The following is a 227,015-nucleotide window of genomic DNA, read 5'->3' as shown; positions in this document are numbered from 1 at the left end:
TCCCGCCCGTATAGCCCCACGCCGCGAGGACGCAGCCGATGCCCACCAGGATCAGCCACCACGTCTGTGAGAGGATCACCAGCGCCAGGCCGCAGACCATCGCCAGCCCGAACGCGGAGAAGGCGGCGTACTTGACGTGCTCGGGCTTCGCCGCGCCGGAGCCGACCAGCCGGAGCGGGCCCACGCGGTCCTCGTCCGTGCCCCGGATGCCGTCCGAATAGTCGTTGGCGTAGTTCACGCCGACCTGCAGGAGCAGGGCCACCAGCGCGGCCAGCACGGCGTGGAGCGGCAGGAATGCGTCCATCTCGTACGCGGCCGCCGTACCGATCAGGACAGGCGCGATCGCGGCCGGCAGGGTGCGCAGTCGGGCGCCTTGGATCCATTGAGCGGCTGTTGCCACGTTGAGTACCTCGTGTTGGTTTGGTTCAACCGGGAGTGCCCGGCTGTTCTATTTTCCCTGATGGAGCTCGGTGAGCCGAACCGTCATGGCCAGCCGGTCGGGTTTCCCGTTCGGCAGCATAAGCAGTTCGCCGGCAGCCAGGACGGTCTTCGGGGCTAAGACGCCCAGCGCCGGCGCCCAAGCTGCGCCGGCGGTGAAGCCTGCGATGCCCTGCGGGGAGCTGTCGGCCAGCGCCACGTACGCGGCGAGGGCCTGGCCCCATTCGGCGGACGGAACCCCGGCGACAAAGGCGGCTTGCACGCCGTCGAGCCGCTCAAGCTCCGCCTGCACATGCGCGGCGGAGACTTTCACGCCGCCGGTGATGACGACGTCGTCGGCCCGGCCCAGAACGGTCAGCTTCCCGGTGGCGTCGATGGAGCCGAGATCGCTGGTGCGGTACCAGCGGACACCGTCCTCCTCGAAGAAGGTATCGGCTGTGAGCCCGGGGTCGCCGAGGTAGCCGGCGGCGAGGGTGGCGCCGCCGACCAGGATCCTGCCGTCGCCGTCCACCCGGGCCAGCACGTCCTCGAGCGGGAAGCCGCCGTACACGCAGCCGCCGCAGGTCTCCGCCGAGCCGTAGGTGGTGATCACGCGGGCGCCGGCGTCGCGGGCGGCGGCAAGCAGTCCGGGCGAGGCAGGGCCGCCGCCGAGCAGGATGGCGTTGAAGCGCCGCAGCACGGCCAGGGTCTCGGCCGACGGCGCGTCCAGCAGCCGCTGCAGCTGGGTGGGCACCAGCGAGGTGAAGCGGATCTTGTCCGTCAGCTCCAGGGCCGCGGCGGTGAACGCCTCAGGAGTGAACCCATTGGACATGTCCATCGCCCACGGCCGGGTGCCCGCGAACAGCGAGCGCACCAGGACCTGCACCCCGGCCACATACTGCACGGGCAGCGCCAGCAGCCACTGGCCCTCGCCCTTGAGCGCGAACGCGGTGGCCACGGAGGACGCCGCCAGGGCGTCCACGCTGAGGACCGTCGCCTTGGGTGTGCCGGTGGAGCCCGAGGTGCGCACCACCACCGCGGCGTCCTCATAGCCCGGCGTTTCGATGGTGGTGACCACCACGTTGCCGTCGGCGTCGGCGGACAGTTCGACGGCGGGGCCCTCACCGTGGAGGGCGTCCGCGAGCGCCTTGAGCGCAGGCTCGATGTTCACAGCAGTCACGTGATCGCCCTAGAAGTAGTAGGGGAAGCTGGACCAGTCCGGATCGCGCTTCTCCAGGAAGGCTTCCTTGCCCTCCACCGCCTCGTCCGTCATGTACGCCAGCCGGGTGGCTTCGCCGGCGAAGACCTGCTGGCCGGCCAGGCCGTCGTCGGCGAGGTTGAACGCGAACTTGAGCATCCGGATAGCCTGCGGGGACTGCCGGGCGATGTCGGCGGCGTATTCCAGCGCCACGTCCTCGAGCCGCTCGTGGTCCACGGCCTCGTTGACGGCACCCATCCGGACCATGTCCTCGGCCGAGTACTCCCGGGCCAGGAAGAAGATCTCCCTTGCGGCCTTCTGGCCGATCTGGCGGGCCAGCAGCGCAGAGCCGTAGCCGGCGTCGAAGCTGCCCACGGTGGCGTCGGTCTGCTTGAATTTGCCGTGCTCGCGGGAGGCGATGGTGAGGTCCGACACGACGTGGAGGGAGTGCCCGCCGCCGGCGGCCCAGCCATTGACGACGGCGATGACCACCTTGGGCATGGTGCGCATGAGCCGCTGGACCTCCAGGATGTGCAGCCGGCCGGCCCGCGCGGGGTCGATGCTCTCCTGGGTCTCACCCTCTGCGTACCGGTACCCGTCCCTGCCGCGGATCCGCTGGTCCCCGCCGGAGCAGAACGAGTGGCCGCCGTCCTTGGCGGAGGGGCCGTTGCCGGTGAGCAGCACGGTGGCCACATCCGGGGTCATCCGGGCGTGGTCCATGGCGCGGTACAGCTCGTCCACGGTGCCGGGGCGGAAGGCGTTGCGCACCTCGGGCCGGTTGAAGGCTATACGTACCGTGGGCAGGTCCCGCACCACGGTGCCGTCCGCGGAACGCTCCACCTGCCGGTGGTAGGTCATGTCCTGGAAATCGTCGAAGCCGGACACAGTGCGCCAGCGGGTGGGGTCAAAGACGTCGGATACCTTGGCGGGGATTTCGTTGCTCACAGTCCGAGTCTAGTAATCGCCTCAGCTGATGCAGAACTCGTTGCCTTCCGGGTCCGCCATGGTGTGCCAGGAATGCGGGCCCTGGCTGGCGCTCCAGAGGAACGTGGCGCCGCGGGCCTCGAGGGCGGCGCGCGCCTGGTCCTTGTCCGCGCCGGCCAGGTTGACGTCCCAGTGGATCCGGTTCTTGATGGTCTTCTCCTCCGGGACCGTCTGGAAGAGGATGCGGCGGGCAGGCGGTTTGGCGTCGAGTTCCTCGGGCGGGCGGATGGCGGCCCCGGCACCCCACACAAGATGGCCGTTGTGGATAGTGGTCTCGGCCTCCGTGGCGAAGCCCTGCGCGATCATGGAGCGGATGAAGGACTCGTCCTGCGGCTCCACGGCCCATTCGAGGGTTTCGGCCCACCAATCGGCGAGTTCATGCGGGTTCCGGCAGTCGACGGCGATCTGGATGTTGAGTGTCATGGAAAGAAACTACGACGCCGGGGCGCGCGGCGGTAGGTGCCCAGCGTTGTTTTTGGTCAGGGCTGGGCGTTCTGGAGCTGCTCCATGAGTTCCGGCGGGATGGCGTAGATGAAAACGACGGCCAGCAGGTTCTTCGAGGCGTGCACGAAGTAGGCGAACATCATGTTCTTGCCGGTCCAGACGTACACAAAAACGAGCACTGTGCCCATTGCGAGGTAGGGCATCAGCACCGGCAGGGTCAGGTCCTCCTGTCCGACAATATGCAGGGCGGCGAACAGGACTATGGACAGGGCGCAGCAGACCCAGAGGTTGATGCGGCGGCTGAGCTTGCCGATCAGCAGGTGCCGGAAGATGTATTCCTCCACAAAGGGGCCCACGATCACCAGCAGCGGCACCATCAGCCAGGCCGGCACCTGCTGCATGAGCGCCTGCAGGCCAGCCTGGTTGGCGGATGTCTGTGGCGCCCCGGTGAGTGAGACGAAGACCGCGGTGAGGATCATCATGGCCACCACCGCGAGGGGTACCATCAGCGTCGTGAACCAGGGCCTTGTGGCGAGGACCTTGAGATCCCGGGCGGCGACGTGCCGGACGGCGGCCAGGGCCAGGATCCCGATGCCGCCGTAGAAGATCAGGTTGACGGAGTAGGACGCAACGGCAGGGTTCGGCGAGAGCTGGAGCATCAGCGGAACCAGCAGCCCCCCGGCCACAGCGAAGAAGGCGGCCACGGCCACATAAAGGCCTGCCGTGATGAAATCGAGCCGCGAGAACCGGTAAAGTTCCGGCCGCGGCGCCGGTGGTGTGCGGAGAGCGGTGCCCATGCCACCAGCCTAGCGCCGCAGCCGAACAGCCGAGGCACGTATAATATTCGGTATGCCTAATAATTGGTTTCGGTCCACCAAAGTCGCTGGCCGGACTCCCCGCTTCCGCACCGTTGGCGCCGCCGTCGCCGCGGTTCTGCTCGGACTGTCCCTGGCCGCGTGCGGCGGTGCGGGCCAGGGGTCGGGTGCCGGCGACGGGAAACCGGTGGTGCTGACCACCTTCACCGTGCTGGCCGACGTGGCGCAGAACGTGGCGGGGGACAAGCTGCAGGTCGAGTCCATCACGAAGGCCGGCGCCGAGATCCACGGATACGAGCCCACGCCCGGCGATATCCGCAAGGCATCCAAGGCTGACCTGATCCTGGACAACGGACTGAACCTGGAAGCCTGGTTTTCCCAGTTCGTTGAGGGCCTGGACGTTCCGCACGCCGTGGTGAGCGAAGGCGTGGACGTGATGTCCATCAGTGAAGACTCCTACGAGGGCAAGCCGAACCCGCACGCGTGGATGTCGCCGGCCAACATGCAGCTCTACGTGGACAACATGGTGAAGGCTTTCTCGGAGCTTGATCCGGACAACGCTGCGGCCTTCGAGGCGAACGGCGCGGCCTACAAGGCCAAGCTGCAGTCCGTGAAGGACGAAATGGTCCAGAAGCTCGCAACCGTCCCGGCGGCGCAGCGTGCCTTGGTGACGTGCGAGGGCGCCTTCTCCTACCTGGCGCGCGACGCCGGCCTCCGCGAGGTCTACATCTGGGCCGTCAACGCCGAACAGCAGGCCACCCCGCAGCAGATCACCAAGGCCATCGAATTCGTGAAGGCCAACAACGTTCCCGCCGTCTTCTGCGAGTCCACGGTGTCGGACGCGCCCATGCGCCAGGTGGTGGAAGCCACGGGGTCGGCTTTCGGCGGCGTGCTGTACGTCGACTCGCTGTCCGAGGCGGACGGCCCCGTCCCCACCTACCTGGACCTGATCCGGCACGATTCCAAGATCATCACCGAAGGCCTGACGGGAGCAGCATCATGAGCAATCCTGCAATCCTGGTGGACCAAGTCACCGTCCATTACGGGGAGGTCCTGGCCCTCGACGCCGCCTCGCTCTCCGTGGAGCCGGCCCGGATCTGCGGGCTGGTGGGCATGAACGGTTCAGGAAAATCCACGTTGTTCAAGGCGATCATGGGAATGGTCAAGCCCGACGCCGGCCGCGTCCTCATCAACGGCGAACCTCCCGCGAAAGCGCGCAAGTCGGGCGGGATAGGCTACGTCCCGCAAAGCGAGGACGTGGACTGGCAGTTCCCGCTGTCCGTCCGCGATGTGGTGATGATGGGCCGCTACGGGCACCAGGGCTTCACCCGCCGCGCGTCGAAGGCGGACCGCGACGCCGTCGACCTCGCCCTGGACCGGGTGGAGCTGTCCGAATTCGCCAACCGGCAGATCGGCCAGCTCTCCGGCGGGCAGAAGAAGCGTGCGTTCGTGGCCCGCGGAATCGCCCAGGGCGCCACCATGATGCTCCTGGACGAGCCGTTCGCCGGAGTGGACAAGCGCTCCGAGGCCACCATTACGCGCCTGCTGAAGGAACTCGCGGCCGACGGCTGCACCATCCTGGTTTCCACCCATGACCTGCACGCCCTGCCCCAGCTCTGCGACGAGGCGGTGCTCCTGATGCGCAAGGTGCTGATGCACGGCCCGCCCGAGGTGGTGCTGCAGCCGGAGCACCTGGCAAAAGCCTTCGGCCTCGACGTCCTCAACCGGGAGCTCCCCGGCGCCGCTGAGCGGGACCTCCCGGGCCCGGGCGTTGCGAACCAGCCGGGCAGGATCTGAATCATGGACCTTTTTGACCTCCTGCTGGAACCGCTGAGCTATGACTTCATGGTCCGCGCGCTCGTCACCACAGCGCTCGCGGCCATCGTCTGCGCGGTGCTGAGCTGCTGGCTGGTGCTGATCGGCTGGTCGCTGATGGGGGACGCCGTCTCCCACGCCGTGCTGCCCGGGGTTGTGCTCGCGTACATCGTCGGTGCCCCCTTCGCGCTGGGAGCGCTGGTGTTCGCCCTGATCGCCGTGACCTTGATCGGCGTGGTCCGCAACACCAGCCGGGTGAAGGAGGACGCGGCGATCGGGATCGTGTTCACGTCGCTGTTTGCCCTGGGCCTGGTGCTCATCTCCGTCACACCGAGCCAGACAGACCTCAACCACATCATTTTCGGAAACCTGCTCGGCGTCAGCGTTCCCGACCTCATCCAGGTTCTGGTGCTGGGTGTCGTCGCGTTCGCCATTCTGATCCTCAAACGGCGTGACCTCACGTTGTACGCCTTCGACCCCACGCACGCCCATGCAATCGGGCTGTCCCCGAAACGGCTCGGGGCCCTGCTGCTGGGCCTGCTGGCGCTGACCTCCGTGGTGGCGCTGCAGACCGTGGGCGTGGTGCTGGTGGTGGCCATGCTGATCATTCCCGGAGCCACGGCCTACCTGCTGACGGACCGGTTCTCACGGATGCTGCTGATCGCTCCGGTCATCTCTGCACTGTGTTCCATCGCCGGGATCTACCTCAGCTACTACCTGGACACCGCCTCCGGCGCCATGGTGGTCCTGACGCAGGGGGCCGCGTTCGCCGTCGTCTATCTGTTCAGCCCGCGGCAGGGACTGATCGGCACCCGGCTGGCAATGTCCCGACGGCGGAAAGCGGCAGCGCTCGCCGCCTGATGCGGCCCTGGTCCCGGGTTGCGGCCCCCGGAAACGGCTAACGCCCGGGCCGAGGGCGCCGGGCGTTAGCTTTGGGGACCGCAACTGCTGTGGATCCAGTGGAACAGGACTAGCGGAACAGGGCCCCGTACGTTCCCATGATGATCCGGTCGCCCGGAGTGGACTTGCGGAGGTAGTCCACCACGGCCCAGTCATCGAGCGAGATGCAACCGGCTGTCGGCACCTTGTTCATGTGCAGGAAAATGGCAAAGCCGGCGTCCTGGACGATGTTGGGCCGGTTGTAGTTGATGACCGCGCCCTGGCGGTAGTGGCCGCCGGTGGCGAACCACCACATGTTCTCGTCATAACCCACCCACGAGGACGACTCGTGGTACTTGTTGTACGTCGCCGTCCAGGGGTTGCCGCCCCACCGCGAGCGGGGGTTCAGCGTGCGGTAGGGAAGCTTCGTGCCCGGGTTGCCCAGGCCGAAGGCTTCCGTCACCGAGAACGAGCCGGTGGGGGAGTACAGGTACCGGGTGGGACCGGACGGGACACCCGGCGGCTTGAACCCCGAGGCGCCGACGTAGCCGTCCGTCCGCCAGTCCGGCACGTAGGCTCCGGCGACGTTCATGCAGTACAGGTTGGTCGCGTGGGACTTTCCGTAGCCCGAGGTCCAGGTGAGGAGGACACGGTTCGCGCCGTGCGTGGGGTACTTGGACTGGCCGTTGTTGAGCTTGTGGCATTCAGACATCCCGTAGAGCCGGGTCCCCGCGGACCGGGACCAAGTGATTTCCCCGCGCTGGTAGGACTGCACACAGGCGCTGGAAGCACAACGCTCGCTCGCGATGGGGTACCCCAGCGAGCCGCCGGGGCCGCCTGCCGAGACGAACTTGCTGTCGATCCCCCGGCCGGAAATCCAGGCACCCGTTGCGGGCGACCAGTAGATGCGTCCGCCCTGGAAGCGCTGCACACAGCCACTGGCGGCCTGTCCGCAGATCTCGCTGGTGAGCGGGTAGCCCAGCATGCTTCGCGTCGACCCGACGGCGGAATACCGGCTGCCGATGGCGCCGCGGGCCACGTGCGGGCCCGTGGCAGACGACCAGAAGATGCTGCCACCCTGGAAGCGCTGGACACAGCCGCTGGCGGTCAGGCCGCAGGTTTCTCCCGTCACCGGGTAACCCAGCACGCTGTTCTGTGCCCCGCCGGCCTTCCAGCGGCCCAGAATGCCGCCCCAGACGACGTGGCCGCCGATTCCCGGCGCCCAGTAGATGGAGCCCTTGCCGAACTGCTGGAAGCACCCGGATGCCTTCAGCCCGCAGGCCTCGGCGGTGACGGGGAGGCCCAGGACGGACTCGCCGCCGGCGGCGACCCAGCGGCTCCCGATGCCGCTCCGGACGGAAAATTCCAGCACCTGCTTGCCGGTCCACGCCAGGACGCGGCCGCTGGAAAACTTCTGAAGTGTCCCGCCGGACACGGCGGTCTCATCCGTGACGGGATGGCCGTAAAGCGCCAGACCGCCCTTGGCGTGCCAGCGGGGTCCGGTGTGTCCCTCGGTCCGCAGGACCGGGTGCGCCCCTGTTGCCGAGGTCCAGAAAATGGATCCGCCTTCGAACGCCTGGCTGCAGACGCCGAGTGAGCAGACCTGGTTGGCGGTCGGCTCGCCGAGAACGCCGGCGGCACCTTTGAGCGCAGTCCACTTCGTCTCGAAGGGTCCCTTGACGACGAAGGCCGGAGGCGTGGGCTCTTCCGTCTGCGTCGGTGTTGGTTCGGCCAGGGGCAGCGTCTGTTCCGCGGTGGGTTTCGCCGTCGCAGTGGCGGTGGCAGTGGCGGTGCCGCCCGGAGCCGGTACGACGGTGACCGGGGCAGACCCGGTGGGCGTCGGCGTTGCCGTCGCCGTGGCCGCCGGGCTGGTTGGTGCCGGGGCAGCCGTTGAATCGTCGGCGGAGGCCGGCCCGGCCGTCAGCGGCCCGGCTGTCAGCCCGAGGACCACCGCCGTGATGAGAAGCAGCTTCTTTTTCATGGGGCATCCTCTACGGAGACAACTGGCGTGCAGGTACCGTTGCTGTCTTTGGTCTTGGCGAAGTTCGCCGCGGCAATGTCGGCCGACTGGCCTGCCGCAACGGTTTTGGTGATGAGTGTGTGCCCTGCCACCGCCGGGCCCGCCGTGACGCCGATCGCCACGGTAAACACTTTGTTCTTGTCGCTGTTGTTGACGAGGGTCCCCTTGAAGGACCAGGACCCGTCGGCTGTTGCGGTGCAGTCGTGCTGCCGCAAGGCGTCGGGCGCGTTCAGCGACGTGGAAACATCGGCTGGCTCGGTACCCGGCGCCGGTGACGCTGATGTTGATGGTGCTGGCGTTGCTGATGCTGACGCTGACGGCGATGCTGCTGTGCGGCTCTCGCTGGGTCCGGCCGGACCGGAACCGCCGCTCGAACACCCCGCCAGTACGAGAAGCAGCACTGCTGGCAGTAGCGCTCTCTGTTTCATGTTCCCCCCTGAATCACGGCGTTACTGCCACGGCCTGCAGTGACGGTGCAGGCGCCCCGGCCAGGAAAATCCCTCGCTGGCATGCTCAGAGTAATGGAAGCAGCGCCCTGACCAGCGCTTTTGCGTCAAAACATCGCTATTACTGCGGTTTGCGGGCGGTCAGGGGTGTAGCCCGGGTCACGCCGGGGTCCTGAATGCTAGTACGATGGATGAGCCGCGCGAGCTTCGACACTTGTGAGGTTCGGTACACGCATTGGTCCCTTCCGGGGGCCTAAGCCCGAATTTGTACCTGAATCCACGGTCCTGTCCCGGCCATACCTCGACCTACAAGGAAACAGCTGTGCCATCAACTACCCCCACAGAACTTAAGAGCCCGACGGCGCAATCCGCCGTCGTCGACTCGACTCTCAGCGCCGAGGGCTACAAAAAGTCCCTGAGCGGCCGGCAGGTGACCATGATCGCGATGGGCGGCGCCATCGGCGTCGGCCTCTTTATGGGTGCCGGCGGACGCCTGGCCTCCACGGGTCCCGCGCTGATCTTCTCGTACGCCATTGCCGGCGTCATCGCCTACCTGCTGATGCGCGCCCTGGGCGAGCTCATCATGTACCGCCAGACGTCGGGCTCGTTCGTCAGCTACGCCGGCGAAATGTTCGGCAAAAAGGGCGCCTACGTGTCCGGCTGGATGTACTTCATCAACTGGGCCATGACCGGCATCGCCGAATTGATCGCGATCGGACTGTACTTCCAGTTCTTCTTCCCCAACGTGCCGGTGGAACTGACCGCGATCGCGGCGCTGCTGCTGCTGGTGGGCGTCAACCTCCTGAGCGTCAAGGCGTTCGGTGAATTCGAGTTCTGGGCTTCCTGCCTGAAGGTCGGCGCCATCGTCATCTTCCTGGCCGTGGGCACCTTCATGGTGGTCACCAACGCCCAGGTGGGCGACGGCAACGCCTCGGTCAACAACCTCTTCGCGGCCGAAGGCGGGATGTTCCCCAAGGGTGCGCTGGTCATGATCCTGGTCCTTAACGCCGTGATCTTCGCCTACAACGGGATTGAGCTCGTCGGAATCACCGCCGGCGAAATGCAGGACCCGGCCAAGGAAGTGCCCAAGGCCATCCGCGCCGTCGTCTTCCGCATCGTGGTGTTCTACGTCGGTTCCGTGACCCTCCTGGCCATGCTGCTGCCCTCGGACCAGTACGTGGCCGGCACCTCGCCGTTCGTCACGGTCTTCGGCCAGATGGGCCTCGCCTGGATGGGCGACGTGATGAACATGATCGTCATCACCGCCGCACTGTCCTCCTGCAACTCCGGCCTGTACTCGATCGGCCGGATCTTCCGCACCATGGCCAACAATGGACATGCTCCGGTGTGGCTGACCAAGATGTCCAAGAGCCACGTCCCGTACGCCGCCATTCTGGCCATCGGCGGCGTCTACCTCGTCGGCATCCTGCTCAACATCTGGCTCGGCGGCTCGTACGCCTTCGACCTTGCGCTGAACTCCGCCTCGATCGGCGTGATCTTCACTTGGGGCGCCATCTTCGCCAGCCAGATCGCGCTGCGCAAGACTAAGGGCAAGGTGTCCTCCCTCCCCGCGCCCGGCGGTACCTGGACCAGCTGGGCGGGCCTCATCGCGCTGCTGGCCATCACGGTGCTGATCGGCTTCGACACCATGACCAGCAAGAGCGGTGACGTGTTCCACTTGGGCCTCTGGACCCTGGCGACCATCCCGTTCTTCGCGCTGCTGCTGTGGCTCGGCTGGCACAAGGTCAAGAACAACGAACCCAAGAACGCGCTCTTCAACTAGCGGTTCAGGGCAAGAAGCAACGCAGACGACGGCGGGCCTCCGGTGCGGGGGACCGCCGTCGTTGGTTTACCCGGGACGCATCGAGGCACCTCGGTGCGTCCCGGGTAAACCAGGAACCGGGACGCATCCATCTGACGCATATGGCCGCTAAACGTGGTGGTTTGGCGGCCATTCGTGGTGAATCGTTGAGGCTGGAGCGCTGCCGGGGTGGGTTTAGCGGCCATTCGTGGCAAATGGGCGAGCCCGGGGCGTCTGCAAAAGGCCGGCCAGCGGTGCCGCGGCTACCGGCCGACAAAAAAGCGGCGTCGGACATCCCCCAAAGGAATGTCCGGCGCCGCCGTCTTGCGTCAGGACTAGTCGCGCTTGAAAGCGTCCTTGGTGTTCTCGCCGACCTTCTTGGCGTCCGCGACCACCTGGTCCTTCTGGCCCTCGGCGCGCAGGTCGTCGTTGTTGGTGGCGTTGCCAGCAGCTTCCTTGGCCTTGCCGCCGAGGTGCTCTGCTTCGTTCTGAATCTTGTCTCCGATACCCATGGTGTTAACACCTTTCGTTTCCGGTTGAAATTCAACGTCTTTTCAGACTAACACAAAGCATGCTTACTAATTCAAGGAGTGTCCGGAACAGCAAGAGGGCGTCCGGACCAGGAGGGATGAAATCCGTGCGGGAGCCGGGCTAGGCTCAATGGCATGGACCACAAACTCAGCCTGACCCACCACGTCAATGCCCCGGCGGACAAAGTGTGGGCGGTCATTTCCGACATTCCCGGTTCGGCCGCAACCCTGTCCGGCGTCGACTCGATCCAGATGCTGAGCGACGGCCCCTACGGCGAGGGCACGCGCTGGAAGGAAACCCGCACCATGATGGGCAGGTCGGAAACTGTGGAAATGTGGGTTTCCCAGGCCGACCCGCCCCGGAGTACCACGGTGAAAGCGCTGCAGGGCGGGTCCGACTACACCTCCCGCATGACGCTGGCCGATCGCGACGGCGGCACCGACCTCACCATGACGTTCGGCGCCGATCTGGTCAATCCTTCCCGGATGAGCAAACTGGCGATGGCGCTCTTCGGAAGGCTGGGCATGCGCATCACGCGCAAGGCCCTCGCCAAGGACCTGGCAGAAATCGCGGCCAAGGCCGAGTCGCTCTAGTGGCGCAGGGCACCGCAGCCAAAGCGCCGAAGGTTACCGCTCCGCGGCTCAGCCCCGTCCGGCTGGCAGAGCTCCAGGACGACCCGGCTCCGGACTTCCAGCCGGGGGAGAGGTACGACGGCGTCCGGTACAGCAGGGCATCGGCGGACGGATTGGAACTCTCCGGCACCGACTTCGCCGAGTGCGACTTCCAGGGCGTGTCCTTCAATGAGACCCAGCTGCGCGGCGCCAGTTTCCGCGACTGCATCCTGGCGGAGATGTACGCCCCCGTGTTCACGGCGGCCCGGAGCACACTGCGCGACGTCGAGATCGGCAACCCCCGCTGGGGTTCCGCGGAGCTCTACGAAAGCGGCTGGCAGTCCGTGCGGATCGACGGCGGCAAACTCGACTACGTGAACCTGCGCGGCGCCAAGCTCACGGACGTCCAGATCAGCGACTGCATCATCAGTGAGCTGGACCTGGGGTCATGCACGGCGACGCGGGTGGCGCTGAAGAACTGCACCATCGGCACCCTCGATGTCGCTGGCGCCAGGCTCAAGGATTTTGACATCCGCGGCACCGACTTCCGCGTTATCAGCGGCCTGGGAAGCCTCGCCGGACTGGTGATCGATGACTACCAGCTCGGCCTGCTGGCCCCGCTGATGGCGAGCCATCTCGGCGTCGTGGTCGCGTAATCCGGAAGGAGTCTGATTGACCCCCTTGCCGCGCCGTGTAATCTTTATAGAACGAACGGTCGGTAAATTGGCGCGTTGACGGTTGACCGTGGAGGCGGGCTCGATGAGAGTTCGTTCGATGACAGATTCGATGACAGAGACGTTTATCGCGTGAAGGGTGTACCCATGGCATCAGCAGCAGCAGGACCACAGGCATTTCTCGTAGGCGGTGCCCGCACTGCGGTGGGCCGCTACGGCGGGGCACTCTCCGCGGTCCGCCCCGATGACCTGGCCGCCCTGGTGATCCGCGCGGCAGTGGCCCGGGCCGGGTTGGATCCGGAGAGCATCGACGAGGTCATCCTGGGCAACGCCAACGGCGCCGGCGAGGAAAACCGCAATGTCGCCCGCATGGCCACCATCCTGGCCGGTCTCCCGCTGCACATCCCCGGCATCACCGTGAACCGGCTCTGCGCCTCCGGCCTGAGCGCCATCATCATGGCCAGCCAGATGATCAAGTCCGGAGCAGCGGACATCGTGATCGCCGGCGGCGTCGAATCCATGAGCCGCGCCCCCTGGGTCCAGGAGAAGCCGCAGGCCGCCTTCGCGAAGCCGGGCCAGATCTTCGACACGTCCATTGGCTGGCGCTTCGCGAACCCGCTGTTCCAGAAGGGCGAACTCTCCCGCGGCGGCAAGATGACCTACTCCATGCCGGAAACGGCCGAGGAGGTGGCCCGCGTGGACGGGATCACCCGCGAGGACGCCGATGCCTTCGCCGTCCGCTCCCACGAACGTTCCCTCGCGGCCATCGCCGCCGGCCGCTTCGCCGGAGAAATCGTCCCCGTCACCGTCAAGACCCGCAAAGGCGAGACCGTCGTCGACACCGATGAAGGCCCCCGCGCCGGAACCACGATGGACGTTCTCTCGGGCCTCCGCCCCGTCGTCGCCGGCGGTTCCGTGGTCACGGCAGGAAACTCTTCCACCCTTAACGACGGCGCCTCAGCCATCATCGTCGCGTCCGAAGCCGCCATCGAGCGGCTCGGCCTGACCCCGCGCGCCCGGATCATCGACGGCGCCTCCGCGGGCTGCGAGCCCGAGATTATGGGCATCGGCCCCGTCCCGGCCACCCAAAAGGTGCTTGCCCGGACCGGTCTCAGCGTCGGCGACCTTGGCGCCGTCGAACTCAACGAGGCCTTCGCCACGCAGTCCCTCGCCAGCATGCGGCGGCTCGGGCTGGACCCCGAGATCGTGAACCGCGACGGCGGCGCCATCAGCCTGGGCCACCCGCTGGGCTCGTCCGGGTCCCGGATCGCGATCACCCTGCTGGGCCGGATGGAGCGCGAGGATGCCAGGATCGGCCTCGCTACGATGTGCATCGGCGTGGGCCAGGGCACCGCGATGCTGCTGGAGCGGGTGTAGTGGCGGCCGCTGTGACGGGTCTCAACCCGCAGGATTTCAGCACGCTGCTGATCGACGAGCGCGAGGACCGGCTGGTGGTGCTCCTCAACCGGCCCGAGGTCCGTAACGCCATCGACCAGCAGATGGTCGACGAGCTGCACGCCGTCTGCGCCGCGCTGGAGCAGACCCCGAAAGTGCTGATCATCGCGGGCACGGAAGGTGTCTTCGCCTCCGGCGCGGACATCGGCCAGCTCCGCGAACGCCGCCGCGACGACGCCCTGCAGGGCATCAACTCCACCATCTTTGTGCGGATCGCCAAGCTCCCGATGCCCGTCATCGCGGCGCTGGACGGCTTCTGCCTGGGCGGTGGCGCCGAACTGGCGTACGCCGCGGACTTCCGGATCGGTACCCCGTCCGTGCGGATCGGCAATCCGGAGACGGGCCTCGGGATTCTCGCCGCTGCCGGCGCGAGCTGGCGGCTGAAGGAGCTCGTGGGGGAGCCCATCGCCAAGGAAATCCTGCTGGCCGGTACCGTGCTGCGGGCCGAACGGGCGCTTGCGGTCAACCTCATCACCGAAATCCACGAGGCGTCCGAGCTGATGGCGGCGGCCCACGCCCTGGCCGATAGGATTGCCGGCCAGGATCCCCTCGCGGTCCGGATCACCAAGTCAGTGTTCCACGCCCCCGCCGAGGCGCACCCGCTGATCGACCAGCTGGCGCAGGGGATCCTCTTTGAGTCCCAGGCTAAGTTCGACCGCATGCAGGCTTTCCTGGATAAGAAATCTGATAAGAAATCAGCCAAGAAGCCAGCCACCTCGTCCGACCAGGATCCAGACCGGAAGAAGAACTGAAGATGAGCAACTCCGCACGCCCCGCGAACCTCCCCAACAGTGCCCTTCCTAACTGCGTCGGGGTTCTCGGCGGGGGCCGGATGGGCGCCGGCATCGCCCACGCCTTCCTGATCAACGGCGCCAACGTCCTCGTCGTCGAGCGCGACGAACAGTCCGCGGAGGCTGCCCGCGAGCGGGTGGAGTCGGCGGCGGCCAAAAGCATCGAGCGCGGCGCCACGGACGGCAACCTGGACGAGATGGTGTCGCGGCTCTCTGTCACCGTGGACTACGACGACTTCAAGGACCGCCAGCTGGTCATCGAAGCCGTTCCGGAAGACTGGGACCTGAAAGTCGTGTCCCTGCGGGGGATTGAAGAACGCCTCGACGACGGCGCCTACCTCGCCTCCAACACCTCCTCCATCTCCGTCAACGCGCTGGCCCGTGAGCTGCAGCGCCCGCAGAACTTCCTCGGCCTGCACTTCTTCAATCCGGTGCCTGCGTCCACCCTGATTGAAGTGGTGCTCGGTGAGCAGACCTCGGAGCCGCTGGCCCAGTCGGCCCGTGGCTGGGTCGAAGCGCTGGGCAAGACCGCCGTCGTCGTCAATGACGCTCCCGGCTTCGCGTCCTCACGCCTGGGGGTCGCGATTGCCCTCGAAGCAATGCGCATGGTCGAGGAAGGCGTGGCATCCGCCGAGGACATCGACAACGCCATGGTCCTGGGCTACAAGCACCCCACCGGCCCCTTGCGGACCACGGACATTGTGGGACTGGACGTCCGGCTCGGCATTGCCGAATACCTCGCCTCCACGCTGGGCGAGCGCTTCGCCCCGCCGCAGATCCTGCGCGACAAGGTGGCCCGCGGCGAGCTGGGACGCAAGACCGGCAAAGGGTTCTTCGACTGGGCCAACTAGTCGAGGATCCCCACGATATAACCGACAAAAAAGAGAAGCACCAAAAGAACCACTACGGCGATCATCACGATCCAGAGGTATTGGACGAACCCCCGGTCCTCCCGGAGCCGCGGCCCCTGCGGTCCCGTCGAGGTGCCCTCGCCCGGTGGTGTCTCACCGGGAGGCACGCCGCCGCCCGGCTCCAGGCCGGTGAGCTTGTTCTCCAGCGGATCCGGATTCTGCGATGTCACGGTACGCTCCTGTTCCGGCCGGTCCGCTACTGCGACGCCCGTGAGTCGAGGGCTTTCTGGATTCCGGCCATCGCGGGGTCGGCCAAGGACTGGAAGGCCGGCTTCATGAAGGGTTCGGCGATCTTGAGCAGCCCCTTGAGGGTGAATTCGGCCGTGTACTTGACCAGGCATCCGGCATCCGCCGGCGTCACCTCGATCGTGTCCACCGAAACGACCGACTTGTTCTCCCCGCGCAGCTTGATATGCCGGGCGCTCAGTTCCAGCACTCGGTAGGTCAGTGCCTGGCGCTTCCCGCGGAACTCGGCTTCGGCATGGTATTCATGCCCCACGGCAACCGGGCCGGCCGACAATTTGTTGACGACCGGGGTCCCGGGATCCCATTCCGGCGTATGTTCAAATGCCGACAGGTAGGCAAACGCGCTTTTGGCATCAAGGGACGAGCGGACCGAGCGTTCGATGGTTATCACGGCAACAGCGTAGCCAGAACATGGTGTTTAGTCACTGGGGGGTCGTACCGCAATCGCAGAAGCGGGCGCCCTTAGGATTGTGCCGTGACTTCCTTTGAGCCCATCACGCTGACCGGTGCGCTGGTGGTGCTGGAGCCGCTGAGTCCGGACCACCACGACGGCCTGGTCCAGGCAGCCCAAGACGGCGAACTCTGGAAACTCTGGTACACCAGCGTGCCCACACCTGAGCAGATGGCCGCCGAGATCGAGCGGCGCCTGGACCTGCAGCGCAGGGGCTCCATGCTCCCGTTCACCACGCGGGTGATTGACCCCGCAACCGGCGGTCCGGGCCGGGTGATCGGCATGACCACCTTCATGAACATCGACGCCGACACTCCCCGGGTGGAGATCGGCTCCACCTGGAACGCGGCGTCCGCCCACGGCAGCGGCAGCAACCCGGACGCCAAGCTGCTGTTGCTGCGGCACGCCTTCGAGACGCTGGGCTGTCCCGCCGTCGAATTCCGGACGCACTGGCTCAACCACCAGTCCCGCGAGGCGATCGCGCGGCTGGGCGCCAAGCAGGACGGAGTGCTCCGCAGCCACACCCGCAGCAGCGATGGCGCGCTGCGGGACACCGTGGTGTTTTCCATCCTGGAGCACGAGTGGCCCATGGTCCGCAACGCCCTCGAGTACCGGATCGCCAAGCAGCGGTAGGGTACCCGCCCGGGACCTGATCCGTGGATCACGATCCGGGCATGTGCTTGACTTTCAGAATGACGATTCCTGACGCGCCCGTCGGCCATTGCCAGGGGAAGACCGCACCCGGAGCCGTGCAATGGGACGGGGCGGTCAACGCGTGGCATATTGCCGGCGAAGTGTTCCGGATGGGGCGGCGCGAATGGCTCACCGAAACCGGCTGGCAACAGGCGTACGACGGCGGCATCCGGACGGTGATTGACCTCCGCAACCCGGACGAGATCCGGCGCCGCAACACCGATCCCCGGGTGAGCCCGGAGACGCTGGCCGCGTTCGACGTCGTGCACGCCCCCACCGAGGACCCCGGCAACAGTGAGTTCCGCGAGCTCTGCGTTCCCTACCTCAACCATCCGGCGTCCTACGCGGACAACGCCCGGATCTTCCCGGAGAAGCTCGCCGCGGTCTTCAAAGCCGTGGCGGAGGCACGCGGCGGCGTCGTGATCCATTGCTCGGCAGGCCGGGACCGCAGCGGGATGATCGCAGCCATGCTCCAGGACCTCGCCGGCGCAGGCGAAAGCGCCATCGCCACGGGCTACGAGCACGCCGTGCGCGGCATCAACGAACACCACCGGGTGTCGGGAGTACCGCATCCACACGAACGGTACCTGCCTGAGGACGAACTTGCGCCCCTTCTCGAATCGCGGCTGGACAGCCTGCTCGGGTTCGTGCGCCGGGTGAGAGCTGTCGAGTTTCTTCGCCATAATGGCGTAACGGACGCCGAGCTGACTGCCGTTCTGGCGAAATTGGGGCGCTAGAGTAACCGGGTGAAGACTCCCAGGTTTCAGCTGACAGTGCGGGCGGTGGCGGCTGCCGCCATCGCGCTCGCGGGTTCGTTCTACGCTGCGCCTGCGCTCGCTGAAGCGGGGGGAGGGGATGCAACTCCCGCAGCCACGCCGGCAGCCTCCCCGTCAGCGACCGCCACTCCCGCAATTGTTCCCGGGGTAGCGTCGGCTCCGTCGGCCGCTCCGTCGGCCGCTCCGTCGGCAGCTCCCGCAGCGGCCCCGGGAGTCAGCGACGCCGGACTCTCGGAAGCCGTCCTGCGGGACCTCGGCATGACGCTTGAGGAGTTCAACGCAGCAGGCCAGCTGGCAAAAACCGCAGCCGATGCGGTTTCTTCCCTGCGGGAGCTGCCCGGTTATCTGGGGATCAGCCTGCGCGACGGCAGGATCCTCGTCGAAGGCAGCGGCGCCGGGCTCCAGGCCCGGGTGAACGAACTCAACGACGCCGGAACCGCGGCCGTGTTCGTGCTCGCGGCACCCTCTGCCGGACTGTCCGCGGAAGCCTCTGCCGAACCATCCAGTGCTCCCTCAGCGGCAGTTCCCGCAGCGGTCCCCGCGGATGTTCCCTCCCCTGCCGAACTGGTGGCGTCCAGCACCGAGCAGCTGTTCCAGGCATACGTCCGCGAGGTGGGTCCCGCGGGACTGCAGGCCGTGGCCTACTCCGGAGGACGCTTCATCATCCGCACCGGCGGGACGAATGCGGCGGAAGCCGCGCTACCCGCCGTCCTGGACCCCCGGGCCGCACCGTCCACTGCCGACGCGGCGCCCGGGAAGATTTCCCCGGCTGACTTCGTGGCCCGCTACGCCAACGTCCGGCTGGAACAGGGGTCGCCGGTCACCACCGAAGCGGACGTCTTCGGCGGGGAGGGCTATGTCATTGACCGGATGACCATCTGCTCAACGGGGTTTGGCGCGTTCAGCGCGGCGGGTCTGCCGGTGGTGCTGACGGCGGGGCACTGCGCCGAAGACGGCACCGCACGTGTCGCCGAGATTGAACCCCCGACGTCCGCGACGGCGGGAGATTCGGCGCCCCTGCCCGCCAGCCTGGCCCCGCTGGGCACGTTCGGATACAGCCAGTTCGGCGGTCCGCTCAACTCCTGGATCACGGGCACCGAAGAAGCCCCAGGCAACGTGGGCACCGACATCGCCGTCATCGAGGCGCTCGACGGCGGACTCAGCGTCCAGGCGGCAGCGAGCACCTGGGCCAGCGCCGCGACCCCGGGACCCTCGGCCGTGAAGATCATCGGCAAGGTTGCCCCGTTCCAGGGCCAGGAGGTGTGCCGCTCCGGACGGACAACAGGCTGGTCCTGTGGGCAAGTGGACGAAACCGGCATCTACGTTGTGGGCGGCAGAACGACAGACCCGGCCGACCTCCGTGCCTTCAGGGGCTTCCTCTCCAACGATATCCAGTCCAGCGGCGGAGACTCGGGCGGACCCTGGATCAGTGGCAACTTCGCCGTGGGCACGCATTCGGCAGGCGAGACGTCCGGTGATAACTACGCCATCGCCACCACCCTCGAGGACGCCCTCACAAAGTTCCCCAGCGCCGTCGAACTCCAGCTGTTCCTGAACAAGCCGGAGCTCGTGGCGCCGGAGAATCTGACCTTCACGGCGGGGCAGCCCATCACGGGCCGGGTGCCGGCCGCACCCGCGTCGGCAGTGGCCGCCAACTCGAAAGTGCGCATCACCGTTGGCAACCAGACGCCAGTGGACGTGCCGGTGGATCCTGCCGGCACGTGGACCTACCCTGCACCCGAGGCGACCGGCCCGCTCACGCTGACCGCGGAGACGGTCAATGGATTCAGCCGCTCGGGCCCGGCGTCCCTGGCCTTCACGGTCTCGGAACTGGCCGCACCGGTGATCACCAATCCGGCCGACGGGGAGGCGCTGAAGGAGATCACCGGCATCGACGGCACCGGAACCCCCGGGCTGACGGTACGGCTCACCGGCGATGTTAGCGGCACCGGGGATGTCGGGCCCGACGGGCATTGGAGCATTCCAGCCGAGGGTACTGCGCCCGGCAGGCTCTCCGTGCGCGCCGTGCAGACGATGCCGGGAGCCGCGGACAGCCCCTCCGCCACGGCGAACTTCACCCTCGCCCCCGGCGCCCCGGCCGTGGAGTCGATCACGGACGGCGCGCACTTCAGCCAGGACACACTGCCCGGGACGATTTCCGGAACAGGCGTCGACGGTGCCGACGTCGCAGTGCTGATCGACGGGGTCTCTGTTGGTGCAACACAGGCCGGAACCGGCAGCGCTGCTGCCGGCCGGTGGAGCGTGCCGTTCCCGGAGGGCCTCACCCCCGGGGCGCACACGCTGTCCGTCACCCAATCCGTCGACGGCGTCACCTCGGATCCGCGGCGGGTGGCCTTCACCATCGACGCACCTGTCAGTGTCCCGGCCGAGCCCAGCGTTCCGGCCCAGCCCGGTGTCCCGGCTGAACCCGGTGTTCCGGCTGAGCCCAATCTGCCTGCAGGTCCCGGGGCTCCGGCAGCGGCCGGAGTTTCTGATGTGCCCCCTGCGTCGGCTGAGCCCGGTGTCCCGGCTGCCGGTTCCGCCGTGATTCCTGCCGGCTCCGGCCAACTTCCGAACACCGGCGCGGGTTCACTCCTGCCGCTAGCAGGCCTGGCCGGTGGCGCGGTCCTGTTGGGCGTTGTCCTGCTGGGTGGCACTAAGCTGGCGGCCTCGCGACGCCGGGCAGCCGGCTGACTGCCGCCGCTATTGGAAGTCAGCCAGCCAGAGGTCGGGGCCGAACACTTCGTATTGGATGTCTTTGGCCGGTACGCCGCCGGCCACCAGCGCGCTCCGGACAGACTTCAGGAACGGCAGCGGACCGCAGAGATAATACTCGGCGTCGCCGGGGAGCTCCACTGCACTCACGTCCATAAAGCCGGAAAACCCGGACCCGGAGGCCGCCCCGCCTTCCGCGGGACTTTCGGTAGGGCTAAGGAACCACGTCGTCAACGTCCCATCCGTCAAGGCGGCCAGGTCCTCCCTGACCTGCCCCCGGAGCGGGAACGACTCCTCGCTGTCATCGGCATGCAGCAGCATCACCCGCCGCTGGGACCCGGACTTAACGAGGTGCGAGAGCATGCCGGCCATAGGGGTGATCCCGATCCCCGCACTGGCCAGAACCAGGGGCCGGTCCGTGTACTCCAGCACAACATCCCCGAAGGGCGCCGAGAGCACCACCTCGTCACCCACCTGGACCTCGTTGTGCAGCAGGGTGGACATCTCGCCGTCGGGCGTCTCCAACCCGTGGACCCGTTTCACCGCGAACTGACGGTGCTGCCCGTCGTCGGCCTTGGTGAGGCTGTACTGTCGGGGCTGGTGCACGCCGTCGTGCATGACCATCTTGATGGTGACGTACTGGCCGGGCAGGGATGGCTTGACCTCGCGCTCATCAATCCGCTCCACGACGAACCTGACGACGTCGTCCGTCTCCTGGATCCGCTCAGCCACCCGCCATGTTCGCCAAATGGTGTCAGGAGTGAGGTGCACCGCGTTGTACAGCCCGCGTTCCTTGTTGATGAGCATGTTCGCCATCAGCCAGTAAACCTCGTCCCAGGCTGCGGCGACCTCCGGCGTGACGGCGTCCCCCAGCACGTCCACGATGGCCCACATGAGGTGGTCGTGGACAATCTGGTACTGGCCCGGGCTCAGCCCCAGCGAGACGTGCTTATGGGCCACCCGCGAGAGGAGATGGTCCGGCACCTGGTCCACGTTGTCCACGAGCAGCCCGGCGAACGCCGCGATGGACCCTGCGAGGGCCTGCTGCTGGCGGCCGTCCGCCTGGTTTCCCCGGTTGAAAAGTCCATCCAGGAGGTCCGGCCGCGCGTCGAACATGTGTTTGTAAAAGCGCTTGGCGATCTCTTCGATGTGCTCACCCACCACAGGCAGCGTTGCCTTGATGACAGGAAGGGACGTGTCTGAGAGCATGGTGGATCCTTCCGGTGCGACCGGCCGTACCCGGCGGTGCCGGGCTAATCAGCACTTCCACGCTAGCAGTCCGGGCAGGAGGTCCTCCGGGTCCATCGGCCCTACGTCAACGGGCGGGATCGGTGTAGGCCTGACGGCAGCGCATCCCGTGTGGCAGGTACGCTGCCGTCAGGTCAGTCCCTCAGGCCAGCCCGGGCGGCCGGCCTAGTGGTTGTGCCGGTCGTGGCCGCGCCACTTGTCCGAGTCGACCACCTGCACGGCTACGTCCAGGGTGTCGTCGTCCAGGCTGCCCCAGGCGTACACAATCGTGTTCTTGCCCTCCGCGACCGGAACATCCGCCGGGCCGATCAGGGCCTCGGTGGTGCCGGCGGCCGCAACCGAGGCGGACACCGTTCCGGCCTCCAGCGTTAGCACCTCCTGCTCGGGGTTCTCCAGGTCCTCGATGACGGCGGTGTCGCCGGCCAGGACGTCGACGGCGGGCGCCGCGGCCACGTGCCGGACGGTCAGCTTGCCCTCGCCGCCGGGACTGGGCCGGGTGCTGTTCTTGAACAGGGTGGCGGTGGGGTCCCCGTCGGCATCCAGGTGCGCGACGGCGGTGTAGTTCCGGCCCTCCTTGAGGTGGACCTTGACCGGGCCGATCACCGGGTTGTCGGCGCTGGTGGCGTCGGAGGCCGTGATGGCGATCTTGTAGCTGCCGCCGTCCAACTCCAGCGGGCCGGCGAGATCGCCGGGCTCGAAGTCGTCCAGGGTGAGCTTGCCGTCCACCCACACATCCACGGTCAGGCCGGGGACGCCGTGCAGGACGGACAGGAGGGCGTCGTCGCTGTGGTGCCTGCCGCCGTCGTGCTTCCCGCCGGCCTGGGCGGGGGCGGCGAAGGCGAGTGCCGCCACCATGGACACGGCTCCGGCGGCGTAAACGGTTTTGCGCATTTCAAACTCCTCGTTGAGTTGCCCGGATCCGGGCGGTGATTTGCTGACACCGTTACTACCGGCCGCGACCCCTCTTTGGATGCAGCCGCGGGCACTTGGCCGAACCCAGGCCGCCGCCCGCGTCAGCCCTTGCGGTCCAACAGGAGGTTGGTGATCCGCAGCGTGCAGAGCCGCTGACCGGCGTCGTTGGTAATGACCACCTCATGGGTGGTGACCGTCCCGCCCAGATGGATGGGGGTGGCGGTGATCGTGATGAGCCCTTCGCGGGCGGACTTGTGGTGGGTGGCGGAGACGTCCACTCCGACGGCGGTCTTGCCCAGGGTACTGGCGTGGATGACCGCGGCCCAGGATCCCACCGCCTCCCCGACGGCAAGCGAGGCCCCGCCGTGCAGCAGCCCGAAGGACTGGCGGTTGCCCTCCACCGGCATGGTGGCCACCACGCGCTCGACGGACTCCTCGACGATCTTCACACCCATCTTCTCGTCGAGTTCGCCGAGGGTGATCTTCCACAGCTCGGTGTTCCGGGGCTCGGGCGTCATAGCGTCTCCTCTGTGGCCGGAAATCCAGGGGCTCAGGCCGGTCAGTGCTGCCACAGCTAGTGTGCGGCAGGCCTCATTCATGTACTGTAGTCATATTACCGAACGGACGGTCAGTAATGCTGGCCGTGTTGATCTTGCCCCTGTTGGAAGGACCCGTCAACGATGACCACCACTGCAACTGCTCCGGAACCCACAGTAGACACTGTCGAGATCGTTCCCAGCTTCATCCGGGACTCCTGGTGGACCCCCGACGCCGGTTCCGCCGCCGGCGCGGCCCCCGTCCTGGACGCGAGCACCGGTGAACTCCTCGCCCGGGTGAGCACCGAGGGCCTGGACCTCGCCGCCGTCGTGGACTACGGACGCACCACCGGCCAGGCGGAACTCAGCAAGCTGACCTTCCACCAGCGCGCCCTCAAGCTCAAGGAGTTGGCGCAGTACCTGAACGGCCGCCGCGACGAGTTCTACGCGCTCTCCGCCCAGACCGGCGCCACCAAGATCGACTCAATGGTGGACATCGACGGCGGCATCGGCGTGCTCTTCACGTTCGGCTCCAAGGGCCGGCGTGAACTCCCCAATGCCCAGGTGATCGTGGACGGCCCCATGGAGGTTCTGTCCAAGGACGGCTCCTTCGCCGGCGAGCACATCTACACCCGCATTCCCGGCGTCGCCGTGCAGATCAACGCGTTCAACTTCCCGGTGTGGGGCATGCTCGAGAAGTTCGCGCCCGCCTTCATCGCCGGCGTGCCCACGATCGTGAAGCCCGCCACGCCCACCGGCTACGTCACCGCCGCCGTGGTCAAGGCAATGATCGAGTCCGGCATACTGCCCAAGGGCTCGCTGCAGCTGATTTCTGGCTCGGTCCGCACCATGCTGGACCACCTCGACTACCGCGACCTCGTGGCCTTCACCGGCTCCGCCTCCACCGCCAACACGCTCAAGTCCCACGTCAATGTGGTCAAGGGAGGCGTCCGCTTCACCTCGGAAACCGACTCCCTGAACGCCTCCATCCTGGGCCCGGACGCCGTCAAGGGCACCCCCGAATTCGACGCTTTCATCAAGTCCCTCGTCACCGAGATGACCGCGAAGGCCGGCCAGAAGTGCACCTCGATCCGCCGGGCCATCGTGCCGCAGGAACTGGTGCAGGACGTCATTGCCGCCGTCGGGGAACGGATCCAGGAGCGTGTTGTTCTGGGCGATCCGCGCGCCGAGGGCGTCAACATGGGCGCCCTGGCGTCCCTGGAGCAGCTCGCCGATGTGCGCGCGGCCGTCCAGTCCATGCTCGACGCCGGCGGCGAGCTCGCCTACGGTACGCTCGATTCGCCGAAGGTCACTAGTGCGGATGGCAGCGTCGGCGTCGTCGACGACGGTGCGTTTATGTCCCCGGTGCTGCTGAGCTGGGCGGATCCGGAAGCTGAAGAGGTCCACTCGCTTGAGGCGTTCGGCCCGGTGTCGTCCGTGATCGGCTACACGGACCTGGCCGACGCCGTCCGCCTCGCCGCCCGCGGCGGAGGCTCGCTGGTCGCCTCGGTCTGCACCAACGATCCCGCGGTGGCCCGTGAACTGGTCACCGGCATCGCCGCCCACCACGGCCGAGTGCACATGCTCAACCGCGAGGACGCCCGCAGCTCCACCGGCCACGGTTCACCGGTCCCGCACCTGGTCCACGGCGGCCCCGGCCGCGCCGGCGGCGGCGAGGAGCTCGGCGGTATCCGCTCCGTCCTGCACCACATGCAGCGCACAGCCATCCAGGGTTCACCGAACATGCTGACCGCCGTCACCGGCGTCTGGCACACTGGCGCCGACCGGAACTTCACGCTCGATACCGAGGGGCAGCACCCGTTCCGGAAGCACCTGAGCACGCTGCACATCGGTGACGCGATCCGCTCCGGACTGCGCGAAGTGAGCTTGGAGGAGATTACCAAGTTCGCCAACTCCACCGGAGACACGTTCTACGCCCACACCAACCAGGAAGCCGCCGAGGCCAACCCGTTCTTCCCGGGCATCGTGGCGCACGGCTACCTCCTGCTGGCCTGGGGTGCCGGGCTGTTTGTGGAGCCCGCCCCGGGCCCGGTGCTTGCGAACTACGGACTGGAGAACCTGCGTTTCATCACTCCGGTGGCCGCGGGCGATTCCATCCGGGTCACCCTAACCGCGAAGAAGATTACCCCGCGCGAGACGGACGAGTACGGCGAAGTGGCCTGGGACGCCGTCCTGACCAACCAGGACGACGAAATCGTCGCCACGTACGACGTCCTCACCCTCGTGGAGAAATAGCCACCTTCTGACGCTCCCTCACGTGGTGCGGTTCTGATGCCGACGCTCCCTCACACTGTGGGGAGCGTCGGTCGTTGGGTTGCCGGAAGTGAGGGAGCGTCGCCAGTGGGGGCGAAACGGCAGGCTCTTTCCGCCGGGCACCGGCGTAAAATCGTGCTCGTAGGAGGTGGCAACATGACCCTAGTACTCAGTAAAGCCACAACAGTCCTGCCGGTCGATGATGCAGAACGTGCCCGGCGTTTCTATGCCGACACCCTGGGGCTCCCACACCATGGAGTGGCGGACGACGGAAGTGAACTATTCGGCAGCGAGGGCGGCCCCATGCTGCAGTTGATGCCCGTCAAGGACGGAAAGCATTCCGGGCACACGGCCCTGAGTTTCGAGGTCTCGGAGATCGAGCGGACCGTCAGGGAAATGGAGTCCAAAGGCGTCCAGTTTCAGGACTACGACCTGCCGGACCTCAAGACTGAGAACCATATCTGCACCACGGACTCGGAGAAGTGCGCGTGGTTCATGGACACGGAGAACAACATTCTCTGCGTTCACGAGAACACAACGTCGATGGCTGACTACCAGCTCTGACCGGTCTCTGATCGGCAGAGGAACACGGCGTCCCGGCTCAGCGGGGCGCCGCTCTGTGTTTGTGGCCGGCGTTTGTGGCCGGCTCCGCGGGAAGTCGGATGGCACTACCGGGGCACATTGACACGGACACGCCGATATCCGGCGGCGAAATGAGTCCGGGGGCCGCCAAAGCGCCCCCGGACCGCCGTCGGGTCCGGATTACTGCGGGACGTGGAGGCCGTGGAAGGCCATGGTGATGATGTCGTCGGCCAGTTTCTCGGGGGAGAGGGAGCCGCCGGGTTTGTACCACTCGACGATCGAGTTGATGGTGCCGAAGAGCAGCCGGGTGACGGTGCGGGGGTCGATGTCCTGGCGGAGCGAACCTTCGTCGCGCGCGGCGGAAATCAGGGCCGCCACCTTGTGGTCGAACGTCCGACGGCGTTCCATCGCGTCGCGTTCGATCTCGGTGTTCCCGCGCAGGCGCAACAGCAGGGTGACGAACGGAAGCCGCTCCACCAGCACGGAGATGGTTTCGCGGAGGACGAACTCCAGCCGGGCCTCGGCCGTTCCGGTCTGGGCCTGCGGCTGGTCCAGGATGGCCTCGAGGCCGCCCAAGGCGTGGTCCAGCGCGAGCTTCAGGAGGTCGCCCTTGGACGGCACGTGGTGGTAGATGGCGGACTTTGAGATGCCGAGGTTTTCGGCGAGGATGCCCATGGACGTGGCGTCGTAGCCGTGACGGTTGAAGACGTCGACAGCGATCACCAGCACCGACTGCTGGTCATAACCGGGTCGGCCGCGTTTGGTGGAGGCTGCTGTTGTGGGCATAGTCGCTAGTTTCTCACGATCGGGAGAACGGTCAGCCCGCCGGGTCAGCCCGGTGGGCCGGCCCCGGCGGGCTGGACGAGAGGTGGTCAGGCCTTGGGACGCATGTCGTAGATCCGGCGGAGCTTGCCGTTGGACCGTTCCAGCGAGCCGGGTTCGACGACGTCGACGGCGCAGGAGGACCCGACATGGATCTTGATCTGCTGCTGCAGGACCTTGGCAGCCGAGGCGACACCCTCGACCGTGACGGACTCGCGGCGTTCGATCTTCACGGTCAGCTGGTCCATCCGCTGGCCTTCGGGGCGGGTGAGCTCAAGCTGGAAGTGCGGGCTCAGCTCGGGGATGCGCAGCGCGATCTCCTCGATCTGCGAGGGGAACAGGTTCACACCGCGCAGGATGATCATGTCGTCGCTGCGGCCGGTGATGCGGCCCATGCGGCGGTGCGCGGGGCGGGCGGTGCCGGGCAGCAGCCGGGTGAGGTCCTTGGTGCGGTAGCGGATGATCGGCAGCGCCTCCTTGGTCAGTGAGGTGAAGACCAGTTCGCCGTGTTCGCCGTCGTCCAGGACTACGGAGGGATCGAACGCATCGATGATTTCGGGGCGGAAGTGGTCCTCCCAGATGTGGCTGCCGTCCTGGGTTTCCACGGCTTCGCCGGCGACGCCAGGGCCCATGACCTCGGAGAGCCCGTAGATGTCGCAGGCCTTGATGTTCATGGTGGTCTCGAGCTCGTGGCGCATTTCCTCGGTCCACGGCTCGGCGCCCAGCACGGCGTACTTGAGCGAGGTGGAGGCCGGGTCGATGCCCTGCTTGATCATTGCGTCGGCGATGGTGAGCAGGTAGGTCGGGGTGGCCAGGATCGCGTCGGGCTTGAAGTCCTGGATCAGGGTGATTTGGCGTTCGGTCTGGCCGCCGGAGATGGGGATGACCGTGCAGCCGAGGGCCTCTGCGCCGGCGTGGGCGCCCATGCCGCCGGTGAACAGGCCGTAGCCGTAGGCGTTGTGGACCTTCATGCCGGGACGGACGCCGGAGGCGCGCAGGGAGCGGGCCACCAGCTTGGCCCAGTCTTCGAGGTCCTTTTTGGTGTAGCCGACCACCGTGGCGCGGCCGGTGGTGCCGGAGCTCGCGTGGATGCGGGCCACCTCGTGCTGCGGCACGGCGAACATGCCGAACGGGTACTCCAGGCGGAGATCTTCCTTGGTAGTGAAGGGGAACTTGCCCAGGTCGGAGAGTTCGCGGAGGTCCGTGGGGTGGACACCGGCATCGTCGAACTTGCGTTTGTACAGGGGAACGCGGTCGTAGGCGTAGGCCACGGTGTGCTGCAGGCGGCTGAGCTGCAGGGCCTCGAGCTCGTCGCGGGAGATGGTTTCTTCGCGGTCCAGGACAGCTTCACTGGCGGGGGCGACGGTTTCTTGGGTCATCTGGGGTTCCCTGTTTCTATTTCTTGGAGATGGTGCGGCTGCGGCCGCGGAACTCGGCGACGAGTTCGCCCGGAGCAATGTCGGTGGGGAGTTCGCCCGGAACCGTGGCGGCGGTCGCCGTCCCGGCGGGTCCCGCCGTCGGCGCGCCCGGATCGGCGGCGTAGATCTGGATGTCGTAGAGGCCGCTGCGTCCGGTGCTGGCGCGGCGGTTGGCGATGGCGGTCAGGACCTGGCCGCGGAAGGCCGGCTTGAGGAAATTGATGTCGACGCCGGCAGCCACGGTGATGTTGCCGTCGTCGCCGGGGCCCGGGTTCGCCGGGTTGCAGGCCAGCGCGAACGCGGTGTCGCCGAAGGCGAAGATCATTCCGCCGTGGGCCATGCCGAAGCCGTTCAGCATTTCCTGCCGGAGGTTCATGCGGATCGTGGCGTGGCCCTCGTCCAGGGCCACCACTTCGATGCCCATCCATTCCGACGCGTAGTCGTCTTTCAGGATGGGGTGGGTGCTACCGGAAACCGTCAGTTCAGCCATGCGTCATTGCCTCCAGCTTTATTTACCGAATGTTCATTAGGTAATCCCATTTGGGGTCCCCTGTCAAGAGCCGGAAGGCGTATGAAGCTCGCTCCGGGGCGCGCGGCACCGCCCAAAAGACACAGCCCAAGAACAGCAGGAACCCAGCCCGGCGCGGGTTTCCGGCAAGAGAAAGTAGGCTGGGAGGGAAGCAGCACCACTTCACAGCAAAGGGCGGACCATGGCCAAAGGAATCTATGTCAGCGCGACCACCCCGGGCTCCGGGAAGTCGCTGATAGCCCTCGGGCTGGCGGACACCCTGCACCGGCATGCGGACCGGATCGGGTTCTTCAAGCCCGTGGTCAACGGCCACGATCCCGCCTCGGACCCCATGGTGGCGCTGATGAAGGCCCGGTTCAACCTCGACGACCAGCGCTGCCGCGGCGGCCTGACGTTCCCTGAAGTCCGCAGCCTGCTCGCGGAGGGCAAACGCGAGGAGATCGACTCCCGCTGCGTGGAGATCTTCGCCGAGATGGCCCGGCACTGCGACGTCGTGATCGTGGAGGGGACCGACCTGACCGGCCAGGACGCCGCCGTCGAGTTTGACCTCAACGCCCGGCTGGCCAACAACCTCGCCGCCCCCGTCGTCGCCGTCGTCGGCGCGAAGGGCCGCACCGTCGCGGAGACCGTTGACGCCGTCGAGGTGGCCCGCAAGGAACTCGTCGCCGAACGGTGCACGCTGCTGGCCATTATGGTCAACCGCGCCGATCCCGAGGACCTGGAGGCCATCGCCGCCGCGGTCCGCCCGGGCGCCTCCGGCCGTCCCGTGTACGTCCTGCCCGAGCTCGAGGAGATCGCCCGGCCAACCACCGGCGAGGTGGCCGCGGCTATGGGGATCGGCCAGGTGGCCGGCCTGGCGGACCTGGAACGCGACGTGCGTTCGGTGAAGGTGGCGGCCATGAGCGTGGCCAACTTCCTGCATGTGCTCGACGACGGCGCGCTGGTGATCGTGCCCGGTGACCGCGCCGACGTGCTGGTCGCGTGCCTGGCGTCGTCGTTCTCGCCGGAGTTCCCGGTGCCCGCCGCCCTGATCCTCACCGGAGGCCTGGCCCCGGACCCCACCATCTACTCGCTGCTGGCGCAGGCCCCGTTCCCGATCTTCGCCGCCCCGGACGACACCTACGTGACCGCCAAACGGGTCTCCGAGGTGCGCAGCGAAATCTGGTCCGGGCACCGCCGAAAGGTGGCCTCGGCCCTGGGCCTGTGGGCCCGGCGGGTGGACGAGGCGGAGCTGCTGGAGCGGCTGCACCTGCCGCGGCTGGAGCGGATGACGCCGCTGCGCTTCCTCCACGACCTGATCGAGCGGGCCCGCACCGAGCGCCGGCACATCGTGCTGCCGGAGGGCACGGACGTCCGCATCCTGCGGGCCGCAGAAATCCTGCACCGCCGCGACGTCTGCGAACTGACCATCCTGGGCCGCGAATCCGACGTCCGCGAGCTCGCTTCCACCCAGGGCATTGACCTCACCGGCATCAACATCGTGGATCCCGCCACCTCGGAGCTGCGGCAGGAGTTCGCGGAGAAGTACGCGGAGCTGCGGGCGCACAAGGGCGTCGACCTGGTCAAGGCCCTCGAGGTCATGCTGGACGGGAGCTACTTCGGCACCATGATGGTCCAGCTGGGCGTGGTGGACGGTATGGTCTCCGGCGCCGCCCACACCACGGCGCACACCATCCGCCCGGCGTTGGAGTTCGTCAAGACGCGCGACGGCGTCAAGATCGTCTCGTCCGTATTCCTGATGCTGATGCCGGACCGGGTGCTGGTCTACGGCGACTGCGCCGTCAATCCGGAGCCCAACGTGGAGCAGCTCGCGGACATCGCGGTGGCTTCGGCGGAAACCGCGGCCCAGTTTGGCGTGGAGCCACGGGTGGCCATGCTGTCCTACTCCACCGGCGGCTCGGGCGCTGGCGAGGCCGTGAATGCGGTCCGCCAGGCCACGGAACTCGTGCGCGAACGCCGCCCGGATCTCGCCGTGGAGGGGCCCATCCAGTACGACGCCGCCGTCGACGCCGCCATCGCCGAGTCGAAAATGCCGGGCTCGACAGTGGCCGGGCAGGCGACCGTTTTCATCTTCCCGGACCTTAACACCGGCAACAACACCTACAAGGCGGTCCAGCAGTCCTCCGGGGCGGTCGCCGTCGGGCCGGTGCTGCAGGGCCTGCGCAAGCCGGTCAACGATCTCTCCCGCGGCTGCACTGTGGAGGACATCGTGAACACGGTGGCCATCACCGCCATCCAGGCCCAGTCCGCGGAGCCGGCCGCCGAGCCGGAGCCCGCGGCCGCCCATGCATAGTCAGCTGTTCTCCGGCTCTGACGGGCTGTCCGGCTAGCTGTTCTCCGTCAGCTGTTCTCCGGCTGCGCCGGATTGTCCGGGTCTTCCTCCTTGGCGGGCTCATCAGCCAGGCCCGCCGGCGTCAGGTCCAGGTCCTCCACGTTCTCCGGCGGCTCGGGGGACTCGCCCACCTCGTCGGCCTTGTAGTTTCCGGTGTCGTCCAGGGCCGGGTTGGCGCCCTCGACGCCGGTGGGATCCTTGGTCCCGGACCCGGCGTCGGTCTTGTTGGTGTCCGGTTCGGTGCCCTCAGGCTGGATGGCGTTCTCGGTCACGGAAGTCCCTTCGTGGGTTGCGGCACTGGTCCGCCGACTCTAAGCGCCAGCCGCGCCCGATGCAATGGCGATACGATCGAACCTCCACCGAACACCGCTGCAGCCACAAGGCTTAGGAGGCCCAGTGCTCGTCCTCGTCATCAACTCAGGCTCGTCCTCACTGAAGTACCAGGTCCGCGATGTGGAGGCCGGCAGCGTCCTCGCCGAAGGGCTGGTCGAGAAGATCGGAATGGGCAGCGGAGGCGAGGGCGACGGCCAGCTCGAGGGCCCCCGCGACCACGCGGAAGCCCTGGACCTGGTGGACGCCGAGATCCACTCCGCGCTGGGGGACCGGGTGCTCGACGCCGTGGGGCACCGGGTAGTGCACGGCGGGGAGCGCTTCGCCGAGCCCGTTCTGGTCGACAACGAGATCACCCGCGCCATCGAGCGGCTCAACCCCCTGGCGCCCCTGCACAACCCGGCGAACGTGCTCGGCATCCGCGCAATCTCGAAGAAGTGGCCGCAGATGCCGCAGGTCGCCGTGTTCGACACCGCGTTTCACCGCACCCTGCCGGAGCATGCCTGGCGCTACGCAGTGCCGGACGAGCTCTACACCAACCACGGGATCCGCCGCTATGGCTTCCACGGCACCTCGCACGAATATGTCGCGCACCGGGCCGCGGCGCTGCTGGATGTCCCGGTGGAAGAGTTCGACGCCGTCATCGCCCACCTGGGCAACGGCGCCTCCGTCACGGCGATCCGCGGCGGACAGTCCGTGGACACCTCCATGGGCTTCACCCCGCTGGAGGGCCTCGTGATGGGTACCCGCTCGGGTGACCTTGACCCATCCATACTTGTCTTCCTCGGCCGGGCGGGCTGGTCCCCGGAGGACCTCGATTCCATGCTCAACCGCCAGTCCGGGCTCAAGGGCCTGGCCGGGAACAACGACATGCGCTCCGTGGTCGAGGCCTCCGTGGCCGGCGACGCCAAGGCGGCCACGGCGCTGGCCGTCGCCTCCTACCGGCTCGCGAAGTACATCGGCGGCTACCACGTGGCTGTCGGCGGCGCGAAGGCCCTCGTCTTCACCGCGGGGATCGGGGAAAACTCGCACCAGTTCCGCACCCTCGTGGTGGAGCGGCTGGGCGCCCTGGGGGTACAGCTCGACGCCGACTTGAACCGCGAACGGTCCAAGGACCCCCGCGTGATTTCCTCGCCGTCCTCGGCCATCCCGGTCCTAGTGGTGCCCACCGACGAAGAGCGGGCGATCGCCGAGGCGACGGCCGCCGTCGTCAACAAGGCGTCGGTTGCTCCGTAGGTGCCCTTTTGACGGCCCAAAACGGCGCCTACGGAACACTCGATGGGTAGCGTTGGGGAATGACTGAACTGGACTCGCCCCTCCGCCTGCCCCTCCACACCCGGCGGTTGGTGCTGCGCCGCTTTGAGGCCGGGGACCTGGATGCGTATCACGCCTACCATTCGCTACCCGAGACCGCCCGTTTCCTGCCCGGCGAGGCAAAGAGCTACACCAAGTCCATGGAGTCCGTGGGCAAGTACGCCAACTTCGTCTTCGAGAAGGAGGGCGACTGGATCTGCCTGGCCGTCGAGGCCGCGGACGCGCCGGGCCTGCTCGGCGAGGTGGTGCTGAAATGGCTGCCGGGCTGCGGGCAGGCCGAGATCGGCTGGAGCCTCGCTCCGGCGGCGCGCGGCAGAGGGATCGCGTCCGAGGCAGCGGCAGCCCTGCTGGACCTGGGCTTCGGGGAACTCGGCTTCCACCGGATCGACGCCAAGCTGGATGCCCTCAACACGGCCTCCGCAGCGCTGTGCGAACGGCTCGGGATGCGGCTTGAATCCACCCAGGTGGACAAGTGGCACTACAAGGGACAATGGGCCACCGAGGTGGTCTACGCCGTCCTCGCGGACGAGTGGAAGGCCCGGCTGCCCGTCTAAGACTCGGCGAATGGACGAAGATGGCCGCTACGGGGGCTCCCATAGCGGCCATCTTTACCGAACGGCGCCTCGCCTAGGGTGCCGGCGGGGCCGTCGTCGTAGGCTCCGGCGACGGCGTCACCGGAGCCGGTGCGGTGGTGGTACCCGAGGATTGCGTGGGCTGCGGCTCCGCGGGTGCAGGTGCCGCGGTCGTGGCCGCCGGAGCGGTGGCCACGGGCGCGGTCCCGGCGGGCTGCGGCTCGGCTCCCGTGGCTGGAGTGGTGCCGGGGGTAGCTCCGGGAGTCGCCGACTCGCTGGGTCCCGGTGAGCTCCCGGTTGTGGCAGGAGCCGAGCCCGTCGAGGTCACCGGTGTGGCACTGGGGTCGTTCTTGATGACTTCCATGATCTGCGCCTTGAAGTCGTCCAGGCGCCCCTGGATTTCCGAGAGCGGCACGTTCTGCAGGTTCCGCCCGTACTCCGCGATCTGCTGCCAGAGTTCGTTGAGCCGGGTCATGCCGTCATCGCTCAGCGGGCCGTCCAGGGTAAGGACCAGCTGGCTCGCCAGCGCGTAGGTCAGGCACTGCACGCAGTTGTAGTTCGCGGCGGCGGAGAGGTTTTCCGGGACCACGACGTCGGTCTGGCCCACGATCAGCACCACCTGGAAGCCCACCGCGACGGCGGCGCAATCGGCGCAGCTGGCGAAGGCGTAGGCCTCGTTACTGGTGGTCACATCGGCACCGTCATCGGCCCAGACCAAGGCGAAGGCGACGTCGTAGACCACGGAACCGTCCGTGGTGTTGACCGCGAGCGACTGGTTGCCGTCCTCCTCCGGAGCGGCCGGCCGGTCGAAGGGGAACACCCAGGCGGGTGCCGCCGTCGTCCCGGAAGTCCCGGAAGTCCCGGAAGGCTCGGAGGCCCCGGACGTCCCGGCATCGCGCGGCACCAGCACCATGCTGAGCTGCGGTTCCTCCCGGGTAGGCATCTGGGCGCCGGCGGGCCAGAGCGCCACGGTCCGGCCGGCCTGGCCCTCGCGCATGCCGGTGGTAGCTCCCGCCGGGAAAATGGCAGTGGTGGCATCGGCCAGGGTGCCCCGCTCGTAGGGCTGGACGGGGCGGTAGCTCTCGGCGCCGGGCCACCAGGCCCACGCGAGACCTGCCATCACGCCCGCGATCACGGCGAGGGCCGTCCCGCGCTGGAGGGTTTTGCCGCGGGTCTTCTGCCAGAGCGCGGTGATGATCTGGCGTCCCAGGCGGAACAGGATGTACAAAATTCCCACGACGGGAAGTGCGACGGCGGCGATCGCCAGGAGCCGCACGGCGGCGTCCAGGATGTCCCCCTCCGCGAGGCCGCTGTTGAACATGGCGTACTGCTTCTGCGCGCTGTCCCATGCGGTGCCGAGGAGCCGTGGCAGGAAGAACACCATGAGGACCAGGCTGAGAAGCAGCAGCGGAACCGTGATGAGCACCCAAGCGGTGACCACGGCGCGGGCCCACGGCTTGAGGACCTGCGCCTCCGGGTCCGTCTTGCGCCACGGCAGGAGGCCCAGCAGGGTGGGTTTGATCCGCTGGAAGAGGTCGGGGACCCCGGTGGCGTCGGCGAGGATGTGGTACCCGTCGAAGCGGACCAGGGGCAGCAGCTGCCGGACCATCTGCAGGACCTGGGTCACCACGACCAAGAGCAGCGCGTCGAAGCCGGTGGCCCACCAGACGCCCATGATGGCGACGGCGACGATCGCGTTGAAGTACAGCCCGCCGAGGTCGGTCCGGAGCCGGCCGGCGCGGCCCAGCCGGTAGGAATCGGTGACATCGGTGAAGAAGGCAGGCCAGATCAGGTACAGGCCGGTGCCCATGGCCCCCGGGGTGGCGCCGCCGCGACGGGCCGCCGCGGCGTGCCCGAACTCGTGGAACCCGGCGGACAGCACGGTGACCATCAGGATCAACAGCACCAGCGCGGGGTTGGCAAAGGCCTCGTGCGTGGCCGAAGCCAGGCCCTTGACCATCAGCACCCACCAGCAGCTGGCGAGGAAGGCCGCGGTCACGAGGACCACGATCAGTGGGCTGAAGAGCACGGCGAAAGGAGCGGTGATGCGGCGGGTGCGCTCCGGGTCCGTGACCGTGTAGCGGAGCTTCATCCCGAGCAATGGGTCGGCCTTGCGGACCTCAGGCTGGGAGCCGTCGGCCAGCCGCAGCAGGCCCAGCGGAAGCAGTTGGGACTCGATCAGCGTCCGGACATTCTCCGCGCTGACCAGCCGGCCAAACGAGGTGCTGGCGTGGTCGGCGATTTCCTCCACGCCGCGGGTGCCGTCCATTGCCTCGAGGACCAGGTACAGCAGCCGCGTGAGCTGCAGGGTCTGGCCGTCGGCGCGGCGGACCAGGGAGGGTGCCTCGCGGTAGCCGGAGCCCTTGGTCTCGCCGAGGAGCTGGACGCCGTCGGCCCGGACCGGAACCTGCAGGGTGCCGGCCGATGCCGGAGCGGCCGGTGCAGGGGTAACCGGCGCAGGGGAAGCCGGCGGGCCGTCCGTGATGGACGGCCCGCCGTGCGGAGTACTCATTCGGGGGACTACTGCCGGAGGTCGGACTGCTGGTCTGCGGTGGCGGTGGCCTCGCCCTCGATGTTCTGGTTGATGATCGCGTCCTGCTGCGCCACGGCGAAGGCGTTGCTGTCGATCGAACCGATGTTGGCGGCGACGGCGGCGTCGATCGGGGCGGCGACGTTGGCGTTGGCTGCCACGGCACCGTTGATCGGGGCGGCGAGGTCGGCGGAGGCGTCCAGATCCACGTTGACGTTGAGCAGGTTGGAGTCGAGGGCGCCGGCGACGTCGGTCGGCAAGGCCCCTTCCTCGGCCGTGACGTCGGTTTCGCCGGTGTCACTGCCGTCCGTGCTGCCGGATTCCTGCTCGATCGTGCTGTCCTGCGTGGACTCCGCCGTGGCATCGGCCGTGATGCCCTGGTTGATAACAACGCCCTGGTCGGCGAGCGCCTGGGCGTCCGAGCCGTAGGACAGGATGTTCGCAGACGCAGCCGCGTCGATCGGAGCCGCGACGTTGGCGTTGGCCGCGACAGCGAGGTCGATCGGTGCCGCGGCGTTGAGGCCGAGGTCCAGGTCTGCGTTGAGGTCCAGGATGGAGGCGACTTCCTTGTCCGGAAGTGCGGTGCCTGCCTCCGCCATCAGTTCGGCGTCGCTCAGCGGGGTCAATCCCTGTTCAGTGCTCACGAATAGCTCCAGTTCCGGCACGGTTCCTGCTGCCCCCAGTGAGCAGTTTCCAGACCGACGTGCCTGATGCGAGTCAATAGTAAGCATGGTTAGCTTTTATCCGGTACACGACTCCCGGAAAATCCGGGACCGAGCCGCCGATGGCCTGTCCGGTGGACGCGATCTGACACCATCTTGACCGGCGATTGCTCCGTAACTGCCCTTCTGGCGGTTCATAAGGGGCAGTTACGGAGCAACGACCATTTATTTCAGCCCGGCCCCCGGCAGCAGCTCCGTGGCGCCGAGGGAATCGGCGACGAACGCGTAGTCCCAGGCCCGTTCCTTCCACTGCACGTACCGGCCCGAGGCGCCGCCGTGGCCGCCCTCCATCTCGATCTTCATCACGATCGGCTCGCTGCCAGTATTGAGTTCGCGCAGCCGCTGCACCCACTTAGCGGGCTCCACGTACAGCACCCGGGTGTCATTGAACGACGTGACCGCCGCGATCTTGGGGTACGCCGCGGCGCGGACGTTCTCGTACGGCGTGTAGGACTTCATGTACTCGTAGACCTCGCGGTCGGTGATCGGGTTTCCCCATTCCTCCCATTCCAGCGCGGAGAGCGGCAGTTCGGGATCGAGGATAGTGGTCAGGGCGTCCACGAACGGTACGGCGGCCACGATGGCAGCGTACTTCTCCGGCGCCAGGTTGGCGACAGCGCCCATCAGGAGTCCGCCGGCCGAGCCGCCCATGGCGGCGATCCGTGCCGGGTCCACCCAGCCTGACTGCGCCAGCCAGTCGGTGGCCGCGATGAAGTCCGTGAAGGTGTTCTTCTTCTGCAGCTTCTTGCCGGTGTCGTACCAGTGCCGGCCCAGTTCGCCGCCGCCGCGGATGTGGGCGATCACAAACACGATGCCCCGGTCCAGCAGGGACAGCCGCGGGATGCCGAAGGACGGATCCATGCTCATCTCGTAGGAACCGTAGCCGTACACCAGGCCGGCCGCCGTCGAGTCGCGGGCCACCGAGGCGTGGCGCAGCACCGAGAGCGGGATCCGGGTCCCGTCTGCAGCGACCGCCCATTCGCGGGTGGCCACGTAGTCTGCCGCGGAGTAGCCGCCCAGCACCGGGCTTTCCTTGCGCAGGAGCAGCTCGCCGGCGGGCTGTTCCGGGGTGGGAAGGACAAAGTCGTAGACCCGCGACGGCGTGAAGTAGGAGGTGTAGCCCATCCGGATCACGGGAGCCTCGTAGTCGGAACCGGCCACGCCTGCGGTGTAGAGCTCCTCTTCGAAGGCAGGCTCCACAGGCGCGCCCTGTTCCGGCGTCCCCAGCCCGGCCAGCGGCAAGACCTGGACGCGCTCGATTGTGTCCTTGCGGACGGACACCACCAGGTGTGTCGAGGTGACGCCCGCGCCATTAACGCGGACCTGGTCGGAGTGCTCGACGACGGTGGTCCAGTGCTGCTCGGCGAGCGGCTTCGCGAGCTCGGCCGGGTCCATAAGCGAGACCATGGAATTGATGGCGTCCTTGTTGTGGGTCACCAGGATGGCCTCGGACTGGGTGCCCGCGGCGTCTGTCAGCAGGAACGGCTCCGCCTCGTAGAGGATGCGTTCCTCGCGGGGGATGACGGTGCTGAGCCCGGCGTCCAGCGCGTCGAAGCGCAGCAGCCGGGTCTCGCTGAACTCCGAGCAGCCGATGCTCAGGACAAGGTGGCGCCGGTCTGCGGAGAGCTCGAAGCCCAGCCACATGGCGACGTCGTCCTCCTGGTAGACGACCTCGTCCTCGCTGACAGGTGTGCCGAGCACGTGGGACTTCACCTGGTACGGCCGCCAGGAATCGTCCACCACGGTGTAGAAGATCCGGCTGCCGTCGGGGGAGAAGGAGATGCCGTAGAAGACGTTCTCGATCACGTCCGGGAGGACGTCTCCGGTCCGCAGGTCTTTGATGTGCAGCGTGAACCGCTCGTCCCCGGCGTTGTCCACGGCATAGGCGTAGAGGTTCCCGTCGACGGTCACGGCGGCACCGCCGACGGCGAAGAACGGCTTGCCGGCCGCCTCGACGTTGCCGTCCAGCAGGATCTCCTCGCCCGGAATCTCGACGCCGACCTCGACGGCGGGGGGAGTCCAGTCGGCGACGCGGTCCCCGGTGTCGTCGGCCCGGACGCGGCACTGGATGCCGTACTCCTGTCCTTCCACCGAGCGGGTGTAGTACCACCAGCCGTCCTTGCGGTTGGGCACAGAGAGGTCCGTCTCCTGGGTGCGGCCCTTGATCTCCTGGAAGATGGCCTCGCGCAGCGGCCCCTGATGGGCGGTCACTGCCTCCTGGTAGGCGTTCTCCGCCTTGAGCAGTTCCACGACCTCCGCGGACTCCTTGTTCCGCAGCCACTCGTAGTTGTCCTCGAAGGCATCACCGTGGTGCGTGCGGAGGGCGGGGATTTTCTTGGCAACAGGGGGCTGGGGGAGCAGCTGCGCGGGAGTCTGGGTCATTTCTCCAATCTACCGCCAGGGCAAGGGGCGCGCGCCGCCCGCCGGGCCGGCGCGGCCCGGCCCGGCCCTTGCCACAACTCTTGCCGGGACTCAGTTGCCGTTCTGCAGCTTGTTGGCGGCGACGTACTTTCCCAGGGTGCCGGAAGCCAGCGCGGCGGAGACGGCGGCCGTGGCCGCAGGGTCCTGCTGGATGATGGATTGGCCGTCAAAGCTGGTCCCGAAGCCGCCGGTGGGGAGCGTGAAGAACACGCCGTTGCCCGGGGCCGTGTTGCGCAGGCTGTAGGCGAGGCGTTCCAGCGTCAGCACAGTGAGTCCCGGATTCACCGTGACGTGCGGAAGGACTTTCGCCACCAGCTTCTTCACGGTGTCCCGGTTTTTCAGCCCGCCTTCGGCCGCCATCTTGGCCATCACGGCCTTGAGGAACGTCTGCTGGTTCCGCACCCGCTGGAAATCGCCGTCGACGAAGGCATGGCGCTCCCGGACGAAGGCCAGCGCCTTTTCCCCGTTAAGCCTGTTCACACCCCGCGGAAAATGGATGAAGTTGTCGATGGTGCCGGTGAAGGGCTCCTTGATGGTGACGTTGACGCCGCCGAGGGCGTCGGTCATGGCGGCGAAGCCCTGGAAGTCCAGCATCACGGTGTGGTTGATGCGCTGGCCCAGCAGGGCCTCCACGGTCCGTGTCATCAGGGGCACCCCGCCCAGTTCGAGGGCGGCGTTAATCTTGGCCGAGCGGTAGCCGGGGATGTCCACCCACAGGTCACGCATGATGGAGATGCCGTAGGCACTCCGGCGGTCTGCCGGGAGATGGATGAAAACGAGGGCGTCCGCGCGCTGGTCGGAGGCCTTGCCGGTTGCCGCCGCGGCCCGGGCGTTCACGCGGCTGTCGCTGCCGATCAGGAGAATGTTCAGCGCGACGGGAGGCGGATCCGGCGTCGGGGTGGGCGTGGGCTTGGGGGTCACCGCCGGTGCCGGGGCGGACGTCTCCACCGGGGCCGCGGTTTGGGCCCGAGGCCGGTTCAGCAGGAACGCGGCGGCGGCGACGGCAAGCACCACCAGCCCGGCAATGACGGCGCGGACAACTGCCCGACGGCGGTGCATTCCGCCAGGTGCCGTGGCTGGGCCCGGCGCTGCTTCCTCAGGATCCGGCGACGTTCCCATGGCCGGACGTTACCACCGGGGCCAGCCAAAGGGGCAGAAACCTCGGTAACGGGTAGGTGACAGTCGTGATGGCCGGCCGTTGTCATCTGGGTCGGGGGAGGCGCCCGGTGCTTGACGCATCTCCCGCCTTCCGCATATCCTGAACGAACGGTCGGTAATTATTTATCGGAAATGCATAGGAGCAACCATGGCATCGCAGACCCTGCAGTCAGTGCCCGGAGAACCAACATCGGCACGGCACGAACAGAGCCCCGAAGATGTGGCCCGGCGCGACGCTGAAGGCCAGGCCTACTTCGACAAAGTCATGGCGGACGACTCGCGGATCGAACCGCGCGACTGGATGCCTCCGGCGTACCGCAAGACCCTCCTGCGCCAGATCTCGCAGCACGCGCACTCGGAGATCATCGGCATGCAGCCGGAAGCCAACTGGATCTCCCGCGCCCCCAGCCTCAAGCGCAAGGCCATCCTGATGGCCAAGGTCCAAGACGAGGCCGGCCACGGCCTGTACCTGTACTCCGCCGCCGAGACCCTCGGCCAGCCGCGTGACCAGATGATGCAGGACCTGATGGACGGCAAGGCCAAGTACTCCTCCATCTTCAACTACCCCGCCCGCACCTGGGCGGACATGGGCGCCATCGGCTGGATGGTGGACGGCGCCGCTATCGCCAACCAGGTGCCGCTGTGCCGCGCCTCCTTCGGCCCCTACGGCCGCGCCATGGTCCGGGTCTGCAAGGAAGAATCCTTCCACCAGCGCCAGGGCTTCGAAATCCTGCTGGAACTTTCCCACGGCACCCCGGAGCAGAAGCAGATGGCCCAGGACGCGGTGAACCGCTGGTACGCCCCCGCCCTGATGATGTTCGGCCCGCCGGACGACGACTCACCCAACTCCAAGCAGTCCATGGCCTGGAACATCAAGCGCTTCAGCAACGACGAACTGCGCAACCGCTTCGTCGGAATGATGATGGAACAGGTCAAGGTCCTGGAACTCACCCTCCCGGACAAGGACATCCGTTTCAACGAGGAAACCAAGAAGTGGGAGCACGGCCCGCTGGACTGGCATGAATTCCACGAAGTCCTCGCCGGCCGCGGCCCCTGCAACGCCCAGCGCCTGGAACGGCGCCGCGAAGCCCACCACAACGGCGCCTGGGTGCGCGAGGCCGCCGCCGCCTACGCGGCCAAGCAGAGCCGCAAGCAAGCAGAGAAGGAATCCGCAGCATGACCACCCCCGAACCGCATGCAGGTAACGTCTGGCCCATCTGGGAAGTGTTTGTCCGCTCCAGCCGCGGCCTGTCCCACGTCCACGCCGGCTCCCTGCACGCGCCGGACGCCGCCATGGCCCTGCGCAACGCCCGCGACCTCTACACCCGCCGCAACGAAGGTGTGTCCATCTGGGTGGTCCCGGCCGACGCCATCGCCTCGAGCGACCCGGACGCCAAGGGTTCGTTCTTCGAATCGCCCCAGGGCAAGGACTACCGCCACGCGACGTACTACACCAAGAGCGAGGGCGTGAAGCACCTGTGAGCACCTCACCCGAAACTGCAGCAGAAACGTCCGGCCACGGCGACCTCAACGTCGGCGTCAAGGGAGCCAGCGGCAGCGGCGAGGCCACGGCCAGCGCCACCCGCATCACCCCCGGCAACGCCCTCCGTCCGGAGGACATCGCGCTGGCCGTCAGCCGCGGCACCGCGAAGCCGGACGCGGACGTGGCCGAGTTCGCCCTGCGCCTGGGCGACGACGCCCTGATCCTCGCGCAGCGCCTGGGCCACTGGATCTCCCGTGCCCCGGAGCTCGAAGAAGACATCGCCCTGGGCAACATCGCCCTGGACCAGCTGGGCCATGCCCGCTCGTTCCTGAGCTACGCCGGCGGGGCGCTCGGGGAAGACGGAACCGCGAAGAGCGAGGACGACCTCGCCTACTTCCGTCGCGAGCACGAATTCCGTTCCGCGGCGATCTTCGAGCAGCCGAACGGCGACTTTGCCGTCACCATCGCCCGCCAGTTCGTGGTCAGCTACTACCAGTTCGAGCTCTACCGCCGGCTGACGCAGTCCACCGACGCCACCCTGGCCGGCATCGCCGCCAAGGCCGTCAAAGAGGTGGACTACCACCGCGACCACAGCGCCCAGTGGGTGCTGCGCCTGGCCCTGGGCACGGACGAGTCCCGTGAGCGGATGATCCACGGCTTCAAGGTCATCTGGCCGTACGTGGACGAGCTGTTCCGCGACGACGAACTCACCGCCCGGCTCAGCGCGAGCGGCGCCGCCGTCGAACCGTCCAGCCTCCGCGCCGACTTCGACCGCCTCACCGGCGAGGTCCTCGCGGCAGCGGAACTGGACGTTCCCAAGGTCCAGCCCGCCCCGGGCGGCGGACGCCAGGGACTGCACTCCGAGCACCTCGGCTACATCCTCGCGGAAATGCAGGTGCTCGCCCGCGAGTACCCAGGAGCCAGCTGGTAACCACCATGGAAATGTACGTCAGCCACCCCACGGCCGCCGAGGGCAGGCCTGCAGAGCAGAAGACTCCCGAGCAGAAGGCCTGGGACCTCGCCGCCACGGTCTGCGACCCGGAAATTCCGGTGCTCACCATCGAGGACCTGGGGATCCTGCGCAACGTCCAGGTGACCAAGGAACCAAACGCGGACGACGGCGGGATGGTCCCCACAGTCAATATCACCATCACGCCCACCTACTCGGGATGCCCGGCCATGGACGCCATCCGTGACGACCTCACGGCGGCCTTCAAGCGCGAAGGCTACCCCAGCGTCAAGGTGGACATGGTCCTTTCCCCGGCCTGGACCACGGACTGGATGAGCGAGGCCGGCAAGGCCAAACTGCAGGAGTACGGCATCGCCCCGCCCTCCGGTCATTCCACGGCCGTGCGGCACGCCGGGCCGGTCCGCCTGTCTCTCGCCGTCAAATGCCCGCAGTGTTCATCGTTGAACACCAAGGAACTCACCCGCTTCGGCTCCACCTCCTGCAAGGCGCTGTACGTCTGCCAGGACTGCAAGGAACCGTTCGACTACTTCAAAGTTTTGTAAGGAACAGGTGCTCCTATGACTGTTGTCCGCCAGACCGCCGCTGAATCGGCTGCAGCCACCGGCCGCCGTCGCGCGTCCTTCCACCCGCTCACGGTCGATGAGGTCCGCCGGCTCACCGACGACGCCATCGAGGTGACCTTCGGCGTTCCGGCTGAGCTGGCCGGCCAGTTCGATTACCTCCCCGGCCAGTACGTCGCCCTGCGCACCACGCTGCCGGATGAATCGGGCGAGCCGAAGGAAATCCGGCGCAGCTACTCGATCTGCGCCGAGCCGCGGAGCTTCGCGGACGGCAGCAGCGAGATCCGCGTCGCGATCAAGAAGGACCTGGGCGGCCTGTTCTCCACCTGGGCGAACGCCGAGCTCAAGGCCGGCGACGTCCTGGACGTTATGAGTCCGATGGGCGCGTTCGTGTCCAAGCACGGCCGGGACGGCAAAGAGCAGAACCTCATGAACTCGATGAACCACCCGGACGAGATGGCAAACGCCCTGGCGGGGGAGCCCGGCTCCTTCGTGGCGATCGCCGCCGGTTCCGGCATCACCCCCGTGATCGCGATTGCCCGCACCTTGCTCGCGGCCCACCCGGACACCCGTTTCGACCTGGTTTATGCCAACAAAGCCGCCATGGACGTCATGTTCCTCGAGGAGCTCGCCGACCTGAAGGACAAGTACCCGTCCCGGCTCGCCCTGCACCACGTCCTGTCCCGTGAACAGCGGATCGCCCCGCTGCTGAGCGGCCGGATCGACGCGGAGAAGCTGCAGGCCCTGCTGGGGACCGCCATCCACGCCGACGACGTCGACGAGTGGTTCCTGTGCGGCCCGTTCGAGCTGGTCCAGCTGTGCCGGGACACCCTGGCCGAGCGCGGCGTCAACCCGGACCACATCCGCTTCGAACTGTTCAGCACCGGCAAGCCGGACCGTCCCGAGGGCAACGCCGGGCGTCCGGTGGTAGTGGACGAGTCCCAGGCCACGTACAAGATCACCTTCAAGCTGGACGGCCTCCAAGGCGAGGTGGCCAGCCCCACGCACGCGCGTGAATCGATCCTTAATGCCGCCCTGCGGGTCCGCCCGGACGTACCGTTCGCGTGTGCCGGCGGTGTCTGCGGAACCTGCCGCGCCAAGGTGGTCACCGGTGCCGTCACGATGGATGAGAACTACGCGCTCGAACAGGAGGAACTGGACAAGGGTTACGTCCTCACCTGCCAGTCCCACCCGACGACGCCGGAAGTCACCGTCGACTTCGACGTCTAAACCGTCCGCCGCGCCGACCCCACTCCAACGAGGAGCCCCATGATTTCCCTCTCCATCAACGACGGCATCGCCGAGATCGTCCTGGACGCCCCCTACAAGCTCAACTCCCTGGACGAGCAGGCGCTCAGGGATTTGTCCCGGGCGTACGACGACGCCGCTGCCGCCGCCTCGCGCGGTGAGGTGCGGGCGCTGCTGCTCAGGGGAGAGGGACGCGCTTTCTGCGCGGGACGGGACATCGCCGGTGTCACCCCGGAAACGGACGACGTCCAGGGCTACCTGGGTGGGCTCCTGCAGCCGCTGCTGAAGAAGATGACGGCCTTCCCCGCCCCCACGTTCGCGGCGGCACAGGGCGCCTGCCTGGGGGTTGGACTGGGCCTGCTGCTTGCCACCGACGTGGTCTACGTGGCGGACAACGCCAAGTTTGGGTCCCCCTTCGCCAACCTGGGTGCCACGCTGGATTCCGGCGGCCACTGGTACTTCACCGAGCGGCTCGGCATGCACCGGACGCTTGACCTGATCTACACGGCCGAGCTGATGAGCGGCGCGGAAGCGGTGGCCCAGGGGATGTTCAGCCGGGCCATGCCGGCTGCCGACCTGCTGGAGAACACCCGCGCGATCGTGGCCAAGGCAGCCACGGGCGCCACGAGCGCGTTCAACGCCAGCAAGGACCTGGTGGCCCACATCCGGGACCAGCGGCTGGGCCTCTGGGAGTCCATGGAAGAGGAGAACGCCGAACAGGCCCGCCTCTGCAAGACCGAGGACTACGCGGAGGGATTCCGCGCGTTCCAGGAGAAGCGCACGCCGGTGTTCAAGGGGTAGACGGCTCCGCTAGCGCGTGTCCAGGTCCTCGAAGACCAGGAACGTCTGCGTGTCCAGCACCCCGGGCATGGATTGCAGCTGGTCGAAGATCACCCGGCGCAGATCGACGTTGTCCACGGCGCGGACCAGCAGGATGACATCGAAGTCACCGCCCACCAGGGCGATGTGGTGCACCTCCGGAATGGCCCGCAGCAGTTCCCGGAGCTCCCGCCAGGAATGCTGCCGCACTTTCAGGGTCACGTAGGCGGAGGATTTCAGCCCGGCTTTGATCGGATCCACCAGCGCCGTGAACTTGGTCAGGACGCCCTCGCCGGTCAGCCGGGAGATGCGCGTGTAGGCATGGGCGCGGGAGATGTGGACATTCTCAGCGACCTGCGTGACGGACATCCGTCCGTCCCTGGTGAGCTCCGCAATGATGTTCCGGTCCACGTCGTCCAGCGGAACCGCCGCCTGCTCCGCCTCGGGCTCTGCCATTTGTCCACAACTCCCACTGGTAATCCAGCTCACACTTACGATTTGTCTTCCAGAATAGGCCAATTTTCTGGACTTCTCCACGATTTTCGCTGGAGCTGGATACGAAACATCGTCCGGCGGCATACTGGGAGCGAATAGTGGCTACAGAAGGACGGACCAATGACGATCTCCGCAGAAGCGCCGGAAGACGCCGCCAGCGAGGCGGTACGCAAGTTCGGCATCACTGTCGAGGACTACATGCTGCCGGCACGGCACCAGATCCAGATGGTGGGACCGGACGGCACGCTGAACCCGCACACCGAGCAGGGCACCCAGCCCGGCCACGAGTACGCCCTCCCCGGCGACGAGGAACTGCTGGCCGCCTACGAGCAGCTGGTGGTCGGACGCCGGGTCAATGACCAGAACTCCGCTCTGGTGCGGCAGGGCCGGATGGCCGTCTACCCGTCCAGCCACGGCCAGGAGGCCTGCCAGGTCGCCGCCGCCCTGTGCCTGTCCGACGGCGACTGGATGTTCCCCACCTACCGCGACTCCGTGGCTGTGATGGCCCGCGGCGTCGATCCCGTCCAGACCATGACGCTGTTCCGCGGCGACTGGCACGGCGGCTACGACCCCGCCAAGCATAAGGTCGGCATCCAGTGCACGCCGCTGACCACCCAGCTGCTGCACGGCGTCGGCGTAGCCCACGCGGCCAAGCTGCGCGGCGAGGACACCGTGGTCCTGGCCATGTGTGGTGACGGCGCCACGAGCGAAGGCGACTTCCACGAGGCACTGAACTTTGCGGCGGTCTTCCACCTGCCGGTGGTGTTCTTCGTGCAGAACAACCAGTACGCGATCTCCGTGCCGCTGGCGCACCAGTCCGTCGCGCCGTCGCTGGCCCACAAGGCTGTGGGCTACGGCATGGCCGGCGAACGCGTGGACGGCAACGACATGGTCGCCCTCCTCGCCGTGCTGGGCCGGGCCGTACGGCTCGCCCGTGAAGGCTCCGGCCCGCTGCTTGTGGAAGCCCACACCTACCGCATGCAGGCCCACACCAATGCCGACGACGCCACCCGGTACCGCCAGGACAGTGAGGTGGCGCAGTGGGTGGCCAAGGATCCGCTGAGCCGGATGGAGACCTACCTGACGGACCGCGGACTGCTCGACGACGAGCGGGCCGCCGGGATCGCCGAGAAGGCGGAAGCCGTCGCCACCCAGCTCCGCGAAGGCCTGAGCGAGGAAGTCCCGGTGGAACCGCAGGATCTCTTCAAGTACGTCTTCTCCACCCCCACGCCCCAGCTAAAGGAACAGTCCGCCTTGCTTGCCGACGAACTCTCCCGGGAAGAGGCCGCAAAATGAGCCCCACCATCACCACCTCGTCCGAGGCGAACGGTAACGTCAGCGCCGCCACAGCGCGCGCAGCCGCGAAGGCTGCGGTTGTGGCCGAACAGACCGGCCCGCAGCCCATCACCCTGGCCAAGGCCCTGAACACCGCCATGGCCGACGCCATGCACGCGGATCCCTCGGTCTTGGTCTTCGGGGAGGACGTCGGCATGCTCGGCGGCGTCTTCCGGATCACCGACGGACTCACCAAGACCTTCGGCAAAGACCGCTGCTTCGACACCCCGCTGGCCGAGTCCGGCATCGTCGGCATGGCCGTCGGCATGGCCATGAACGGCATGCGCCCGGTCATCGAAATGCAGTTCGACGCCTTCGCCTACCCGGCCTTCGAGCAGATCGTCAGCCACGTCGCCAAAATGCACAACCGCACCAAGGGCACCGTCAAACTGCCCATGGTCATCCGGGTCCCCTACGCCGGCGGCATTGGGGGAGTGGAGCACCACTGCGATTCCTCCGAGGCCTACTACGCCCACACCGCCGGGCTCAAGGTGTTCACCCCGGCCACCGTCGCGGACGGCTACCGGATGCTCCGCGAGGCCATCGACTCCGATGACCCCGTGATGTTTATGGAGCCCAAAAAGCTCTACTGGTCCAAGGACCAGGTTGACCTGGACGCGCTCCGCGCCGAACACGCCGAGAACACCGCCCGCGGCACGTCCTCCGAGGGCCGCGCCGCCGTCGCCCGCCCCGGCACCGACGCGACGCTGATCGCCTACGGTCCCTCCGTCCCGACGGCGCTCGCCGCCGCCGCGGCGGCCGCCGAGGAGGGTCGCTCGCTCGAGGTGATCGACGTCCGCTCGATCGTGCCCTTCGACGACGAGACGGTTTGCGCCTCGGTCCGCAAGACCGGCCGCGCCGTGGTCATCGCCGAGGCCCACGGCTTCGCGTCCGTGGCCTCCGAGATCGTCGCGCGGGTCCAGGAACGCTGTTTCCACCACCTGGCCGCGCCGATCCGCCGTGTCACGGGCTTCGACGTCCCGTACCCGGCGCCCAAGCTCGAGCACTACTACCTGCCCGGCGTGGACCGCATCCTCGACGCCGTTGACGACCTCCAGTGGGAAGACTGACCATGAGCGAACCGAAAGTATTCCTCCTCCCGGACCTCGGCGAAGGCCTCACCGAAGCCGAGCTCGTGAACTGGCTCGTGGCCGTGGGTGACGAAATCCGCGTGGACCAGCCGATCGCCGAGGTCGAGACGGCGAAGTCCATGGTCGAAGTGCCCTCCCCGTACGCCGGCACCGTCGCCGTGCTGCACGGCGAGCCCGGGCAGACGCTCGACGTCGGGAAGCCGTTGATCTCTGTGACTCCTGTTGGTGCTGCCTCTGGTGCGGCCCGGGGGGCCGGCGCGGATGATGCCGCCCCCGCCCCTTCGCCGGACAGCATTCGTCCTGCGGACGATGCTGCCGGCTCCGACAGGCCCGATGCCACTCCCGGGGCGGCATCATCCGCGCCGGCCGGGCCCGCTTCTGACTCGCCGGCCGCTGTTGCCGGCTCGCCTGCTGCCGCTGTTGCGGCTGAGGTCTATCGCGAGGAGGAGAAGGCCGGGTCCGGCAACGTGCTGATCGGGTATGGGACTCCTGGCGGGCATGGGGTTGCCCGGCGGACTCGGGCTCCCAAGCGGGCTGGCGGGACTGCCGTGGCTGAGCCGGTGTCCCAGGTGTCTGCTGCTGAGAAGGCTGCGGATGACCTGGTGCTGATGCGGACCCGGGTTCCCGGGAAGCTGGGGGCCGTTATTTCTCCGCTCGTCCGGCGGATGGCGCGGGACCATGGGGTTGATTTGGGGGAACTCCAAGGTTCGGGGGCCAGCGGGCTCATCATGCGGCGCGACGTCGAGGCTGTCATCAGGCCCGCGGTGGGTGAGCGCCAGGCGGCGGCGCCGGCCGAGGCGCCGGTGGCTCCTGCGGCGTCGGCTGCCGGGGACACCGATGCCCGCACCGGGCTGGGCATCACCGGGCGGACCGCCGTCCGCGGCGTGCGGAAGGCCGTGGCGGCGAACATGACGCGCAGCCGTTCTGAGATCCCGGAAGCCACGGTGTGGGTGGATGTTGACGCCACCGCGCTGGTGGACATGCGGGCCGCGCTCAAGAAGGCGGATCCGCACCACACCCCGGGCCTGCTGGCGTTCATCGCGCGGTTCGTTACCGCCGGGCTGAAGAAGTTCCCGGAGCTGAACACCCGGATCGTGACCACCGAGGACACCGCCGGCGGAGCGTCGCAGGAGATTGTGGCATTCGACGGCGTCAACCTCGGCTTCGCGGCCCAGACCGACCGCGGACTGATGGTCCCGTCGGTGCGCAACGCGGACAAACTCAGCGCCCGCGAACTGGACGCCGAGATCCGCCGGCTCACCGCCGTCGTGCGCGACGGCAAGGCGACCCCCGCGGAACTGGGCAGCGGCACGTTTACGCTGAACAACTACGGGGTCTTCGGGGTGGACGGTTCCGCAGCGATCATCAACCACCCCGAGGTGGGAATCCTCGGCGTGGGGCGCATTATCGACAAGCCGTGGGTGGTCAACGGCGAACTGGCCGTACGCAAGGTTACCGAGCTGACCCTCACGTTCGACCACCGTGTGTGCGACGGCGGAACCGCCGGCGGCTTCCTGCGCTACGTGGCCGACGCGATCGAGAACCCGGGGTCGGTGCTCGCGGACCTGTAGCGGGCGCCGACGGCGCGGGCGGATAGACCGCCCGCGCCGTCCGGGTTCCAGCTTCCGGCCAGCTCCGGTGGGTACAATCGAGGGCAGAAACATCGCACCAACGACGCCGGATAAACGCCGGAATACGGAGATTTAATGTCACGATGGCTCGAGGTTGGCCCGGACAACTACGTCCTGACCACCCAAGGTTCCCTGCTCAACACCGGCCTGGTTGTCGGCTCCGAACGCGCGCTGGTGATCGATACCGGCAGCGGACCCCGGCAGGGACGCGAGATCCTGGACGCCGTGCGGGAAAAGACGCAGCTGCCGCTGGTGGTTGTCAACACCCACGCCCACTACGACCACTTCTTCGGCAACGCGGTGTTCGCCGACGCCGGAGTGACCGAGTTCTGGGCGCATGAAAACTGCGCCGCCGAGATTGACGAAAACGGCGACAGCCAGCGCCCCGCCGTCGCGGGCTCTGAGCCGGAAATGGCGGCCGGCGAAGGAGAGAACACCGAACTGGTGGTCCCGAACGCGATCGTGAAAGACCAGCCGGTCCTCGTGGACCTCGGCGGCCAGACCGTCACCTTCTTCTACCTCGGCCACGGACACACCGACGGCGACCTCCTCGTGGGAACGGCCACCACGCTCTACGCAGGGGACCTGGTGGAGCAGGGCTCGCACCCGTCCTTTGAGGATTCCTATCCCGAGGAGTGGGCGGACGTCCTCCGGCACGTCTCCGCCTTGCGCCACCGCTACGAATTCCTGGTTCCGGGCCACGGGGAACCGTGCAGCGACCAGTTCGTGAAGACCATGGCCAACACCATGTCGACGGCGGTGCGGCAGGCCACCCAGGCCACCCGGGAAACCCCGGACGACGCCACCAAGGCCGTCCCGATCCTGCCCTATGGGCCGGAGCAGTCCCGCTGGTTCATCAAGCGCCTGCAGGAGACCCGCGCACACCACTGAGTCCGCCGCGTGGGGGCGCCGGTGATAAGGGTAAGCACCGCTGCCCCTAGAATTGCAGTTTGGACCAAATCAAACGAGCACCGCAGCCGCCTGCGCTGTGAGTCCCAGGGGGGACCAATATGCCCGATCCGGTGGACAACAACACAGCTAACGCTGCCGCAGAGGCAGAACAACCCGAACTCCGGCGCCGGCGTGACCGCCGCCGGGGCGAGGACTCCGACGCCCGGACAGGAACCATGCCGATCACACCCTCCGACGCCGTCAACACCCAGGCGTCGCGCCCGCCGCGCCGCAACTCCTGGGCAGAGGCCGCCGAAGCAGCCGACGAACGAAAGGCCGCCACCGGCGCCGTCCCGCTGATCCGGCAGGTCCCCGCGGCACCGCAGCCCCCGGCCGCCCCGCCGGCGTCGGCCACTCCGGGCTCCGGCCCGGCAGCCGACGTGGACGAGCCGACGTTCGACGAGGAGGCACCCGAGGACTTCGGGACCGAGTCACCCGCCGTCGAGATGGCCGCGCCCCTGTCGCGCCGTTCAGCAGTCCCGGCGGCGCCCGGTAGCGCCCCCGCCGTCCCTGCCCTGCCGGCGCGGGCCACCCGCTCCGCCAGCCGGGCCGCAGCCCTCACCGCCCCGGCCCCCGATTTCATCAGCTCACCCGGTCTCTTCGTCCGCGAGCAGAAGCCCCGGCCCGTCGGAGGCTTCCGGGGAGCCCTCTACTCCCTGACCGGCGGCGGACTGAACCTGGGCCCCAGCGCCCGGCAGCGCGAAGAGGACGAACTGGCGCGGCGCATCTCCCGTCAGCTCCAGGGAAGCTACAACACCGCCGTCCTGAGCCTCAAGGGCGGCATCGGCAAGACCTCCACGACGGTGGGCGTCGGCCTGACCCTGGCGGAGTTCCGCGGCGACCCGCCGTGCGCCATCGACGCGAACCCGGATTCCGGCGACCTCGTCGAGCGGGCCCTCGGCGAGGGCATCTACCAGCAGCAGAGTCCCCGCACCATCACCGACCTGCTCAAGAACATCGAATCCATCGATTCCCTCACCGCCCTGGCCAGGTACATGCACCACGCCGGACGCCTGCACCTGATCGCCGGCGAACAGGATCCCGAGGTCTCCGATTCGCTGACCGCCGAGGAATACCTGCGGATCCGCAAGCTCATCTCCGGCTACTATTCGGTTGCCCTGACCGACTGCGGCACCGGCGTCACGCACAACGCCATGAAGGGCATCCTGCAGTCCGCGGACAACCTGATCATCGCGGCGGGCTACGCGGTCAGCGGCGCCAAACGCGCCCGCAGCACCCTGCACTGGCTGGCCAGCCACGGGTACGAGGAACTCGCCCGGAACGCCGTTGTGGTCATCACGGACAAGGACGAGGTGTCCTCACGCGTGGACAAGGACGCGATCGAGGACCACCTGTCCGGCATCTGCCGTCAGCTGATCGCCGTGCCGCACGACCGCGGCGTGGCCGACGGCGACCTGGTCACCCTCGATGTCCTCCGCCCGGAAACCCGGCGCGCCTACCGCGAGATCGCCGCCGCGATCGTGGACGGCTACGTGTAGGCGCTGGGGTCGCGGGACTAGGGTTGCGGGCAGAACCGGTAACGCCGCGGGGTGAAGTTGTGCCGGGCGGGGGTCCGCCCTACATTTTAGGGATGACCAATAACGCCGGGGACGAAGCCGCCCTGCAACTGCAGGACCTCCTGATGGGAACGGAGAACGTCGAGGACTTCCTCGGCCGCCTCGCTGAGTTCTCCGCGGCCACACTCAGCCACGCCGCCGGCGCCGAGATCGAATGCGGCGTCACGCTGCAGCGCCGGAAAAAAACCATGACCGTGGCGGGGAGCAGCCCCCGCGCCGTCATTCTGGACCGCATCGAACAAAACCTCGGCGACGGCCCGTGCATCGTAGCCCTCCGGACACGATCCGTCGTCCTCCTCGCCGACGTCGACACCGACCCGCGCTGGCCGGAGTACCAGATGCAGCTGGCCGCCCAGGGCGTCCGCAGTACCCTCGGGGTGCCGCTGGAAATCGGCGAGGACGCCATCGCCGCCCTGAACTTCTTCGGCTCCGACACCGGCCTGTTCACCGAGGACATCATTGCCGAGGCCTCCGGCTTCGCCGACCTCGCCGGCCGTTCCCTCCGCCTGGCGGTCCGGATCGGCACCGCGCAGTCCCGCGCCGAGGACCTCCAGGCCGCCATGGAACACCGCACCTCGATCGATCTTGCCTGCGGGGTGGTGATGGCCCAGAACCGCTGCTCCCAGGAGGAAGCCATGGGCATCCTCACCCGGGTGTCCAGCAACCGGAACCAGAAGCTTCGGGACGTGGCGGCGGATGTCCTCAAGAACCTCACTGCTGAGGAAGTCCGCACGCACTTCGACGCCTGACCGTCCCGGCGCGCCGCCCGCCCCTAGGATAAAGGGGATGACCACCACCAGCCACGCCCCCTTCACCCTCCGCAGCATCGCCGTCCCCGCCTTCGGCCCGGCGCTGCTGTTCAGCATCGGCGAGGGCGCCATCCTGCCCGTGGTGGCACTGTCCGCCCGCGGCCTCGGCGCCTCGGTGGCCGTCGCCGCGCTGATCGTCACTCTCATTGGACTCGGCTCCTGGTTTTTCAACCTGCCCGCCTCACTCATCACCCTGAAGTTCGGCGAACGCTGGGCCATGGTGGGAGCCGCGGCTGCGAGCGCCGCAGCCCTCGCCGCCGCGGCGCTGTCCCCGCTGCTGCCCGGCGGGCTCTGGCTGCTCGCGGCGGCCATGGTGGTCGTCGGCATGGCCGCAAGCGTCTTCAGCCTGGCCCGGCAGAAATACCTGACCGAGGCGGTACCGGTGATCGTCAGGGCCCGGGCGCTGTCCACGCTCGGCGGCGTCAATCGGATCGGCATCTTTATCGGACCGTTCATCGGCGCCGCCGTGATGCAGTTCTCCGGAATCAGCGGCGCCTACTGGGTGGGCGTCGTCGCCATGGCCGCGGCCGCCGTCCTGTCGATCACCATCCCGGACTTCGTTGCCAAACCCGCGGCGGACGACGGCGTCCCCGTCCAGCAGGCGACGCTGCGCAGCGTCGCGGTCTCCCACGCCGGGGTCTTCCTGACGGTGGGCATGGGGGTGCTGCTGCTCAGCGCACTGCGTGCGTCCCGGCAGGTGGTCATCCCGCTGTGGGCCGAGCACCTCGGGATGGACGCGACGCAGGCGTCGCTGATCTACGGGCTGTCCGGCGCCATCGACATGCTGGTCTTCTATCCGGCCGGCAAGCTGATGGACCGCAAGGGCCGGCTGTGGGTGGCCATCCCGTCCACCCTCATCATGGGCACGGCCATGCTGCTGATCCCGCTCAGCACCGCCTTCGTGGGCCTGCTGCTCGCGGCGCTCCTGATCGGCTTCGGCAACGGCATCAGTTCAGGCCTGAACATGACGCTGGGAGCCGACTTCTCACCCGACAACGGCAGGGGCCAGTTCCTGGGCATCTGGCGGTTCATGGCGGACGCCGGGGCCACGGGCGGCCCGGTGCTGCTCTCCGCCGTGACCGCCGCGGCTTCGCTCGGAGCCGGAGTGGCCGCCACAGGTGTGCTCGGCTTCGCCGCGGCCGCGGTCTTCGCCGTCACGATCCCTAAGCTCAAGCACCGCCGCAACTACTGACGGAGGGTGCCGCTGGAATGCTGGATCGCCGCGGCGAAGACCGGCAGGGCGCGCTGGATCATGTCTTCCGAGGCGGTGAGCGAGATCCGGAAATAGCCCGGGGTCTCGAACAGGGTCCCCGGCAGCACAAAGACATCCTGGTCCGCGAGGGCGGTGGTGAACTGCTCGTCGTCGGCCGCCGGAGTGCGGACGAAGAGGTAGAACGCCCCCTCCGGCCGGGTGACCTGGTAGCCCATGCCGGTCAGCGCTTCGACCATCAGGTCGCGTTTGCGCTCCAGCTGCCCGACGTCGATCGAGAACTGTTCCAGCCGCGGCAGTGCGTGCTGCAGCAGGGCGTTCGGGTAGATCCAGCCCATCGCCATCTGCAGGGCGGTGAACGCTTCCCGGAGCGGGCCGCGGTCCGGCATGGTGGGCGGCAGGGCCAGGTAGCCGATCCGCTGCCCGGGCGCCAGGTGGGTCTTGCCGTAGGAGTAGGCCAGGAGTGTGTAGGGATAGTATTCGGCGGGGCTGTGGAACCGGGCGTCGTCGTAGACGATCCGGTTGTAGGGTTCGTCGGAGAGCAGGTAGACCCGCCGGCCGTTGCTCCGCGAAGCGCCCTCCAGCATGTCGGCCAGGTCCTTCAGGAGCGCGGGCGGGTAGATCCGGCCGGTCGGGTTGTTGGGCGTGTTGACGATTACCACCCGGGTGCGCGGCGTGATGGCCGCCCCCAGCGCCGCCAGGTCGATGTCGAAGGTCCCGGGGTCGCAGCGGATCTTCACGGGCACCAGCCCGGCCTCAATTGTGAGGGGTTCGTAGAAGAACCAGGGCGGCAGGGTGAAGATGACCTCGTCACCGGGGTCGGCCACGGCTTTCAGCGCCAGCGGAATCGCGGTGAAGCCGCCCGTGGTGAGGTGGATGTCCGCCGGTTCGAAGGGCATCCCCAGCAGCCGCTGCAGGGAGGCCGCCGCCGCGGCCTGCGCCTCCGGCTCGTTCGTCTTGTAGGCAAACCACCGCTCGTTCCGGGGCGTCAGCGCGTCCGCCAGGGCTTCGACATAGGCGGACGGCGGCATCTCGTGGGGATTGCCGAGGGCCAGGTCGCAGATCCCCGGCACGTGCTGGCGCCGGGCGTAGACGGAGTCGCGGAGGAACGTGTTGATTCGCTGCTGCGAGGGTACGGACGCGAGGGTGGTGGCGCGCCGGGAAACCGGAGAATCAGTGCTCATGGCAGGGCCTCGAGACGTGGCAGCTGACCGGGTGGACGGATCGGCCAACGCGCTGCCGACCCAGTGGCTGTGCGGGACTAATTCTGGCCCCCGGCGGGCCGGATGTAAACGGCCGGTCAGCGCCGGGGTGCGTTCCGCCGTCGTGCCGCATGGCCGAACAGCCATACGCCGGCGACCGTGGCGAAGTAGCCCGCCAGAACAATGAGCGAGGTCCCGGCCCAGAAATAGTGCGTGGTGCTGCCTTGGCCGGCCGTCGCACCCTGCAGGGCGAAGGCTGCGACGGCGACCGCCAAGACTCCTGCCAGCAGCGGCATTGCCTGCCACAAGCGGGAGGAGGCCCAGTGCCGTCCGTAGCCGTCCCAGACGTTCCAGCGAGGTCCCGTGCGGATGATCAGCCAGCCTGCCGGGAGCATAAAGACCGCCACCACGAGGAAGGCCGCGACGACGTCGGCGGGCCGGTGCCACTGGTTGATCAGGGTGGACAGGCCGGTGGCGACGGCGAAGCTGCCGCCCAGGAACCCGGCCAGCGGGCGCCAGCGCGGGGAAACCATCAGGAACACCGCGGCCGCGGCCGAAGCGGCGAGGGTGGTGTGGCCGGAGGGCAGCGAGTTCAGTTCCAGGGTTTCGATCCCGCGGTAGGGCCGGACGGGAACGAGGTCTTTCAGGATTTGGGTGGCCACGTTGGCGCCCACACAGGCTGCCACAGCGATCCCCGCCGCCGCCCAGCGCCGCTTCACGACGGTCACAAATAGGACCACCACCGTGGCGAGCAGCAGGGACAGCGCCGGCAGCGAGTCAAGGAGCTTGTTCGCGGCTTTTCCGGCGGTGCCGTGGATTTCGACTGCTTCCACCAGCGCGGATTCGTCAATGAACTGGCCCGTCGTGGTGCGGACAAAGAAGTAGTAGGTCGCGGCCAGCGCGGCGATGCTGACGAGGGTGGCCAACAGGAAGAGGAAGCCGGTGCCCCTGCCTTGCCGGCCGGCGTCGCTTGCAGGCGCCCCCGGGGCGCGCGGGGACGGCGGCTGCGGGTACTCCGACGCCGGCTGCATACTGGTGTGATCCTGCCGAAAGCTCATCCGTAACAGGTTCCCACAGAACTCTGCGAACTTTCTGAGGGCTCCTGCTATCCGTGCGCGGGTAGTGTTTTGGCCATGGACACCGCGGCGCAGCATCCTGACCCGTCCTTTCCCCACTTCCACCCAAGGCCCGCCAAAGGCTGGATCAACGGTCCGAACGGTCTGAGCTATACGGACGGCCGTTTTCATGTGTTCTTCCAGTACAACCCCCATTCGGCACGGCAGCAGCGCATTTGCTGGGGACACTTGAGCTCCCCGGACCTGGTCCGCTGGGACGAGGAACCGGTGGCGCTCCGGCCCCAACCCGGCGGACCTGACGCGCTGGGTTGCTGGTCGGGTGTGGTGGCCCACGACGACGGCGTCCCCACCGCCATGTACTCCGGCGTGGACACCGAGGGAAGCCTCGCGCGCGTGGTCCTGGCAAGGGCGGATGCTGAGCTCCGCTCCTGGACGCAGGAGGGCCACGTCGCGGCGGAGATACCGCCGGACCCGCAGGTCACCGCCGTCCGCGATCCCTTTATCTTCTACTTCCAGAGCCGCCGCTTCGCCCTCCAGGGCGCCGGCCTGTCGTCCGGCCACGCGGCCGTGCTGCTCTACAGTGCCGATGACCTCCGGCAGTGGACATACGAGGGGATCTGGTTCAGCACGGAGGACCACCTCGCCGCCCGGCATTTGCCCGCCGAGATCTGGGAGTGCCCGCAGTTGGTCCGGGTCCCGGATTCGTCCGGCGCGGAAACCTGGCTCCTGATGGCCTCGTTGTGGCTCGCGGCAGACCACAGCCACCCGAACGGCGTCGGCTACCTCCTCGGCTCGCTGGCACCGAACTCCGCCGGGCTGCCGGTGTTCACGCCCGCGGCGGGAGGCAAAGCGGATCTGGGACCGGCGTTCTACGCCCCGCAGATCCTCGCCCTCGAAGACCGGGCGCTGCTCTGGGGCTGGTCCGGTGAGCAGGAGGATCGCGAGGGGCACCCCGGGCGCAGCCCCGAAGAGATCGACGACGCCGGCTGGGCCGGGGTCCTGACGTTCCCCCGCCAGCTCTCGGTCCACGGCGGCGTCCTCGCCGTCGAACCCGCGCCCGAACTTCGGGCCTACCGCGGCGCCCGGCTGCACCGCGGGGCCGCCGGCACCCTGGCGGTGCCGGCTGAAGCGGAGATCCGGGTGAGCGGCGGAGAGGGCACGCTCCGGCTTGTCCTCAACTCCGCGGGGCAGCGGCGAACCGTCTTCGCCGACGCGGTGGCGGGCGGTGACGAGCTCCGGATTTTCCTTGATGCCTCTATCGTGGAGGTGTACCGCCACGGTTCGGTGCCCACTACACTGCGCGCCTACCGGGGCCCCGGCGAGGACTGGCAGCTGGAACTGCCGCAGGGCGCAGCGGCGGACGTCTGGGAACTCCGGCAGCCGGGGCGTACGGAGGGGCCACCGGTACAGTGAATCCCATGCCCACCCACTGGCCCCCGCCGTCGCCGGATGCTCCCGGAAACCATGCCCCGTTGTCCGCCGGATCGCTCCCCGACCTTGACGAGCTCCTCGCCGTCGCGCATGTGGTGAGCCTGCCCATGCGGGTGAAGTTCCGCGGCATCCTCCAACGCGAAGCCCTGCTGCTGGAAGGCCCGCTCGGCTGGGGCGAGTTCTGCCCCTTCCCGGAGTACGGCGACGTGGAGGCCTCCCGATGGCTGGCCGCTGCGGTGGAGGCCGGCTGGCACGGGTTTCCCCAGCCGCTGCGGACCAGCATCCCGGTCAACGCCACGGTCCCCGCCGTCCCCGCGGACAGGGTGCCGGACATCCTGGCCCGCTTCGGCCGGGTGGACGCCGTCAAAATCAAGGTGGCCGAGCCCGGGCAGAGCCTGGATGACGACGCTGCCCGGGTGGCCGCCGTCCGCGCCGCGCTGCCGGACGCCGCCATCCGGGTGGACGCGAACGGCGGCTGGGACGTCCCCACCGCCGTCGGGGCAATAACCCGGCTGTCCGACGTCGGGCTGGAATACGCCGAACAGCCGGTACCGGACATCGCCGGCCTCGCCGAGGTCCGGCGCCGACTGCGGGCTACCGGCGTCCCGGTGCTGATTGCCGCGGACGAAAGCGTGCGCAAGGAGGATGATCCGCTCAAGGTGGCCCGCGCCGGCGCCGCGGACCTGATTGTGGTCAAAGTGGCGCCGCTCGGGGGAGTGCGGCGCGCCCTGGACATCGTGGCGCAGGCAGGGCTTCCCGCCGTCGTCAGCTCGGCGCTGGACACGTCCGTGGGAATCCGCGCGGGGTTGGCGCTCGCCGCCGCGCTGCCTGAACTGCCGTACGCCTGCGGACTGGGGACAGTCTCCCTGCTCGCCGCCGATGTCACCCGGGATTCCCTGGTTCCCGACGACGGCGCCATCCGGCTCCGCGACGTCACCGCCGATCCGGGCTTGCTGGCGGAGTACGCCGCAGCGCCCGAGCGGCGGGGCTGGTGGCTGGACCGCCTGCGCCGCGTCCACGCGGTGTTCGCCGACCCCGCCCGCTGAGACGCTCCCTCACGTCCGGCGTGCCGGAGTGCAATGCGCCCTCATTTCTGGCTGGGAGTTCACCCGGATTTCATCCGGAAGACTCCTTCGCGTAGGCCCCGGCTGGAACGGTGGGGAGGCCCGCAACCACCCCGTGGAAGGTCTCTCCATGTCTGTCTCCTCCGGACGCAAGTTCTCCCTGCTCCCCATGCTCGGCCACACCAAAGGCAAGCGGAGCCCCGTCACCTGCGCACTCAAGTGCGATAACGCCTGCTCGGGCGAGGTCTGCAACACCAGCTCGAACAGCTACTTCCGGGACATCGCCTCGGCCACAATGTCCCGCCGCGCGGCCCTGGGCTTCGGCGCTGCCGGGGCGCTTGCCGTCGCGTTCGGCGGGGCCGTGACCTCAGCGGAGTCGGCAGTGGCCGACGGCGGCACCGGCCTTTCCGCGGCAGCCAAGAACGGCTATGGCGCGTCCAAGCTCCGGTTCACCGCCATCGCCCCGGTGGACGCCGCCGTCGACGCCTTCACTGTTCCGGAGGGCTTCACCTGGCAGCCCGTGATCCGCTGGGGCGACCCCATCTTCAACGATGCCCCGGACTTCGACCTCGGCAACCAGAGCGCTGCCGCGCAGGCCCGGCAGTTCGGCTACAACAACGATTACACCGACATCCTCGAAATCCCGGGCAGCAAGAGCCGGCGCGCGGTGCTGTTCGCCAACCACGAATACACCAACGAGACCATCATGTTCCCCGCCTCGCTGCCCGCCGCGGACGTCCGGGCGATCGGCGCCGCGGCCCACGGGCTTTCCGTGGTGGAGCTGGAACGCAAGAACAAGAACAAGCCGTGGAGCTATGTCAAGGGTGCCAAGCTCAACCGCCGCTACCTGAACAACACGGCCTATGAACTCACCGGCCCGGTGGCAGGCTCCCCGCTGGTCCGCACGAAGGCCGACCCGGCCGGCCGCACCATCCTCGGTACGCTGGGCAACTGCGCCGGCGGCACCACCCCCTGGGGGACCATCCTCTCCGGTGAGGAAAACTTCAACGGGTACTTCGTCGCGCCAGGCACCTCGGCTGAGGACAAGCGTTACGGGCTCACCAACAAGCCCACGGCGCGCCAGTGGGAACTCGACGATCCGCGGTTTGATACCCGCACCGCCGGCTACGAAAATGAGGCCAACCGCTTCGGCTGGATCGTGGAAGTCGATCCCTTTGATCCCACCTCGACGCCGAAGAAGCACTCCTCGCTGGGCCGTTTCAAGCACGAGGGCGCCAATGTGATCGTGGCCGAATCCGGGCATGTGGTGGCCTATTCGGGCGACGACGAGCGCTTTGACTACCTCTACAAGTTCGTCTCGAAGGACAAGTACCGCGAAGGCGACCGCAAGCACAACATGACGCTGCTCTCTGCCGGGGACCTGTACGTTGCCCGGTTCACCGGCAACTCCCCGGCGTCCGAGATCACCGGCACCGGCACGGTCCCGGCCGACGGCGGCTTCGACGGCACCGGCGAATGGCTGCCGCTGGTGGTCGGCGGGGTCTCGAAGGTGACCGGGATGTCCGTTGAGGAAGTGCTGGTGTACACCCGCGTGGCCGCCGACAAGGTGGGCCCCACCAAGATGGACCGTTGCGAGGACGTGGAACCCAACCTGCACACCGGCAAGGTCTACGTCGCCTGCACCAACAACTCGGACCGCGGCAAGGCCGGCAAGGAAGGGGCCAACGAGGTAAACCCCCGCAACGCCAACCGTGACGGCCACGTCGTGGAAATCACCGAGACCGGCGACCAGACCTCCACGGCGTTCACCTGGAACCTGCTGATGGTCTGCGGCGATCCCGCGCAGGGCGATGTCACTTACTTCTCCGGCTACCCGGTGGACAAGGTCTCGCCGATTTCCTGCCCGGACAACCTCGCGTTCGACTCGGTCGGCAACCTCTGGATCTCCACCGACGGCGCCCCGTCCGGGATCGGCAAGGCCGATGGGCTGTTCAAGGTCACCCTCGACGGCGCCGAACGGGGACGCGTCGAACAGTTCCTCGCCGTCCCGCGCGACGGGGAGACCTGCGGGCCCATCATCCACGACCAGGAACGCACCGTGTTCGTCTCCGTGCAGCACCCCGGCGAGGACGGCACGTTCGATGCGCAGCTGTCCTTCTTCCCGGACTACGTTCCGGCCGGGACGACGCCGGCCCGGGGCCAGGCGCGCGCCCCGCGCCCCTCGGTGGTCCAGGTCTTCCGCACCGACGACTAACCCCCGCCCACTCCAAAACAACGCGGGGTCAGACCCGGCTCATATTGGGACCCTTTATGGGCGTTATATGACCCCGCGTTGCTTCCTTGGCCGCCGCGCCGGGGCGTGCCATCTCGTGTTGCCTCAGGCGCTGCTTTCCCGCACGCAGAGGCTCGGTTCCAGCCTGACCGGCTCAACCATTTTGCCGTCCAGTACCCGTTTCAGGAGTTGCACCGCAGTCCGCCCGATGTCCAGCATGGGCGAGCGGACCGAGGACAGCGGAATGGGAAGCTCCGCGGCAAGTGACGTGTCATTGAAACCAACCACCGCCACGTCGACTCCGACAGTAAGGCCATGGGACCTCAACGCTCCCATGGCACCGATCGCCGCAAAGTCATTGACGGCGAAAAGTGCCGTCGGTTGGGGGTGGCAGTGAGTCAGGATATCTTCGGCCGCTTCGCGCCCGCCCGCGGTGTCGAATCGAGACCAGACCACGGCCTTCGGGGGGACTTTTCCGCCCAACGAACGCCAGCGGTCCACAAAGCCGTCCGTCCGGTCGATGGCGGTGCTGGCGTAGGGCTCGCCGGCGATCACAGCAACGTTCCGATGCCCCTTGCTCCACAGGTGGTCGGCGACAAGTTCGCCGCCCAGGACGTCGTCGCAGGTGGCGGAGGGGTAGCCCGGTACGCGGCGGTTCACGAGCACAAAAGGGACCTTCCGGGCCGTCAACTCCTGCAGCAGGCCACCGTCCAGGTGTGCGTCGCCAATGATCAGCCCATCGACACGCCGGGCCAGCATGGTGTCCGTCCTCCTCCGTTGTTCCTCGGGGTCGTCGCGGGAGTTCATGACGAAGGTGGAATAGCCGAGCGCCGCCGCGGCCTCGTCAATGCCCTCGTACATGGTGGCCAGGACGAGATCCGAAAGCCGGGGCACGATCACTCCCATGAGGCGGGTGCGCCGCGTCCGCAGGCCGGCGGCCTGGGGGTCGGGGGAGTAGCCCCGTTTCCGCGCCAGTTCCCGGACGCGTTCGGCCGTCGCTACGGAGGCCGCCCCGCGCGCCACTTCTGCGTCCGAGTGAAGGATTCTGGAAACAGTCGATGGGTGGATGCCGAGTTCGTCCGCCAGATCCTTCAGCGTGACCGTGCGGTCCCCGGCCGTGGTTCCTTCCATTAGTTCCCTGCCTCAGTTCAAAGTGATATCGCCACCAAGCCTGCCCGATAACGTGCGATTCACTGGTCCGGGAACCCCTTGACGTGCTGCACGTCACATTCTATAGTCAGTTCACCGCCTTACACAATCGATTGGGTAACCGGGATGCGGCACCTAACGGCGAAATGGTTACACCCTCGAAACATCCCCAGACGCCTGCAGGAAATGTCGCAACAATAACTTTTACCCCACGACCCAATCGATTGGGTAGGCGTCTACAGCAGATGCAGGACAAATGGAGTGGAAATGACCCTCACTGAATTGGCTGGCCCCTATGTGGTGCTCTTGGCGACGGGCGGAACTATTTCCTCCCGTGCGTCGGAGACCGGGGGTGCCGCGGTGGCGTCGGACTCGGGAAAGGAGGTGTTAGCCAGCCTGGGAGTGCCAGCTTCGTATCCGGTCCGGGTCGGTGACGTCTTCCGGAAGGGTTCGTACCTGCTGACGGTCGATGACATGATCGCGATCTGCGCCAGCATCAGGCACGCCCTGGCGGACCCGCAGGTTTTGGGGGTCGTGGTCACACACGGGACGGACACGATGGAGGAGACCGCCTATCTAGTTGATCTCACCCACGATGATCCTCGTCCGGTGGTGTTCACCGGAGCGCAGGAGGCGGCCGATTCCCCGACGCCTGACGGTCCCGGCAATCTGTCTCGGGCGATCGCCGTTGCGGGTTCCCCGCACGCCCGGGGAAAGGGTGTGCTGCTGGCGTTTGCCGGGAGCATCTTCCCGGCGGCTGGTGTTCGAAAGAGCCACACGACCCGTCACGATGCGTTTGCCAACCCGGATTTTGGGACGGCCGGGTCCGTGTCGGGCTCCGGCGAGGTCAGTGTGCATGCAGCACGGCACGGTCTTGCGCCGTTGCCATTGCCAGGCGTCGGCGCCGGTTCGCCGCGAGTGGACCTTATAGCTGCTTATCCCGGCGCGGATTCCGTGCTCCTGCGGGCTGCCCTGCAGGCCGGGGCGGCAGGCGTGGTGCTCCAGGGAACTGGAACGGGCAACGCCAACCGCGTGCTGTGCCGGGACGTTGCCGAGGCAACCGCTGCCGGCGTTGTGGTGGTGACCAGCACGCGGGTGGAAGCCGGCGCAGTGGTTCCCCGATACGGCGACGGCGGCGGTGCCGACTTACGGGCGGCGGGTGCCATACCCTCCGGACTGCTCAGGCCATCCCAGTCGCTGGTCCTTCTCAGCCTGCTGCTCAGACTTGATACCCCTCCGGCCCGCATTGCGGAATCCTTCGCGCGCCGGGGCACGCTCCCGGACTAGTTCCAGCCCAAACCAGAACCGCACCAACAAAACCTCAACAAAACGCAATGAAAGGTTGATCTCATGACTAAGGACATCCAAGTCGCATTCGGCGTGGACGTGGACGCCGTGGCTGGAATGCTCGGCTCCTATGGGGGCGAGGATTCCCCGTGCGATATCTCCCGCGGCCTGTTCAGCGGCGAGGTGGGCGGCCCCCGTCTCATCCGTCTCTTCGAGAAGTACGGCCTGCCCGCCACGTGGTTCGTGCCCGGCCACTCGATAGAGACTTTTCCGGACCTGACTCGGATGATCGTGGACGCGGGGCACGAAATCGGCGTCCACGGCTACTCGCATGAAAACCCCATCGCCATGACCCGCGAGCAGGAGACGGCCATCCTGGACCGGTCGATCGAACTCATCGAAAAGGTTTCCGGACGTCGCCCCACCGGTTATGTCGCTCCCTGGTGGGAATTTTCCCCGGTCACCAACGAGATCCTCCTCGAGCGCGGGATCAAGTACGACCACTCCCTGATGCATCGCGATTTCGAGCCCTACTACGTGCGTGTCGGTGACAGCTGGAAGAAGATCGACTACACCAAGGCCGCCGAGACCTGGATGGAGCCGCTCGTCCGCGGCAAGGAGACCGACCTCGTCGAGATCCCGGCCAACTGGTACCTGGACGACCTTCCTCCCATGATGTTCATCAAGGCGGCACCGAACTCCCACGGCTTCGTTAGCCCCCGGGACATCGAACAAATGTGGCGCGACCAGTTCGACTGGGTATACCGCGAAATGGACCAGGCCGTCTTCACCATGACGATCCACCCGGATGTCTCGGGCCGGCCCCAGGTCTTGCTCATGCTTGAACGCCTCATCGAACACATCAACTCCCACGAAGGCGTCAGCTGGCTCACGTTCGACCAGATCGCGGACTCATTCCTCGCACGCAGCCCCCGAAAGGAAAACCAGTAATGACCACCCAGCAACCCGGCGTCGACCTGACGCAGCCCGCCCCCGATGAGAAACGCCGTTTCCCGGTATTCTCCAAGCACCACACGACCACCGCCACCGTGCTTGCCCTGCTGGCCTGGACCGTCGCCGTGTTCGACTTCGGGCTTTTCGGCACCCTCCTGCCGGCCATGCAGGAAGAGTTTGGTTGGACCGAATCCGAAGCCTATGCGATCACTACCTGGATCGCCGTCGGCACCGCGATCGTCTGCTTCGGAATCGGCCCGGTCATTGACCGGCTCGGCCGCCGCAAGGGCATGATAACCACCGTCGGCGGAACCGCCATCGTCTCCGCCCTGACGGCCCTGATCCCGACCGGGATCCCGTTCCTCAGCAACGGCCTGCTGGTGCTGGTGCGTTCCTTCGGCGGTCTCGGCTTCTCTGAGCAGGCCGTCAACGCGACCTACATGAACGAGGTCTACCAGGTCACCGAAGTCGCCGATAAGCGCAAGCGCCCCGGCTTCCACTACTCCTTCATCCAGGGCGGCTGGCCGCTGGGCTTCCTGCTCGCCAGTGCCCTTGCCCTCGTTTTCCTTCCGTCCCTCGGCTGGCGCGCCCTCTATCTCATGGCTACTGTTCCGGCCGTGATCATCGTGTGGGCCATTGCCAAGAAGCTCAAGGAGACGCCGCAGTTCGAGCTGCACCACAAGCTGACCGAACTTGAGAAGAGCGGCAAGACCGAGGACGCCCACTCGCTGGCCCGCGCCTACGGCGTCGAACACTCTTCCGCTGCCCCGCTCAAGCGCATCTGGGAGCCGCACCTGCGCCGGAACACGATCGTGTTCTCGCTGGCCTGGATCTTCAACTTCTTCGGCATCCTGATCTTCAGCATTCTCGGCAGCTCCGTCCTGAAGAACGCCAAAGGTGTGGAACTCTCTGACGCCTTCTGGATGCTGATCGTCATCAACGGGCTGGCGTACTTCGGCTACGTTTTCCACGGGTGGCTCGGTGACAAGATCGGCCGGAAGCGGACGATCATCGGCGGCTGGATTCTCTCCGGCATTTCGTTCACCATCATGCTCAGCCCCTTCGCCACGAGCCCCGTCATGATCGTCGTGACCTACGGTGCCGGACTGTTCTTCCTGGTCGGACCCTACGCCGCGATTCAGTACTTCATGGCAGAGTGCTACCCCGTGAGCTGCCGAGCCACGGGCACCGCCTTCATCGGCGCGATGAGCCAGCCCGGCACCATTATCGGCGGTGCACTGTTCACGGCAGCGGCAGCGAGCGCGGGAACCGGCGCTGCAGCCCTCTGGGTCGGCGCCGCCGGAACGCTGTTCTCCGGCCTCCTGATGATCGCCGCCAAGCCGCCCGCCGAAGCCCTGCTCGAGGACCACCCGCACGAGGTCGAAGCATGACGCCGGAAACAAGGGTGGCCGTGATCACCGGAGCGGCCAGTGGCATTGGACGGGCCCTCGCGGTCCACTACGCCCACCGGGGCGTACATTCGGTGATCGGCACCTTTCCCGGTGACCCGCATGACCCGGAAGAGACCCTCCGCCTGGTGACGGACGCAGGCGGCCAGGGGGTTGTCCACGAAGTCGATGTCCGCAGCACACCGTCGGTTGATGCATTCGCCGAACGCGCCCTGGCGGAGTACGGCCGTCTGGACTATGCGGTGGCCAACGCAGGAATCCTGCGCAATTCGCCCTTGGGCGAGATGACCGATGAGCGCTGGGAGGACATGCTCGACGTCGACCTCACCGGCGTACTGCGGACCCTGCGCGCCGGGTCCGCGCGGATGACCGGCGGCGGGGCGATGGTTGCAGTGTCCTCAATTGCCGGAGGAGTCTACGGGTGGGAGGAGCATGCCCACTACGCGGCCGCCAAGGCCGGCGTGCTCGGGTTGATCCGCAGCGTAGCCGCCGAGCTGGGACCGCGCGGTATCCGCGCCAACGCCGTGATACCCGGACTCATCGAGACGCCCCAGTCCCTGGACCCGGTGAACTCGCTCGGTCCTGACGGCCTGCAACGCGCCGGGCTGGAAATCCCCTGGGGCCGGGTCGGGCGGCCCGAGGAGGTCGCCAGCGTGATCGGCTTCCTGACCTCCGAGGACGCCTCCTACGTCACCGGCCAGTCCCTGATAGTCGACGGCGGTCTCACCATCAAGATGCGCGCCTGAAAGCCCTGGAAGGACAAGAATGAACAATTCAGAAGCCTCTCGGTCCACAGAGGGCCGGGGCGTAGTAGTCACGGGGGGAGCCAGCGGCATAGGCAGGGCCATCGCCGAAGCCTTCACCGCCAACGGCGACAGAGTGGCTGTCCTGGACCGGTCGGGCGCGGCGGGAACAATCGCCGTCGACGTCTCCGACGAAGCGAGTGTGAGGGGCGCCTTCGCCGCCGCACGCGCCCAGCTCGGGAGCATCGATATTCTCGTAAACAGCGCGGGCCTGCTGACCGAATCTCGGCTGGAAGACATGACCCTGGCCATGTGGAACGAGACGGTTTCGGTTGACCTGACAGGTGTCTTCCTGTGCTGCCGGGAGGTGGTGGGGGAGATGCGGCGGCAGAAGTGGGGCCGCATCATAAACATCGCTTCCCAGTTGGCCATCAAAGGTGGAACCGGGCTCAGCCACTACAGTGCTGCCAAAGCCGGAGTCGTCGGACTCACAAAGGCTCTGGCCCTGGAAACCGCAGGCGACAACGTGTTGGTCAACAGCATTGCCCCGGGGCCTATCGAGACGCCCTTGGTTGAAGGAATTTCCGAGGACTGGAAAGCGGCGAAGCGTGCCGGACTGCCGCTGCTGCGCTTCGGCCTTCCGGCCGAAGTGGCACCGACGGCGCTGCTTCTCGCCAGCGATCCGGGAGGCAACCTGTACGTCGGCCAGACGCTGGGGCCAAATTCCGGCGACGTCATGCCCTAGGAAAGGACGCCTCACATGTGTGGTGCGTGCGGACGAAATGTTGTGAGCGACCAAATACTGGGGCCGAACCGAACGATGCGGCAGCACCTCATTGTCGCCCAGACGATCAATAGCGTCTGCCAAAAGTGGCCCGGCGGCCCGAAAGTGGCCGCCACGAGCGACGGCTGGATGGTTTCGGGGCCGACGGGAGCCACAGTGGCCGTAGCTACAGTGGAGGCTCTGTGGTCCGCTGTTCTCCCAAGCAACCCGGGTACGCGGTCCCCCGATCCGCATGATTTCGCGCACGAGCCCGGTGCTGCGGAAAATGCTGGCGCCGCGGCGCCCATCGGGGATGTGGATGAGCCGGTCCTGGCGGCATGGGACTTGCATCCGGAGGACTTGTCTCTGCGGGTTTTGGCTCTTGGCTACCAGATGGCGCGCACCGCGAACATGGTCACTTCACCGCAACGCGGGGTCAGACCCGGCCCATGTTGGGGCCCTTGACGGGCGTTAACTGCCCCGCGTTACTTGTGGGGTGAGGGAGCGCCGGGGTGCGGGGGAACTGATAATTTGAACAGTGTGAATAATCCGGCCGAAATGGTTGTCCCCAGAGTCCAGGCAGCAATTGCCAGCGCGTTCGGCGAAGAGTACCGCGGGACGGATCCGGTGGTCCGGCCCTCGCAGTTCGCGGACATCCAGATCAACGCAGCCATGGCACTCGCCAAGAAGGTCGGCCTGCCGCCGCGGGACGCCGCCGCGCGGATCGTCGAGGCCCTTGACCTGGACGGCATCTGCACCGGGGCCGAGATTTCCGGACCCGGGTTCATCAACCTCACCTTCGACGGGACGTGGATCGAAGAGCTGCTCAATGCGGAGTCTCCCGGCGTCCAGGCCGTTCCGGCGGCGGAAGCCCAGCGCGTCGTCGTCGACTATTCTTCCCCGAACGTCGCGAAGGAAATGCACGTCGGCCACCTGCGCACCACGGTGGTGGGGGACAGCCTCGTGAAGGTGTTCGAGGCGCTGGGGGACACGGTCATCCGGCAGAACCACATCGGCGACTGGGGCACCCCGTTCGGCATGCTGATCGAGCACTGGCTGGAGGTCGGCGAGGATTCCCCGGAAGCGGCACTGCTGGTTGATGACCCCAGCGCGTTCTACCAGGCCGCCCGCGCCAAGTTCGACGCCTCCGCCACCGACGAGGACGGCTTCGCCACGCGGGCAAGGCTCCGCGTGGTGGCGCTGCAGGGCGGCGACCAGGAGACCTTCGCCGTCTGGCAGCGGCTGGTGGCCCAGTCCAAGCGTTACTTCAACGCCATCTACTCCATGCTGGGGATCAGCCTCACGGATGACCACATCGCGGGCGAAAGTTCCTACGACGCACATCTGGCACAGCTGTGCCAGGAACTCGAGGACCGCGGCATCGCCCGGATCAGCGACGGCGCCCTGTGCACCTTCCCCGCCGGATTCACCGGCCGCGACGGCCTGCCGATGCCGCTCATCATCCGCAAGTCCGACGGCGGCTACGGTTACGGCACCACGGACCTCGCCACCATCCGCTACCGGGTCCGCGAGCTCGAAGCCAACCGCGTGCTCTACGTCGTGGGCGCCCCGCAGAACATGCACCTGCGTATGGTCATGGCCACAGCCCGCGACGCCGGCTGGCTGCCGGACACGGTGGAGGCCGTTCACGTGCAGATCGGCAACGTGCTGGGGGAGGACGGGAAGATCCTGAAGTCCCGTTCCGGTGCCCCGGTCAAACTGATGGCCCTGCTGGAAGAAGCCGTGGACCGCGCCCGCGCCGTCATCGACGCAAGCCGGCCCGAACTGACGGAGGAGGAACGCGCCGCGACCGCCCGCCAGGTGGGCATTGGCGCGGTCAAATACGCCGACCTGTCCACCGGCCACGACACCGAATACGTCTTTGACTTCGACCGGATGCTCGCCCTCAGCGGCAACACCGGCCCCTATGTGCAGTACGCCGCCGCGCGGATCCGGTCGATCCTGCGCAAGGCGGGGGTGCTGGAGCAGCACACGGCTGCAGCCGGTGCTGTGGGAAGCGGCGCTGCCGGGACCGAAGCTGCCGGAACCGAAGCTGCCGGAACCGACACTGACGGCGGCACGCCGGCGACGGTGATCGCCGTCGTCGAGCCCGCCGAACGCGCGCTGGCCCTGCACTTGCTCGAGTACGGCGCCACGCTGCACAAGGTGCGCGAGGTGCTGGAGCCGCACCGGCTGTGCACATACCTGTTCGAACTCGCGCAGCTCTTCACGTCCTTCTACGACCAGTGCCCGGTGCTCAAGTCCGAGGACTCGGTCCGGGAATCGCGGCTGGCCCTGTGCGCCCTGGTCCTGCGCCGGCTGTCCGAGGGACTGGACCTGCTCGGCATCGAGACGCCGGAGAACATGTGAGCGCTGGGGACCTGAACGCGGAGGAGCTGAGCGCGCTGGATGCCGCGCGGATCGCCGTCGCCGCCCTGCTGCTCGAAGGAGTGCGCTACGTGGTGGTGGCACCGGGGTCGCGCTCCGCACCGATGGCCTACGCCCTGGCCGAGGCGGACGCCGCCGGCCGGGTCGAACTGCTGGTCCGGATCGATGAACGGGACGCCGGCTTCACCGCCCTCGGGCTGGCCCTGGCCACCGGCGCGCCCGCAGCCGTCCTCACCACCTCCGGGACCGCCGTCGGGAATCTCCTGCCGGCTGTGATGGAAGCCAATCACGCCGCCGTCCCGCTCGTGGTGGTCTCCGCCGACCGCCCCGAGGAACTCCGGGGGACCGGCGCCAACCAGACCACGGTGCAACTTGACCTGTTCGGCGAACACGTCCGCTTCGCCGCCGATGTACCCGCTGGCAGCGACCCGCGGCGCGCCGTCGAGACCGCGCTCAGCGCCGCCACCGGGGCCTTCGAGGACACCCCGCCCGGTCCGGTTCAACTCAACCTGGCCTTCCGCGACCCCTTGGTTCCCGCCCCCGGCGACAGGCTGCCGCCCGAGTCCGGCCGCCGGGTGTACCGCGCCCCCCGCGGCCCGCTGGCCCTCGATTTCCCGCCGGCCTCTCCCGGCCTGCCGGAACGGCGCACCGTGGTGCTCGCAGGGCACGACGCCGGCCCCGTCGCCGAGGCCTTCGCCCGTGCCCACGGCCTGCCGCTGCTCGCCGAGCCGTCCTCCAACGCAAGGTTCGGGCCGAATGCGGTGGGACCCTACCGGATTCTGCTCGACGCGTTCGGTCCGGAGACCGCGCAGCCGATCGAACGCGTGGTCCTCTTCGGCCGGCCCACGCTCTCCCGGCCGGTGAGCGCCCTGCTGGCCCGCGCCGCTGTCCCCTCCGCCCTGTACCAGCCGGTACCCGTGGCCTGGTACGAGCCCGGTCGCCGCACCGAACTCCCGCTCGACAACCTGGGCGACCTCGCCGAGTTTGCCGGCCGGGGCTCTGCGGCGTGGCTGGATGCCTGGCTCCTGGCCGGGGCCGCCGCCCAGCACGCCGTTGACCAGGTCCTGTCCGGCTCCGCCGCTGCCACCGGGCCCGAAGTCGGCGCCCTCGTCTGGGAACATTCCCGCGGCCAGCTCGTGCTCGGCTCCTCCAACGGCATCCGCGACGTCGACCTCGCCGGCGCACCCACCCCGGAGCCGGGCGCCGTCGTCTTCGCCAACCGCGGCCTCTCCGGGATCGACGGGACCCTGGCCACCGCCACCGGCATCGCCCTGGGCGGCCGGCAGGAAACCACAGTGCTGCTGGGCGACGTCACGTTCCTGCACGACGCCGGCGGACTGCTGCTCGGCGCCGGCGAAGAGGAACCCGCGCTGCGGATCGTGGTCCTCAATGACGCCGGCGGGGCCATTTTCGGCCTGCTGGAACACGGCACCGTCGAGGCCGCGGGCCGTTACGGAACCGCCGTCGAACGCCTCTTCGGCACCCCGCACAGCGTGGACCTCGCGGCCCTCGCGGCGGCCTACGGCGTCGCGCACCGTGCGGTCAGCACGACGGCGGAGCTCGCCGCGGCGCTGGCGGAGCCGTGGCAGGGGCGCAGCATCATTGAGGTGCGGACGGAGCGGCACGGGCTGCGGGAGCTGCACCAGCGTGTCCGGGCCGCCGTGGGCGCTGCCGTGGCCGGAGTCCTCGCCGCGGAATAGGCCCTCGCCGGGAAACAGCTACGGAAACGGACAGCCGCTACGTGGATCCACGTAGCGGCTGTCCGAAACAGGCGGAAACCGCCGCACAGGGCAGGCGGGCGGGAAGCTACTCCGCGATGTCGATGTGCGTCGGGTCGAGTACCCGGCGGAGGAATTCCTTGGTGCGGTTATGCGTGGGGGCGCTGATGACCTGCTCGGCCACGCCTTCCTCCACGACCACGCCGCCGTCCATGAACACCACACGGTCGGCCACCTCGCGGGCGAAGCCCATCTCGTGGGTCACCACCAGCATGGTCATGCCCTCCTGGGCCAACTTCCTCATGACGGCCAGCACGTCGCCCACAGTCTCAGGGTCCAGGGCCGAGGTGGGCTCGTCGAACAGCATCAGCTCGGGGTCCATGCTGAGCGCTCGGGCAATGGCCACGCGCTGCTGCTGGCCGCCGGAGAGCTGGTCAGGGTAACGGTCGGCAAGGTGTCCGAGGCCCACCCGCTCCAGATTCCGCATCGCCACGGCGGAGGCGTCCGCCTGGCTGCGCTTGAGCACCTTGGTCTGCGCGATGGTGCAGTTGCCCAGGGCGCTGAGGTGCGGGAAGAGGTTGAACTGCTGGAAGACCATGCCCACCTTGCGGCGCATCTTGTCGATGTCCACATCCGGGTCGGTTGCCTCGAAGCCGCCCACGTGGACGCTGCCCACGTTGGGCTGCTCCAGCAGGTTGACGCAGCGGAGCAGGGTGGACTTGCCGGAGCCGGAGGGCCCGATCAGGCACACCACCTCGCCGGGCTTGACCTCGAGGCTGATGCCCTTAAGTACTTCGTTGGATCCGTAGGACTTACGGAGATCCGTGATGGCCACGCCGGCGGCCTTCACGGCCCCGCTGCGGTCATCGGCGTTCTGTACGACGTCGTTCATGACTGTCCTGCCTATCGCTTCGTCCGCGCGGAGCGGCTTTCGAACTTCCGGGCCAAGAGGCTCAGCGGGATGGTGATCACCAGATACAAGGCACCGGCCACGAGCAGCGGCGTGAGGCCCGCACCCAGGCTGGAGATGCCGTCGCGGCCGAACTTCGTCAGCTCGTACTGCGAGGCGGTGAGGCCCAGCACGTAGATGAGTGAGGAGTCCTTGGTCAGCAGGATGACTTCGTTGGTCAGCGGCGGCAGGACGATCCGGAACGCCTGCGGGATGACAATCGAGATCATGGCCCGCCACTGGGGCATGCCCAGCGAGCGGGCGGCTTCCATCTGGCCCTTGGGCACGGCCTGGAGTCCGGCGCGCAGGGTTTCGGCAATGTAGGCGGCTGCCACCATGCCCAGCGAGATCATGGCCACCACGGTCACGTTCCAGGAGACGCCAAAGGCCAGCGGGACGCCGTAGCCGAAGGCGATGAAGACCAGCAGGGCCGGGATGCCGCGGAAGAACTCGATGTAGCCCGTGGCCAGCCACCGGTACAGCGGGAAGGAGGAGAGCTTCATCAGAGCCAGCAGCAGGCCGCCGGACAGGCCCACCAGGAAGCCGAGGGCCGTGTAGATGAGGGTGTTCTTGAGGCCCACAAGGATGATGTCCGGGAACATCGGGCCGATCTTGCCGAAGTTGAAGACGCTGGTGCTGATGGTCTCCCAGTCCGTGGCCAGGATCAGGGCAACCACGGCCACCACAAAAATTCCGGCTTGGACGTACAGGCTGACTCTGGCTCGTTGACGTGCGGTCATTGCCATGGTGTTCTCACATTCGTTTCGCGCACGTGAGGCCCCGTACGGACTGTTCTACAGCGGTACGGGGCCTCAACTGCGTAGGTCTCAGGCCGGGGGCTGGCTACTTGGCGGCTTCGCCGAACCAAGTGGTCTCGAACTTCTTCAAGGTGCCGTCATCGGTCAGGCGCTTAAGCGTGCTGTTGACCTGGGTGGCCATCGCGGTGTTGCCCTTTTTGATGGAGATACCCAGCTGCTCGCCCGTTGTGTAGTTCTCCACGCGCTTGAACTTGGTGTCGTCCTTGATGGCGTAGGCGAGCACGGACTGGTTGCCCAGGGCGGCATCAATGGTGCCGGCCTGGAGGGCCTGGATCAGGAGGCCGGAGTCCTCGAACTGCTGGGCGTCGAGGCCCTTCTCGGCGGCGTACTTGGCGCCGGTGGTCGCCTGCTGGACGCCCACCTTCTTGCCCTTGGCGCTCTCCAGGTCCGTGATTCCGGAAGCCTCGCTGGCCACGAGGGTCAGGTCGTCGTCCATGTACGGGTCAGAGAAGTCCATGACCGACTTGCGGGTGTCCGTAATGGAGACGGAGGAGATGGAGACGTCGCACTGGGTCAGGGCGGTGCCGGTCTCGATGGCCTCGAAGGAGCTGTCCACAACGTTGAGTTCGGCCTTCAGGTCCTTGGCCACCTCGGCTGCGATGTCCATGTCGAAGCCGACGATCTTGCCGTCCTTCTGGAATTCGAACGGCTCGTAGGGAACGTCCGAGCAAACGGTCAGCTTGCCGGCGTTGATGAGCTGCACGCCGCCCTCGGAGGTGGCTGCGGGGGTGGAACTGCCACCACAGGCCGTGAGCGTGAGAGCGCCGGCGGCGAGGATTGCGGCTGCCTTAGCGGCCAACTTTGCCGAGGCGAGGGGCTTGAGCTGCATGGTTTCTTCCCTTTTGTTGCAGGTTGTTGCAGGAGCAGGCGTGACTTAGTCGGCTTATAGTGTATCGCCGAATACGAGATGTGCATCACAGGAAACTTAGTTTCACCATTGGATAACTATTGTCGAGACTAGCGCAAGGTGAAACGGCCGGAACATGTCTCCTATCCCGGACTCTAGCTGTTGATGCCGAGGGACTCCAGCATCGGCCGGAACTTCGCCCACGTCTCCGCGAGCTCAGCTTCCGGGACGGAGCCCTCGACGACGCCGCAGCCGGCATAGAGCCGCACGGTGGTCGGCGACTCGATGACGGCGCCGCGCAGCGCGATGCCCCATTCCCCGTTGCCGGCAGCGTCGAGCCAGCCGACCGGTCCGGCGTAGGGTCCGCGGTCCAGGTGCTCCAGTTTGCGGATCAGGGCGCCGGCCACCGAAGTGGGTGTGCCGCAGACCGCTGCCGTGGGATGGAGGGCGTTGATCAGCGCGAGGCACGTGGGGACATGGCCCTCCACCTCGGTCAGCTCGGCCTTCACGTCCGAGGCGAGGTGCCAGACGTTGGGCAGCTCCAGGATGAAGGGTTCGCTGTGCGCGTTCATCGCTTCCGAGAACGGCGCCAGCTGCGTGGTCAGGGACTGGATGGCGATGTCGTGTTCGTGCCGCTGCTTTTCGGACCCCGCCAGCACCCGCTCCGCGAACTCCAGCGGCGAGCCGGCCATGCCGTCGGCGTCGCGGCGGTCCAGCGTGCCGGCCAGCACGCGGGCCTGTGCCGTGCGGCCCTCCACCTGGATCAGCATTTCCGGCGTGGCGCCCACCAGTCCGTCGACGCCGTAGGTCCAGCATTCGCGGTACCGCGCGGACAGCTCGCGCAGCACCTGCGCAGCGTTGACGCCGGTGGGCAGGGTCGCCACGATGTCCCGCGCCAGCACCAGTTTCTCCAGCGCGCCGGTCCGGATCTCTTCGACCCCGGACGCGACGGCGGCCATCCAGCCGTCCTCGCTCAGCGAGCCGGTGTGCAGCGTAGCCCCGGCAGCCAGCGGCAGGGGGCGGACGACGGCGCGGCCCGCCTGGACGGTTGTCGTGCCGGCTGCACTGCCGGCTGCACTGACAGCGGGGCCATTCCCGGCCGGGTCGGCGCCCGTCCCGGAGCCCTCAATCAAGGTGCCGTCCGCCAGGGCGGCAGAGGCCCCGGCCCCGGTACCGGCGTCGTCAATCCAGCGGTCCAGCGCGGCGCGCGCGCCCGCTTCGGTGAGTTCGCCGCCGTCGAACGTCATCTGGGTGAGCCAGGCCTTCCCGTCGCGCAGTCCCACGACGATTTCGGGGACGATCAGCCGCGACTCGTGCGCGGAGGCTTTGGAGAAGGCGAAGGAACCGAACGCGACCGGGCCGGTGCCGGGCCGTTCCACCGCGTCCGCAATCTCGGCCTCAAGGACCAGATGCCGCCACCAGATGTCCGCCTCGAGGAAACGCTCGGGTCCCGTGGCGGTAAACCGGGCCACTTCGCCGAAACCGACCAGGCCCGCTTCGCGGCGGGTCCAGCACAGCAGATCGTCACGGACCAGAAACGACGGCAGCCCCCCGGGGAATGATTCGGCATCGAGGGGCACTGTAAGTGTTTTGATAATTCTGGGACGGAACGCGCTGGTCATAGTGAGATAACACTACTCCCGCCCCCACCGGACTCCCTGCTCAGGGCATGGTTCGTGGGTGTGCCGAACATTTGAGACAATGTCAGGGTGAACCGAGCATCCTTGGATAAGCGTCCGGACGAAGTAGCCACCATGTTTGACGACGTCGCCCCCAAATACGACGTCGTCAACGATGTCCTGTCCATGGGGCAGACGCGGCGTTGGCGCAAGGTCGTGGTCGAAGCCATGGATGTGAAAGCGGGCCAGCGGGTCCTTGACCTGGCCGCCGGCACGGGTACCTCCAGCGAACCGTATGCCGACGCCGGCATCGACGTGGTCGCCTGCGACTTCTCGCTCGGCATGCTCAAGGTCGGCAAGCGGCGCCGGCCGGACATCGACTTCATCGCCGGTGACGCCACCCGCCTGCCGTTCGCGGACAACACCTTTGATGCCAGCACCATCTCCTTCGGCCTGCGCAACGTCAACGAGCCGAAGAAGGCCCTCGCCGAGATGCTGCGGGTCACCAAGCCGGGCGGCAAGCTGGTCATTGCCGAGTTCTCCCAGCCCGTGGTGCCGCTCTGGCGGACCATGTACACCGAGTACCTCATGCGTGCGCTGCCCGCGATCGCCGTCAAGGTCTCCTCCAACCCGGACGCCTACGTGTACCTCGCCGAGTCCATCCGCGCCTGGCCGGACCAGGACCACCTGGCGGCCTGGCTGCAGGAAGCCGGCTGGGACTCCGTCACGTACCGGAACCTCAGCGGCGGTATTGTTGCCGTGCACCGCGCCGTCAAGCCCGGCGCGGAGTCCGGCCCCGCCGCGGGCGCGAAGGCACTGGCAGCCCACACCGGACCGGTGGCGAAGCTGCGACGCAACATCACCCGGCCCGCGCGTTAGTCCACCGCCGCCGTGAAAGTACTGATCGTCGGAGCCGGTCCGGCCGGGTCCACTGCCGCTTACTACCTGGCCAACGCAGGCATCGATGTCACGGTGCTGGAAAAGACCAGCTTCCCGCGCGAAAAGGTCTGCGGCGACGGGCTCACCCCCCGCGCCGTCCGGGAGATCCAGAAGCTTGGGCTGCCCCACCCCGAAACGGAGGGCTGGCGCCGCAACAAGGGCCTGCGCCTGCTGGCCGGCGGCCGCAGCATCGAGCTGCCCTGGCCCGAGGTCTCCGACTTCCCGCAGTACGGGCTGATCCGGACCCGGCTCGGTTTCGATGAGGAACTGGCCCGGCACGCCCGGTCTGCGGGCGCCGTCGTGCTGGAACGGCACAGCGTCACCGAGGCGCTGCACTCCGAGGATGGCCGGGTGACGGGCGTCCGCGCCGCCCTGCTGGACGAGTCCGGCCGCAAGACCGGAGAAACCCGTGACTTCGCCGCCGACGTCGTGCTCGCCGCGGACGGAAACTCGACCCGCACCGCCGTCTCGCTGGGGATCCGCAAACGCGATGACCGGCCGCTCGGCGTCGCCGTCCGCACCTATTTCACCAGCCCGCGGCACGACGACGACTGGATGGAAGGCTGGCTGGAGCTCCCCGGCCGGGACGGCAAGCTGTTGCCCGGCTACGGCTGGGTTTTCGGCGTCGGCGACGGCACCTCCAATGTGGGCCTCGGCATCCTGAACTCGTCCAAGGAATTCGGCAAGCTGGACTACAAGCAGGTCCTGCGCGAATGGACTGCCGGCATGCCCTCCGAGTGGGGCTTCACCCCGGAGAACCAGGTCGGCGAGATCCGCGGCGCCGCGCTGCCCATGGGCTTCAACCGCACGCCGCACTATTCGCCGGGGCTGCTGCTGCTCGGCGACGCCGGCGGTATGGTCTCCCCGTTCAACGGCGAGGGCATCTCCTATGCCATGGAGTCCGCCCGCTTCGCCGCCGAATTCATCATCGACGGCGCCGCCCGCTCGGCGTCAGCCGGTTGGACCAGGGCCGACGCCGATGCACACCTCTCCCGGTACGCGGACTACGTGCGGGACCAGTGGGGCTCACACTTCACCCTGGGCCGCGCGTTCGCCGCACTGATCGGCAAGCCGGCCGTGATGAAACTGGCGCTCCGGACGGGCATGCCCATCCCTGTACTCATGCGGTTCGTGGTGCGGTTGCTGGCCAACCTGACCGACCCCGCGGCCAAGGGCTTCGAGGACCGCGTCATCCGGGTGCTGGAATCGCTGGTCCCGGCGACGTCCAACCAGGCCCTGCCCAAGACGGCCCCGTCCAATGCAGCTGTGCCCAGCCAAGCTGTGCCCACCCATGCTGCGTCCGACGCCGACGCGTCGTCGCAGTCCGGCGCCAACTCCGCGGTTTCCGCAACAAAAAGTTAGGGTTAACCCGTGACCAACTCCGCAGACCAAAGCTGGACGCACGCCGGACACGGCCTGCCGAGCTCTGAACCCGACCTGAACACCACCGCCATCGCCACCGGCCTGCAGTTGCCGGCCGGCTTCGCGGCGATCGCGGGGGATCCCGAACTGGGGCCCGCGATCACCACCAACCTGGCGCGGGTGGAGAAGAAGCTGCGCGAAGCCATCGCCAACTCGGATCCGCTGGCTGACGCGACGTCGCGCCACCTCGTGGAGGCCGGCGGCAAGCGCATCCGTCCTCTCCTGACACTGCTCTGCGCCCACCTGGGCGACGCCTCGCTGCCCGCCGTGGTGCAGGCCGCCGTCGTCGTCGAACTGACGCATCTGGCGACGCTCTATCACGACGACGTGATGGACTCCGCGCCGTTCCGCCGGGGCGCCCCCACAGCGCACGAGGTCTGGGGAAACTCCGTCGCCGTCCTGACAGGCGACCTGATCTTTGCCCGGGCCTCCATCCTGGTTTCGGAACTCGGTTCCCGTGCGCTCGGCATCCAGGCCCGCACCTTTGAGCGGCTGTGCCTGGGCCAGCTGCACGAAACCGTGGGGCCGCGCCCGGATGAGGACCCGGTGGAGCACTACCTGTCCGTCATCGCCGACAAGACGGGTTCGCTCGTCGCGGCGTCCGGACAGCTTGGCGCGATCTTCTCCGGCGCCGACGAAGCCTACGAGCCGATGCTGGTCGAGTACGGCGAAAAGGTGGGCGTCGCCTTCCAGCTTGCCGACGACGTCATCGACGTCACCGGCGTCAAGGTCAAGTCCGGCAAATCCCCGGGCACCGACCTGCGAGAGGGTGTGCCGACGCTGCCCGTGCTGCTGCTGCGCAAGAGGGCCGACGACGGCGACGCGTCCGCCGTCGAACTCCTGAAACTGATCGACGGGGATCTCAGCTCCGATGAGGCCCTTGCTGCCGCTGTCGCCGGTCTCCGCGAGCACCCCGTGACGGCGGAGTCCTGGGTGGTGGCACGCGCCTGGGCCGATGAGGCCATTGCCGCCCTCGCGCCGCTGCCCGAGGGCGTGGTGAAGGACTCTCTGACCAACTTCGCGCTGGCCGTGGTGGACCGCGCCAGCTGACTGCGGCGCGCTTTCCGGCGTCCGGTTCTCCTGAACAGGGTTCTCCAGTTCTGGGCGCTCCGGTTTAAGCGGAATGGCCCCGGTTCCTCACAACGTTTCGAGTCAACCGTTGTGCGGAACCGGGGCCATTTCTCCGTTCGCATCAGGTCCACCGGAGGCATTTGATGAACCCATGAATAAGCATATGACAGAAGTGTCACGCTGTCTAGGGTGTCTGTAAATTCACTGTCACACAATCTGTGCGGGCCGTTTGGTGATTGCTTGTGGGCTGCTTCGGCCGAGCGGGGGCACTTTGCGTGCCCCATTGCGGGATGCCGGGCCGGGCGGCGGCGTGTCCGTGTCGAAGTGCCCCTTGGCCGCGGCAGGAGTTGTCCACATGGCACAGTCTGCGTGGGTCCTCCCGTCGGCTGACGGGCCACATTGGCGGAATGAACATCTCCAATTTCCTGGGCTCGTGGGGTGGGCCGGCCAGCACGGCCGACCTCGGGCGGGCCGGATTCACCCGGTATCGGATTGGCCTGGCCGTCGCGGAGGGCGCCATCGTGAGGATCCGCCGCGGGCACTATGCGTTGCCCCGCGAAGCCTCGGTCCTGCGGGCTGCCCGCGAGGCTGGAGGGCTATTGACGTGTGTGTCCGCTGCGCCGAGCTACGGCCTGTGGACTCTGGTGCCGGCCTCGAAGTTGCACCTCTGCGTCGGGCACCGGTCGGCGCCGCCCGGCTCGGTGGCACATGGCCGTTGCCGGCATCCTCGGCACCCCTGGCTCCCTCTGGCCGGATTGGCCGACATCCTGATCCATGCGCTGCACTGCCTGCCAGAACTGGAGGCGCTCGTGATGATCCAGTGTGCTGTGGGCCGCGGTGACATCAGCTTGGCCTTCCTCCGCGGCAAACTCCCGGGCAACCGCAACGCGCGGGCCAGGTCGGTGCTGGACCTGGTCATTCCCCGGGCTGACTCGCTGCTGGAAGTTCTCGCCAACACTGTATTCCTCCGGGCTGGGCTGCAGGTGCGCAGGCACGTCCAGATCCCTGGGGTGGGGGAGGTGGATTTCCTTGTTGAGGACTGCCTCATCGTGGAGACCGATGGTGAATCGCATCTGGAGCCGCGGCAGGTAAAGAAGGACCGGGGGCGGAACAACGCGAGCATGGTCGGAGGCTATTTGGTGCTCAGGTTCGGCTATGACCTGGTGGTCCACCACCCCGAGCAGATGCTCGCCCAGGTCCTCGCGGTGCTGGAGCAGTGGCGCAGAGGCGCGTTCAAACCCTGAAGTGCGGACCGCATCGGCGGTCCGGGGCTACATTGAGGCCTTAGCCGGTGACTCCCGGGCCGGGAGGCGGCGTGTCCGTGTCAATGTGCCCCCGGACCGCCGATGGCCGAACCCGCGGGGAGCGGAACCCGCCCCGCCCTAGTCCTCGTCGTCGTTGAACGCCCACTCGAACATGTCGAAGACGAACTCGGAGAACGTCCCTTCTTCGCTCTTCCACTGGCCGCGGGCGTTGTTGCGGCGGTACACAATCGGGTCCGGAACGCTGAGGTCGCCCACCCGGAAACCCCAGGTGAACTGTTCTTCCTCGTCCTCAAGGAACATGAGGAAGCCCTCGTCATCAACTTCGAGCTCTTCGGGGTCCCAGAAGTAGTGGTACGCCTCCATGATGTCCTCGCAGCCGCCCACCGCGAGGTAGAACTCCCGCAATACCAGCGGCACCTGGAACTGGTGCTCGGCGAGGGCCGCATCCAGCTCGTCAGCCGGGAGGCCATCCTCTTCCTGCCATTCGTCTTCGAGATACTTCGGAACAAGCGCGCGGAACTTCTCGAGGAACATGTCAGTCATGGTTCTTATCCTAGCTAATCCTTAGCCCCGCCATCCCCAGTATCCAGGCCCAGGCGGTGCCAGCCGCGGACGGCCAGCGGAACGTACCATTTGCGCCGCCAGGCAGTGACCCGGAAGGCGAAAACGATGGCAGCCACAACGCCCGCGGTGACCGCATTGAAGGTGCCGGTGACGGACAGCACCACGGTCAGGGCAGCCCCGGAAAACGCCGGCAGGGCGTAGATATCCTTGGGGTCGAACAGCTGCGGCACCTCATTGGCGGTGATGTCGCGCAGCAGGCCGCCGCCCACCGCCGTCGTGACCCCGAGGAGCACCGCCGCAATGGGGTTCATGCCCGCCTCCAGCGCTTTGAGGGACCCGGTGATGCAGAACAGGGCCAGTCCGCCGGCGTCGAAGAGCACCAGCAGGGAGGTGAAGCGCTGGACGCTGGAGAACAGGAAGTACACCAGCACCGTGGCGAGCAGGGGAGGAGCCAGATAGGCCGGGTTGATGAAGGCCGTGGGCGGGCCCGCGTTGATGACGATGTCGCGGATGACGCCGCCGCCCAGGCTGACCACCGAGGCCAGCAGCAGGGAGCCGATGATGTCGAACTGTTTCCGCGCCGCGAGGAGGGACCCTGACACCGCGAAGAAGAAGACGCCGGCGAGGTCCAGCCAGATCAGGACGGCGCTGAAGGAAAAAGTCATGGAGCGTCCCGGTCGAATCTCGAGGGGCGGATGGGGCGGCTCCAAGGTTACGCTAACGGCTATGAATAGCCCCATCCTGATCGCCTGCGCCCACGGCACCTCGAGCACAGAGGGTGCTGCCGAAGTCAACGCCCTGCGCGACGGGATCGCCGCGCTCCGGCCGGGACTGGATGTCCGCGAGGCTTATGTCGACGTCCAGGACCCCGAGCTGCCGGCCGTCGTGGCGGGCCTCCCGGCGGGGGAGGCCGCCGTCGTCGTCCCGCTGCTGCTCAGCATCGGTTACCACGTCAAGGTGGACATCGCGCGGGCCGTGAAGAGCCGGCCGGACACCCTCGCCGCCGCCCCGCTGGGGCCCGATCCGCGGCTCGCGGCCCTGCTGGACCGGCGGCTCCGGGAAGCCGGAGTGACCGACAACGACGCCGTGATCCTCGCCGCTGCCGGTTCGTCCGACCCCACCGCAGCGCAGAATGTCGAGGAACTCGCAGACCAGCTCCGTGCCCTGCGTTCCAACCGCATCGTGGCCGCGTACGGCGCCTCCGCCAAGCCCTCCGTCCCCGACGCCGTGGCCATGCTCCGTGAGGAGGCGGCGGGCGGCGCCGGTGCGGGGGAGTCGGCCGGGGGAGTGGACCTGGGCGGCCGGGTGGTCATCGCCGCCTACTTGCTGGCCCCGGGGTTCTTCCACGACCAGCTCGCCAAGGCCGGCGCGGACCTCGTCACGGCGGCCCTGCTGCCGTCGCCGGTGCTCGCCGAAATCGCGCTGGAACGCTACGACGCCGCCCTCGCGGCGGGCCGCTGAACGGCACGGCACCATGCACAGCCACCCCGCCACTTCAAGGCCCGCCGACGCTTCGTGACGATTTATTGCCCTAGGTGACCCCGCGTTTCTGACCCTTTGAGACGGCATTACGGCCACCCCTACAGTCGATCCATGACTGATACAGCTCTAGCCGGAGCGTCCCCGGACCAGGCTGCCCCGGGTCGCAGCAAACGCCCCACCTCCCGGCCCGCCGCAAAGCCGCACGGGCAGTGGAAAGTGGACGGCACCACGCCGCTGAACGCCAACGAAACGTGGAAGCAGGAGGACAACGGCCTCAACGTCCGCGAGCGTATCGAGTCCGTCTACTCCAAGCACGGCTTCGACTCGATCGACGGAACGGATCTGCACGGCCGCTTCCGCTGGTGGGGGCTGTACACCCAGCGCAAACCCGGGATCGACGGCGGCAAGACCGCCACGCTCGAACCGCACGAGCTCGAGGACAAGTACTTTATGCTGCGCGTCAGGATCGACGGCGGCGCCCTCACCACCGAACAACTGCGCGTCATCGGCCAGATTTCGGTCGACTTCGCCCGCGACTCCGCCGACCTCACCGACCGCCAGAACATCCAGCTGCACTGGATCCGGGTCGAGGACGTCCCGGAGATCTGGCGCCGGCTTGAGTCCGTTGGCCTGTCCACCACCGAGGCCTGCGGCGACGTTCCCCGCGTCATCCTCGGCTCCCCGGTCGCCGGCATCGCCAAGGACGAGATCATCGACCCGACGCCGCTGATCCACGAGCTCGCCGAGCGTTTCATCGGCGACCCGGAGCTGGCCAACCTGCCGCGCAAATTCAAGACCGCCATCACCGGCCACCCCAGCCAGGACGTGGTCCACGAGATCAACGACGTCGCGCTGGTGGGCCTGGTCCACCCCGACCTTGGCATCGGCTACGACCTCTGGGTGGGCGGCGCGCTCTCCACGAACCCCATGCTGGGCAAGCGGCTCGGCGCCTTCGTCCGCCCGGACCAGGCTGCCGACGTCTGGCTCGGAGTCACCAGCATCTTCCGCGACTACGGCTACCGGCGCATGCGCACCAAGGCCCGGCTGAAGTTCCTGCTGGCCGACTGGGGCCCGGTGAAGTTCCGCCAGGTCCTCGAGGACGAATACCTCGGCTACAAGCTCGACGACGGCCCGGCCGCGCCCAAGCCCTCCACGCCGGGCGACCACATCGGCGTGCACGAGCAGAAAGATGGCAGGTTCTTCATCGGCGCCACGCCGCTCGCCGGGCGCCTCTCCGGCAGCCAGCTCGTGAAGCTCGCGGACACCCTGGAAGCCCGCGGCTCGCAGCGGCTGCGCACCACCCCGCACCAGAAGCTAGTGGTCCTGGACGTGCCCAGGGACGAGGTGGAACCGCTGGTCGCCGAACTCGATGCCCTGGGCCTCTCCGCCCGGCCCTCCGTGTTCCGCCGCGGCACCATCGCCTGCACCGGCATCGAATACTGCAAGCTCGCCATCGTCGAAACCAAGGTCACGGCCGCAACTGCGGTGGCCGAACTGGAACGCCGCCTCGCCGACCTGGTCGAGTCCAAGCAGCTTCCGCAGGTGTTGTCGCTGCACATCAACGGCTGCCCCAATTCCTGCGCCCGGATCCAGACCGCGGACATCGGCCTCAAGGGCATGATGCTTCCCACGCCCGACGGCGACCCCACCCCGGGTTTCCAGGTCCACCTCGGCGGCGGGCTGGCTTCCAGCAGCCGCGAAGAGGCCGGCCTGGGACGCACCGTCCGCGGCCTCAAGGTCACGGCCGGGGAGCTGCCCGACTACGTGGAGCGTGTGGTCCGGAAGTTCGTGGCCGACCACACCGAGGGACAGACCTTCGCCGAGTGGGCCTTCGCGGCCGATGAGGGTGATCTGCAGTGAGCAAGCACGCGCTGGGGGTGGACCCCGTCATCCGCACCAACGACGAGCTCAAGGTCATCGCCGAATCCGGCGCCGCCGAGCTCGGCTGGGACGCCCCGGCCCGCGAGGTGATCGCCTGGGTGGCACGCAACTTTGATCTCCCCGCCGTTGCCGTTGCCTGCTCCATGGCCGACGCCGTCCTCCCGGCGCTCGTCGCGGACCAGCTGCCCGGCGTCGACGTGCTCTTCCTGGAGACGGGCTACCACTTCCCGGAAACCTACGCGACGCGCAACGAGGTCGCCGCGAGCCTGCGCGTCAACGTGGTGGACGTGCTGCCGGAGAACACCGTGGAGCAGCAGGACCGGCTGCTCGGCAAAGACCTCTTCGCCCGCGACGCCGCCCAGTGCTGCGCGCTGCGCAAAGTGGCCCCGCTGCGCCGCACGCTGGCCGGCTACGAGCTCTGGTTCACCGGTGTCCGCCGCGACGAAGCCCCCACCCGCACCAACACGCCGCTGGTCACCTGGGACGAAACCAACGGCCTGGTCAAGGTCAACCCGGTGGCGGCCTGGAGTTTCGACCAGCTGGTGCAGTACTCCGATGACAACCTCCTCCCCGTCAACCCGCTGCTTTCACAGGGCTACCCGTCCATTGGCTGCCAGCCCTGCACGCGCAAGGTAGCGCCCGGCGACGACCCCCGCGCCGGACGCTGGGCAGGAACCGACAAGACAGAATGCGGACTACACGTATGAGCAACTTGAGCACGACGACGACGGTCACCACCGCCTTCGCAGCAGATGCCGCCCCCGCCCCTGCGCCGCGCGGCATCCGTCCTGCGGACGATGCGCGCGGCTCCGACAGGCCCGAGGCCACTCCCGGGGCGGCATCTGCTGCTCCGGCTCTGCGGTCAGGTCGCCTTGATTCTGGGGCTCCGCGCGCGGCCCGCCTTTCGTCCCTGGACACCCTGGAATCGGAGGCCATCCACATCATCCGCGAGGTTGTCGCTGAATTTGAGAGGCCGGCGCTGCTGTTTTCCGGCGGCAAGGATTCCGTGGTGATGCTGCACCTGGCCACCAAGGCGTTCTGGCCCGGCAAAGTGCCTTTCCCCGTGCTGCACGTGGACACCGGGCACAACTTCCCCGAGGTCATCGACTTCCGCGACCGGACCGTGGAGCGGCTGGGACTCAAGCTCGTCGTCGGCAGTGTGCAGGAGTTCATCGACTCCGGCGAGCTGGCCGAGCGTGCCGACGGCACCCGCAACCCGCTGCAGACCGTGCCGCTGCTGGACGCGATCCAGCGCAACAAGTTCGACGCCGTCTTCGGCGGCGGCCGCCGCGACGAGGACAAGGCCCGGGCCAAGGAACGCATCCTGAGCCTCCGCGACGAATTCGGCCAGTGGGATCCGCGCAACCAGCGGCCCGAGCTCTGGAATCTCTACAACGGCCGGCACACCGTGGGCCAGCACGTCCGCGCGTTCCCCATCAGCAACTGGACCGAGCTGGATGTGTGGCGCTACATCGAGCGCGAAAACATCGAGCTGCCGGGCCTCTACTACGCGCACGACCGCGAAGTCTTTGCCCGCGACGGCATGTGGCGCGCGGTCGGCGAGGTCTCGCAGCCCCGCGACAACGAACACGTCATCACCAAGACCGTCCGCTACCGGACCGTCGGCGACATGTCCTGCACCGGCGCCGTGGAATCACTCGCCGCCACCGTGCGCGACGTCGTGATCGAAGTTGCCGCCTCCACCATCACCGAACGTGGTGCCACCCGGGCCGATGACCGCATCTCCGAGGCAGCCATGGAAGACCGCAAGAAAGACGGCTATTTCTAATGAGCACCGACACTCTCCTGCCCGGCATCGCCGTGGACCCAGCCGTTCTGTCCACCACCCTGTTCCGCTTCGCCACCGCTGGTTCGGTCGACGACGGCAAGTCCACCTTGGTGGGCCGGCTCCTGCACGACTCCAAGGCGATCCTCGCGGACCAGCTCGACGCCGTCGCCCGCACGTCCGCGGACCGCGGCTTCGGCGGGGCCGGCGCAGCCGGAGGCCCCAACGGGAAACAGCGGATTGACCTCGCGCTGCTGACCGACGGCCTGCGCGCCGAGCGGGAACAGGGCATCACCATCGACGTCGCCTACCGCTACTTCGCCACGGACCGCCGCAGCTTCATCCTCGCGGACTGCCCCGGCCACGTGCAGTACACCAAGAACACGGTGACGGGCGCGTCCACCGCGGACGCCGTCGTCGTGCTTATTGACGCCCGCAAGGGTGTCCTGGAGCAGACCCGCCGGCACCTCTCCGTGCTGCAGCTGCTGCGCGTGGCGCACGTGGTTGTCGCCGTGAACAAGATCGACCTCGTGGATTTCAGCGAGGACGTGTTCCGCGGGATCGAGGCCGATGTGCAGAAAGTCGGCCGCGAGCTGGGGCTCGGCGCCGATGGCATCACCGACCTGCAGGTCATTCCGGTGTCCGCGCTCGACGGCGACAACGTGGTGGACCGCTCGGACCGCACACCGTGGTACGACGGCCCGGCCCTGCTCGAAGTCCTCGAGACGCTGCCGGCCGCGGACGAACTCGAAAGCCACCTGGAAAGCTTCCGCTTCCCGGTGCAGCTTGTCATCCGGCCGCAGGGTGCCCTGGCGCCCGACGCCGTCGCCGGGGGACTCGACGTCGAGGGCTACCGGGACTACCGCGCCTATGCGGGCCAGATCACCGAAGGCTCCGTGAAACTGGGGGACCAGGTCAGCATCCTTACCCCGGGCCAGGCTCCGCGCACCACCACGGTGACCGGCATCGACTTCGCGGGACGGCGGCTCACCGAGGCCGTGGCCCCGCAGTCCGTGGCGCTGCGCCTGGCGGACGAGTTCGACGTCGCCCGTGGGGACACGATCGCGGCAGCCGGCACAATCCGGGAAGCCTCGGCCGACCTCTACGCCGCCCTGTGCTGGCTCTCGCCGAAACCGCTCCGCGAGGGCGCCAAGGTGCTGGTCAAGCACGGCACCCGCACAGTCCAGGCCCTGGTGCGGAACGTGACCGGAAAGCTGGACCTCGCCAACTTCCAGCTGGAACCCACCTCCACCCTGGACCTCAACGACATCGGACATGCCCAGCTGCGGCTCGCCGCGCCGCTGCCGCTGGAGAACTACCTGCACCACCGCCGCACCGGGGCGTTCCTGGTGATCGATCCCTTGGACGGCAACACCCTCGCCGCAGGACTGGTCAAGGACCACCCCGGCGACCACGAGGACGAGCGCTACTCGATCTAGGTGGCCTTGCCAGCGGGCCTCCCGGACCACGATCATCGTTCTGGGAGGCGGTGTGGAAGTCATCAACAGCAGGCTCATCAGCTGGGCGTCGATCCTTGATGACCAGACCCGCGAGCAGGCGCTGACCACCGCCACGCTGCCCATCATCTATCCGCATCTGGCGCTGATGCCGGACGCCCATCTGGGCCTGGGCGCCACCGTGGGATCCGTCATCCCCACCCTGCACGCCGTCATACCGGCTGCCGTGGGGGTGGACATCGGCTGCGGCATGATCGCCGTCCGCACGCAGTATGCCGTGAAGGACCTGCCGACAGACCGGAAGCGGCTGCGGCAGGATATCGAGCACGCCGTTCCCCTGTCAGCCGGCCACTACAACCGCAGGTTCACCGCCACCGCCGTACCGAGGCTCGCCGAGCTGCGGCGGATGGCAGCCAACGCGCGGTTCGACCCTGGCCAGTACGCCGCGAACTGGGAGCTGCAGCTGGGATCGTTGGGCTCCGGCAACCATTTCATCGAGGTGTGCGCGGATGAGGCGGACACCGTGTGGCTGTTTCTCCATTCCGGCTCACGCGGCGTGGGCAACAAACTCGCGCAGCGGCACATCGCCGAGGCCCGCAGCGCGGTCCGGAGCCGGCACATCGTCCTGCCGCATCCGGACCTTGCCTACCTTGAGGAAGGCACCCCCGAATTCGACCGGTACATCAGGGAACTCCGCTGGGCCCAGCATTTCGCCCTGTTGAACCGCGAGGAAATGATGGACCGGGTCATCCAGCAGTTTGAATCCTGGACGGGTGGCCGTGTCCGGGAGGCCGAACGGATCAACTGCCACCACAACTTCACCGCGCAGGAACAGCACTACGGCAAGACGGTCTGGGTTTCGCGCAAGGGAGCGATCCGGGCACAGGCCGGGGATCCCGGGCTGATTCCCGGCTCCATGGGCACCGCCTCCTACGTCGTCGTGGGCCTGGGGAACCGAGAATCGCTGAATTCCTCGCCGCACGGCGCAGGGCGGGAGTACTCCCGGAACGCCGCAAAGAAGACCTTCACCCTCGCCGAGCTGAAAGCCGCCATGAAGGGCATCGAATTCCGGCCCAGCGAAGCATTCATCGACGAGATCCCGGCGGCGTACAAGCCGATCGACCAGGTGATGCGCGATTCCGCGGACCTTGTCAGGATCCGGCACAAGCTCCGGCAGCTCGTCAACGTCAAGGGCGATTGAACCGCCCCGGGCGCCGATAGACGGGCCCGCATATGACGTTGCATGAACCCGCGTGACCCCGGGTTTCCGGACCGTTGAACCGCGTTCACGGCAGTCCCTATGGTGAAGCAATGACAACTACGGAACGGCTCTCCAGCAGCGCCCGCGATGCGTTCCGGGGGCGATGTAGCCGGCACTGAACAACCGTCCGGCCACCCCGAAACCACCCCGAAAAGGACCCGTTCCATGTCAGCCACTCCTGAACCCCGGAAGTCCAGCACCGCGCCCGGAACCATCCGGATCGTCGCCGGTGAATCCGCCAGGCCCGCGCGCAAGCGCACCCTGGAGATCAGCCTGGCCGTCGGCCTCGTGCTGCTGATCGGAGCCGGCGCCGCCGTCGCGTCCACGGTCTCCCGCGCGAACGAACCCGCGGCACCCGCCGCCGTCGTCACTCCTGCTGCCGAACTGAAGCTCGGCTACTTCGGCAACATCACCCACGCCCCGGCCCTTGTCGGGGTAAGCCGGGGCTACGTCGCCAAGAACCTCGGCGGGACCAGGCTCAGCACCCAGGTCTTCAACGCCGGTCCCGCCGCCATCGAAGCCCTCAACGCCGGCGCCATCGACGCCACCTACATCGGCCCCAACCCGGCCATCAACTCCTACGTCAAGAGCAAGGGCGAATCCATCAGGATCATCGCCGGAGCCGCCGCGGGCGGAGCGCAGCTGGTGGTCAAACCCGAAATCACCACGGCGGCGGACCTCAAGGGCAACAAGCTCGCGACGCCGCAGCTGGGCGGGACCCAGGACGTGGCCCTCCGTGCGTGGCTGGGGAAGCAGGGCTACCGGACCACTACGGACGGCGGCGGCGACGTCGCCATTAACCCCACCGAAAATGCCCAGACCCTGAAGCTGTTCCAGGACGGAAAGCTCGACGGCGCGTGGCTGCCGGAACCGTGGGCCTCCCGGCTGGTGCTCCAGGCGGGCGCCAAAGTCCTCGTCGACGAAAAGGACCTGTGGGAGAAGGGCGAGTTCATCACCACTGTCCTGATCGTCAACAAGAAGTTCGCCGCCGAGCACCCGGACACGGTCAAGGCGCTGCTGAAGGGCCACGTCGAATCCGTGGAGTGGCTCAACGAGGCCTCCGACGCCGAGAAGTCCACGGTCCTCAACGCCGCCCTCAAGGAATCCGCCGGAGCCGCCCTGCCGGCAGACGTGATCGACCGGTCGCTGAAAAACATCGTCTACACCGTCGACCCGCTCGCCGGAACGTACCAGAAGCTGCTCCAGGACGGCGTCGACGCCGGCACCACCCAGCAGGCCGACATCAACGGCATCTTCGACCTCACGGCCCTGAACAGTGTCTTGGGCGAGAGCCCCGCCGGGACGACGATCTCCGCGCAGGGTCTGGGCAAAGAATAGCCGGGCCTCCAGCCCGCCAAGAGAAGTTAGGACGTGACCATGCCAGTCGTACTGGAAAACCTGGGCAAGCGCTTCGGCGACGGCGCCCCGGTGCTGGACGACGTCAATGCCACCATCGGGCAGGGCGAGTTCGTCGCCCTGCTCGGTGCGTCCGGCTGCGGCAAGTCCACCCTGCTGAACATCATGGCGGGACTGGAGGCGCCGACGTCGGGCGCCCTTGAAGTGCCGAGCGACGGCGCCGCCTTTATGTTCCAGGACGCGGCACTGTTCCCTTGGCTGACCGCGCGGGAGAACATCGAGCTGGCCTTGAAGCTGCGCGGCGCCGGCAAGGCCGAGCGGCGCGCGAAGGCGGGAGAATTGCTGGACCTCGTGCATCTGGGCGGGGCGGGGGACAAGCGCCCGCACGAGCTCTCCGGCGGGATGCGCCAGCGTGTGGCGCTGGCCCGTTCGCTGGCCCAGGACCGGCAGCTTCTCCTGATGGACGAACCCTTCGCGGCCCTGGACGCAATCACCCGCGACCTGCTCCACGACGAGCTGGAACGGATCTGGAAGGAAACCGGCCGCACCATCGTCTTTGTCACCCACAATGTCCGCGAGGCCGTCCGGCTGGGCCAGCGCGTGCTGCTGCTCTCCTCCCGGCCCGGCCGCGTGGTACGGGAGTGGCACGTCAGTGAAGAGCACCGCACCGACGCCGGACTGGCCGGCCAGCTGACCGGCGAAATCACCGCCCGGCTTCGCGAGGAGATCCGCCGCCATGCCAAATAAATCAACGTCGCTGGTTGAGCCCGGCGAGACCCGCCACGTCACCGCCGCCCTCACCCGGTCGTCCAACGGTTCGGCGGATCTTCGCGAACTGGAAGCCGGGCTGGATTCATTGCAGTCCGACGCCGTCCGCGCCTCACGTATCGACTGGAGCCGGATCCTGTTGCCGGTCGCCGCGCTGGCGGTGCTGGTCATCATCTGGCAGCTCTACGTCTCCCTAGGGTTCAAGCGGCAGGACCTGGTGCCCGGCCCGCTCGACGTGCTGGGCCAGTTCGGCAATCTTTGGGCCGACGGCACGCTGCAGGAAGCAGTGTGGACCTCGCTGCAGCGCGGGCTCGTCGGGTTCCTGATCAGCGTGGCCATCGCCACGCCGGTCGGACTCCTGCTGGCCCAGGTTGCCCCGCTGCGCCGCGCTTTCGGGCCGCTGATCTCCGGTCTGCAGGTGCTGCCGTCCGTGGCGTGGGTGCCCGCGGCCATCATCTGGTTCGGCCTGACCGACGCCACCGTGTACTTCGTGGTGTTTATGGGCGCCATCCCCTCGATCATCAACGGACTGATCTCCGGCGTGGACCAGATCCCGCCGCAGTACCGCAGCGTCGGGACCGTCCTGGGCGCGTCCCGGCTCCAGCTGGCGCTCCAGATCATCCTCCCGGCTGCCCTGCCCGGATACCTGGGCGGACTCAAACAGGGCTGGGCCTTCTCGTGGCGCTCGCTGATGGCCGCGGAGATCATCGCAGTCGGCGGCAGCATCGGGTTCGGCCTCGGCTCCATGCTGAACCAGGGCCGCGACCTGTCCGACATGACCATCGTGATGTCCGCGATCCTGCTGATCCTCGCCGTCGGCATCCTGATTGAACTGCTCGTGTTCGGCCCCATCGAAAAGCGGCTGCTCCGCCGTCGTGGCCTCCTCGCCGGCAGCACGCGGTAGGCACCAGCCGTTGCTGTTGTCTGGCGGCACCCGCAGGCCTACACTCACGGCTATAGACCGGCATACGGTCCATCCCGCCCGATTCTGAGGAGACAGCCGTGGCGCCAAAATATGGAGTGCTGGCACTGGTCGAGGCAAAACTGGGGAAAGAACAAGAGGTCTGGGACTTCCTCAACGGGGGCCGCGAGATAGTGCTCAACGAACCCGGAACACAGACCTGGTATGCCTTCCGGGTCAACGATTACACGTTCGGCATCTTCGACACCTTCGACACCGAGGAAGCCCGGCAGGCGCACCTCAACGGGGCCATCCCCGCGGCGCTCGGCGAACACGGCCCCACGCTGCTGTCCAAGGACCCTGACATCAAGCTGGTTGAACTCATCGCGGTGAAGTAGCCCGCGCTCCTGCGTCCCAGGCACCTCGCCCGCCGAACGGGGGGCACATTGACACGGAAGCACCGTCATTTGCGCCCCGATCCGGCCGCTGCGGTCGTCAAAGTGACCCCGGACGTCCACGCCCTATACAGCAGCAGGGCCCGACGGCGAGTCTCGCCGTCGGGCCCCGAATTTATGGTGATCTTTTTAGGGGCGCTTCAGAGTGCCGCAGCCGCTGACTTCGAAGCCCTTAGCTTCGCTTGGGATTGTCACGATGGTCAGGGCGGATCCGAAGTAGTTCTCGATAATGTCATCGAAGCTGCCGCTCAAACCGCTTAGGGTCGCCCAGTAACAGGTGTCTCCGGTGCCGTGTCCGTAGTAGGTGCCAGGCAGGATGTCTATCCCTACCCGGTAGGTGCCGTCGGCCGTGATGGTTGTGGCTCTGGCCCCAGTGGATGGAACGGGGGCTTGACCTTGGGCAGGAGCTGCAATCCGCGTCCACCCACCACAACGTTGCGAGCGGAACCCAACGTCACCGGGGAGTATCTCCACGTATGTGTTAGCAGGACCAATATCGTTGTCGTTTACGTCATCGAAGCTTCCGCTGAAACTGCCCAGGCGTGCCCAGTAACAGCTGTTGCCTGTGCCGGTTGCCTTATACATGCCGGGCAAGATGTCGACGCCCACCCTGTACGTTCCGTCTTTGGTAATCCGCGTTGCTTTAGCTCCCGTCGACGGGATAGTGGTCCAGCCGCCACAGCCGGAACTCTTGAAGCCAACATCTCCTGGGAAGATTTGCACGTAGGTGACTCCGGAAACGATGTCGTTCTCGTTTATGTCACCTAAGTTGCCCGAGAACCCGCTGAGTCTTGCCCAGTAACAGAAGGATCCGCCGGTGGACTTGTACAGTCCGGGCTTGATCTGGGTTCCGACGCGATACGTGCCGTCACCACGAAGTACCGTCACAGGCCAAACCGGCAGTTTTAGCGCCGGACTCATGGTCACCCGCGTATCTGAGTAGATCCGACTGGCGGACACGCGGACCGTGATGGAGCGGCCGTTATCCGCCGCCGCCAACCGGTATGTGCGGTAACGCGCGCCGGTGATCGCGGCGCCGTTACGGTACCACTGGTACGCGTAGGCTGACGGTGCCGGCGCGTAAGTGCCGACGTTGGCTGTCAGAGTCGAGCCCAAGGACGTGGCCCCGGTGATCCTTGGCGCCGTCTTAAGGGTGATAAGTGCCTTGCCTACCGTGATTGCCGGAGTAGTGGCCGAGCGGGTCGTGTACCCGGCCTTGGACACTGTGACCTTTACGTTTACCCGGGCGCCAATGTAGCCGCTGCCAAGGTAGAGGGCGTAACCGGTCCCGCCCCTGATCGCGACGCCGTTCCGGAACCACTGGTACCGGATGGTTGAACCGGCAGTCCAACCCTGAGAGACCTTCACTGTCCGTTCATAGCGGTGGGTTCCGCTGACCGTCAGCGGCTTGGTGGCCGCGATGGTTCCGGCAGAGATCGGGCGGGCGGCGGAGTAGCGGTCTAGCGTTATGTAGCCGGACTTGGCTGCACGCACCCTTGCCTTGAGTGTCTTCCCGTAGTCGAGTGCAGTGGTGGTGTAGGTGCGGCTGACTGCGCCGACGATGGCGGCCGTTCCGCGGTACCACTGGTAGGACAGCGTGGCACCGGTCGGCGCCCACGTGCCTGCATTGGCAGTCTGCAGCTGGCCCACCTTGGCGATACCGCTAACGGTTGGGACCGGCGCCGTCGCGAAACTTCCCCTCCCGGCGGTGACTTGGGCAGATGTCAATACCACTGAGGTGAACCCCGGCGCGGAGACCGTCACCTTGGCCCACAGCTTCTGAGCGTCATCGGCGGCAGCCACCGTGTAGCTGGGCCCGGTCGCCCCAGCGATGGGGCCAGCACCTCGGTACCACTGGAAGCGGGTTGCGGCACCCTGGACCGCAGTGTTGCTCCACATCGGTGCTCTCAGCGACAGCGCCTGCCCGACGACGGGTTTGCCGATCACGGCGTTGCTCCAGCTGACACCGACGAATGTTCCCTGACGAACCGCTACCGGCGTGGCAGTCAGCTCGGTGCCCGGCCCCTGCGCCTCCAGCGACGCCAGCACCGTTAGCTGAACCGACTTGTTTGCCATGGACGGTTCGATGTTAAGTACGTCAGCTTCGCCAAGCGCGTGGTCGGCCGCTTGAACTATGACACCGTCGACGATCCAGCTGTACTTGATCCAGCCGGCGCCGCTCCACTGGCCGCCCGTCGAGGTGAGAGTGCCACCCGCAACAGGGTCACCCTCAATAACCGGTGGGCTGACGTTTTTCGGAGCGGCGGGCGTTGCTTCCACCGGCAGTGCTCCGGCCTGCGCGTCGACCGATGCCGGCTGCTCTGCGACGGCGTCCGTTTCCATCGGCAGCGCCTGTGCTGCCGGAGCCATCAAAAAACCGGCGAGCAGTGCGATGCTCCCGGCTGTGGCTACTGCCCTGGTCATACGGCCGGGGCGCGTCCGAGTACGGACGCTTGCGTGTAGAGACAACTAAGTCCCCTTCCCCCATGTTGAGACTGACCGGCTAGCCCGGACGGAGCAATTGTATGGCTCATCACATCGGTTACGTGTCAGGCGTCTTGCCGGAACACAAAGTGCTAGACCGCGATGCTCTCCGTCGGGCTTTCCGCTACCGGCTGGCGGACCCTTGTTCCACCGAAACTGCAGGCCTACACTCACGGCTATAGGCCGGTATACGGCCCATCCCGCCCGATTCTGAGGAGACAGCCGTGGCGGCAAAATATGGAGTGCTGGCACTGGTCGAGGCAAAACTGGGGAAGGAACAAGAGGTCTGGGATTTCCTCAACGGGGGCCGCGAGATAGTGCTCAACGAACCCGGAACGCAGACCTGGTATGCCTTCCGGGTCAACGATTACACCTCCGGCATCTTCGACACCTTTGACACCGAGGAAGCCCGGCAGGCCCACCTCAACGGGGCCATCCCGGCCGCGCTCGGCGAGCGCGGCCCCACGCTGCTGTCAAAGGACCCTGACATCAAATTGGTTGAACTCATCGCGGTGAAGTAGCCCTCACCGCTGCCGAAGTGCCCCCGGACGGCGGAAACTATGTGACGTGCCATTACCCCGCGTGAACGGGTGTTTCCGAACCGTTGTTGCGCGATATGAGGCCGCCCTATCGTCGATGCATGGCAATTCAGGACATTTACCCCACGGCGCTGCGCCTCCTCGGACGCCCCGTGCTGGTGGTGGGAGGCGGCCCAGTGGCCGCACGCCGCGCCAAGGGACTGCTCGACGCCGGCGCCCGAGTCACGGTGATCGCGCCCCTGGCCAGCCAGGCACTGCACGAGCTGTCCGACGCCGGCCTCCTTGCCTGGGAGCCGCGCCCCTACCGCAGCGCCGACGTCGACGGCGCCTGGTTCGTCCAGACCGCAACGGGCGATGCCGCCGTGGACGCGCAGGTTGCGGCCGACGCCGAGGCGCAGCGCATCTGGTGCGTCAACGCCTCCGACCACGAAGCCTCCGCCGCCTGGACGCCCGCCGTCGCCGTTGTGGACGACGTCAAGATCGCCGTGAACGCCGGGGGAGACCCGCGCCGCGCCATGGCCCTGCGGGACGCCGTGGCCACCGCCCTGGAAACGGGGGACCTGCCGCTCCGCCGTCACCGTGGCTCCGGCACCGGGGAAACCGCCGGGTCCGTGGCGCTCGTTGGCGGCGGACCCGGCGACACCGGGCTCATCACCGTCCGCGGCCGGCGCCTTCTGGGCCAGGCCGACGTCGTGGTCGCGGACCGCCTCGGCCCGCGCGAACTCCTGGCCGAACTGGCCCCCGACGTCCGCGTCATCGAGGTCGGCAAGACCCCCGGCCACCATCCCGTCCCGCAGTCCGGGATCAACCGCATCCTCGTCGACGAAGCCCTGCAGGGCCACCGTGTGGTCCGGCTCAAGGGCGGCGACCCTTACGTCCTTGGCCGCGGCGGCGAGGAAGCCGAATTCTGCCGGCGGCACGGCGTCGAGGTTGAAGTGGTTCCCGGCGTCACCTCCGCCATCTCGGTCCCGGCCGCCGCGGGCATCCCGGTCACGCACCGCGGGCTGGCCAAGGGTTTCAGCGTGGTCACCGGGCATGAGGAGCTCTCCGAAGTCCCGGCCCGGCCCGACCACACCGTGATCCTGCTCATGGGCGTGGGCCAGTTGCGCGATTCCGCGGCCTCGCTGGGACGCGCCGGTTTGCCAGCGGAGACGCCTGTTGGCATCGTAGAGAATGGTTATCTGCCGAACCAGCGGGTGACCATCGGAACGCTCGGGACCATCGCGGACCAGGCGGAGGCCGCAGGCGTCGCGAACCCCGCCGTGATCGTGATCGGTGACGTGGTCCGCGTCAGCCCGTTCGCGCCGTCGCACTTCAAAACCGCGGACTACAGCACCACCACCCCGAACACTCCCCGCTCCACCAAGACCCGCGTACTGACCCCCTAAGACCCGTCGATTGCTCCGTAACCGCCGTTATCAGGCCTCAAAAGGGCGGCTGCGGAGCAACGGATGCAGAAAAACAAAGGAACACAGCCGTGTCAACGAACACCCCTGTAGGAACTGCTGCCCGCCCGCTGCGCATCGCCGTCGTCGGCTCCGGACCCGCCGGGGTGTACGCCGCGGACATCGTGACCAAGAGCGAGGCGGTCAAGAGCGGCGAGCTCACCGTGAGCATCGACCTCTTCGACCGCTACCCGGCGCCGTACGGCCTGATCCGCTACGGCGTGGCCCCGGACCACCCGCGGATCAAGGGCATCGTCAACGCGCTGCACAAGGTCCTGGACCGGGGGGACATCCGCTTCTTCGGCAATGTCGACTACGGCACGGACCTCTCGCTGGAGGACCTCCGCACCCACTACGACGCCGTCATCTTCGCCACCGGGGCCATCAAGGACGCGGACCTGAACATCCCGGGCATCGAACTTGACGGCTCCTACGGCGGCGCCGACTTCGTCTCCTGGTACGACGGCCACCCGGACGTTCCCCGCGACTGGCCGCTGGACGCAAAGGAAATCGCGGTGATCGGCAACGGCAACGTGGCCCTCGACGTGGCCCGGATGCTTTCCAAGCACGCCGATGACCTCCTGGTCTCCGAAATCCCGGACAACGTCTACCGCGCACTGAAGGATTCCCCGGTCACGGACGTGCACGTCTACGGCCGCCGCGGCCCGGCTCAGGTGAAGTTCACCCCGCTGGAGTTGCGCGAGCTGTCCCACTCCAAGGACGTGGACATCATCCTCTACGCCGAGGATTTCGAGTTCGACGCCGAATCGGACCGGCAGATCCAGAGCAACAACCAAACCAAGACCATGGTGGGCACACTTACCAACTGGATCGCCGAGCAGCCCGAGGACCTCTCCGAGCTCAGGGCCTCCCGCCGCCTGCACCTGCACTTCCTGCACAGCCCGGTCGAGATCTACGACAACGCCGACGCCCCCGGCCGCGTCGCCGGGATCAAGTTCGAGCGTACGGAACTGGACGGCACGGGGAACGCCCGCGGCACCGGCGAGTTCGTCGACTACCCGGTCCAGGCCGCCTACCGCGCGATCGGCTACTTCGGCTCGTCGCTGCCCGAGGTCGAGTTCGACCACAGCAAGGGAGTTGTTCCGAACGACGGCGGCCGCGTCCTGGACGCTTCCGGCGCCCCTGTGCCGGGCATTTACGCCACCGGCTGGATCAAGCGTGGCCCGGTGGGGCTGATCGGCCACACCAAGGGCGACGCCCTGGAAACCGTGACCTACCTGCTGGAGGACCGCGACAACCTGCCGCTGGCCGCAGCGCCCGCTCCGGAGACGATTGTCGAACTCCTGGAAAACCGCGGCGTGCAGTTCACCAGCTGGGAAGGCTGGCTGGCCCTGGACGCGCACGAGCGGTCCCTCGGCGAGAAGGCCAGCGCCGACGCCGGCGCGGACGGCATCCAGCGCGAGCGCATCAAGGTGGTCCCGCGTGAGGACATGGTGGAAATTTCCCGCGGCGGGGTGGCCGCGGAGGTCTGATCTGCCGACACCACACAGCAACGCGGGGTCATTCCGCCCGTCCCGGAGGGGATTATGGGCCGTGAGTGACCCCGCATTGTTCCGTAGTGGAGGAAAATCGGGGTTTGGTCAGTAGGCTTACCGTTATGGATGAGCAGCGCATACGAACCTCCGTCCCGGGACCCCCCGCGCCAGGAACCCCCGCGCCGGGAACCCGCGGATCCGGAACGGACCGATGAGGCTCCGGCACAGCAACGCGTCCGGCCGCGGCTACCGCCGGGTCGCTGCCGGGTCTGGCTTCAGCTACAAGGACCTGGACGGCTCCACCCTGCCGCCCGGGCCGGTGCGCGAGCGGCTGGAGAGCATCGGCATCCCGCCGGCGTGGACGGACGTCTGGATTGCGCCCTACGACAACGGGCACATCCAGGCCACCGGACTCGACGCCGTCGGCCGGCGCCAGTACATCTACCACCCGGGCTGGCGCGAAAAGAAGGACCGGCTGAAGTTCGACCGCTCCCTCCAGCTTGCGGAAACCCTTCCGGCCGCACGACGGCTCGTCACCATGGACCTGCGCTCCGAGGGCCTCGGCCGGGACCGCGTCCTGGCCGCCGCGTTCAGGATGCTGGACAGCGGATCGCTGCGGGTTGGCTCCGAGCGCTACACGAACGAAAACGGCAGCCACGGCCTCGCCACCCTGCTGTGCGCCCACGTGAGCGTGCGCAAGAACGAACTCCGGCTCAGTTTCCCGGCCAAGAGCGGCAAGAACTGGGAGTCGCGGATCGACGACGCCGACCTCGCCGCCGTCGTGCGCCAGCTCAAGCGCCGCGGCGGCAACGCCCGCCTGCTGGCCTACAAGGACGGCCGGAGCTGGCACCCTGTGACCAGCGCGGACATCAACGAATACGTCAAAGAGCGCACCGGTCAGGATTTCACGGCCAAGGACTTCCGCACCCTGCGCGGGACGGTGGCCGCCGCCGCCAGCCTGGCGAAGAGCGGCCCGCAGCCCAAGGTGTCCGCGCGGAAGCGGGCGGTCAGCCGCGCCATGCTGGATGCATCCGAGGTCCTCGGCAACACGCCGTCGATCGCCCGGAAGAGCTACGTCGACCCGCGGGTCCTGGACCACTTTGCGGCGGGGGAGACCATCGACCCGAAGCGGCTGGACTCCGCCGAATCCGAGGTCCGGGCCCTGCTCTACCAGGAAGGCGACGTGGTCCCGCTGCAGAAGGCCGCGGGATAGCCGCACACCCGCTGCACACCCGCTACATCCGCCCGAACCGGGCCCGTACCAGCGCGAACGCCCCGTAGGCGATGAAACCCGCACCGATGGCCAGGAGCAGCGGGGGGCCGAAGGTGTGGTCCTGTAATGCCTTGAGGCTGCCGTCCAGTCCGGTGGACGAGCCGGGATCGTTGGTGACCGCGGCGATCCCGAACAGCAGTCCCGTCAGGATCAATGCCACACCCTTGGCAATGTGGCCGGCCACACCCAGTCCACTGACCAGATGGCCCCGGCGCGTCCCCTCAAAATGGCCCAGCTCCTCCTTGAACTTCTTCCCTGCGCCCTTGACGACGAAGTACACCCCGATCCCGATGATGGTCAGACCCAAAGCGATCAGGGCCGGCACTCCGAACGGGCTCCGCACCAGGACCGTGCTGAAATCCCGCGTGGAGTCACCGGAATCGCCCCGGTTGCCCAGCGCGAACCCCGCGAAGCTCAGCCCCACACTCCCGTACGCGATGCTGAGGAAGCCGGAGGACACGAGCTTGCCGAACCGCTCCTTCCGCGGGAGGTGCCTCGCGCGGAGGGTCGCCTCGCTCAACTGCCACAGCGAGAGCCCCGCGCAGGCGATGAACCCCGCCCACATCACGGCCGGGCCCCACGGGTTGGCCGCGAGCTGTTCTATGGCTCCGGTGGGCTCGGCCTGGCCCGGCGCGCCGAGGACCAGTGCCACGGCGATCGCGCCGATGACGATGTGCAGCAGCGCCATCACCGCAAAACCGGTGCGGGCGACGACGTCGAGCGCCGCACTGTCCGACGCGGCTTCCACGGCGTCGGCGGCGTCGCCGGCGGCTGACTGGCCCTCCGGCATCCGCGATGTTTCCATGCTGCCGATTTTACTCACGGGGGTCTCCGTTCCTCGGAGTATCAAGAACTTCATAAGTGTGCTTACCATAGCCGGGTCGGCGCCGTTCGCTGGCGGCGACATTTCCGGATTCGAACACAGACGATAGGAAGCTCAACATGGCAGGTAATCTCGTTGCCCGATCCATCCACGACCTGACGGCAGGCGCCTGGTTCGGCGGCTCCCTTATGGGTGCCATTGGTCTGAACGGGGCGGCGGCCGAAGCCAAGGATCCGGCCGAACGGACCCGGCTCTCGAGCCTGGGCTGGAAGAAATGGGCTCCGTTCCAGACGGCTGCCTTCGGCGCGCACTTCCTCTCCGGCCTCGCGATCATGTGGGAGAACAAGGGCCGGATGGCCAAGCAGGACGGCGTCACCCGCCTCACCGTCTACAAGTCCGTGGTCACCCTTGCCGGTGCCGCCGTGAGCCTGTATGCCGGGCTTCAGGGCGCCAAGGTGGACAAGCTCGCCAGCGAAGGTGCTGAAGGCGCCACCGAGCCCAAGCCCGGCGCGTCCGAGGAACTCCGCTCCGCACAGCAGCAGCTGAAGGTCCTGCAGTGGGCCATCCCGGTGCTGTCCGGCCTGGTGATCGTCCTCGGAGCAAAGCACGGCGAAATGCAGCGCCCGAAGAACGTCTTCAAGGGCCTGGCGCGCTAACCGCGCCTGTACTTCCTCGTTTGAAGAGCTTCCGGGCCGGGGTGCTGACGTCCCGGCCCGGAAGCCCCGTTGCGCCGGTCCCGGTGCTGGGGAAGGAACCGGCCGCTGGATCGGGCCGTCAGAATTCAGCGCTGACGGACCCGGAGATGATGACCGGCCACCAGCTCACCTGGGGGACGGTCAGGCAACTCAATCGCGGAACCATCGCAGAGTTTCCGGAAGGTGCCGCTGAAGCTGAGCATCATCCTGCAACCTTGGGAAAAACCTGTGACCCGGCCGGCGGAGCCTGAGCCGGTGGGTGCCCTACTGCTGGATCCACTCCGCGCAGGAGTTCAGGTTCCGGTGCACGCTCTCGACGGCGGCCGTTTCGTCGTGCGCGGCAATGGCGTCCACAAGGTCGTCGTGGCCTTCGTGCGGGAGCCCGTTGAAGCCGCTGCGGCCCTGCTGCCGGAGAAGGTCGGCATGGAAAACGACGCCGAAACTGACGTACAGCTCGTGCAGGAGCGGATTGCCGGATGCCTGTGCCACAAGCACATGGAAGTCCCAGTCGGCGCGGGCCCAGGCGGTGTAGTCCTCGGCCAGCCACGCGACGCGGCGCGCCTCCAGCAGCCCGCGCAGGGCGTCGACGTCGTCCGCCGTGGCGTGGCGGGCGGCGAGCCGGGCCGCCTGGGTGTCGAGCCCCACCCGGACCTCCAAGATGTGCACCTGCGAGTGGTCGCGGTACATCCGTTGGGCGGCGCCGGAGATTTCGCTGGTGGCGCGGACGTACGTGCCGTCTCCGCGCCGGACCTCCAGCATGCCGCTGTGGGCAAGGGCCTTGACCGCCTCGCGCAGGGTGCCGCGCGAGACGCCGAGGACCGCCATGAGTTCGGGCTCGGCCGGAATCCGCTGCTGCAGCGGCCATTCGCCTGAATGGATCAGCTCCCGCAGCTTGGCGGTGACCTCCTCCACGAGGGGCGGCCGGTGGGACGTGCTGAGTGTCATGACTGCGCCTCTGCGGAAGATGTCAACGTGGACGCACCGGCGGACGCGCCGGCGCTCTGCGGTTCAGGGGGATGCGGTTCCGGGCGCCGCGGAACCTTGGGCAGGGATGTCAGGAGGTGCCCGACGGCGATCTGGCCCAGCGCCACGGCCAGCAGCAGGATCAGCGGCAGCGTCCAGGAGCCGGTGGCACTGTGCAGCAGCCCCATGCCGAAGGGGCCGAGGGTAGCCAGCAGGTAGCCGGCGGACTGCGCCACCGTGGACAGCGCGGTGGTTTCGGCAGTGGTGCGTCCGCTGCGGCTGATCATCACCATGACGAGCGGGAAAATGCCGAGCCCGAACCCCAGCAGCACCGCTGTCAGCGCCGCCCAGGAGACCGGCAGGACAAGCATGGACAGGACCCCGGCGGCCATGGTGACGGTGGCCAGGTAGAAGGCCGTCCTTTGCATCCGGGGGCGTGAGCCGATGGCGACCAGAGCCATGCCGGCCGGGACGGAGACCAGCTGCATCAGGCCGAACATCAGTCCGCCCTCGGAGGCCGTGAGGCCCAGTGTGACCAGCATGTAGGGGAACCAGCTCAGCACGGCGTAGGCCAGCAGTGCCTGGACGGTGAAGCCGAGGGTGATCAGCACGCCGGTGCGGGTCCGGAGCAGGGGCCAGGGGGACACCCTGCCGGCCTTGACCGCGGGCGCGTTGCGGTGGGCATGCACGGCGATCGGCAGGAAGCCGAGGCAGGCGCCCAACGCCAGGAAACCGATCGCGCCGACCCCGGCGGAGGGCGAGCCGAGCTGCTGCGCCACGGGGACGATCAGTACAGCAACCACGGTGGCGCCCGTTGTCATGGTCACCGTGTACAGCGCCGTCATCAGGGACGTCCGGTGCGCGAAATGGACCCGGATGAAGGACGGCATCGCCACGTTGCAGATCGCCAGGCCGGACATCCCGACGACGGTGCCCGCCAGCAGCATGCCGGTGGACGGGATGCCGCGGACCAGCAGCCCGGCCGCGAGCAGCACGAGGGAGAGCAGGATGGCCTTCTCCAGCCCCAGGACCCGGGTGAGCCACGACGTCGCGGCGCCGGCCACGGCGAAGCACAGCGTGGGGATGGAGGGAATGATGGCGGCGATCAGCGGCCCGTAGCCCAGGACCTGCTGCAGGTCGTGCAGGAGCGCGGCGGCGCCGGTGATACCGGCGCGCAGGTTGAGGCCGATCAGCACGATCGCGACGACGCCGGCGATGATCACACCGCGCGGAGCGCGCACGACGGCGGGAGGTGCTGTCTCGGAAACGGCGGACGCCGCCATGCTGCTTGCCATACCCAAAGGTTAGACGTTTGACGTTTGCGGCTTAACCTTTAGTGGCGAATATCTCGCCAAGTGACACTGCGCGGGCGGGAAGACCGGATGGGTGGGTGCGGTCAGGCGGGGACCGGGGACGCTGGAACCGTGGCCGTCATCTTCGGGCGACGGGCTCGGAGGATCAGCTTGAACAGCTCGCCGAGGATCAGCATCACAACAGCCGGAACCAGGCAGACCAGCCACTGCTCACCGGTGAGCGGGACAGTGCCGAAAAGGTCCTGCAGCACCCGGATCTGGGTGATCAGCATCGAGCCGACGATGGCCCAGGCGAACGCCCAGAGCAGCTTCGGGTTGGACACCGTGGACGGTCCGAAGGCGCTTTCCTCGGGGAAACGCAGGTTGAGGGCGACCGTGATGTTCATCAGCCCCAGCCCCACAATGGCCATGCTCTGACCGACGTCGAGGGAGTCGTAGCTGGTCTTGCCGATCTGCACGAGGACCAGAGTGGCGGCCGCCATAAACAGCCCCACGATGAACAGGCGCACCATCATCGACCGGACAATGATCGGCTGATTGAACGGCCGGGGTTTGCGGTCCATGATGCCCGGCGTCGCGAGGTCCAGGCCCATCACGGCGCCGATGGGGGCGACGATTGCCATGTGGATCCACAGCACCTGGGCCGGGCTGAGCAGCGCCGTGCCGGCGATCGCGAACGCGGACGATCCGATGAACGCCAGGATGAACATAAACAGGTTGGCCACCTGGATCCGGATGAACTTCTGCAGGTTGTCGTACACCAGCCGGCCCTCCTCCACCGCGGCCACGATGGTGGCGAAGTTGTCATCGGCCAGGATCATCTTGGCCGCTCCCTTGGCGACGTCGGTGCCGGTGATGCCCATCGCGATCCCGATGTCGGCAGCCGCGATGGCCGGCGCGTCGTTCACGCCGTCGCCGGTCATCGCGACGATGTTGCCTTTGCGCCTGAGCACCTCGACGAGCCTGACCTTGTGCTCGGGCGCCACCCGGGCGATCACGCCGATCCCGTCGATCTGGCTGTCGGCCTCGGCGTCGCTCATCGCCGCGAACTCGGCGCCCGTGACAGCGCGGCCCCTGATGCCCAGCTCGTCGGCGATCGCGGCCGCGGTGATGGCGTGGTCGCCGGTGATCATCCGGACCCGGATGCCAGCGTGTTTGGCCTTGGCGATCGCGGCCACCGCTTCGGCGCGCGGCGGGTCCACCTCGCCAATCAGCGCCGAAATCTCCAGGTCCTGCATCAGTGCCATCAGGTCGCCCGAGGGCTGGAACGTCGCGGGGTCGAACTCGCGCTGGGCCAGGGCGAGAACCCGCCGGCCCTGGCTGGCGATGCGCTCGTTCGCGGTCAGTACCTTCGCCCGCATCTCCTCGGTCAGGGTCTCGGCGCGGCCGCCCGGCATCCGCGCGGATGTGGACCTGTTGAGGACAACGTCGGGGGCCCCCTTCACGTAGGCCCGGATCACCGGCCGGCCGTCGGCGCCCGGCATCCGGTGGAACGTGGCCATGAACTTGTAGTCGGAGTCAAAGGGGACGGACGCCACGCGCGGGTTGTTGCGGCGGAACTCCGTGACGTCCACGCCGCCCTTCTGCGCGAGGACGTACAACGCCGCTTCGGTGGGGTCACCGATGACTTCGCCGTCCTGGATATCGGAGTCGTTGCACAGGGCGCACGGGAACATCACGTAGTCGAGGTCGCGTTCGGCGTCGCCGGTGGTCCGCTGGACCTGGCCGTCGAAGCTGTACCCCTCACCGCTGACCGTGTAGTGATGCTGAACGGTCACGATTTCCCGCACCGTCATCTGGTTCAGGGTCAGGGTGCCGGTTTTGTCCGAGTTGATGGCGGACGTGGAGCCCAGCGTCTCCACCGCCGGCAGGACCTTCATGATGGCATTCTTCTTGGCCATGTTGACCGAGCCGACGGACAGGATCGTTGTGACGACGGCGGGCAGCGCATCCGGTATGGAGCCCACCGCCAGCGCGACGCCGATCCCGAAGAGGACCGCGAAGGAGTCGCCCTGGGCCAGGCCCATCACCACAATCGCGACGAACGCGAAGAGGGCCGCGATGATGATGAAAATGGTGAGCCGGTCCACCTGCTTCGTGAGAGGGGACTTTTCCTCTTTTTGCCCTGACAGCATGTGGGCGATGTGGCCTACCTCCGAGCCCATGCCCGTGGTGGTCACAAGGATCTCGCCGTGTCCCCGCGTCACGTTGGTGTTCATGAACGCCATGTTCACGCGGTCTCCGATGCCGACGTCGTGCCGGCCGATGGACGCGGTGTCCTTTTCGACCGCGACGCTCTCCCCGGTGAGGGCCCCCTCTTCGATCTGGAGCGTCGCGGCAAGGATGACCCTGCCGTCGGCGGGGATGCGGTCGCCGGCATCGACCATCACGATGTCGCCGGGGACGATCTGCTCGGCGGGGAGCTCCGTCATCACGCCGTCGCGGCGCACCTTGGCCATCGCCTTCATCATCTGCCCCAGGGAGGCGGCGGCCTCTTCGGCCTTGCCTTCCTGGTGATATCCCAGCCATGCGTTGAACAGCGTCAGCAGCGCAAGTCCGATCGCCGTCCCGTATTCCGCGATCAACAGGCTGACCAGGGCGGCGACCACGAGCACGATCTGCATGTAATCCCGGTAGTGCTTGAAGAACCGCTTCCAGACCGGTTCCTGCTTCGCGGCGGCCAGGGCGTTAGGCCCGTATTCCTGAAGCCGCTGCTGCGCCTCGGCCGTACTGAGCCCGCTGGCCGGGTCCACCCTCAGTTCGGCCGCGACCTCGGCCGGCGCCAGGGCATACCAGGTGGCGTCCGGCTCGGTCGCAGCCACGGCTGCTGATCCGGGACTGTCGTTCATGACTTACTCCTCATCGCGGCGCTGCTCAGAACGGGGTGGGAACGCGCCGCACCGCGAGGTTCGGCTCGCGGTAGTTGCCGGACTTCTGGCGCTTCGGCAGCTCGACGTCGAGCCCCGGGTACGGCTCGTACGGCACCTGGCTCAGCAGATGGCTGATGATGTTGAGCCGGCCGCGCTTCTTCACATCGTTGTTCGCGACGAACCACGGGGCCCAGGCGGTGTCAGTCGCCGCGAACATGGCGTCCCTGGCCCGGGAGTAGTCATACCAGCGCTTGTAGGACTTCAGATCCATAGGGGAGAGCTTCCACGTTTTGCGCGGATCGTCCATCCGGCTCTTGAGCCGCCGCGTTTGCTCGTCCGCGCTCACCTCAAGCCAGTACTTCAGCAGGATGATGCCGGAGTCGACCATTGCTTTTTCCACGAGCGGAGCCATGTTGAGGAACCGCTGGGTCTGCTCCGGGGTGCAGAAGCCCATCACACGTTCCACGCCCGCCCGGTTGTACCAGCTGCGGTCGAAGATAACCACCTCGCCGGCCGCCGGGAAGTGCGCCATATACCGCTGGAGGTACATCTGGGACTTCTCCCGCTCCGTCGGGGTGGGCAGGGCCACCACCCTGAAAACCCGGGGGCTCACACGCTCGACAATGCGTTTGATCGTGCCGCCCTTGCCTGCCGTGTCGCGCCCCTCGAAAACGATGCAGATCTTGGCCCCGGTGGACTTCACCCACTCCTGCATGGCAACCAGCTCGCCTTGCAGGACGGCCATCTCCGCCTCATATTCCTTGCGCGGCATCTTGGTTCGGGGCTGCCCGTCCGGCTCCGTCGACTCGTTGGCGCTCTTTTTGGTGCTCTTCTTTTTGCCCACGTTCGGCCTCCTAGTCGGGTACTTCCTAGGGCGAATCAGGCAGCCGAGCTGCGGCACCGACGGGACCGGCCCATCCGTCCCGGCGGGGAAGGGAAGGGTGCAGGCACCGTATCCGGGCGCTCCTGTGCAGCGTACTGCCTCTCCCAGTCTTGCCACCGGCCGGAGTCCGGTCTACGGCACTAAGACCCTATTGAGGGCCGTTTCCCGCGTTGGTGTGGGAGATGGGGGTCAGCGCGGGTGCCGGGCGCTCAGCCGCTGAACGGCCAGCGCGAGCCACAGCTGCACCCGGTCCGAGGTCTGGGCGGGGTCGTAGCCGGTGAGTTCAGTGATCTGGGCGAGCCGGTAGCGGACCGTGTTCCGGTGCAGCGTCAGCTCCTCGGCGACGGCCGCCACCGAGCCGTTGTTGTTCAGGTAGCTTTCCAGCGTGGCCATCAGCTCGGCGCCATGGGTCGTATCGAAGCTCCGGAGCGGATTGAGCGACTCGTTCGCCATGTCAGCCAGCGGCACATCCTCGCTGGCCAGCAGCAGCGACGTCAGGCTCAGCCGCTCCGGTTCGTTCACGGGCAGGCCGTGGCTGGCCGCATCGCGGGCTTCAAAGTAGCTCCAGCGCAACCCGTTGGGCTTCGTATACGCTCCGCCGATCCCGATCGTGGCGTGGATCCCGGCCTCGGCCAGATGGTCACTGAGGCTCCGGGCCAGGGCGCTGGCACCGCTGCCGTCGTCGGGGACCACCGCCACCAGGTCCTTGCCGACGACGGCGCTCACCGATTTCTCCAGCGCGTGCGGCAGGGAGGACGTCCCCAGCTGTTTGAAGTGCGCAGCGGACTCGGCCAGCAGCACCACGTTCCTGCGGGTGCTGTTGACGCCGATGCCGGCGAGCCGCCGGGTGGCCTCACTGGGCTCGAGGGTCCCGTGGATCACGTCCTCCAGGACCTGTCCGGCCAGGGCACGCTGGGACTGGCGCTGCTTGACCATGTTGTTGAGTTCAACGCTGATCAGGTTCTGGGCGTAGCCCACAATGCCGGAATCCTCGAACGGCTGCTTCACCCACAGGGTGCACGCGTCGCGGCGGCCGGTGGGAATCGGGAAGGACGCCCAGCCCTCGGCAGTCGGCGCCGGACTGCCCGGCACGGTGCTGTAAAGCTGGGCGGTGAACTGGGTCAGCACGATCTCAGTCCGCAGCATGGACCCGAGGTGCTTGAGGAGTTCGGTCAGTCCGCCGCCGGTGAGCAGGGCGCGGGCAAGGATCTGGTGCCCGGCGATGAGCCGCTCCAGCTTGGTGAAGTGGTCCGCCGACTGGGCGTCGGCGACGAGCTTGCCGATCGCGATGAACGGCGTCTCATACGGCACCTCGACCACGGGCAACCCCCAGCGGTTGGCCTCGGCGATCAGGGCCGGAGGAACGGCGTCGTGCGTCAGGCCGATGCCGAACCCGATCCCCACCGCGCCGGCGCGCTGGACCTGGCGGACGAAGCGGCGCTGTTCCGGGGCGCTCTTGAGCCGCATGCCCGTAGTAAGGACCAGTTCGCCGCCGTTGAGGAACCGCTGCGGGTCCTCCTGCTCCGTGACGGCCACCCACACAATGTCCTGGTGCCAGGTGGTCTCCGCAAGGCCTGCCTTGGCGAGTTTGAGGGACGGAACCCCCAGCAGGGCAGCAAGTGAAATGGCCATAAATTCAGGATAGCCGGGGGCTGGTCAAGCGCACTAAAATATGGCGTCAACGGTGTGCAGGTGACTATTCCCCGGGGTTGACCGGCTGGCATAGGCTCGGAGCAGTCTCATTGGGTCCTTTTCAGCGTGAAAGAGGTTGTACACCGTGGTTCAAACCTTGCAGAACTTCATCAACGGCGAGTTTGTCACTCCCGCCGGAACCGGGGCGCTGGACATCGTCAACCCCACCAACGGCGAGGTCGTGGCCACCTCGCCGATCTCGGTCGCGGCCGACGTCGACGCCGCCATGACGGCCGCGCAGGACGCCTTCAAAACCTGGAAGCACACGACGCCGGGGCAGCGCCAGCTGATGCTGCTCAAGCTCGCCGACGCCGTTGAGGCCAACAGCGACGAACTGGTCGAGGCCCAGCACCGCAACACCGGCCAGGTCCGGTCCCTGATCGCCTCCGAGGAAGTCGCCGCCGGCGCTGACCAGCTGCGCTTCTTCGCCGGCGCCGCCCGGATCATGGAGGGCAAGTCCGCCGGAGAATACTTCGAGGGCCACACCTCCTACGTGCGTCGCGAACCGATCGGCGTCGTCGCCCAGGTGGCACCCTGGAACTACCCCTTCCTGATGGCCATCTGGAAGATCGGTCCCGCCTTGGCGGCGGGCAACACCGTGGTGCTCAAGCCCTCGGACACCACCCCGGAATCCACCCTCGTCCTGGCTCGCCTCGCCGGCGAGATCTTCCCGGCCGGTGTGCTCAACGTTGTTCTGGGCACCGGCGAGACAGGCGCCCTGATGGTGGAGCACAAGGTCCCCGGCCTCGTGTCCATCACCGGCTCCGTCCGGGCCGGCATCGCGGTTGCCTCCGGGGCCGCGAAAGGCCTCAAGCGTGCCCACCTGGAGCTCGGCGGCAAGGCCCCTGCCATCGTGTTCAAGGACGCGGACATCAAAAAGAGCGCCGCGGCCATCGCCGAATTCGCGTTCTTCAACGCCGGCCAGGACTGCACGGCGATCACCCGCGTCCTGGTCCAGGACGAAGTCCACGATGACGTCGTCGCAGCCATGGTGGAACACACCAGGACCCTGCACACCGGTTCGCAGAACGACGAGGACAACTACTTCGGCCCGCTCAACAACGTGAACCACTTCAATGCCGTGACGTCGGTCGTGGAGCACCTGCCGGCGAACTGCAGGATTGAAACCGGCGGCCACCGCGCCGGTGAAAAGGGCTTCTTCTTCGAGCCCACCATCATCACCGGTGCCAAGCAGAGCGACGACATCGTGCAGAAGGAAACCTTCGGACCCGTCATCACGGTGCAGAAGTTCAGCACCGAGGACGAGGCCGTGGAGATGGCCAACGACGTCGACTACGCCCTCGCCTCCAGCGTCTGGACCACGGACCACGGCACGGCCATGCGCGTCAGCCGCGACCTGGACTTCGGTGCTGTGTGGATCAACACCCACATCCTCCTCACCGCCGAGATGCCGCACGGCGGCTTCAAGCAGTCCGGCTACGGCAAGGACCTCTCCATGTACGGCGTCGAGGACTACACCCGCATCAAGCACGTCATGAGCGCGCTGGACGCCTGATCCCACCGGCGCCCACCTCGCTCCGCTTCGGCCAGGGAACCCTGCCGGCGTGGCCCCATTCAGTAAGAAAGGCTCTCCCATGACCACCACCGCCCATGACATCACGTACCGTCTTGAGCAGAAGCGCCGCGTCCAGGCCGACTTCCCGGGCCCCAAGTCGGTGGCCCTGACCGAACGCCGCAAGGCGGTCGTCGCCGCAGGCGTCGCGTCCAGCGTTCCCGTCTATGTCGCCGACGCCGACGGCGGCATCATCCACGACGTCGACGGCAACTCCTTCATCGACCTCGGCTCCGGCATTGCCGTGACCAGCGTCGGCGCCTCCGACCCCGCCGTCGTCGGCGCCGTCAAGGAAGCCGTGGAGCACTTCACCCACACGTGCTTTATGGTCACCCCCTACGAGGGCTACGTGGCCGTCGCCGAGCAGCTGAACCGGCTCACCCCGGGCGACCACGAGAAGCGCACCGTGCTGTTCAACTCCGGCGCCGAAGCCGTAGAGAACGCCGTCAAGGTGGCCCGCCTCGCCACCGGCCGGGACGCCGTCGTCGCCTTCGACCACGCGTACCACGGCCGCACCAACCTGACCATGGCGCTGACCGCGAAGGCCATGCCGTACAAGACCAATTTCGGCCCGTTCGCGCCCGAGGTCTACCGCATGCCGATGAGCTACCCCTACCGCGAGGAAAACCCGGAGATCACCGGTGCGGAGGCGGCCAAGCGCGCCATCACCATGATCGAGAAGCAGATCGGCGGCGAGCAGGTTGCCGCGATCATCATCGAGCCCATCCAGGGCGAAGGCGGCTTTATCGTCCCGGCCGAGGGTTTCCTGCCGGCGCTGGCGGCGTGGGCCAAGGACAAGGGCATCGTCTTCATCGCCGACGAGGTCCAGTCCGGCTTCTGCCGCACCGGCGAATGGTTCGCCGTGAACCACGAGGGCGTCGTCCCCGACATCATCACCATGGCCAAGGGCATCGCCGGCGGCATGCCGCTCTCCGCCATTACCGGCCGCGCCGACCTGCTCGACGCCGTCCACCCGGGCGGCCTCGGCGGCACCTACGGCGGCAACCCCGTGGCGTGCGCGGCGGCCCTGGCCTCCATCGGATCGATGGAGCAGTACGGCCTCAACGCCCGCGCCAAGCACATCGAGGAACTCGCCCTCGGCAAGCTGCGGGACCTGGCCACAGAGCTAGCCGACCGTTCCGTGATCGGCGACATCCGCGGCCGCGGCGCCATGCTGGCGATCGAACTGGTCCAGGCCGGATCGAAGGAACCGAACCCGGAACTGACGAAGGCCGTCGCCGCGGCCTGCCTCAAGGAAGGCGTCATCATCCTCACCTGCGGCACGTACGGCAACGTCATCCGGCTCCTGCCGCCGCTGGTCATCAGCGACGAACTCCTGCTGGACGGCCTCCAGGTCCTGGCCTCGGCCATCAAGGCGAACGCCTGACCCGTCCGGCCACCCGGAACCGGATACCCGGACAAAGCAGCAAAGCCGCGGACACCCGTCCGCGGCTTTGCTGCGTTACACCCGTGCTGCTTTTTCGAGATCTACTTCCAGGACGTGGCGTCGAGCTGGACCGCGACGACGTAGACGTGCTGGCCCCGCTCGATCTTCTCTACCTCCCAGACCCGCACCTTGGTCTCGGGCACCGGATCCGTCGGCCGGCCCACGCCGATCCCATAGCTGACGACGCCCTCGAAGTCCCCGGCCGCGGCGTAGCTGGTGAGCGCCGGGTAGCCGAGCGCCGGGCCAGGTTCGCGCGTGATGGTGCTGGCCGTGCCGTCCTCTGTGTGCGCCTGGGCGCCGCGGAAGACCACTTTGAGGATGGCGCCGGTGCCGGGCATGGAAATCGGCAGGCCGCTGCCGTCGGCGATCAGTTTGGGCACAAACTCGATGTCGTAGCTCGGGAACCCGCCGAGGAACCGGAAGCTCAGCTGGTCGTAGGGCGGAGTCTCCGCGGGGTGCGTCCCGGCTCCGATGGCGTACAGCGCGGGCAGGGGAGCGGCCGGTGGCGGAGCAATCGGTACCGGGTTCTCATGCGTTGCCCTGAACGGGCTGCCGGGGCCCGGCCAGGTCCAGTCGAGGGTGATCTTGGAGGAGATCACCCTGACGCCCGAATGAGGCGGAGCCGTTTCGTCAGTGTCGGCCGGGACGGTGGCGGACGCGGAAGGAGAGGCAGTGGACGTGGCAGGGGCCGACGCGGTGGCGGTCGACGTGGCAGCGGGCGGGGAAGTGGCAGCGGCCGGGCTGGTCCCGCCGGTTTGCGGTGTGGACGGCGTGCAGGCGGTTAGTGCCAGCAGCAGGCCCAACATCCCCAGCGCGGTGTTTCGTGTGGTGGCCTGGATCTTCCCGATGTCAATCGTACTCATTGTGAGTTCCCCTGTGAGTTCCCCTGTGAGTTCCCCGCGACCCTTCCAGTCTAGGGACGGACGAGTGCCCTGCTCAGGGCCGAAAGTCACGGACTATTCAGGACATTTCCGGGCCCCGCTGGGCTAGAGTCGTTCCTACCACTGCAGGAACGCAGACCGGCCGACGTCGCCCGGAACCCCCGGAGCAAAGCTGGCTTCTGCCACAGACCCATAAGGGGTTCATACATGCGATACGTAGTTGGCTATACCCCCAGCGACCGCGGCGCCGACGCCGTTGCGCTGGCCTCCGCCCTGGCCCGCGCCCAGGGGGCGCACCTTGACTTGGTCTACGTTGTGGACCGGCACACCCCCTACGTCGCGATGAACCCGGAGGGTAGCCGGGTCAGCGCCGCGGAGCAGAAGGTACTCAGCGCGGAACGGGAGGGCCTGGCGCTTGTCCCGAAGGACCTCGATGCCCGGTTCCATGTCCGCCAGGCCGACTCTCACGCTGCCGGCCTCATCGACGCCGCCGTGGAATACAAGGCCGGCCTGATCGTCGTGGGCGCCGCCAGTGCCGGGCTGTTCAAGCGCTACACCATCGGCAGCGCGGCCAACGCCCTCCTGCATGCCTCGCCCGTTCCGGTGGCGCTGGCACCCCGCGGGTACCGCCACACGGAGCCGATCACCCGGCTGACCCTCGCGGTAGGCCAGCGCACGGGCGCGGAGGCGGCGATCGACGTCGCGGTTGAAGCCGCCGAACGCCACGGTGTCCCGCTGCGGCTGGTCTCGCTGGTAGAACTTGACGTCGAAGGGAACAGCGGCGAAAACATCAACGCGGCACACGTCCACGCCAACACCGTGCTTACGGCGGCCGCCCACCGGCTGCCGGCCGGCCACCAGGTCACGGTGGAAGTCGCCCATGGGCGCACCATCGAGGAGGCGATCGATGACCTCGAATGGGACGACGGCGAGATCATGATCGTGGGTTCGTCCCGCCTGGCGGAGAAGAACAAACTGTTCATCGGCAGGACGGCCAACAAGGTGCTCCTTGCCCTGCCGGTGCCCATGATCGTGGTCCCGCGGGACTACGAGAGGTTTGATACCAGCCCCGAGGACTGACGGCGTCGGGCCGCTCCGCCGCTTGGACAGACTCAGGCGGCGGAACGGGCCAGCCTGCGGGTCACGGAGTTCTTCCGGGCAGCGAGCAGCATGTCCACGGTCAGGACCAGCAGCGCGAGCCAGACGACGCCGAAGCCGATCCAGCGGTCCGTCGTCATGGGCTCATTGAACACGGCCAGCGCCACGATGAACTGCAGCACCGGGGCGAAGTACTGCAGCAGGCCGATCGTCGTCATCGGCAGGCGCCGGGCCGAGGCGCCGAAGAACAGCAGCGGCACCGCGGTGATGATCCCCGACGCCGCGAGAAGCCAGAAGTGCGCGGCGCCGTAGGCAGTCAGGGTCGCGGATCCGCTGAGCGCCAGGATGGTCATCGCGGTGGCCGCGACCGGCGCCAGCACGATCGTCTCGACCGTGAGGCTGGTGATCGCATCAGCCCACGGGCCGACACGCTTCTTGACGAAGCCGTAGAGGCCAAAGCTCAGTGCCAGGGTCAAGGCAATCCACGGCAGTTTGCCGTAGGAAACGGTCAGGACGCCCACGGCGATGAACCCGATGCCGACGGCGGCCCACTGCAGCGGGCGAAGTTTCTCCTTCAGCACCACCACTCCCAGCAGGACCGAGACCAGCGGGTTGATGAAGTAGCCCAGCGAGGCTTCCACTGCCTGCCCGGTGGTCACACCGTAGACGTAGGTCAGCCAGTTCACTGCGATCAGGACCGCGGCAATGACCAGCGGGAAGATGACCGTGCGGTTGCGGAAGGCTGCGCCCAGGACCCGCCAGGAGCGGGTGATGGTGATCAGCAGGGCGCAGAACAGCAACGACCACAGCACGCGGTTGGCCACGATTTCGACAGCTCCTGCGGGTTGCAGCAGGAAGAAGTACAGGGGCATCAGTCCCCACAGGCCGTAGGCGCCGATCCCGAAGATGATTCCCGCCGTCGTGTCCGTGTCCACTGCCTTGAGGGCGGCCGGCGGACGCTTCGACGCGTTCGCGCCGGTGCCGGCAACGCCGGGCGGGGTCAGCGCGGCTGGGGCGGGGGAACGCTCGGGGGTAGGCACAAGATCCATAACACCACCCGCGGGGCGCCTATTCCTGCCTTTGGGCCCGATGTGCCGGGCGCCGGGGCCCGGATCCCTGCGACGTCAGTCACCCCGGAGCCCGTGCCGGGGTGCGGACATTTAGAATAAGGGGATTGTGCGCTGTGTGATCCGGCGCAGCCGCTAAGACTCAGAAGGGTTCCCGGTGTCCAACTCGGCCGAAACTTCGCCTCAAAGTACGTCCAAACGTCCGCTCCGCGTTGCGATTGTTGGCGCCGGTCCGGCCGGCGTCTACGCCGCGGATATCCTGACCAAGTCCAATGAAGTCAAGGACGGCGACTTCGAGGTCAGCATCGACCTTTTCGAGGCGTACCCGGCCCCGTACGGCCTGATCCGCTACGGCGTGGCCCCGGACCACCCTCGGATCAAGGGCATCGTCAACGCGCTGCACAAAGTCCTGGACCGTGGCGACATCCGGTTCCTGGGCAACGTGACCTACGGCCGCGACCTGACCCTGCACGATTTCCGTTCCTTCTACGACGCCGTGATCTTCTCCACGGGCGCCATCAACGACGCGGAACTGGACATCCCCGGCGTCGGGCTCCAAGGGTCCTTTGGCGGCGCTGACTTCGTCTCCTGGTACGACGGGCACCCCGACGTGCCGCGCGACTGGCCCCTGGAAGCGAAGGAGATCGCGGTGATCGGCAACGGCAACGTGGCCCTCGACGTGGCCCGGATGCTGGTCAAGCACGCCGACGAGCTGCTGGTGACGGAGATTCCGGACAACGTCTACCAGGCGCTCAAAAACTCCCCTGTCACGGACGTGCACGTGTTCGGCCGCCGCGGACCGGCGCAGGTGAAGTTCACCCCGCTGGAACTGCGCGAACTCTCCCACGCCCGCGACGTCGACATCGTCCTCTACCCGGAGGACTTCGAATTCGACGAGGCCTCCGACGAGGCCATCCGCAGCAACAACCAGATCCGCACCATGGTCAACACCCTGACGAACTGGCTCGTCGAGGAGCACGCCGAGGCCGAGGAACCGTCCTCCCGCCGGCTGCACCTGCACTTCCTGCACAGCCCCGTTGAAATACACGACGACGCCGACCACCCCGGAAAGGTCACCGGCATCAAGTTCGAGCGCATGCAGCTGGACGGCACCGGCAACGTCAAGGGCACGGGGGAGTTCCTCGACTACCCCGTTCAAGCCGTCTACCGGGCGATCGGCTACCACGGCTCGCCGCTGGACGAGCTCGAATACGATGCCCGCCGCGGCGTGATCCCCAACGAGGGCGGGCGGGTGCTCGACGCCGACGGCAATCCCGTCCCGGGCATCTATACAACGGGCTGGATCAAACGCGGCCCCGTGGGACTGATCGGCCACACCAAGGGCGACGCGCTGGAGACCATCGGTTTCCTGCTCGAGGACCGGCTCAGCCTCCCGCCGGCGCAAAACCCGGATCCGCAGGCGATCCTGGACCTCCTGGACCAGCGCGGGATCGAATACACCACCTGGGAAGGCTGGAACAAACTCGACGCCCGCGAGCTGGCCCTCGGCGCGGAGTGGTCCGCGTCCCCGGACGCCAACGGGATCGTGCGGGAACGCGTCAAGGTAGTTCCCCGCGAGGACATGGTGCGGATCTCCCGCGGCTAGCGAAGCGGAGCCGGTGCCCCCGCTCTGGCGGGTGGCCGGAACGCCCACTAGACTGGCCGGACTGGCTGCCACCGGCATGCCGTCGCGCGTGACGTGGGAGTTCAATGAGGAATTTGGTCCGTCCGGCTGGCCCGCTCCATCCGGAAACCGGGGTCACCGCTGAGCTGCGCCAGCACTTCGCCCATGCCGGGCACGAGCAGCTGGACTCGCGGGGCCGCGGACTGCCGGAGGACCTGCGGCTGCCGGGTCTCAGCAACCTCATCCAGGAGTCCTGGCGGCGGTCGGCCGAGCTGCAGGCCAATCCTGACAACCCCGAGGCCCCGCTGGCCATGGACCGCGAAGAACTCGAAGAATACCGGCGGCAGCACCCGCTGGCGGCCATCATGCCGGTGATTCACAAGCTGCTGGTCCTGCCCAGCCACGACAGCGGGATGCTGGTGGCCGTGGGGGACGAGGTGGGCCGGCTCCTCTGGGTTGAAGGCGACGCCGCCATGCAGCGCCGGGCTGAAGGCATGATGTTCGTTCCCGGGGCCGACTGGTCCGAAGCCACCGTGGGCACCAGCGCCCCCGGCACAGCACTGGCCCTGGGCCGGGGCATCCAGATCTCCGGCGCGGAACACTACAAGCGCTCCGTCCACCCGTGGAGCTGCACAGCCGTTCCCTTCCACGATCCGGATTCCGGCGCCCTCCTGGGGGTCGTTGACATCACCGGCACCGAGTCCGCCGTGGCCCCGCACACCCTGTCACTTGTCGAAGCCACCGTCGCCGCCGCCCAGGCCCACCTCCGTGTGGAGCGGCTGCAGCTCGCCGCCGCGCGCCAGACTTCGCCGGCCCGACGCCGGAACCCGGCCGCGCCGAAGACTGCGGACGCGCCCGCTGCCACGAGCCTGTACCGCAATAGCCTCCAGCTCCTTGGCCGGGATCAGGCACTGCTCAGCATCGACGGGCGCACCGTGGCGCTTTCGGCCCGGCACAGCGAGATCCTGACCCTGCTCAGCATGCATCCGGAAGGCCTCAACGCCGAGGAGCTCTGCAACCTGCTGTACCCGGGGGATGCTTCCACCATGACCCTGCGGGCCGAGATGGTGCGTCTGCGCAAGGTGCTCCAGCAGCTCAACCCGGGTGCAGTACCGCAGTCCCGTCCCTACCGGCTGCCGCTGGACCTGGTGCCGGACTCCGGGCAGGTCCTGAACTGCCTGCAGCGCGGAGCGCACCGGATCGCCCTGGAGATCTACCGCGGCGCCGTCCTGCCCCGTTCCGAAGCCCCCGGCATCGTCGAACTGCGGAACCGGGTCTCCTCCCTGCTCCGCGAAGCGGTGCTGACGGACGGCAGCGCCGAGTCGCTCCTGAGGTACGCCGAGCTGCCCGAGGCGAGGGACGACGTCGGGATCCGGATCGCGGCACTGAAGCTGCTGCCGCCGCGCTCGCCGAAACGCGCCGCCGTCGTCACTGATTTGGAACGGCTCGAGGCCGAACTCAGCGCCTGACCCGACGCCGTTCACGGGAAAGTGACCCGGGTCACTTCCGCTGCAACCTGACTGCAACCCCCTTGCTCCTAGGCTGAACGCAACGGCGGCGCCGACACCTGGCCGCCACCAATCGTGAACAGCAAAGGAGCTGCAATGACTGTCTACGCACAGCCCGGTACCGAGGGTTCGAAGGTCACTTTCAAGGACCGCTACGAGAACTGGATCGGCGGCGAGTGGGTTGCCCCGGTCAAGGGCCAGTACTTCGAGAACATCACCCCCGTCACCGGCAAGGTCTTCTGCGAGGTCGCCCGCGGCACCGCCGAGGACATCGAACTGGCCCTCGACGCCGCCCACAAGGTTGCACCGTCCTGGGGAAAGACCTCCGTCGCCGAGCGCGCCGCGATCCTGAACAAGATTGCCGACCGCATCGACGAGAACCTCGAGATGCTCGCCGTCGCCGAATCGTGGGACAACGGCAAGCCTATCCGCGAGACCCTCAACGCGGACATCCCGCTGGCCTCCGACCACTTCCGCTACTTCGCCTCCGCCGTCCGCGCCCAGGAGGGCCGGCTGTCCCAGCTCGACGACGACACCACCGCCTACCACTACCACGAGCCGCTCGGCGTCGTCGGCCAGATCATCCCCTGGAACTTCCCGATCCTGATGGCCGTCTGGAAGCTCGCGCCGGCCCTCGCTGCCGGCAACGCCGTCGTCCTGAAGCCGGCCGAGCAGACCCCGTCCTCGATCATGGTCCTCATGGAGCTCATCGGCGACCTGCTGCCTGCCGGTGTCCTCAACGTGGTCAACGGTTTCGGCGTCGAGGCCGGCAAGCCGCTGGCCTCCAGCCCCCGGATCCGCAAGATCGCGTTCACCGGCGAAACCTCCACCGGCCGGCTGATCAGCCAGTACGCCAGCCAGAACCTGATCCCGGTCACCCTGGAACTGGGCGGCAAGAGCCCCAACATCTTCTTCAACGACGTTGCCGACTCCAACGACGCGTTCTACGACAAGGCCCAGGAAGGCTTCACCCTCTTCGCCTTCAACCAGGGCGAAGTCTGCACCTGCCCGTCCCGCGCCCTGGTCCAGGAGGACATCTACGATTCCTTCATGGCCGACGCCGTGGCGCGGGTGGAGAAAATTATCCAGGGCAACCCGCTGGACACCGACACCCAGCTCGGCGCTCAGGCCTCCAACGACCAGCTGGAAAAGATCCTGTCCTACATCGACATCGGCAAGCAGGAGGGCGCCAAGGTGCTCACCGGCGGCGGCCGGGCCGAGCTGCCCGGAGACCTGGCCGGCGGCTACTACGTCCAGCCGACCATCTTCGAAGGCCACAACAAGATGCGGATTTTCCAGGAGGAAATCTTCGGCCCGGTGGTGTCCGTAACCCGCTTCAGCGACTACAACGACGCCATGGGCATCGCCAACGACACCCTCTACGGCCTCGGCGCCGGCGTCTGGTCCCGCAACGGCAACGTCGCCTACCGCGCCGGGCGGGAGATCCAGGCCGGCCGCGTGTGGGTCAACAACTACCACGCCTACCCGGCGGGCGCTGCGTTCGGCGGCTACAAGTCCTCAGGCATCGGCCGCGAGAACCACTCGATGATGCTGGACCACTACCAGCAGACCAAGAACCTCCTGGTCAGCTACAACGAGAACAAGCTCGGCTTCTTCTAAGCCGCAACAAACCCGGGCGGGGCGGATCACGATCGATCCGCCCCGCCCGCACCACTTGTGCACCGACGCGGAAGGACACCGGCCCACTGCACACGCCTTAGCTGCACCCACGCTTCATAACGCAAGGATTTCGCTATGACGACGACAACGACGACGACAATGCAAGCCGCAGTAGTAACCGAATTCGGCAAGGACCTGCAGATCCAGTCCCTCCCCGTTCCAGTGCCGGGCCGGGGCGAGGCGCTCGTCAAGGTACTGACCACCGGCGTCTGCCACACCGACCTCCACGCCGCGGAAGGCGATTGGCCGGTCAAACCGACCCCGCCGTTTATCCCCGGACACGAAGGCGTCGGCGAAGTGGTCGCCCTCGGTGAGGCGGTCACGGACCTGGCCGTCGGGGACCTCGTCGGCAACGCCTGGCTCTGGTCCGCCTGCGGCGATTGCCAGTACTGCCGCACTGGTTGGGAAACCCTGTGCGAAGCGCAGCAAAACGCCGGCTACAGCGTTGATGGCTCCTTTGGTGAATACATGTTGGTGGACACGCGCTTCGCGGCCAGGATCCCGGCCGGCTCGGATCCCGTCGAGGTAGCCCCGGTGCTTTGCGCCGGAGTGACCGTCTACAAGGGACTCAAGATGACCGAGGCCCGGCCCGGCCAGTGGGTCACCATCTCGGGCATCGGCGGACTCGGCCACATCGCCGTCCAGTACGCCGTGGCCATGGGCCTTCGTGTCGCCGCGGTGGACATAGCCGATGACAAGCTCGCCCTAGCCCAGAAGCACGGTGCGGAACTGACCGTCAACGCCCTGCATGAGGATCCCGCCGAAGTCATCCAGCGCGAAACCGGAGGTTGCCATGGAGTCCTGGTCACTGCTGTGCACCCGTCAGCATTCGGCCAGGCGATCGGGATGGCCCGCCGCGGCGGAACGATTGTGTTCAACGGCCTGCCGCCGGGTGACTTCCCGGCGCCGATCTTTGAGATTGTGCTCAAGGGCCTGACGGTCCGGGGCTCCATTGTCGGAACCCGGCAGGACCTGGAAGAAGCCCTGGAATTCTACGCTCAGGGCAAGATCCACCCGACGGTCTCCACCCGGGAACTCTCCGAAGTGAATGCCGTCCTCGACGAAATGAAACATGCCAAGATCGACGGCCGCGTGGTTATCAAGTACTGATGAAGAAAGGATTCTGATGCCTGACGCAAAGCTCCATGCTGCAGTCACACGCCCCGGCGAAGACTTCTCCCGGGTTGCGCTCACCCCGGAAGCGGTGGAGCTGCTGCGCAAGCTCTGGCTCCAGCACGGACCGCTGATGTTCCATCAGTCCGGCGGCTGCTGCGACGGTTCCTCGCCCATGTGTTATCCGGCTGGGGAGTTCATCACCGGGGACTCGGACGTGCAGCTGGGCCTGTTCGATATTTCCGACGGCGTGCAGCCGCAGCCGATCGACTTCTGGATGTCGAAGGAGCAGTTCAACTATTGGAGCCACACCCACCTGACCGTGGACGTGGTTCCGGGCCGGGGGAGCGGGTTCTCGGTGGAGGCGCCTGAGGGGAAACGGTTCCTGATCCGGTCCACGCTGATGGATTGGCCGGTCTGAGCGGTCTGAACCTAGGCTGGAACGGCGCGATCGGGCCGGGCGGGGAAACCTGCCGGGCCCGTTTCTGCGTCTCAACATGTGGGACAAATCGGGCCGTCCAGTGGATGGACACTACGCTAGATAGGTCTGTTTCCAACAAGTTACCGAGATTGTGGACTTTCCTATGAACTTATTCCGGACCAAATCGATCGAGCAGTCCATGTCGGACGCTGATGAACCCGGACGTAAGCTGAAGCGCTCGCTCAGCTCCTGGGACCTGATGATCATGGGTGTCGCCGTCGCCGTCGGCGCCGGGATCTTTTCGGTCGGCGCCAAGGCAGCAGCGAACTTCGCGGGCCCGGCTGTGACCCTCTCCTTCGCCATTGCCGCTGTCACATGTGCGCTGGCGATCATGTGCTACGCCGAGTTCGCCACCGCCATTCCGGTAGCCGGCTCCGCCTACGTCTTCACGTACGCGACCATGGGCGAACTGCTGGCCTGGATCATCGGCTGGAACCTCATCCTCGAGCTGTTCACCGCGGGTGCTGTAATCGCCAAGTACTGGGGCATCTACCTCAGCAAGGTCTTCGCACTCATGGGTGTGGACATCCCGGCGTCGATCTCCCTCGGAGGTGTCGAACTGTACTGGGGCGCCTTCCTGATCGTCGCGGTATTCACAGTGCTGCTGGTGCTGGGGACAAAGCTGTCCGCCCGCGTCGGCAACATCTTCACGCTGATCAAGATCGGCGTCGTCCTCTTTGTGATCGTCGTGGGCTTCACCTACGTCAAGTTTGAAAACTACACTCCGTTCGTTCCGGCCTCCGAGCCCACGGGCGGGACCGGCGCCGCCGACGTCATGAAGCAGTCCTTCTTCGCCTTCCTCACCGGGGCTGCCCCGGCGCAGTACGGCACGCTGGGCATCTTCGCGGGAGCTGCCCTGGTCTTCTTCGCCTTCATCGGCTTCGACGTCGTCGCCACGTCCGCCGAGGAGGTCAAGGACCCGCAGAAGACGCTGCCGCGCGGCATCTTCGGCGGCCTCGCCATCGTCACGGTGCTTTACATCCTGGTGTCCCTCGCCCTGACCGGCATGGTGTCCTACACCCAGCTGGCCGAGGCCGAGAACCCGACCCTCACCACGGCGTTCGAGGCCGTCGGCAACACCGACGCCGCCAAGATCATCGCCTTCGGATCCCTCGTGGGCCTGACCACCGTGATCATGGTGCTGCTGATGGGCCTCTCCCGCGTGGTGCTGGCCATGAGCCGCGACGGCCTGCTGCCGCGCTCGCTGTCCAAGACCAGCACCATCCGCGCGACGCCGGTTCGCCTGCAGGTCATCTGCGGTGCTGCCGTGGCACTCGTCGCGGGACTGACCAACGTGGACCTGCTGGAAGAGATGATCAACATCGGCACGCTGTCCGCTTTCGTGACGGTGAGCATCGGCGTCCTGGTGCTGCGGAAGAAGCGCCCCGACCTGAAGCCGGCGTTCCGCGTGCCGTTCGGCAAGGTGCTCCCGATCGTGTCGGCCGCCCTGTGCCTCTACCTCATGACCAACCTGGCCGTGGAGACCTGGATCTTCTTCGCTATCTGGCTCGTGATCGGTGTGGCCATCTACTTCTCCTACGGCCAGCGGCACTCCCGGCTGAACGAGAAGTTTGCCGAAGCGAAAGCCTCTGTCAACGGCCCCGGAGGCGCAGCTGCCGATGCCGACGTCGATGCCGCGGAGAACCAGGTCCCGGCCGCCCGCCCCTGACGGCCCGCAGCCGGTCCTGATCGACACCGAGGTCGCCGGAGCCGTGGAACACGCTGGAAGCTTCCAGCAAGTTGCACGGCTCCGGCGACTTCGGCGTTTGGCCACCGGAGCGGTTGCGGCAGGCGCAGTCCGCTCGCGCTCCCTATGATGGATTTATGGCCCGCCCTGCACGACCTGAACGCAAGGCAGAGCTGTTGGCCGCCATTCTGGACTACCTCATGGACAAGACCCTCGCGGAGCTCACGTTCCGTGGCCTGGCCGAGGGGCTGGGGGTCAGCAGCTACGTGCTTGTGTACCACTTCGGCCACCGCGAGGAACTGGTCAACGAAATCATCCGCACCATCGAATCCCGGCTCGACAGCATCCGGGCCACGGACGTCCGGGACATTGACCGGGAAGCGTGGCGGGCGTTCCTGCTGGAGTCCTGGCGCTGGACCATGGCGCAGCGCAACCGTCACTTGGCCAGGCTCGAGTTTGAGGCGACGGCGCAGGACATTGTGGCGGAATCACCCCGGGGAACAGCGCAGGAACATTTCAGGATGCTCCACCACAAGGCCCGGGACTGGCTGATGCTTCAGGGCATCCGGGAGGAATTCGCCGACACGGATGCCCGATTGTTCGCGGCGGCCTTCTACGGGCTCCAGTTCGATTTCGTGGTGAACAACCAACCCGAGGAAGCCAGCAAAGCCTTTGACCTGATGATGCTGGTCTTCTTCAACAACCTCGACCGGCGCCTGGCCGCCGACGGCGAACACATCTGACGCGGCCTGTCTGATCCGGCCCGGCTGACCATCAGGCCCGTCTATCCCATCTGACCCGCCCGGCAGCGCATCCGGCCCCACCCGGCTGCCCCGCCTCAGGGTGCGGCGTAGCGGCCGATCCATTCGACCAGGGGCCGGAGCTGGTCCCAGCGCCTGGCTACCTCCCCGGCGGCGTCCGGCGTGGAGAGCCAGCCCGGACGTCCCACGTGCGTTCCGGCAGCGAGTGACTTGTGCTTTAGCAGCTCCGCTCGGGGATGGTCCCTGTCGAACCCCCGCGGGACCGTCTTCAGGGTCTCACCCTCCACAGTGAAGCCCAGGGCTCGGACCTCCGCGACAATCTGCTGCAGGACTTCCCCGCTGGAGGGAGCGTCCACGGCACTGCGAAAGCGGGCAAGCTGGGCGGGTGTGTGGGTATGGTAACCGCCTCCGATGAGCAGGCCCTCGGCGTCGAGCTGGACGTAGTAGCCCATGCCTTCGGCAACGGTGGCGACTGCGCCCTGGGCAGTCTTGTAGGGAGACTTGTCGAGGGAGAACCGGATATCCCGGTTGGGCCGGAAAAGTTTGGCCCCGCCGAACTCGGGTTCCAGCTCCGCCAGCAGCCCTGTCAGCGGTTCCTTGACCTCGGAGTCATACGTGGCCTTATGAGCAAGCCACCAGTCCCGGTTGTTGTTGTGTTCCAGCTCCGCATAGAACTCGAAGGCGGCGTCAGGGATGCCTGCAAATGGGGTCATGTATGCATCCTAGGGACGCGGCTCGCCTCACGGCGAGCAGCACTTCCCCCTATGTGGAAAAACGAAAAAGCGCCCCGCCACGCGGCCCGCGTGACGGGGTGCTGAAGGCCGGCCCCGTTCCCCGGCCGCGCAGCAGGCTACCCGCAGGCCGTGATCCGGTACAGGGTCCGGCCGTCGGCCGACGCGACTTTCTCAAATCCCTGCTCGGTGGGCACGTTGTAGAAACCCGGCCACTGTTTCAGGCTGATGCTGCCGTGGGACGCCCCAGGAGCGTCCTCATAGAAATGTGTGGCGCCAACCTTGAGGACCGCCTCGCAGATCGACTTGTCCGTCGTGATCCGATTGAACCCGCTGCGGAGCAGTTCCTTGGCAGGACTCCCGGCCGTCGGGGCACCCAGTTGGGTGTACACCACGCGCCTTCCGGTGAGGGCGTAGAAGTACGTTTCGCCGTTGAAGGGGTCACCGATCACCACTGCGTCGCGCGGCAGCATCGCGCCTGCCCGCTCGATGAATTCCTGTTCGCCCCTGGAGAGGGCGCCGGTTCCCGGGTTGGCGGATACCACGTAGTTGTGCGCAGCCACTGCCACCCGGTCCGCCGAGCGGAAGGCTCCCGATCCCCAGTAGGTTCCGTAGGCCAGGACGGCCACGGACAGGCCGACGACGATCTGGGAAAGGGGCCACCGGCCGCTGGTGCGGGCCGAGGGAAGCCGTGCCGACACTGCCCGATGCGCGGCCCCCGCCAGCACTGCGACGGCCAGGGCCGCCAGCAGGCTGCCCGTCATCGCGATGAACGGGGCGATCCGCTGCGTGTCTTTATACCAGAAGCCCGTCAGCCACCTCAGCGCGTTTTCGGGCCCGGCGGCAAGCACATAAAGGGCAATAAAGGCGAGCCAGGCGATGGCCAGCGGACGCGCCTCCCTGATGAAGACGGCCATGGCAGCGCCGACCATCACCAGCAGCCCAACCGCGAGGTTGAAATCGTCCGGGGCCGGCGGGGAAAGGGCCGGAAACCTCGGAAGGTCGAAGAACGCCAGATGCAGTGAATCCGGGACTTCGGCCCGCACCGCCCGCTTGTAGGCCATCACCCCGGTGAGGAGCCGGGAATTGGCCAGCGCGGCGGTGACGGCCACCGCGGCAGCCGCCACAGCTCCGGCCGCGGCGACCGCAAGCCAGGGGCGGCGGCGTGCCCCCCGCACCACGAGCGGCAGCAGGCCGGCTGCCACGAAGGGGAGGATGGCAACGGCGGTGGCAAAAACCGCACTCGGGTGCGCGGCAACACAGCCGCCGAGGACTGCGGCCAGAACAGCCGCCAGAAGGACGCGTTCCCGGGCCGGCGTTCCGGCCCGCTCCGTGGAAATTACGTGCCGCAGTAGCAGGACGCCGACGGCGAGCGTGGCCGGAACCAGGGCGGTGGCGAGTCCGTTGGGCCATTGGCCGCTGCGGAGCAGCTGGGAGAAAGGAAAGCTGACGAACGAAGCTGCGAACACCGGCGTCAGCGCCCATGCCACTGGGTGCCGCGGAAGGACCGCGGACGCCAGGAACATCAGGCCGACCGGCCAGATCATGCCGCCGATGACGATCGAGGACAGGTTGGCCGCTTCTGTTACACCGCCCGGGACAAGCGACACCGCGCTGTGCCAGCCGGCGGGGTAGTACGTGGACCGGCTGGCGCCGAATATCGGAGCCACGCCCCATGGCGAGGCGCTGCCGGATTCCTGGATCCACGTCAGCACGTTCAGATGGAAGATCGGATCCCAGCCCTGTGACGCTGTGGCAGGATCGCCGATTCCGCGGAGCAGCGCCAGGCAGGTCACCAAGGAACCGAATGCCACGCCCGCACCAACCGCCAGTTTCGCTGGCAAGCCGAGGTTGCCTGGCCACAGGGGTGTCCGGAAGCTGAACCGACGCCCTGCCAGCCAGGCGGCAAGGACGGGCGGAACGGCCGCCAGGGCGGCCGTGGCGGGATTCCACGGCACGCCTGCGGTGTCCGCCACGATGCTGCCGGCCAGGAAGATCAGCAGGGTGACGGCCGGGCTGAGGGCGATGGCTGCCGGCAGGCCCGTCCGGAGCGGCAGGAGCACAAGAAGCCCCGGGAGGAAAAATGCGGCTACAAGGAAAACAACGGTCGGCGCATGGGGAAGCAGCTCAAGAAGCCCATTCAGCATGGTCTTCTCAGCGCGCTCCGGCCCGGATCTTGTTTTTCAGCGGAGCGGCCACGGCTTTGCTGAAAAGCTTGGCGGCCCCGGCGGTCAGGGATCCGGTCTGGCCGTGCAGCGGCGGATAGATAGTGCCGGCCTCTGCACGCTTCCGTGCCGTGAGTGCGGGCAGGTCATCCCGCAGGGATCCGGGCTGCTGCGGCATTTCGGGAATGACGCTGTCCAGGGCCAGCGACCAGCCGCTCCCTAGCGCCGCCACGGACTCATGCTTGATGTCGTAGTAGCCCTTTTTCACACCGACGGCAATGCCGCGGGCACCCGCGGCTGCCGCCAGCAGATGGATGTGGAAGCGGCTGGTGACCCAGGTCTGCTGGGCAGACAGGGGAAGGCCGCGGGTCCAGACCTGGGAGAACGGTATGAACCGGGTCTCGGGGATGAGGTCTGCCATCCGCTCGTAGGCGGCATGGTCGACGCCGGGAATCGCCTCGACGTAGTAGGCCTTGATCCCTCGGCGGCGGGCGGCCTCGACTTCGGTCCGTGCAAGTTCGACGGCGGCCTGGAACCGTCCGGGATCCGCCATGTCGCTCTGGATGCAGACATACAGCCCGGCGGGGGCATCGTTGCGCCCGATTTCCCCGGTGATGCCCAGGAACGCGTCGTCGAGGCCCAGCTCCAGCCCGTGTGCGTCGGCGCTGGCCTGGTCCCGGACGTGGGCGTGCTCGAAACCCCGGAACAGGGGAGTTTCCGCGGGGGCCGGAGCAAGCGCCGGCATCAGGCCCTGTCCGGTGGCGTAAAGCTTGGCACCGGTCAGCTCACTGACGGCGCGCATCCCGACGACGAGGCCGGCGTGGTGCGGCCACGTGTCATTGACGTAGCCGCCGCCGATGAGATGCAGGGATCCGGCTTCGCGAAGCTTGAGGATGCCCAGATCGTAGGCCGGGGTGCCGAAACCGGCAATACGTTCGCGAATGTTCTTGGCCGCCACTTCGGCGGGGTGCTCGGCGTTGTCGTGCACCAGGCGCCACAGGGTGTTGGTGACCCGAAGCCGCGGGTGCATGCCCTCGAACAATACCTGTGCCATGCCGGGTTGCGGGCAGTCCAGCCAGACGTCAGCGTCGGGGCGGGCCACGGCAAGGTATTTCAGCCACGCAGCGGCAATGAACTCATCGCCGAAGTTGGGGTGGCCGGAGCTGCCGACCAGGTAAATGATTCGCGAATTCATTTACACGACTATAGCGGCGTGGCCACCGTGTGATACACAAGGGCACCCCGCCGCGCATCTTCGCGGCGGGGTGCCCTGTCCCAAACGGGGTGCTTCAGGCGCGGGTTACCCCGGCCGGGCCTGAGGATCAGACCTTGTTGGCTGCCTCGGCGTCGGACTCGACCTGGCCTGCGCCCAGGTTGGCGCGCAGCTTGGCGCCGAACTCGGCGTCGACGTTCGTCCAGTACTGGATGGCGCGTTCCTTGATCTCAGGGGTCTTGACGCCGCTGACGGCACCGGTGACGGTCTCCAACAGGCGCGCCTTCTCGCCGTCGTTGAACACTTCGCGGTACAGCGTGCCGGCCTGGCCGAAGTCGCCGTCCTCAGCGTGCAGAGAGTGCGCGGAGAGCGTCAGCTCGCCGTCGTTCTCCCAGCCGCCGCCGGCAACCGCAGGCTCCACGGCAGCCGGGCCGCCGACGGAGTTCGGTGCGTAGACCGGAACCGACGGGGCGTTGAAGTGGTAGCGCCCCTGCCCGTCCTGGCTGTAGTTGTTGACCTGGTTCTTGGGCAGGTTGACCGGCAGCTGGGCGTGGTTGGTGCCCACACGGTAGCGGTGTGCGTCCGCGTAGGAGAAGATGCGGGCCTGCAGCATCTTGTCCGGGGAGGCCGCGATGCCCGGCACGAAGTTCGACGGCGCGAAGGCGGCCTGCTCGATCTGCGCGAAGTAGTTCTCCGGGTTCCGGTTCAGTTCCATGGTGCCGACCTTGATCAGCGGGTAGTCCCCGTGCGGCCAGACCTTGGTGAGGTCGAACGGGTTGAAACGGTAGGTCTTGGCATGCTCGTACGGCATGACCTGGACGTGCAGGTCCCAGGAGGGGAAGTTGCCGGCGGCAATGTTCTCCTGGAGGTCGCGGATGTAGAAGTCGGCGTCGGCGCCGGCCATGGCCTCGGCCTCGTCGCCGGTCATGGACTTGACGCCCTGGTTGGACTTGAAGTGGTACTTGACCCAGAAGCGCTCGCCCTCGGCGTTGATCCACTGGTAGGTGTGCGAGCCGTAGCCCTGCATTTCACGCCAGGAGGCCGGGAGCCCGCGGTCGCCCATGAGCCAGGTGACCTGGTGCGCGGACTCGGGGGACAGGGTCCAGAAGTCCCACTGCATGTCGGCGTCGCGCAGGTGGGTGCCCGGGAGGCGCTTCTGCGAGTGGATGAAGTCCGGGAACTTGATGCCGTCGCGGATGAAGAACACCGGGGTGTTGTTGCCGACGAGGTCGTAGTTGCCCTCGGTGGTGTAGAACTTCACGGCGAAACCGCGGGGGTCGCGCCAGGTGTCGGGGGAGCCTGCCTCGCCGGCGACGGAGGAGAAACGGATAAGCATCTCGGTCTCGGTGCCCGGCTGGAACAGTGCGGCCTTGGTGTACTTCGAGACGTCCTCGGAGGTGGTGAAGGTGCCGAAGGCGCCGCCGCCCTTGGCGTGCACTACGCGCTCCGGCACACGTTCCCGGTTGAACTGCGCCAGCTTTTCGATCAGGTAGTGGTCGGTGAGGATGATCGCGCCGTCAGCGCCGACGGATTTCGAGTGGGCATCGGAAGTGACCGGGGCGCCGGACTGTGTCGTGGACACGGCGGGCGCAGAGATGTGCTGAGTCATCGTTCTCCTATTTCTTGTTTCTTCTTATTTACGTTCGGCGGGAAGTTGTTGGGTGCGCTGGCAGTCCTGGCAGATGCCCTGGTACAGCACGTCGGCGATCTGGATGGTCATCGGCTTGGAGCCCTCATCCCAGTGCGGCGTCAGGCAGGGGGCATGGCCGACGGCGCATTCGACATCCTCCACCTTGCCGCAGCTGATGCAGACGGCGTGGTGGTGGTTGTCGCCCACCCGTGTCTCATACAGGGCAGGGGAGTGCGGGGGCTCGAAGCGGCGCAGCATCTGCAGGTCGGTCAGATCCCCCAGCACCACGTAGACGGACTGCGCGGTCAGCTCGGGGAGTTCCAGGCGGGCGGCGGCGAGGATGTTCTCGGCGGGGGAATGCGGGTGATGTTCGACGGCGGTCAGGACTGCCAGCCGCTGTTTCGTCACCCGGCGGCCGTGGGCGCGCAGGGCGGCAGCCCATGCCTCGTGGGTGCCCGTCGGTTCCGTCATGCCCCCATTCAAGCACTTATTATGAGTCGATCATAATAAGGCGCGGCTTATTACTCCGCCGGGCCGGCTTCCGTCGCTTCGCGCGCGGCACGCTCCGGTTCACCGGGCTGCCCGCCCGGCGCCACTAGAGTGTCCGGGTGGGGAATCTTCTGGCGGACATCACGCCCTTGCGCGAGAGTCCGGCGTTCCGCCGCCTGTGGCTGGGATCCGCCGTCGCGGCCCTGGGCAGCCAGTTGACCCTGGTGGCCGTGAGCCTTGAGGTCTACCGGCTCACCCAGGACAGCCTGTACGTCGGGCTGCTGAGCATCTTCGCCCTCGTTCCGCTGGTTGTCGGCGGATTGCTGGGCGGCTCGATCGCCGACGCCCACGACCGCCGCAAGGTGGCGCTCATGGCCTCGTCGGTGCTGTGGCTGACCACCGCCTGCCTTGCCCTTCAGGCCTGGCTGCAGCTGGGGAATGTCTGGGTACTGTATGCCCTGGTCGCGGTGCAGAGCGGCGCGCAGGCCATCAACCAGCCGGCCCGCAGCGCCATTATCCCGCTGCTGGTCCGCAAGGAGCTCCTGCCGGCCGCCAACGCGCTGAGCATGATGAGCTTCGGCCTCACCTTCACGGCCGGGCCGCTTCTGGCCGGCCTGCTGGTGGCAACGGTGGGCTTCGCCTGGACCTATACGATCGACGTCGCCACTTTTGCCTTCGCCTTGTGGGCCCTGCTGAGGCTGCCGGCGATGCCGCCTGGGGACCAGGCGCGGCCCGCGGGGCTGCGGTCCGTCGTCGAGGGCTTCCGCTTCCTGGGCACCCGGCCCAACCTGCGGATGACCTTCATCGTTGACATCATCGCGATGATCTTTGCCCAGCCCCGGGCCCTGCTGCCCGCGATCGGTGCCGTGATGATCGGCGGCGGCGAAACGACCGTGGGCATCCTGCTGGCGTCCACCGCCGTCGGCGCGTTCCTGGCCGGCCTCTTCTCCGGGCCGCTGGGTGCGGTGCGTCGGCAGGGGGCAGCCGTTGTCTGGTCCGTGATGGGCTGGGGCGCCTCGATTACCGGCTTCGGCCTCGTCGTTGTGCTCGCCGGGAACTCCGGCGCCGACGGCGTGACCTGGTGGCTGCTGCCCGCCGCCCTGTGCTGCGGGCTGGCCGGGATCGCAGACTCCGTCAGTGCGGTCTTCCGCACGACGATCCTGCAGGCATCCACGCCGGACCACCTGCGCGGCCGGCTGCAGGGCGTGTTCATCGTGGTGGTTGCGGGCGGGCCCCGGGTGGGGGACATGCTTGCGGGCGGCGGGACTAAAATTCTTAGTGAAGGCTGGGTCCTGCTTCTGGGCGGCCTGTTGTGCATCGCGGTGGCCTGGGCCGTGGCGCACTGGCAGTCGGGCTTCCTGAGGTACGACGCGCGGAACCCCGTGCCGTAGCGGGACGTTTTTCCGGGTGTGGGTCCACCGTGGGACGTCTGCAGGAGGAACAGTGCATCAGCATCACAACGGACTGAAGACCGCAGCCCTTTTCGGTGTCCTGTGGGCGGTGCTCCTGGGTCTCGGCGCGCTGATGGCCTCCAGTATGGGCAGCTCCGCGCCGATCTGGATCATGGCCCTGGTTGGCGTCGCCACCACGGCCTACGGCTACTGGAACAGTGACAAGATCGCCATCCGGTCCATGCAGGCGTATCCCGTGACGGAGGCCGAGGCGCCCCAGCTCCACCAGATGGTCCGGGAACTCTCCGCCACGGCGCAGCAGCCGATGCCGCGGATCTACCTTTCACCCACGATGGCCCCGAATGCGTTCGCCACCGGCAGGAACCCGCAGAACGCCGCGGTGTGCTGCACCGAAGGCATCCTCCGGCTCCTCGATGCCCGGGAGCTCCGCGGCGTGCTCGGCCACGAGCTGATGCACGTCTACAACCGGGACATCCTGACCGCCTCGGTGGCCGCCGCCGTCGCCGGTGTGATCACGTCGGTGGCGCAGATGTTCCTGATCTTCGGCGGCGGCGGGGACCGGCGCAATGCCAACCCGATCGCCGCGATCGCCATGGCGCTGCTGGCGCCGTTTGCGGCGTCGCTGATCCAGATGGCCATCTCCCGCACCCGGGAGTTCGACGCCGACGAGGACGGTTCCAAACTCACGGGAGACCCGCTGGCGCTCGCCTCAGCCTTGCGCAAGATCGAGCACGGCGTGCAGCTGGCGCCGCTGCCGCAGGACCAGCGGCTGGTCAACGCCTCGCACCTGATGATCGCGAACCCCTTTCGCGCCGGCGGAGTGGCGAAAATGTTCTCGACCCACCCGCCGATGAGCGAGCGCATTGGCCGGCTGGAGCGGATGGCCGGCCAGCCGCTGGGCTGACGTGCCGGCAGACTTCGGTGTCCGACGCGCCTAACGTCCCGCGCACGCGCCCAATGTACCGCGCTGCGCGCCATGGCCCGCGACGCGCGAAAGGGCTGCCGACGCGGGAATACCCGGTGCGACAACCCTTTGGCGCGGCGTGCGGAAACTAGCGCCGCGGACAAGTGCCTAGCTTCGGAAGTTCACGAACTGCAGGTCGGCCTCGTCGAAGCCCTTCAGCAGGTTCATGGTCTCCTGGAGATCGTCGCGGGACTTGGAGGTCACGCGGAGCTCGTCGCCCTGGATCTGCGACTTGACGGATTTGGGGGCCTCGTCGCGGATGAGCTTGTTGATCTTCTTCGCGAGGTCCTGCGCGATGCCCTCCTTGATGGTGGCCTCGAGCCGGAATTCCTTGCCGGACGCGTAGGGTTCGCCTGTGTCGAGGGACTTCAGGGAGATGCCGCGGCGGATGAGCTTGGACTGCAGTACATCCAGGACGGCGAGCACGCGCTCCTCGGAGTTGGCCTTCATGAGGATCTTCTCGCCGCTGAAGTCCACCTCGGCGCCGACGCCCTTGAAGTCGTAACGCTGGGCCAGTTCCTTCTGGGCCTGGTTCAGCGCATTGGCGACCTCCTGCTTGTCGACTTTGCTGACGACGTCGAATGTGGATTCGCCTGCCATGACTGTCCTCCTGTTGGTTGGGGGGGGCCGGTGGGGGCCGTTGTGTCTGGAATCCAGCCTAGTACGGATGCCCCTTTTGTGAAGGTCGACGGCGGGTGGTCCCGTTTCACAGTCCGCTCAAAGCTGGGTCAGGGCGGGAACGAAGTTTCGCGCGGCAGAGTTGCAGGACTTGGAAGAATCGCTTGAAAGGTGCCAGCTCATGCAGAACAAGGCCGTCCACTATGTCATCCGGTCCACCGCGGCGGCCGCAGGCGGTTTCGCGACGGCCGCGACGTCGGTGGCGGCCGCAACGCTGGCGGCCTCGATCATCCTGAGCCCGGCCGCGGATGCCTCGTCGAGGCTGGACGGTGTTCACGCTGATCTGGCGCGCGCCGTGCAGCTGAACCAGATCACGGAGGAGCAGGCCGCGCGGTTTGAGTCCAAACTCGCCGGCCGCATCCTCGGAGATGCCTGATTTTCCGGGCTTTTTGGCCCGGCTTTGAACCGCTGGAACGCCGATTCGATTCTTCGGCGGAAGTTCTGTAAAGTTGTCTTGCCCGCGGTTGCTGGAAGCGGAACGAACTGGAAACGGTAGTTCTGAACACGGAAGCCGCGAGTGATCTTCTTTTGAAGTTCGGCAGATTACCCGAGCGGCCAAAGGGGGCTGACTGTAAATCAGCTGGCAACGCCTACGGGGGTTCGAATCCCTCATCTGCCACCCTTGGAGAAGCCTCCGGAACCACCAGGTTCCGGAGGCTTTTTCTTTGCCCTCCGGAGGGTTGCGTGTGCAGGTTTTCGGGCTCACCCGAAAGGGATGATGCGGGGCCGCATCGGAAGCGCTGTAGTGGTCTCAATAATCCCTTGGGCATCGAAGCGTAATTGCCGAAAGCCCGCCGTCGGAATCATCCGACGCGGGTGGTGACCCACCGGCAGACGACGCCCCACACTTAGACGAGCGTGCCGGACAGTGCGCTCGAAACAGAACGGAGGAATGCCAGTGACAACCACACCGGAGACCGAGGCCCACGGGCCGGTCGACTTTGTGCTCCTCGAGTTCCCCATGGCTGGACTGACGGGGCGGGCCAGTGAAGAACTGATACGGCTCGTTGAGCAGGGTGTGATCCGGCTCTTCGATCTCCTTGTCGTGATGAAGAACGAGGACGGCGACGTCGAAGTTCTTGAGCTCACTGATCCAGGCGGTCCCGCGGAGTCGTTCTCCTACTTTGACGGCGCGCAGAGCGGGCTTCTCGGCGAAGAGGAAATTGCCGAGGCAGCTGACGCAATTCTTCCCGGTAGCGTCGCCGCGCTGATTGTCTACGAAAACATCTGGGCGGCACCGTTCGTGGCGGCCGTACGCGACGGCGGGGGCGAGCTCGTCGCGAGCACTCGGATCCCTGCGCCGGACGTGATGGCAGCCCTCGAGGCCCTCGACGCCCCGCCCGTAGCCTGACACACATAGAACGCGATGCGAGAGGAGACCAATTATGGGATTGCTCAGGGGTATGGCACGGACCGCGGTGGTAGCCGGGACGGCGTCCGCCGTGAGCGGCCGCGTCCAGCGACGGCAGGCTAACAAGTTCGCCGAGAAGGACGCCGCGACGGCGGCCAAGCAGCAGGAGGCCTACGATGCGCAGATGGCCCAGCAAGAGCCCGCCTACCAGGAACCCGCGTACCAGCAGCCGCCGCCACCACCTGCCGCCGGCGGAATCTCGAACGAAGCAATCGAGCAGCTTAAAGAGCTCGCGGCGTTGAAAGAGCAGGGGATTCTCACGGAACAGGAGTTCGGCGTGCAGAAGGCGAAGATCCTGGGCGGGTAGTGCCGCCGGGCCTTTGACGCGGAAAACACCCCCGTACGTGCCGGCGAAGGCACCTGCGGGGGTGTTTTTGCGGATCTGGTGGTCGCGACGGAGCGGTTTCGGTCAGCGGACCTCGGACCCTGCCAGGATGGCGTCGATCTGATCGAGGGCCTGTTTCATGCCCTCTTCCATGCCCATGGCGAGAACCTTCTCCAGCGAATCTGCGGAATCGAAGGTGGACACAATGGTCATTCTGGTGCGGCTTCCGACGGCCTCAAGCCTCATCACGGCATGGCTGGTGCCCATCGCGGGGATCGGATCGCCGTTTTCGTCGGCGAAACCGTCGTCGAACTCCAGACGATGGGGAGCCTCGATGGCGGTGAACCGCCACCAGCCCCGGCTCTTCTCGCCCTCGGGCCCGGTCATGTAGTAGCTGGCCTTACCTCCGGACACGAAGTCGTGGCCATCGAAGGTCGCGGGCCAGGTGGGCGGGCCCCACCAGCGCTCAAGCTGGCGCGGGTCCTCCCAGACCTGCCAGACGCGCTCGACGCCGGCGTCGAACTCGGCGACGACGGTGAAGCTCAGTGTATCGGCGTTTTTCTGCGAACTGATAACGGTCATGACTGATCTCTCCCTATCCCTCTGCGAGAATGCCTGCGATCCGGTCAGCCCGCTGCCGCCAGATCGTTTCGTACTCATCGAGCAGCCGTCGAGCCCGCTGCAGGCCATCGTGGTGCGCCCGCACGATCTGCTCCCGTCCGCGTTTCTCCTTCGTCACGAGGGAAGCGCGCTCCAACACCGCCACGTGCTTCTGTACGGCGGCGAAACTCATGGCGTAGTGCTCCGCCAGCCTTGACACCGAATATTCGCCAGACGTCACCCGGGCGACGATGTCCCGGCGGGTGGCATCGGCGAACGCCTGGAACAGGCGGTCAAGATCGGCATCACTCATCACATCTACAACCATTTGGTTGTACGATAGATCGCCCGTGACGCGGTGTCAAGGGCTCGCGGGCGGCTACTTGGCCATGCCGGGGTGCACCGCGACGAACTCGATCTTGGTGGAAGGCTGGACCGTCTTTTTCGGTGCCCGTGAATATCCCTTGGCGTCCAGATGATTCTCTGCCCGGTAGACGGCCAGTGCTTCGTCGTAGATCGCGTTGAGCTGCTCCCCGGAGAACTCCTCCGAGGACCCGTCATTGAAGGTGACGGAAATGACCGTGCTGCCGGGGAAGTGCCTCTTCATGCGGATGAAGCCTTCGGCGTCCTGCTGGAGACTAATCATTGTGGTCCTGCCTTTGCGATCGGGGGACTTCCAGTCTCCCGTACGTCGGCCCGTACGCATCCCGCCGCGCGTCGATCCCTTGCCTCCTCTTCCGCTTTGGCAGGGGAACCGGTTTACTGAACCTTGACAGACACAATGGAGGGGGAACCATGAAGTCCAAAGGAACATGGCAAATCGCGGTGGGGAGCGTAGCCTTGGCCGCTACTCTTTTTGTCCTGCCAATGCCGCTGTTTCAGGTGGCATCCGGCAGTGCCGATGCCGGCGCGACCGGTCTTTTCATTCTCGGACTGGCGCTGCTGGCAGGCGGGCTGGGATTCCTCGGCTATGGGCTTTTTCGTCGTTCCCGCGAGCTGAACACGGCGCGGAGCTACACCACCAGGGAGCCGTCCTCCCTGGATGAGGACCGGCCCGTCAACCCGTATGAGCTTCCCAAATCGTATGGTGCCCTCCCTCCGGTGTAGCTGAGGTCCCGTGGTCGGGGGGGAGTGGCGGCACGTGACCCTGCACCGCGCCGCCATCGAAGCGGTGGCCCGGCAGGCTTCGACGGCGGGGGACCGGCAGGCTTCGACGGCGGGGGACCGGCAGGCTTCGACGGCGGGGGACCGGCCCTAGCCTGGCGTTTTACCGTCCGGCGGTGTCCACGACGCAGAAGCGGTTGCCCTCGGGATCGGCTAGGATGACGTAGTCCGCGTCCGCGGGACGTTTGCTCCATTCCACGCGGCTCGCGCCCAGCCGCAGGAGCCGTTCCACGTCGTGCGTCTGCTGCCCGGAATAGAGGTCGAGGTGGATGCGGGGCGGGACCTGGACCTTCGCCGGGACACGGTCCAGGGAGATGTTCGGGCCCGCCCCATCCCTCGGCTCGAGGACAACGAAGTCTTCTTCGGGAGGCCGCCGCGGCACATAGTCCAAAGCGGCCGTCCAGAAGTCCAGTTGGCGCTGGAGGTCATCGACACGGATGACGATGGAGCCAATCCTGATCATGCAGCCAAACTACACTGCGCAAGCTGCCCGAAACACCCGGTGGCCGGTGGCTGACATCGCCGGATTCCAGGGGGTGGGGCAGTAGGGTGGTGCAGTTCGCCGTCGAATATAAGGAGCCTTAGTGAAATCGTTTGCATGTGGTGATGTAGTGCCCGGTTGTGAAGCAAAGTGGGTGTGCAGCACGGAGGATGAAATCCTGGTCAACGTCGCCGCCCACGCCGCGTCCGCGCACGGCCTGGTGGATCTGCCGGCCGAAGTGGTCCAGTCGGTCCACAAAGCAATCGTTCCGGTTAGTTGAGCAGTCCCGCGGCAGGCGGTTCCGCCCAAGGCTCAAGTACGCCCGTGGGCCCGAACTGGGATGAGCTCCTGGTGGCCGCCTGCCGCGGTGAAGGCATATCCGCGGCCTACCAGCCGATCGTCGACACATCCCGTGGCACGGTGGTGGGCTACGAAGCGCTGGCCCGCTTTCCTGGATACTCCGAGAAGAACCCCGAGGTGTGGTTCTCCGAGGCCCGGAAGCACGGGAAATCCGCGGAGTTGGAATCGGCCGCCCTGCGGACCGCGCTTGCAGCCCGTTCCACCCTGCCCCCCAACTGCTTCCTGACCCTCAACGTCTCACCCGAGCTGCTGTCCACCGAGGAAATCCGCAGGGTCTGGCGGGACGAGGGGAACCTGGGCGGGATCGTCGTCGAACTCACCGAACAGACCCCCATCGATTCCTACGTCGGGCTGGAACCGGACCTGAACCAGTTGCGCGCCGCCGGCGCGCTGATCGCCGTCGACGACGCCGGGGCCGGCTATGCGGGATTGCGGCACTTGCTGGCGCTGCGGCCCTCCCTGATCAAGATCGACCGTGAACTGATCCAGGATGTGGACCGGGATGAAGCCAAACGCGCCCTGATCGAGATGCTCGGTACTTTTGCCGGCCGGGTGGATGCGTGGATCCTGGCCGAGGGTGTGGAGCGCGTGGAGGAATTGGACGCGCTGGTGTCCCTTGGCGTGCCGCTGGTGCAGGGCTACTACCTGGCCAGGCCCGCGCCGCCGTGGGCCGGCATTGACCTGGACCTGGCGCACCGTCTTGCGTCGAAACCACCGGTAACGCATAAGGCCGTGATCCGTGACGTCCTCGAATCCGCGACGACGGCCACCACCACCGCGCTCGCCGCGGAAGCCTTCGCTACAAGCCCCGCGCTTCAGTCGGTGGTGCTGATCGGAGACCACCTCCGCCCGGTCTGCGTGCTGGACCCGGTGGCCGCTGGCTTGGGTATGGTGAGCCCCGGAATGCGCGTGAACCTGGACACTCCGCTGAGCGAAGCGCTGGCCCGGTCCATGACGCGGGCCACCTCCAGCCGGTTTGAGCCCCTTTTGGTGACCGACAACGCAGGCCGCTACGCCGGGGTGGCCCGCATGGAGCGGATGATCACCGCGCTGGCGGTGCCGGGCGCGTAAGCCGTTCAGTCCTGCCCGGCGAGGAGCCGGTCAGTGGCGGCATCGGGCAGTCCGTCAAAGTATTTCGCCAGGACCGTGCGGAAGGCGGCCTGCTGCGGGTCTGCCCGGAGGAAAAGAGTCATCGAGGAGTGCAACTTCCGCTCGTCGATGCCACCGAAGATCTGCTCCGCGGTGCAGCCCTCGAGCCCGGCCACAACTTCGGCGCATTCGACCAGCCGCGGACCCAGCACCGGGTGCCGGAGATACGCGCGCGCTTCATCGAGGGACGTCACCGCATATCTCCGGGCCGTGGGGCTTTGCCCCAGCCCGGCGAGCTGCGGGAACACGAACCACATCCAGTGGCTGCGCTTGGCACCGCCGCGGAGTTCCTCAAGGGCGTGCCGGTACGTTCCGCCCGCGTCCTGGGCCAGGACGAACCGTTCCAGGTCGTAGGGATGTTCCATTGTGACCTTCCTCTTTTCTGTTTGCCGCCGCTTGCGTTCTTCCGCCCAGACGCTGGCCTGCCCCCGCGGTTTACTCCTCGAAGCGTGTAGTGAAGTCGGTATCGCCGGCGATGGAGGCCACGACTCCTGCCGCGACGTCGCGGATCTTCAGGTTCCGGTTGTTGGAGGTGTTCCGGAGGATCTTGAAGGCGGCGTCCCTGCCGCACCGGTTCTGGGCCATGATCGCCCCGATGGCCATGTCAATGATGGTCCTCGACTGCATTGCGGCGGACAGGTCCTGACGCGATTCCCGGAGCTGTGAGATCCGGAGCGCCAGGAGCAGTGCCCGCGAGGCGTCGGCGGCGAACCGGTGCGCTTCCGCGAGGTCTTTGCCCGAGAAAGCCCCGGCCCGCGGCGAATAGAGGTTGACGACGGCGGAGTCCTCACCGTCGAGCTCAAACGGAATCCGGACCCTGCTGACGGAGCCCTCTCCGCTGCTGCCCACAGCTGAGGAGGGCTGATTCCGACGGGTGATGGAGATCCCGCAGGAAACTTCGCGGTCCGGGCGGGACAGCCCTCCCGCCGTCAGGCTGGCCAGGTCGGCCAGGAAACCGGCGACGTCGGATCCTGTCTCGGTGCTGTCCAGCACCAGATCCAGAAAAGTGCTGACGGCGTCGCGGATGTTCTGCGACGTCGACGAAATGACGTTGTTCTCACTCATGGCGGCCCCCAAGTCCTCGCCGCCCCGCTTTGCCAGGCCGGCGGCGTTCTTCGATCCTATGGCGGGGGCTCCTCCGAAGGAAGAGAAACGGCTGGAGGGTATCGGCAGGCGGAAAAGTGTCCGACGACGGGTGGCGGCGGCCTTGCTAAAGTCAGCACTAGAGGCAGTGATCTCCGGCCGGGTGCCACAGATTGACCGGCCAAGGAAGGCGGGCGGCATGTTCTTCTTCACTGACACAAGTTTGGTGGAAGCCGGCCTTCTGTTCGCAACGTTCGTGCTGTGTTCCCTGATCGGCATCGAGCGGCAGGTCCGGCAGAAGAGCGCAGGATACCGGACGCATGTCCTGGTGGGACTCGGCTCGTGCGGCTTTACCCTGGTGTCCGCCTACGGCTTCGCGACCGTGATGGAGCCAGGGGCCGTGCTGGACCCGTCCCGCATCGCCGCCCAAATTGTCAGCGGGATCGGATTCCTGGGCGCCGGCGTCATTTTCAAGGGCCGGGACGTGGTCCGCGGGCTCACCACCGCCGCCACCATCTGGGTTTCCGCCGCGGTGGGCATGGCCTGCGGGGCGGGCATGGTGTCCCTTGGCGCGGTGCTGACCATCTTCCACCTCATTACGCTGTTCGTGATTGCCCCGGCCGTCCGCAAAATCCCCTCAGTGGACCGAAACCGGGTCATGCATATCGACTACGCCGACGGCCAGGGCGTGTTGCGGCAGATCCTCGAAATCGCCACCACCATGGGATTCAGTTCCTCGATTCTGCGTACCCGGAGGACGGGGGACGAGCAGAAACCGATGGTCTCGATGGAGGTGAGGTTCTTTGGCCGCCACCCGCTGCGCAACCTCGTGATGCCCCTGATGGACCTGCACGGCGTCGCGAGCGTCACCGTCCGGGGCACCGATTCGAGCGAGGATGACGACGACGACGATGATGACGACGACTAATCCTGAACCGCTTGCGGGGACTCCTGGATGACAGGCAAGAGCACTCCCTTGGCCGGCGGCGTCCGGATCCGGGTCCTCAGAGCCTCCGATCCGGAACTTATGTGTGCCGCCTACCTGCGAAACCGGGAACACCTGGCGCCCTGGGAGCCGCTGCGGGCCGAGGAGTTCTTCACCGTTGACGGTCAGATGGTGAGCGTTCAGTCCAAGCTCGCCCTGTTCATCGCCGGCTCCGATGTTCCGTGGGTCCTGACGGACGGCGAGGCGATTGTGGGGCTGATGACCCTCAGCGGCATCGTCCGGGGACCGTTCCTCAGCGCCCACCTCGGATACTGGGTGGACAAGGACTACACCGGGCGCGGGATTGGCTCGGCAGCGGTCGCGTTCGCCGTGGACGAGGCCCGGGACGAGCTGGGCCTGCACCGGCTGCAGGCCGCGGCCCTCCAGCACAACGCCGCCTCACAGAAGATCCTCACGCGCTCCGGTTTCACGGAGATCGGCACAGCCCCGGCCTACCTCAACATTGCCGGAGGCTGGCAGGACCACGTCCTGTTTCAGCGGATTTTGTACTGAGCGCCGGCCACCGGCCAAAACCTGTGTCATCGGCCGTGCGAGACTCTCTTGGTGACTGATGAATCCCTCGGTGCCCTGCACCACGTCGAGCTGTGGGTACCGGATCTTGGCCGCGCCAAGGATGAATGGGGCTGGCTGCTGGCCCGCCTGGGCTATCAGGACTACCAGGACTGGCCGGACGGGTGCAGCTGGCGGCGCGGGACCACCTACATCGTCGTCGAGGAATCCCCGGCCCTGAGCAGCCGGACGCATGACCGCACCGCGCCCGGGCTCAACCATCTGGCGTTCAACGCGGGGACCAGGCAGCAGGTGGACGCCCTGGCGGCAGCCGCCGTCGGGCACGGCTGGCGCGAACTCTTCCCGGAAAAGTACCCGCACGCCGGCGGCCCGAACCACTTCGCCGCCTACCTGGTGAATTCGGACGGCTTTGAAGCCGAACTGATCGCCGCGGACTGAGGCTGCGTCCGCGAGGCCGTGCGGACGGCTCAGCGCACCATCCGCAGGATCGGTACCGGCGTCCCGGCCAGGTCATGCGCCGCGGTGGCGCCGTCAGGGACAAAGCCGTTGCGCCGGTAGAACGCGAAGGCACGCGGATTCTCTTCCGCGATCCAGAGGTACGCGCCGCCGCGGCCCACGGCTGCGTCCAGCAGCAATTGCCCCGCCCCCGAACCGTACTCGCTGGCGAGCACATAGATCCCGTTCAGCTCCCTGGGCCGGGGCGGGTCCTCGTCACGCCCGGTGCCGGCGCTCGCCCAGCCGACGATGTCCGTCCCGCGGCAGGCAACCCAGACATCCGAGGCGGCGGCGGCAATGATTTTGCGCCATCTTTCCTCCCGCGGACCCTGCTCCAATCCGGCGAGGGAGGCCGCCGGCAGCAGGTGCGCATAGCTCTCACGCCAGGCCTGGATGTGCACCCGCGCAATGCCGGCGGCGTCGTCCAAGCGGGCGGGCCTGACGGTCAGGTCTGTGGTCATCCGGACAGCGTAGTACTCAATTCCACTCGCGAGGCCGCGTCGCGGGGCCGGCAGCTGTTGGCTGGTCCACGGAACCGGACACGAAACCGCGCTCTCCATCCTTGGCAGCGTTGTTACTCGCGGGTAACATGATCCCCATGCATCTGCTTCTCCGCACGCTCCTCCTGCTGTTCACGTCCTCGCGCCGTTCGCCGCTGAGCATCTGGGACACGGCGTCACTTCCGCTGAAGGTCCTGCCGACCGACATTGACATTGCGATGCATGTCAACAACGGCATGTATTTCTCGCTGATGGATCTGGGCCGGTTCGACCTGATGGCCCGCAGCGGAACCTGGAAGGCCATGCGCCGCCGGGGTTGGAGTCCGGTGGCTGCGGGGGAAACCATCGCTTTCCGGCGTTCACTGCAGTTGTGGCAGCGGTACACGATCGAAACGAAGATCATTGGCCTCGACGAGAAAGCCATCTACTTCGAGCAGCGCATGGTGGTGGACGGGGAAATCTACGCCCGCGCGTTCATCGCTACCCGTCTGGTCAGCAAGGGCAAGCCGGTCAGCCAGGAGGAGATCATCCGTGAGTTCGGGGCGCCTCCGGCGGACCTCGAACTGCCCGAATGGATCCACGAATGGCGGGAAACCAACGCCCTGCCCGGCGCCCGGCGCCCGGCGCCGCACGTCTGGGCCTGAGCCGGCCCGCGCCTAAGCCCGGCCTGAGCCTGAGCCCGCCTGCGTTTGCGACGGCCAGCCTACGTCCCGACGTCGCGCCTGCTCAGGGCCACCGCGCTGAGTGCCACGAGGGCGGCAGACATACCCCAGAGCCAGCCGGCGGCCGCCCAGTCCGCCCCGTTGGCCAGCGGGTTGTTGCCGTAGGCCCAGCTGTAGGGCGAGAGGTTCAGGAGCCAGTCGACCTCCTGGCTTTGCCTGCCGACGGCGTTGAACACGTAACCCAGGACGCCGACGCCGGCGCCGGCGGCCACACCGTACGTCTTCCGTCCCGTCACCGCCCCGACGAAAAGCGCAGTGGTGCCCGAAAGCAGTGTCAGCCCGGCAAACAGCAAGGAGGCGCCGAGGAGGTTTTCCGGTCTGATGTTCAGCTGCGCGGAATCGGTCAGCAGGAGGATCAGGACAAACACGAGGGAGACCAGCAGCAGCACGCGCGCCAGGATGGCCAGCGCCCGCTCCAGGACCACCTGGGTGCGGGTCACGCCGTGCGCCAGAGTAAGTTCGAGCTGCCCTGATTCCTCGTCCCCGCCGACTGCCGCCGCTCCCCACGCCACCGAAGCGATGGTCATCAGCATAAAGCCGATCAACCCGAACATGGTGGCCTGGGTGTAGCCGGGGCCCGAGGTGATCTGGTCGTAATTGAGGGCCTTGATCATCTCCGGTGGAAAGGCATCCATCATGCCCTGCATCTCGGGGCTTCCGCCGATCGAGGGATAAAGCGGCAGGTAGATGAAGATCGCGGCGGCGAGTCCCGCCGCCCACCCGAGCGTGGAACGCCAGGAGTCCACAAAGGCCCTCGTGAAGAGGGGCAGCGGCCGCTTCATGTGCCGTGTCCCCTCCGCCGGCGACGGCGTCCGTTCCCGTCGGCGTCGGTTTGGCCGGAGCCATTGCCGCGGATGGATCCGTAGAGCTCAAGCACCGATTCCTCGAGGTCCGGTTCTTCCAGCACCAGCTCGGTGAGCTCGAGGCCGGCCAGGACGCGGAGCAACGGCTGGATCGCTCCGCCCAGGGTGGCGGACAGCTCGACGCCGTCGCCCGCAGGAAGCACCTCAAGGTGTCCGATCCCGGGCACCCCTGCCAGCAGCGCACCGGCGTCGGCCGCCGTTATCCCGTTGGCGGTGAACCGCACGTGCCGCACCGCCCCTTGCCGCAGACTGTCCACGGTGGCGACCGTGACGATGCGGCCGTCACGGAGGATCGCGACCTCGTCGGCGGCCTGCTGGACCTCGCTGAGCACGTGGGAACTGAGGAAGACCGTCTGGCCGTTGGCCTGGGCCTCGCGGACCATGGCGAGGAATTCCTGCTGGACGAGGGGGTCCAGCCCGCTGGTCGGTTCATCCAGCACCAGCAGCTCGGGATCATGCATAAACGCCTGGACGAGCCCCAGCTTTTGTTTGTTTCCCTTCGAGAGCTTGCGGGTGTGGCGGTCCAGGTCCAGGCCCAGGCGTTCCGCCAGCGCATCGACGCGGCCCGGCCTGACGGGCCCGCTGATGTCCGCGTAATGGGACAGCAGCTTGCGCCCGGTGATCCGTCCCTCTAGGAACAGTTCGCCGGGCAGATAGCCGATCCGGCGGCGGAGCGACGGGCCCGCGGTCCGGGGGTCCTCGCCGAGCACCGTGGACGTGCCGGACGTGGGCCGGATGATGTCCAGCAGGCACCTCATGACGGTGGTCTTGCCTGCACCGTTGGGCCCGATCACACCAAAGACGGAGCCCTTCTCGATGCCGAAGCTAATGCCGTGGAGCACTTCACGGTGGCCGAACTTCTTGGTCAGCGAGCCCACCGTGATGGCCTGGCTGGTGGTGTTTCCCGGGGCTGGGGGCATGGCGCTGATGGTAGGCCGTGGGCCGCACGGCGGGCTAGGGTCCAAGGGCCCCGGGCCGGACGGCAGGGTGCACCCGGGGTTCTTGAGGGGCCGTCATATGGATGTGCCAACAGCGAAATGCAGGGGACAAGGCGGGGCTGCTCGCGTACCGTTGACCCATGGCTACCGTAGACATTACAGGTGAACAGTTCGCATCGACCGTCGAGGACAACGACATTGTCCTCGTTGATTTCTGGGCCGAATGGTGCGGCCCGTGCAAGCAGTTCGCACCCACATACGCCGCAGTTTCCGAGAAGCACCAGGACGTTGTCTTCTCGAAGGTGGACACCGAGGCCGAGCAGCAGCTCGCCGCCGAGGCCGGCATTACGTCCATCCCGACGCTGATGGCGTTCCGCGAAAAGGTGCTTGTCTTCTCCCAGCCGGGCGCCCTGAACGCCCAGCAGCTGGAGCAGGTGGTGGACGCCGTCAAGGCCCTGGACATGGAGGAAGTCCACGCGCACGTGGCCCGGTCCCAGGCCGAGGCCGCCGCGGCGGCCGGCAAGCAGGACGGCAGCCAGATTCCGGAGGCCTGAGCACGAAGCCCGACCTACAGCAACGCGGGGTCACTCCGCGCCCATGATCTTGCGATTGATGGGTGCGGAGCGGCCCCGCGTTGCTGCTGTTCCGGGACGTGGCCGGTGCCGTGCCTAGAGTTTGACGAGCTGGACCGGCTCGGCCAGCAGGGCACTGAGGGACTCGTTGAGGTCCTGGACCGCGGTGCCCTTCGAGTGCTTGTCCAGATCCTCCTGCGAGGCCCACCGTTCGGTCAGCACCAGCTTGTCCTCGCTGGCCTCGGTCAGTTCGTACCGGATGCAGCCGGGTTCGTTGACCACCTCGTCAATCGCGATCTCCAGCGCGAGCTTCACACGGAAGAACTCGCCGTCGTTGGGGATGAAGATGGCCTGCAGGTCAATGGGTGCGCTCATGGTTTTCACAATACCGGGCCGCGGCATTTTGTCCCGAAGATTTCGTAGGACATCCAAGCTTTGGTCTTCTTTTGGGGACAGAGTGTTGGTAGCGTCACACCATGCTTTCATACACAGCCGGGGACACTGACGTCCCGCTGCTCGAGGAAACCATCGGCGAGAATTTCGAACGGATCGTGGCCCGGTTCCCCTATCAGGACGCCCTGATCGAGGCCGCCGCGGTGCCGGGGGAAGAAGCCCGCCGCTGGAGCTACACCAAACTGAACGACGACGTCGACCGGGTGGCACGCGCGCTGCTGGCCCTGGGCGTGGCGAGGGGCGAACGGATCGGCATCTGGAGCCCGAACTGCGCCGAATGGACCATCCTGCAGTACGCGACGGCCAAGGTCGGGGCGATCCTGGTCAACGTCAATCCCGCCTACCGCAGCCATGAGCTGGAGTTCGTGGTGAAGCAGAACGGCATGCGGATGCTGGTTGCGGCCCCGGCGGACCGCAACAGCGACTACACCGCTATGGCCCGGCAGGCGCTGGCCGAATGCCCGGAGCTGCGCGAACTCGTGTTCCTGCCCGACGCGGGCCAGCCCGGCCTCACCGCCGGCGTCCCGGCACGGGAAGAGGAACGGACCTGGGCGGAGCTGCTCAAGCGGGCCGACGACGTCGCCCATTCCGCGTTGAAGGCACGGATGGCCGAACTGGACCCCCACGACGCGATCAACCTGCAGTACACCTCCGGCACCACGGGCTTCCCCAAAGGCGCCACCCTTACGCACCACAACATCCTGAACAACGGGTACTCGATCGGTGAGCTGCTGGAATACACGGAGCACGACCGGGTGGTGCTGCCGGTGCCGTTCTACCACTGCTTCGGCATGGTGATCGGCAACCTGGCCGCCCTGAGCCACGGCTCCGCCACCATCATTCCGGGCCGGGGATTCACGCCCGCCGCGGCGCTGGAAGCCGTCCAGGACTTCGGCGGGACATCACTGTACGGCGTCCCCACGATGTTCATCGCCGAACTCGCCCTGCCGGACTTCGCGTCCTACGATCTTTCCACCCTGCGCACAGGGGTGATGGCCGGCTCGCTGTGTCCCATCGAGGTGATGAACCGCGTCATCTCGGAGATGAACATGCGGGACGTGGCCATCTGCTACGGCATGACGGAGACCTCGCCGGTGTCCACCATGACCCGCAGCGTGGACACCATGGCCCAGCGCACCGAGAGCGTCGGCCGGACCATGCCGCGGCTGGAAAGCCAGGTGGTGGACCCGGTGACCGGCGAGGTGATGGAGCGCGGTGAGATCGGGGAGCTCTGCACCCGCGGATACTCCGTGATGAAGGGCTACTGGGACCAGCCGGTCAAGACCGCCGAAGCCATTGACGCCGACGGCTGGATGCATACCGGGGACCTGGCCCGGATGGACGAGGACGGATACATCGTGATCGAGGGCCGGATCAAGGACATGGTGATCCGCGGCGGCGAGAACGTCTATCCCCGCGAAATCGAGGAGTTCCTCTACACGCATCCGGATATCCAGGACGTGCAGGTGATCGGCGTGCCGGACGACAAGTACGGGGAGGAACTGATGGCCTGCATCATCCTCAAACCCGGTGCCGCACCGCTGGAAGCCGACAGCCTGGCCGAGTTCTGCCGCGGGAAGCTGGCGCACTACAAGATCCCGCGCTACGTGGACGTGCGCGAAAGCTTCCCCATGACCGTCTCCGGGAAAATCCGCAAGGTGGACATGCGGCAGGAAGCTGTGGCCCGGCTGGGGCTCTAATTCCAGCGCGGGGAACCGTCAATGGCCGCGGTGGTCCTGGATGGTCATCCGCGGACCGAAGGTCGGCTTGCGGAAGCCGCTGAGGCCGATCATCCGGACCACACGCTGCCGGTGCCCGGCCCACGGGGCCAGCAGCCGGAGCATGCCGGCGTCGTCCGTCCTGCGGCCGGTCAGTGCCGCCCCGACGTACGCCGCGAGGTGGTAGTCGCCCACCGCAATGGAGTCCGGGCAGCCGTGCGTGCGCTGCACCACCTCCGCCGCCGTCCAGACGCCGATGCCGGGAATGGTCTGCAGCTTCGCGGAGGCCTCCGCCGCCGGCAGCGCGGCGAGCCGTTCCAGCGCGGCGGCGGAGCGCAGCGCGCGCATGACGGTCGCCGACCGCTGCGGCCCCACCCCGGCCTTGTGCCATTCCCACGAGGGGATGCGCAGCCACTGCTCGGGCGTGGGCTGCACCAACAGATTCGCCGGCGCGACGGTTCCGGCTCCGGGGGCAGGCGTCCCGTACCGGTACATCAGGTAGCGGTAGCCGCGACGGGCCTCGATCACCGTGACCTTCTGCTCCAGGATGGTGGGCACCAACGAGTCCACCAGGCGGCCGGTGGCGGGCAGCCGCACGGCGAGGTTCCGGCGTCGGGCTTCAACGACCATCCGGGGCAGCGTGGCGTGGAACGCGGGTTCATCAAAGGCTGACCAGTCGTCGTCGCAGCCCATCATCCGCGGCGCGGAAGCCACGGCATCGGCGGCACCGGGCCCCCAGGCCCGGACCTCGACGGCGGGATCCGCCGGCGGGCAGTCCGGAGGATAGACAACTGCCAGCCGGAGCGTGGCGGGACCCGACGGCGTCGTGAACGCCATCCAGAGGCCGTCCGGCGCGGTGCGGATGGACGGGTCGCCGTGCCCGCGCAGGAGCGTGCCCAGGGTCCGGGACAAATCGAAAGGACCGCCCGGGTGCCACCGCAGCGAGGCGTCGGCCGCGGCGGCGATGCCGGCGGGGACGTCTGCAATGGTCATCTGACCATGATTCCACGAACGCCTGACAGCAGCCGTTACGGGGCCCTCCCACACAGTCGCCGGCGGGCCCTTAACTCCGGGTTTGGGCGGGACTAGACTGCGGCTGTGGCGTGGAGCCACCACGCCTGCCGTGAGGCCCGGATCCCTGTTCTTAGGAGAGTGTGATGGCTGGTGGAGTAGTACATTTCGAGATCCCCGCGGACGACGAGAGCCGCGCGCGGGAGTTCTACAGTTCGGCGTTCGGCTGGAGGATCAGCCCCATGCCGGAGATGAGTTACGCCATGCTCATGACGACGCCGTCGGATGACACGGGCATGCCCTCGGTGCCGGGGTCCATCAACGGCGGCATGTTCCGCCGCGAGGGACACCTCACCTCCCCGTTGGTCACGGTGGACGTTGAGGACATCGACGCGTCGCTGGAGAAGATCAACTCCCTGGGCGGCAGCACCGTCCAGCCGCGGCAGGAAGTGGGCAGCATGGGCTGGGCCGCCTACTTCCGGGACACCGAAGGCAATATTATCGGTCTCTGGCAGAACGCCGAGCCTGAAGACGGCGGAGCCACCGCAGGGGAAAACGGGGCGAACGACATCGGCGCCTGAACCCCGGTCAGGGCCCTGGGGAACCCTACGGCCGGCCCTCGAGGAACCTCGGCGGGTCAGGGCATGCCCGAGGCGAGCCACAGCGCCACAACCGCCAGCGGGACGGTGAGCACGACGGCGGCGATCCCGGCGACCGCGAACCCTCCCCACCGGATCTCGACGTTGAGCGAGCGAAGCCGTTCGTGCCAGAGCAGCGTGGCCAGCGATGCCCACGGCGTCACCAGCGGGCCAAGGTTCACGCCGATCAGCAGGGCCGCGAGCCGCACCGGCGAGTCGCCCACCGGCTCCAGGGCGAGGTAGGCCGGCAGGTTGTTCACCGCGTTCGCGGCACCGGCGCCCAGACCCGCGAGCTGCAGCAGGGCCGGCAGGTCCTCACCGGAACCGGCGACTCCGGACAGGAACTCTGTCAGGCCGTTCGCGTGCAGGGCCTCCACCACCATAAACAGCCCCGACGTGAGCATCAGCGGCCGCCACGGAACCATGGACCACCGCAGGGCCGAGCGGCGGCGCCAGAGGAACAGGCCCAGCAGAACCGCCGCGGCCGCGACCGCCGGGAACTGCACGGGCACGCCGGAGACGAGCGCGGGCAACAGCAGGACCATCACCCCCGATGCCGAATAGAGCAGCACCTTGTCGCGCGCCTTATGGACCGGCTGCGGCCCGTAGCGGCCGGACAGGTCCTTCCGGAACGCCAGCCACAGGAGCCCGATCGGGACCAGGATCCCCACCAGCGCCGGCGCCCAGACGAGTCCGGCGAAGGCCGCCGGACTGAGATTGAGCCGGTCCTGGGCCAGCAGGTTGGTCAGGTTCGAGACGGGCAGCAGCAGGGACGCGGTGTTGGCGAGCCAGATGGTGGTCAGGGCGAAGGGCAGCGGCGGGATCCGGGCGTGGACCGCCAGCAGCACGACGACGGGAGTCACCAGCACCGCCGTCGCATCCAGCGACAGGAACACGGTGGAGACGGTGGCCAGGCCGACCACCAGCAGCCACAGCAGGAACACCCGGCCCCGGCCCAGCGCGGCGAGGCGCTCCGTCACCACCCGGAACAGCCCGGCGTCGTCGAGCATTTCCGTCACGAGGGACATGGCCACGACGAACGCCAGTACGGGTACGGTGCGGGCCGCCAGCTCCTGGAACGCCGGCCAGGGCAGGAGCCCGGTGAGCAGCGCCGCGCACCCCGCGGCCAGCATGCCGGCCGGGAGCAGATAACTCTTCAGCCGCATCGGCCGGATCCACGCTTCACCGCATTATCTTCGCACCCGGCGCCGCCGGGGACCGCGCCGACGTGACTGAATCCGCCCCCGGCGGGTGGAGACGGTAACTTTGTACCTATGAAGTACGCCCAGTCCGTTCTGGACCTCATCGGCAATACGCCGCTCGTCAAGCTCCGCCACGTAACCGACGGCATCGGGGCCACGGTCCTGGTGAAGCTGGAATACCTGAACCCCGGGGGTTCCATCAAGGACCGCATCGCGGTGAAGATGATCGAGGAGGCCGAACGCACCGGCAAACTCCTGCCCGGCGGCACCATCGTGGAGCCCACCTCCGGCAACACCGGCGTCGGCCTTGCGCTGGTGGCCCAGCAGAAGGGCTACCGCTGCATCTTTGTGGTGCCGGACAAGGTGGGCGAGGACAAGCGCGCCGTGCTCCAGGCCTACGGCGCCGAGGTGGTGGTGACGCCCACCGCCGTCGCCCCCGACAGCCCGCAGAGCTACTACGGCGTCTCGGACCGCCTCGTCACCGAGATTCCGGGCGCCTACAAACCGGACCAGTTCTCCAACCCCGCCGCCCCCGCCAGCCACTACGAGTCCACCGGGCCGGAAATCTGGCGCGACACGGACGGCCGCGTCACACACTGCGTGATCGGCGCCGGAACCGGCGGCACCATCACCGGCACAGGCCGGTACCTCAAGGAAGCCTCCGCGCACCGTGCGGAGTCCGACGGCGGCATGGTCAAGATTATCGGCGCGGACCCGGCAGGGTCGGTCTACTCCGGCGGCACCGGCCGGCCCTACTTCGTGGAAGGCGTCGGCGAGGACATGTGGCCCGCCAACTACGACAAGTCGGTCCCGGACGACGTCATCGCCGTCAGCGACGCCGACTCCTTCGACATGACGCGCCGGCTCGCCCGCGAGGAAGGGCTGCTCGTGGGCGGCTCCTCCGGCATGGCCGTCGTCGCCGCCCTGCGGGTCGCCAAGGACCTGCCGGACGACGCCGTCGTCGTCGTGATCCTGCCGGACTCCGGCCGCGGCTACCTCGCCAAGATCTTCAACGACCAGTGGATGCGCTCCTACGGCTTCCTGGCCAGCGGCGACGAAGCGTCCGTGGGGGAGATCCTCAAAGCCAAGACCGGGGAACTGCCGGACCTGGTGCACATCCACCCCAATGAGAGCGTCCGTGACGTCATCAACATCATGAACGAATACGGTGTCTCGCACATCCCGGTGCTGTCCCAGGAGCCGCCCGTGGTCATGGGCGAGGTCCTCGGCGCCGTTGACGAACGCACGCTGACCGCGAAGCTTTTCCGCGGCGAGGCGAAACTGTCGGACAAGATCTCCGAACACATGGAGGCCCGGCTGCCGGTGATCGGCTCGCTTGAATCGATCTCGACGGCCCGTGAACTCCTCTCCGACGCGGACACGCTTATGGTGACCTTCGTCGGCGCCCCGGTGGGGATCCTGACCCGCCACGACCTGCTCGCCTACCTCAGCAACTGACCGCACACTGACCCGGATGCCGGACCGTCCTTCCCGGGGCGCCCGGCCGCCGGCCGAAAGGAACGCACATGTCTTTGCCAGAAAGCTCCGCCGCGAACACCCCCGGCTTCAACACCCGCGCCGTGCACGCCGGCCAGGCGTTCGAGCCGCGCACCGGCGCCGTCGTGCCGCCCGTGCACTTCTCCACCACCTATGCCCAGGAAGCGATCGGGGTGCTGCGCGCCGGCTACGAATACGGCCGCGGAACCAACCCCACCCGTGACTCCCTGCAGGAGCAGCTCGCGGCGCTGGAAGGCGGGACCGCCGCGTTTTCCTTCAGCTCCGGCCTCGCCGCGGAGGACTCGATGATCCGCGCCCTCACCCGGCCCGGTGACCACATCGTCCTCGGCAACGACGCCTACGGCGGTACCTACCGGCTGATCAGCCGGGTGCTGGGGGAATGGGGCATCGGCAACACCCCGGTGGACATGTCCAATCTTGACGCCGTCGCGGAGGCTGTCGCGGCCGGCGGATCGAACGGGGGCAAGACCCGTCTCGTGTGGGTCGAGACGCCGTCGAACCCGATGATGAAGATCACCGACATCGCGGCCCTCGCCAAGGTGGCGCACGACGCCGGCGCCCTCCTCGTGGTGGACAACACCTTCGCCTCGCCGTACCTGCAGACCCCGCTGGCCCTCGGCGCCGACGTGGTGGTGCACTCCACCACCAAGTACATCGGCGGGCACTCCGACGTTGTGGGCGGCGCGATCATCGTCAACGACGCGGAGCTGGCCGAGAAGGTCGGCTTTGTGCAGTTCGCCGTCGGTGCCATCTCCGGCCCGATGGACGCGTTCCTCACCACGCGCGGGCTCAAGACCCTGGGCGTCCGGATGGACCGGCACAGCGACAACGCCCAGGCAGTGGCCGAGTGGCTGCTGCAGCGGCCCGAGGTCGAGGCCGTGCTGTACCCGGGACTGCCCTCGCACCCCGGGCACGAGCTCGCCCGGAAGCAGATGAAGAAGTTCGGCGGAATGATCTCCGTGCAGTTCAAGGGCGGCGAGGCGGCGGCACGCAAGGTGGCCGAATCCACCTCCGTGTTCACCCTCGCGGAGTCCCTCGGCGGGATCGAATCCCTGATGAACTACCCCTCGGAAATGACGCACGCCTCCGTCAAGGGCACCGAGCTGGCCGTTCCCGTCAACCTGATCCGGCTCTCCTGCGGCATCGAGGACGTCGAGGACCTCATCGCCGACCTCGAGCAGGCGTTCTCCCAGATTGACTCCGCGGCCGGCGAGTCAGGCAGCTAACCACCCGTGACCACCACCACCAGGGCCACGGCCTCCACCACGCGCGGCAGGGTCGCGACGGCGGCCGGCGCGCTCGCCGTCGTCGCCGCCCTGGTGGTCCTGTACTCGGCCTACATCCCGCTGATGAACGATTTTGAGGTGTACTTCTACGGCGGCAGCCGGGTGCTGCAGACCGGGGAGGCCGGCGTCAACGAGCTCTACGCTCCGCGCGACGGACTGCCGTTCACCTACCCGCCGTTCGCCGCGCTGCTGTTCGCGGCCATGGCGAGCCTCGGCCAGAGCGGCGGCAGCCTCCTGTTCATCACGACGGCGTTGCTTGGCGCCGGGGTGGTGTCCGCCTGGCTCGCACGGCACTACTTCCGCCTCGGTACCTGGCGCAACGCGTTCGCCGACTGGCGCTTCCGCGCCGTTTCCCTGGCCGGGACCGCCGCGATCCTGCTGCTGGGGCCCTGGCGGGACACCTTCGACTTCGGCCAGATCAACATCATCCTGATGGGCCTGATCCTGGCCGACTTCGCCCTGTACGGGAAAGCCCGGTCAGGGGAGATCCGCTGGCCCGCCGGGCTGCTGATCGGCATCGCGGCCGGGATCAAACTGACCCCGCTGGCGTTCGGGCTGTACTTCCTGGTCCGCCGCGATTTCAAGGCCCTCGGCTGGATGGCCGCCGGGTTCTTCGGCTCCATCGCCCTGGCCTGGGCCATCCTGCCCACCGCCTCGGTCACGTTCTGGACCAGGATCCTGCCGGACACCGGACGGATCGGCGGTCCCGCGTACGTGGACAACCTCTCGGTCAAGGGCCTGCTGCTGCACCTGGGACTGCCGGATTCCGGACTCACCAGCATGCTTTGGCTGGGCATCTCCCTGGCGCTGGCCGTGCTGGCCGCCCTGGTCATCGCGTGGGCGGTGGCCGCCGACGAGAATTTCGTGGCGGTCTCCGCCACCGCCGTGCTCATGCTCCTGATCAGCCCGGTGTCCTGGTCCCACCACTGGGTGTGGATGGCCGTGGCGCTGCCCTGCATGGGCTTCGCGATCCACCGCGTGCCGTCCCGGAACGGCCGGATGCGCCTGGCCGGGTGGGTCATCGTCGCCTTCTCAGCCCTGGCCTTCTACCTGACACCCAAGTACCTGGCGGTCATGGCGGGCGCGGCCGAGTGGGGCAAGGACCCGCAGACCCAGTGGCCGCTCATTGTGGCGAGCCTCGGCGTCCTCTGCGGGATCGCCATGCTGGTCTTCTGGGCACTGGCCTACCGCCCCTCCCGCGCCGCGCTCCGCACGGGGGCGTAGCCAGGAAGAACGTCGCCGCCGTCGCAGCCCAGAGCTTCGGTAGGATGGGCAGCGAGGCCGGGCGCCCCCGCCGGCGCCCCGTACGAGCCTCGAAACAGCCATATTTTGGGGGATCCATGTCACTGCTCGACGCCGAAAACCGGCCCGTGCCGCCCGCCGCAGCACCGCCGCCCGGGCCGGTACGGCCGTCCCGGCTGGCGCAGGTCACCCGGCTGGCGCAGTGGCTTCCGGTGCCGCAGTTGCTGAGGCTCTCCACCATGCTGGCCCTTGCCGTGGTGCTGTTCCTGGTGTGGACCTGGCTCGGTGTCTGGGCGAAGCAGGGGCTTGACTTCAGTGTCTACTGGCATGGCGGCAAGATCCTCAACGAGGCCGGGGCAACGCCGTCGGACCTTTACCGCGGCAACATCGACTGGGCCGGCGGTCCCCAGCTCCCGTTCACGTACCCGCCCTTTGCCGCGATGCTCTTCAGCCTGCTGGCCCGGCTGCCCGAACCCGTGGCCCTCACCATGTTCAACGCGGCCGGCACGGTTGTGGCGGGGTGGCTGGCGCTGCTCGCCGTGCGGTACTGGCACGGCAGGACGGACTGGCGGCGCACCTTCAACCAGGCGCGCAACCGCTGGGGCGCCGCGGTGCTGGTCCTGGCGGTGCTGAACCTGGGTCCCTGGCGCGAAACCCTGGCGTTCGGGCAGATCAACATCCTGCTCATGGGCCTCATGGGGGCGGATCTCCTGTCCCGGAACCGGCGCTGGACCAGCGGTTTCCCCGGAAGCGGGTTCCTGGTGGGCGTCGCCGCAGGTATTAAGCTGACGCCGCTCGTCTTCGGGCTGTACTTCCTGATGCGCAAGGACTGGCGCGGCCTGCTGAACATGGCCGCGGGCTTCGCCGGCACAGTGCTGGTGGGCTGGCTGCTCCGCCCGGCGGAATCCCTGCAGTTCTGGCTGCAGATCCTCCCGGACACGTCCCGGATCGGCGGCGCGGGCTATGTGGACAACCTCTCCCTCAAGGGGGCGCTGCTGCACTTCGGTGTCCCCGAAGCGTCAGTCACCGTGCCGTGGCTCCTGCTGAGCCTGCTGGTGGTGGCAACGGCGGCCGCGGTCATCAGGCTGGCCAGCGCCCAGGGGTCGCGTGTGGTGGCCATCTCGGCGACGGCACTGGCCATGCTGCTGATCAGCCCGGTGTCCTGGTCACACCACTGGGTCTGGGTCGTGGCCGTGCTGCCCGCCTTCGCCTGGACGCTCCGCGAGACCCCGCTGCGCCACCGCGGGCTGCGCTGGCTCATGGGCGGAGTACTGGGGATCTCGGTCCTGGTGTTCCTGTTCTCGCCCAAGACCATTGGCACGGCCCTGGGCGCGGAGAACCTGGACATCCAGACGCCCGGCCTCTGGATCATGGCCTCCAGCGCCGGCGTGTTCTGCGCGCTCGCCCTCCTGGTCTGCTGGCTCGTGGTGCTCCGGCGAGGGGCGCTGGCGCCGGCGTTCGACGCCCACCGGGGCGTTGCGGCCGTCCAGGGCGAGGGTCAGGACCAGGGCGATGGCCAGGGCCGGAGCGATGACCGAAACCGGCAAGCGGCAGTCCGCGGCTAGGCTGGTCGGCATGGACGCCAACGCACCCGAGAATCCGCCGGTCCCGCCCGCAACGCCGCACCGGAAGACGGCCCTTGTCACCGGCGTCGGCCGGCTGGCCGGCATTGGAGCGGGCATCGCGCGCCGGCTGGCGGCCGACGGCTGGGACCTCGTGCTGACGTACTGGCAGGATTATGACGCCCGGATGCCCTGGGGCGTCCAGCCGGACGACGTCGAACGCCTCACCGCGGAACTCCAGGCCACAGGCGCCGCCGTCGTGGCGCTGCCGGCGGATTTCCAGGACCCGCAGGCCGTGGACCGGCTGATGGATGCCATCGCGGCGGAGGCCGGGCCGCTGCAGGGGCTGGTGCTGAGCCACGCTGAATCCGTGGACTCGGGCATCCTGGACACCACGTTGGAGAGCTTCGAGCGGCATTTCGCCGTTAACGCCCGCGCCAGCTGGCAGCTGATCGCAGGGTTTGCGCGGCAGGTCCCGGCCGGAGGCGGCGCTGTAGTGGCACTGACCAGCGACCACACCGCGTTCAACCTGCCCTATGGCGCGTCCAAGGGAGCGCTGGATCGGATCGTGATCGCGGCGGCCCGGGAACTCGGCCCGCAGGGGATCAGCGCCAACGTGCTCAACCCCGGTCCGGTGGACACCGGCTGGATGGACCAGGAACTGCGCGATCACCTGTCCCAGCGCCAGCCCGGCGGGCGGTTGGGAACGCCGGCGGACGTGGCCGGGACGGTGGCGTTCCTGCTCTCGCCCGAAGGTCGCTGGGTGTCGGGCCAGCTGGTCAAGGCCGACGGCGGGTTCTCCGCCTGATCCGCCTAACCCTTCATCGAGTGGGCATGTCGGGGCAGTGTTCGCGCTCATCCTGCCGCGACGTGGAAACCCGCGGAGGTGGCAGGGTCAGCGGAAGGCGGCCAGCCCGGTGAGGTGCTGGCCCAGGATCAGGGTGTGGACCTCGTCGGTGCCCTCGTAGGTGCGCACCGACTCAAGGTTGGCGGCGTGCCGCAGCGGCGAGTAGTCCAGGGTGATGCCGTTCCCGCCCAGGATGGTCCGGGCCTCGCGGGCGATCGCGATCGCCTCGCGCACGTTGTTCAGCTTGCCCAGCGAGATCTGCTCGGGCCGCAGCTTCCCGGCGTCCTTGAGTCGTCCCAGCTGCAGCGCCAGCAGCGTGCCCTTCTGGATTTCCACCAGCATGTTCACGAGCTTCTCCTGGGTCAACTGGTACCCGGCGAGCGGCCTGCCGAACTGCAACCGCTCCTGTGAGTACTTCAGCGCGGCCTCGTAGGAGTCCCGCGCCGCGCCCATGGCACCCCACGCGATCCCGTACCGCGCCTCGTTCAGGCAGCTGAACGGGCCGCGCAGGCCACGGGCGGCCGGCAGCAGGGCCTCGGGACCCAGCCGGACGCCGTCGAGCGCGACATCGCACTGAATGGAGGCGCGCATCGAGAGCTTTTGGCCGATCGGCGTCGCGGTGACCCCGGGAGTTCCGGCGGGGACCACGAAGCCACGGACACCGTCGTCCGTCATCGCCCACACCACCAGCACGCCGGCCACCGAGGCGAGCCCGATCCAGCGTTTGGCGCCGTCCAGGATCCAGCCGGCGCCGTCGCCCGTGCCGTCGCGGCGGGCGAACGTCTTCATCGCGGCGGGATCGGACCCGGCGGTGGGCTCGGTCAGCGCGAAGCTGCCGATGAGTTCACCGGCAGCCATCCGGGGGAGCCACTCCTGCTTCTGTTCCTCGGAGCCCCACTTGTGGATGGCCGTCATGGCCAGCGAACCCTGCACGGAGACGAAGGTGCGGATCCCGGAATCGCCGGCTTCCAGCTCCATGGCTGCCAGCCCGTATTCGACGGCGGAGCGGCCCGGGCAGCCGTAGCCGTCCAGGTGCATGCCGAGCACGCCGAGTTCTCCCAGTTCCGGCGCCAGCTCGAGCGGGAAGACCCCGGCGTCGTACCAGGCCGCGATACCCGGGCGGATCCGCTGTTCGGTGAAATCCCGGATCCGCTCACGTACAGCCAGTTCCCCGGCGCTCAGCAGCGAGTCGATCGCCAGGACGTCGGAAACGTCGGAAACGCCGGAGATGCCGGAAATATCGGAACCGTTGGGGCCAGCCTCGTTGCTCATTCCAGCATCCTACGGTCTTGGTGCTGCCGCTGGCCCGGCCTTCCTGCCCGGTTGCTTCCGGACCGGGCTGCGGATTCCGGGCGACCCGCCGGTGTCGCGGGGGAATGGAGGACCCGGCAGGAAAGCAACCGGGCAGGAGCGTTGCGGGGAGCCCAGGCGGCCCAGGCCTACACTGGTGCCATGGACACCGCATCCGTTCTTGCCGTCTGCCGCGTACACCAGTTGCTGGACGACCCGGGCAGTGTGGGCGTGACAGCGATCGACAAACGCCCCGTGGCTGGGCCGGTCAAAGTCCACAGACTCGGACTGCACGGTGACATCCAGGCCAGCCGCGTGCATCACGGCGGCGAGGACCAGGCGCTGTACGCCTACTCCCAGGACGACGCCGACTACTGGGCCGCGGAACTCGGCCGGGACCTCCCGCCGGGGATTTTCGGCGAGAACCTGCGCGTTGCCGGGATCAGCGCCACGGACGCCGTCATCGGCGAACGCTGGAAGATCGGACTGGACGTTGAAGTCGAAGTGACCTCGCCCCGCACCCCGTGCGCCACCTTCCAGCGCCGGATGCACGAGTCGCACTGGGTCAAGCGATTCGGCGAGGCGGGCCGCGTGGGAACGTATCTGCGCGTCGTGCGGGTCGGCAGCATCCAGGCAGGGGACCACATCCACCGGATCTTCGTCCCCACCCACGGGGTAACCATCGGCAACTGGTTCAGCGCTCCCACGGTTGAGGACATGGAGGCCCTGCGCGACGCCGACGCCGACGGCCAGATCCGCCTCCAGCCCGAATACCACGCGGAGTTTGAGAAGCTCCAGCGCCGCCTCGGCGTGTAGCAGGACCGCCCCGGGCGACGCGGGGCAGGCGGCCGTGTGCGCAAGCTCACCGCCGTCGCCGGCCCCTGAGTTACCTTTGCGCGGGTCGATGCCCTACAATTGAAATATCCCCCACTCCGGAAATCCCTTATTTCCTGCCCAATTCTTGAGGCAAGACTGGTAAGTGTTGGGGCCCGCGCGAATGAGATGCGGGCATTTTCATAGGGAGAGCCGGCTAAAGAAAACGCTGTACAGACTGCTGGGATAGCAGCCAAGAGATGCAGCGGGAAGTCCTGCCACGGGATTGCGAAAGCGCCGGGCTTCTATGTGACCGGCCGGTCAAAGTACGTCCGGCGATTCCGGTCACGCGTACTGCGGCTCCGCTCACCTCGGGTTGTGCCGCTTGGCCCCTATGGATGAGGATATTTCACCTATGCCCGAAAATCAGAACAACTCCGTCGACACCGAGCTCGCCACCGAGAACAGCCAGGCCGACGTCGAGACTTCTGAAACGGTTGCCCCCGCAGCCGGCTCCGCCCCGGTCTTCACCGAGGCCCCTGCGACCACCGACGCTCCGGCCGCCGCCGTAGCCGAGCCGCAGGCTGACACCCAGGCCGAGGCCTCTGCGAACACCGCAGCCCCGGCCAAGGCAGAAGACGCCGAAGAAGAAGGCGTCAAGTTCGTTGACCTCGGCATCGATGGCCGTGTCCTGGCTGCCCTGCAGGACGTCGGCTACGAGAAGCCGTCCCCGATCCAGGCAGCAACCATCCCGCTGCTGCTCGAAGGCCGCGATGTTGTGGGCCTGGCCCAGACGGGCACCGGTAAGACTGCAGCATTCGCAGTACCGGCGCTGTCCCGCCTGGCCGAGCTCCACGACCTCAACGGCCCGTCCCGCAAGACCCAGGCCCTGGTGCTCGCTCCGACCCGTGAGCTCGCCCTCCAGGTCGCCGAGGCCTTCACCTCCTACGCCAAGCACATCGACGACTTCACCGTCCTTCCGGTCTACGGCGGCTCGGCTTACGGCCCCCAGCTCGCCGGCCTGCGCCGCGGCGCCCAGGTTGTTGTCGGTACCCCCGGCCGCGTGATCGACCACATCGCCAAGGGTTCCCTGGACCTGTCCGAACTCCAGTACCTGGTGCTGGACGAGGCTGACGAGATGCTCCGCATGGGCTTCGCCGAAGACGTGGAGCAGATCTTCCAGCAGACCCCCGCGGGCCGCCAGGTCGCCCTGTTCTCCGCCACGATGCCGAGCCAGATCCGCCGGCTCTCCAAGCAGTACCTGAACAACCCGGCCGAGGTACAGGTCAAGTCCAAGACCACCACGGGCGCCAACACCCGCCAGCGCTACCTGCAGGTCATGGGCCCGCACAAGCTGGACGCGCTGACCCGCATCCTCGAGGTTGAAGAGTTCGAGGGCGTTATCGCCTTCGTCCGGACCAAGATGGCCACCGAGGACCTCGCCGACAAGCTGCGGTCCCGCGGTTTCCAGGCGGCTGCCATCAACGGTGACATCCCGCAGCAGCAGCGTGAGCGCACCGTCGAGGCCCTGCGCGACGGCAAGATCGACATCCTGGTCGCCACCGACGTCGCGGCCCGCGGCCTCGACGTCGAGCGCGTCAGCCACGTGGTCAACTACGACATCCCGCACGACACCGAGTCCTACGTGCACCGCATCGGCCGCACGGGCCGCGCCGGCCGTTCCGGCGACGCGATCCTCTTTATGACGCCGCGCGAGAAGTACCTGCTGCGTTCCATCGAGAAGGCGACCCGCCAGCCCGTGGAGCAGATGCACCTGCCCACTGCCGAGACGGTCAACACCCTGCGCCTGGGCAAGTTCGCGGAGAAGATCACCGAGACCCTGGCTTCCGAGGATGTTGCATCGTTCCGCGACCTCATCTCCTCCTACGAGGAAGAGCACAACGTTCCGGCTTCGGAAATCGCCGCTGCACTGGCCGTGATGGCCCAGGGCGGTCAGCCGCTCCTGGTCAAGGAACTGCCGGCCGCGCCTGAATTCCAGAAGCGTGAGCGCTCCAAGGACGGCTTCGGTTCACGCGGCCCCACCCGCACCCTGACCGAGGGCAACGCCACCTACCGGATCGCCGTCGGACGCCGCCAGCGCGTGATGCCGGGTTCCATCGTGGGCGCCATCGCCAACGAAGGCGGCATCTCCTCGGCCCAGATCGGCGGCATCGACATCCGTGCGGACCACTCCCTCGTGGAGCTCCCGGCGGACCTCAGCTCCGACCAGCTGAAGGCCCTGTCCCGGACCCGGATCGGCGGCGAGCTGATCCACCTCGAGCTGGACAACGGCCGGAAGCCCTCCGGCGACCGCGGCAGCTACCAGGGCGGCAGCCGCGGCGGGTACTCCGGCGGCGGCGACCGTGGCGGCAACTTCAAGGGCAACGGCGGCTTCAAGCGCGAATTCCGCAAGAACGACGGCGAGCGGTCCTCCGCTGACCGTGGCGGACGCTCCTTCAGCGACCGCAACGAGCGCGGCGTCGGCTCCGACGCGGCCCGCAAGCCGCGCACCGAAGGCGGCTTCAAGCCCCGCAACAAGTGGTGACGGTCAGCTGCTAAGCACTGATTCACCGTGAGAACGGGCCGGCTGAACAGCCGGCCCGTTCTTGTTTAAGTTCCCTTGGTCACACCTTTGCGTCCCGCGGTGCTGGAGACCAGTTCCCGGACTCTTCCCAAGCCCTGTGCGCCCCGGATTTTCGCTGTTTCTGGCGCATTCCCGACCTCCCCGGCGCCGATTTGTTGGGAGGGGAATCTTCCGGTAGAGTATTTACTCGTTGCCCCCCTAGCTCAGTGGTAGAGCGCGTTCTTGGTAAGAACGAGGTCACCGGATCGATTCCGGTGGGGGGCTCTGAATGAGGGCCTGTGTCAAGGCGGTTTTTGACCGGCTTAGCGCAGGTTTTCCTCATTTATGGCGGCGTAGCTCAGTTGGTTAGAGCGCACGACTCATAATCGTGAGGTCGGGAGATCGAGCCTCCCCGCCGCTACAGAAAGACCCTGCAGGCATCGCCCGCGGGGTCCTTTTGTTTAACCCCCGGTTGCGCTGTCACTTTGGGTGCCTAAAAGGGCCAAAATGGGCCTCTGAGCCGCGATAAGTGATAGGGCAACGGGTGCGGCGCGCGGTGCCGTGGGACAGAATGGGTCCATGACGCGAATTGCAATCATCGGCGGCCACGGCAAAGTGGCTTTGGAACTGTCCAGGATCCTCTCCGCGGAGGGACTCGACGTGACGTCGTTCATCCGCAACCCTGACCACCGGGAGGATGTCGCCGCAACGGGCGCCACCCCGGCTGTCCTGGATGTTGAAAATTCGACGACGGCGGAGATCGCCGAGGCGCTTCGGAACCACGACGCCGTGGTCTGGTCCGCCGGTGCCGGGGGAGGGAGCCCGGACCGCACCTACGCGGTAGATCGGGACGCCGCGATCCGGTCAATGGAAGCGGCAGCCCTGGCCGGCGTCGGGCGCTACATCATGGTGTCCTACTTTGGAGCCGGGCCCGATCACGGGGTGCCCGCCGACAACGGCTTCTTCGCCTACGCCGAAGCCAAGGCGGCCGCTGACGCCTACCTGCGCGGAACGGAGCTGGACTGGACCATCCTGGGGCCCGGAGCACTCACTGACGGCCCCGGCAACGGCATGATCGATGTCAACCCGGCGGATGCCTCCGGCGGTCAGGAAACGGCCCGTGCCAACGTTGCCCTCGTCGCGGCCGCGGTCCTGGGCCTGCCCTCGACCGCAAGGCGCACCATCGAGTTCCGTGACGGCACATTGCCCGTGGCGGCGGCCCTGGAACAGGTGAGCTAACCGCAGCCTCCGGCTGCCGAAACGCACAGGCCCCTACAAGCGAAACGCACGGGCCTCCACAACGCAGAGAGCCGCCGGCAGCGTCACTTCGCTGCCGGCGGCTCTCTGCGGGCTCAGACCATCGGAGACAGGTTTAGGGAAGGACTTCAGTTCCCCGGGCTGCCGTCCAGGTGATGGTGCCGCGCTGGAAGTCCTGGCTGCACGGTCCGGTGGCGGAGCTGCAGCTCTCGTTCGACGTCGGGTAGCCGAGTTTGCCTCGTTCGTAGCCCAGGCTGGCCCAGGTCGAGCGGATGGCGCCGGTGGTGGCGACAGCGCCGGTGGCGGGGGACCAGTGGACGCTGCCGCCCTTGAAGGACTGGTAGCAGCCGCCGTTGATCAGCCCGCAGGTTTCCTTGCCCGTGGGGTAGCCGAGTTTGCCGCGTTCGTAGCCCAGGCCGGCCCACGTGGAGCGGATGCCGCCCCAAGTGGGGAAGGCGCCGGTGCCGGGGGACCAGTGAATACTGCCGCCCTTGAAGGACTGGTAGCAGCCGCCGCCAACCAGGCCGCAGGTTTCCTTGCCCGTCGGGTAGCCGAGTTTGCCCCGTTCGTAGCCCGTACTGGCCCAGGCTGTGCGCATGCCGCCCCACGTGGCGAAGGCGCCGGTACCGGGAGACCAGTGGATGCTGCCGCCCTTGAAGGACTGGTAGCAGCCGCCGCCAACCAAGCCGCAGGTCTCCTTGCCCGTCGGGTAGCCGAGCTTGCCCTTTTCATAGCCCGTGCTGGCCCAGGCTGTGCGCATGCCGCCCCAGGTGGCGAAGGCGCCGGTGGTGGGGGACCAGTGGATGCTGCCGCCCTGGAAGCCCTGGGAGCAGCCGCCGTTGGTCAGGCCGCAGATTTCCTTGCCCGTCGGGTAGCCGAGCTTGCCCTTTTCGGATCCCAGTGATGCCCAAGTGGCACTGATCGGTCCCGCCGTGGCGAAAGTACCAGTGGCCGGTGCGTTGAGGATGGCGCCTCCCACAAAGTTCTGCGCGCAGCCGCCGTTGACCAGGCCGCAGGTTTCCTTGCTGGCCGGGTAGCCGAGCTTGCCCGTTTCGTATCCCAGGGTTCCCCAGACGGACCGGATCGATCCGACCGTGGCGTGGGCGCCCGTGCCGGGGGACCAGTGGATGCTGCCGCCCTGGAAGGCCTGGGAGCAGCCGCCGTTGACCAGCCCGCAGGTTTCCTTGCCTGACGGGTAGCCGAGTTTGCCCTTCTCGTAGCCCATGGCCGCCCAGGCGGAGCGCATGCCGCCCCACGTCGCGACAGCGCCGGTGGCGGGGGACCAGTGGATGCTGCCGCCCTTGAAGGTCTGGTAGCAGCCGCCGTTGACCAGACCGCAGGTTTCCTTGCCTGTGGGGTAGCCGAGCTTGCCCTTTTCGTAACCCGTGCTGGCCCAGGTGGCGCGCATACTGCCCCAGGTGGGGAAAGCGCCGGTGGTGGGGGACCAGTGAATGCTGCCGCCCTTGAAGGTCTGGTAGCAGCCGCCGCCAACCAGGCCGCAGGTTTCGTTCCCCGTCGGGTAGCCGAGTTTCCCCTTTTCGTATCCGACGCTGGCCCAGGCAGCGCGCATGCCGCCCCACGTGGCGAAGGCGCCGGTGGCGGAGGACCAGTGGATGCTGCCGCCCTGGAAAGTCTGGTAGCAGCCACCGTTGACCAGGCCGCACGTTTGGGGGCTGGTGGGGTAGCCGAGTTTGCCCTTTTCGTAGCCCAGGCTGGCCCAGGAGGCGCGGATCGGTCCCGTGGTGGCGACGGCGCCCGTGCGGGGGCTCCAGTGCACGGAGCCACCCTGGAAGTTCCTGTAGCAGCCGCCGTCGCGCAGCCCGCAGACGACAGCGGACGTTGCGGTCCCCAGGGACGGTGTCCGGGCGGCGGCGGCGTCGATCGCCTTGCCGGCGACGGAATCCAGCGTTTCGATGGTGATGCCGGCCGCCGCGGTGGAAATCCAGTCCACGCTCACCCGCGTTCCGGCATGGGTGGTGAAGACCTGGCCGGCCTGCCAGGTCTGGTTGTAGCTGTAGAAGCCGTTGAATGTGGTGGTGTTTGGCTGCAGCGCGATGGAACCAGCTCCCAAGCCCTGAACAACCTTGACTCCGCGGTTACCGCCCAGAGCCGTTGCCGCGTCGTTGCCCACCGGGAGGCGAAGCTCAACGTAGTAGACCTCACCGCTGACGGGATCCTTGAATTTAACGGCACGGTTGGCGTCCGCGCTTCCCCAGGCCCGCAGCTCATAGGACTTTTTGCCCATTGCCGTCCCCAGGTTTCTGACCTCGGTGCCGGCGCCGAATCCGCCAAATTCATAGATCGGGGAGCTGACCACCGGCTGGCTGACCTGGGAAACACCCATCAGGTCGAGGTTGTCCTTGTACTCCTGGATGCTGCACGAACTGTTGGCGAACGTGCCGTCGGCGTTGCTGGCCGTGTCCACGGCGCCGTTGGCGCACGTGAGCCTGTTGGCATGCATGAGCCCCAGGACGTGCCCGAATTCGTGGGTCAGCACGCTCTTGGTCAGGGTGGCCGGGAGCGGCATCAGCACACGCCCGCTGGTTCCGTTGTAACTCCAGCCCGCGCCGTACGCCCCGTCGGAGAGGGTGGGTGTGGAAACGAACACCACAAGGGCCGTGTACGAACTGGGGGTCCACCCGATTTCGTTGGAGATTGTGTTCATCATGGATGAATAGCTTTGGGTGGTGGTCGCCTTGCTGGACCGTTTTTCGACCGTGGCCACGCTCATGGACAGCCGGCCGTTCGACATGGCCTGCCAATACTGGCTGCTGGTAGCAATGGCGGCCCGGGCGTCGGCCTCCGGGATGGTCGCTTTCCGGTCGGCCAGCTGGACCAGGGCCAGCCTCACCTTGATGTTGCCGCTCCTGGCCAGGGAGTAGGCCTCCGTGGCGGCCCTCTGCTGTTCGGAGCCCTTGCTTCCGTGATCCTCAGTCCCGTGGCTGTGCGTGGACGTGGGGTTGCTGCCGCCAATGACCTCCGTGAACAACGGTTCCGGGGTGGTCATCGTCTGTGATTCGACGGTGGCCGGGGATACCGCTGCCGGCGTCGGCTCGGGCTTGGGCGCCGGCGCGGCAGTGGCCGTCGGGCCCGCCGTCGGAGCCGAAGTCGCGCCGGCCGTCGGGCCCGCCGTCGGAGCCGAAGTCGCCCCCGGCGTCGGGCCGGGCGTCGGTGTGGATGACACCGTCGACGTCGGTGCCGGCGTCGGATCGGCGAGGGCAGGCGTGAGCGTCACGGCGGTGAGCGAGGCAAAAGTGACGACCAACGCCGTCATGAGCGCTGTCGTCTTCCGTATTGAAATCAATTTGTGTCTTTCATGAGACCGCCGCACCACTGACTGTTCAGCGGCGCGGCCGGGAGACCGGGAAGTGAGGTCAGTCTACGGACGGCACGCCGCCAGACAAGGTAACTTGCACGAATCTTTCGTCTTAGGTAGCGAATCGTTGCCGAATCTTGAGCTAAGTCCCTGCGTTCCCTCAGGCCCGGCCGCCCCGGTTCCCGTGCGCTAGGGGCGGAGCGCGAGCCCCAGCGCGTTGGCTTCGACGTAATCCAGCGCGCGCCGGACGGCACCCACCGTAACTATCGAGTCGCCCAGCGGTGAGACCGTCACCCGCGGGGGCGTCGCCGTGAAGCGGGGGAGCAGCGCCGTGATGCCGGGCAGCAGCGCCGCCGCCGATTCCGCCACCGCACCGCCGATCACCACCTGCTCGGGGTTGATGAAACTCGCCACGGAGGCGATGACCCGTGCCATCCGCTCCGAAATCCTGTCCAGGATGGCCAGCGCCGCGGGATCCCCGGCGGCGGCGTCCTCAAAGACGCGCCGGGCACTCGCCTCACCGCCGGCGGCGGGGCCGCCCCCGGCCGCGGACCACTGCCGGGCCAGACTGGCGATGCCGTCGCTGGAGCCGACGCCCTCCACGAGGTCCAGGTAGCCCATTTCGCCGGCCGCGCCGCCCCGGCCGTGCAGCAGCCGCCCGGACTCCATCACCCCGGCCCCCAGCCGCTCACCGGCCAGGAGCACCACGAGGTCGTCGACGCCGGCGCCGGAACCCCGCCAGCGCTCGCCCAGGGCGGCAAGGTTCGCATCGTTTTCCAGCAACACCGTCCAGCCGTGCAGGTCCTGCAGCGCCGCGCGGAGCCCGACGTCGAACAGGCTCCAGAAATGCTGGCTGGCCAGCACCTTCCCGTCGCGGTCCACCGGCGCGGCGATGCCCGCACTGACGGCCAGGACCTTCTCCGGTCCGGTCCCGGCGGCTGCCAGTGCCCGGCGGCAGGCACGGTCGACGACGTCGATCCGTTCCGCCGCGGGGATGTCCGTGGCCCGGAAGCTCCCGCTGGCGCGTCCGATGACGGTGCCGCGGAGGTCCGCGACGGCCGCGGTGGTGGTGGCGGCCCCGATGTCGATGCCGAGGACAAAACCCGCCCGCGTGTTGAGCTCGAAGCGCCGGGCGGGACGGCCTTTGCGCGGGCCCGGGGGCTGGTCCTCGTCCCGCGCGTCCAGTTCGCGGATCCAGCCGCGCCGGATTAGGTCTTCGCAGACGGCAATGACCGACGCCCGGGTCAGCCCGGTCCGGGTCATCAGTTCCGTCCCGGTAGCCACGTCCGTGTCCCGGATGAAGCCGAGCACCGACTGGGCGTTCACCCGGCGCAGCAGCTGGGGTGTGGCGGCGGCTGCTGTCGGCTTCAAATCTTGACCTCCCCGTAAGTACGGACCCATAATTGATCCGGCAATATATTTAGCTTGTATCTAAATTATCAGAAGCACTGCTCCGAACCCGAAGGATCTCCCCTTGTCCAACACCGCCACGCTGGCAACCCTGTCCGGTTCCGATCTCGCAGCCGACCCCAACTGGTGGCGCCAGGCCTCCGTCTACCAGATTTACCCGCGCAGCTTCTCCGATTCGAACGGCGACGGCCTCGGCGACATCAAGGGCATCACGGCCAAGGTCCCTTACCTGAAGGAACTCGGGATTGACGCCGTCTGGCTCAGCCCGTTCTACCCCTCGGCCCTCGCGGACGGCGGCTACGACGTCGACGATTACCGTGACGTGGACCCCAAGCTCGGCACGCTGGAGGACTTCGACGAGATGTCCGCCGCGCTGCACGCGGCCGGCATCAAGCTGATCGCCGACATCGTCCCCAACCACTCCTCCAACCGGCACATCTGGTTCCAAGAGGCCCTGGCGTCCCCCCGCGGCTCCGACGCGCGTGAGCGCTACATCTTCCGGGACGGCAAGGGCGAGAACGGGGAGATCCCGCCGTCGGACTGGGAATCCGTCTTCGGCGGACCCGCCTGGGAACGCATCACCGAACCGGACGGCACTCCCGGCCAGTGGTACATGCACATCTTCGCCAAGGAACAGCCTGACCTGAACTGGTCCAACCGGGAAATCCGGGACGACTTCCTCAAGACCTTGCGCTTCTGGTCCGACCGCGGCGTGGACGGCTTCCGCGTCGACGTCGCCCATGCCCTCACCAAGGACCTCACCGAGCCGCTGCTGTCCAAGGTGGAGCTGAGCGAGGCGAACAGCGGCACTGACGGTTTCGACGACGGCTCGCACCCGTTCTGGGACCGCGACGAGGTCCACGAGGTCTACGTCGAATGGCGCGAGGTGTTCAACGAGTACAACCCGCCGCGCACCGCCGTCGCCGAGGCCTGGGTCCACGCCAGCCGCCGCGGCCGCTACGCCAGCCCCGAGGGCCTGGGCCAGGCGTTCAACTTCGACCTCCTGCAGGCCGACTTCGACGCCGACGAGTTCCGCGAGATCATCACCCGGAACCTCGCCGAAGCCACCGAGTCCGGCGCCTCCTCCACCTGGGTGTTCTCCAACCACGACGTCGTCCGGCACGCCACCCGCTACGGCCTGCCCAAGGGCGGCGGCAAGCACGCCAAGGGCCAGGACGGCAAGGGCTGGCTGCTGGCCGGCGCCCCCGCCGAGGAGCTCGACGTCGACCTCGGCCTGCGCCGGGCCCGTGCCGCCACCCAGCTGATGCTGGCGCTGCCGGGCTCCGCTTACCTGTACCAGGGCGAGGAGCTGGGCCTGCAGGAGGTTGCGGACATCCCCGATTCCGAGCGGCAGGACCCCACGTTCTTCCGCAACAAGGGCGTGGAGATCGGCCGGGACGGCTGCCGCGTTCCGCTGCCTTGGTCCGCCGAGGGCGGCTCCTTCGGCTTCGGCGACGGCGGGGCGCACCTGCCGCAGCCGGAGTGGTTCGGCCGCTACGCCGTCGCCGCCGAGGACGGTGTGGAGGGTTCCACGCTGGAGTTCTACCGCCAGGCGCTGAAGCTGCGCCGGGAACTGCAGACCTCGGAGGAGCTCGAATGGCACACCGCCGCCAGCCCCGACGTCCTGCACTTCAGCCGCCCCGGCGGCTGGCAGACCGTGACCAACTTCGGCGACATGCCGGTTGAACTTCCCGCCGGCAAGGTGCTGCTCAGCAGCGGACCCCTCGACGGGAACCTCCTGCCGGGCAGCACCACCGTCTGGTTGCGGTGACCCCCGCAACGCAGGAGCGGCCTGCCGGGCAGCTGAAACCTGCCCAGGGACTGAGACCGGTCCAGGAGCTGATCTATGGTTGCATGGGCCTTGGCGGCAACTGGTCGCCGGAGCCGTACTCGTCCGCCCAGGTGGACGAGGCGGCGGCCGCCGTCGACGCCGCCCTCGAAGCGGGCATCACCCTCTTCGACCATGCGGACATCTACCGCGGCGGCAAGTCCGAGGCGGTGTTCGGCGAGGTGTTGGCGAACACGCCCGGTCTGCGGGAACGCATCCGGCTGCAGACCAAGTGCGGCATCCGGCTCAACGAACACGGACTAGAGGGCTACTACGACCTCAGCCGGGACGCCATCCTGGCCCGCGTCAATGAAAGCCTCGCCCGGCTCCGCACGGACTACGTGGACGTGCTGATGCTCCACCGCCCCGACCCTTTGATGGACCCCGCGGAGGTCAGTGCCGCCGTCGGGCAGCTGATGGCCGAGGGTAAGGTCCGGGCGCTGGGTGTGTCCAACATGTCCGGGGCGCAGATCGAGGTCCTGCAGGACCGCCTCGAAACCCCGGTGGTTGCCAACCAGCTGGAGATGAGCCTGCTCAAACGCGCCTGGTTGGAGAGCACGGTGCTGGTCAACCATGCCGAGGGCACGGACTACAGCTTCCCGCACGGCACAGTGGAGCATAGCGTCCGGCAGGGGATCACCCTGCAGGCGTACGGCGCACTGGCCCGGGGCCTCTATACCGGGGCTCCGGCCCCGGCGCCGTCGGCTGCGGAGGAAGAGACCACCGCGCTCGTGGCGCAGCTGGCCGCGGAGAAGGAAACCACCGGGGAGGCGATCCTGCTGGGCTGGCTGATGAAGCACCCGGCCGGCATCGCCCCCGTGATCGGCACCGCCAATCCGGACCGCATCCGGGCCTGCGCGGACGCGGCCGAGGTGGCCGCGGCCATGACCCGGCCCGAGTGGTACCGGCTCTGGGTGACGGCGCGGGGCAGCAACATCCCGTAAGGGTTCCTCCCGCCCAACGGGCAGCAGGCAGCGGGCAGCAGAAGTCCTTTTGAACACTCAAAAGGGCTTCTGCTGCCGGTTCCCCGGGCCGGGCTGTGATATTGGTCGTATTGGACACCGCCCGGGGCCGGAATACTTCGCGGGAGACACCCCGGAACGGATAGCGTAGATACATGACCTCCACCACCACCACCGGGACCATCCGGCCTCAACGCAACATTCCAGCTGAAATCGCCCGCTCCTGGCTGCTGGTGAACGCAATGAAGACCGAACTTTTCGACCAGTCCGCCGACTCCCGGGCGGACGCCATCATCCTGGACATCGAAGACGCGGTGGACCCCTCGCAGAAAGACGCCGCCCGCGCCAACGTCGTGGACTGGCTGAGCGCCGGCGGCAACGCCTGGGTCCGGATTAACGACGCCACCAGCCCCTTCTGGGCCGATGACCTCGCCGGGTTGCGCGGCACCCCGGGCCTGCTCGGCGTGATGCTCGCCAAGACCGAGTCCGCGGACCAGGTCACCGAAAGCTTCCACCGGATGGACGGCAAGACGCCCGTCATCCCCCTCGTCGAGTCCGCCGTCGGCATTGAGGAGGCCAACAACATCGCTAAGGCCCAGGGCGCGTTCCGGCTCGCCTTCGGCTCCGGCGACTTCCGCCGCGACACCGGTATGGCAGCCACCCCGGAAGCCATGGCGTACCCGCGCGCCAAGCTGGTCGTGGCCAGCCGCGTGGGCAACCTGCCCGGCCCCATCGACGGACCCACGGTGGGCACCAACCACCCGATCCTCCGCGAGCAGACCGGCATCACCGTCATGATGGGCATGACCGGCAAGCTGTGCCTCGCGATCGACCAGACCCACGTCATCAACGAGGTCATCAGCCCGACGCCGTCCGACGTCGCCTGGGCCACTGACTTTATGGCCGACTTCGAAGCGAACGGCCGCGTGATCCGCGACGGGTCGGACCTGCCGCGCCTGGGCCGCGCCGAGAAGATCATGAAGCTCGCGGTAGCCTTTGGGGTGCAGCCGGCCCTGTAGCCCGCCCCCGACCCTAGGAGACCCCGTGACCGATACCCGCTATCTGGTCCACGGGGTCTTTTGGGATGCCGAACCGGGCGAAGCCGGCCCCTCCGACGACGGCGACGGCGGACGCCCGGTAATGCGCCTCCAGGACCCGGACGGCGGCTTCACTGAACTGCCGCTCGACGCCGGAACCCGGCTGGGCTTCAAGCTCGCCGCCGCGGGGAAGCACTGTTTGGGACACCACAAGGTGCACGGACCCGCGGCCCGGGACCACGTCCTGTGCCCGGCCCGGGCGCACGCCGTCAAGGGAAGCCAGTGCGAGCGGTGCTTTGTGGTGGATGATTCCCGGCTCATCCACGACTTCCACCGCGGCGGACGCGTGCCGCCCGGGCTGCGCGCCTACCTGCTGCAGCCGCACTGGCTGTACGTCGCCACCTTCGCCAACGGCGCCAGCAAAGTGGGCACCGCTGCGGGCCCGCGGAAATGGAAGCGGCTCGCCGAACAGGGCGCCGTCGTCGCCCGGTACGTCGCCCGCGCCGACGACGGCCGGGTGGTCAGGCTGCTCGAGGACCTGGTGACCCGCGACGCCGGCCTGCCGCAGCAGATCCGCTCCGCCGCCAAGGCAGCGGCCTTGACTGGCCCGGCCCCCGCCGTCGAACTGGACGCGCTGAACAGCAGGCAGGCCGGCGTCGTCCGCGAGCTGCTGGCCGGCGTCGGGGGAGGCGGGTTCGACGTCATGGACGAGCGCTGGCTCCGGCCGGGACTGTCGGACGGTGTCTGCGCGCCGGCTGCCCGGCACCCCTACCCGCACGAGCTCAGCACGGGAACCCACGGGTTCCGGATCCACCCCCTCAGCGGCAGCATCGCGCTGGCCAGGCTCGACGGCGCCGACCTTGAGTTCGTCGTCAACCTCGGGCAGCTGAAGGCGCGGATGATTGAACTCGGCGACCACTGCACCGACGTCCCGGCCGTGCAGGAGTCCCTGTTCTGACGCTGGAAGTGCCGGCGGCCCCAGTAGAATGGCACGGTGCTGAAAGAATTCTGGGACTCCGCCTCAACCGCCTACAAGGTGCTGGTTTTCAGCGCCATGGGAATGCTCGGGATCGGGATCGTCCTCAACCTGGTGGGGAACAGCACGGGTAACCAGGACCTCGCCGTTGCCTCCCTCGCCGTGATCGGAGCCGGCCTGATCCTCCACATCGCCGGGATTGTGGTCCGGGGCCAGACGATCCGCAAAACCCTCAAGCGTTAGCAGCGGCGTTCCGGCGGACGTGGCTGCGGGCATGTTCCACGGCCGAGGGCAGGGACGTGAAGAGGTGTTTGTGGTGCCGCAGCGACCGGATCACGCCGACGTTGGTCACTAGCTCGAGGTGTTGTGGCTGGACGCCCTTGAGGAGAACCGTCACACCGCGCAGCTCCAAGGCCGAAATGACCTCCACCAGCGTGTGGGCCCCGGTCGCATCGAGCATCCGCACCTGTGACAGCCGGATGATGGCCACCTGGATGTCCTTGACCTGGCTGATTTCCTGCAGGACGCGTTCCGCGGCGCCGAAGAACATGGCCCCGTCCAGCCGGAAGATCGCGATGTGTTCGTCCCCCGGTTCAGGTGTTCCGGGGATGTCCTCGCGTTTCACCCCGCTGAGCGAGGCGAACTTCCGCAACGTGAAGAGGGCCGCTGCGACCAGGCCGATCTCGATGGCCACGATCAGGTCGAAGGCCACGGTGATGAGGGCTGTGAGGACGAATACAAAGGCGTCGGCGCGGGTGGAGCGCAAGATGGCCGTCACCGTGTGCCTGGAAACCATCCGGCTTGCCGTGACCATCAGGATCCCGGCGAGGACCGCCAGCGGGATCTTCCCGACCAGGCCGGCCGCAAAGTAGATGATGGCCAGCAGAACCAGTGCGTGCACAATGGCGGAGAGCCGGGTGCGTGCCCCGGACCGGACGTTGACGGCGGTCCGGGCGATGGCACCCGTGGCCGGCATGCCGCCGAAGAACCCCGCCGCGACCGAGGCGAGGCCCTGTCCCGTAAGTTCCCGGTCCGGGCTGTAGGCCCCGGAGGGCCTCCCGTCAGGGCCCACCAGGCCGGCGGCCACCCGTGCGGACAGCAGGGACTCGATGGCCGCCAGCATGGCGATGGACACCGCGGGCATCAGCAACCCGCCCAGGGCTGCCGGATCCAGGGCGGGCATCGACGGTGCGGACAGGGACTGCGGCAGGGCCCCGATCCGGGGAATGTCCAGCTGGAGCGCCTCGGCGGCCGCGGTGGCCAGGACCACGGCGATCAGGCTGGCGGGCAGGGCTTTGTTCAACTTTGGAAGCAGCAGCATCACCGCCGCGACACCCGCGACGACGCCGAGGGTCAGCAGGACCGTGGGCAAGGTGGCCTGGGATGCGCTCTCGACGGCGGCCAGCAGGGTGTTGTGCCCCGGGATCCCCGCGGTGCCGGTGGCCATCGGGACCTGCTGGAGGAAGATGATCGCGGCGATACCGAGCGTGAAGCCTTCCACGACGGGCCACGGAATGAAAGCCACCGCCCGGCCCAATCCGCTGATGCCCAGGATGACCACCAGCAGGCCGGCCAGGAGGGAGACCAGGGCGATGCTGCCGGCGCCGTGGACCGCGACTACGGGGGCCAGCACCACCACCATGGCACCGGTGGGCCCGGAGACCTGGACGTGCGAGCCGCCCATGACCGCTGCCACCAGGCCGGCCACGACGGCGGTGATGAGTCCGGCTTCGGCGCCGACCCCGGAGCTCACGCCGAAGGCCAGCGCCAGCGGCAGGGCCACAATCCCCACGGTGATGCCCGCCAGCAGGTCCGTTTTCCAGGAGGAACGCAGCCCGTCGTAGTCGCGGCGGGAGGGAAGGAAGCGGCGGAAATGCCCGGGGGTGGCACTCACGAATCGGCGCCCTTGAGATGCTCGCTGGGCAGTCCCTGCGCGAGTTTGAGCTGTTCGTTGGAATCGGCCAGGCTGTCGAGAAGGAAGGTCCGGGCGATGGCCAGCAGTTCGGCGATCTTCGGATGCGCCAGCCGGTAGGTCACGGCGTTGGCGGACCGGGACGAGGTCACCACCCCGTGGCGGCGCAGCGTGGCGAGGTGCTGGGAGAGATGCGACGCTTCCAGTCCCGTCTCGGAGAGCAGGTAGCTGACGGGTGCCGAGTAGCCCGGCGCGGCAGAGAGCAGCTCAAGGACCCGGATCCGCGCCGGGTGCGCGAGGGCCTTGAACAGGTTGGCCTTGATTTCGTACAAGGGGGTCTGCGCTGGTGAGATCATTGCGGCCTGTGCTTTCTCATCGCCGCGACCCGCGGCGGTCATGAATTGATGAAATGATGTTTTCATCATACCGCATGTCATCCAACCGCTCACCCCCTGTCATCGGCGCGGGAGGCCCTGCGGCGTGGCGATAGGCTGGTTCCATGACTATCAATCCGGATCTGCAGGGCCGCAGCTACCCTGCCGCAGAGGTGTACGACGTCGGCCGCGAGAAGATCCGCGAGTTCGCCCGCGCGGTGAAGGCCACGCACCCCGCCCACTTCGACGTGGCGGCCGCCGCGGCGCTGGGGCACCGCGACCTCGTGGCGCCGCCGACCTTCGCGATTATCGTCGCCCAGCGGGCGGACGCCCAGCTGATCGAGGACCCGGACGCCGGCATCGACTTCTCCCGGGTGGTCCACGCGGACCAGCGCTTCGTCCACCACCGTCCGATCCTGGCCGGGGACCGGCTGGTCGCGGAACTTCATGTCGACGGTGTCCGCGCGATGGGCGGGGGTGCCATGATCACCACCCGCTCGGAGATCTTCGCACTTGCCGCAGGTGCAGACGCAGCCGACGCAGGCGACAATTCGCGTGAAGCCGTCGCCACCACCACCTCGTCCATCCTGGTCCGCGGAGAGGGACAGTAGCCATGACACCCACATTTTCAGAGCTCACCGTCGGCCAGGACATCGGTAGCCGCAGCGTCGACGTCACCCGCACGGACCTCGTCAAATACGCCGGCGCCTCCGGAGACTTCAACCCCATCCACTGGAACGAGGCCTTCGCCACCAGCGTGGGACTGCCCGGCGTGATCGCCCACGGTATGTTCACCATGGGCTCCGCCGTCCAGCTTGTTACCGACTGGGCAGGCGACCCCGCCGCCGTCGTCGATTTCCAGACCCGCTTCACCAAGCCCGTTCCGGTGGCCGACACCACGGGGACGCCGGACGCCGGCGCCGTCATCGAGATCTCCGGCGCCATCGGGGCGCTCGACGCCGGGGCAGGCACCGCCCGCGTTGACCTGACGGTCCTCGCGGCGGGGCAGAAGGTGCTGATGAAGGCCCAGGCCGTCGTCAGGCTGGCCTGACCGTATGGCGCTGCTGTGACCGTACGCACCGGCCAGTCCGCGGAGGTCGCGCACTGGCGTAACGCGGTGGTGACCGCCTACGCCGTCAGCGGCATCGCGTTCGCCAGCTGGGTGTCCCGCCTGCCCGCCATCCGCGACGGGCTGGACCTCACCCCCGGAAGCGTCGGGCTGCTGCTGCTGTGCATGACCCTGGGATCCTTCATCTCAGTCTCCGCATCCGGGCTGATCGTGCTGCGGTTCGGCTCGAAGCAAACCATACGGATCGGCAGCATCATGGTGGGCGCCGGACTGATCCTCGCCGGCCTGGGCACCTCCGTCCTGGTCAACCCGCTCGCCGTCGCCGCAGGGCTGGCCGTGATCGGACTCGGCACCGCCAGCTGGAACACCGCCTCCAACGTCGAGGGTGCCGCCGTGGAGCGCGCCGTGGGCCGGCACATCATGCCGCGGCTGCATGGCGCCTTCAGCCTCGGTACCGTCGCCGGCGCCGCGGCGGGCGCCTGGGCGGCCGGCGCCGGCGTCCCCGTTTTCTGGCACCTCGGTGCCGTGGGGTTGCTCGTCGCGGGCTCCGTCGCGACGGCCGCGTCGTGGTTCCGTGCCGACGTCACGCCGGTGGACGGCAGGCAGACGTTCAAGCCGGCCGAACTCGATACCTTCGAGGACCCCTCCACCGGGCCGATCCCGGTCATCCGCCCGGCCACGGGACAGCCCGATGAACCGCTGGACAACAAACGCCAGATCGCCCAGGCCTGGCGGGACCGGCGGACCCTCCTGCTGGGCGTCCTCGTGCTGGGACTCGCCCTCGCCGAAGGCGCAGCGGGGGACTGGGTGGCGCTCGCGCTCGCCGACGGCCACGGCCAGTCCGACGCCGCGGGAGCCGCCGGGTACGGGCTCTTCGTCACCTTCATGACGATCGGCCGGTTCACGGGCACCGTGGTCCTCGACCGCTTCGGCCGGGTCCCGGTGATGCGCTGGTGCGCCGCCCTGGCCGTGCTGGGGCTGGGCCTGTTCGTCTTCGCGCCGGAGCCCTGGGTGGCCTACGTCGCTCTCGCGGTGTGGGGACTCGGCGCCTCCCTGGGCTTCCCGGTGGGCATGTCCGCCGCGGCCGACGACCCCGTGAAGGCAGCCGCCCGGGTTTCCGTGGTGTCCACCATCGGCTACGGCGCTTTCCTCTGCGGCCCGCCCCTGCTGGGCCTGCTGGCGGAGCACGTCGGCATCCTGCACTCCCTGCTGGCCGTCATGGTGATGCTGGTGGTCAGCTTCCTGCTCTCCCCAGTGGCCCGGAAGGCCGGCTAGCGGAAAAGCCGGGCTTAGGGAAGGCCGCCGGAACCCCGCTAGGCTGGTCAGGTGACCCAGACTCTGCTTTCCGCCCTGACCACGGCCGCCGTCGGCGGCCCCGCCGGACGTTTTATCGAGGCCCGCACCGAGGCCGAAATCATCGAGGCCGTCCGGTCAGCGGACACCGCCGGCGAGCCGCTGCTGATCATCGGCGGCGGCTCCAACCTGCTGGTGTCCGACGACGGGTTCCCCGGCACCGTCCTGAAGATCGCCTCCGAGGGGTTCACCGTCAGCGCGAAGGATTCCTGCGGCGGCGTCGCCGTTGTGGTCCAGGCCGGCCACAACTGGGATGCCCTGGTGGAGGACGCCGTGCGGCACGCCTGGTCCGGCATCGAGGCGCTCTCCGGCATCCCCGGCGCCACGGGCGCCACTCCAGTCCAGAACGTCGGTGCGTACGGCTCGGACGTCTCGCAGACGATCGCCGCCGTGCGGACCTGGGACCGGCACCGCAACGCCGTGCAGACCTTCACGAACTCTGAGCTGAAGTTCGGCTACCGCGACTCGGTCCTCAAACAGACCACGGTCAACGGCTCCCCGCGCTACGTCGTCCTCACAGTCGAGTTCCAGCTGCCGCTGGGCCGCATGAGTGCCCCCGTCCGTTACGCCGAACTCGCCCGCGCCCTGGGCGTCGAGGCAGGCCAACGCGCCTACTCGAACGATGTCCGGCGCGAAGTGCTGCGGCTCCGGGGATCAAAAGGCATGGTGTGGGACGCGGCTGACCGGGACACCTACTCCACCGGTTCCTTCTTCACCAACCCCATCGTGCCGGCAGAGGTCGCCGCAGCGCTGCCGGAAGATGCGCCCCGGTACCCGGGCGGCGCCGACGGGCTGACCAAGCTCTCGGCGGCCTGGCTGATCGACCAGGCCGGCTACGCCAAAGGGTTCGGGCTGGAGCCGGACAGCGTCTCCGGCGGCCGGGCGTCACTGTCCACCAAACACACTCTCGCCATCACCAACCGGGGATCGGCCAGCGCGGCGGACCTGCTGGCGATCGCGCGCGAGGTGCGCCGCGGCGTCGTCGAACGCTTTGGGATTGAACTTCATCCGGAACCGCTGCTCATCGGCGTGGAGCTGTAGGCCGAGGGACCCGGTCAGTTCCTGCTGCGGCGCGGGGCGACTTTGCTGAAGAGCAGGAACGTGAAGCCGGAGGCGGCCGAGCCAAGGAAGAAGACCTGGCAGAAGGCGACGGACTGTGTGCTGGGCCCGCTGCGGAGCAGAAAGCCTGCGACCGCGAAGACCACCGCGCCGGCGAGCAGGGCCACGGAGCCCAGCAGGAGACTCTGCACCGTGTCCGGCAGGCCGTCGGAATCCAGGTCCTCCGGTGCAACCTCGTCCAGCGCACGCGGGCGCGACTGGACGGATGCTGCCGTGACGAAGCTGGCCACCGCCACCGCCGTGGACGCCATGGCCACCAGTTGCAGGGTGCTCATCATGGGGGAGAGGCGTGTTCCGCTGGCGATGGCAATGGCGAGACCGGCCGTCATGCCGGCTGCGCTGGAAGCCCAGCCCAGCAGGGCGAGGCTCCTGCTCAGGGGCCGCAGCAGCGGCCACATCTCACTCATGGTCATCCGTCAAGGGTAGGCAGTCCGGCTGGAAGGCTGCTGGGAACCGGCCGTCAGGAGTCCTAGCATGGGTGCATGAGAGCAACGGCGCGTGTCCGGCTCAGCCGGGGGATCCTGGGCCGGCTGCGGCTGGCTTCGCAGGGACTGGCGGGGTCCGGGTTCCGCAGTGTCGCGGCAGCGGTGCGCTGGATGACGGCCATGCAGGCCCAGGACCTGCAGGCGGCCCTCTGGGCCGTCGGCCAGCGGGTGCCGGGATCCCGGGTTACGGATATCCGGAGCGCCCTGGACCGGGGCGAGATCGTCCGGTCCTGGCCGATGCGCGGCACGCTGCACCTGCTGGCACCGGAGGACCTGAAGTGGATGCTGGCGATCACGTCCGACCGGCTGATCCGGAGTATGGCCGGGCGCCACCGGGAGCTCGGGATTGATGCCGCGGACGTCGGCGTCGCGGCGGATAGCGCGTTGCAGCTGGTCTCCGGCGGGGCGGCCGCCAGCCGGGCGGAGCTGTTCCAGGCCTTTGAGCGGGCCGGGCAGAGCTCGGCGGGCCAGCGCGGCATACACCTGTTGGGGGTCCTGTGCCAGCGCGGTTGGCTGGTGCAGGGGCCGCTGGTTGGGAACCAGCAATTAGTGGTGGCCTTCGACGACTGGATCACCGGGTCGCGGTCCCTGGACCGGGCGGAGGGTATCGCGGAGTGGCTGCTGCGCTATCTCCGCAGCCACGGGCCAGCCACGGAACGTGACTTTTCCTGGTGGTCCGGCATTCCCCTGAAAGAGGTCCGCACGGCCCTGGCCCGGGTGAAGAACCAGCTGGTGGAGTTGACCTTCGAGGGGACAACCTACTGGCTCTCCCCGGAAACGGCCGCCCTCCTCGATGAAGGCGTCCCCGCGGGGCGCCTGGTGCTGGCGCTGCCCGGATTCGACGAGTTCCTGCTCGGCTATACGGACCGGTCGCTCGTGCTGCCGCCGGAGCATGCCGACAGAATCGTGCCGGGCGGCAACGGCGTGTTCCGGAAGACGATTGTCGCCGGCGGCCAGGTCGTCGGCACCTGGGAGGTGTCCCGCACCGGAAAAGCCGCTTCGGTGGTGCCTGAACCCTTCGATGAGATCAACGGACTGCGGCCTGCCGCCCAAAGATCCTTTGAGCTGCAGGCCGCGAAGTACCGGAGATTCCTCGGCACCTGACCGGGGGGCGGGGGCGTCCCTAAAGGTTGCCGGTGGCGATGTTGAGCATACGGCGCAGCGGTTCGGCCGCACCCCACAACAGCTGGTCGCCCACGGTGAAGGCGCTGATGTACTGCGGCCCCATCTCCAGCTTGCGGATGCGGCCCACCGGAATGTCGAGGGTCCCGGAAGCGGATACGGGGGTGAGGTCTGCCATGGACGCTTCCTTGGTGTTGGGCACCACCCTGGCCCATTCGTTGTCCGCGTCCAGGAGCTTCTCGATCTCAGCAACGGAGAGGTCTTCGCGGAGCTTGAGCGTGAGTGCCTGGGAGTGCGAGCGCATGGCGCCGATCCGGATGCACAAGCCGTCCATGATGATGTGCTCGTCGCCGGAAGTGCCGAGGATCTTGTTGGTCTCCACCCCGGCTTTCCATTCCTCCTTGGACTGGCCGTTGCCGAGGTCCGCATCAATCCACGGAATGAGCGATCCGGCCAGCGGGACGCCGAACTGCGAGGCGTCGACGTCGGTGCGCTGGTGGGCCAGGACCTTCCGGTCAATGTCCAGGATGGCCGACGCCGGGTCGTCCAGTTCCGAGCTGACCTGGGCGTTGAGCGTGCCGAACTGGTTCAGCAGTTCGCGCATGTGCCGGGCGCCGCCGCCGGAGGCGGCCTGGTAGGTCATGGACGTGCCCCACTCGACGAGGCCGTTCTTGAACAGCCCGCCCAGACCCATGAGCATGCAGGAGACGGTGCAGTTGCCGCCGATGAAATCCTTGGTGCCGTTGGCCAGTCCCTTGTCGATGACGTCGCGGTTGATCGGGTCCAGCACGATGATCGAATCGTCGTTCATCCGCAGCGTGGAGGCGGCATCAATCCAGAGGCCCTCCCAGCCGCGGCTGCGCAGCTCGCCGTGGACCTGTTTGGTGTAGTCCCCGCCCTGCGCCGTCACGATGATCGGCAGTTTGGCGAGGGTCTCGACGTCGAACGCGTCCTCAAGCTTGCCGGCATCGCCGCCGGCAGCGCCAGCGAAGGAGGGGGCGGCACCTCCGGCGTTGGAGGTGGAGAAAAAGACCGGGTTGATGGTGGCGAAGTCGCCCTCATCCTGCATGCGCTGCATCAGGACGGAACCGACCATGCCACGCCAACCGACAAGTCCAACGGACGGAGTAGCTGCTGTAGTCATTCGCCCAGTTTAGACTTTCACGGCTCCGGGGCGCAGCCGGTTACGTCACCTCTCAGTTCAACTGGCGCGGACTGGGATCCGGGATGCCCCGCTCCGGATCGAGCGGATGCGGTCGGTACCATCGGCTACTACTCGCCGGGAAAAGGGCGGCTGCTGTCCGGGAAGTTCTCGCGGGTAACGGGAATTTCGGCGGGGTGCTCCTCGAACCACCAACGCGCCTGATCGTCGGTAACAGCGAAGCGCGGCTTGGGCAGGCCCTTCAGGCGCCGCAGTTTGCCGGCCGTGGACTCTTTTCTGAGTGCGCGCAGCCCCAGCAGCCATCCGCCGGTGAAAAGCGCCGTGCAGGCAAGGAACAGCAAGGCAATGCCAAGCTCCAGCCTGACGACTGCGACGACCAGCATCACGGGGGCCAGGAGCGCAGGGATGGTCATCAGGGCCGTCACGGTGACGAGCCCGGTGACTGTGTGGACCGAGTAGTTCCCGTAGGGCTGCGAGCCCCCGATGCCCCATTCATCCCGGGTGTAGGCATGGATCGTGCTGTCCATCCCCGTGCCGAAATACCACGGACGGGTCAGCGCGGAGCGGCGCCTTGACGACTCAACTATCACCGGAAACCGCCTGCGGTGCCGACGGGGCGGGCGACGATGCGCCCTTTCCGGGGCTACTCAACCGGCCGTGGCAGGTTGCGGGCACCGCGCAATTTCTCGGCTTTTCGTTCCCTGAAGTATCCGGACCAGCCAGCGAACAGCGGATAAAGGACCAGCAGGTACATCCACCAGATCTCGCCCAGGATTCCCCACTGGTCGGTCACGGCCATCTGAACGATTCCGTAGAGCATCAGCCCGAACAGGGCAGACATCAGGAGGGAGAGGAACAGCAGGCCACCCGAAGAGTTCACGGGTTTGATGATGCCGAGGCCGTCGTCTTTCCTAACCCCGTACTCTTCATCCGTATAGCTGACGATTTCGCCGTTCTCGGCCAGGCGGTGCTTCATCGGCGCCTCCGGGGGCGGGGGCGGTACGTAACCGGGCTCCTGCGGGACGTCCCTGCTACGCCGCGCCACGGGACTCCTCGATGGCGCTCAGCAGACCCGCATTATCCAGCGGACCGGTCTCCGTCACCTCGTCGGTGGCGAAGTCCGGCACACCGGTGGCCCAGGATTTCCCGTCGTGGCGGACGAGGAGGTGCTTCTCGTCGTCGAGGGTCCTGAAGACGAGATAGGCCGTGCCGCCTGGGTGCTCATCCACGTGCTGGCGAATGACCCGCAGCGTGGCCTCCGCGGAGCTGATCGTGGGATCCTGGGCGAAGGCGAACCAGGTGCCGAGGGCCCGGGGCTGCAGCATCAGGGACACCTCCGGAGCCTCGAGCAGCACCACGTTGTCCATACTGTCCTCGGTCAGCAGGGACATTTCGGTCCAGCGAGTCGACAGGCCCAGGGCAGTGGCTACGGCGGCGGCAACGCCCTTGACGCCAAGGTCGCCGTCGTCGTCGACCACGGCGAGGTCCCGTGCCAGGAGGGAAGAGGCGCCTGCCGTGTTTAATGTGACATCGTCGACGAGCTCCTCCGCCCTGAAGACACTCACGGAGCGATCCCGGGCGGGGCCCTCCAAGACGTTGAGGAGGTAGGCGAACTCGCCCACGCCGAAGCCGATCACGTCGACCCCGAGCCGCGGCTCCTGGTGGATCTCATCCTGGACAGTCATGTTGTTCTCCTAGTCCCCGAAGCCGAAGAAATTGGCCACGGACTTGCCTGCATCTGTCACAGTATCCGCGGCATCGCTGACGAATTTGCCCGGATCCTTAACGGCGTTGACGATGCCCTCCCCGACGTTCTTACCGACGCTTGTGATGGTGTCCCAGTTTTCGTAGACGGCGATCCCCACGCTGGCGACCTGGCAGACGGTTCCGGCCGGGGGCGGCAGGAAGCAGCCGACGCCGAGTAGGGCTTTGCCGCCACTCATGGCTCCGCCCTTGATATCGCCATCCGCAAAGCTCTTGACCGAATCGAAGGTGTTGAAACCGACGCCGGCCCAGCCGAGGCCGCGAGCAATGCCCGACTTGCCAAGCCACTCGTATTTGGTCCCTGCACCCAGCCAGGGCTTCTCGGCAATGAGGCCTCCCAGCTTGTCCAATGGCTTGATGAAGCTGTTGAGGTTCTTCAAGGAAGCGACGTCAGAGGCCTTGTCGATGGCGTTGAGCGTGCGGCTGCCCTTGGAAGATTCCCGGAGCAGTCCTTCCAAGGCCTTATTTCCGGCAGTGGTCTGCCAGAGGTTGCGGGTCTCGAAGGCCGGCCCGCCTAAGCGATGGCGGCCTTTAGTGAAAAGTTCTCGGGCCATTTCCGCGCGGTGGTTCTTGAGCACCCAGCCGTACTGGCCAATATGCTTGGCCAGCGTGAGAGGGGCCTTGACGTTTCTCTGGATCCCCATGAACTTCTTGAGGAATGCGGCGCTGCCGGTGAGGACTCCGCCTGCTACCCCCAGAGCGCCCGCCCCGGACCCGATAGGACCGAGCGGGCCGCCGCCGGACCCCGCCGCCGCGTTGCTGGCCTTCTCCTGCTGCTCGGCGTGGGTCATCAGCCGCTTGGACTCTTCCTTGAGCGCCAGCGCCGTCTTCTGGATCAGGGCGCGGTGGTTGCCGTTCCAGTCAGACTTGAACCGGGCGCCGTCGGCACCTTTCCACGCCGTGTTGCCATTGATGGCTGACGTCAGGGTGGTGGACTGCTGCAGTAGCGTCTCGGACGTTTTGCCGAACTGTTGCGCGAGTGTCCGCAACTGGGCGACGTCGGCGCCCCACAAATTTCCTGCCATCCTGGCATCCCCCTTTGACGTGCATCAGCCTAACGGGCTGGCATCAAGACCTGGTGCATTCCGCTGTGCGTATCTAACCGGCACCAATGTAGCCGGAACGGCGGCGCCCGGCGATGGGGTGATCTCCCCATCAACCGGACTGCGCCGGGTTCACTCGCCGGGGCGCTCCGTGAGCAGCGCATGCTTGCGCTTCCGGAGCGCGAAGAATGCTCCGAAGGCGAAGGCCTGGGTGATCACCACAAGCACAATTGCCCCGACGATCTTGTTGCCGCCCAGGATCATGGTCAGCCCCACGATCGCGGACAGCAGGGCCAGCAGCGGGAGCAGCATGTAGCCAAGGACAAAGAGGGTTTCGGGTTTCTGCAGCATTTCCTTAGCCTTCCGTCCGGCGCCACACGTTGATGCGGTAGCGGGTGCCGTTCTCGGCGCTCTGCCACCCGTCGGCCGGCAGGCTTGCGCCCATGGTCCAGTCGTAGCCCAGCTCCGGGGCGAAGGTGTCGCCTTCGGTTGTGGTGTCGATCGTGGTGATGACGGCCACGTTGGCCAGGTCCATGGACTGGGCGTAGATGTTGCCGCCGCCGATGATCCAGACCATGTCGTTTCCCGGCGCGAACTGGGACTCCAGGAGCGCGTCGTCCAGAGACTTGACCGCGATGGCGCCTTCCGCCGCGGGGGTCCCGCCCCAGTCTTCCTGGCGGGTGATGACAATGTTCGTCCGCCCGGGCAGCGGCCGGTACTTGTCGGGGAAGGACTCCCACGTCTTGCGGCCCATGATCACCGGGTGTCCGGTGGTGAGCCGGGTGAAGTGCTGCATGTCCTCGGGCAGGCGCCACGGCATGCCGCCGTCCTTGCCGATGACACCGGTGCTGGTCTGGGCCCAGACGACGCCGAGCCCGGTGAGGGAGGCCAGCGCGTCGGAAAAGTGGGCGGGCTGTCCGCCCTGCAGTTTGTCGTTGCTCATACGGCTATCGGGGCCTTAATCGTCGGGTGGTGCTGGTATCCGACCACCTCGAAGTCATCGAGGGTGTAGTCGAAGATGGAGTCCGGCTTGCGGGTGATCTTGAGCTGCGGGTACTCGTAGGGCGTGCGCGTGAGCTGTTTGAGGACCTGGTCCATGTGGTTGTCGTAAATGTGGACGTCGCCGCCGGTCCAGACGAATTCTCCGGGTTCCAGGCCGGTCTGCTGGGCAATCATGCAGGTCAGCAGGGCATAGGAGGCGATGTTGAACGGCACGCCCAGGAAGGTGTCGGCGGAGCGCTGGTAAAGCTGGCAGGAGAGCTTGCCGTCGGCCACGTAGAACTGGAAGAAGGCGTGGCAGGGCGGCAGGGCCATGTCCTTGAGCTCGGCGACGTTCCAGGCCGAGACGATGTGCCGGCGGGAATCCGGGTTGGTCTTGAGGTTCTCGATGAGTTCGGCGATCTGGTCGATGTGGCCGCCGTCGGGGGTCGGCCAGGAGCGCCACTGGACGCCGTAGACCGGGCCGAGTTCGCCGTCGGCGTCGGCCCATTCGTTCCAGATGGTGACGCCCTGGTCCTGCATCCACTTCACGTTGGTGTCCCCGCGGAGGAACCACAGCAGTTCGACGGCCACGGACTTGAAGTGCACGCGTTTGGTGGTGATCAGGGGGAAACTCTTGCTCAAATCGAAGCGCATCTGGCGGCCGAACACACTCAGGGTGCCCGTCCCGGTACGGTCCGATTTGTGCGTGCCGTGTTCCAGGACATCGCGCAGCAGGTCTTCATAGGGCGTTGGAATGCTCACCGTCCCAGTCTACTGAGAACTGGCTTCCCCTCCGTATCCGTCTTGCTGGCTGAGCTTCGTCTGCAGGATCGCCAGCAGGGCGGCGTCGTCGAATCCCGCGTTCCTGCCTTCTGCAATGTAGCGGTCGACGGCGGCGCTCACCGCTCCGGCGATGCTCTCCGGCGCCGGGACACCGGGCGGGTTCGCGGCCCCCGGCGTCCCCGCGACCACCGTGCCGTTGCGGCGCCTGGTCTCGATCAGCCCCGCCTGTTCGAGTTCCCGGTAGGCCCGCGCAACGGTCCCGGCCGCGATGCCGAGGTCCGCGGCGAGGCTCCGGACTGTGGGCAGCCGGGTGCCCGGCGCCAGTGCTCCGAGGGCGATCAAGGAGGCGACCTGCGCCCTGATCTGTTCGTACGGCGGTGTGGCCGAGCCCAGGTCCACGGAGATTCCTGCGGTCATGCGGAGATTTCCTGCCGCGGCAGGGGAGGAGCCGCGGCCGGCCGGGCGAGGGTTCGTACCGGGATGACAGCGATGACGGTGGCCGCGACCCCGAGGACGGCTCCGGCCGCGATCGCCGGCCACCAGGACGTCGCGGCGGGGTCTGTCTCTCCGAACGCAGACCGGCCCAGCACCTCCGCCCAGGCGTTGCTCCGGGTCAGCAGCAGGACGGCAGCCTGGGCGGTGAGGGTGGCCGCGAGGGTCCGCACCACACGGTGGACCGTGATGGCGCGCAGGGCTGCGTCCAGGCCGGCGGGGGCGCCGGGAATTCCCCGGCGCCGCCGCGCCGTGACGACCGCGGGCAGGGACACAGCGAAAATTCCGGCGGTGAGGAGCACGACGGGCACCCAGTCCGGGTCTTCACCGAGGCGGGCCTGCCCCGCCGCGGTGAGAACCAGGACCAGGAGGAAGGTGAGCAGCGCCAGGACAGCGGTTGTCAGCAAGGCGGGGCTGACCGGCTGGCGGGGCCAACTGTGCGGCGCGTCCGGGCTGCCGTAGTTGTGCTGCAGCAGCAGCTCGCCGGCGGCAATGACCAGCAGCACGGAAGCGGCCATCAACGCCACGAACCCCGCAAAGCCGTACGTGGCGACAGTCACGAGGGCCTGGCTGAGGAAAACGCCAGCCAGCAGCGGGACGGCGGCGGCCAGCCCCAGCAGCGCGCCGAGGGAGGACACCAGCCTGGCGGCCGGGTGCTGCCGGACGCCGGCGGTCCCTGGTTCCGGGCGGTTCCGGACACCCAGTCCGGCGGCTGCGAGCCGCGGCGGCCGCCACCACCACATCACGAGGAGGACCACAGTGGACGCCAGGCCGGCCGGATTCGCCCACGATGTCATTCCCTGGGCGGGATCGGGCCGCGCCGCGAAGTTCCCCGCGATGGCCGCCAACCCGGCAGCCACGGTGGAGACCGTTCGAAGCAGCCGGTTCATCGCGATGGTCCGCAGGACGGCGTTGTCCGCCGCGTCGAGGGTCTCCAGCTGGCGGCGGCTCGCGATCAGCCACAGCACCAGCCACGTCCCGCCGGCCAGCACCAGCAGGGCGCCGCCGAGCCAGCCGGCCACTTCCGGCCCGGGGATGCGTCCGTCGCCGCCGCCGTTGTAGTAGGTGGATTGGCCGTCGCTGACCTGGGTGGGCGCCACGGCTGCGAAGCCCGGGAGGGTGGCAGTCGCGGCGATACCTGCGGCGGCGGTGCCAAAGATGGCGGCCGTGGTCAACCCCAGCCTGCGGGGCAGGAAATCGCGGATCCGCCGGACGGACAGGACGGCGCGCCGCCGCATCCGCCGGGGGCCCGGGTAACTGATCTGGCCGAGGGCGTGCACCGTCAGGCAGCCCAGGGCCGGCCACATGAGCGCCGGCAGGATGGTCCCGGCGGTGGTCAGGGCAGCGCCGGTGGAAGGGTTGGCCGGAATGATGCCCACGTTCACCGCCCCCTGGAGGGAGCTCGCCAGCCAGCCGATGACGCCCACCCACAGCGCGTGCTCCGACACCGACGCCGGAGACGTCCCCGTGTGCGGCGCCCAGATCACCCAGCGCAACACCAGGTAGACAACGACGGCGGCGAGGAGCGGACCCAGCAACAGCAACGGCGGCAGGTCGGACTGGACCGGCATAAAATCCCCCAAAGATTCTGCGGCAATGTATCAAGTGTTTGATACAAACTACGGCCGGGGCAATGGAGGGTCAAGGACCTTAGTCGTCGAAGGGCCGGAACCGCTCCACCGCAACCACTTTGTCCTTGCTGTGGTGCGCCACGTGGCACACCACGATTTCGCCGGGAGCAAGGAACGGATCGGAGTCCGGCAGGAGGCCCCGCAACCGTGAGCCCATGTGCTTTGCGAGCTGCGCGAACACGGTGGGCAGGGCAGGGCGGTGCGTGCACAGCGCCACGGCCCGCTGCTTGTCGAAAAGGCCTTCGACGGCGGCGGCCGTCTTGTGCGGATGGCGGCCGTGCCGGTGCTCGGTGAGGGCTTCGTTCAGCTTCACTTTCGCATCGGTCGCCTTGGCGTACGGGGCGATGGTGGCCACACACCTCAGCCAGGGGCTGGACACAACGCGCATGGGCTTCCACGCCTGCAACAGCCGCCCCACCGCCTGCGCCTGCCGCAGGCCGGTGGCGGCCAGGGGCCGGTCCCCTTCGGCCTTGGACCATGACGAGCGCGGCTTGGCTTTCGCGTGGCGCACGATCACGAGCGGCCACGTTTTCAGTTCGCCGCGGGCATGGGCCGACGCCAAATGCTCCAGCGGGCCCACATCGCTGGGGTTGCTCAGCAGCCGGGCCGCTTTCTCCGGTGAGCACCACATGACGCTGTCCACTTCCTTGCCGTCCGGCAGCAGCGCCGCCCCGTCGACGTCGACCGCCCAGTAATGGACCACCTTCAGCCCGGCGGGAACGTGGTAGTGGATGGAGGGCAGCGGGATGCCCAGCGGGGCTTTCAACCCGATTTCCTCGTCGACCTCGCGCGCGGCACACTCGGGCAGCGTCTCGCCGGGGTCGATCTTGCCCTTGGGCCAGGACCAGTCGTCATACCGCGGACGGTGGATCAGGAGGACCTCAAGGTCCTTGCCGCCCGGCGTGACGCGCCAAGGAACGGCACCCGCAGCCACCACCGCAATTTCCTCGCCGGGATGGTCTGACTGGTCGGCCACCAGTGCATCGCTACTCAATGCCAGAGCCCCTACCGCAGCCCGGACGAGCGCTGCCGCGAACGGGAGTTGAGCAGCCAGGACTGGATGTCCGCGAGGCCCTGCCCGTCGTCGGAGAGGTGGTGGCGGGTCCATTCCCCGGAGTTGTCCAGGTGCCAGCTGGCGGTGCCCGGATCCATGTAGCGGCGGAGCAGGTCCATGACGTAGCTCGTATCGTCCCCGCTGGTGAGCTGGACGAGGGCCTCCACGCGGCGGTCAAGGTTGCGGTGCATCATGTCCGCCGAACCGATGTAGACCACGGGGTCCCCGCCGTTGGCGAAGGCGAAGACGCGCGAGTGCTCCAGGAAGCGGCCCAGCACGGAACGGACGGTGATGTTCTCGCTGAGGCCGGGCACGCCTGGACGCAGGGAGCAGATGCCGCGGACGATGATGTCCACGGGAACACCGGCCTGGGATGCCCGGTACAGGGAATCGATGATGGCTTCATCCACCATCGAGTTGACCTTGATCTGGACCCGGGCGGCGAGGCCGGCCCGGGCGTTCCGGATTTCGGTTTCGATCCGGTCGATGAGTCCGGAGCGGACCGATCGGGGGGCCACCAAGAGCCGCTTGAAGGTCGACTTCGGAGCGTAGCCGGAGAGCTGGTTGAAGAGCCGGGAGAGGTCCTCGCCCACCTGCTCATTTGCCGTGAGGAGGCCCAGGTCCTCGTAGTAGCGGGCCGTGCGCGGGTGGTAGTTGCCGGTGCCGATGTGGCAATAGCGGCGGAGGCCGTCCACTTCCTGGCGCACCACAAGGGAGAGCTTGCAGTGGGTCTTGAGGCCCACGATGCCGTAGACAACGTGGACGCCTGCCTGCTCCAGCTTCCGGGCCCAGGAGATGTTGGCCTGCTCGTCGAACCGGGCCTTGATCTCGACGAGGGCCAGGACCTGCTTGCCGGCTTCTGCGGCGTCGATCAGGGCGTCGACGATCGGTGAGTCGCCCGAGGTGCGGTACAGGGTCTGCTTGATGGCCTGGACTTTCGGGTCCGAGGCCGCCTGCTCCAGGAACGCCTGCACCGAGGTGGAGAACGAATCGTAGGGGTGGTGCAGCAGGATGTCCCGCCGCCGCATGGCCGCAAAGACGTTTGCCGCTTTGGACGTTTCCGATTCGTTGAGGTGGCGGGAGGTGTGCGGGACATGCTTGGGGTAATGCAGGTCCGACCGGTCGATTCCTGCGATGACCGAGAGTCCGCGGAGGTCCAGCGGGGCGGGGACCGAGTAGACCTCGGATTCCTCTACGCCGAGCTCGCGGATCAGCAGCGCCCGGATGTTCGGGTTGATGTCCGTCGTGACTTCGAGCCGGACCGGCGGGCCGAAGCGGCGGCGCAGCAGTTCCTTCTCGAGGGCCTGCAGCAGGTTCTCGGCGTCGTCCTCTTCGACCTCAACGTCTTCATTGCGGGTGACGCGGAAGGTGTGGTGCTCCAACACCTCCATCCCGGCGAAGAGCTGGTCCAGGTGGACGGCGATGACTTCCTCAAGGGCGATGAAGCGCGCCACCCGGCCGGGCACCGACCCGGCGCGCGGGCCGTCAATGGAGATCAGCCGGGGGAGCTGGTCCGGCACCTTGAGGCGGGCGAAAAGTTCCTTGTCGCTGACCGGGTTGCGGACCACGACGGCGAGGTTCAGTGAGAGCCCCGAAATGTAGGGGAAGGGGTGGGCCGGGTCCACGGCCAGCGGGGTCAGGATGGGGAAGACCTTCTCGGCGAACATGGCGCTGAGCTGGTCCTTGGCCTGGGAATCGAGTTCCTCCCAGTGCATGAGGTGGATGTGCTCGTAGGCCAGCGCCGGACGGATCTGCTCGGCGTAGACGCGGGCGTGGCGCTGCTGCAGGCGGTGGGCCTCCTCGCCGATCTGCTCGAGGACCTGCACCGGGCTGAGCCCGGCAGGGGAGGGGACGGCCAGGCCAGTGGCGATCCGGCGCTTGAGCCCGGCAACGCGGACCATAAAGAACTCGTCCAGGTTGGAGGCGAAGATGGAGAGGAAGCTGACGCGTTCCAGCAAGTGCAGGTCGGGGTCTTCGGCGAGTTCCAGCACCCGCGCGTTGAAGGCGAGCCAGCTCAGTTCGCGGTCCAGGAAGCGGTCCGGGCTGAAGTCGCCCTCCGGCTCCAGGTTGGGCGCGAATTCCGGAATGTCGATCCGGTCCTGGGTGGCGCGTGAGGCAGGCACTTCGGAGGAACCGAACTGGGCACGCGCGGGACGGACTTTTTTGTCCGTCGTGGTGGCCTCAGACGTGGCGGTCCGGGCAGATTCCCGTTGCATGGTCTCTCCTAATGCTGGCGCGATTTAGCTTCAACCTTACAAGCATTCAGACGGCGCACGGCTGTCGGAGGGCGCAGATTTCCCGCGGGGGCAACCAGATGTCTGCCGATTGGATTAACGCCCTTCCAATGGGGCATACATGACGTCGACGTCCCAGCGGGTGAAGCCCAGCCGCCGGTACAGCGAAACGGCCGGAATGTTGTCCGCGTCGACGTAGAGCATCACGGCGTGCAGGCCCTTGTGCTGGAGGTGCCGGATGCCGGCGACCGTCAGGGCCTTCCCCAGCCCGGTGCCCTGGGCAGCGGGGGTCACCCCCACCACGTACACCTCGCCGATCGCCGGGTGGTCGCCGTGCCGGGGGTGCACCTTCGTCCAATGGAAGCCGAGGATCCGGTCCGCGGAGTCGACGGCCAGCAGGAACCCGGCAGGATCGAACCACGGTTCGGCCATCCTGGCATCCAGGTCGGCACGCGTCATGTTCCCCTGCTCCGCATGGTGCGAAAAGGCGGCCCGGTTCGCGGCGAGCCACGCATCCTCGTCCCGGCCGGGCACGAAGGCGCGCAAGGTCGCCCCCTCCGGCAGCGGGACGTCCGGCAGTTCCGCCGTCGCGCTGGTGAGCCGCATCTTCCACAGCTCGCGGACGGGGCCGTAGCCGTAGCGCGCGGCGAGCTCGGCTGCGGCCTCGTGGTTGCCGTGGGACCAGGCCTTGAGGCCCGTGAAGCCGCGGGTCTTCTTGAGCTCGCCCACCAGCCGGTCCGCCACGCCCTGGTTGCGGTAACTGGGATGGACGGCGATTTCCAGCACGCCCGTGCCGTCCGGTTCCTCGATGACGACGGCGACCCCGGCCAGGTCCTGCGCCGTTGCCGGGTCGGATTTCTCGTCGGGGCTGTATAGGGCGAGCGTGAGCACCGTGTGGGCACCGGCGTCGGCGTCCGAGGCGCGCAGCGTCACGAGTGTCTGTTCGGAGAGGGGCGGGTTGCCATCGGACTCCTCCGCGGCGGCGGCGAGGGCCTTCACGTCCTTCAGGAGCTGCGGATCCGCAGCTCCTTTGGCGGCGAGCACGGGCCAGTTCTCAGGGTGCGCAGGACTCATGGTGTAAGGCTATACGCTGCCGCCGGTCCCGGGCCGGTTTTGAACTTTCCGGTCCAGTTACGTATAGTCTTTTCTCGTCCGGTTGTTCGGCGCGGAACCTTGGTTCCCGAACCGTCAGCCCGGATGCGAGGGGGATCCACCACTGGGGTGGCCTCGATACGTTCGACCCGTATGTCCTCCACTGAAGAACAGCGAAAGCCGCGGACCCAAGTCCGGGGCTTTCTGCATGTCAGCCCTGTTGCATGGCAGCTCTGTGACGCGCCCGCGTCTAGGCCTCGGTGAGTTCTTCTTCCGGATGCCGGACCAGGGTCAGGCGGTAGCCGACGTTGCGGACCGTGCTGATCAGGTTCTCGTGGTCGGCGCCGAGTTTGGCCCGCAGCCGCCGGACGTGGACGTCCACGGTGCGGGTGCCGCCGTAGTAGTCATAGCCCCAGACCTCGGTCAGCAGTTGCTGGCGGGTGAACACCCGGCCGGGGTGCTGCGCCAGGTACTTAAGCAGTTCAAATTCCTTGAAGGTCAGGTTCAGCGGCGAGCCATTGACCCGGGCGGTGTAGCTGGCTTCGTCGATGACAACGCCGGCGGCGCGGATTTCGGTCGGGGCATCGTCCTGATCCGGCACGGCCCGGGCGACGCCCAGGCGGATGCGGGCCTCCACCTCGGCCGGCCCGGCGGATTCGAGCAGGATGTCGTCCACGGCCCATGCCGAGGAAACGGCGGCCATGCCGCCTTCGGTCAGGATGAGCATCAGCGGGGCGCTCAGGCCGGTGGCCTTGAGCAGCTGGGTCAGGGAGCGTGCGCCGACGAGGTCTTTGCGGGCGTCCAGCAGGACGATGTCGCAGGGGTCGGTCTCCAGCAGCGCGGTCGGTTCCGCGGGGAGAATGTGGACCCGGTGGTTCAACAATTCCAGAGCAGGCAGGACGTCCACCGATGAGCCGGTGCTGTTCGTCAGTAGCAGGATGTGCGACATGTTTCCTCCAAGGGGTGTCCGCGCATCTTTGGGCGTCTGTAGCTGAGTCCGAGTATACCTAAACGACCCTTGCCGGCCATGGTTCCGTCACCTCCGGCCAGTCCTGTGGCGACACAAATCGGTCATATAGGGCAGGATTGATCCGTCGGGGACCGCAGCCCCCTGACGCAATCAGGTCGAATTGGGGTCCGCAGTGAGCGAAGGTACGACGATGACCGGAAGACGGATGACGGATAAACAGATGCCGGGTAAGAAGTGAGGTCTTGGTCCATCGGTGTCATTGGCCTGGCCGGACTCGCCGCGATTGTCGGTGCGTCGTACTCCTCGCCGGAGGCACTCCTGGCAGTGGGCGTGCTCACCGCCGTCGGCGTCGGGATCGGCTGGCCGCATTTCCTGGGCATTCCCGCCCGGAAAACCCTGGCCGTCCTGATCGGGCTGCCCGGGATTGGCTCCGCCATTACCGCCACGTACCTCCCCGCCCCGGGATTCCTGGACTGGACGCCGTCGTTCATGGCCGCGGGCGTGATGGCCGTCTTTGTGATGCAGCTGATCCGAGGAACGGGTCAGGCGCAGCGTCTGGAGTCCACGCTGGGGTCCTGCGCGGGCGTGATGTTGTCCTGCCTGGGAGCCGGCTGGATTGCATGCTTCCGCTTTAACGGTGTCCGCGAGATGCTCCTGGTCGCGGCGATCAGCGCAGCGATCGCCCTGCTGGCAGGACTGATCCGCTGGCCGGACCGGGTGGTGGCGCCGCTGGGTGTCATCGGTGCCGGGCTGGCCGGTCCGCTCGCGGGCCTCGTCTTCTCCGACATCGCCGTGCTGCCCGCCGTGATCGTCGGAGTGGTGGTGGGCGCCGTGCTGGTGAGCTTCCGCCGCCTGGTGATCCTTCGCGGTGAATCGCTAAGCTTTGCGGCGGCCCTCGGAATGGGTCTGGGTCCGGTCGCCGCCGTCGGCTCGCTGGCGTACTTCATAGACAAACTACTCATCTACTAACGCGTTAGGATGGCATCATGTCCGTACTTGCATTTGAAATCTTCTTCCTTGTTCTCCTCGGCGTTGCCAGCCTGGCCATGGCCTGGTTTGCCGGCTTCGTTGTGTACCGCCTCTTCAAAGGCCAGAAGTAACAACGAGAAGTAAACGCCCCGCAAAGTCCCGTCGTTTCCAGAGGTAGCTGCTGTGCCGATTGAGATTCCTACAGATCTGACACCCGAAATCGTTCCCCTGTCCTGGCTCATTGGTGAGTGGGAGGGCCGCGGCAGGCTGGGGGCCGGGGAAGAGGATTCCGAGCACTTCGTGCAGCACGTGTCCTTCACGCACAACGGCCTGCCGTACCTGCAGTACCGCGCGGAAAGCTGGCTGACCGACGACGAAGGAACCAGGCTGCGCCCGTTGACCGTCGAAACCGGTTTCTGGGCCCTGGAGCGCAAGCAGCGCGAGGAAGACGGCGGTCCCGGACTTATCCCGGCCGACATCGTTCCCGTGCTCAAGAGCGCCGACGAAGTCGAAGCCCTGCGCAATGAGGACGGCGGCTTCGACATCTCCGTGTCGATCTCCCACCCCGGCGGGATCTCCGAGCTTTACTACGGCCAGATCAAAGGGCCGCAGATCCAGCTCAGCACAGACATGGTGATGCGCGGCAGCCACTCCAAGGAGTACACAGCCGCCACCAGGATCTTCGGACTCGTGGACGGCAACCTGCTCTGGCGCTGGGACGTGGCAACCGGCAAGGGCCCTGCGGGCGGCAGCGGCTTGGAGGCCCACGCGTCGGCCATCCTCCACAAAGTCACCTGACCGGCCCGCGCGCGCAGCACATCGGTCGCGCGCACCTGGCCGGCTGAACGGCCGCCGCCATGCCGCCGGGGTTGAGGGTCTCACTGATTTTCCGTTGTCCATAGCGACCCGCAGGGAGTACCAAAGTGAATGCCACAGCTGCACCAACTGCCGATTTCAGCGACCTCAAGGCCGTGTTCTTCAATGGCACCCTCAAGAAGTCCCCGGAGACGTCCAACACGCAGGGCCTGATCGATGTCAGCCGCCGGATCATGGACAAGCACGGTGTCAGCACACAGGTCATCCGGACGGTGGATCACGACATCGCCAGCGGCGTGTACCCGGACATGCGCGAGCACGGCTGGGCCACCGATGAGTGGCCCGAGCTTTACCCGGCCGTCCGCGACGCCGACATCGTCGTTGTCGCCGGACCAATCTGGCTGGGCGACAACTCCTCGCAGACCAAGAAACTCATCGAACGCCTCTATGCGCACTCCGGCGAGCTCAATGACAAAGGCCAGTGGGCCTTCTATCCCAAAGTGGGCGGCTGCCTGATCACCGGCAACGAGGACGGCATCAAGCATTGCGCCATGAACGTCCTGTACAGCCTCCAGCACATCGGCTTCACCATCCCGCCGCAGGCCGACGCCGGCTGGATCGGCGCCGTGGGGCCGGGCCCCAGTTACCTCGATGAAGGCTCGGGCGGCCCGGAGAGCGACTTCACCAACCGCAACGCCACCTTCATGACGTGGAACCTGCTGCACCTGGCCCGGATGCTCAAGGACGCAGGCGGCATCCCCTCCTACGGAAACCTGCCCGAGGCATGGGAAGCCGGCACCAGGTTTGACTTCGAGAATCCGGAATACCGCTGACCCCTGAGGACTTCTACTACATATGACTATCAAGAGCCCTCTGCTGGCGCGCCCTGGCGCGGTCGAAGCCGGCGGTGCTGACGCCGGCGTCGCATCCCATTACGGCGAACCGCTGCGCGAACAGCGGACGCTGGCCGGCGGCACCGCCGTCGTGGACCTCTCCCACCGCGGCGTCGTCACCGTGACCGGACCGGACCGGCTGAGCTGGCTCAACACCTTGTCCTCCCAGCAGCTCACCAACCTGGCGCCCGGGCAGTCGAGCGAACTGCTGCTGCTGAGCGTCCAGGGCCGGATCGAGTTCGACGCGCGGGTGGTGGACGACGGCGCCACCACCTGGCTGATCGTCGAGGCGGCAGAGGCCGGGCCGCTGGCCGAATGGCTCAACAAGATGAAGTTCATGCTCCGCGTTGAGATCGCCGACGTGTCGGGGGAGTGGGCCGTACTGGGGACCACCCGCAGGGTACCGGAATGGTCCGCCCTGCTGGTCTGGGAAGACCCCTGGCCGCACGTCGGCGCCGGCGGCTACTCCTACGCCGTGGTGGGGGAAGACGCCCACCCCGGCCTCGAACGGCCCTGGTTCGAGTACCTCGTCCCGGCCTCGGCCCTGGAGGCCACGGTCGGCGACCGCCCGCTCGCCGGAGTGTGGGCAGCCGAAGCGCTGCGCATCGCGGCGTGGCGGCCGCGCTGGGGCGCCGAAACCGACGACAAGACCATCCCGCACGAACTGGACCTGCTCCGCACCGCCGTGCATCTGAACAAGGGCTGCTACAAGGGCCAGGAAACCGTCGCCCGGGTCCACAACCTGGGCCACCCGCCGCGCCGGCTGGTTTTCCTGCAGCTGGACGGCTCGCAGCACACCATGCCTGCCGTGGGCAGCGAGGTCCGTGCCGGTGACCGCAAGGTGGGCACAGTGACGTCCGTGGCGCAGCACTACGAAATGGGGCCGGTGGCCCTGGCCGTGGTCAAACGCTCGGTCGCACCCGAGGACGTCCTGACTGTTGTGGACGGCGAGGAGCCCTACACCGCCGCGCAGGAAGTCATCGTGGCGCCCGATGCAGGCCAGGTGGTGGGACGCCAGACCGGCTTCCTGCGGGGGACCCGATGACGGCGGACAACCCCGGTGCGCCGGACGCAGAAACCCTGGCTCTGGCCCATGCCCTCTTTGACGCGGCCCGGGAAGGCAACACCGCGCTGCTCGCCGGGTACCTGGCCGCCGGTGCGCCGGCGGCCATGACGAACGCTGCCGGTGACTCCCTGCTGATGCTCGCGGCCTATCACGGCCACGCGGAAACCGTCCGGCTGATCCTGGCGCACGGCGGAGACGCGAACACCGCCAACGACCGCGGCCAGACGCCGCTCGCCGGAGCCGTCTTCAAGGGCTACCCGGACGTGGTCCAGGCGCTGGTCGCGGCCGGCGCGGACCCCGACGCCGGCACGCCCTCCGCCCGGGCAGCAGCGCAGATGTTCCAACGGCAGGACATCCTTGCGCTGCTAGGCTGACCCGTCCGCCTGTCCACGGCAGCACCCTGACCCAAAGGAATCCCATGGAACTCGTCGCCAGGCCGTGGCCCGCACTCTGGTCCCTTGTGATCGGGTTCTTTATGATCCTGGTCGACACCACCATTGTCTCGGTGGCCAACCCCAGCATCATGGAGGGCCTCAACGCCGACATCAACTCGGTGATCTGGGTGACCAGCGCCTACTTGCTGGCCTACGCCGTGCCGCTGCTGATCACCGGCCGGCTGGGCGACCGCTTTGGCCCGAAGAGGCTGTACCTGTCCGGCCTCGTGGTCTTCACCGCCGCCTCGCTCTGGTGCGGACTCTCTGGCGACGTGAACACCCTGATCCTGGCAAGGGTGTTCCAGGGCTTCGGTGCCGCACTGATGACGCCCCAGACCATGGCCGTCATCACGAGGATCTTCCCGCCCGACCGGCGCGGGGCGGCGATGAGTATCTGGGGCGCCACCGCCGGCCTCGCCACGCTGGTGGGACCGATCCTCGGCGGTGTCCTCGTCGATGGCCTCGGCTGGGAGTGGATCTTCTTCATCAACCTCCCGGTAGGTGTCATCGGGTTCTTCCTGGCCCTGCGCTACGTCCCGGCCCTCAGCACCCACCCGCACAAGTTCGATATCCCCGGCGTGCTGCTCAGCGCCGTCGGGATGTTCCTGCTGGTGTTCGGAATCCAGGAGGGCGAGACTTACGACTGGGGCACCATCGCCGGGCCCATCACCGTGTGGGGGCTCATCATCTCCGGGATTGCCGTGCTGGTGGTGTTTGTGCTGTGGCAGAAGATGAACAAGGGCGAACCCCTGCTGCCGCTGTCCCTGTTCAAGGACCGCAATTTTTCCCTGGCGAACATCGGCATCACCACCGTCGGCTTCACGGTGACAGCCTTCACGCTGCCGCTGATCTTCTACTTCCAGCTGGTCCGGGGCCTGACACCCACCGAATCGGCGCTGATGATGGTGCCGATGGCGCTGATCTCCGGGGGCCTGGCCCCGGTGGTGGGCAGGATCATCGACCGGGTCAACCCGAAGTTCATCACCGTATCCGGCCTGCTCCTGATGTCCGTGGCGCTGGCGTGGAACGGCCTCCTGATGCACCCGGACACGCCAATCCTGCTGTTCCTGCTGCCGAGCGCCGTGCTGGGATTCGCCAACGCCGGTATCTGGGCGCCGCTGGGGACCACAGCCACCCGGAACCTGCCGCCGAGGCTCGCCGGCGCCGGCGCCGGCGTCTACAACACAACCCGCCAGATCGGGGCCGTGCTGGGCAGCGCCGCCATCGCGGTGCTGATCCAGGCCCGGCTCGCCGCGGAGCTCCCCGCGGTTCCGGGAGGATCCGGGGAGGCGGGGCCGACGTCGTTCGGCGGGCCCCTGCCGGAGTCGCTGCGCGAGGGATTCTCGACGGCGATGGCCCAGTCCATCCTCCTTCCCGCTGCCGTTATTCTCATCGGTGCGGCGGTGGCGCTGTTCTTTGCCAAGCCGCAGCCGCTGCAGGGCTGGGGAACACCCGGGGTGCTGCCGGCAACGTCGTCGGGCACCGAGGGGGCCGGGGCGCGGTCCCGCTGAGGCGCCACCAGTGCGGGCTGGGATCAGCCCAGCAGCACACTCGTCTGGATGCCACCGGGGGTGAAGCCCAGGCTCCGGGCAATGGCCAGGGAGCCCTTGTTGCTGACATCGGAGCGCCACTGGAGGGTCAGGCCCGAGGCAAGCGCCTCATGGGCCGCAATGGAGGCGGCCAGTGAACCCAGCCCCCGCCGGCGCCACTCCGGAGCAACCAGCACGCCCATCTGGGCGAGGATGCCTTCCCATTCGGTGTAGGCGCCGCAGGCCACCGGGGTCCGGCGGCCGTCGTCCAGATGCATGACGGTGAAGCGGTGCTCGAGGTCCGAGAGGCCCACTTCGTTGACGTCGTCCGGCGGGCAGGCGGCTTCCAGCTCGATCGCCTCGGGATTGCCGTGCGAGACGGTCAGTTCCTCGGAGGGCTGCTTGAGCGGGAGGTCGTCCGCGAAGAACAGCGCGGCGGCGCCGAGCCCGTGGCCGCCGTAGGCCCGGGTGATGGTCAACAGCGTGACGTGCTGCGCGAGTTCCTCGTCGGAGAGCCCGACGGCGGCGTCCAGGGCCCACTGGGGGCCGACGAGAACGGAGTTGCCGAACAAGCGGATGAATTGGACGGAACGGGCTGCCTCATCCGCACGGGTGATGCGGTCACCCGCGGCGGCGGCCAACGCGCCGTCGTCGAGCTCCAGCCGGCGGGCCCACGCGAGCTGGATGATGTCGACCGAACCGGGCTCAAGTGTCATGGCTCCACCCTACCCACCGGCGTGGCGGCTCCGGCGCCCGGCTCAGCCGAAGAGGACGGCGGCCTCGTCGTAGCGGTACTTCGGGACCGTCTTGAGATTGCCGAGCGCAGCGTCGAAGCCCACATGGACAATGTCGGTGCCGTTGAGGGACACCATGGTGCCCCAGCGCTCTTCGACCACCGAGTCGATAGCGGCCATGCCCAGGCGGGTCGCGAGCACGCGGTCGAACGCCGTGGGGACTCCGCCGCGCTGGATGTGCCCCAGGACAGTGGCGCGGGTTTCGATGCCGGTCATGGCTTCCAGCTCCGGCGCCAGCCGCTCGGAGATCCCGCCCAGCCGGGGGCGGCCAAACGTGTCCAGGCCCCGTTCGGAATGCGGTGTTTCCTGGCCGTCCGGGACGAAGCCCTCCGCGACGACGACGAGCGGCGCGCGGCCGCGGTCGCGGGCCGAGACCACCCATTCGGCGATCTGCTCCATCGAGGCCTTCTGCTCCGGGATCAGGATGGCGTGGGCACCCGCGGCCATACCGGCGTGCAGGGCGATCCACCCCACGTGGCGGCCCATGACCTCGGCGATCATGCAGCGGTGGTGGGATTCTCCCGTGGTGCGCAGGCGGTCGATCGCCTCGGTGGCAATCTCGACGGCGGTGTCGAAGCCGAAGGTGTAGTCCGTCGCGTCGAGGTCATTGTCGACCGTCTTGGGGACACCCACGATCTTCAGGCCGGCGTCGGTGAGCCGCTTGGCGGCTGCCAGCGTTCCCTCGCCGCCGATGGCGATGAGGGCGTCGATGCCCAGCCGGTCCATGTTGGCCTTGATGACCTCGGGTCCGCCGTTGTTTTCGAACGGGTTGGTGCGGGAGGTGCCCAGGATGGTCCCGCCCTGCTTGGCAATGCCGCGGACCATGGTGCGGGGGATGTCGATGGTGTCGGCCTCGACGACGCCGCGCCACCCGTCCAGGAATCCCACGAATTCGTGGCCGTGGACGGCGATGCCCTTCAGGACGGCGCCACGGATGACGGCGTTCAGTCCGGGGCAGTCTCCGCCGCTGGTGAGGATTCCAATTTTCATGTTTCGGCTCAAATCCTTGCTCGAAGGTTTACAGGCGTTTACAGGCAGAGCGCCACGCTGAGCTCACCTAGAGTCTAGTGGCGCATGTGTGGCAGGACACAAACCGTTACAACGAAGAAGTGCCCCTGCCGCGGGGGCAGGGGCACTTCCGGTTCCCGCTAACGGGTGCTCAGGGCCGGGCCGAGCGCTTCGCCAGGAACGTCTCAAGGGCGATGGCGTTCCGCTGGTCCGGCAGAAGCAGCCAGGCCGCGAGGTACAACACGAAGGCTGGTCCGGGGAGCAGCGCGAAGAGCAGGAACGCGATGCGGACGAACGCGACGTCCACGTTCAGCTTGGCGGCGATCCCGCCGCAGACACCGCCCAACCAGCGCTGCGGACCACGTTTCAGGCCGAGGCCCCTGACGGTGCTGAAGAACTTTTCCATGGTTCAAGACTTCCCTGTCGGTGCTTGTTTGTCACGTCCCCGGGCCGAAAGCAGCCCGCCGATCACGAGGGCTGCCCCGGCGCCGATCATGAGTCCGATCGCCACGTAGGTGCCGTTGAGGGCCACAATGCCGAGCTGGGAGACGATGATGAGCGCGGCGAGGGCCACCACGATCAGCCCCCAGACGATGGTGCCCACACGGGCCGGGGAATCGTCCTCAAACTCCGGGCCGTCGGGCCGGGGGGCAGTGGCCGGGCTATCGCTGTCCGGGCTGCCGGCCGGTGCGTCGTAGCTGCTCATGTCAGTTCCCTTCCTTGATGGTGACGTTGCTTAAAGTGCCATCGATCTCCACGATCAGCGTCGCTCCCGGCTCGCCCGTGTTGTAGGTGCTTTCCCGGGTGGTCATGCCGCCGTGGCTCTGGCTGCCCTCATTGAGGTTGCCCATGGTCATGTCGGCGCGGATCTCCACCGGAACGTTGTCCGGAATGATGACCGTGAGGTTGCTCGCCGTGGCCTCGATCGGGACCACCACATCGGTCCTGAGCGGCGGGTTGAGCGGGACCCCGGACAAGTCCACGGTCCCGGTGCCGGCCGTGATGTCGAACCCATCCCGGGCCTGCTGGATGCTCGCCGGTGACCAGTCGGCGTTCTGCGGGCGGAAACGGTCGCCGTTGGGGAGCACGTTGAAGATCCCACCAACGATCAGCGCCACCGCGGCGAAGAAGCCGAGGATGCCCGAGGTACGGCCCCTGAGTCCGGCGACGAGGATTCCGAGGCCCAGGACCACCGCGGCGCTGGCCCAGACGACGGCGTTGCTGGAGGTGCCGAGGTCAATCACGTTCGCGACGTCGAGGGCCTTGATGCTGCCGCCCACCAGCAGGGCGAGGCCGGTGGTGACCGCGACGGCGGGCGCGCCGGGGCCGAAACTCCGGGCTTTGGCCGGCGGGACGGGTCTGCCGCCGGGGACGGGACGGTAGCCGCCGCCGGGGGGAGGGACGGGACCCGAGGGCGGGGGAGCGCCCCAGGCCGGGCCCGGCACCGTTGACTCGCCGTAGCGGGGCAGCGCATCCGAGCCACCGTAGCCGGCGTACGGAGCCGCCGGCGTTGACGGCGTCGCTGATTTTGACTGCGTTGCGGACATTGCCGACGTCCCGGACATCGCCGAGGACGCCGGCGTTTCGGCGTTTGGCGGATACCAGGGGTCCGCCGGGCCGCCTGCCTGCGGACTCGAGGACATGGGAGTGACTCCGTTCAGGGACTTGTTGCGCTGTGTCAGGTAGTAGATGAGGTAAATGACGCCCCCCACCCAGAAGACCGTCCAGATGAACGCGCCAAAGCCGTAGCGGTCCCAGCCCCAGACTCCGACGCCCAGGCTGGGGAAGCCGATGACCGTGGTGACCAGGGCGCCGGTCATGCCGGACGACCACCGGCCCGCCGCCGCTTCCTGGACATGGATGCGGCCGTCGGGTTCGGGCAGCAGCGCCCACGCGATGCCGTAAAGCAGGACCCCGACGCCCGCGAAGACCGTCAGGACGATCAGGATGCCGCGGACAATCAGCGGGTCCACCCCGAAGCGATGGGCGATGCCGCTGGCGACACCGCCCACCCAGCGGTCGCGGCCCCGCTGTATGCCCTGGCTGCGGATCCAGTCGAAGAACGTCAGCGATTGGCTGCCGGGCTGCGGGGGCGTCGGGCCGTAGTACGGCGGCGGTGGCGGGGGCGGAAGCGCTCCACCGCCGGCGGACCCTGTCGGTCCGGTGCCCGCCGAAAGATCCAACGGGAGGGTGGCCGAGGTTCCCACCGGGGCGGTGGGCGTGGTCTCCACCGGGAGGGTGGCCGAGGTGTCGGCAGCGGGCCGCGAAGCGGCGCCAGCACGGGCGGCGGTTTCGTCGGCGGACTCTGCCGGGTGTCCTGTCAGGCGCTCTGTCTGCTGCTCTGCCGGCTGCGCTGGCTTTTGCCCTGCCGGCTGCCCGGCAGTGCTGCCGGAGGGGTCGCTGCCTTCAGCGGGATGGTCAGTGTGCGGGTTCATACTTCGATCCTTCCGCCTGAGACCCGTCCGCTCTACTGGGGAACACCCTGAAATGTCCCTGAGTGGCCCCCGGTTAGCGCTGGAAACGGGTCCGGGAAACCCTGATCCGTGCTTGGATTGAGTCATGACAACCGCCGTTTCCCGCCCGCCGCTGGTCCGCGGCGGCGATCGCGTGATCGCCGGGGTCTGCACCGGCCTCGCCCGCCACCTCGGCTGGCCGGTGCGGATGGTCCGGCTCGGCATGGCGGCCGCAGCGCTCGCCGGCGGTGCCGGCGTCGTCTTTTACGCCTGGCTCTGGATCATGGTTCCCACCGCGGACGAAAGCGCCAAGCGCAATGCCCGGCAGCCGGCGTCGCCCATAGCCCCCGCGGTGAGCGCACCCTTCGCGCCGCCCCCGACGGCGGCCACGTCCCCGGCGGCGCCGCCCCAGGCGGCATCCGAATCGGCGGGCGCCGTTCCTGCCGATTCGTGGCGGAACCGGGTCACCGGCATGCGCTACGGCAAGGAGATCCTGCTGGGCGCGGGATTGCTGCTGGCCGCCGGCATCCTGATCGCCCGCGTGCTCGGCGTTGATGTGCCCCTCGGGACGCTCATTCCGGTGGCGGCCATCCTGGGCGGCGCGGCCATCGCCTGGATGCAGCTGGACGAGACGCGCCGGGCGGGCCTCGTGGACAAGACCAAGGCGGACCAGGCCGGTGGCTGGGCCCGTCTCGCGGCCGGGCTGGCGCTCGTGGTGGCCGGTGTCCTGGTCATGGTGTCAGGCTCCGGGTCCTGGGAACAGACCTGGCTAGCCCTGCTGTCCTCGGTCGCGGTGCTGGGCGGTGTGGCCCTGGTCCTCCTGCCCTGGGGGCTGAAGTTCTGGCGCGATCTGGAGGCGGAGCGCGCCGGCCGGGTCCGCGCCACGGAACGGGCCGAGATCGCCGCCCACCTCCACGACTCGGTCCTGCAGACACTGGCCCTGATCCAGCGGCGCGCCGGCAACGAGACCGACGTCGTCCGTCTGGCCCGCGCCCAGGAACGCGAACTGAGGGGCTGGCTGTACCGGGATCCGGGCAAGGACGCCGGGCAGCTCTCCGAGGGCATCAACGCCGCGGCGGCTGAGGTGGAAGACTCCCTGGGCCACGCCGTCGAGGTGGTCACTGTGGGCGACTGCGCCATGTCCGAACGCCACGAGGCCCTCGTCCAGGCCGCCCGCGAGGCCATGCTGAACGCCGCCCGGCACGGCGGCGGCGCCGTGTCGGTCTACCTGGAAGTCACGGACGATGCTGCGGAGGTCTTCGTCAAGGACCGCGGCCCCGGCTTCGATCCCGACGCCGTCCCGGCCGACCGGCTGGGCGTACGCGAGTCGATTGTCGGCCGGATGAACCGCCACGGCGGCACCGCCACCATCACCAGCAGCACGGACGGCACCGAGGTCCGGCTCAGGCTTCCCCTGTCAGCGGTTGCGTCAGCGGCCGCCGCCAGTAACAGCAACGGAGAGGCAAGACTGTGACCAGTACCGAAGCGGGGCGCCCGGCGCCGGGGATCCGGGTGGTGATCGTGGATGACCATGCCATTTTCCGGTCCGGCCTGAAAGCCGACCTGGATCCGGACATCGTGGTGGCCGGCGAGGCCGGGACGGTGGAGGAGGCCACCGCCGTGATCGCGGCGGTGCGTCCCGACGTCGTGCTCCTCGATGTCCACCTGCCGGGCGGACTCGGCGGCGGCGGGCGCGACGTGCTGGCCGGTTCCGCGCCTTTGCTGGGCAGCACGCGGTTCCTGGCCCTGAGCGTCTCGGACGCGGCCGAGGACGTGGTCTCCGTGATCCGGGCCGGGGCCCGCGGCTATGTCACCAAGACCATTTCAGGAGCGGAAATTTCCGACGCCGTCCGCCGGGTCGCGGGCGGGGACGCCGTCTTCTCGCCGCGGCTGGCGGGCTTTGTGCTGGATGCCTTCGGTACGGCGCCTGCGGACATCGCGGATGACGAACTGGACCGGCTGTCCGCCCGCGAACTGGAAGTGATGCGGCTGATCGCGCGCGGCTACAGCTACAAGGAAGTGGCCAAGGAGCTGTTCATCTCGATCAAGACGGTGGAAACCCACGTCTCGGCGGTGCTGCGCAAGCTCCAGCTCTCCAGCCGGCACGAACTCACTCGCTGGGCCGCGGAACGCCGCCTCCTCTAACCAACGATGCGCTATCACTTAGGGTCCTTATCGCACGGGAATAAGGACCCTAAGTGATAGCGCAACGGGGGTTGGGGTGCTATTTCGCCTTGCCGAGGAAGTCCTGCAGCCGGGCGACGCCGGTGGCCAGGTCCTCGTCGCCAAGGGCGTAGGAGAGGCGCAGGTAGCCGGAGGGGCCGAAGGCCTCGCCCGGAACCACTGCCACCTCGACCTCGTCCAGGATCAGGGTGGCCAGCTCGGCCGACGTCGACGGCCGGACCGGACCGTTCGCGCTGGGGAACTCCTTGTCGAGCAGGGCGCGGACGTCGGCATAGACGTAGAAGGCGCCCTTCGGCGTCGGGCATTCCACGCCCTCGATGGCGTTCAGCCCGGCCACGATGGCCTTGCGACGGCGGTCGAAGGCGAGTTTCATCTCATCGACGGCGGTCAGCGGGCCGGACACTGCGGCGAGGGCTGCCATCTGCGGGATGTTGGAGACGTTGGAGGTGGCGTGCGACTGCAGATTGGTCGCGGCCTTGATGACATCGGCCGGGCCGATCATCCAGCCCACACGCCAGCCGGTCATGGCGTAGGTCTTCGCAACACCGTTGAGGATGACCACCTTGTCGCCCAGCTCCGGGGCGGCCGTGGCAATCGAGGTGAAGGGCACGCCGTCGTACGTCAGGTGCTCGTAGATCTCATCCGTGACCACCCAGAGGCCCTTGGCGGCGGCCCACTGGCCGATCTCCCTGACCTGTTCCGGGGAGTACACGGCGCCCGTGGGGTTGGACGGGGAGACGAAGAGCAGGATCTTGGTGCGGTCGGTGAGGGCAGACTCGAGCTGCTCCACCGTGACCAGATACTCCTGTTCCGGTCCGGCGAAGACCTCCACCGGGACGCCGCCCGCCAGCCGGATGGCTTCCGGGTAAGTGGTCCAGAACGGCGTCGGGACGATGACCTCGTCGCCCGGATCCAGCAGCGTGGCGAAGGTGTTATACACGGCCTGCTTGCCGCCGTTGGTGACCAGCACCTGGGACGCCTCGGCTTTGTAGCCGGAATCCCGGAAGGTCTTGTCCGCGATGGCCTGCTTCAGCTCCGGCAGCCCGCCGGCCGGAGAGTAGCGGTGGTACTTGGGCTGGCCGGCGGCTTCGATGGCTGCCTGCACGATGTACCCGGGGGTCGGGAAGTCAGGCTCCCCGGCGCCGAAGCCGATGACGGGGCGGCCGGCCGCCTTCAGTGCCTTCGCCTTGGCATCAACAGCCAACGTGGCGGATTCGGCTATGGCGGAGATTCGCTGGGAAATGCGGGCGGCAGGCATCGCGGGTCCATTCTTCGCTAGCAGCCTCAGGGGCTGTTTGTGGGATTCGACGAAATCTACTCTATGCTGATCTGCGGACGGTCCGGGGTGCCGGCCGGGAATTGTGACTGCGCACGCAGTGGCGACTTCGCGGCTTATTTTCCCGGTGACACGGAGCGTCCGGTGAGGCCGGTTCGACGTAGGCGCAGTTGTTGCGTAGACTGGTTCTCCGGTGTTGAAAACACGATGAATGGTCTGCGCCTCAGGAAAGTCTGGGGAAACGGGCCGGAACCGGATTTTCGATCCATAGGGTAGTGGCGCAATTGGTAGCGCAGCGGTCTCCAAAACCGCAGGTTGCAGGTTCGAGTCCTGTCTGCCCTGCGCAAGCTGTTCCGGTTTCTCCGGAACAAGCGCAGCAACCATGGTTCAGTTCAGAGCCGGGTATCCGACATTGCGAGGATGAGTGAGGACCAGGTGACCGAAACGGCTGCAAGCAGCTCCAGTGGCCGCCCCGCCAAGAACGCCCCCAAGGCGGGCTTCTTCGCTCGAATCGCGCTCTTCGTCCGCCAGGTCATCGGCGAACTGAAGAAGGTCGTCGCACCGACCCGCAAGGAACTGATCAACTACACCCTCGTGGTGCTGGTGTTCGTGGTCATCATGATGCTCATCGTCACCCTGCTGGATCTGGCCTTCGGGACCGCCGTGGGCTGGGTCTTCGGCGGCACGGGCCCCACGGACAGCTAAGGCGACCGGTCCGCAGACTGCGTGGATTACCACCGGGATTCCGGGGGATCCGCGGGGTGTGCGGAATTGAGTCATTTAAATAGGCATGTTAGGCAATGAGGAAGCAGGAGACCAAGTGTCAGAGCAGGAGCTCGAGGTAACTGAGACTGAGCTGGATAAGAGCCAGGATGCCGCGGTGGAAGCCGGGGAAGAGTCCGAGGCCGCGTCTGCTGCGCCCGAATCCGACGCCGCTGACGAGGCTGCTGATACGGCTGAATCCGCTGAGGCGGACGCCGACTCCGGCGAAGAGGCTGAAGGCGAGTCCGGCGACGCGCTGGCCGCTGCTGCCGCCGCCGCAGAGGTTGATCCGGCCGATGAATTCAAGGCCAAGCTGCGCCGCCAGGAAGGTGACTGGTACGTCATCCACTCCTACGCAGGTTATGAAAACCGCGTGAAGGCCAACCTTGAAACCCGCATCCAGACCCTGGACATGGAAGATTACATCTTCGAAATCCAGGTTCCGATGGAGGAAGTCGTTGAGATCAAGAACGCTCAGCGCAAGGTCATCAACCGCGTCCGTATCCCCGGCTACGTCCTGGTCCGCATGGACCTGACGGACGCCTCCTGGGGCGCCGTCCGTCACACCCCCGGAGTCACCGGCTTCGTGGGCAACGCCCACAACCCGGTCCCGCTGCGCCTTGACGAGGTCTTCTCCATGCTCGCCCCGGTCTTCGAAGAAGAGCAGGCCGAGAAGGGCAAGCCGGTCAAGCACGCCGCCGCGCAGGTCGACGTCGACTTCGAAGTTGGCGAGTCGGTCATCGTCAAGGAAGGCCCCTTCGAGACCCTTCCGGCCACGATCTCCGAAATCAAGGTGGACTCCCAGACCCTCGTGGTGCTGGTTTCCATCTTCGAACGCGAGACCCCGGTCACGCTGGCCTTCAACCAGGTCAGCAAGATCTAGTTACCCCCCCACAGAATTCGCCCCGGACTGCCCGCTTTAGCAGCCAGGGGCGGCCGGCCGCCTCGCCATGGCGGCCACCAACCTGAGGCACGCTCCTGTGTCCCAGGACGTAATTGAGAGAAGGACCCTACATTGGCTCCCAAGAAGAAGGTCACCGGCCTCATCAAGCTGCAGATCCAGGCAGGTGCCGCTAACCCGGCCCCGCCGATCGGTCCTGCGCTTGGCCAGCATGGTGTCAACATCATGGAATTCTGCAAGGCGTACAACGCTGCGACGGAAGCCCAGCGCGGCAACGTTATTCCGGTGGAAATCACGGTCTACGAAGACCGTTCATTCACGTTCATCACCAAGACCCCGCCGGCTGCAGAGCTCATCAAGAAGGCTGCAGGCGTCGCCAAGGGTTCGGCTACCCCGCACACCGTCAAGGTTGCCAAGCTGACCCAGGCCCAGGTCAACGAGATCGCCACCACCAAGATGGAAGACCTCAACGCCACCAGCCTGGAAGGCGCCGCGAAGATCATCGCCGGAACCGCCCGTTCCATGGGTATCACCGTCGAGGGTTAATTCCCTACCGCTGATGCGCCGGGGCCGGGAAACCGATCACGACGCCGGTCAGCACCGCCGGGCAACCGGCACCACCTAAACATTGAGATGTCGGAAATCCGGAAATACCATTCGGAGCCCCGACTGTGGCAGGGCCCAGCGCGGTCCGCAGACCACAACTGCACAAGGAGAAATAAGCAGCATGGCAAAGCGCAGCAAAGCATATGAGGCAGCCGCAGCCAAGATCGACGCGGAGAAGTTCTACGCGCCGTTCGAGGCAGTGACGCTGGCCAAGGACACCAACCCGTCCAAGTTCGACGCCACCGTTGAGGTCGCATTCCGCCTGGGTGTAGACCCGCGTAAGGCTGACCAGATGGTCCGCGGCACCGTCAACCTGCCGCACGGCACCGGTAAGGTGGCCCGCGTCCTCGTTTTCGCAACGGGCGACAAGGCTGAAGCAGCAATCGCTGCCGGCGCCGACTTCGTTGGTTCCGATGACCTGATCGAAAAGATCGCAGCCGGCTGGACCGACTTCGACGCCGCCGTTGCCACCCCTGACCTCATGGGCAAGGTTGGCCGCCTCGGTAAGGTCCTGGGCCCGCGTAACCTGATGCCGAACCCGAAGACCGGCACCGTGACCGCTGACGTCGCCAAGGCCGTCAACGACATCAAGGGCGGCAAGATCGACTTCCGCGTCGACAAGCACTCGAACCTGCACTTCATCATCGGCAAGGTTTCCTTCGACGCCGTGAAGCTGGCCGAGAACTACGCCGCCGCACTGGAAGAGGTTCTCCGCCTCAAGCCGTCCGCTTCCAAGGGCCGTTACATCCAGAAGGCCACCGTCGCCACGACGTTCGGCCCGGGCATCTCGGTTGACCCCAACGTCACCAAGGTCCTGACCGAGGTCTAAGCCTCACCCGGCTTGCCGTAGCAAGCAGCGAAAAGACCGTCCCGCTTCCGCGGGGCGGTCTTTTCTGCATTCGGAGCGGCGGTTAGGCTGTCCCGGTGAATGCAGCGCCCTACCTGATCGAACCCCTGATCCTGCCGGAATCCATCGATGCGCCGGACGCCGGTGACTTCCTGGACTTCAGCCGGCTCAGCGACGCCCTGGTGTTGGAGAGCTGGGGCAACCTCGACCGGGCAACACCGCCCGGCGCGCGGCTCCGGTACTGGAAAGACGACGCCTACACCCGCATGCGGCTTTTCTTCGTCCGGGTGGACGGCCGGATGGCCGCACGGTCCTGGATCCGCTGCGAGCTGCAGGAAAACCTCAGCAGCGCGTTCCTCCACGTGGACGTCTTGAACGGCTACAGCGGCCGCGGGATCGGCCGGGCGCTGCTGGAGCACGCCGAAGCGCTGGCCGCCGCGGACAACCGCAGCGTCCTGATGACCTTTACGGAACACCCGGCGGACTTCGACGCCGACGGCCCGGACGTGATTGTGCCGTTGACCGGCACCGGCGCCCTGCCGGCGGCGGCCCGGGGCGTCCGCTTCGCCACGGCGGCCGGCTACCGGTTGGAGCAGGTGGAGCGGTTCAGCAGCCTCGCCATGCCGCCGGCTCCGGCACTGCTGGATGCCCTGGAGCGCGAAGCGCTGGCCAGGGCGGGGGACTATGAGCTGGTTACCTGGACGGACCGGTGCCCGGATGAATACGTCAAGCAGCTTGCCGTGCTGATGTCCCGGATGAGCACCGACGCGCCAACGGGTGGCCTCAGCTATGAGGAAGAGGCCTGGGATGTTGCCCGGGTCCGGAACGTTGAGGACACCTGGATGCAGGCCGGGAACATCTCCCTCGTCGCCGCCGCGAGGCACCGCGAAACCGGCGAACTGGCCGCGTACTCCGTGCTGGAACTGGCGCCCAGCAAACCGTGGCTGGCCGACCAGGACGACACCCTCGTCGCGGCCGGCCACCGCGGGCACCGCCTGGGCATACTCGTCAAGGTCCGCAACCTCCGCCGCCTGCTGGCGGAGTACCCGGCGGTGGAACGCGTCATCACCTTCAACGCGGCGGAAAACGACCACATGCTCGCTATCAACGTCGCCCTTGGGTTCCGGCCGGCCGGCTGGGACGGCGAATGGCAGAAAGTGGTCACGGCGCAACCCATAGAACGGTGACCGAAACCGGCATATGCTGACGGGTGAAAGCCCGGCCGATGCCGGGTTCCGGCACACGTGGTGGACGGCAGAACGGCTGGGATGATGCCCTCTATGGCAAACGACGTACGGATTGAACAGCTGTGGATCCCCGATTCGCTGGAGGGGAGGGACGCTGCAGACTTCATCGCCGCCGTAGAGGTGGGCCGCAAGGTGCGCATGCAGACCTGGGGGAGCGATGACCTCGCCTACGCACCGAAGGAAAAACTCCTGGAAATGGCGGACCCGTACGAGCGGCAGGTCATCCTGGTGGCCAAGGTCGACGGCGAGATCGTCGGGACCGTTGATATCGCACTGCCGCTCGCGGACAACCTCGATCTGGCGGAATTCGCCCTCGACATCCTGCCCGAGTTCCAGGGCCGGGGCGTGGGCCGGCAGCTGCTCGAGGCCGCGGAGCACTTCGCCCGGGACGAGGGCCGGCACACCATCCTCATCGATACGAACCATCCGAGGTCCTCGCTGGGAGACAACGTCGAGGGGCAGCTGGTGCCCGGCACGGGCCTGGGCTTCGTTCCAATGAACAGCCGCGAGGTGGAGTTCGCCCGCCTCAGCGGCTACACCCTGCAGCACATCGAACAATTCAGCGCCTGCGCGCTTCCCCTCGACAGCGCGCTGGTGGAGGAGCTGGAGACTGAGGCGGAGGAAGCCAACGGCGGCCGTTACCGGCTGCACCACTGGACGGACCGGTGTCCCGACGAGTGGCTTGAGGCGGTCGCCGCGCTGGAGAACAGCGCCGGCGAGGACGGCGTGCCCGGGGTTGATGACACGGCCATGGTGTTCGACGGCGGCATCCTCCGTGAGGCGGAGGACGTCGCCATAGCGCAGGGCCGCAGGACGGTGGTAACCGCCGTCGAGCATCTTGCCAGCGGACAGCTGGTCGGGTTGACCACCATCAGCGTCCTCGCGCTGCGCCCCGACGTCGTGTTCCAGGACGACACGGTGATCCTGCGGGAGCACCGGGGCAACAAGCTGAGCCTGCTGATCAAGGTGGCGAACATGGAGCGGCTCTCCGAGCAGTTCCCGGACGCCCGGGTCCTCTACACCTGGAATGCCCCCGAGAACCGGTATCTGCTCAAGGTCAACGTGCAGCTCGGGTTCACCACCGCCGGGGTGACGGGGATCTGGCAGAAAGAACTCCCGAACTTCGGCCCGAGCAACAGCTGACCGGCCTGCCGTTGCGCCGATTTGGACCGGGCGCCCCGTCTCGCGTAAGCTGGGAGGACCAAAGACCGTCGGTTGTTGGAAATCCACTCTCCCAAGCAAGGCTCACTTCTGCAGCCGCGCCGGGAGGGCCAGTGGATCTCCAGACGAAGGACCCTGAACAGAGGGCGGCCGGCGCAGGTGAACGAAGCAAAGCTCCGCAGTCATGGACTGCGTCGAGACAAGCCCCGTGCATCTGCGCGGGGCGTTTTTAGTTTTTAGCTCTTTTGAGCGGGGACCGGGAAACACCGGCACTATCCCCGGAAGGAGGGTTATGGCAACGCCTAGCAAGGTTTCAGCAGTAGCTGAGATCACTAACGATTTCAAGGAATCGAACGCCGCTGTCCTGACCGAATACCGTGGGCTCACCGTTGCACAGCTCAAGCAGCTGCGTGTCTCGCTCGGCCAGGACACCAAGTTCTCGGTCGTCAAGAACACCCTGACCGCCATTGCAGCCAAGGAAGCTGGTGTCGAAGCATTCGACGGTCAGCTCGCCGGCCCCACTGCAATCGCGTTCATCAAGGGTGACGCAGTTGCCGCTGCCAAGAGCCTGACGGATTTTGCCAAGACCAACAAGCAGCTGGTTATCAAGACCGGTTACTTCGAGGGCAAGGCACTGAACGCCAGCGAAGTCGCTGCCCTGGCAGCACTCGAGTCCCGCGAGCTGCAGCTCGCCAAGGTTGCAGGCATCCTCAAGGCTCCTGCTGCCGCCGCTGCACGCATCATCGACGCGCTGCGCCTCAAGCTTGAAGAAGAGAACGGTGCACCGGCCGAAGCCGAAGCACCCGCCGCTGAAGAAGCCCCGGCCGACGCTCCCGCTGACGCAGCTGCTGAGGCTCCGGCCGACGCCGCAGCCCCCGAAGAGAACTAACTCTCTAAACCAGACTCCGGTGTAAAGCGAGCCCCCCGGGCCGCCGCGCACCACTATAGGAAGGACGCCACACCATGGCGAAGCTCACCAACGAAGAGCTCATTGAAGCTTTCAAGGAACTGACCATCATCGAGCTCTCTGAGTTCGTCAAGCTCTTCGAAGAGACCTTCGAAGTTACCGCTGCTGCTGTTGCAGTTGCTGGCCCCGCTGCCGGCGCTGCTGCAGAAGAAGAGGAGAAGACGGCATTCGACGTCGTCCTCGAAGCTGCCGGCGACAAGAAGATCGCAGTGATCAAGGAAGTTCGCGCAATCACTTCCCTGGGCCTCAAGGAAGCCAAGGACCTGGTTGACAGCGCTCCGAAGGCTGTTCTCGAAGGCGTCACCAAGGAAGCTGCCGAGAAGGCTGTTGCACAGCTCGAAGAAGCCGGCGCACGCGTTACCCTCAAGTAACTCGCCGCTTCTGGAACCGGCCGGGAACCTCGTGTTCCCGTTCTGCTCCGGGAAACCCCGTCCACTCCCGTGGGCGGGGTTTCCTGCGTTCCGGGGGCCTGCGGTGCGCCGGTGCGCGCCCGCAAACAAGCAACGCGGGGTCACTTCCAGCCCGTCCCGGAGTGTGGGATGGACCGGGAGTGACCCCGCGTTGGTTGTTAACCCGGCCCGGTTAACCCGGCCGGGTTAGATCAGCCGGGTTAGATCGGGCGGCCGGTCAGTTAGGTTCAGAGATGTCCGCGACGACGGCATCGAGGGCGGCGGTCAAGGCGTCGGCGTCCACGAAGGCGCTGTAGCCATGTTCGCCGGCGCCCATGGAAATCCGGCGGCCGGTGATGCTTTGGTCCGCGTACACGGGCCAGGCCACCGTGCTCCCCAGCGGGGTGATGGTGCCCCGCTCGTAACCTGTGGCATCCAGGGCGACTTCCGCCGTCGGCAGCGAGAGCTTGTTGACTCCGAGCAGCGCCCGGAGTTTGGGCCAGGAGATCTGCCGGTCGCCCGGAATGAGGGCGAACAGGAAGCTGCCGTCCTTGTGCTTGACCACCAGTGACTTCACGATGTCCCCGGGCTGGATCCCCAGGATCCGTGCCGCGTCCTCGAGGCTGTTCGCGGCCAGCCGCTCGACCAGCCGGACGCTGAGGCCCCGCGCGGCGGCGTCGGCCAGGAAACGGTCCCGGCCGACGGGTCCGCCGTCGTCAGCACTTCCACCGTCACGGCCCTGTCCGGGCGCTGCGGGGTCCGTCACGGCGCTCAGTCGCGGTACAGCAGGAGGGCTTCGCCCTGGCCGCCGCCGCCGCACAGGGACACGGCGGCCTTGCCGGTGCCGCGGCGCTTCAGCTCGTGTGCGGCATGGAGGGCAAGCCGGGCGCCGGACGCTCCGATGGGGTGGCCCAAAGCGATGGCGCCGCCGTGGAGGTTGCACTTCTCCAGCGGGTAGTCGAGGTCCTTGAGCGACTGCACGGCGACGGAGCCGAAGGCCTCGTTGATCTCGATGAAGTCCAGGTCGGCGGCGGACCAGCCGGCCTTGTCCAGCGCGCTCTTGATCGCGTTGGAGGGCTGGGAGTGCAGCGAGTTGTCCGGCCCGGCCACCTGCCCGGGCTTGCCGACCACGGCGAGGTACTCCAGGCCGTTGTCTTCGGCGAACCGCCGCGAGGAGAGCACCAGGGCGGAGGCGCCGTCGGACAGGGGAGAGGAGTTGCCGGCGGTGATGGTGCCGTCCGTGACGAACGCCGCCCGCAGGCCGGCCAGGGAACCCGCGGTCGTGTCGGGCCGGATGCCTTCGTCCGCGGCCAGGGTGATCGGATCACCCTTGCGCTGCTTGACGCTGATCGGAGAGATTTCGACGTCGAACACCCCGTCCTTGGCGGCCCGGGCGGCACGCTGGTGGGACGCCGCGGCCACCTCGTCCTGGGAGGTGCGGTCGATCCCCAGCGTGAGGTTCCTGCTCTCCGTGGACAGCCCCATGGACTGGCCGTCGAAGGCGTCGGTCAGGCCGTCATGGGCTGCCGCGTCGAGGGCCTGGATGGAACCGTAGGTCCAGCCCTGCCGGGAACCGGGGAGCAGGTGCGGTGCGCGGGTCATGGACTCCTGGCCGCCGGCCACCACCACCGTCGCGTCGCCGCTGCGGATCAGCCGGGCGGCGTCGATCACGGCGGTCAGGCCGGACAGGCAGACCTTGTTGATGGTCACGGTGGGGACGTTCCAGCCGATGCCGGCGCCGACGGCGCTCTGGCGGGCGGGGTTCTGGCCGGCCCCGGCCTGCAGTACCTGGCCCATGATCACCGAGTCCACCTGCTCGGCCTTGACGCCGCTGGCGGCCAGAGCTGCCTTGATGGCGTGGGAGCCGAGCTGCACGGCGGTGAAGCTGGCGAGCTGGCCGTTCAGGCGGCCCTGGGGGGTGCGGGCGGCGGCGAGGATGACAACATCATTGTCGTCTGCAGAGTTGCTCATGGTTTTCTCTTCCGATCTTGGACGATATACAGCAAGGTTATCGTGACCCCCGTCACGGAGCCATTTGAGCGCCGGTTAAGCCCGCCGGGAGCCCGCCGGTGCGGGGCCCGCGCGCTGCGTCGCCAGACGCATCCCCTCCGTGCGCCGCATCCGGGGGCCGGGCCGATGTTTGCAATCCCGGGCGAAGTGGGGTAGACAAGTAGGTTGCTTTGCCGTATCGTAGATATTTGCGTCTTCCCTGTTTACCTTCAGCCTTCATATAGCGGTGGGCTTAGCCTGGCAGCTGCGCCATCAATGTGCCGTCAACAACGGCACCATCGTGGTCAGCACGGGTCCCGGGTCATATAGCGGAACCGGACTGGTAGCGCTGCGGAGTCATTCTGCAGAGTGCATAACGGGGGAGATCTGACAACGCCTGAAGGTCTGTGGAAGGATCCCTCTTGGTCGCCTCGAGCACCTCTAATGTAAACAACGCTACCGCTATCAATGCCGACAGCACCGACGGTGCAACCCGCCGGCTCTCATTCGCAAAGATTCACGAACCTCTTGATGTTCCGAATCTGCTCGCCCTGCAAACCGACAGCTTTGACTGGCTGGTCGGAAACGAACGCTGGCAGGCGCGCGTTGCGAAGGCCGTCGAAGAAGGCGACCTCAGCGTCGCCACCTCCTCGGGTCTGTCCGACATTTTCGAAGAGATCTCCCCGATCGAAGACTTCCAGGGCACCATGTCCCTGAGCTTCTCCGAGCCGGAGTTCGCTGATCCGAAGTACACGATGGCCGAGTGCAAGGACCGGGACGCAACGTACTCGGCTCCGCTGTACGTCAAGGCCGAATTCATGAACAACAACACGGGCGAAATCAAGCAGCAGACCGTGTTCATGGGTGACTTCCCGCTGATGACCGAGAAGGGCACCTTCGTTGTCAACGGCACCGAGCGTGTTGTTGTCTCCCAGCTGGTCCGTTCCCCGGGCGCCTACTTTGAGCGCACCGCCGACAAGACCAGTGACAAGGACATCTTCACTGCGAAGATCATCCCGTCCCGCGGCGCCTGGTTCGAACTTGAAATCGACAAGCGCGACCAGGTCGGCGTTCGCCTCGACCGCAAGCGCAAGCAGTCCGTCACGGTGCTGCTGAAGGCCCTCGGCTGGACCGAAGGCCAGATCCTCGAAGAGTTCGGCCAGTACGACTCCATGCGCGCAACGCTGGAGAAGGACGCCACCGAAACCCGCGAAGACGCCTTGCTGGACATCTACCGGAAGCTGCGACCGGGCGAGCCGCCCACGGTCGAGGCTGCCCAGTCCCTGCTGGACAACCTGTACTTCAACTCCAAGCGCTACGATCTGGCCAAGGTCGGCCGCTACAAGATCAACCGCAAGCTTGGCATCGACCGCTCCCTTGGTGACAAGGAAGCGTCTGTCCTGCATGTTGAAGACATCGTCGCCATGATCAAGTTCCTCGTCGCCCTGCACGCCGGTGAGAAGACCCTCATGGGCAAGCGCGACGGCCAGGACCACGAGCTGCGCGTTGAGATCGATGACATCGACCACTTCGGCAACCGCCGCATCCGCGCCGTCGGCGAGCTCATCGAGAACCAGGTCCGCACCGGCCTGTCCCGTATGGAGCGCGTTGTCCGCGAGCGTATGACAACTCAGGACGTCGAGGCCATCACGCCGCAGACGCTGATCAACATCCGCCCCGTCGTGGCAGCCATCAAGGAGTTCTTCGGAACTTCCCAGCTGTCCCAGTTCATGGACCAGAACAACCCGCTCTCGGGTCTGACCCACAAGCGCCGCCTGTCGGCACTTGGCCCGGGTGGTCTGTCCCGTGACCGTGCAGGCATGGAAGTCCGAGACGTTCACCCGTCGCACTACGGACGTATGTGCCCCATCGAAACCCCTGAAGGCCCGAACATTGGTCTGATCGGTTCGCTGGCTTCCTACGGACGCATCAACCCGTTCGGCTTCATCGAGACCCCGTACCGCCTCGTATCCGAGGGCGTCGTCTCCGATGAGGTCCAGTACCTCACGGCCGACGACGAGGCAGAGGTCCTGATTGCCCAGGCCAACGCCCCGCTCGACGCGAACAAGAAGTTCGCCGAAGAAACCGTCCTCGTCCGCGCCCGTGGTGGTGGAGGCGAGCCCGTGCTGGTCCCCGCCGCCGACGTCGAGTTCATGGACGTTTCCCCGCGCCAGATGGTATCCGTGGCTACCGCCCTGATCCCGTTCCTCGAGCACGACGATGCTAACCGCGCACTCATGGGTGCCAACATGCAGCGCCAGGCCGTGCCGCTGGTCCGTTCCGAGGCGCCGTTCGTCGGTACCGGTATGGAGCGCGCCGCTGCAGTCGACGCCGGTGACGTAGTCATCGCGAAGAAGGCAGGCGTGGTGACCGAGGTCTCCGCTGAGCTGGTCATCGTGCTCAACGACGACGGTACGGAAACCAACTACCGCATCAACAAGTTCGCCCGCTCCAACCAGGGCAACTGCTACAACCACCGCGTTCTGGTGAGCGAAGGCCAGCGCCTGGAAGTTGGCGGCATCATCGCCGACGGCCCGGCAACGGACCAGGGCGAACTGGCCCTTGGTAAGAACCTGCTCGTGGCATTCATGTCATGGGAAGGCCACAACTTCGAGGATGCCATCATCCTGTCCCAGCGCATCGTCGCTGAGGACGTTCTTTCCTCCATCCACATCGAGGAGCACGAGATCGATGCCCGCGACACCAAGCTTGGTGCCGAGGAAATCACCCGTGACATCCCGAACGTGTCGGAGGAAGTCCTGGCCGGCCTGGACGAGCGTGGCATCATCCACATCGGCGCCGAGGTTGAAGCCGGCGACATCCTGGTCGGAAAGGTCACGCCGAAGGGCGAGACCGAGCTGACCCCGGAAGAGCGCCTGCTGCGCGCCATCTTCGGTGAGAAGTCCCGCGAAGTGCGCGACACCTCCCTGAAGGTTCCGCACGGCGAGTCCGGCACCGTGATCGGTGTCCGCGTCTTCGACCGCGACAACGACGACGAGCTGCCCCCGGGCGTCAACCAGCTGGTCCGTGTCTACGTGGCCGCCAAGCGCAAGATCACCGACGGCGACAAGCTCGCCGGCCGTCACGGCAACAAGGGTGTTATCTCCAAGATCCTTCCGATCGAGGACATGCCCTTCCTTGCCGACGGTACCCCCGTTGATATCGTCCTGAACCCGCTGGGTGTCCCGGGCCGTATGAACGTCGGCCAGGTGCTGGAAACGCACCTCGGCTGGGTTGCCAAGACCGGCTGGAAGATCGAAGGCGAGCCCGAGTGGGTCAAGCAGCTGCCGAACCTGCCGCGCGAGAGTGGCCAGACCACTGTTGCAACGCCGGTCTTCGACGGTGCGCGTGAAGAGGAAATCACCGGTCTCCTCGACTCCACCAACGTCACCCGCGACGGCGACCGCCTGATCAACTCCTCAGGCAAGACCCGTCTGTTCGACGGCCGCTCCGGCGAGCCGTTCCCGGATCCGATCTCGGTCGGCTACATGTACATCCTGAAGCTCCACCACCTGGTGGACGACAAGATCCACGCGCGCTCCACCGGCCCGTACTCCATGATCACGCAGCAGCCGCTGGGTGGTAAGGCACAGTTCGGTGGCCAGCGCTTCGGTGAAATGGAAGTGTGGGCGCTCGAAGCTTACGGCGCCGCGTACACGCTCCAGGAGCTCCTCACGATCAAGTCGGATGACATCCATGGTCGTGTGAAGGTTTACGAAGCCATCGTCAAGGGCGAGAACATCCCCGAGCCGGGCGTTCCTGAGTCCTTCAAGGTCTTGATCAAGGAAATGCAGTCGCTGTGCCTGAACGTGGAAGTTCTTTCCACGGACGGAACCACAATTGAAATGCGTGACTCTGATGACGCAGTCTTCACGGCTGCGGAAGAACTGGGCATCGATCTGTCTCGTGCAGAGCCCAGTTCCGTAGAAGAGGTCTAGCAGAGCGTCCGACGGCGGGTGGTTACCCGCCGTCGGGACTCTCGGCCCCTTCCCGTAACCCAAGACTTCAGAATTTAGAGAACAAGAGAGAACAGGGACCATATGTCCAGCGAATCCTCCTTCGGCCTCATGCAGATCGGCCTCGCCACCGCGGAAGACATCCGTGGCTGGTCTTACGGCGAGGTTAAGAAGCCGGAAACCATCAACTACCGCACGCTCAAGCCCGAGAAGGATGGCCTCTTCTGCGAGAAGATCTTCGGCCCTTCCCGCGACTGGGAATGCTACTGCGGTAAGTACAAGCGCGTGCGCTTCAAGGGCATCATTTGCGAGCGGTGTGGCGTTGAGGTCACCCGTGCAAAGGTCCGCCGTGAGCGCATGGGCCACATCGAGCTGGCCGCCCCGGTCACGCACATCTGGTACTTCAAGGGTGTTCCGTCCCGCCTGGGCTACCTCCTTGACCTGGCACCGAAGGACCTCGAAAAGGTCATCTACTTCGCCGCCTACATGATCACGAGCGTCGACGCCGACAGCCGCCACGAAGAACTGCCCAACCTCCAGGTTGAGCACGACATCGAAAAGAAGCAGCTGATCGACAACCGCGACTCGGACATCGCCACGATCGCCCGCGACCTCGAGAACGAGCTTGCCCGTCTCGAAGGCGAAGGCGCCAAGGCTGCCGACAAGAAGAAGGCCCGCGACTCCGCTGACCGCCAGATGGCCAACGTCCGCAAGCGCGCGGATGCTGAAATCGAGCGCCTCGAGCAGGTCTGGGACCGCTTCAAGAACCTCAAGGTCGCTGACCTCGAAGGTGACGAAGGCCTGTACCGCGAACTGCGCGACCGCTACGGCATGTACTTCGAAGGCTCCATGGGTGCCGAGGCGATCAAGAAGCGTCTTGAGAACTTCGACATGCAGGCCGAGTCGGACATGCTCCGCGACGTCATCGCCAACGGCAAGGGCCAGCGCAAGACCCGCGCCCTGAAGCGGCTCAAGGTGGTCAACGCGTTCCTGACCACCAACAACAGCCCGCTCGGCATGGTGCTGGACGCCGTCCCGGTGATCCCGCCGGAACTGCGCCCCATGGTCCAGCTGGACGGTGGCCGCTTCGCGACCTCCGACCTCAACGACCTGTACCGCCGCGTGATCAACCGCAACAACCGCCTCAAGCGACTGCTTGATTTGGGCGCTCCGGAGATCATCGTCAACAACGAGAAGCGCATGCTTCAGGAAGCTGTTGACAGCCTCTTCGACAACGGCCGCCGCGGCCGCCCGGTCACCGGACCGGGCAACCGTCCGCTGAAGTCCCTGAGCGACATGCTCAAGGGCAAGCAGGGTCGTTTCCGCCAGAACCTCCTGGGTAAGCGCGTTGACTACTCCGGCCGCTCCGTGATCGTCGTCGGCCCGCAGCTGAAGCTGCACCAGTGTGGCCTGCCGAAGCAGATGGCGCTGGAGCTCTTCAAGCCGTTCGTGATGAAGCGCCTGGTTGACCTTAACCACGCGCAGAACATCAAGTCGGCCAAGCGGATGGTGGAGCGCTACCGCCCGCAGGTCTGGGATGTCCTCGAAGAGATCATCACCGAGCACCCCGTGCTGCTGAACCGTGCACCTACCCTGCACCGTCTTGGCATCCAGGCGTTCGAGCCGCAGCTTGTTGAAGGCAAGGCAATCCAGCTTCACCCGCTGGTTTGTGGCGCGTTCAACGCTGACTTCGACGGCGACCAGATGGCAGTCCACCTGCCGCTGAGCCCCGAAGCCCAGGCTGAAGCCCGCATCCTGATGCTGTCCTCGAACAACATCCTGAAGCCGTCTGACGGCCGCCCGGTGACGCTGCCCTCGCAGGATATGATCATCGGCCTCTACCACCTGACCACCAAGCGTGTCGGTTCAGCTGGCGAGGGCCGGATCTTCTCCTCCGTGTCGGAAGCCATCATGGCGTACGACCTGCACGAGCTGCACCTGAACTCCCAGGTCAAGATCCGGCTGGAGGGCTTCGTCCCTTACGCCGGCTGGGAAGCTCCGGAAGGCTGGGAGCCGGGTCAGACCGTGCTCGTCGAGACCTCCCTGGGCCAGGTCCTCTTCAACGAGACCCTGCCCGAGGACTACCCGTGGGTTGAGGATGTTGCCGACAAGGGCGAGCTGTCCCGGATCGTCAACGACCTCGCCGAGCGCTACCCGAAGGTGGTCACGGCGGCAACGCTGGACAACCTGAAGGATGCCGGTTTCTACTGGGCCACCCGGTCCGGCGTCACCGTCGCCATCTCGGACATCGAGGTTCCCAAGGACAAGCCGGTGATCCTTGCCGGCTACGAGACCATGGCTGCCAAGATCCAGGGCCAGTACGACAAGGGCCTGATCGACGACGACGAGCGTCGCCAGGAACTGATCGAAATCTGGAACAAGGCAACGAACGAAATCGCCCAGGCGATGCGTGACAGCCTGTCCCCGATGAACACCATCAACCGCATGGTGTCCTCCGGCGCACGTGGTAACTGGATGCAGGTCCGTCAGATCGCGGGTATCCGTGGCCTGGTAGCCAACCCTAAGGGTGAGATCATCCCGCGTCCGATCAAGTCCTCCTACCGCGAGGGCCTGTCGGTGCTGGAATACTTCATCGCCACGCACGGTGCCCGTAAGGGTCTGGCTGACACCGCGCTGCGTACCGCCAACTCGGGCTACCTGACCCGTCGTCTGGTGGACGTCTCGCAGGATGTCATCGTCCGTGAAGAGGACTGCGGCACCGAGCGCGGTCTCATGACGGCCATCGCGGTGGCTGACGCCAACGGCGAGCTGGTCCTGGACGAGAACGTCGAGAACAGCGCGTACGCCCGTACCCTGGCCGTGGATGTCGTTGACTCCAAGGGCAAGGTCCTGGCAGCGGGCGGCACTGACTGCGGCGACGTCGTCATTGCCGAACTGTTCGCCGCCGGCATCACCGAGGTCAAGGTCCGCTCCGTACTCACCTGTGAGTCCAGCGTCGGCACCTGCGCCCTGTGCTACGGCCGTTCGCTGGCCACGGGTAAGACCGTGGACATCGGTGAGGCAGTGGGCATCATCGCCGCACAGTCCATCGGTGAGCCGGGTACCCAGCTGACCATGCGTACGTTCCACACCGGTGGTGCTGTTTCCTCCAGCGGTGGCGACGACATCACCCAGGGTCTGCCCCGTATCCAGGAGCTCTTCGAAGCCCGTACTCCGAAGGGTGTCGCACCGATTGCTGAAGCAGCCGGCCGCATCGCCATCGAAGAGTCCGAGCGCCAGATGCGCCTGGTCATCACTCCGGATGACGGATCCGAAGAGATCGCTTACCCGGTGCTGCGCCGTTCACGTCTTCTCATCGAAGACGGCGATCACGTCAGCGTCGGCCAGAAGCTCATCAACGGTCCGGTCGACCCCAAGCAGGTTCTGCGCATCATGGGCCCCCGTGCCGCGCAGAAGTTCTTGGTGGACGAGGTCCAGGGCGTGTACCGCAGCCAGGGCATCGGTATCCACGACAAGCACGTCGAGGTTATCGTCCGCCAGATGCTGCGCCGCGTCACGGTCATTGAGTCCGGCGAATCGGATCTGCTGCCCGGCGAGCTCGCCGAGCGCAGCCGCTTCGAGGATGCCAACCGCCGCGTTGTGTCCGAGGGCAAGACGCCGGCTTCCGGCCGTCCCGAGCTCATGGGCATCACCAAGGCGTCCCTGGCGACCGAGTCTTGGCTGTCCGCAGCTTCCTTCCAGGAGACCACCCGCGTCCTTACGCAGGCGGCCATGGAAGGCAAGAGCGATCCGCTGCTCGGCCTCAAGGAAAACGTCATCATCGGTAAGCTCATCCCGGCCGGCACGGGTCTCCCGCGCTACACCGAGGTCACGGTGGAGCCCACTGAAGAAGCGAAGGCCAATCTGTTCACCGGCCCCAGCGCGTTCAGTGACTTCTCCTACGATTCCCTGGGCGGCGACGGGGCTCCTGAGTTCCACGCCATCCCGCTGGATGACTACGATCTGGGCAGCGACTTCCGCTAGCGGGCAGGGCGGGCCCTTTCGTGTCGCGTTCCGCGCCACGTAGGGACCCGGCCGCCCTGCCCTTGGCAGTTCATAGCCTGAACCACGGGATGGTCCCTCACTGCAAGGTGGGGGACCATCCCCGTTTAACCCTCGAGTTGCCGGCGGAGGAGCCCGGTTCCGCGCCGATTAAGGGCTGGGACCCGTCCGTGTTAGACTTGAGACTAATTGTTATTGTGGCAGTGGATGAGTGCGCCGGTTGTAGCTAGACAGCTTTGAGCTGAAAGGCTGAGCCAGGACGACGTTTCCGGTTTGCAGGGTTCTTGTGCAACGTATGCCACATTTTCGCATGCCTAGGGGCAATTCAGGATGGAAGTCCGTGGATCCCGGCGTGCGGTCCGACTATTAAGGCTTCGCCTCAGCTGCTCTGGAGAGAACTTCAAAGCTCGAGCGGCGGGGCGCAGCGACAAGAGAGCGGCTGCCAACGGCCGCTCCGGATAAAACGGAGAACACGAGAGTGCCTACGATTAACCAGCTGGTCCGCAAGGGCCGCACGCCTAAGGTCAAGAAGACCAAGGCTCCCGCGCTTAACGGCAGCCCGATGCGCCGCGGTGTTTGCACCCGCGTGTACACGACGACCCCGAAGAAGCCGAACTCGGCTCTGCGTAAGGTTGCACGTGTGCGCCTCAACGGCGGCGTTGAAGTCACCGCGTACATCCCCGGTGTAGGCCACAACCTGCAGGAGCACTCCATTGTGCTCGTCCGTGGCGGCCGTGTTAAGGACCTTCCGGGTGTCCGCTACAAGATCGTCCGTGGCGCCCTCGATACCCAGGGTGTCAAGAACCGTAAGCAGGCTCGTAGCCGCTACGGCGCAAAGATGGAGAAGAAGTAATATGCCTCGCAAGGGTCCGGCCCCCAAGCGGCCGCTAGTTCTAGATCCCGTTTACGGCTCCCCGCTGGTCACCCAGCTGATCAACAAGGTGCTCGTTGACGGCAAGAAGTCCACCGCAGAGCGCATCGTTTACGGTGCACTCGAAGGTGCTCGCGCCAAGTCCGGCGGCGACCCCGTTGCAGCCCTCAAGAAGGCCATGGAGAACGTCAAGCCTTCCCTCGAGGTCCGCTCCCGTCGTGTCGGTGGCGCCACCTACCAGGTTCCGGTTGAGGTCAAGCCGGGTCGCTCCACCGCCCTCGCCCTGCGCTGGCTGGTTGGCTACTCGAAGGCCCGCCGCGAGAAGACCATGACCGAGCGCCTCCAGAACGAGATTCTGGATGCCTCCAACGGTCTCGGTGCCGCTGTGAAGCGTCGCGAAGACACCCACAAGATGGCCGAGTCCAACAAGGCCTTCGCACACTACCGCTGGTAATACTTCCCGGACGCCGCCGGCTCAACCGAGCCGGCGGCGAACGTGCAGTCCATCCGAAAGGGAGACACCGTGGCACAGGACGTGCTTACCGACCTTAGCAAGGTCCGCAATATCGGCATCATGGCCCACATCGATGCCGGCAAGACCACTACTACCGAGCGCATCCTGTTCTACACGGGTGTGAACCACAAGATCGGCGAAACGCACGACGGCGCTTCGACGACTGACTGGATGGAACAGGAAAAGGAACGCGGCATCACCATCACGTCTGCCGCCGTGACCTGCTTCTGGGAAAACAACCAGATCAACATCATTGACACCCCCGGCCACGTGGACTTCACGGTTGAGGTTGAGCGCTCCCTGCGCGTCCTCGACGGTGCAGTTGCCGTGTTCGACGGCAAGGAAGGCGTGGAGCCGCAGTCTGAGACTGTTTGGCGCCAGGCCGACAAGTACAACGTCCCGCGTATCTGCTTCGTCAACAAGATGGACAAGCTCGGCGCTGACTTCTACTTCACCGTCGACACCATCATCAGCCGCCTCGGTGCCAAGCCGCTCGTCATGCAGCTGCCGATCGGCGCCGAGAACGACTTCATCGGCGTCGTCGACCTGCTCTACATGCGTGCCCTGGTCTGGCCCGGCGACTCCAAGGGTGACGTCACCATGGGTGCCAAGTACGAGATCCAGGAGATCCCGGCTGACCTCAAGGAAAAGGCTGAAGAGTACCGCGCAACGCTCGTTGAGACCGTTGCAGAGTCCTCCGAAGAGCTCATGGAGAAGTACCTCGAAGGCGAAGAAATCTCCGAGGACGAGCTCAAGGCCGGCATCCGCAAGATGACGATCAACTCCGAGCTCTACCCGGTCTTCTGTGGCTCCGCGTTCAAGAACCGCGGCGTCCAGCCGATGCTTGACGCCGTCGTGGACTACCTGCCGAACCCGCTCGACGTCCCCCCGATGATCGGTCACGATCCTCGCGACGAAGAGAAGGAACTGACCCGCAAGCCGTCCTCCGAGGAGCCGTTCTCGGCCCTGGCGTTCAAGATTGCTGCTCACCCCTTCTTCGGCCAGCTCACCTTCATCCGCGTGTACTCCGGTCACGTGGAAGCAGGCGCCCAGGTGGTCAACTCCACCAAGGGCAAGAAGGAGCGCATCGGCAAGCTGTTCCAGATGCACGCCAACAAGGAAATGCCGGTCGACGGCGCTACCGCAGGCCACATCTACGCAGCGATCGGCCTGAAGGACACCACCACGGGCGACACCCTGTGCGACTCCAGCAACCAGATCGTCCTCGAGTCCATGAGCTTCCCGGAGCCCGTGATCTCTGTTGCGATCGAGCCGAACACCAAGGGTGACCAGGAGAAGCTCTCCACGGCCATCCAGAAGCTCTCCGCTGAGGACCCGACCTTCCAGGTCTCCCTCAACGAAGACACCGGTCAGACCATCATCGCCGGCATGGGCGAGCTCCACCTGGACATCCTGGTGGACCGCATGCGCCGCGAGTTCAAGGTCGAGGCAAACGTGGGCAAGCCCCAGGTTGCTTACCGCGAAACCATCAAGCGTGCTGTAGAGCGTCACGACTACACGCACAAGAAGCAGACCGGTGGTTCGGGCCAGTTCGCAAAGATCCAGATCGCGATCGAGCCGCTGGACACGTCCGAAGGCGAGATGTACGAGTTCGAGAACAAGGTCACCGGTGGCCGCGTTCCGCGCGAATACATTCCGTCCGTGGACGCCGGTATCCAGGATGCGCTGAACGACGGCGTCCTGGCCGGCTACCCGGTGGTCGGCATCAAGGCCACGCTGGTTGACGGCGCATACCACGATGTTGACTCCTCGGAAATGGCGTTCAAGATCGCCGGCCGTATGGCTTTCAAGGAAGCCGCACGCAAGGCGAACCCTGTCCTGCTCGAACCGCTGATGGATGTCGAGGTCCGCACCCCTGAGGAATACATGGGTGAAGTAATCGGTGACCTCAACTCCCGCCGTGGCCAGATGCAGTCCATGGAAGATGCCCAGGGCGTCAAGGTCATCCGTGCGCACGTTCCGCTGTCCGGCATGTTCGGCTACATCGGTGACCTGCGTTCCAAGACCCAGGGCCGCGCTGTGTACTCCATGACGTTCAACAGCTACGCCGAGGTCCCGAAGGCAGTTGCCGACGAGATCATCCAGAAGAACCGCGGCGAATAGTCCCCGCGACTCTCGCAGCTA

The 227,015-nt window shown here is 67.2% G+C and carries 210 protein-coding genes and 4 tRNA genes (1 of these 214 only partly in view); 128 read left to right on the top strand and 86 right to left on the bottom strand.

The annotated features are described in order from the left end of the window. The 5 genes in view from FS787_RS06565 to FS787_RS06545 are tightly spaced (at most 56 nt apart) and all read right to left on the bottom strand, a layout consistent with a single transcriptional unit that may run on beyond the window. On the bottom strand, nt 1–400 hold the 5' end (the start) of the coding sequence (locus FS787_RS06565; protein ID WP_144671403.1) for a 1,4-dihydroxy-2-naphthoate polyprenyltransferase. The gene continues 482 nt to the left of window position 1, outside the view; the window shows 400 of its 882 coding nt (coding positions 1–400); its start codon is at nt 398–400; its stop codon lies off the left edge, out of view. A 48-nt stretch (nt 401–448) separates the two neighbouring features. Continuing rightward, nucleotides 449–1,588, bottom strand: a complete 1,140-nt coding sequence (locus tag FS787_RS06560; protein ID WP_144672017.1) for an AMP-binding protein — start codon at nt 1,586–1,588, stop codon at nt 449–451. Between the two features lie 18 nt (nt 1,589–1,606). Next, nucleotides 1,607–2,560 carry a 1,4-dihydroxy-2-naphthoyl-CoA synthase gene (locus tag FS787_RS06555; RefSeq protein WP_144671402.1) on the bottom strand — a complete coding sequence of 318 codons (954 nt, stop codon included), beginning with the start codon at nt 2,558–2,560 and terminating at the stop codon, nt 1,607–1,609. Nucleotides 2,561–2,581: 21 nt separating this feature from the next. Then, entirely contained in the window at nt 2,582–3,022 is a 441-nt protein-coding gene (locus FS787_RS06550) for a VOC family protein (RefSeq protein ID WP_144671401.1), read from the bottom strand. A gap of 56 nt (nt 3,023–3,078) precedes the next feature. Next, nucleotides 3,079–3,840 (bottom strand): CPBP family intramembrane glutamic endopeptidase, encoded by a 762-nt coding sequence (locus tag FS787_RS06545; protein WP_144671400.1) that lies wholly within the window; start codon nt 3,838–3,840, stop codon nt 3,079–3,081. A 52-nt stretch (nt 3,841–3,892) separates the two neighbouring features. On the opposite strand from FS787_RS06545, the gene FS787_RS06540 reads away from it, so the two are divergent. The 3 genes from FS787_RS06540 to FS787_RS06530 are packed head-to-tail and all read left to right on the top strand — an operon-like array spanning nt 3,893 to nt 6,534. Continuing rightward, complete coding sequence (locus FS787_RS06540) at nt 3,893–4,861, top strand: metal ABC transporter substrate-binding protein (protein ID WP_186329099.1); 969 nt, start codon at nt 3,893–3,895, stop codon at nt 4,859–4,861. Continuing rightward, a complete protein-coding gene (locus FS787_RS06535) occupies nt 4,858–5,655 on the top strand; it encodes a metal ABC transporter ATP-binding protein (RefSeq protein WP_144671399.1) in 798 nt (265 codons plus the stop codon). Before FS787_RS06540 ends, FS787_RS06535 begins: the two co-directional genes overlap by 4 nt. Before the next feature lie 3 nt (nt 5,656–5,658). Then, nucleotides 5,659–6,534 (top strand): metal ABC transporter permease, encoded by an 876-nt coding sequence (locus FS787_RS06530; RefSeq protein ID WP_144671398.1) that lies wholly within the window; start codon nt 5,659–5,661, stop codon nt 6,532–6,534. A gap of 109 nt (nt 6,535–6,643) precedes the next feature. Here FS787_RS06530 and FS787_RS06525 read toward each other — a convergent pair whose 3' ends face one another. Together FS787_RS06525 and FS787_RS06520 are read right to left on the bottom strand one after the other, a co-directional pair. Then, nucleotides 6,644–8,533 (bottom strand): hypothetical protein, encoded by a 1,890-nt coding sequence (locus FS787_RS06525; protein ID WP_144671397.1) that lies wholly within the window; start codon nt 8,531–8,533, stop codon nt 6,644–6,646. After that, entirely contained in the window at nt 8,530–8,787 is a 258-nt protein-coding gene (locus FS787_RS06520; protein ID WP_144671396.1) for a hypothetical protein, read from the bottom strand. The genes FS787_RS06525 and FS787_RS06520 overlap by 4 nt, the downstream gene beginning before the upstream one ends. A 553-nt stretch (nt 8,788–9,340) precedes the next feature. Here FS787_RS06520 and FS787_RS06515 point away from each other — a divergent pair. Then, nucleotides 9,341–10,801 carry an amino acid permease gene (locus tag FS787_RS06515; RefSeq protein ID WP_144671395.1) on the top strand — a complete coding sequence of 487 codons (1,461 nt, stop codon included), beginning with the start codon at nt 9,341–9,343 and terminating at the stop codon, nt 10,799–10,801. Between the two features lie 353 nt (nt 10,802–11,154). Here the strand turns inward: FS787_RS06515 and FS787_RS06510 are convergent, their stop codons facing one another. Further along, nucleotides 11,155–11,331, bottom strand: coding sequence for a CsbD family protein (locus FS787_RS06510; RefSeq protein WP_144671394.1), 177 nt, complete (start codon nt 11,329–11,331; stop codon nt 11,155–11,157). 153 nt (nt 11,332–11,484) lie between these two features. Between FS787_RS06510 and FS787_RS06505 the strand changes: the two genes are divergently transcribed. The 5 genes from FS787_RS06505 to FS787_RS06485 all read left to right on the top strand — a co-directional run bounded on the left by FS787_RS06505 (nt 11,485) and on the right by FS787_RS06485 (nt 15,732). Then, nucleotides 11,485–11,943: an SRPBCC family protein gene (locus tag FS787_RS06505; protein ID WP_144671393.1), complete on the top strand. Its 459-nt coding sequence runs from the start codon at nt 11,485–11,487 to the stop codon at nt 11,941–11,943. Further along, entirely contained in the window at nt 11,943–12,617 is a 675-nt protein-coding gene (locus FS787_RS06500; protein ID WP_144671392.1) for a pentapeptide repeat-containing protein, read from the top strand. The genes FS787_RS06505 and FS787_RS06500 overlap by 1 nt, the downstream gene beginning before the upstream one ends. A 165-nt stretch (nt 12,618–12,782) precedes the next feature. Beyond that, entirely contained in the window at nt 12,783–14,012 is a 1,230-nt protein-coding gene (locus FS787_RS06495) for an acetyl-CoA C-acyltransferase (protein ID WP_144671391.1), read from the top strand. 11 nt (nt 14,013–14,023) lie between these two features. Further along, nucleotides 14,024–14,842: an enoyl-CoA hydratase/isomerase family protein gene (locus FS787_RS06490; protein ID WP_144671390.1), complete on the top strand. Its 819-nt coding sequence runs from the start codon at nt 14,024–14,026 to the stop codon at nt 14,840–14,842. Nucleotides 14,843–14,844: 2 nt separating this feature from the next. Continuing rightward, nucleotides 14,845–15,732, top strand: a complete 888-nt coding sequence (locus FS787_RS06485; RefSeq protein WP_144671389.1) for a 3-hydroxyacyl-CoA dehydrogenase family protein — start codon at nt 14,845–14,847, stop codon at nt 15,730–15,732. Here FS787_RS06485 and FS787_RS06480 read toward each other — a convergent pair. Together FS787_RS06480 and FS787_RS06475 are read right to left on the bottom strand one after the other, a co-directional pair. Further along, nucleotides 15,729–15,962 (bottom strand): DUF6480 family protein, encoded by a 234-nt coding sequence (locus FS787_RS06480; protein WP_144671388.1) that lies wholly within the window; start codon nt 15,960–15,962, stop codon nt 15,729–15,731. The genes FS787_RS06485 and FS787_RS06480 overlap by 4 nt on opposite strands. Before the next feature lie 26 nt (nt 15,963–15,988). Beyond that, nucleotides 15,989–16,429 carry an SRPBCC family protein gene (locus tag FS787_RS06475; RefSeq protein WP_144671387.1) on the bottom strand — a complete coding sequence of 147 codons (441 nt, stop codon included), beginning with the start codon at nt 16,427–16,429 and terminating at the stop codon, nt 15,989–15,991. A gap of 84 nt (nt 16,430–16,513) precedes the next feature. On the opposite strand from FS787_RS06475, the gene FS787_RS06470 reads away from it, so the two are divergent. From FS787_RS06470 to FS787_RS06460, 3 genes are read left to right on the top strand one after another with little or no spacing between them, the layout of a single operon-like run. Continuing rightward, nucleotides 16,514–17,122: a GNAT family N-acetyltransferase gene (locus tag FS787_RS06470; protein ID WP_144671386.1), complete on the top strand. Its 609-nt coding sequence runs from the start codon at nt 16,514–16,516 to the stop codon at nt 17,120–17,122. 59 nt (nt 17,123–17,181) lie between these two features. Further along, nucleotides 17,182–17,919 (top strand): tyrosine-protein phosphatase, encoded by a 738-nt coding sequence (locus FS787_RS06465; protein ID WP_144671385.1) that lies wholly within the window; start codon nt 17,182–17,184, stop codon nt 17,917–17,919. 9 nt (nt 17,920–17,928) lie between these two features. Then, entirely contained in the window at nt 17,929–20,652 is a 2,724-nt protein-coding gene (locus tag FS787_RS06460; protein WP_260982422.1) for a S1 family peptidase, read from the top strand. Between the two features lie 9 nt (nt 20,653–20,661). Here the strand turns inward: FS787_RS06460 and FS787_RS06455 are convergent, their stop codons facing one another. From FS787_RS06455 to FS787_RS06445, 3 genes are all read right to left on the bottom strand, one after another. After that, a complete protein-coding gene (locus tag FS787_RS06455; RefSeq protein ID WP_144671384.1) occupies nt 20,662–21,882 on the bottom strand; it encodes a globin domain-containing protein in 1,221 nt (406 codons plus the stop codon). Nucleotides 21,883–22,086: 204 nt separating this feature from the next. After that, complete coding sequence (locus tag FS787_RS06450; RefSeq protein WP_144671383.1) at nt 22,087–22,812, bottom strand: DUF4397 domain-containing protein; 726 nt, start codon at nt 22,810–22,812, stop codon at nt 22,087–22,089. Between the two features lie 122 nt (nt 22,813–22,934). After that, nucleotides 22,935–23,351, bottom strand: coding sequence for a PaaI family thioesterase (locus tag FS787_RS06445; protein ID WP_056424710.1), 417 nt, complete (start codon nt 23,349–23,351; stop codon nt 22,935–22,937). A 162-nt stretch (nt 23,352–23,513) separates the two neighbouring features. Between FS787_RS06445 and paaZ the strand changes: the two genes are divergently transcribed. Both paaZ and FS787_RS06435 read left to right on the top strand, forming a co-directional pair. Then, nucleotides 23,514–25,625, top strand: coding sequence for a phenylacetic acid degradation bifunctional protein PaaZ (gene paaZ, locus FS787_RS06440; protein ID WP_144671382.1), 2,112 nt, complete (start codon nt 23,514–23,516; stop codon nt 25,623–25,625). A 174-nt stretch (nt 25,626–25,799) separates the two neighbouring features. Then, nucleotides 25,800–26,207, top strand: a complete 408-nt coding sequence (locus FS787_RS06435; protein WP_144671381.1) for a VOC family protein — start codon at nt 25,800–25,802, stop codon at nt 26,205–26,207. A gap of 198 nt (nt 26,208–26,405) precedes the next feature. Here FS787_RS06435 and FS787_RS06430 read toward each other — a convergent pair whose 3' ends face one another. From FS787_RS06430 to FS787_RS06420, 3 genes are all read right to left on the bottom strand, one after another. After that, nucleotides 26,406–27,011: a TetR/AcrR family transcriptional regulator gene (locus FS787_RS06430; RefSeq protein ID WP_144671380.1), complete on the bottom strand. Its 606-nt coding sequence runs from the start codon at nt 27,009–27,011 to the stop codon at nt 26,406–26,408. Nucleotides 27,012–27,097: 86 nt separating this feature from the next. Next, entirely contained in the window at nt 27,098–28,426 is a 1,329-nt protein-coding gene (gene paaK / locus FS787_RS06425) for a phenylacetate--CoA ligase PaaK (RefSeq protein WP_144671379.1), read from the bottom strand. Nucleotides 28,427–28,442: 16 nt separating this feature from the next. Next, complete coding sequence (locus FS787_RS06420; RefSeq protein ID WP_144671378.1) at nt 28,443–28,955, bottom strand: hotdog fold thioesterase; 513 nt, start codon at nt 28,953–28,955, stop codon at nt 28,443–28,445. 220 nt (nt 28,956–29,175) lie between these two features. Between FS787_RS06420 and pta the strand changes: the two genes are divergently transcribed. After that, entirely contained in the window at nt 29,176–31,287 is a 2,112-nt protein-coding gene (gene pta / locus FS787_RS06415; RefSeq protein ID WP_144671377.1) for a phosphate acetyltransferase, read from the top strand. 47 nt (nt 31,288–31,334) lie between these two features. Here pta and FS787_RS06410 read toward each other — a convergent pair whose 3' ends face one another. Further along, on the bottom strand, nt 31,335–31,598 hold the full coding sequence (locus FS787_RS06410) for a hypothetical protein (protein WP_144671376.1): 264 nt from the start codon (nt 31,596–31,598) through the stop codon (nt 31,335–31,337). 124 nt (nt 31,599–31,722) lie between these two features. Between FS787_RS06410 and FS787_RS06405 the strand changes: the two genes are divergently transcribed. Continuing rightward, on the top strand, nt 31,723–32,892 hold the full coding sequence (locus FS787_RS06405) for an acetate kinase (protein ID WP_144671375.1): 1,170 nt from the start codon (nt 31,723–31,725) through the stop codon (nt 32,890–32,892). 59 nt (nt 32,893–32,951) lie between these two features. Beyond that, complete coding sequence (locus FS787_RS06400; RefSeq protein ID WP_144671374.1) at nt 32,952–33,524, top strand: GNAT family N-acetyltransferase; 573 nt, start codon at nt 32,952–32,954, stop codon at nt 33,522–33,524. Between the two features lie 73 nt (nt 33,525–33,597). Here FS787_RS06400 and FS787_RS06395 read toward each other — a convergent pair whose 3' ends face one another. The 4 genes from FS787_RS06395 to FS787_RS06380 form a co-directional block, all read right to left on the bottom strand. Beyond that, nucleotides 33,598–36,054 (bottom strand): hypothetical protein, encoded by a 2,457-nt coding sequence (locus FS787_RS06395; protein ID WP_144671373.1) that lies wholly within the window; start codon nt 36,052–36,054, stop codon nt 33,598–33,600. Between the two features lie 8 nt (nt 36,055–36,062). Then, nucleotides 36,063–36,716, bottom strand: a complete 654-nt coding sequence (locus FS787_RS06390; RefSeq protein ID WP_260982421.1) for a peptidoglycan-binding protein — start codon at nt 36,714–36,716, stop codon at nt 36,063–36,065. Between the two features lie 243 nt (nt 36,717–36,959). Further along, complete coding sequence (locus tag FS787_RS06385; RefSeq protein ID WP_144671372.1) at nt 36,960–39,176, bottom strand: S9 family peptidase; 2,217 nt, start codon at nt 39,174–39,176, stop codon at nt 36,960–36,962. A 90-nt stretch (nt 39,177–39,266) separates the two neighbouring features. Further along, entirely contained in the window at nt 39,267–40,334 is a 1,068-nt protein-coding gene (locus FS787_RS06380) for an LCP family protein (RefSeq protein WP_260982420.1), read from the bottom strand. 187 nt (nt 40,335–40,521) lie between these two features. Here FS787_RS06380 and paaA point away from each other — a divergent pair, with 187 nt between their 5' ends. Genes paaA through FS787_RS06350 form a run of 6 tightly spaced genes read left to right on the top strand, consistent with a single transcriptional unit; the run spans nt 40,522 to nt 45,435 of the window. Then, on the top strand, nt 40,522–41,553 hold the full coding sequence (gene paaA, locus FS787_RS06375) for a 1,2-phenylacetyl-CoA epoxidase subunit PaaA (protein WP_144671371.1): 1,032 nt from the start codon (nt 40,522–40,524) through the stop codon (nt 41,551–41,553). After that, nucleotides 41,550–41,855, top strand: coding sequence for a 1,2-phenylacetyl-CoA epoxidase subunit PaaB (paaB, locus tag FS787_RS06370; protein WP_024367847.1), 306 nt, complete (start codon nt 41,550–41,552; stop codon nt 41,853–41,855). Before paaA ends, paaB begins: the two co-directional genes overlap by 4 nt. Continuing rightward, entirely contained in the window at nt 41,852–42,787 is a 936-nt protein-coding gene (gene paaC / locus FS787_RS06365; RefSeq protein ID WP_144671370.1) for a 1,2-phenylacetyl-CoA epoxidase subunit PaaC, read from the top strand. The genes paaB and paaC overlap by 4 nt, the downstream gene beginning before the upstream one ends. 11 nt (nt 42,788–42,798) lie before the next feature. Then, nucleotides 42,799–43,368, top strand: a complete 570-nt coding sequence (gene paaD / locus FS787_RS06360; RefSeq protein ID WP_144672012.1) for a 1,2-phenylacetyl-CoA epoxidase subunit PaaD — start codon at nt 42,799–42,801, stop codon at nt 43,366–43,368. 15 nt (nt 43,369–43,383) lie between these two features. After that, the gene (gene paaE, locus FS787_RS06355) at nt 43,384–44,616 is read left to right on the top strand and encodes a 1,2-phenylacetyl-CoA epoxidase subunit PaaE (RefSeq protein WP_144671369.1); all 1,233 of its coding nucleotides are present in this window, start codon (nt 43,384–43,386) and stop codon (nt 44,614–44,616) included. Nucleotides 44,617–44,655: 39 nt separating this feature from the next. Next, entirely contained in the window at nt 44,656–45,435 is a 780-nt protein-coding gene (locus FS787_RS06350; RefSeq protein WP_144671368.1) for an enoyl-CoA hydratase/isomerase family protein, read from the top strand. Nucleotides 45,436–45,444: 9 nt separating this feature from the next. On the opposite strand, the gene FS787_RS06345 is transcribed toward FS787_RS06350, so the two are convergent. Next, nucleotides 45,445–45,909: an Lrp/AsnC family transcriptional regulator gene (locus FS787_RS06345; RefSeq protein WP_144671367.1), complete on the bottom strand. Its 465-nt coding sequence runs from the start codon at nt 45,907–45,909 to the stop codon at nt 45,445–45,447. A gap of 159 nt (nt 45,910–46,068) precedes the next feature. Between FS787_RS06345 and pdhA the strand changes: the two genes are divergently transcribed. The 7 genes from pdhA to FS787_RS06310 all read left to right on the top strand — a co-directional run bounded on the left by pdhA (nt 46,069) and on the right by FS787_RS06310 (nt 54,534). Continuing rightward, entirely contained in the window at nt 46,069–47,244 is a 1,176-nt protein-coding gene (gene pdhA, locus FS787_RS06340; RefSeq protein WP_144671366.1) for a pyruvate dehydrogenase (acetyl-transferring) E1 component subunit alpha, read from the top strand. Next, complete coding sequence (locus FS787_RS06335) at nt 47,241–48,353, top strand: alpha-ketoacid dehydrogenase subunit beta (protein WP_144671365.1); 1,113 nt, start codon at nt 47,241–47,243, stop codon at nt 48,351–48,353. The genes pdhA and FS787_RS06335 overlap by 4 nt, the downstream gene beginning before the upstream one ends. A gap of 2 nt (nt 48,354–48,355) precedes the next feature. Beyond that, complete coding sequence (locus FS787_RS06330) at nt 48,356–49,945, top strand: dihydrolipoamide acetyltransferase family protein (RefSeq protein WP_144671364.1); 1,590 nt, start codon at nt 48,356–48,358, stop codon at nt 49,943–49,945. Between the two features lie 135 nt (nt 49,946–50,080). Beyond that, nucleotides 50,081–50,896 (top strand): MBL fold metallo-hydrolase, encoded by an 816-nt coding sequence (locus FS787_RS06325; protein WP_144671363.1) that lies wholly within the window; start codon nt 50,081–50,083, stop codon nt 50,894–50,896. 236 nt (nt 50,897–51,132) lie between these two features. Then, a complete protein-coding gene (locus FS787_RS06320; RefSeq protein ID WP_395940317.1) occupies nt 51,133–52,455 on the top strand; it encodes a MinD/ParA family protein in 1,323 nt (440 codons plus the stop codon). 92 nt (nt 52,456–52,547) lie between these two features. After that, a complete protein-coding gene (locus FS787_RS06315) occupies nt 52,548–53,282 on the top strand; it encodes a GAF and ANTAR domain-containing protein (RefSeq protein WP_144671361.1) in 735 nt (244 codons plus the stop codon). Between the two features lie 37 nt (nt 53,283–53,319). Continuing rightward, nucleotides 53,320–54,534, top strand: a complete 1,215-nt coding sequence (locus FS787_RS06310) for an MFS transporter (protein ID WP_144671360.1) — start codon at nt 53,320–53,322, stop codon at nt 54,532–54,534. On the opposite strand, the gene FS787_RS06305 is transcribed toward FS787_RS06310, so the two are convergent. After that, nucleotides 54,528–55,736: an aminotransferase class I/II-fold pyridoxal phosphate-dependent enzyme gene (locus tag FS787_RS06305; protein ID WP_144671359.1), complete on the bottom strand. Its 1,209-nt coding sequence runs from the start codon at nt 55,734–55,736 to the stop codon at nt 54,528–54,530. The two genes, FS787_RS06310 and FS787_RS06305, sit on opposite strands and share 7 nt — an antisense overlap. A gap of 116 nt (nt 55,737–55,852) precedes the next feature. Further along, nucleotides 55,853–56,812 (bottom strand): phosphatase PAP2 family protein, encoded by a 960-nt coding sequence (locus FS787_RS06300; protein WP_144671358.1) that lies wholly within the window; start codon nt 56,810–56,812, stop codon nt 55,853–55,855. Nucleotides 56,813–56,887: 75 nt separating this feature from the next. On the opposite strand from FS787_RS06300, the gene FS787_RS06295 reads away from it, so the two are divergent. The 3 genes from FS787_RS06295 to FS787_RS06285 all read left to right on the top strand — a co-directional run bounded on the left by FS787_RS06295 (nt 56,888) and on the right by FS787_RS06285 (nt 61,540). After that, nucleotides 56,888–58,243, top strand: a complete 1,356-nt coding sequence (locus FS787_RS06295) for a glycoside hydrolase family 32 protein (RefSeq protein WP_144671357.1) — start codon at nt 56,888–56,890, stop codon at nt 58,241–58,243. A gap of 5 nt (nt 58,244–58,248) precedes the next feature. Next, the gene (locus FS787_RS06290; protein ID WP_144671356.1) at nt 58,249–59,307 is read left to right on the top strand and encodes an o-succinylbenzoate synthase; all 1,059 of its coding nucleotides are present in this window, start codon (nt 58,249–58,251) and stop codon (nt 59,305–59,307) included. A gap of 148 nt (nt 59,308–59,455) precedes the next feature. Further along, the gene (locus FS787_RS06285) at nt 59,456–61,540 is read left to right on the top strand and encodes a PhoX family phosphatase (protein ID WP_144671355.1); all 2,085 of its coding nucleotides are present in this window, start codon (nt 59,456–59,458) and stop codon (nt 61,538–61,540) included. Between the two features lie 123 nt (nt 61,541–61,663). Here FS787_RS06285 and FS787_RS06280 read toward each other — a convergent pair whose 3' ends face one another. Further along, a complete protein-coding gene (locus FS787_RS06280) occupies nt 61,664–62,689 on the bottom strand; it encodes a LacI family DNA-binding transcriptional regulator (protein WP_144671354.1) in 1,026 nt (341 codons plus the stop codon). Between the two features lie 285 nt (nt 62,690–62,974). Here FS787_RS06280 and FS787_RS06275 point away from each other — a divergent pair, with 285 nt between their 5' ends. From FS787_RS06275 to menD, 7 genes are all read left to right on the top strand, one after another. Next, on the top strand, nt 62,975–63,994 hold the full coding sequence (locus FS787_RS06275; RefSeq protein ID WP_186329098.1) for an asparaginase: 1,020 nt from the start codon (nt 62,975–62,977) through the stop codon (nt 63,992–63,994). Nucleotides 63,995–64,057: 63 nt separating this feature from the next. Then, entirely contained in the window at nt 64,058–64,945 is an 888-nt protein-coding gene (locus FS787_RS06270) for a polysaccharide deacetylase (RefSeq protein ID WP_144671353.1), read from the top strand. Then, nucleotides 64,945–66,339, top strand: a complete 1,395-nt coding sequence (locus FS787_RS06265; protein ID WP_144671352.1) for an MFS transporter — start codon at nt 64,945–64,947, stop codon at nt 66,337–66,339. Before FS787_RS06270 ends, FS787_RS06265 begins: the two co-directional genes overlap by 1 nt. After that, nucleotides 66,336–67,103 carry an SDR family NAD(P)-dependent oxidoreductase gene (locus FS787_RS06260; protein ID WP_144671351.1) on the top strand — a complete coding sequence of 256 codons (768 nt, stop codon included), beginning with the start codon at nt 66,336–66,338 and terminating at the stop codon, nt 67,101–67,103. Before FS787_RS06265 ends, FS787_RS06260 begins: the two co-directional genes overlap by 4 nt. A gap of 19 nt (nt 67,104–67,122) precedes the next feature. Next, nucleotides 67,123–67,845 carry an SDR family NAD(P)-dependent oxidoreductase gene (locus tag FS787_RS06255; protein WP_144671350.1) on the top strand — a complete coding sequence of 241 codons (723 nt, stop codon included), beginning with the start codon at nt 67,123–67,125 and terminating at the stop codon, nt 67,843–67,845. Between the two features lie 576 nt (nt 67,846–68,421). Then, nucleotides 68,422–70,233 carry an arginine--tRNA ligase gene (gene argS / locus FS787_RS06250; RefSeq protein ID WP_222124042.1) on the top strand — a complete coding sequence of 604 codons (1,812 nt, stop codon included), beginning with the start codon at nt 68,422–68,424 and terminating at the stop codon, nt 70,231–70,233. After that, complete coding sequence (gene menD / locus FS787_RS06245) at nt 70,230–71,951, top strand: 2-succinyl-5-enolpyruvyl-6-hydroxy-3-cyclohexene-1-carboxylic-acid synthase (RefSeq protein WP_144671348.1); 1,722 nt, start codon at nt 70,230–70,232, stop codon at nt 71,949–71,951. Before argS ends, menD begins: the two co-directional genes overlap by 4 nt. A 106-nt stretch (nt 71,952–72,057) precedes the next feature. On the opposite strand, the gene FS787_RS06240 is transcribed toward menD, so the two are convergent. The 4 genes from FS787_RS06240 to FS787_RS06225 all read right to left on the bottom strand — a co-directional run bounded on the left by FS787_RS06240 (nt 72,058) and on the right by FS787_RS06225 (nt 76,205). Then, nucleotides 72,058–72,861 carry an amino acid ABC transporter ATP-binding protein gene (locus tag FS787_RS06240; RefSeq protein WP_144671347.1) on the bottom strand — a complete coding sequence of 268 codons (804 nt, stop codon included), beginning with the start codon at nt 72,859–72,861 and terminating at the stop codon, nt 72,058–72,060. An 11-nt stretch (nt 72,862–72,872) separates the two neighbouring features. Beyond that, complete coding sequence (locus FS787_RS06235) at nt 72,873–73,664, bottom strand: amino acid ABC transporter permease (protein ID WP_144671346.1); 792 nt, start codon at nt 73,662–73,664, stop codon at nt 72,873–72,875. Nucleotides 73,665–73,761: 97 nt separating this feature from the next. Continuing rightward, a complete protein-coding gene (locus FS787_RS06230) occupies nt 73,762–74,565 on the bottom strand; it encodes an ABC transporter substrate-binding protein (protein WP_144671345.1) in 804 nt (267 codons plus the stop codon). Nucleotides 74,566–74,738: 173 nt separating this feature from the next. Next, on the bottom strand, nt 74,739–76,205 hold the full coding sequence (locus FS787_RS06225; protein WP_144671344.1) for an isochorismate synthase MenF: 1,467 nt from the start codon (nt 76,203–76,205) through the stop codon (nt 74,739–74,741). 87 nt (nt 76,206–76,292) lie between these two features. Here FS787_RS06225 and FS787_RS06220 point away from each other — a divergent pair, with 87 nt between their 5' ends. The 4 genes from FS787_RS06220 (at nt 76,293) to FS787_RS06205 (ending at nt 80,878) form a co-directional block, all read left to right on the top strand. After that, nucleotides 76,293–77,081, top strand: coding sequence for a demethylmenaquinone methyltransferase (locus FS787_RS06220; RefSeq protein WP_144671343.1), 789 nt, complete (start codon nt 76,293–76,295; stop codon nt 77,079–77,081). Nucleotides 77,082–77,093: 12 nt separating this feature from the next. After that, complete coding sequence (locus FS787_RS06215; RefSeq protein WP_144671342.1) at nt 77,094–78,503, top strand: geranylgeranyl reductase family protein; 1,410 nt, start codon at nt 77,094–77,096, stop codon at nt 78,501–78,503. Between the two features lie 9 nt (nt 78,504–78,512). Further along, on the top strand, nt 78,513–79,613 hold the full coding sequence (locus FS787_RS06210) for a polyprenyl synthetase family protein (RefSeq protein WP_144671341.1): 1,101 nt from the start codon (nt 78,513–78,515) through the stop codon (nt 79,611–79,613). A 428-nt stretch (nt 79,614–80,041) separates the two neighbouring features. Beyond that, the gene (locus tag FS787_RS06205; RefSeq protein ID WP_144671340.1) at nt 80,042–80,878 is read left to right on the top strand and encodes a DUF559 domain-containing protein; all 837 of its coding nucleotides are present in this window, start codon (nt 80,042–80,044) and stop codon (nt 80,876–80,878) included. Nucleotides 80,879–81,016: 138 nt separating this feature from the next. On the opposite strand, the gene FS787_RS06200 is transcribed toward FS787_RS06205, so the two are convergent. Both FS787_RS06200 and FS787_RS06195 read right to left on the bottom strand, forming a co-directional pair. After that, nucleotides 81,017–81,442 (bottom strand): hypothetical protein, encoded by a 426-nt coding sequence (locus FS787_RS06200; protein WP_144671339.1) that lies wholly within the window; start codon nt 81,440–81,442, stop codon nt 81,017–81,019. A gap of 14 nt (nt 81,443–81,456) precedes the next feature. After that, entirely contained in the window at nt 81,457–82,128 is a 672-nt protein-coding gene (locus tag FS787_RS06195; protein ID WP_144671338.1) for a trimeric intracellular cation channel family protein, read from the bottom strand. Between the two features lie 61 nt (nt 82,129–82,189). On the opposite strand from FS787_RS06195, the gene FS787_RS06190 reads away from it, so the two are divergent. The 10 genes from FS787_RS06190 to FS787_RS06145 all read left to right on the top strand — a co-directional run bounded on the left by FS787_RS06190 (nt 82,190) and on the right by FS787_RS06145 (nt 92,753). Beyond that, entirely contained in the window at nt 82,190–82,924 is a 735-nt protein-coding gene (locus FS787_RS06190) for a sirohydrochlorin chelatase (RefSeq protein WP_144671337.1), read from the top strand. Between the two features lie 132 nt (nt 82,925–83,056). Continuing rightward, on the top strand, nt 83,057–84,805 hold the full coding sequence (locus FS787_RS06185) for a nitrite/sulfite reductase (RefSeq protein WP_144671336.1): 1,749 nt from the start codon (nt 83,057–83,059) through the stop codon (nt 84,803–84,805). Then, nucleotides 84,802–85,533: a phosphoadenylyl-sulfate reductase gene (locus FS787_RS06180; protein ID WP_260982419.1), complete on the top strand. Its 732-nt coding sequence runs from the start codon at nt 84,802–84,804 to the stop codon at nt 85,531–85,533. The genes FS787_RS06185 and FS787_RS06180 overlap by 4 nt, the downstream gene beginning before the upstream one ends. A 5-nt stretch (nt 85,534–85,538) precedes the next feature. After that, nucleotides 85,539–86,615, top strand: coding sequence for a sulfate adenylyltransferase subunit CysD (gene cysD, locus FS787_RS06175; RefSeq protein ID WP_395940329.1), 1,077 nt, complete (start codon nt 85,539–85,541; stop codon nt 86,613–86,615). Then, on the top strand, nt 86,615–88,051 hold the full coding sequence (locus FS787_RS06170) for a sulfate adenylyltransferase subunit 1 (RefSeq protein ID WP_144671335.1): 1,437 nt from the start codon (nt 86,615–86,617) through the stop codon (nt 88,049–88,051). Before cysD ends, FS787_RS06170 begins: the two co-directional genes overlap by 1 nt. A gap of 52 nt (nt 88,052–88,103) precedes the next feature. Continuing rightward, a complete protein-coding gene (locus FS787_RS06165; RefSeq protein ID WP_144671334.1) occupies nt 88,104–89,270 on the top strand; it encodes an RtcB family protein in 1,167 nt (388 codons plus the stop codon). Between the two features lie 225 nt (nt 89,271–89,495). Next, nucleotides 89,496–90,668 carry an ABC transporter substrate-binding protein gene (locus tag FS787_RS06160; protein ID WP_144671333.1) on the top strand — a complete coding sequence of 391 codons (1,173 nt, stop codon included), beginning with the start codon at nt 89,496–89,498 and terminating at the stop codon, nt 90,666–90,668. 39 nt (nt 90,669–90,707) lie between these two features. Further along, nucleotides 90,708–91,433 carry an ABC transporter ATP-binding protein gene (locus FS787_RS06155; protein ID WP_056426543.1) on the top strand — a complete coding sequence of 242 codons (726 nt, stop codon included), beginning with the start codon at nt 90,708–90,710 and terminating at the stop codon, nt 91,431–91,433. Further along, complete coding sequence (locus FS787_RS06150; RefSeq protein WP_144671332.1) at nt 91,423–92,358, top strand: ABC transporter permease; 936 nt, start codon at nt 91,423–91,425, stop codon at nt 92,356–92,358. The genes FS787_RS06155 and FS787_RS06150 overlap by 11 nt, the downstream gene beginning before the upstream one ends. A 98-nt stretch (nt 92,359–92,456) precedes the next feature. Next, entirely contained in the window at nt 92,457–92,753 is a 297-nt protein-coding gene (locus FS787_RS06145; RefSeq protein ID WP_144671331.1) for a putative quinol monooxygenase, read from the top strand. Between the two features lie 186 nt (nt 92,754–92,939). Here FS787_RS06145 and FS787_RS06140 read toward each other — a convergent pair whose 3' ends face one another. After that, a complete protein-coding gene (locus FS787_RS06140) occupies nt 92,940–95,180 on the bottom strand; it encodes a hypothetical protein (RefSeq protein ID WP_186329097.1) in 2,241 nt (746 codons plus the stop codon). A 338-nt stretch (nt 95,181–95,518) separates the two neighbouring features. On the opposite strand from FS787_RS06140, the gene FS787_RS06135 reads away from it, so the two are divergent. The 4 genes from FS787_RS06135 (at nt 95,519) to FS787_RS06120 (ending at nt 99,987) form a co-directional block, all read left to right on the top strand. Further along, nucleotides 95,519–95,815, top strand: a complete 297-nt coding sequence (locus FS787_RS06135) for a putative quinol monooxygenase (RefSeq protein WP_144671330.1) — start codon at nt 95,519–95,521, stop codon at nt 95,813–95,815. Nucleotides 95,816–95,934: 119 nt separating this feature from the next. Then, nucleotides 95,935–97,221, top strand: coding sequence for a uroporphyrinogen-III C-methyltransferase (gene cobA / locus FS787_RS06130; protein WP_144671329.1), 1,287 nt, complete (start codon nt 95,935–95,937; stop codon nt 97,219–97,221). Between the two features lie 89 nt (nt 97,222–97,310). Continuing rightward, entirely contained in the window at nt 97,311–98,771 is a 1,461-nt protein-coding gene (locus FS787_RS06125; protein WP_144671328.1) for an FAD-dependent oxidoreductase, read from the top strand. 214 nt (nt 98,772–98,985) lie between these two features. Further along, a complete protein-coding gene (locus FS787_RS06120; RefSeq protein ID WP_144671327.1) occupies nt 98,986–99,987 on the top strand; it encodes a DNA topoisomerase IB in 1,002 nt (333 codons plus the stop codon). 22 nt (nt 99,988–100,009) lie between these two features. Here FS787_RS06120 and FS787_RS06115 read toward each other — a convergent pair whose 3' ends face one another. Then, entirely contained in the window at nt 100,010–100,852 is an 843-nt protein-coding gene (locus FS787_RS06115; RefSeq protein ID WP_395940316.1) for a DUF1206 domain-containing protein, read from the bottom strand. Between the two features lie 137 nt (nt 100,853–100,989). Here FS787_RS06115 and FS787_RS06110 point away from each other — a divergent pair, with 137 nt between their 5' ends. Then, nucleotides 100,990–101,526 carry a hypothetical protein gene (locus FS787_RS06110; RefSeq protein ID WP_144671326.1) on the top strand — a complete coding sequence of 179 codons (537 nt, stop codon included), beginning with the start codon at nt 100,990–100,992 and terminating at the stop codon, nt 101,524–101,526. Between the two features lie 303 nt (nt 101,527–101,829). On the opposite strand, the gene FS787_RS06105 is transcribed toward FS787_RS06110, so the two are convergent. From FS787_RS06105 to FS787_RS06085, 5 genes are all read right to left on the bottom strand, one after another. Continuing rightward, nucleotides 101,830–102,510, bottom strand: coding sequence for a FadR/GntR family transcriptional regulator (locus FS787_RS06105; RefSeq protein WP_144671325.1), 681 nt, complete (start codon nt 102,508–102,510; stop codon nt 101,830–101,832). Further along, nucleotides 102,507–103,823, bottom strand: coding sequence for an MFS transporter (locus FS787_RS06100; RefSeq protein WP_144671324.1), 1,317 nt, complete (start codon nt 103,821–103,823; stop codon nt 102,507–102,509). Before FS787_RS06100 ends, FS787_RS06105 begins: the two co-directional genes overlap by 4 nt. A gap of 101 nt (nt 103,824–103,924) precedes the next feature. Continuing rightward, nucleotides 103,925–106,690, bottom strand: a complete 2,766-nt coding sequence (locus tag FS787_RS06095; protein WP_260982417.1) for an HAD-IC family P-type ATPase — start codon at nt 106,688–106,690, stop codon at nt 103,925–103,927. 25 nt (nt 106,691–106,715) lie between these two features. After that, the gene (gene ppk2, locus FS787_RS06090) at nt 106,716–107,555 is read right to left on the bottom strand and encodes a polyphosphate kinase 2 (protein WP_144671323.1); all 840 of its coding nucleotides are present in this window, start codon (nt 107,553–107,555) and stop codon (nt 106,716–106,718) included. Nucleotides 107,556–107,783: 228 nt separating this feature from the next. Beyond that, the gene (locus FS787_RS06085) at nt 107,784–109,226 is read right to left on the bottom strand and encodes a PucR family transcriptional regulator (protein WP_144671322.1); all 1,443 of its coding nucleotides are present in this window, start codon (nt 109,224–109,226) and stop codon (nt 107,784–107,786) included. A 145-nt stretch (nt 109,227–109,371) separates the two neighbouring features. Here FS787_RS06085 and FS787_RS06080 point away from each other — a divergent pair, with 145 nt between their 5' ends. Further along, nucleotides 109,372–110,802: a gamma-aminobutyraldehyde dehydrogenase gene (locus FS787_RS06080; RefSeq protein WP_144671321.1), complete on the top strand. Its 1,431-nt coding sequence runs from the start codon at nt 109,372–109,374 to the stop codon at nt 110,800–110,802. A 79-nt stretch (nt 110,803–110,881) separates the two neighbouring features. Next, on the top strand, nt 110,882–112,246 hold the full coding sequence (gene gabT / locus FS787_RS06075; RefSeq protein ID WP_144671320.1) for a 4-aminobutyrate--2-oxoglutarate transaminase: 1,365 nt from the start codon (nt 110,882–110,884) through the stop codon (nt 112,244–112,246). A gap of 101 nt (nt 112,247–112,347) precedes the next feature. On the opposite strand, the gene FS787_RS06070 is transcribed toward gabT, so the two are convergent. Then, complete coding sequence (locus FS787_RS06070) at nt 112,348–113,169, bottom strand: hypothetical protein (protein ID WP_144671319.1); 822 nt, start codon at nt 113,167–113,169, stop codon at nt 112,348–112,350. A gap of 225 nt (nt 113,170–113,394) precedes the next feature. On the opposite strand from FS787_RS06070, the gene FS787_RS06065 reads away from it, so the two are divergent. After that, nucleotides 113,395–114,267, top strand: a complete 873-nt coding sequence (locus tag FS787_RS06065) for a universal stress protein (RefSeq protein WP_144671318.1) — start codon at nt 113,395–113,397, stop codon at nt 114,265–114,267. A gap of 32 nt (nt 114,268–114,299) precedes the next feature. Here FS787_RS06065 and rarD read toward each other — a convergent pair whose 3' ends face one another. Then, nucleotides 114,300–115,334 (bottom strand): EamA family transporter RarD, encoded by a 1,035-nt coding sequence (gene rarD, locus FS787_RS06060; protein WP_144671317.1) that lies wholly within the window; start codon nt 115,332–115,334, stop codon nt 114,300–114,302. Nucleotides 115,335–115,509: 175 nt separating this feature from the next. On the opposite strand from rarD, the gene FS787_RS06055 reads away from it, so the two are divergent. From FS787_RS06055 to FS787_RS06025, 7 genes are all read left to right on the top strand, one after another. Beyond that, on the top strand, nt 115,510–116,958 hold the full coding sequence (locus FS787_RS06055) for an FAD-dependent oxidoreductase (RefSeq protein WP_144671316.1): 1,449 nt from the start codon (nt 115,510–115,512) through the stop codon (nt 116,956–116,958). A gap of 104 nt (nt 116,959–117,062) precedes the next feature. Then, a complete protein-coding gene (locus tag FS787_RS06050) occupies nt 117,063–118,445 on the top strand; it encodes a GAF domain-containing protein (protein ID WP_144671315.1) in 1,383 nt (460 codons plus the stop codon). 135 nt (nt 118,446–118,580) lie between these two features. Next, entirely contained in the window at nt 118,581–120,104 is a 1,524-nt protein-coding gene (locus tag FS787_RS06045) for an aldehyde dehydrogenase family protein (protein ID WP_144671314.1), read from the top strand. Nucleotides 120,105–120,263: 159 nt separating this feature from the next. After that, the gene (gene adhP / locus FS787_RS06040) at nt 120,264–121,274 is read left to right on the top strand and encodes an alcohol dehydrogenase AdhP (protein WP_144672006.1); all 1,011 of its coding nucleotides are present in this window, start codon (nt 120,264–120,266) and stop codon (nt 121,272–121,274) included. 16 nt (nt 121,275–121,290) lie between these two features. Further along, entirely contained in the window at nt 121,291–121,698 is a 408-nt protein-coding gene (locus FS787_RS06035; RefSeq protein ID WP_144671313.1) for a DUF779 domain-containing protein, read from the top strand. Between the two features lie 163 nt (nt 121,699–121,861). Beyond that, the gene (locus FS787_RS06030) at nt 121,862–123,427 is read left to right on the top strand and encodes an amino acid permease (RefSeq protein WP_144671312.1); all 1,566 of its coding nucleotides are present in this window, start codon (nt 121,862–121,864) and stop codon (nt 123,425–123,427) included. A 155-nt stretch (nt 123,428–123,582) separates the two neighbouring features. Then, a complete protein-coding gene (locus FS787_RS06025; RefSeq protein WP_144671311.1) occupies nt 123,583–124,188 on the top strand; it encodes a TetR/AcrR family transcriptional regulator in 606 nt (201 codons plus the stop codon). 95 nt (nt 124,189–124,283) lie between these two features. On the opposite strand, the gene FS787_RS06020 is transcribed toward FS787_RS06025, so the two are convergent. The 5 genes from FS787_RS06020 to FS787_RS06000 all read right to left on the bottom strand — a co-directional run bounded on the left by FS787_RS06020 (nt 124,284) and on the right by FS787_RS06000 (nt 130,416). Further along, on the bottom strand, nt 124,284–124,919 hold the full coding sequence (locus tag FS787_RS06020; RefSeq protein ID WP_144671310.1) for a DUF2461 domain-containing protein: 636 nt from the start codon (nt 124,917–124,919) through the stop codon (nt 124,284–124,286). Nucleotides 124,920–125,056: 137 nt separating this feature from the next. Continuing rightward, nucleotides 125,057–127,084 (bottom strand): DUF6541 family protein, encoded by a 2,028-nt coding sequence (locus FS787_RS06015; protein WP_144671309.1) that lies wholly within the window; start codon nt 127,082–127,084, stop codon nt 125,057–125,059. Nucleotides 127,085–127,091: 7 nt separating this feature from the next. After that, nucleotides 127,092–128,297, bottom strand: coding sequence for a polysaccharide pyruvyl transferase family protein (locus FS787_RS06010; protein WP_144671308.1), 1,206 nt, complete (start codon nt 128,295–128,297; stop codon nt 127,092–127,094). A 127-nt stretch (nt 128,298–128,424) separates the two neighbouring features. Continuing rightward, complete coding sequence (locus FS787_RS06005) at nt 128,425–129,924, bottom strand: catalase (protein WP_144671307.1); 1,500 nt, start codon at nt 129,922–129,924, stop codon at nt 128,425–128,427. A gap of 24 nt (nt 129,925–129,948) precedes the next feature. After that, nucleotides 129,949–130,416: a Fur family transcriptional regulator gene (locus FS787_RS06000; RefSeq protein WP_144671306.1), complete on the bottom strand. Its 468-nt coding sequence runs from the start codon at nt 130,414–130,416 to the stop codon at nt 129,949–129,951. A gap of 137 nt (nt 130,417–130,553) precedes the next feature. Between FS787_RS06000 and FS787_RS05995 the strand changes: the two genes are divergently transcribed. Both FS787_RS05995 and htpX read left to right on the top strand, forming a co-directional pair. Beyond that, entirely contained in the window at nt 130,554–131,825 is a 1,272-nt protein-coding gene (locus FS787_RS05995; protein WP_144671305.1) for an MFS transporter, read from the top strand. Between the two features lie 52 nt (nt 131,826–131,877). Beyond that, entirely contained in the window at nt 131,878–132,750 is an 873-nt protein-coding gene (gene htpX / locus FS787_RS05990) for a zinc metalloprotease HtpX (protein ID WP_144671304.1), read from the top strand. 168 nt (nt 132,751–132,918) lie between these two features. Here htpX and FS787_RS05985 read toward each other — a convergent pair whose 3' ends face one another. Then, on the bottom strand, nt 132,919–133,410 hold the full coding sequence (locus FS787_RS05985; protein WP_144671303.1) for a YajQ family cyclic di-GMP-binding protein: 492 nt from the start codon (nt 133,408–133,410) through the stop codon (nt 132,919–132,921). Nucleotides 133,411–133,609: 199 nt separating this feature from the next. Between FS787_RS05985 and FS787_RS05980 the strand changes: the two genes are divergently transcribed. The 4 genes from FS787_RS05980 (at nt 133,610) to FS787_RS05965 (ending at nt 135,206) form a co-directional block, all read left to right on the top strand. Then, on the top strand, nt 133,610–133,864 hold the full coding sequence (locus FS787_RS05980) for a hypothetical protein (RefSeq protein ID WP_144671302.1): 255 nt from the start codon (nt 133,610–133,612) through the stop codon (nt 133,862–133,864). A 161-nt stretch (nt 133,865–134,025) separates the two neighbouring features. Then, a tRNA-Tyr gene (locus tag FS787_RS05975) sits at nt 134,026–134,107 on the top strand. 273 nt (nt 134,108–134,380) lie between these two features. Continuing rightward, a complete protein-coding gene (locus FS787_RS05970) occupies nt 134,381–134,839 on the top strand; it encodes a DUF6325 family protein (RefSeq protein ID WP_260982416.1) in 459 nt (152 codons plus the stop codon). Nucleotides 134,840–134,873: 34 nt separating this feature from the next. Further along, a complete protein-coding gene (locus tag FS787_RS05965; protein ID WP_260982415.1) occupies nt 134,874–135,206 on the top strand; it encodes an SHOCT domain-containing protein in 333 nt (110 codons plus the stop codon). A 102-nt stretch (nt 135,207–135,308) separates the two neighbouring features. On the opposite strand, the gene FS787_RS05960 is transcribed toward FS787_RS05965, so the two are convergent. Genes FS787_RS05960 through FS787_RS05950 form a run of 3 tightly spaced genes read right to left on the bottom strand, consistent with a single transcriptional unit; the run spans nt 135,309 to nt 136,470 of the window. After that, nucleotides 135,309–135,806, bottom strand: a complete 498-nt coding sequence (locus FS787_RS05960; RefSeq protein WP_144671299.1) for an SRPBCC domain-containing protein — start codon at nt 135,804–135,806, stop codon at nt 135,309–135,311. Between the two features lie 13 nt (nt 135,807–135,819). Next, on the bottom strand, nt 135,820–136,152 hold the full coding sequence (locus tag FS787_RS05955; RefSeq protein WP_144671298.1) for a metalloregulator ArsR/SmtB family transcription factor: 333 nt from the start codon (nt 136,150–136,152) through the stop codon (nt 135,820–135,822). 51 nt (nt 136,153–136,203) lie between these two features. Continuing rightward, nucleotides 136,204–136,470 carry a hypothetical protein gene (locus FS787_RS05950; protein ID WP_056424997.1) on the bottom strand — a complete coding sequence of 89 codons (267 nt, stop codon included), beginning with the start codon at nt 136,468–136,470 and terminating at the stop codon, nt 136,204–136,206. A gap of 149 nt (nt 136,471–136,619) precedes the next feature. Between FS787_RS05950 and FS787_RS05945 the strand changes: the two genes are divergently transcribed. Next, complete coding sequence (locus tag FS787_RS05945) at nt 136,620–136,931, top strand: hypothetical protein (RefSeq protein ID WP_144671297.1); 312 nt, start codon at nt 136,620–136,622, stop codon at nt 136,929–136,931. A 160-nt stretch (nt 136,932–137,091) separates the two neighbouring features. Here FS787_RS05945 and FS787_RS05935 read toward each other — a convergent pair whose 3' ends face one another. Next, nucleotides 137,092–137,451 (bottom strand): VOC family protein, encoded by a 360-nt coding sequence (locus tag FS787_RS05935; RefSeq protein ID WP_144671295.1) that lies wholly within the window; start codon nt 137,449–137,451, stop codon nt 137,092–137,094. Between the two features lie 121 nt (nt 137,452–137,572). Here FS787_RS05935 and FS787_RS05930 point away from each other — a divergent pair, with 121 nt between their 5' ends. Both FS787_RS05930 and FS787_RS05925 read left to right on the top strand, forming a co-directional pair. Further along, nucleotides 137,573–137,749, top strand: a complete 177-nt coding sequence (locus tag FS787_RS05930; protein WP_144671294.1) for a DUF1059 domain-containing protein — start codon at nt 137,573–137,575, stop codon at nt 137,747–137,749. Nucleotides 137,750–137,793: 44 nt separating this feature from the next. Continuing rightward, complete coding sequence (locus FS787_RS05925; protein WP_144671293.1) at nt 137,794–138,900, top strand: EAL domain-containing protein; 1,107 nt, start codon at nt 137,794–137,796, stop codon at nt 138,898–138,900. 5 nt (nt 138,901–138,905) lie between these two features. On the opposite strand, the gene FS787_RS05920 is transcribed toward FS787_RS05925, so the two are convergent. Both FS787_RS05920 and FS787_RS05915 read right to left on the bottom strand, forming a co-directional pair. Further along, on the bottom strand, nt 138,906–139,343 hold the full coding sequence (locus tag FS787_RS05920; RefSeq protein ID WP_144671292.1) for a DUF1810 domain-containing protein: 438 nt from the start codon (nt 139,341–139,343) through the stop codon (nt 138,906–138,908). A 70-nt stretch (nt 139,344–139,413) separates the two neighbouring features. Beyond that, a complete protein-coding gene (locus FS787_RS05915) occupies nt 139,414–140,043 on the bottom strand; it encodes an ANTAR domain-containing response regulator (protein ID WP_144671291.1) in 630 nt (209 codons plus the stop codon). A gap of 217 nt (nt 140,044–140,260) precedes the next feature. On the opposite strand from FS787_RS05915, the gene FS787_RS05910 reads away from it, so the two are divergent. The 3 genes from FS787_RS05910 to FS787_RS05900 are packed head-to-tail and all read left to right on the top strand — an operon-like array spanning nt 140,261 to nt 142,015. Next, the gene (locus tag FS787_RS05910; RefSeq protein WP_144671290.1) at nt 140,261–140,989 is read left to right on the top strand and encodes an MgtC/SapB family protein; all 729 of its coding nucleotides are present in this window, start codon (nt 140,261–140,263) and stop codon (nt 140,987–140,989) included. A 27-nt stretch (nt 140,990–141,016) separates the two neighbouring features. Continuing rightward, the gene (locus FS787_RS05905) at nt 141,017–141,559 is read left to right on the top strand and encodes a GNAT family N-acetyltransferase (protein WP_144671289.1); all 543 of its coding nucleotides are present in this window, start codon (nt 141,017–141,019) and stop codon (nt 141,557–141,559) included. A 51-nt stretch (nt 141,560–141,610) separates the two neighbouring features. Continuing rightward, nucleotides 141,611–142,015 carry a VOC family protein gene (locus FS787_RS05900; protein ID WP_144671288.1) on the top strand — a complete coding sequence of 135 codons (405 nt, stop codon included), beginning with the start codon at nt 141,611–141,613 and terminating at the stop codon, nt 142,013–142,015. Nucleotides 142,016–142,044: 29 nt separating this feature from the next. Here FS787_RS05900 and FS787_RS05895 read toward each other — a convergent pair whose 3' ends face one another. Continuing rightward, the gene (locus FS787_RS05895) at nt 142,045–142,533 is read right to left on the bottom strand and encodes a GNAT family N-acetyltransferase (RefSeq protein WP_144671287.1); all 489 of its coding nucleotides are present in this window, start codon (nt 142,531–142,533) and stop codon (nt 142,045–142,047) included. Nucleotides 142,534–142,670: 137 nt separating this feature from the next. On the opposite strand from FS787_RS05895, the gene FS787_RS05890 reads away from it, so the two are divergent. Further along, on the top strand, nt 142,671–143,216 hold the full coding sequence (locus tag FS787_RS05890) for a thioesterase family protein (protein ID WP_144671286.1): 546 nt from the start codon (nt 142,671–142,673) through the stop codon (nt 143,214–143,216). Nucleotides 143,217–143,275: 59 nt separating this feature from the next. On the opposite strand, the gene FS787_RS05885 is transcribed toward FS787_RS05890, so the two are convergent. Together FS787_RS05885 and FS787_RS05880 are read right to left on the bottom strand one after the other, a co-directional pair. Then, a complete protein-coding gene (locus tag FS787_RS05885; RefSeq protein ID WP_144671285.1) occupies nt 143,276–144,076 on the bottom strand; it encodes an ABC transporter permease subunit in 801 nt (266 codons plus the stop codon). After that, complete coding sequence (locus tag FS787_RS05880; protein WP_144671284.1) at nt 144,073–145,077, bottom strand: ABC transporter ATP-binding protein; 1,005 nt, start codon at nt 145,075–145,077, stop codon at nt 144,073–144,075. Before FS787_RS05880 ends, FS787_RS05885 begins: the two co-directional genes overlap by 4 nt. A gap of 158 nt (nt 145,078–145,235) precedes the next feature. Between FS787_RS05880 and trxA the strand changes: the two genes are divergently transcribed. Next, nucleotides 145,236–145,649, top strand: coding sequence for a thioredoxin (gene trxA, locus FS787_RS05875; protein ID WP_144671283.1), 414 nt, complete (start codon nt 145,236–145,238; stop codon nt 145,647–145,649). Between the two features lie 114 nt (nt 145,650–145,763). On the opposite strand, the gene FS787_RS05870 is transcribed toward trxA, so the two are convergent. Further along, nucleotides 145,764–146,042, bottom strand: coding sequence for a putative quinol monooxygenase (locus tag FS787_RS05870; RefSeq protein WP_144671282.1), 279 nt, complete (start codon nt 146,040–146,042; stop codon nt 145,764–145,766). Between the two features lie 101 nt (nt 146,043–146,143). Here FS787_RS05870 and FS787_RS05865 point away from each other — a divergent pair, with 101 nt between their 5' ends. Next, nucleotides 146,144–147,820 carry an AMP-binding protein gene (locus FS787_RS05865; RefSeq protein ID WP_144671281.1) on the top strand — a complete coding sequence of 559 codons (1,677 nt, stop codon included), beginning with the start codon at nt 146,144–146,146 and terminating at the stop codon, nt 147,818–147,820. Nucleotides 147,821–147,838: 18 nt separating this feature from the next. Here the strand turns inward: FS787_RS05865 and FS787_RS05860 are convergent, their stop codons facing one another. Continuing rightward, complete coding sequence (locus FS787_RS05860; RefSeq protein ID WP_144671280.1) at nt 147,839–148,831, bottom strand: DNA-3-methyladenine glycosylase; 993 nt, start codon at nt 148,829–148,831, stop codon at nt 147,839–147,841. Nucleotides 148,832–148,995: 164 nt separating this feature from the next. Here FS787_RS05860 and FS787_RS05855 point away from each other — a divergent pair, with 164 nt between their 5' ends. Continuing rightward, nucleotides 148,996–149,430: a VOC family protein gene (locus FS787_RS05855; protein ID WP_144671279.1), complete on the top strand. Its 435-nt coding sequence runs from the start codon at nt 148,996–148,998 to the stop codon at nt 149,428–149,430. Nucleotides 149,431–149,486: 56 nt separating this feature from the next. Here the strand turns inward: FS787_RS05855 and FS787_RS05850 are convergent, their stop codons facing one another. After that, nucleotides 149,487–150,653 carry an SLC13 family permease gene (locus FS787_RS05850; RefSeq protein ID WP_144671278.1) on the bottom strand — a complete coding sequence of 389 codons (1,167 nt, stop codon included), beginning with the start codon at nt 150,651–150,653 and terminating at the stop codon, nt 149,487–149,489. A 108-nt stretch (nt 150,654–150,761) separates the two neighbouring features. Here FS787_RS05850 and FS787_RS05845 point away from each other — a divergent pair, with 108 nt between their 5' ends. The 5 genes from FS787_RS05845 to FS787_RS05825 all read left to right on the top strand — a co-directional run bounded on the left by FS787_RS05845 (nt 150,762) and on the right by FS787_RS05825 (nt 157,105). Further along, on the top strand, nt 150,762–152,147 hold the full coding sequence (locus tag FS787_RS05845; RefSeq protein ID WP_144671277.1) for a cystathionine beta-synthase: 1,386 nt from the start codon (nt 150,762–150,764) through the stop codon (nt 152,145–152,147). Nucleotides 152,148–152,215: 68 nt separating this feature from the next. Further along, the gene (locus FS787_RS05840) at nt 152,216–153,433 is read left to right on the top strand and encodes a cystathionine gamma-synthase (RefSeq protein WP_144671276.1); all 1,218 of its coding nucleotides are present in this window, start codon (nt 152,216–152,218) and stop codon (nt 153,431–153,433) included. A gap of 6 nt (nt 153,434–153,439) precedes the next feature. After that, nucleotides 153,440–154,717, top strand: a complete 1,278-nt coding sequence (locus tag FS787_RS05835; protein ID WP_144671275.1) for a glycosyltransferase 87 family protein — start codon at nt 153,440–153,442, stop codon at nt 154,715–154,717. Between the two features lie 116 nt (nt 154,718–154,833). Next, a complete protein-coding gene (locus tag FS787_RS05830) occupies nt 154,834–156,300 on the top strand; it encodes a glycosyltransferase 87 family protein (RefSeq protein ID WP_260982414.1) in 1,467 nt (488 codons plus the stop codon). 10 nt (nt 156,301–156,310) lie between these two features. Beyond that, a complete protein-coding gene (locus FS787_RS05825) occupies nt 156,311–157,105 on the top strand; it encodes an SDR family oxidoreductase (protein WP_144671274.1) in 795 nt (264 codons plus the stop codon). Nucleotides 157,106–157,192: 87 nt separating this feature from the next. Here FS787_RS05825 and FS787_RS05820 read toward each other — a convergent pair whose 3' ends face one another. Next, nucleotides 157,193–158,416 (bottom strand): acyl-CoA dehydrogenase family protein, encoded by a 1,224-nt coding sequence (locus FS787_RS05820; RefSeq protein ID WP_144671273.1) that lies wholly within the window; start codon nt 158,414–158,416, stop codon nt 157,193–157,195. Between the two features lie 180 nt (nt 158,417–158,596). Here FS787_RS05820 and FS787_RS05815 point away from each other — a divergent pair, with 180 nt between their 5' ends. From FS787_RS05815 to FS787_RS05795, 5 genes are all read left to right on the top strand, one after another. Then, complete coding sequence (locus FS787_RS05815; protein ID WP_144671272.1) at nt 158,597–159,250, top strand: MOSC domain-containing protein; 654 nt, start codon at nt 158,597–158,599, stop codon at nt 159,248–159,250. A gap of 412 nt (nt 159,251–159,662) precedes the next feature. Next, nucleotides 159,663–161,792: a DEAD/DEAH box helicase gene (locus FS787_RS05810; protein ID WP_144671271.1), complete on the top strand. Its 2,130-nt coding sequence runs from the start codon at nt 159,663–159,665 to the stop codon at nt 161,790–161,792. A gap of 231 nt (nt 161,793–162,023) precedes the next feature. Then, nucleotides 162,024–162,095 (top strand) — tRNA-Thr (locus tag FS787_RS05805). 62 nt (nt 162,096–162,157) lie between these two features. Next, a tRNA-Met gene (locus FS787_RS05800) sits at nt 162,158–162,231 on the top strand. A gap of 158 nt (nt 162,232–162,389) precedes the next feature. Further along, nucleotides 162,390–163,049, top strand: coding sequence for an NAD(P)H-binding protein (locus tag FS787_RS05795; RefSeq protein ID WP_144671270.1), 660 nt, complete (start codon nt 162,390–162,392; stop codon nt 163,047–163,049). A 133-nt stretch (nt 163,050–163,182) separates the two neighbouring features. Here FS787_RS05795 and FS787_RS05790 read toward each other — a convergent pair whose 3' ends face one another. Continuing rightward, nucleotides 163,183–166,074 (bottom strand): M43 family zinc metalloprotease, encoded by a 2,892-nt coding sequence (locus FS787_RS05790; protein ID WP_144671269.1) that lies wholly within the window; start codon nt 166,072–166,074, stop codon nt 163,183–163,185. On the opposite strand from FS787_RS05790, the gene FS787_RS05785 reads away from it, so the two are divergent. Beyond that, entirely contained in the window at nt 166,049–166,387 is a 339-nt protein-coding gene (locus tag FS787_RS05785) for a hypothetical protein (protein ID WP_144671268.1), read from the top strand. The genes FS787_RS05790 and FS787_RS05785 overlap by 26 nt on opposite strands. A 185-nt stretch (nt 166,388–166,572) precedes the next feature. On the opposite strand, the gene FS787_RS05780 is transcribed toward FS787_RS05785, so the two are convergent. Further along, nucleotides 166,573–167,754, bottom strand: coding sequence for an ROK family transcriptional regulator (locus FS787_RS05780; RefSeq protein WP_260982413.1), 1,182 nt, complete (start codon nt 167,752–167,754; stop codon nt 166,573–166,575). Between the two features lie 103 nt (nt 167,755–167,857). On the opposite strand from FS787_RS05780, the gene FS787_RS05775 reads away from it, so the two are divergent. The 5 genes from FS787_RS05775 to FS787_RS05755 all read left to right on the top strand — a co-directional run bounded on the left by FS787_RS05775 (nt 167,858) and on the right by FS787_RS05755 (nt 172,839). Further along, on the top strand, nt 167,858–169,564 hold the full coding sequence (locus tag FS787_RS05775; protein ID WP_144671266.1) for a glycoside hydrolase family 13 protein: 1,707 nt from the start codon (nt 167,858–167,860) through the stop codon (nt 169,562–169,564). 83 nt (nt 169,565–169,647) lie between these two features. Next, complete coding sequence (locus FS787_RS05770; RefSeq protein ID WP_395940328.1) at nt 169,648–170,565, top strand: aldo/keto reductase family oxidoreductase; 918 nt, start codon at nt 169,648–169,650, stop codon at nt 170,563–170,565. Between the two features lie 173 nt (nt 170,566–170,738). Beyond that, complete coding sequence (locus FS787_RS05765; protein WP_144671265.1) at nt 170,739–171,602, top strand: CoA ester lyase; 864 nt, start codon at nt 170,739–170,741, stop codon at nt 171,600–171,602. A gap of 25 nt (nt 171,603–171,627) precedes the next feature. Continuing rightward, nucleotides 171,628–172,578, top strand: a complete 951-nt coding sequence (locus tag FS787_RS05760) for a DUF2797 domain-containing protein (RefSeq protein WP_186329096.1) — start codon at nt 171,628–171,630, stop codon at nt 172,576–172,578. Between the two features lie 36 nt (nt 172,579–172,614). Further along, nucleotides 172,615–172,839, top strand: a complete 225-nt coding sequence (locus FS787_RS05755; protein WP_144671264.1) for a DUF3188 domain-containing protein — start codon at nt 172,615–172,617, stop codon at nt 172,837–172,839. On the opposite strand, the gene FS787_RS05750 is transcribed toward FS787_RS05755, so the two are convergent. Both FS787_RS05750 and FS787_RS05745 read right to left on the bottom strand, forming a co-directional pair. Next, on the bottom strand, nt 172,829–174,490 hold the full coding sequence (locus tag FS787_RS05750) for a SulP family inorganic anion transporter (RefSeq protein WP_144671263.1): 1,662 nt from the start codon (nt 174,488–174,490) through the stop codon (nt 172,829–172,831). The genes FS787_RS05755 and FS787_RS05750 overlap by 11 nt on opposite strands. Further along, a complete protein-coding gene (locus tag FS787_RS05745) occupies nt 174,487–174,864 on the bottom strand; it encodes a helix-turn-helix transcriptional regulator (RefSeq protein WP_144672002.1) in 378 nt (125 codons plus the stop codon). The genes FS787_RS05750 and FS787_RS05745 overlap by 4 nt, the downstream gene beginning before the upstream one ends. Before the next feature lie 143 nt (nt 174,865–175,007). Between FS787_RS05745 and FS787_RS05740 the strand changes: the two genes are divergently transcribed. Genes FS787_RS05740 through FS787_RS05725 form a run of 4 tightly spaced genes read left to right on the top strand, consistent with a single transcriptional unit; the run spans nt 175,008 to nt 178,345 of the window. Beyond that, nucleotides 175,008–175,493 (top strand): MaoC family dehydratase N-terminal domain-containing protein, encoded by a 486-nt coding sequence (locus FS787_RS05740; RefSeq protein ID WP_144671262.1) that lies wholly within the window; start codon nt 175,008–175,010, stop codon nt 175,491–175,493. Between the two features lie 2 nt (nt 175,494–175,495). Continuing rightward, the gene (locus FS787_RS05735; RefSeq protein ID WP_144671261.1) at nt 175,496–175,933 is read left to right on the top strand and encodes a MaoC family dehydratase; all 438 of its coding nucleotides are present in this window, start codon (nt 175,496–175,498) and stop codon (nt 175,931–175,933) included. 15 nt (nt 175,934–175,948) lie between these two features. Continuing rightward, entirely contained in the window at nt 175,949–177,226 is a 1,278-nt protein-coding gene (locus tag FS787_RS05730; protein WP_144671260.1) for a sugar MFS transporter, read from the top strand. A 51-nt stretch (nt 177,227–177,277) separates the two neighbouring features. Then, nucleotides 177,278–178,345 carry a UDP-N-acetylmuramate dehydrogenase gene (locus FS787_RS05725; protein ID WP_144671259.1) on the top strand — a complete coding sequence of 356 codons (1,068 nt, stop codon included), beginning with the start codon at nt 177,278–177,280 and terminating at the stop codon, nt 178,343–178,345. Between the two features lie 14 nt (nt 178,346–178,359). Here the strand turns inward: FS787_RS05725 and FS787_RS05720 are convergent, their stop codons facing one another. Then, entirely contained in the window at nt 178,360–178,836 is a 477-nt protein-coding gene (locus FS787_RS05720; protein ID WP_260982412.1) for a hypothetical protein, read from the bottom strand. Nucleotides 178,837–178,905: 69 nt separating this feature from the next. On the opposite strand from FS787_RS05720, the gene FS787_RS05715 reads away from it, so the two are divergent. Further along, nucleotides 178,906–180,012, top strand: a complete 1,107-nt coding sequence (locus tag FS787_RS05715) for a winged helix DNA-binding domain-containing protein (protein ID WP_144671258.1) — start codon at nt 178,906–178,908, stop codon at nt 180,010–180,012. A 19-nt stretch (nt 180,013–180,031) separates the two neighbouring features. Here FS787_RS05715 and asd read toward each other — a convergent pair whose 3' ends face one another. From asd to FS787_RS05645, 14 genes are all read right to left on the bottom strand, one after another. Next, a complete protein-coding gene (asd, locus tag FS787_RS05710) occupies nt 180,032–181,174 on the bottom strand; it encodes an aspartate-semialdehyde dehydrogenase (protein WP_144671257.1) in 1,143 nt (380 codons plus the stop codon). Nucleotides 181,175–181,302: 128 nt separating this feature from the next. Next, nucleotides 181,303–181,719 carry a hypothetical protein gene (locus FS787_RS05705; protein WP_144671256.1) on the bottom strand — a complete coding sequence of 139 codons (417 nt, stop codon included), beginning with the start codon at nt 181,717–181,719 and terminating at the stop codon, nt 181,303–181,305. Between the two features lie 116 nt (nt 181,720–181,835). Next, entirely contained in the window at nt 181,836–182,168 is a 333-nt protein-coding gene (locus FS787_RS05700) for a hypothetical protein (protein ID WP_144671255.1), read from the bottom strand. Nucleotides 182,169–182,223: 55 nt separating this feature from the next. Continuing rightward, nucleotides 182,224–182,877 carry a hypothetical protein gene (locus tag FS787_RS05695; protein WP_144671254.1) on the bottom strand — a complete coding sequence of 218 codons (654 nt, stop codon included), beginning with the start codon at nt 182,875–182,877 and terminating at the stop codon, nt 182,224–182,226. Between the two features lie 9 nt (nt 182,878–182,886). Continuing rightward, nucleotides 182,887–183,981: a WXG100 family type VII secretion target gene (locus tag FS787_RS05690; protein ID WP_144671253.1), complete on the bottom strand. Its 1,095-nt coding sequence runs from the start codon at nt 183,979–183,981 to the stop codon at nt 182,887–182,889. A 150-nt stretch (nt 183,982–184,131) separates the two neighbouring features. After that, nucleotides 184,132–184,350 carry an NF038396 family protein gene (locus FS787_RS05685; protein ID WP_144671252.1) on the bottom strand — a complete coding sequence of 73 codons (219 nt, stop codon included), beginning with the start codon at nt 184,348–184,350 and terminating at the stop codon, nt 184,132–184,134. A 4-nt stretch (nt 184,351–184,354) separates the two neighbouring features. Beyond that, on the bottom strand, nt 184,355–184,942 hold the full coding sequence (locus FS787_RS05680) for a dihydrofolate reductase (protein ID WP_144671251.1): 588 nt from the start codon (nt 184,940–184,942) through the stop codon (nt 184,355–184,357). Further along, the gene (locus FS787_RS05675) at nt 184,939–185,742 is read right to left on the bottom strand and encodes a thymidylate synthase (protein WP_144671250.1); all 804 of its coding nucleotides are present in this window, start codon (nt 185,740–185,742) and stop codon (nt 184,939–184,941) included. Before FS787_RS05675 ends, FS787_RS05680 begins: the two co-directional genes overlap by 4 nt. A gap of 9 nt (nt 185,743–185,751) precedes the next feature. Beyond that, complete coding sequence (locus FS787_RS05670; protein WP_144671249.1) at nt 185,752–186,180, bottom strand: GntR family transcriptional regulator; 429 nt, start codon at nt 186,178–186,180, stop codon at nt 185,752–185,754. Further along, nucleotides 186,177–187,826 carry a hypothetical protein gene (locus FS787_RS05665; protein WP_260982411.1) on the bottom strand — a complete coding sequence of 550 codons (1,650 nt, stop codon included), beginning with the start codon at nt 187,824–187,826 and terminating at the stop codon, nt 186,177–186,179. The genes FS787_RS05670 and FS787_RS05665 overlap by 4 nt, the downstream gene beginning before the upstream one ends. Before the next feature lie 79 nt (nt 187,827–187,905). Continuing rightward, a complete protein-coding gene (locus tag FS787_RS05660) occupies nt 187,906–188,880 on the bottom strand; it encodes an NUDIX hydrolase (RefSeq protein WP_144671248.1) in 975 nt (324 codons plus the stop codon). Between the two features lie 11 nt (nt 188,881–188,891). Next, the gene (locus FS787_RS05655) at nt 188,892–191,156 is read right to left on the bottom strand and encodes an RNA degradosome polyphosphate kinase (RefSeq protein WP_144671247.1); all 2,265 of its coding nucleotides are present in this window, start codon (nt 191,154–191,156) and stop codon (nt 188,892–188,894) included. A gap of 114 nt (nt 191,157–191,270) precedes the next feature. Further along, the gene (gene mshD, locus FS787_RS05650; RefSeq protein ID WP_144671246.1) at nt 191,271–192,248 is read right to left on the bottom strand and encodes a mycothiol synthase; all 978 of its coding nucleotides are present in this window, start codon (nt 192,246–192,248) and stop codon (nt 191,271–191,273) included. A 268-nt stretch (nt 192,249–192,516) separates the two neighbouring features. Next, nucleotides 192,517–193,215 (bottom strand): response regulator transcription factor, encoded by a 699-nt coding sequence (locus FS787_RS05645; protein WP_144671245.1) that lies wholly within the window; start codon nt 193,213–193,215, stop codon nt 192,517–192,519. 255 nt (nt 193,216–193,470) lie between these two features. On the opposite strand from FS787_RS05645, the gene FS787_RS05640 reads away from it, so the two are divergent. From FS787_RS05640 to FS787_RS05615, 6 genes are all read left to right on the top strand, one after another. Continuing rightward, a complete protein-coding gene (locus FS787_RS05640; RefSeq protein ID WP_144671244.1) occupies nt 193,471–194,205 on the top strand; it encodes a permease in 735 nt (244 codons plus the stop codon). Between the two features lie 183 nt (nt 194,206–194,388). Next, nucleotides 194,389–195,003 (top strand): FABP family protein, encoded by a 615-nt coding sequence (locus FS787_RS05635; protein WP_144671243.1) that lies wholly within the window; start codon nt 194,389–194,391, stop codon nt 195,001–195,003. A gap of 125 nt (nt 195,004–195,128) precedes the next feature. Further along, nucleotides 195,129–195,854, top strand: coding sequence for a flavodoxin family protein (locus tag FS787_RS05630; RefSeq protein WP_144671242.1), 726 nt, complete (start codon nt 195,129–195,131; stop codon nt 195,852–195,854). 22 nt (nt 195,855–195,876) lie between these two features. Beyond that, nucleotides 195,877–196,959 carry a folate-binding protein YgfZ gene (locus FS787_RS05625; protein ID WP_144671241.1) on the top strand — a complete coding sequence of 361 codons (1,083 nt, stop codon included), beginning with the start codon at nt 195,877–195,879 and terminating at the stop codon, nt 196,957–196,959. Then, entirely contained in the window at nt 196,956–197,354 is a 399-nt protein-coding gene (locus tag FS787_RS05620; RefSeq protein ID WP_144671240.1) for an ankyrin repeat domain-containing protein, read from the top strand. The genes FS787_RS05625 and FS787_RS05620 overlap by 4 nt, the downstream gene beginning before the upstream one ends. Nucleotides 197,355–197,398: 44 nt before the next feature. After that, complete coding sequence (locus tag FS787_RS05615) at nt 197,399–198,925, top strand: DHA2 family efflux MFS transporter permease subunit (protein ID WP_144671239.1); 1,527 nt, start codon at nt 197,399–197,401, stop codon at nt 198,923–198,925. Nucleotides 198,926–198,948: 23 nt separating this feature from the next. Here the strand turns inward: FS787_RS05615 and FS787_RS05610 are convergent, their stop codons facing one another. From FS787_RS05610 to FS787_RS05590, 5 genes are all read right to left on the bottom strand, one after another. Beyond that, nucleotides 198,949–199,659 carry a GNAT family N-acetyltransferase gene (locus FS787_RS05610; protein WP_144671238.1) on the bottom strand — a complete coding sequence of 237 codons (711 nt, stop codon included), beginning with the start codon at nt 199,657–199,659 and terminating at the stop codon, nt 198,949–198,951. Nucleotides 199,660–199,701: 42 nt separating this feature from the next. After that, the gene (locus FS787_RS05605; RefSeq protein WP_144671237.1) at nt 199,702–200,727 is read right to left on the bottom strand and encodes an ATP-dependent 6-phosphofructokinase; all 1,026 of its coding nucleotides are present in this window, start codon (nt 200,725–200,727) and stop codon (nt 199,702–199,704) included. A gap of 169 nt (nt 200,728–200,896) precedes the next feature. Then, nucleotides 200,897–201,151 carry a PspC domain-containing protein gene (locus FS787_RS05600; protein WP_144671236.1) on the bottom strand — a complete coding sequence of 85 codons (255 nt, stop codon included), beginning with the start codon at nt 201,149–201,151 and terminating at the stop codon, nt 200,897–200,899. A gap of 3 nt (nt 201,152–201,154) precedes the next feature. Next, the gene (locus FS787_RS05595) at nt 201,155–201,451 is read right to left on the bottom strand and encodes a hypothetical protein (RefSeq protein ID WP_260982410.1); all 297 of its coding nucleotides are present in this window, start codon (nt 201,449–201,451) and stop codon (nt 201,155–201,157) included. Between the two features lies 1 nt (nt 201,452). Then, nucleotides 201,453–203,180, bottom strand: coding sequence for a PspC domain-containing protein (locus tag FS787_RS05590; RefSeq protein ID WP_144671235.1), 1,728 nt, complete (start codon nt 203,178–203,180; stop codon nt 201,453–201,455). Between the two features lie 124 nt (nt 203,181–203,304). On the opposite strand from FS787_RS05590, the gene FS787_RS05585 reads away from it, so the two are divergent. Together FS787_RS05585 and FS787_RS05580 are read left to right on the top strand one after the other, a co-directional pair. Beyond that, nucleotides 203,305–204,672: an ATP-binding protein gene (locus FS787_RS05585; protein ID WP_144671234.1), complete on the top strand. Its 1,368-nt coding sequence runs from the start codon at nt 203,305–203,307 to the stop codon at nt 204,670–204,672. Next, nucleotides 204,669–205,343, top strand: coding sequence for a response regulator transcription factor (locus tag FS787_RS05580; protein ID WP_260982409.1), 675 nt, complete (start codon nt 204,669–204,671; stop codon nt 205,341–205,343). The genes FS787_RS05585 and FS787_RS05580 overlap by 4 nt, the downstream gene beginning before the upstream one ends. Before the next feature lie 79 nt (nt 205,344–205,422). Here FS787_RS05580 and FS787_RS05575 read toward each other — a convergent pair whose 3' ends face one another. Beyond that, entirely contained in the window at nt 205,423–206,640 is a 1,218-nt protein-coding gene (locus FS787_RS05575) for a pyridoxal phosphate-dependent aminotransferase (protein WP_144671233.1), read from the bottom strand. 287 nt (nt 206,641–206,927) lie between these two features. On the opposite strand from FS787_RS05575, the gene FS787_RS05570 reads away from it, so the two are divergent. From FS787_RS05570 to rplL, 9 genes are all read left to right on the top strand, one after another. Beyond that, a tRNA-Trp gene (locus FS787_RS05570) sits at nt 206,928–207,000 on the top strand. Nucleotides 207,001–207,078: 78 nt separating this feature from the next. Further along, nucleotides 207,079–207,363 (top strand): preprotein translocase subunit SecE, encoded by a 285-nt coding sequence (gene secE, locus FS787_RS05565; RefSeq protein WP_056426579.1) that lies wholly within the window; start codon nt 207,079–207,081, stop codon nt 207,361–207,363. Between the two features lie 115 nt (nt 207,364–207,478). Continuing rightward, on the top strand, nt 207,479–208,303 hold the full coding sequence (gene nusG, locus FS787_RS05560) for a transcription termination/antitermination protein NusG (RefSeq protein ID WP_144671232.1): 825 nt from the start codon (nt 207,479–207,481) through the stop codon (nt 208,301–208,303). Nucleotides 208,304–208,435: 132 nt separating this feature from the next. Next, nucleotides 208,436–208,867, top strand: a complete 432-nt coding sequence (rplK, locus tag FS787_RS05555) for a 50S ribosomal protein L11 (RefSeq protein WP_018773647.1) — start codon at nt 208,436–208,438, stop codon at nt 208,865–208,867. A 181-nt stretch (nt 208,868–209,048) separates the two neighbouring features. Continuing rightward, nucleotides 209,049–209,756: a 50S ribosomal protein L1 gene (gene rplA, locus FS787_RS05550; RefSeq protein WP_116765107.1), complete on the top strand. Its 708-nt coding sequence runs from the start codon at nt 209,049–209,051 to the stop codon at nt 209,754–209,756. 95 nt (nt 209,757–209,851) lie between these two features. Further along, nucleotides 209,852–210,961 carry a GNAT family N-acetyltransferase gene (locus tag FS787_RS05545; protein ID WP_144671231.1) on the top strand — a complete coding sequence of 370 codons (1,110 nt, stop codon included), beginning with the start codon at nt 209,852–209,854 and terminating at the stop codon, nt 210,959–210,961. A gap of 93 nt (nt 210,962–211,054) precedes the next feature. Next, nucleotides 211,055–212,164: a GNAT family N-acetyltransferase gene (locus tag FS787_RS05540; RefSeq protein ID WP_144671230.1), complete on the top strand. Its 1,110-nt coding sequence runs from the start codon at nt 211,055–211,057 to the stop codon at nt 212,162–212,164. Nucleotides 212,165–212,474: 310 nt separating this feature from the next. After that, nucleotides 212,475–213,071 carry a 50S ribosomal protein L10 gene (gene rplJ, locus FS787_RS05535; RefSeq protein WP_056425194.1) on the top strand — a complete coding sequence of 199 codons (597 nt, stop codon included), beginning with the start codon at nt 212,475–212,477 and terminating at the stop codon, nt 213,069–213,071. A 74-nt stretch (nt 213,072–213,145) separates the two neighbouring features. Beyond that, nucleotides 213,146–213,520 carry a 50S ribosomal protein L7/L12 gene (gene rplL, locus FS787_RS05530; RefSeq protein ID WP_056425195.1) on the top strand — a complete coding sequence of 125 codons (375 nt, stop codon included), beginning with the start codon at nt 213,146–213,148 and terminating at the stop codon, nt 213,518–213,520. 256 nt (nt 213,521–213,776) lie between these two features. Here the strand turns inward: rplL and FS787_RS05525 are convergent, their stop codons facing one another. Both FS787_RS05525 and FS787_RS05520 read right to left on the bottom strand, forming a co-directional pair. Beyond that, the gene (locus tag FS787_RS05525) at nt 213,777–214,223 is read right to left on the bottom strand and encodes an aminoacyl-tRNA deacylase (protein ID WP_260982472.1); all 447 of its coding nucleotides are present in this window, start codon (nt 214,221–214,223) and stop codon (nt 213,777–213,779) included. An 86-nt stretch (nt 214,224–214,309) separates the two neighbouring features. Next, nucleotides 214,310–215,509, bottom strand: coding sequence for an acetyl-CoA C-acetyltransferase (locus FS787_RS05520; protein WP_144671228.1), 1,200 nt, complete (start codon nt 215,507–215,509; stop codon nt 214,310–214,312). Nucleotides 215,510–215,949: 440 nt separating this feature from the next. Here FS787_RS05520 and rpoB point away from each other — a divergent pair, with 440 nt between their 5' ends. From rpoB to fusA, 5 genes are all read left to right on the top strand, one after another. Beyond that, nucleotides 215,950–219,465: a DNA-directed RNA polymerase subunit beta gene (gene rpoB / locus FS787_RS05515; protein WP_144671227.1), complete on the top strand. Its 3,516-nt coding sequence runs from the start codon at nt 215,950–215,952 to the stop codon at nt 219,463–219,465. A gap of 102 nt (nt 219,466–219,567) precedes the next feature. Continuing rightward, nucleotides 219,568–223,467, top strand: a complete 3,900-nt coding sequence (locus tag FS787_RS05510; protein ID WP_144671226.1) for a DNA-directed RNA polymerase subunit beta' — start codon at nt 219,568–219,570, stop codon at nt 223,465–223,467. 496 nt (nt 223,468–223,963) lie between these two features. Then, entirely contained in the window at nt 223,964–224,338 is a 375-nt protein-coding gene (rpsL, locus tag FS787_RS05505) for a 30S ribosomal protein S12 (protein ID WP_011692814.1), read from the top strand. A 1-nt stretch (nt 224,339) separates the two neighbouring features. Beyond that, nucleotides 224,340–224,810, top strand: coding sequence for a 30S ribosomal protein S7 (rpsG, locus tag FS787_RS05500; protein ID WP_011692813.1), 471 nt, complete (start codon nt 224,340–224,342; stop codon nt 224,808–224,810). 69 nt (nt 224,811–224,879) lie between these two features. Next, on the top strand, nt 224,880–226,994 hold the full coding sequence (gene fusA / locus FS787_RS05495; protein WP_144671225.1) for an elongation factor G: 2,115 nt from the start codon (nt 224,880–224,882) through the stop codon (nt 226,992–226,994). Nucleotides 226,995–227,015 lie beyond the last annotated feature (21 nt).

This window comes from Arthrobacter sp. U41 (genome assembly GCF_007679325.1).
Taxonomy (GTDB): Bacteria; Actinomycetota; Actinomycetes; order Actinomycetales; family Micrococcaceae; genus Arthrobacter.
The sequence above is the reverse complement of the archived record's forward strand: the minus strand, read 5'-3'. Positions and strand labels throughout refer to the sequence as shown.

Excerpts from the sequence above, each read along its gene's own strand:
- FS787_RS06550 (WP_144671401.1), bottom strand. The coding sequence starts at position 3,022 with ATGACACTCAACATCCAGATCGCCGTCGACTGCCGGAACCCGCATGAA.
- FS787_RS06545 (WP_144671400.1), bottom strand. The coding sequence starts at position 3,840 with ATGGGCACCGCTCTCCGCACACCACCGGCGCCGCGGCCGGAACTTTAC.
- FS787_RS06540 (WP_186329099.1), top strand. The coding sequence starts at position 3,893 with ATGCCTAATAATTGGTTTCGGTCCACCAAAGTCGCTGGCCGGACTCCC.
- FS787_RS06535 (WP_144671399.1), top strand. The coding sequence starts at position 4,858 with ATGAGCAATCCTGCAATCCTGGTGGACCAAGTCACCGTCCATTACGGG.
- FS787_RS06530 (WP_144671398.1), top strand. The coding sequence starts at position 5,659 with ATGGACCTTTTTGACCTCCTGCTGGAACCGCTGAGCTATGACTTCATG.
- FS787_RS06525 (WP_144671397.1), bottom strand. The coding sequence starts at position 8,533 with ATGAAAAAGAAGCTGCTTCTCATCACGGCGGTGGTCCTCGGGCTGACA.
- FS787_RS06510 (WP_144671394.1), bottom strand. The coding sequence starts at position 11,331 with ATGGGTATCGGAGACAAGATTCAGAACGAAGCAGAGCACCTCGGCGGC.
- FS787_RS06505 (WP_144671393.1), top strand. The coding sequence starts at position 11,485 with ATGGACCACAAACTCAGCCTGACCCACCACGTCAATGCCCCGGCGGAC.
- FS787_RS06495 (WP_144671391.1), top strand. The coding sequence starts at position 12,783 with ATGGCATCAGCAGCAGCAGGACCACAGGCATTTCTCGTAGGCGGTGCC.
- FS787_RS06485 (WP_144671389.1), top strand. The coding sequence starts at position 14,845 with ATGAGCAACTCCGCACGCCCCGCGAACCTCCCCAACAGTGCCCTTCCT.
- FS787_RS06465 (WP_144671385.1), top strand. The coding sequence starts at position 17,182 with ATGACGATTCCTGACGCGCCCGTCGGCCATTGCCAGGGGAAGACCGCA.
- FS787_RS06455 (WP_144671384.1), bottom strand. The coding sequence starts at position 21,882 with ATGCTCTCAGACACGTCCCTTCCTGTCATCAAGGCAACGCTGCCTGTG.
- FS787_RS06450 (WP_144671383.1), bottom strand. The coding sequence starts at position 22,812 with ATGCGCAAAACCGTTTACGCCGCCGGAGCCGTGTCCATGGTGGCGGCA.
- FS787_RS06445 (WP_056424710.1), bottom strand. The coding sequence starts at position 23,351 with ATGACGCCCGAGCCCCGGAACACCGAGCTGTGGAAGATCACCCTCGGC.
- paaZ (WP_144671382.1), top strand. The coding sequence starts at position 23,514 with ATGACCACCACTGCAACTGCTCCGGAACCCACAGTAGACACTGTCGAG.
- FS787_RS06435 (WP_144671381.1), top strand. The coding sequence starts at position 25,800 with ATGACCCTAGTACTCAGTAAAGCCACAACAGTCCTGCCGGTCGATGAT.
- FS787_RS06430 (WP_144671380.1), bottom strand. The coding sequence starts at position 27,011 with ATGCCCACAACAGCAGCCTCCACCAAACGCGGCCGACCCGGTTATGAC.
- paaK (WP_144671379.1), bottom strand. The coding sequence starts at position 28,426 with ATGACCCAAGAAACCGTCGCCCCCGCCAGTGAAGCTGTCCTGGACCGC.
- FS787_RS06420 (WP_144671378.1), bottom strand. The coding sequence starts at position 28,955 with ATGGCTGAACTGACGGTTTCCGGTAGCACCCACCCCATCCTGAAAGAC.
- pta (WP_144671377.1), top strand. The coding sequence starts at position 29,176 with ATGGCCAAAGGAATCTATGTCAGCGCGACCACCCCGGGCTCCGGGAAG.
- FS787_RS06400 (WP_144671374.1), top strand. The coding sequence starts at position 32,952 with ATGACTGAACTGGACTCGCCCCTCCGCCTGCCCCTCCACACCCGGCGG.
- FS787_RS06395 (WP_144671373.1), bottom strand. The coding sequence starts at position 36,054 with ATGAGTACTCCGCACGGCGGGCCGTCCATCACGGACGGCCCGCCGGCT.
- FS787_RS06385 (WP_144671372.1), bottom strand. The coding sequence starts at position 39,176 with ATGACCCAGACTCCCGCGCAGCTGCTCCCCCAGCCCCCTGTTGCCAAG.
- FS787_RS06380 (WP_260982420.1), bottom strand. The coding sequence starts at position 40,334 with ATGGGAACGTCGCCGGATCCTGAGGAAGCAGCGCCGGGCCCAGCCACG.
- paaA (WP_144671371.1), top strand. The coding sequence starts at position 40,522 with ATGGCATCGCAGACCCTGCAGTCAGTGCCCGGAGAACCAACATCGGCA.
- paaB (WP_024367847.1), top strand. The coding sequence starts at position 41,550 with ATGACCACCCCCGAACCGCATGCAGGTAACGTCTGGCCCATCTGGGAA.
- paaD (WP_144672012.1), top strand. The coding sequence starts at position 42,799 with ATGTACGTCAGCCACCCCACGGCCGCCGAGGGCAGGCCTGCAGAGCAG.
- paaE (WP_144671369.1), top strand. The coding sequence starts at position 43,384 with ATGACTGTTGTCCGCCAGACCGCCGCTGAATCGGCTGCAGCCACCGGC.
- FS787_RS06350 (WP_144671368.1), top strand. The coding sequence starts at position 44,656 with ATGATTTCCCTCTCCATCAACGACGGCATCGCCGAGATCGTCCTGGAC.
- FS787_RS06345 (WP_144671367.1), bottom strand. The coding sequence starts at position 45,909 with ATGGCAGAGCCCGAGGCGGAGCAGGCGGCGGTTCCGCTGGACGACGTG.
- pdhA (WP_144671366.1), top strand. The coding sequence starts at position 46,069 with ATGACGATCTCCGCAGAAGCGCCGGAAGACGCCGCCAGCGAGGCGGTA.
- FS787_RS06335 (WP_144671365.1), top strand. The coding sequence starts at position 47,241 with ATGAGCCCCACCATCACCACCTCGTCCGAGGCGAACGGTAACGTCAGC.
- FS787_RS06330 (WP_144671364.1), top strand. The coding sequence starts at position 48,356 with ATGAGCGAACCGAAAGTATTCCTCCTCCCGGACCTCGGCGAAGGCCTC.
- FS787_RS06325 (WP_144671363.1), top strand. The coding sequence starts at position 50,081 with ATGTCACGATGGCTCGAGGTTGGCCCGGACAACTACGTCCTGACCACC.
- FS787_RS06320 (WP_395940317.1), top strand. The coding sequence starts at position 51,133 with ATGCCGATCACACCCTCCGACGCCGTCAACACCCAGGCGTCGCGCCCG.
- FS787_RS06315 (WP_144671361.1), top strand. The coding sequence starts at position 52,548 with ATGACCAATAACGCCGGGGACGAAGCCGCCCTGCAACTGCAGGACCTC.
- FS787_RS06310 (WP_144671360.1), top strand. The coding sequence starts at position 53,320 with ATGACCACCACCAGCCACGCCCCCTTCACCCTCCGCAGCATCGCCGTC.
- FS787_RS06305 (WP_144671359.1), bottom strand. The coding sequence starts at position 55,736 with ATGAGCACTGATTCTCCGGTTTCCCGGCGCGCCACCACCCTCGCGTCC.
- FS787_RS06300 (WP_144671358.1), bottom strand. The coding sequence starts at position 56,812 with ATGAGCTTTCGGCAGGATCACACCAGTATGCAGCCGGCGTCGGAGTAC.
- FS787_RS06295 (WP_144671357.1), top strand. The coding sequence starts at position 56,888 with ATGGACACCGCGGCGCAGCATCCTGACCCGTCCTTTCCCCACTTCCAC.
- FS787_RS06290 (WP_144671356.1), top strand. The coding sequence starts at position 58,249 with ATGCCCACCCACTGGCCCCCGCCGTCGCCGGATGCTCCCGGAAACCAT.
- FS787_RS06285 (WP_144671355.1), top strand. The coding sequence starts at position 59,456 with ATGTCTGTCTCCTCCGGACGCAAGTTCTCCCTGCTCCCCATGCTCGGC.
- FS787_RS06280 (WP_144671354.1), bottom strand. The coding sequence starts at position 62,689 with ATGGAAGGAACCACGGCCGGGGACCGCACGGTCACGCTGAAGGATCTG.
- FS787_RS06275 (WP_186329098.1), top strand. The coding sequence starts at position 62,975 with ATGACCCTCACTGAATTGGCTGGCCCCTATGTGGTGCTCTTGGCGACG.
- FS787_RS06270 (WP_144671353.1), top strand. The coding sequence starts at position 64,058 with ATGACTAAGGACATCCAAGTCGCATTCGGCGTGGACGTGGACGCCGTG.
- FS787_RS06265 (WP_144671352.1), top strand. The coding sequence starts at position 64,945 with ATGACCACCCAGCAACCCGGCGTCGACCTGACGCAGCCCGCCCCCGAT.
- FS787_RS06260 (WP_144671351.1), top strand. The coding sequence starts at position 66,336 with ATGACGCCGGAAACAAGGGTGGCCGTGATCACCGGAGCGGCCAGTGGC.
- FS787_RS06255 (WP_144671350.1), top strand. The coding sequence starts at position 67,123 with ATGAACAATTCAGAAGCCTCTCGGTCCACAGAGGGCCGGGGCGTAGTA.
- argS (WP_222124042.1), top strand. The coding sequence starts at position 68,422 with ATGGTTGTCCCCAGAGTCCAGGCAGCAATTGCCAGCGCGTTCGGCGAA.
- FS787_RS06240 (WP_144671347.1), bottom strand. The coding sequence starts at position 72,861 with ATGAACGACGTCGTACAGAACGCCGATGACCGCAGCGGGGCCGTGAAG.
- FS787_RS06235 (WP_144671346.1), bottom strand. The coding sequence starts at position 73,664 with ATGGCAATGACCGCACGTCAACGAGCCAGAGTCAGCCTGTACGTCCAA.
- FS787_RS06230 (WP_144671345.1), bottom strand. The coding sequence starts at position 74,565 with ATGCAGCTCAAGCCCCTCGCCTCGGCAAAGTTGGCCGCTAAGGCAGCC.
- FS787_RS06225 (WP_144671344.1), bottom strand. The coding sequence starts at position 76,205 with ATGACCAGCGCGTTCCGTCCCAGAATTATCAAAACACTTACAGTGCCC.
- FS787_RS06205 (WP_144671340.1), top strand. The coding sequence starts at position 80,042 with ATGAACATCTCCAATTTCCTGGGCTCGTGGGGTGGGCCGGCCAGCACG.
- FS787_RS06200 (WP_144671339.1), bottom strand. The coding sequence starts at position 81,442 with ATGACTGACATGTTCCTCGAGAAGTTCCGCGCGCTTGTTCCGAAGTAT.
- FS787_RS06195 (WP_144671338.1), bottom strand. The coding sequence starts at position 82,128 with ATGACTTTTTCCTTCAGCGCCGTCCTGATCTGGCTGGACCTCGCCGGC.
- FS787_RS06190 (WP_144671337.1), top strand. The coding sequence starts at position 82,190 with ATGAATAGCCCCATCCTGATCGCCTGCGCCCACGGCACCTCGAGCACA.
- FS787_RS06185 (WP_144671336.1), top strand. The coding sequence starts at position 83,057 with ATGACTGATACAGCTCTAGCCGGAGCGTCCCCGGACCAGGCTGCCCCG.
- FS787_RS06170 (WP_144671335.1), top strand. The coding sequence starts at position 86,615 with ATGAGCACCGACACTCTCCTGCCCGGCATCGCCGTGGACCCAGCCGTT.
- FS787_RS06160 (WP_144671333.1), top strand. The coding sequence starts at position 89,496 with ATGTCAGCCACTCCTGAACCCCGGAAGTCCAGCACCGCGCCCGGAACC.
- FS787_RS06155 (WP_056426543.1), top strand. The coding sequence starts at position 90,708 with ATGCCAGTCGTACTGGAAAACCTGGGCAAGCGCTTCGGCGACGGCGCC.
- FS787_RS06150 (WP_144671332.1), top strand. The coding sequence starts at position 91,423 with ATGCCAAATAAATCAACGTCGCTGGTTGAGCCCGGCGAGACCCGCCAC.
- FS787_RS06140 (WP_186329097.1), bottom strand. The coding sequence starts at position 95,180 with ATGGCTCCGGCAGCACAGGCGCTGCCGATGGAAACGGACGCCGTCGCA.
- cobA (WP_144671329.1), top strand. The coding sequence starts at position 95,935 with ATGGCAATTCAGGACATTTACCCCACGGCGCTGCGCCTCCTCGGACGC.
- FS787_RS06120 (WP_144671327.1), top strand. The coding sequence starts at position 98,986 with ATGAGGCTCCGGCACAGCAACGCGTCCGGCCGCGGCTACCGCCGGGTC.
- FS787_RS06115 (WP_395940316.1), bottom strand. The coding sequence starts at position 100,852 with ATGGAAACATCGCGGATGCCGGAGGGCCAGTCAGCCGCCGGCGACGCC.
- FS787_RS06110 (WP_144671326.1), top strand. The coding sequence starts at position 100,990 with ATGGCAGGTAATCTCGTTGCCCGATCCATCCACGACCTGACGGCAGGC.
- FS787_RS06105 (WP_144671325.1), bottom strand. The coding sequence starts at position 102,510 with ATGACACTCAGCACGTCCCACCGGCCGCCCCTCGTGGAGGAGGTCACC.
- FS787_RS06100 (WP_144671324.1), bottom strand. The coding sequence starts at position 103,823 with ATGGCAAGCAGCATGGCGGCGTCCGCCGTTTCCGAGACAGCACCTCCC.
- FS787_RS06095 (WP_260982417.1), bottom strand. The coding sequence starts at position 106,690 with ATGAACGACAGTCCCGGATCAGCAGCCGTGGCTGCGACCGAGCCGGAC.
- FS787_RS06085 (WP_144671322.1), bottom strand. The coding sequence starts at position 109,226 with ATGGCCATTTCACTTGCTGCCCTGCTGGGGGTTCCGTCCCTCAAACTC.
- gabT (WP_144671320.1), top strand. The coding sequence starts at position 110,882 with ATGACCACCACCGCCCATGACATCACGTACCGTCTTGAGCAGAAGCGC.
- FS787_RS06070 (WP_144671319.1), bottom strand. The coding sequence starts at position 113,169 with ATGAGTACGATTGACATCGGGAAGATCCAGGCCACCACACGAAACACC.
- FS787_RS06065 (WP_144671318.1), top strand. The coding sequence starts at position 113,395 with ATGCGATACGTAGTTGGCTATACCCCCAGCGACCGCGGCGCCGACGCC.
- rarD (WP_144671317.1), bottom strand. The coding sequence starts at position 115,334 with ATGGATCTTGTGCCTACCCCCGAGCGTTCCCCCGCCCCAGCCGCGCTG.
- FS787_RS06050 (WP_144671315.1), top strand. The coding sequence starts at position 117,063 with ATGAGGAATTTGGTCCGTCCGGCTGGCCCGCTCCATCCGGAAACCGGG.
- FS787_RS06045 (WP_144671314.1), top strand. The coding sequence starts at position 118,581 with ATGACTGTCTACGCACAGCCCGGTACCGAGGGTTCGAAGGTCACTTTC.
- adhP (WP_144672006.1), top strand. The coding sequence starts at position 120,264 with ATGCAAGCCGCAGTAGTAACCGAATTCGGCAAGGACCTGCAGATCCAG.
- FS787_RS06035 (WP_144671313.1), top strand. The coding sequence starts at position 121,291 with ATGCCTGACGCAAAGCTCCATGCTGCAGTCACACGCCCCGGCGAAGAC.
- FS787_RS06030 (WP_144671312.1), top strand. The coding sequence starts at position 121,862 with ATGAACTTATTCCGGACCAAATCGATCGAGCAGTCCATGTCGGACGCT.
- FS787_RS06025 (WP_144671311.1), top strand. The coding sequence starts at position 123,583 with ATGGCCCGCCCTGCACGACCTGAACGCAAGGCAGAGCTGTTGGCCGCC.
- FS787_RS06020 (WP_144671310.1), bottom strand. The coding sequence starts at position 124,919 with ATGACCCCATTTGCAGGCATCCCTGACGCCGCCTTCGAGTTCTATGCG.
- FS787_RS06015 (WP_144671309.1), bottom strand. The coding sequence starts at position 127,084 with ATGCTGAATGGGCTTCTTGAGCTGCTTCCCCATGCGCCGACCGTTGTT.
- FS787_RS06010 (WP_144671308.1), bottom strand. The coding sequence starts at position 128,297 with ATGAATTCGCGAATCATTTACCTGGTCGGCAGCTCCGGCCACCCCAAC.
- FS787_RS06005 (WP_144671307.1), bottom strand. The coding sequence starts at position 129,924 with ATGACTCAGCACATCTCTGCGCCCGCCGTGTCCACGACACAGTCCGGC.
- FS787_RS06000 (WP_144671306.1), bottom strand. The coding sequence starts at position 130,416 with ATGACGGAACCGACGGGCACCCACGAGGCATGGGCTGCCGCCCTGCGC.
- FS787_RS05985 (WP_144671303.1), bottom strand. The coding sequence starts at position 133,410 with ATGGCAGGCGAATCCACATTCGACGTCGTCAGCAAAGTCGACAAGCAG.
- FS787_RS05980 (WP_144671302.1), top strand. The coding sequence starts at position 133,610 with ATGCAGAACAAGGCCGTCCACTATGTCATCCGGTCCACCGCGGCGGCC.
- FS787_RS05970 (WP_260982416.1), top strand. The coding sequence starts at position 134,381 with ATGCCAGTGACAACCACACCGGAGACCGAGGCCCACGGGCCGGTCGAC.
- FS787_RS05965 (WP_260982415.1), top strand. The coding sequence starts at position 134,874 with ATGGGATTGCTCAGGGGTATGGCACGGACCGCGGTGGTAGCCGGGACG.
- FS787_RS05960 (WP_144671299.1), bottom strand. The coding sequence starts at position 135,806 with ATGACCGTTATCAGTTCGCAGAAAAACGCCGATACACTGAGCTTCACC.
- FS787_RS05955 (WP_144671298.1), bottom strand. The coding sequence starts at position 136,152 with ATGGTTGTAGATGTGATGAGTGATGCCGATCTTGACCGCCTGTTCCAG.
- FS787_RS05950 (WP_056424997.1), bottom strand. The coding sequence starts at position 136,470 with ATGATTAGTCTCCAGCAGGACGCCGAAGGCTTCATCCGCATGAAGAGG.
- FS787_RS05945 (WP_144671297.1), top strand. The coding sequence starts at position 136,620 with ATGAAGTCCAAAGGAACATGGCAAATCGCGGTGGGGAGCGTAGCCTTG.
- FS787_RS05935 (WP_144671295.1), bottom strand. The coding sequence starts at position 137,451 with ATGATCAGGATTGGCTCCATCGTCATCCGTGTCGATGACCTCCAGCGC.
- FS787_RS05920 (WP_144671292.1), bottom strand. The coding sequence starts at position 139,343 with ATGGAACATCCCTACGACCTGGAACGGTTCGTCCTGGCCCAGGACGCG.
- FS787_RS05915 (WP_144671291.1), bottom strand. The coding sequence starts at position 140,043 with ATGAGTGAGAACAACGTCATTTCGTCGACGTCGCAGAACATCCGCGAC.
- FS787_RS05910 (WP_144671290.1), top strand. The coding sequence starts at position 140,261 with ATGTTCTTCTTCACTGACACAAGTTTGGTGGAAGCCGGCCTTCTGTTC.
- FS787_RS05905 (WP_144671289.1), top strand. The coding sequence starts at position 141,017 with ATGACAGGCAAGAGCACTCCCTTGGCCGGCGGCGTCCGGATCCGGGTC.
- FS787_RS05895 (WP_144671287.1), bottom strand. The coding sequence starts at position 142,533 with ATGACCACAGACCTGACCGTCAGGCCCGCCCGCTTGGACGACGCCGCC.
- FS787_RS05890 (WP_144671286.1), top strand. The coding sequence starts at position 142,671 with ATGCATCTGCTTCTCCGCACGCTCCTCCTGCTGTTCACGTCCTCGCGC.
- FS787_RS05885 (WP_144671285.1), bottom strand. The coding sequence starts at position 144,076 with ATGAAGCGGCCGCTGCCCCTCTTCACGAGGGCCTTTGTGGACTCCTGG.
- FS787_RS05880 (WP_144671284.1), bottom strand. The coding sequence starts at position 145,077 with ATGCCCCCAGCCCCGGGAAACACCACCAGCCAGGCCATCACGGTGGGC.
- trxA (WP_144671283.1), top strand. The coding sequence starts at position 145,236 with ATGGCTACCGTAGACATTACAGGTGAACAGTTCGCATCGACCGTCGAG.
- FS787_RS05870 (WP_144671282.1), bottom strand. The coding sequence starts at position 146,042 with ATGAGCGCACCCATTGACCTGCAGGCCATCTTCATCCCCAACGACGGC.
- FS787_RS05865 (WP_144671281.1), top strand. The coding sequence starts at position 146,144 with ATGCTTTCATACACAGCCGGGGACACTGACGTCCCGCTGCTCGAGGAA.
- FS787_RS05860 (WP_144671280.1), bottom strand. The coding sequence starts at position 148,831 with ATGACCATTGCAGACGTCCCCGCCGGCATCGCCGCCGCGGCCGACGCC.
- FS787_RS05855 (WP_144671279.1), top strand. The coding sequence starts at position 148,996 with ATGGCTGGTGGAGTAGTACATTTCGAGATCCCCGCGGACGACGAGAGC.
- FS787_RS05850 (WP_144671278.1), bottom strand. The coding sequence starts at position 150,653 with ATGCGGCTGAAGAGTTATCTGCTCCCGGCCGGCATGCTGGCCGCGGGG.
- FS787_RS05845 (WP_144671277.1), top strand. The coding sequence starts at position 150,762 with ATGAAGTACGCCCAGTCCGTTCTGGACCTCATCGGCAATACGCCGCTC.
- FS787_RS05840 (WP_144671276.1), top strand. The coding sequence starts at position 152,216 with ATGTCTTTGCCAGAAAGCTCCGCCGCGAACACCCCCGGCTTCAACACC.
- FS787_RS05830 (WP_260982414.1), top strand. The coding sequence starts at position 154,834 with ATGTCACTGCTCGACGCCGAAAACCGGCCCGTGCCGCCCGCCGCAGCA.
- FS787_RS05825 (WP_144671274.1), top strand. The coding sequence starts at position 156,311 with ATGGACGCCAACGCACCCGAGAATCCGCCGGTCCCGCCCGCAACGCCG.
- FS787_RS05820 (WP_144671273.1), bottom strand. The coding sequence starts at position 158,416 with ATGAGCAACGAGGCTGGCCCCAACGGTTCCGATATTTCCGGCATCTCC.
- FS787_RS05815 (WP_144671272.1), top strand. The coding sequence starts at position 158,597 with ATGGACACCGCATCCGTTCTTGCCGTCTGCCGCGTACACCAGTTGCTG.
- FS787_RS05810 (WP_144671271.1), top strand. The coding sequence starts at position 159,663 with ATGCCCGAAAATCAGAACAACTCCGTCGACACCGAGCTCGCCACCGAG.
- FS787_RS05795 (WP_144671270.1), top strand. The coding sequence starts at position 162,390 with ATGACGCGAATTGCAATCATCGGCGGCCACGGCAAAGTGGCTTTGGAA.
- FS787_RS05790 (WP_144671269.1), bottom strand. The coding sequence starts at position 166,074 with ATGACCACCCCGGAACCGTTGTTCACGGAGGTCATTGGCGGCAGCAAC.
- FS787_RS05770 (WP_395940328.1), top strand. The coding sequence starts at position 169,648 with ATGGGCCTTGGCGGCAACTGGTCGCCGGAGCCGTACTCGTCCGCCCAG.
- FS787_RS05765 (WP_144671265.1), top strand. The coding sequence starts at position 170,739 with ATGACCTCCACCACCACCACCGGGACCATCCGGCCTCAACGCAACATT.
- FS787_RS05745 (WP_144672002.1), bottom strand. The coding sequence starts at position 174,864 with ATGATCTCACCAGCGCAGACCCCCTTGTACGAAATCAAGGCCAACCTG.
- FS787_RS05740 (WP_144671262.1), top strand. The coding sequence starts at position 175,008 with ATGACTATCAATCCGGATCTGCAGGGCCGCAGCTACCCTGCCGCAGAG.
- FS787_RS05735 (WP_144671261.1), top strand. The coding sequence starts at position 175,496 with ATGACACCCACATTTTCAGAGCTCACCGTCGGCCAGGACATCGGTAGC.
- FS787_RS05720 (WP_260982412.1), bottom strand. The coding sequence starts at position 178,836 with ATGACCATGAGTGAGATGTGGCCGCTGCTGCGGCCCCTGAGCAGGAGC.
- FS787_RS05715 (WP_144671258.1), top strand. The coding sequence starts at position 178,906 with ATGAGAGCAACGGCGCGTGTCCGGCTCAGCCGGGGGATCCTGGGCCGG.
- asd (WP_144671257.1), bottom strand. The coding sequence starts at position 181,174 with ATGACTACAGCAGCTACTCCGTCCGTTGGACTTGTCGGTTGGCGTGGC.
- FS787_RS05705 (WP_144671256.1), bottom strand. The coding sequence starts at position 181,719 with ATGGACAGCACGATCCATGCCTACACCCGGGATGAATGGGGCATCGGG.
- FS787_RS05700 (WP_144671255.1), bottom strand. The coding sequence starts at position 182,168 with ATGAAGCACCGCCTGGCCGAGAACGGCGAAATCGTCAGCTATACGGAT.
- FS787_RS05695 (WP_144671254.1), bottom strand. The coding sequence starts at position 182,877 with ATGACTGTCCAGGATGAGATCCACCAGGAGCCGCGGCTCGGGGTCGAC.
- FS787_RS05690 (WP_144671253.1), bottom strand. The coding sequence starts at position 183,981 with ATGGCAGGAAATTTGTGGGGCGCCGACGTCGCCCAGTTGCGGACACTC.
- FS787_RS05685 (WP_144671252.1), bottom strand. The coding sequence starts at position 184,350 with ATGCTGCAGAAACCCGAAACCCTCTTTGTCCTTGGCTACATGCTGCTC.
- FS787_RS05680 (WP_144671251.1), bottom strand. The coding sequence starts at position 184,942 with ATGAGCAACGACAAACTGCAGGGCGGACAGCCCGCCCACTTTTCCGAC.
- FS787_RS05670 (WP_144671249.1), bottom strand. The coding sequence starts at position 186,180 with ATGACCGCAGGAATCTCCGTGGACCTGGGCTCGGCCACACCGCCGTAC.
- FS787_RS05665 (WP_260982411.1), bottom strand. The coding sequence starts at position 187,826 with ATGCCGGTCCAGTCCGACCTGCCGCCGTTGCTGTTGCTGGGTCCGCTC.
- FS787_RS05655 (WP_144671247.1), bottom strand. The coding sequence starts at position 191,156 with ATGCAACGGGAATCTGCCCGGACCGCCACGTCTGAGGCCACCACGACG.
- mshD (WP_144671246.1), bottom strand. The coding sequence starts at position 192,248 with ATGAGTCCTGCGCACCCTGAGAACTGGCCCGTGCTCGCCGCCAAAGGA.
- FS787_RS05645 (WP_144671245.1), bottom strand. The coding sequence starts at position 193,215 with ATGTCGCACATCCTGCTACTGACGAACAGCACCGGCTCATCGGTGGAC.
- FS787_RS05625 (WP_144671241.1), top strand. The coding sequence starts at position 195,877 with ATGACTATCAAGAGCCCTCTGCTGGCGCGCCCTGGCGCGGTCGAAGCC.
- FS787_RS05620 (WP_144671240.1), top strand. The coding sequence starts at position 196,956 with ATGACGGCGGACAACCCCGGTGCGCCGGACGCAGAAACCCTGGCTCTG.
- FS787_RS05615 (WP_144671239.1), top strand. The coding sequence starts at position 197,399 with ATGGAACTCGTCGCCAGGCCGTGGCCCGCACTCTGGTCCCTTGTGATC.
- FS787_RS05610 (WP_144671238.1), bottom strand. The coding sequence starts at position 199,659 with ATGACACTTGAGCCCGGTTCGGTCGACATCATCCAGCTCGCGTGGGCC.
- FS787_RS05605 (WP_144671237.1), bottom strand. The coding sequence starts at position 200,727 with ATGAAAATTGGAATCCTCACCAGCGGCGGAGACTGCCCCGGACTGAAC.
- FS787_RS05600 (WP_144671236.1), bottom strand. The coding sequence starts at position 201,151 with ATGGAAAAGTTCTTCAGCACCGTCAGGGGCCTCGGCCTGAAACGTGGT.
- FS787_RS05595 (WP_260982410.1), bottom strand. The coding sequence starts at position 201,451 with ATGAGCAGCTACGACGCACCGGCCGGCAGCCCGGACAGCGATAGCCCG.
- FS787_RS05590 (WP_144671235.1), bottom strand. The coding sequence starts at position 203,180 with ATGAACCCGCACACTGACCATCCCGCTGAAGGCAGCGACCCCTCCGGC.
- FS787_RS05585 (WP_144671234.1), top strand. The coding sequence starts at position 203,305 with ATGACAACCGCCGTTTCCCGCCCGCCGCTGGTCCGCGGCGGCGATCGC.
- FS787_RS05575 (WP_144671233.1), bottom strand. The coding sequence starts at position 206,640 with ATGCCTGCCGCCCGCATTTCCCAGCGAATCTCCGCCATAGCCGAATCC.
- secE (WP_056426579.1), top strand. The coding sequence starts at position 207,079 with ATGAGTGAGGACCAGGTGACCGAAACGGCTGCAAGCAGCTCCAGTGGC.
- rplA (WP_116765107.1), top strand. The coding sequence starts at position 209,049 with ATGGCAAAGCGCAGCAAAGCATATGAGGCAGCCGCAGCCAAGATCGAC.
- FS787_RS05540 (WP_144671230.1), top strand. The coding sequence starts at position 211,055 with ATGGCAAACGACGTACGGATTGAACAGCTGTGGATCCCCGATTCGCTG.
- rplJ (WP_056425194.1), top strand. The coding sequence starts at position 212,475 with ATGGCAACGCCTAGCAAGGTTTCAGCAGTAGCTGAGATCACTAACGAT.
- rplL (WP_056425195.1), top strand. The coding sequence starts at position 213,146 with ATGGCGAAGCTCACCAACGAAGAGCTCATTGAAGCTTTCAAGGAACTG.
- FS787_RS05520 (WP_144671228.1), bottom strand. The coding sequence starts at position 215,509 with ATGAGCAACTCTGCAGACGACAATGATGTTGTCATCCTCGCCGCCGCC.
- FS787_RS05510 (WP_144671226.1), top strand. The coding sequence starts at position 219,568 with ATGTCCAGCGAATCCTCCTTCGGCCTCATGCAGATCGGCCTCGCCACC.
- rpsG (WP_011692813.1), top strand. The coding sequence starts at position 224,340 with ATGCCTCGCAAGGGTCCGGCCCCCAAGCGGCCGCTAGTTCTAGATCCC.